This window comes from Flavobacterium denitrificans DSM 15936, assembly GCF_000425445.1.
Classification (GTDB): domain Bacteria; phylum Bacteroidota; class Bacteroidia; order Flavobacteriales; family Flavobacteriaceae; genus Flavobacterium; species Flavobacterium denitrificans.
The window spans coordinates 667,412-898,097 of the sequence record NZ_KE384377.1 but is presented as its reverse complement, the minus strand read 5'-3'; the positions used below and the strand labels follow the sequence as shown (position 1 = coordinate 898,097).

Sequence of the window (230,686 nt, the reverse complement as noted above, 5' to 3'; positions counted from 1 at the left end):
TACAATTATTTTTTATATACTATTATTTTATCGAAAAAAGATATCTAAAACATTTTTTTTATTATATTTTGTTCTTATCATCTTCAAAATCATATGATATCAAAAACACAAAGGAATTATCTTTTTCTCTTTTAAATGAGATTTAATGTTTTAGTAATTATAAAACAGTAATTTTACCTACAGAAATATAGCAATAATTTCATGCAAAACAAAAAAAACTCCAAAATCAAATGACTTTGGAGTTTTTTATATCAATATTTTTAAAATATTACATTTCGTTCAAGTCGTTGAACTCGTGTAAAGATTTTAATGTGCTTTCGTAAAATAAGATAGCTGCGATAAGGTTTCCTTTATCAGAGTAAGGCATCATTTTTCTTTGAAAATCCACTGTTGTGTCTAAGAAAGTAGCTGTACCAACTGCTTGAGTATCTAATACTTTTTTGTGCTCATTATCGTCTGGAATACCTAAGTCTGCCATTGTAACTCCCGGTTTTGTAACCAAAGCAATGTAAGGAAGTGTTTTCACTAAAACTTTAATACGCTCAATGTACAATTCTAAAAGTTCTCCTTTTTGCATACCGCTCAATTCTTTTTGATCATGGTATTTACGGATTAGGGCTGTTGTACTGATAATACTTCTTGGAGCATTTTTTGCCTGAGCTGATACTGCTACAGTAGCCAAGAAGCAAAGGAAACTTAGTAAAAAGATCTTGCTTTTCATTTGTTAGTAGATTTGGTTAATGGTGTTTCGAAACAAAAATATATAAATTAACTTAAATTGCAACGGTATTGATTTCTTTTTTGCAATTAAATTTTCGGTTATATATATTTATAGGTTAAATATTACAAATTATTAAAAAATCAATCTTAAATTCTTATGACTTTATGATTCTGAAACGCCCCGGGTATTTGATCCAGATACTTTTCTTGTTGCCATAATAGTCCATATATTCTTCACAAACAAATACTGCATGAGCCGTTGACCATGCTACAACACCACAGAATTCACTTCCTGCTTCTCGTTTTAATTTCTCGATTTGTTTGCCTTTTTGAAATCCTAAATATTTATAAATCGTGGGTGTATATACTTCGCCGCTTTCTAAATCTTCTAAAGCTTTGTCAAAAGTTTCTTCTTTGTCAATAATCTGTTTGTATTTTGCCATTACAGCATAAGTCAAAATCGCATATTCGATTATTTTTTCGTTTTCACAATTATCTTTAATACAAACAAAATCAGCAGAAATTTTCGCTTTGCTTATTTCGTCATTATTTAAAGTAAAAGACTCATTATTTTTTAAGGTAATTTTTTGTTCAGTCTCGCTTAATTTTTCTGTGACAAAAAGATTGTCTAATCCATAAATATTTAAAGAAGCTTTGATAAAAGCAATCGATGAACAGTTTGTACGTTCTCCCTGTTTAAAGCTTTCGAATATTTTATCTGAACTTAATTGACCGTAAGAATTGGAACAGACAAACACTATAAATAAAAATATTGAAGTAACAGATTTCATTGTTTTTAGAATTTAATTGTTTCTCAGCATCGATTTGGAAAATGCATTGACTTTACAAATCTATAAAAATACGCTTATAGTTGAGCGAAAATCTTCCATTAGAAATAAAATCACAGGACACTGCAGGATAATCTGCTGATTATCTAGTGTTATTTTTGAGAATACTCCAAAAACAAATGGATATAAAACCTTTAATTTGGATAAAAACAAAACTTCATTGTAATGTTTTCATTTTAAAATGATTCAAATATGATTCAGCATAAATTTTATTTATTCGTTTTGATAGCTCTAGTTTCAATTCCGCTTTATGCACAGCAAAATCTAAAATTAACCTACGACAAGCCAGCAACTAACTGGAACGAAGCACTCCCAATTGGCAATGGAAAACTAGGCGCAATGGTCTTTGGAGATGCTTCACAAGAACATCTGCAACTTAATGAAGAAACGATTTGGGCGGGCGAACCCGGAAATAATATTCCTAAAAATACTTTTGACAGCATTCAGAAAATCAGAAGACTTTTAAATGAAAGCAAGTTTGAAGAAGCCCAAAATCTTTCGAACAAAACTTATCCGAGAGCTGTTCCCAAAGATCTAAATTACGGAATGCCTTATCAAACGATGGGCGATTTATATATTGATTTCAAAGGTCATGAAAATTTCAAGAATTACAGCAGAACTTTAGATATTAAAAAAGCAATTAGTACGGTTTCTTATGAAGTGGATGGAGTAATTTTCAAACGGGAAATCTTCTCTTCTTTTGCCGATAATGTCATTATGATTAAATTATCTTCTAGCAAAAAAGGAAAACTAAATTTTAACATCAGTGCCGCTTCTCCTCATTTAAAGAAATCAATCTTTACGTCAGACAATCAGTTAATTGTTACTGGAACCAGCAGTTCGTGGGAAAGTAAAACTGGAAAAATAAATTTTAAGACCGTAATTTTGCCCATTTTAAAAGGCGGAAAACTAACTTCATCTTCAGATCAATTGATAATTTCTGATGCTGATGAAGTACTTATATATGTTGCCATTGCTACTAATTTCAAAAAATACAATGATATCTCAGGAAGTCCTGATGCAAAAGTTTCAGAATATTTAAAAAGTGCCACTAGCAAAAAATATGATGATGAATTAAAAACGCATATTCAAAACTACGAGAAATATTTCAATCGCGTTAGCTTGAATTTAGGAACATCTGAACAAGCAAAAAAAACAACGGATGTCCGAATCAAAGAATTTGCAAATTCTAGTGATCCAGAGCTTGTCGCGCTTTATTTTCAGTTTGGACGCTATCTTTTGATTTCATCATCGCAACCTGGAACACAACCTGCAACGCTTCAAGGAATTTGGAATTATCAGCTTAATCCGTCTTGGGATAGCAAATACACTGTCAATATTAATACTGAAATGAATTATTGGCCAGCCGAAAATACGAATTTAAGCGAAATGCACGAACCCTTATTTGACATGATTGATGATTTAGCCATAACCGGACAAGAATCTGCGAAAGAAATGTACCATGCTCGTGGTTGGAATATGCATCATAACACAGATATCTGGCGAATTACCGGCGTTGTCGATGGCGGTTTTTACGGAATGTGGCCAATGGGCGGCGCGTGGCTGACACAGCATCTTTGGAATCATTATTTATACACTGGCGATAAGGAATTTCTTCGAAAACACTTTGAAGCATTAAAAGGTCTTACTTTATTTTATTTAGATGTTCTACAACAAGATCCTTCGAAAAAATTTTTGGTGGTCTCCCCTTCTATGTCGCCAGAAAATAAATATTTTAAAGATGTCAGCATAACTGCTGGAACAACAATGGACAATCAGTTGGTTTTTGATGTTTTTAATAATTTCATTAATGCTTCAAAAATCTTAAATAAAGATAAAAACCTATCCAATGAAGTTAAAACTGCTTTAGGCAAATTACCTCCAATGCAGATTGGCCAATATGCTCAACTACAAGAATGGTTGAACGATATGGACAAAACCGATGATAAACACCGACATATTTCGCATCTGTATGGATTATTCCCTTCCGGACAAATATCTCCTTTTAGAAATCCTGAATTAATGGAAGCAGCAAAAAATTCCATGACATATCGTGGCGACAAATCTACGGGCTGGTCAATGGGTTGGAAAGTAAACTGGTGGGCAAGATTGTTGGATGGAAATAAAGCTTTTAAATTGATTTCCGACCAATTAACGCCAGCACCATTAGAATCAAAAGGACAATCTGGAGGCACTTATCCCAATCTTTTAGATGCGCATCCGCCCTTTCAAATTGATGGAAATTTCGGCTGTACTTCGGGAATCGCTGAAATGTTGGTTCAAAGTTATGACGGGTTTATTTATATTTTGCCGGCACTTCCAGACGCTTTGCCAAATGGTTCTGTAAAAGGTTTAAAAGCAAGAGGCGGTTTTGAGATTAATATCGAATGGGAAAAATCGAAATTGACAAAACTCACTATTATATCTAAATTAGGAGGAAATGCTAGAATCAGAATTTCTAAAAATGTGGAATTTAAAACTAAACTAAAAACTGCTACAGGTGACAATCCAAATGAATATTATCAAATAGATTCTATTAAAAAACCAATACTATCAGAAAAAGCAAAATTAAACGGATTTGTTATTCCAGAAACACAACTATTTGATTTTGAAACAAAAAAAGGTGGAGTTTATACTTTCGAAGCAAAATAAAAACAATATCTTTATATTGATTTAAGAATAAAAATGTTCCAAAAACATAATGTTGAAAATCAATTATATGAAGACAAACGCACTAATTGAGACCGAAGCATGGGAAATTGCTCTTTTGCTTTTTGTGTTAATGATTATTTCAAGTTTTATCGGAAAAAAAATTGGGAATTATATTCAGAAAAGAAAATCTCCCAAAGAAAAATCTACTGAAACCTCGACGCTTGTCGCCTTGCTTTTTTTCTTATTGGCATTTACATTCGGAATGAGCAGTGATCGCTATAATTCACGAAGACAAATTGTTGTTGAGGAAGCAAATGACATTGGCACGGCAATTCTTAGAAGTGATTTGTACCCCGATTCGACAAGAGCATTATTCCGAAAAGATTTCAAAGACTACGTTGAAGCCAGAATATCATATTATGAAGTAGGTCCTAATTTAAAAGGTATTTTGAAGGCCGACAGTCTATCTCAGGTTATTTCGGGAAAATTATGGAAAAGAGCTACAGACCTTTCTAAAGATCCCAACAATCTTGCGGCAACACAACAAATGATTCCTGCATTAAATACGATGATTGATGTCACTACGTCGCGCCTTTCTGGAGAAAAGGCAAAAGTTCCAAAAAGTATTATGATCATGTTGTTTTGTCTGTCTTTTATAACCGCATTTTACGGAGGCTATTCCGATGGCAGAAATGGCAGAATCGACTGGCTAGTTCAAATAGGTTTTTGCCTGCTAGTTTCTTTAGTTGTCTTATTCACATTAGACTTAGACAGACCACGCAGAGGTTTTGTAAATCTGGATGTTCCAAACCAAACGATAATTGATTTGAGAAAAAACTTTGAATGATTAAATAAATTGGAAAAGGCAATCAGTTAAAAATGACCTTTTCCAATGTTACAAATTTTTTAAGTTTTAATTCCGTAAAGAAAAATTCTCTTAAAAGCATAGATTGCTGGAAGTTTAGGGAAATTTTCAGCTATTCTTTCTTTATACTTTTGCGTAAAAAGATTTCTCTGATCTTCTTGCAAACGTTCCATATAAGGAATCAACGCTGAACCTGAAATAAAATCATAAAGCTCATCATGATTTTTAGCGATAATGGGATAAACTCTTTGCATAATCTGAATATCTTCGAGCCCGCTGTCAAACATAATTTGCGCATATTTATCCATACTTAAAACAGGAGAATTTCTTTTCCATTTTTTTAAATACTTAACAAATGGTTCTTCTTCTACTAGCTGATGCAATATTTTGTTGAGTGCATTTTCATTTTGAACTGGCATCTGCACAGCAAATTGACCGCCTAAATTGAGTTTTTGTATTAGTTTAGGGAACAATTCCTCATGATTATCTGACCACTGCAAAGCCGCATTACTAAAAATCAAATCCCACTTTTTATCTGAAACAGCAAATTTTTCAATTTTAAACTGTTCAAAATGCAGATTTTCTTTTTCATAAGGCTTTGATTTAGCAAGCATTTCAGCTGAAGAATCTACACCAATAAAATCAAGCTGTTTAAATTTTTCTGCTAAAAAAATGGTCTGTTCTCCTGTTCCACAGCCTAAATCAATGGCATATCCAGATTCCATTGGCTTTATATGATCCATCAAATCGACAAAAGGCTTAAATCGGATGTCTTTAAACTTATTATATATTTCTGGATTCCAAGGCATATTATTTCTTTTAAATTGATATTCCGACGGTTTAATTCTTACGGCTTTCCAAAAGACCTTTTACCAAAGTTAATCAATCCGTTTATGATTTCCTCTTTAAACATATAAGTTAAAGCAATTTTAACCAGAATTCATTTTCTCAAAAGCCTTTTTTTTTTGTACTTCCATCAACCTTTTTAAGCATAGTGAGCACTAACCCGAAAAAAAGCTAACATCAAAAACTAATAAAAAATTTTTCTCATTGAAATGTTTTATGTTATTTATGATTTTCAAGGCTTCATTCCATTAGTTTATTTTAAAGTTTCAAATAACAATTTTGCTTTATTCTTGACCCAAAACTACCTGATAATAAACTAAATAGAAATGTATTATTCTCAGAATCAATCAAAAACATGATAATTATATAACATTTAAAGAAAATCATGTAAAAAAAAGAGAAGTCTTATTTATAATTTCATTGGTTAAATAATAAACTCAAAATTATGGAGCCCATGAAAAGCCTCTACTCTCGCCTACTTTCAAACAATATTTTAAATTGTAGTTGTAAATTAACGTTGCGCCCCAAATCACGATGATCAAGATAAAAAAAACTTCTGATTATCAGATAGACACTTTAAGCGCTAAAATATTGATTAATACCTCCCATTTTTCAATAAAAAATTCAAATCGACCTGAGCAAGAATTATCATCTTTAATTAAAACCAAAATATATTATGATCTATAAAAATATATTACAAATAGACGATGATATTGACGATTGCGAATTTTTCATGGAAGCTTTGCAGGCTGTTTCAAATGCTGATTATACTGCTATGCACAATGCTGTAGAAGCATTAAACAAGTTAATTCGCCAAGAACTTAACCCTGATATTATTTTTCTGGATTTAAATATGCCAATCATGTCAGGTTTTGAATTTTTAGCAGCAATCAAAGATCAAAAAATCATCAAAGATATTCCTGTTATTATTTTTTCTACTTCTCAATATGAAGAAACAAAAATAAAAGCCCGAAATTATGGTGCAAAAGAATTCATTTCGAAACCCAGTGATTTTAATGAATTAAAAAAAATCATTAGCCATTTTATCGCATAATGGGATTTAAAAGCTAAACCAATCTCATTTTCAGAATATTATATTTAACGGGGTTTATCAGAAAGACAATGAAATTATCAACTCAAATAATTTTAGCCTTCACGCTAATTATTTTGCTTTCTGCAGCAGATTCGTATAGTAACTACATGCTGTCTCTTAAAGTGAATCAAAACTCGCAGTTTCTTTCAAAATCAGAAGCTGTGATTCGAAATTCAAATAAAACGCATAGAGCTATTTTGCAGATGCAAAGCGCAGTACGAGGCTATTTGCTGACAAACGACACAACTTATCTCGCACCCTATTACAGCGGAATCCAAAAAGTGCCCGATTTTTTTGTTGAACAGCATACGCTCATTGACAGCAATACGATTCAGGCATCTATTTTAGATTCGATCAGCATCCTTCATGCCGAATGGCTTTCTTATACTTCTAAACTGATTCGCGCCAGAAGAGAAAATTCGAAAACCTATCAGTATCTTTTAGACAATAAACTGAAAATGCATATTGGAAAAAATATCAATGATTCCATTACAAAAAAGTTCAAAAGTTTTGAAAGAATCGAATATAAAACCCGAGCGCACCATAGTGAAATGCTCCTGCATTCTTTAAGCAAAACCAGAACGTACTCTTTGGTTTTTCTATCACTCACCATTTTTGTGGGAATATGCAGTACCAGCTATATCGTAATCATGATTACTAAACGAATCAACTCGATGGTTCGTGTCGCCGATACAATTTCAAAAGGCCGATTTACTATTGTTCAAGATTTTAAAAATGATGAATTAAGCGCACTTGCCTCCTCCCTAAATATCATGTCGCGGCGACTTGAGAAAAATATTCAAGAACTAGAAAACAAAAATGAAGAACTAAACAAATTTGCCTACGTTGTTTCTCATGATTTAAAAGCGCCACTACGTGGAATTTACAATGTAATCAGCTGGATTGAGGAAGATTTGTCAAACGAACTCTCTCCTGCTCTTAAAGATTATCTGGATATTATTCCGCAACGAACACAACGTATGGAAGCGCTGATTAATGGACTTTTGGATTATGCGAGAATTAACAGAAAAACAAATCCTGAATTAGTAGATACAAATGCTTTAGTTCGTGAAATCACACAATCAATCGTTCCGAGAGAATTCAAACTGGATGTAAACAATCTCCCTGAAATTTTTACAGAAAGATTAAAACTCGAACAGGTTTTCTCTAACCTAATCAGCAATGCAGTAAAATATTCGAAGCCTGAAAAACCGCATATTGAGATTAAATGTGAAAAAATAGGAAACGTTTACGAGTTTTCAGTAAAAGACAACGGAATTGGGATTGACCCTGAATATCATCAAAGAATATTTGAAATATTTCAGACACTGAGAGAAAAAAACGAAATGGAAAGCACCGGAATCGGCCTGGCAATCGTAAAAAAAATTATTGACGAACAAGGCGAAACCATACATGTACAATCAAAAATAGGTCAAGGAACTGAATTTACTTTTACTTGGCGAAACACTAAAGCAGTATGAGAAAACCAACCATTTTACTAGTTGAGGATGATGAACTGGATACTATTTCAGTCGAACGTTCATTGAAAAAATTAGAAATACAGTATGTCCTTCATACCGCATATAACGGACTTGAAGCATTAAAATTATTAAGAGATAATGAGAACCCATTAATTCCAGATGTCATTCTTTTGGATATTAATATGCCCAAAATGAACGGAATTGAGTTTCTGAAAATCTTAAGAACCGATGAAAATTTAAAAGATTTGAAAGTATTTATCATGACTACATCCTCTGAAAATAATGATCGAAATATTTCAGAAGAATTAGGTATTTCTGGCTACATCATAAAGCCTTTAAACTACAACGACAATACCAAAAGACCCGATTCAATGGATGCTTTTGTTCAATTCCATCTGAGAAAAATTTTATTAAACGAAAACGGATAAAGAATTTCAGAATACAAAACCTCCTCCTCAAACCAAAAACTAGACCTTCAGCAAAAGAAAGCCAATTATGAAAAGAAATAAACCAATCGATAAAATACCCAAAAATGAAGTGCTGATAGCCATGCCCATTATTGCAGAAGAAAAAACAGTGAACCGCAAAACCAAGAAAACCAATACTGAGGAATCTATCCTTAGCGATGCTGAATTTCTGAAAATCTTACTGAAAGTAAAAAACGGTAATTTCTCTCAGCGCTTCCCAACGAATCAGGATGGCACAAAACGTGCGATCTGCGACACGCTTAATGAAATTATTGACCTTAACGAAAGGATGGTTTTTGAATTTCAAAAGGTGGGAAAAAGCATTGGTAAACAAGGAAAATTGACCAATCGAGTGGCGCTTGACGGTGCTCGCGGTTCGTGGAGTTCCTGTGTTGATTCGGTAAATACGCTGATTTCAGATCTGGTTCACCCTACAATTGAAATTGCGCACGTAATCACATCGGTTGCTAAAGGAAATTTATCTCAGGAAATGCCTTTGTCTATTGAGGGAAATCCATTGCAGGGAGAATTTCTTAGAATTGCAAAAGAGGTAAACGGAATGGTAAAACAGCTGAATCTTTTCTCGATGGAGGTTACGCGTGTGGCACGTGAAGTTGGTACCGAAGGAAAATTGGGTGGTCAGGCAAAAGTACGAGGTGTTGGCGGGGTTTGGAAAGATTTGACCGATTCTGTAAATAAAATGGCGTCCAACCTTACCGGACAAGTACGTAACATTGCCGATGTAACAACAGCAGTAGCAAAAGGCGATTTATCGAAAAAAATTACGGTTGATGTAAAAGGAGAAATTCAGGAATTGAAAAACACCATCAATACCATGGTGGATCAGCTGAATTCCTTTTCTTCTGAAGTAACCCGTGTGGCGCGTGAAGTAGGTACCGAAGGAAAACTGGGTGGACAAGCGCAGGTAAAAGGTGTTGGTGGAACGTGGAAAGATTTAACCGATTCGGTAAATCAAATGGCTTCCAACCTTACCGGACAAGTTCGAAACATCGCCGATGTAACAACCGCGGTGGCAAAAGGAGATCTTTCGAAAAAAATTACCGTTGACGTAAAAGGAGAAATTCTTGAACTAAAAGACACCATTAATACGATGGTGGATCAGCTGAACTCGTTTTCTTCTGAAGTAACTCGTGTGGCACGTGAGGTTGGTTCTGAAGGAAAACTCGGCGGTCAGGCACGCGTTCGTGGTGTTGGTGGGGTTTGGAAAGATTTAACGGATTCGGTGAACCAAATGGCATCGAATTTAACTGGACAAGTTAGAAATATTGCCGAAGTAACTACTGCCGTAGCAAAAGGAGATTTATCCAAAAAAATTACCGTAAATGTCGAGGGCGAAATCCTCGAATTAAAAAACACCATCAATACCATGGTGGATCAGTTGAACTCTTTTGGTGCCGAGGTAACTCGTGTGGCGCGTGAAGTGGGTTCTGAAGGGAAACTCGGTGGCCAGGCCAAAGTAAAAGGAGTTGGTGGAACTTGGAAAGATTTAACCGATTCAGTAAACCAAATGGCGTCGAATCTTACCGGACAAGTACGTAATATCGCTGAGGTAACAACTGCCGTAGCAAATGGCGACCTTTCGAAAAAAATTACCGCCGTCGCCGAAGGAGAAATTTTGGAACTAAAGAAAACCATCAATACCATGGTAGATCAGCTGAACTCTTTCTCTTCTGAGGTAACGCGTGTGGCGCTGGAAGTTGGTACTGAAGGAAAACTTGGTGGTCAGGCGAAAGTAAAAGGTGTCGGAGGAACTTGGAAAGATTTAACGGATTCCGTGAATCAAATGGCATCGAACTTAACGGGACAAGTGCGTAACATTGCTGAAGTAACAACCGCCGTAGCAAAAGGGGATTTATCCCGTCAGATTACGGTTGATACCAAAGGAGAAATTTTGGAATTAAAAAATACCATCAACACCATGGTGGGCCAGTTGAATTCCTTTGCATCAGAGGTAACTCGTGTGGCGCGTGAGGTTGGTACCGAAGGAAAACTGGGCGGACAAGCACAAGTTGAAGGTGTCGGCGGAACATGGAAAGATTTGACCGATTCAGTAAACCAAATGGCTTCCAACTTAACCGGACAAGTACGTAATATTGCCGAAGTAACAACAGCCGTAGCAAAAGGAGATTTATCGCTCCAAATTACGGTTGACGTAAAAGGAGAAATTTTAGAGTTAAAAAATACAATTAACACCATGGTGGATCAGCTTCGAGGCTTTGCTTCAGAAGTAACAAGGGTTTCACGAGAAGTAGGAACTGAAGGTAAATTGGGAGGACAAGCCAACGTGCCAGGAGTTGCTGGAACTTGGAAAGATTTAACCGATTCGGTGAATCAAATGGCAGGAAATCTTACGGCGCAGGTTCGTAATATTGCCGATGTAGCGATTGCGGTTGCCAATGGCGATATGTCGCGAAAAATTACTGTTGACGTTCGTGGGGAAATCCTTCAATTAAAAGAAACTTTGAATACCATGGTGGATCAACTTCGTGAATTTGCTTCTGAGGTAACCCGTGTGGCGCGTGAAGTGGGTACCGAAGGAAAACTGGGAGGACAAGCAAACGTTCCCGGAGTTGCCGGAACATGGAAAGATTTGACCGATTCGGTGAACCAAATGGCGGGTAACTTAACGACTCAGGTTCGTAATATTGCCGAAGTAACCATTGCCGTTGCTAATGGAGATATGTCGAAAAAAATTACGGCAGACGTTCGTGGAGAAATTCTTCAATTAAAGGAAACTGTAAATACAATGGTGGATCAGCTTCGTGCTTTTGCCTCTGAGGTAACTCGTGTGGCGCGTGAAGTGGGTACCGATGGAAAACTGGGCGGACAAGCTTTCGTACCCGGTGTTGCGGGAACATGGAAAGATTTGACCGATTCGGTGAACCAAATGGCATCAAACTTAACTGGACAAGTACGTAACATTGCTGATGTAACAAAAGCCGTAGCAAATGGCGACCTTTCGAAACAAATTACCGTTGACGTAAAAGGTGAAATTCTGGACTTGAAAAACACTTTCAATACGATGGTGGAACAGTTAAATTCATTTTCTTCTGAGGTAACTCGTGTGGCGCGCGAGGTTGGTACCGAAGGAAAACTCGGAGGGCAATCAGAAGTAAAAGGTGTTGCTGGAACTTGGAAAGATTTAACCGATTCGGTTAACGTTATGGCTTCGAATTTAACAGGCCAAGTTCGTGGAATTGCAAAAGTGGTAACATCTGTTGCAAAAGGAAATCTGAAACAAAAACTATCAATTGATGCAAAAGGTGAAGTAGCACAGCTTACGGATACTATTAATGAAATGATTGATACACTTGCAACTTTCTCTGATCAAGTAACAACTGTGGCACGTGAAGTGGGTGCCGAAGGAAAACTAGGTGGACAAGCTAACGTTCCTGGAGCATCGGGGACTTGGAAAAATTTGACGGAAAACGTAAATCAGTTGGCGGCGAATCTTACTACTCAAGTACGTGCCATTTCTGAAGTAGCTTCTGCGGTAACACAGGGAGATTTAACCCGAACAATTGGTGTTGAAGCAAAAGGTGAAGTTGAGGCGCTTAAAGATACTATCAATCAAATGATTTCGAATCTTAAAGCAACTACTTTACGTAATCAGGAACAAGATTGGTTGAAATCAAATTTAGCCAAATTTACTCAGATGCTTCAAGGACAAAAAGAGCTGAATGCGGTTACCAAAAAAATTCTTTCTGAACTTGCGGCGGTTGTTACAGCACAGCATGGACTTTTCTATATTTTGGAAGAAAACGAAGATTTTATGGATTCAAAACTGAATTTAATTGCTTCTTATGCTTACATCAAAAGAAAAGATTCTATTACACAATATGCAATGGGTGAAGGTCTTATTGGTCAGGTTGCCATTGAAAAAGAAAGAATCATTTTGAGCAATGTTCCAAAAGATTATATCCGAATCAATTCTGGACTCGGAGATGCGAAGCCAAAAGACGTGATTATTCTTCCTGTTCTTTTTGAAGGCCGACTTAAAGCTGTTATTGAATTAGCATCACTTGACACATTTAGCCAGACACATTTAGATTTCCTTGAAGGATTAACAGAAAGTATCGGAATTGTATTGAATACTATTGAATCGAACTCAAGAACAGAGGAATTATTAGTTCAGTCTCAATCTTTGGCAAACGAGCTAAAAAGTCAGCAGGAAGTATTGAAAAATACCAATGAAGAACTTGAAGAAAAAGCAATTTTACTAGCCAATCAAAAAGAGGAAGTCGAACTCAAAAACCAAGAAGTTGAGGTTGCAAGAAAAGCTTTGGAAGAAAAAGCCGATCAGCTTACTTTAACATCCAAATACAAATCGGAATTCTTGGCGAATATGTCGCACGAATTAAGAACGCCGTTAAATAGTTTGCAGATTTTGGCCAATGAATTAATCGCCAATCGTGACGGGAATTTATCTGAAAAACAAATTCAGTTTGCCAAAACTATCAATTCATGTGGTGATGACTTAATTCAGTTGATTAACGATATTCTGGATCTTTCTAAAATTGAATCTGGTTATATTTCTGTCGATTACAATCCGATTACTTTTGCAGAAATTAGTCGTTTTGTGGAGTCTACCTTCAACCCTATTTCGCAAGCAAAACATCTCGATTTTGAAATTTTGATGGATGACAATCTTCCGGAAATGATGGAAACAGATTCACAGCGATTAAATCAAATCTTGAAAAATCTATTATCCAATTCATTCAAATTCACTGAAAAAGGTCAAGTTCGCTTGAACATTTATAAAGCGGATAATAATTGGAAAACAAAAAACAATAATCTGGAAAACGCCGAAGCTGTTGTGGCTTTCGAAATTTCGGATACGGGAATTGGTATTTCAAAAGAAAAACAAAACATCATTTTTGAAGCTTTCCAACAAGCCGAAGGTTCGACAAGCCGTAAATATGGCGGAACTGGTTTAGGCTTGTCTATCAGCCGTGGACTTTCTGACTTATTAGGCGGAAGTATTGAATTAGAAAGTGACACAAACATTGGTAGTAAATTTACTTTGTTCCTACCATTAAAATTTGTTCATCTTCCTGAATTAGAAGACATCAATGTGAACGAAGAAACCAATGTCATTCATGCTGGAAAAAGCCGTTTAAAATCGCTTCCATCTGCAAGTTTCAACAAATCAGATGTCGATTTGTACTTTGTGGATGAAGTTGGGGATGATCGCGCCAATATTAGGCCAGATGACAAAGTTCTCTTAATTGCGGAAGACAATATAACTTTTGCCAAAATTCTATTGGAAAGAGCGCATCAGCACGATATTAAAGCCGTTGTGACGACAAAAGGAAATGATGTAGTAGATTATATCAATCAGTTTCAGCCTCACGCGATTACCATGGATTTGAATATGCCTGATACGAGCGGATGGAAAATTCTGGATCGCTTGAAAACCGATTTTACACTTCGACACATTCCGGTTTATGTCATTTCGGGTGAAGATGAAAGAAATAAAGGCTTAAAACGAGGCGCGAGAAACTTCCTTGTAAAACCAGTCAAAAATGATTTATTGACTGCGTTGTTTAATGATATTCATGACTTTAAAAACAAAAAAGAAAAAAATCTTCTAGTTGTTGATGATAATCCAATAGATTTAAGACGAATTGTTGAAGCGGTCAAAGGTGAAGACATTTCAATATCTACCGCTTTAACAGCAAAAGATGCCGTTGAACTCATTAAAGAAAAATCCTTTGACTGTATTATATTGGATTTATTTTTGCCAGATGCTGACGGATTAGATTTGATAAGTGATTTAGAAAACAACATCAACGGACAAGAAACGGCTATAATTATTCATTCTGCCGGCGATGTCAATAAAAAACAAAGAAGCAAACTTAGTCGTTTTGCACACAGTATTATTACGAAAAGCGCCGTTTCGATCGATGAATTAGTTGATCAAACTGCCTTATTCTTGCACCGTGTGCATAAAGATCTGCCGGAAAGTATGAAAGAGCAAATTGAAGCCTTTTATCTAAAAGAAGATGTGCTGATTAACAAAAAAGTACTTCTGGTCGATGATGATGTGCGAAATTTATTTGCATTAACAACAGCTCTGGAACGCTTTGGCCTTGATGTTATCAGTGCAGAAAGCGGACATGAAGCGATCGAAATTTTGAATCAAAATACCAAAATGGATATTGTTTTGATGGATATTATGATGCCGGAAATGGATGGTTACGAAACCATGAAAATCATCAGACAAAATGCAAAACATAAAGATTTGACGATTATTGCCGTTACCGCAAAAGCCATGAAAGGAGACCGACAAAGATGTATCGAGTCGGGAGCGTCTGATTATATTACCAAACCAGTCAATGTTGAGCAATTGTCTTCATTGATGCGCGTTTGGCTCAAATAATATTTTAAATAAAAAACACTATGGAACAAGCTCCAGTTAAAATATTATTAGTTGATGATAAAAAGGAAAATTTACTTTCCCTACAAGTCATATTAGCCAATTTGGGTTATCAGTTTGTCGAAGCGACTTCGGGTAAGGATGCTTTGCGTATTCTACTCAAAAGTCAGGATTTTGCTATTATTCTTATGGATGTTCAAATGCCTCTTATGGACGGATTTGAAACGGCTGAACTCATTCGCCAAAGCGAAAAACTCAAACATGTGCCTATTATTTTCCTGACCGCAAACATGAATACTTCCGACTATATTTTTAAAGGATATCAGTCGGGTGCGGTTGATTATATGATCAAGCCTTTGTCTGCTGAAATACTAAAAGCAAAAGTAATGGTCTTTACAGATCTTTATAAAAAAACTCGCGAATTACAGCTAAAAGAAGAAGAAACTAATGCGCTGAACGCTAAAATTACAAAAGCCAATGAAGATTTAGCGGCTCAATATCAGGCAATCGAAAAATATGCAAATGAATTAAAACGAAAAAATACCGAATTAGATGCTTTTACACACATCTCAAGTCATGATCTTCAGGAACCTTTGCGAAAAATCCAGACTTTTTCTAACATTATTCTAGCTAAAGAATATGATAATTTAAGTCCAGACGGGAGATTAAAATTTGACCGCATTTTGTATTCAACCAATAGAATGCGTGAATTAATCAATGATCTTTTGGCTTTTTCGAGAACCAATATTATAGATCGTATTTATGAAAACACCGATCTTGACGATATTGTCGAAAATGTAAAGGAAGCGCTTAAAGAAAACATTAAAGAAAAAAATGCGTTAATTACCACTGATTTGCAGGGAAAAGTAAATATTATCCCGTTTTTGTTTATTCAGCTTATTGAAAATCTGATTAACAATTCGCTTAAATTTTCACAAAAGGAAATTCCGCTTCAAATTCAAATTAAGAGCCGTATGGCAACTGGAAAAGATTTGCATAACGACAAACTTATTCCGCTTGAGAATTATTGCCATATTAGTTTTCAAGACAACGGAATAGGATTTGAAGCAGAACACAGCGAAAAAATATTTGGTGTTTTTCAAAGATTACACAGCAGAGATGTTTATGACGGAACCGGAATTGGTCTTGCAATTGTCAAAAAAATTGTTGAAAATCATAACGGAATTATAATGGCAACGGCACAGCCCATGAAAGGCGCTACTTTTGATATTTATATTCCGCAGTAAATAGTTTTGCTAAAGCGTATTTTCAAAAGAATTCAATTTCTTTTTTTCTTCACGCTTAAAATTCAACACGATACTTCTGGCAATAAATGTACATACCGCAAATCCTATTACAATAACTAACAGTAGCATATATTCAATTAATTGGCTGTTTTCTGGCACATTTTTAATCATAAACTTTATTTTAAATTAAAGAGAAAACAATTGCACTACAAACGTAATAAAATAAAAGTCAATTACTTATGCATTTTTTTATCTAATGCAAATTTATATCAGCTTAGTCCCATAAAAAATACTCCTAAAGGAGTATTTTTTATTTTTTAGTCCAAAAAATCAAATACTGGGATAAAATTATGCATTCAAAATAAAATAGTGTTATTTTTACACTTATAATATTTTTTATAAGCACAATTCTTTACTAACCAACCAACATTCACATGCACATAAAATATTTTCTAATTAGTTTTTTATTTTTTTCTATTTTCACTTATTCGCTTCACGCACAAACCATTTCGGTAGAAAGTCCCGATAAAAACATAAAAGTTGAAATTTCTGTAGTAAAAGGAAACGCCTACTATCAAGTATATCAACAAAAAGAAGAGTTTATTGGTCAATCGCCTTTAGGCGTATTGAGTTCTGCCGGAGATTTTACTAAAGGACTTAAAATAGTTGGAAGCAAAAAGAATAAAATTCAAGAATCCTACCAACTGAATCGTTCTAAAGTAGGGAAAGTAAATTATAAAGCAAATGAAGTAAATTGTATTTTAACCAATACTGGAAACGATACAATAAACGTTATTTTCAGAGTTACAAATACAGATGTCACTTTTAGCTACTTAATTCCGAAAAGCAAAAAAAACAACGAAAATTGTACTATTGAAAAAGAAATCACAGGCTTCAAGCTTCCTTCAAAATCAACTACTTTTATTACGCCACAAGCACCACCATTAAGTGGTTGGGAGAAAACAAAACCATCATATGAGGAAGAATATACGAGAGAAGAACCAATTGGAACAAAATCACAATACGGATTAGGTTTTACTTTTCCAGCACTTTTTCATTTGGAAAATAAAGGCTGGATGTTGATTTCTGAAACCGGAATCAACGGAAATTATGTCGGAACTCGATTAAGCGATGCAAGCACAGACGGAATTTACACCGTTACTTTTCCGCAAGAAGGCGAAAACAACCATGACGGACCAATAACAGCTACTTCATCATTACCTATGCAAACGTCGTGGAAAACCATAACGTTAGGAAAAACGTTGAAACCAATTGTTGAATCGACTGCTTCTACAGATGTTGTAAAGCCTCTTATCAAAACTTCAAAAATATTCGATGCTGGCCGTGCAAGCTGGAGCTGGATTGTTTGGCAAGATGAAAGCTGTAATTACAACGACCAAAAAACTTTTATTGATCTTGCCTCAGACATGAAATGCGAATTCATTTTGATCGATGCACTTTGGGATGTCAATATCGGAAAAGAAAAAATGGCCGAATTGGTGAATTATGCCAAATCAAAAAATGTTGGCGTTTTGCTTTGGTACAATTCTAATGGAAACTGGAATACAGCACCACAAACGCCAAAAAACAGAATGAACACATCAGAAGCGCGTCGTTCAGAAATGAAATGGCTACAGGAAATTGGCGTAAAAGGATTAAAGATTGATTTTTTTGGCGGAGACAAGCAAGCAACAATGAAATTGTATCACAACATTTTGGTTGATGCCGCAGAATTTGGTCTAAACATCAATTTTCATGGTGCTACCCTTCCACGCGGTTGGGAAAGAATGTATCCAAATTACATGACGAGCGAAGCTGTTCTGGCTTCTGAAAATTTAGTTTTCCAACAAGCGTTCAGCGACAAATATCCATCAACGGCAACGATTTATCCTTTTACAAGAAATGCTGTAGCTTCAATGGATTTTGGTCCCGTTTTTCTAAATAAACGTTTGCATCGTGAGTCCAACAAAGGCACAATCCGTAAAACTACTGATGCTTTTGAAATGGCAACGGCAGTTGTTTTCTTTTCTGCCGTTCAACATTGGGGATTAACGCCAGAAAATTTAAAAGAAAAACCTTCTTACTTATTCGATTATTTAAAAGCTGTTCCAACAGTTTGGGACGAAACCGTTTTTATAGACGGTTATCCAGGAAAATATTGTGTAATTGCCCGCAGGAAGAATACAAAATGGTATGTTGCCGCAATTAATGGCGAAGACAAACCAAAGAATATTTCCGTAAATCTTCCGATGTTAAAAGGCAAAAATGTTTCTGTTATAAATGATGGCGAAGGTCAGGAATCTAAATTCAGTACAAAGAAATTAGATAATGCTTCATTTAATCTAGAACTTTCTGCAAATGGCGGAACTGTTTTGTTTATGCCTTAATTTTCTTAAGCTTCAGAGAAGCGAAATATTTATAGCAAAAAAATAATTCTTTACAATATAAAGCTCCAGCGGAGCGACATATTTTTTATTCAAATATATGTCGCTCCGCTGGAGCTTTTTTCATTTGTATTATTGAAATCCTATAAATATTTTACCCCGATGGGGCTTTACAAAAATAACTTTTAATCGTTTTGAAAATCCTTTTAAGTTTATTGCTTTTTGGTAAAACCTTTTCGGGTCATTTCGCCCCAGCCATGTGTTCCTTTGATTTTCTCTTTGTAGCCTACTAAAGCTGCGTAAACTGCCATTGGATGAAAATATAATGGTTCAATAAACGCCGCCAAAAGCAATTTGAAAAAATCGGCTTGTTTTGGATATTTATGAAAAGTTCTTTCTTCGCTGAACAATGCCAAAACCGAAAAGAAGACGGCAAAAGTGTAAACAAACAATAACAGCAAAAAGAAAAAATGCCAGTTCAGCAACCCTAAAATTATAAAAACTACAGTAATCAGAAGGCCAATAAATTCAATTCCTGGCGCCAGAAACTCAAATAATGTCCAATATGGCACGCTCAGCATTCCCAACAATTTATATTTTGGATTCATGAACATATTTTTATGAAAACTAAGTGTTTCGATTGTACCTCGCATCCATCGACTGCGTTGTTTTTTGAATATTTTGAATTCTTCAGGAGCTTCCGTCCAACAAAGCGGATCTGGAATATAACTTACCGAATATGGCAACTTGTTTTCAAGCATATAGCGACGCATTCGCACTACAAGTTCCATATCTTCTCCTACTGTTTTTGTGCTGTAACCCCCTGCTAATAATGCAATTTCTTTGTCGAATGCACCAAAAGCACCAGAAATTAATAACAATCCGTCAAGTCTTCCCCATGCCATTCTTCCTAAAAGAAATGCGCGCAAATATTCTAAAACCTGAATCCTCGGAATCATGCCATCGGGAATATTTACTTCAACCAAGCGGCCGTTTTTAATTATACATTGATTAGCAATTCTTACCACACCACCAGTTGCAATAATGCGTTTTCCATGAGATTCCAAAAAAGGTTTAGCCAGTTTTAAAAGCGAATCTTTATCCAGAATACAATCGACATCAATACAAACCACATACGGATTTTGAGCAATATTCAACCCTACATTCAAGGCATCTGCTTTGCCTCCATTTTCTTTATCGGCAACAATTAATTTTTTGAAAGCGGCGTTTCTAGAAGTATAGATTCCTTTTAGCTTTTTGGTTTCAATTTGTGGATGGAAATCAAGTTCGGTCAAAACTAAATCATACGTTTTGATTAGAATTTCCATCGAATTGTCTTTACTTCCATCATTTACCACAATAACCTGGTAATTGTTATAATTCAATGAAAGCAAAGATTTTACGTTTTCCTCAATTGTAAAACCTTCATTATAAGCTGGTGCAATCAATGAAAGTTTTGGCGCAAACTCGCTTGTAAGCAAAACGTCATAGTCAACAAAACTGTTTTTTTTAAGATAGCTCCTAAGCTCCTTTGTAGAAAGATACGCTAATATAAGATACGAAGACATGATCAATATCGCATAGCCCAAAATAAGCACTATGTACATATCTACAAACCACATCAATTCGTTATTTAAAAAATCCATTCGATATAATTATACAGTTGTTAAAGTCTGCAATACATTTTGCGCTTCATATTTAATTAAAGAATTCGGCGCTCGATCTACTAATTCTGCCACATAAGGAACTTTTTGCGTAAGCTTTAGCTCTTTGATGAGTTTTAATCCTAGTGTAATTACTGTAGTATTTTTTGATCCCAATAAAAGTTCTACTCCTTTTGTATCACCAATATCATGTTTTTTAAAAGCTCCAATTATATTCAACTGTGTCCAATCATCAATAGGATCAGGATGTTCCGTCAAATGAACAATGCCTTTTGTTCCCGCTAATTTAATACAAGCATTAATTGCGACGATTTTTAAAGTCTTTTTTCGAGCTTTCGAAAATATTATAATATTTTCAAATGCATCGTTAATATTAAACTCCGCAAGTTCTGTAATTCCTTTGCATTTTACTTCCCATCTAAAGTTTCGAAGTTTCTTAAATGAATCATTTATCAATCCCGAATCTTTATAAAGCTGTTCAAGTTTTTGAGCGTAAACACCATCATAATTTTTGTGCAGGTTTAGGATCGTTTCCATTACAACTTCTCTAAAAAATGCATTATTCAAAAACAAATCCAAGCTTCGTTCCTTCTGAATTGTAGCAAAAGTCATGTCTTCAAAAACCACTGCAACCATCAGTTCTTCAATTGCTGCACTGTATTCAATTCTGCGTTTTTCTCTACTAATATTTTTATTTCGGCTCCAAATAATAACTACATACAACAAAAAAGAAGCTCCAATAAACAAGTATATTGAAAAAATCAGAAAAGGCACAACCCAATCTCCTTTTTCATATAGTTCCCAAACTTTTTCCATTTTAAAAACGTTTAGTTACAATTAACTGGACATTAAACCTGTTTCTGTATTCTCCTGGAGTGTACTCCTCGCGCTCATACAGAAAAATTGGACGAACAAAAAAAGAATCACCAAAACGATGCTGATATTGCAATCCAACTCTAAAAGCTTCAAGTGGCTGTGTGAAACCGTTATAAAGATACAAGTAAGGAACCGTTCCATACTGAAGTTCCAATCTTATGATTCGTTCTTTTTCCTCATTTGTTCTCTGTAAACTCAAAACATGTGAAAACAATGAATTTCCTGTATCATAATAGGGTCTGTAAGCCAATGTATAATTACCTGTATTATAAGCAACTTGTCCTGTAAGCAACGTAATATCATCTGATTCAAAATGCATAAATCGGGCTCCCAATGCAAAATCAAATTTTTTAAGAGGAGCAAAATAATATTCTAAACCAGCCTTTCCAACGGGAAATAGCGTCTCTCCTGTTGAAATTCCAGCGTTGGCATATAAATAACTTTTGTTCGAAAATGTTTGGTAGAAATCAGTTTCAAATAGCATTTGTGTATCATCGCCTGTATTTCCAATGTTTGCGCGCCCCACAATTGCTGATTTGCTGAATTTATGTGAATATTCAACATACCCATAATGCAAAGGCGATTGCCCTGGTTCTGATGTGGAAATGTTAAGATAAGACGCTGCAATTGCATTTTTAGCTTTTTTTCCAATAAGTGTTCGAATACTTCTAAACGGTTGAGTACTATTATCTGCAATTGATGCTTTTTCAATAAGTTCCAACGCTTCCTGATCGCGGTTTAGCTTTTCAAGACATGTTGCTTTTGTTTTTATAACATCTACCGATTTTGGATCAATTGCCAAATATTTATCGCAATATGAAATACATTTTTCATATTGTTCCGACCAAAAATAAGTATTGATAATCGCCAACAAAGCATCCGGATTTGGATTCGCTTTATCTGTTAATGGCGACAATATTTTTATGGATGACGGATAATCTTTTTTCCAGCTGTAGATTCGGCCTTCATAAACCTGAATATCTTCATTTTCAGGGAATTTTGCACGCAAAGGCTCAATTAATGATAAAGCCTTATCAAAATTCTTCTTTTCAGTTTCTTGTTTTACCTGAGCCAAAACGGCATCTATATTTGCTTCTTGTCCAAAACAAATGGAAGAAACAAAAAGCAAAACTATTGAATAGTATAGAAATTTCATTAAGCTTTGATTTTTAACAACTTATTAATTCGGACTAAAAGAACAGCAGGACTTATTGGTTTGGCAATAAATTCATTTGCACCAATGTCAAAAGAATCTAATTCTGTCTGTTCAACACCTGAGGATGTCAATATTATGATAGGAACATCAGAATTAATGGTTTCCCTGACGTATTGCGTAATTTCCATTCCGCTGATGCCGGGCATATTTATATCGGTTAAAATCAAGTCGTAATTATTTTTTTCGATGGCTTCAAGCGCATCTTTTCCATCAGAAAAATGATCAACTTCAAATCCTTTGGATTCTAAGAAAAATGATAATGATTTGCGTAGGATATCATTATCTTCGGCTAAAATGATTCTCATTGCTATGCTATTTTTGAGACAAAAATGCCATTTATGTTAGGCGTATATGTAAAGCTAAGGCTTATTTCTTTTTTATCAAAGCTCCTTGAGGATTTTAACGGTCTCTTCGATTCCGCAATGCAAAATCTTTATTTTATCTTCACTTTCAGATGTAAATTCTCCAAATGAAGCTTCTTCTTCAATAATCGATAGGCAGTTTGTCAAATCAGATAGCATGAAAATGTCTAAACTGGATTTCATATTATGAGCCAGTTTTTTTACTGTATCGTGTTCTTCATTCTTAAACGCTTCTTCAAGCTGTGCGGTTTGACTCGGGATTTTTTCAATAAAAAGATCAATCATTTCTTTCCTAAAATCAGGGCTTCCACATGCCATTTCATCCAAAATAGAAAAATCAATAATTCTTCTTCTTCCATGATCACTATCTTCGCTCATAACCGTTTTTATTGCTTTTAAAAGCACGGCCTGTTTAAAAGGTTTTGGCACATATGCATTCATCCCAACTTTGTAACAACGTTCCTGTTCTCCAACAAGAGAATGTGCGGTCATGGCAATAATTGGAATATCTAATTTCATTTCATTTCTGATGTATTCCGTTGTCTGATAGCCATCTTTAATTGGCATTTGAAGATCCATCAAAACTAAATCGTACTTGTTCGTCGTTAAAAGCTCAATGCCTTCTTCCCCATTTTCAGCGATATCCAATTCAAAACCAAAGTTCTGCACCACGCTTTTTGCTAATTTCTGATTCAGCACGTTATCTTCGCAAAGCAAAATTTTCAGATTTCCAAGATCATTTTTTGATATGGTTTTAACTGAATCTACTTTTGCATCTCCTTTTTTATAAGAAAGAACAAAAGAAAATTCTGAACCTCGTCCTTCTTTGCTTTTTACTTGAATTTCAGATTTTTGAAGTTCAACCAATTGTTTTACAATGTTTAATCCGAGTCCAGTTCCACCGAATTTTCGCGTTGTACTTTCCTCTGCTTGTGTAAAACGTTCAAAAATAGTTTTGAGTTTGTCTTCTGGAATTCCGATTCCGGTGTCTTTTACAGAAAATCGAAGCGAATAATGATCTTCTGTTTCATCAACCTTTTTTACAGAAACAGTGACATCACCTTCAACAGTAAATTTCAGTGCATTTCCGATAAGATTTACTAAAATCTGATTTAATCTTCCTTGATCTCCAATAACCATATCAGGCATATCGGCATCTAAAAAGAGATTGAATTCTACTTCTTTATGCGCTTTTACTTTTAATAAATTATAAACATGTTTAAGTGTTTTTTTTAGATTGAAAGGCTCCGAATCAATAGTTAAATTTCCTGATTCAATTTTAGAAAGGTCCAAAATATCGTTAACAATCAAAAGCAGATTTTCGCCTGCAATCTGAACACTGTCAATATAGTCGCGCTGTGTTTCATCAAGTTCTGTTTGCGCCAAAAGATCTGTAAAACCAATTATTGCATTTAATGGCGTACGGATTTCGTGGCTCATATTGGCCAAAAAGCTGTCTTTTGCCAAAACCGCTCGTTCTGCAATTTTTTTCTGCGCGGCCAACTCAATATTTTTAGTCTGAACTTCAAGCTGACTGATTACGTGTTTTGCAACAATCGAAAGTGCATTTCGCTGATTTTCATCCAATGTTTTTGTAACGTGGTCTATGGCGCAAATAGTTCCGATATTAAAGCCGTCTGGCGTTGTCAAAGGAACTCCCGCATAAAATCGTACTTTAAAACCTCCGGTAACATTAGGATCATCTTTAAAACGTTCGTTCAAAAATGTGTCATTAATTTCGACCATTTTTGACTCCATAATCGTGTATTTGCAAAAACTGATTTCGCGAGGAACTTCAGAAACCCCTATTCCGATTTCAGATTTAAACCATTGCCTGCTTTCATCAATAAAAGAAATATGGGCAATAGGCACACCACAGATATAGGAAACAAGCTTTGTAGCATCGTCAAAAGCATGATCTGGAAGTGTGTCTAATATATTATAACGTTTTAGGGCTGCTAAACGCTGTAGTTCGTTATCTGGAATTGGGAATTTTGGAGTCATTTTCTTAGTGCGTATATCTCACAAAGATAAACTAAATAAAACAAAAAATACTCCAAGCAAAATAGGCATAACTACGATCAAAAAAATATTTTAATCTTTGATTTAAAAATGCTTTTTATGATTTTTATATGCTTTCGTAGTTCAGTGATTTTGAAAGTAAATATACAGATCTTTTACACCAAAATTTTTTCAATTTCTGAATTTTCGATTGCAATAACCCAACAAACTCAAACCATAAACATATTAAAACAACGCATTACACAACTTTAAAACAACTTTTAATGCATTTTGTTTTTTATTTCGAAACCTAACATTTATCATGTTTTTTTTGACTTGTAATTCTTTTCTTTGATAGAAATTTTAAAATTAAGACATTCTTAACATTAAAAGAATATCGCATTTTAAACCAAAAACAAATCTTTTAAATGTATTATATTGTTTACCAAAATGCATATTGATACCGATCTACTTTATACCTGGGGCGCGGTTGCAAAAAAAGTCCCAAAAAACACTATCATCTTTTATGAGAATGATCCACCGCTCTATTTTTATCAAATTTTAGAAGGCACGGTAAAAATGAATTATACAAATGAAGACGGAAAAGATTTGACTATTGGCGTATTTCAGGAAGGAAACAGCTTTGGAGAACCGCCTCTTTTTATCAGTCAACCCTACCCGGCCGCTGCTATTACTCAAACTGATTGTGTGATTCTAAAACTTTCTAAGGCGAATTTCTTCTCCTGTCTAGAAGAAAATCCTGAAATACAGGCCAACGTAATTAAACTGCTCGCCTGGAAAATTTACAATAAAATTGTTTTTTCAAAAAATATAATCAATCACAAACCGGAATACCGTATTCAGTATTTTTTGGACAATCTGAAGAAACAACACAATTTTACTTCATCAAAAAGAATGAAAATCCCATACACCAGACAGGAAATTGCCGATTTTACAGGTTTGCGTGTAGAGACTGTAATTCGCACACTTTCGCTTATGTGCAAGGATAAAAAACTCGAAATTATAGACCACAAATTATTTTACTAGTTCATCCTTGTATGATTCCAGTCATAATTTAAAAGGAATCATTTTAGTTCCTTTGTAATGATAAAAGGATAATTATTAATTCAAATTCTAACTATCTCAAAATTAAAACGGGAACTCAATTGAGTTCCCGTTTTTTTATTAACCAATTACTTTGTTCATCATGGCTTTTGAAATGTTATTTGCCCTGATTTTTACTTCATTTGCTTTTTCTCCTTCAAACAAATCGTCTACGGTTTTTTTCCACAGTTTTGTCCAATGTTTAAAGTGCGCTTCCACTAATTTACTTTTTTGGTTCAGCATTCGGTGTTTCATCATCGGATTTCCATCGAAATTTCCGGTGTGAAAAAGAATATTATCCCAAAAATCATACATTATAGGAAGATGCTTTTCCCAATTTACACAAGCGATCTCGGTAAATAAATAGCCAATTACCGGATCTGTTTTAACTTTAAAATAAAAAGCATCAACCAATATTTTTATATCGCCCTTATTTTTAATATCTGTTTTCATAGTGCTTTTTTTATTTAAAATTTAATTAAAGGTCTTTCGTTTCAAATTTTCTGACTGAAACTAAAAAAGGTATAGCGATCCATAAAACCAGCAGTAAAAAGGAAATCAATAATCCGACTGCAGTTCCAAAAAAATCTTTAAAAATTGCACCTGTATAGCCCATCATTGCAGATTGATCCAAGTGTAGTAAAATTTGAATACGCGCGAGATCAATCGGACTTAATGCTGTTATTCCGACCATTGCTTCTTCAATAGGATACTCTGAAAACTGAAACAATAAAAATAGCACCAGCGCATCAAAAAGAATGGCAAAATACAGCCAAAACAATATCGCCAATCCAATTCCTTTTGCTTTATCTCGGGTTAAAATGCAACTTAAAAAAGCCAGTCCGACAAACACGACTGTAATTAAACTTCCTGCTAAGAGCATCATTAATCCGGCCATTCCCGGAGAATTGATTAATAACGGAATTCCAGCACCAAGAAAAAAAGCCAAAACCATTGCTACCGAAAGTCCAGTAAACAAACTAATCCAGATTTTTTTTCGTTTAATGGGCTGACTCAGCAAAAGCTCTATAAACTCTGAACTATTGTAAATATAAATTGTAGAAAAGAGTACCGATACCAGTGGAACTGTAAACAAAATGACATTTAAAATAGTCAATAATCCTTTGGCTGTATTGTTCTCCAACATAAAAGATCCCCAGGAAAGCAACGCCAGAATTAAGGCGTAACTTACCACAATCTTGTTTTTGAGTATGTCCAAAAGGACAATTTTAATTATCCTGTTCATGTTGCTTTTCTTTTAGTATTGTGGCTATCGATTTTGATATTTTATTTTCTCCCGTTGATTCCAAAAGCTCTTTGATTGTTTTATGAAAATGTACTTTGCCATCCTGCATAAAAATAATCTGAGTAATCATATCATCGAGTTCGCTCAAAAGATGTGAAGTAATCAATATTAATTTTCCTTTGTTCTTCTCTTTGATTATTTTTTCTTTTAGAATTTCGGATGCCAAAGGATCAAGTCCTGCCGTAGGTTCATCAAGAATTAAAACATCAGGATTAAAAAGGAAAGCTAATGTTGCGCTTACTTTTTGTGTTGTTCCGCCTGAGAGCGTTCTCATTTGTTTGTCACTCATTTTATCGAGCTTAAAGGCTTTTATCAAATCTTCATCTAATGTTGCTTTTGAGTTTCGGATTTGTTTAATCATCTGGATAATCTGTTCGATCGTCATATTATCTGGATAGCGACCTATTTGTGGCATATAACCAATATGATTTCGATAATCAAACTTCTTTAAAATAGATTCATTGTTTAGCAAGATATCGCCATTGTCCGGAAGTACCATTCCCAAAATAGATTTTATCAAAGTAGTTTTTCCACAACCATTGGGGCCAATAAGCGCTATACATTCTCCAGCTTTAAATTCCAGATTGACATCTTGTAATACTTTAAGCTTGCCAAAATTTTTATTTATATTTTTTAAAGTAATCATAATTGAAGGGATTTCATTTCGGGGGTTTCGTCAACAAAATTATCAGGCGTTATACTCGGCAGTATTTTTTCGGATTTATCCAAAAGCGTAATCATGAAACTTCGAAACAACAACATTGCAGACGGATTATTTTCTGTAATTACGGCAAATAGGCTTAACGGATGAAAAGGAACATCTCCAATTCCGTCCCGATTTAGATCGTAACCTTCATATTTATCCCAGTAATTATTATTGAAATGATTGAGAACTAGACTTCCATTGGTACTAATATCAAATGTATTGGCAAGAAAATTATTAAACGCAATTTGATTGTCCATACAACTTGCCTGAATCTTCATTCCCCAGCCGTTATCTTTAAAAATATTCTTTTCAAGCTGTACTCTGCTGGTACCTTCCATATAAATTCCTGATGTATTACGAATAAATTTATTTCCGATAATATAACTATCCGAAATCTCTTTCAACAGTAATCCGTATGCGGCATCACCCCAGTTTTCTTCAAAGTAATTGTTGAACATTTTCACATTCTTCGTAAACATGACCGCTACACCTGCACCGTTGTTTTTAAAAACATTCGAGATATACGCATCATCATTAGAAAACATAAAATGAAGTCCGTAACGGATATTTGCCGTAGAAATATTTCGCCAGATTACCGAATTGGAAACAAACTCAAAATAGATTCCGTCACGGTGTCCTGAAATTTTGTTCGCCGTAATCTGTAAATTTTCGCTTTTCCAGCAATGAATGCCATTTCCTATGCGCTGTTCTTCTTTTTGATGCGCACTGATGGTGTTATTTTTTATAATGCAATTTGTTCCTTTTTGGACATAGATTCCAAAAAAGTTATTCTCCAGAACATTGTCTTTTATAACAACTCCCGTTTTATTATAAATTTTAATTCCACAGGGATCATTCAGGGAGGCGTACCCTGAATTAATAACCTTAAACCCAGATACCACAACACTATCTGCTTTTATAGAAAGCACTTCAACTTTGCTTTGTCCATCCAGAATTGGAAAGTTTTTTCCCTGCAGAATTATTTTTTTATCTACTATAATATTGCCTTCCTGATAAACACCTTTATAAACAGTAATGGTATCGCCGGATTTCGCCAGAGCAATCGCCTCTTTTATCGTTTTAATGGGTTTGTTTGCGCCTACTTCTATAGTTTGCGCCCAAAAACAATTAAAAAACAATAAAAATGGAAGACAAAAATGCAGTTTCATAAGTTTTAATTTTAGTTAGAATTCGGACTTTTACTTTTTACTAATTGCCGTCCATTCTATTTCTTTTGCTTTTGAAGAAGCTTCAAAAGCTTTTGCCTGACTTTTATCTGAAAAAGCTGCAATATTGCCGTTCATCGGACTTTTTATAGCACCTCCCGAAACCAAAAAGGCTTTTTCTATAGGGATCAATACGTTGTCTTGATTATAATCGTGAACGTAATAAGCTTTAATTTTTACGTCGTGATTTTCTTCACAATAATGAATCATACAGCCAATATCATCAAATTTGTAAGCTCTTCCTTTTTGGGTTATAATTTCGGCTCCGTGTTTGCCATCGCTGATTCCCATTTTGCAATAATCGCAATTGTCAACGTTAAGTTTAATAGGAACTGGTTTATCACCCGAGCATGAAAACAGAAAACCGGAAATAAACAAAAGACTCAAAAACCGACTTGATTTTTTAGTTCCGTATTTTTCCTTTGCAATTGCGAGAGCAAGAAGAACTCCAGCTCCAATAAGCATCCAGCCTCCAGTATCAGGAATAGAAAAAGCACCAAAATTCAATAGTTGTTTATAGCCAAGCATTGGTGGTTGATACGCCATTCCAGGAACTCTAATAGCTGCATTTGGGTCTAAGTTGTGGCCGTACTCATAATTCCATCGGTAAAAATCACATGCGGATAGTATTCCAAAAACCAAAAAAGAAAAAAAGACTGTATAGAGTGCTTTTTTCTTTGCCATTACAAAAGAAACTATCGCAGCAATACCGAAAACGCCCAGAATATAGGGCAACACCTTAAATTCGATAAAGTCTTCTGTATGCAGTGTTTTCATTCCGATATAATGATTAAGACCGTTAATAATATCGACATCACCAGCAATTTTATTAGCATGAAGTTTTAAAACCAAACCTTCAGGATATTGAGGTGCCGTAAGTTCAATTCTCCAAATTGGAAAAAAAATGGCTCCAATCAACAAAAAACCGGATACTAAAAGAGCCAATTTAGAAAATGTAGAAAGTGTTTTATTTCTCATAATAAATCAAAATAAAAGGGAACAAAGAATACTTTGCTCCCTTATGGTTACTGGCTATTCTTTTGGTAAATTCGTACCTACACTATAACTGATCGGAACATTACTTCCTGCAGGTGAAACCCTCACATATCCCTGCATTTCCTGGTGCAGCGCACTACAGAAATCGGTACAATAGAATGGGTAAATACCTTTTTTCTGTGGTACCCATTTCAAGGTTAATGTTTCTCCCGGCATAATCAGCAATTCTGCCGTATTTGCTCCTTTGATGGCAAATCCGTGAGGCACATCCCAATCTTGTTCAAGATTTGTAACATGGAAATAAACTTCATCTCCAACTCTAATTCCTTCAATGTTATCCGGTGCAAAGTGAGATCGAATACTTGTCATATAAATATGAACTTTATTACCTTCTCTTACTACTTTAGATTCTTTTTCTCCTTTAGTAACAAACGCATGGTTGTTTTCAGCAATTTTGTAGAATTTCAACTGTCCGTTATTTCTAACTTTATCAGCCGGAATACCTTGTGCATAATGCGGTTCACCGATTGTTGGATAATCCAGAAGCAGTTTCATTTTATCGCCACTGATATCAAACAATTGTGCACTTTGTGCTAATTCTGGCCCAGTTTCTAAGAAACGATCTTTTGTAATTTTGTTGTAAACTACCATATATTTTCCATACGGTTTCTCTGTATTTCCACCCGGAATCATCAAGTGACCAGGAGAATAATACGTCGCTTTTCTATCTAAAACTTTCAAATCTTTAATATTCCATTTTACAACTTCAGAAGAAACGAACATTGTTGTATAAGCATTTCCTTTTCCGTCAAACTCCGTATGCAATGGACCTAAACCTGGTTTTTGAACCTCACCGTGCAATGCAGCCTCATATTTAACAACCGGAATTCCGGCATAAGATCCATCAAATTGTTTTTTCGCAATCGCATCTTTAAGTTTTGTAAAGCTAAATACAGGAATTAAAGCAGCTAATTTTCCACTTCCAACGATATATTCTCCAGTAGGATCAATATCACAACCGTGAGGTGATTTCGGACAAGGAATCAAATAACAAATGTCTTTAAGTTCTGCAGCATCAAGAATTAACACGTCTTTTTTCATCTCCGATTTAGCAGTCTGTGTTTTCTCGTCCCAAGTATTATGAGCGTAGTTTGCAGGAACACGTTTTCCTTTTCCGGCTTTGATGTATTCTTCTGCTTTTTTCCAGTTTACCGCCATGATGAAGTCTTTATCATTTTTAGAGGCATTCACTTCTAATAAAGTGTTGGCTTGTTCTGTATTATAGCAAGAGAAAAAGAACCAACCGTGAGACTCTTTTTTCCCCGGATGACTAAGGTCAAAATTAACCCCTGGTGTTACAATTTGAAAAGCAAGATCTAACTGTCCTTCTTTCCCAACTTTCACAAAACTAAGATGCCCTTTAAAGTTTTTCTTATACGTATTAATTGGTACATCGCCATCGTCATTATCCGCAGGAACGCTAAAACGGCTTGCTCCAACAACATACTCCGTATTTTGAGTTATAAAGGGCGAAGAGTGATTTCCACCGCAATTAGGAAGCTCAATAATTTCGGCAGTCTTGAACGTTTTCAGATCGATACGTGCAATTCTTGGTGTGTTATTAGCATTCGCAAAAAGCCAACGACCATCTGTTTCGCCATTTGTCTGAGATAAATCAAGGTGATGCTGATCGTCCCAAGGCACATAACCGTGCGAAGTGTTTAGCATTGCTTTGGTTTCTTCGCTATAACCATAACCACTTTGCGGATCTTCAGAAAATACAGGCATTACACGCAAGAGTCTTCCACTCGGAAGTCCGTAAACACTCACCTGACCGCTAAAACCACCTGATACAAAATTGTAATATTCATCATATTTACCCGGCGCTACATACACTTTTGCAGCTGCATCGCCTTCAACAGCATCTGTTGAATCTTTTGGCTTGCAGGAAACAAAAAGAGCACATCCTAACGTAACTACGAAAATCGATTTTAAAAATTTATTTTTCATAAGGTTATTATTTAAAATTCTGTTTTGATTTGAAGTTATTTTACCCCATCATTTTGGCGCATGTATTCTAAAATAGATCTTGCTTCCTCATCTGTTAATCCTTGGTTAGGCATACGAATCATGCAAAGTTCCAGTTGAGCCTGTAATTCAGGATCTTTATCGATCATAGGATCAGGATTGGTGATAAAATTCATAATCCATTCCGGTGCTCTTCTTTCTGTTACACCTTTCCATCCCGGACCAACTAATTTCTCGTCGGTAGGTTTATGACAGGAAGTACATTTTACCTCTGCGATTTTAAGTCCTTTTTCAGCCATTGCTTTATCTAAAGTGGCTCCCAATTCAACAGTTGAATATTTTCCAAGACCTCTTTTAGGATCATATGATTCTGCATCTGCTGTTTTTTCAGCTGGTGCAGGTGTAGAAAAATCCTGGTCTGTATTTGATTTTTCTTTTCCGCAAGACACGAACAAGAAGAATCCAAACATTGTTAATACGAGTAGTTTGTTCATTAGTATGTAATTTATGTGTTAAACTTTTGACCAAAATTCTAAAACAAATACTTCTTAAAGTATGACTGAAATCATAAGAATAAAAAAATGTTCATGATACCTTCGTAATCTCAAAATACAGGTAATGAAAGTTTGCGTTTACATATTTCTTTTTGCTGTGGTATTCAGACCGGCTTTTCCATTTTTGGATTATCTGATAAATTATCATTACATCACAACAGAATTATGTGAAAACAAAAACGCGCCTGAAAAACATTGTAATGGTAAATGCCATTTGAAAAAAGAACTGGCAAAAACTTATAAAAATGATACTCCCTCTTCTAATGAGAAAAAAAGTGAAACAGCAGAAATTGTTGTTTTGTTTCTTGTAAAAATTCCGGTTTTTACTTTTGAAAAAAACACTGAAGCTATACTTAAAGTAAATTCAGATTACAAGAATTTTTATTCTCATATTGAGCCACATACTGTATTAAAACCGCCCATTTTCAGCTGTTAATTTTAATTGATTTCTGCTTTCCGAAACACTTCGGCAGCACTACTATTACCCATATTTTAAAATTAATATCTCATGAAAACCTTAAAATACTTAGCCCTATTTTTAATGGCAATTACCCTATTCTCTTGCTCTTCAGATGATGATGCTACATCCGAAATTCTACAAGATGAAACCATCGGACTTCAAAAAATTCAGGAAATATCAAATGACAATTATACCGTTGAACTGTTTTCAGCAACGGGCGCTTTAGTACAAGGATATAATCGTATTTCACTTCGAGTAAAAGACAAAAAAACTGGCACATACAGCACCGATGCAAAACTAGAATGGACACCACTTATGCACATGGCTATGATGCAGCATTCCTGCCCAAAAACAACTATTACAAAAGCAGATGGCAAGAAAACTTTATATGAAGGAGATATCATTTTTCAGATGGCTCAAAACGAAACTGAATATTGGGAACTTTCTATAACCTACAGCATCAATAATGTGTCGTACACAGTGGCGGACAAAATATCCGTTCCTGCTTCACCGAAACGTACTGTAAGTTCATTCACAGGCAGTGATGGCAGTAAATATGTTATTGCTTACATCGCACCATCTTCACCAAAAGTGGCAATTAATGATATGAAAGTAGGCATTTATAAAATGCAGGATATGATGAATTTTCCTGTGGTAAACAATTTCAAAGTTAAAATTGATCCGAGAATGCCAAGTATGGGAAATCATGGTTCGCCAAATAATACTGATTTATTACAATCTGAAATTGGAGGTTTTTATAACGGAAAACTTTCTTTAACCATGACCGGTTACTGGAAAATCAATCTACAGGTTCTTAATTCGGCAAACGAAGTTCTTAAAGGAGAACCTATTACCACAGAAAACACAGCCAGCAGTCTCTATTTCGAGATTGAATTTTAAGCTCAAAATCCTAAATAAGAAAGAGACAAAGATTTAAATTGCTGATTTTTGATTTAAGATTTTTGATTTAAGATTTGATTTAACCAGATAATAAGACTGGTGATTTTGCCCGGCTTTTCATATCTGAAATCAAAAATCGTTAATCAGAAATCTAAAATCTCTTAGCTTCATGACATCGACAAATGTCTTTGTCTCTTTCTTTAAAATTATCAGATGATGAAAAATATAGTAAGCGTCTTTTTAGCTGTGTTTTCAACAATATGCTGGGCACAGGAAAAAGTAAACGATAGTCTTGGAACCGTAAATTTGAATGAAATAATAGTCATCGGAAAAAAAACTTCCTTACATCTCAAACAAGCCAAATCATTGACTTCTGTCGAGGATTATCTATCCGGTTCTACCAAAGTAAATATGATAAAAAGAGGTGCCTATGCTTGGGAACCTGTCATTAATAATATGGCAACAGAACGAACTGTCATTACAATAGACGGTATGCGCATTTTTGGTGCCTGTACCGACAAAATGGATCCAATAACTTCTTATGTTGAAGTTTCTAATTTAGCGGAAGCCACTGTTGCCTCAGGTCAGCAAGGAAGTTGTCACGGATCGACTATTGGTGGTTCTGTAGATTTAAAACGCAATCAGTTCAGTCAGAAAAAAACAGGTTGGAATGGCGGATTCAATTCGGGATTCGAAAGCAATAATTTGCAGAAAATCATTGGCGGTTCATTAGGATATAATGAAGACCGTTATTATGCGCACGTCGATTTTATGTATCGCGATGCCGATAATTATAAAGCCGGAAATGATCAGGAAATAGCTTTTTCGCAATTCACTAAATACAATGTATCTGCAAATGCTGGTTATTTTTTGGATAAAAAAAACATTCTTGAAGCTTCGGCAATTTATGACAGAGCGACAAATGTTGGATATCCGGCACTTCCTATGGATGTTTCTTTGGCGGAAGCCCAAATTATGTCTTTGAGTCATAAATATATTCCAACTTCAGGATTCATCTCAAAATGGGAAACGAAAGCTTATTTTAACAGCATTACTCATAAAATGGATGATACCAAAAGACCGAATGTTCCTATTCATATGGACATGCCGGGCTGGTCAGACACGTATGGTTTTTATTCTAAAATTAATGGCAAAATTAAAAAACACAGCTTTCTTGTCGATCTAAATTCTTTCTACAACAAGTCGATTGCCGAAATGACCATGTATCCTGATAATCCGGGCGAAAATCTAATGTTTATGTACACTTGGCCGGATGTTCGAACTTTTTACAACGGATTGGCATTAGAAGACAACATCGCCCTTTCTTCTTCTGAACAGTTGCGAGTGAGTACGAATATAGGTTTTCATTCTAATACCGTTGCCAATGATTTTGGCTTGCAGAGTTTACAAATTTTTTATCCCGAAATGGATGCTACAAAAAACCGATTTTTGAAAAGTTTTTCAGGAAACTACACAAAGAATATCCAAAATTTTGAGTTGGGATTTGGTCTGGCTTACGCCGAAAGAGCGCCATCTGTTTCAGAAGGTTACGGGTTTTATCTGTACAACAGTAATGATTTCTACGATTATATCGGAAATCCGAATTTGAAAAATGAAAAAGCAATGGAAGGAAATTTTTCAGCAGCTTATAAAACAAATCCTTTTACAACAAAAATTACCGGATCCTACTTCTACTTTTCAGATTATATTATTGGAAAAATTGATCCAAAAATAAATCCAATGACCATTGGCGCAGCTGGCGTAAAAATCTACGAAGCCATTGATAATGCCGTAATCTTCAATACCGATTTGAATATGGAATATGCTTTTTTGGAAAATTGGCAGCTTAAATCGCAACTTACTTACAGTGTTGGAAAAGATAATGAAGGAAACAATCTTCCGTTCATCAGTCCAATAAAATATAGTGCCGGTTTATCCTTCAAAAAGGAAAATTTTAATGCTTCAGTTACAGCTTTAGGAAATTTGGCACAAAAAGAATTTGCATCGACGTACGGACAAACCAAAACACCGGATTATCTCATTTTAAATCTAAATGCGGGATATACTTTCAAATGGAATCAGAATGTTGTGAAAATTCAGTCCGGTATCGAAAATATTTTTGATAAATACTATACAACGTACTCCGATTGGAATAAAATTCCGCGTATGGGAAGAAACTTCTTTGTTAATCTTGCTTTTAGTTTTAACTAATATTCAACCACTTACAAGTAACATATAAAAATAAATATAATGCAGTATGACTATAATCATAATTTGAAAAATTTGATGCTGATATATTTACCCTATTAAAATTATATACTTCAGGGTAATCAAAAACAACCTTTTTCTGTAGTGCATTTTAATCAATCCTATAAAACAGAAAAATTAAGATTTAAGACATGGATAAAAACTTTTTAGTACAGGAAATACTCCGATTAAAACAAGAAAAAAATGCTGTTATTCTGGCTCATTATTATCAAAATGAAGACATTCAGGATATTGCAGATTTTATTGGAGACAGTCTAGAATTATCCAAAAAAGCACAAACTACAACAGCCGATATTATTGTATTTGCAGGTGTTCATTTTATGGCCGAAACTGCAAAAATTTTAAACCCAAACAAAAAAGTAATACTTCCTGATTGGGAAGCCGGTTGCTCGCTTGCTGACGGCTGTGAACCCGAAGATTTTAAAGCATTTAAAAATCAATATCCAGATCATGTTGTGGTAACCTACATTAATTGTTCTGCAGAAATAAAAGCAATGAGTGATTTTGTTTGTACTTCTTCAAATGCAAAAAAAATAATTGCTTCGATACCCGCTGACCAAAAAATCATTTTTGCGCCCGATCAGAATTTAGGTAATTATCTCCAGAAAGAAACCAAGCGCGAACTCGTTCTATGGAAAGGTTCTTGCGTAGTTCATGAAGCATTTTCTCTGGATAAATTACTTGAAATTTATTTAAAGAATCCAACGGCCAAAATAGCTGCACATCCGGAATCTGAAAGTCACATATTAAAAATTGCTCATTATATTGGCTCGACTTCCGGAATTATAAACTTTATCAAAACGGATCCTACTGCCGTTTTTATCGTGGCTACGGAAGCCGGTATCTTGCACGAGCTTTCTAAAGCTGTACCTGAAAAAACGCTGATTCCGGCTCCTTCCACAGAAGACAATACTTGCGCATGTAGCGAATGTGCTTTTATGAAAGTCAATACGCTGCAAAAACTCTACTGGTGTCTCAAAAATGAAAGTCCAGAAATTCGAATAAAGGAGGATCTTAGAATCAATGCCCTGAAACCCATAGAAAAAATGCTTGCACTATCGTAAAACCATTATAACTAAAATTTAAAAATAGCCATGCTCAAAACAGATATACTTATTATTGGTTCAGGTATTTCAGGATTATTCTTCGCAATGAAAACGGCAATAAAACGTCCCGATTTATCCATTGTTATAATGACGAAAGAAACGGTCAAAAACACCAATACACGATTGGCGCAAGGCGGAATTGCAGTTGTTACCAATAATCTTAAGGATAGTTTTGAGCAGCATATTAAAGATACGCTTCAGGCAGGCGATGGACATTGTGATGAGGCCATTGTAAAAATGGTAATCGAACAAGCACCCGAAAGACTAAAAGAATTAGTAGAAATAGGAACTTCATTTGATAAAGATGAAGACGGACAATGGAATTTAGGTTTGGAAGGCGGACATTCGCAAAATCGCATCTTGCATCATAAAGACAGTTCGGGATTGGAAATTGAAGAAAAACTGCTTAAAATAATCAAAAAATTACCCAATATTGAAATTTGGGAAAATCATCAGGTTATTGATTTAAATACCGAAACAAAAAAAGGTAAAACAACTTGTACCGGAGCTTTTTATTATGATAAAAAGCACAACAAAATAAAATACATTCGAACAAGAACAACGCTACTGTGCACTGGCGGATGCGGACAGCTTTTTGAAAACACCACAAATCCTAAAATTGCAACTGGAGACGGTATTGCAATGGCGGCGCGTGCAGGTGTCGAAATCGAAGACATGCAATACATTCAGTTTCACCCGACTGCACTGAGTGCTGGAAAAGATAATCCCTTGTTTCTTATATCAGAAGCCGTTCGCGGATTTGGTGCTTATATTGTAAACGAAGAACAAAAAAGATTTCTTTTTAAATATGATTTAAGAGGTGAACTTGCAACACGCGATATTATTTCTGAAGCGATCAGCAATGAGATAAAATGTCAGTCAAAAAAGCATGTTTATCTGGATTGCAGACATCTCGATCAGAAAGCTTTCTATGCACATTTTCCCGTAATAACGGCACATTGCAATTCGCTTGGAATAAAGCCCGAAAGAGATTTAATTCCTATTGTTCCGGCAGCTCATTATCAATGTGGCGGTATAAAAGTGGATCAGAATGGGCGAACAATAATTGAAAATCTATATGCCATTGGTGAATGCGCCAGAACAGGTTTACACGGTAAAAACCGATTGGCTTCTAATTCACTTCTTGAAGCTTTGGTCTTTGCACATCAGGCTTCGGAAAACGTAGACAAAACGATTGCAAAATTTACTTTTTCGACAAAAATACTTATTCCGAAATTTCCAAAAGTACAGCAAGAAAATGATTATTACGCATTTGCAATTCTAAAAAAAGAACTTCAGACATTGTTGACCTCTTTTTATACCAGCAGCGAACGCGATGCCGAATTGGCTTTCGCAAAAATAAAAATGCTTAATAATTCGGCTATCTCTTTAATTGAGACGCATGAAATTACAATTCCTTTTATTGAATTTTCGAATATGCTTGCAACCGCTTTACTCATTATAAAACAGTGCAAATCGATGGAAAAACAAGTATGCTGAAAGGAATCAAAGATTAACTGAATATAACTTACCAAAATGAAAATAACTAGTAAAACTACCATTGGAGAAATTGTAGCAGATGATTTCAGAACTGCAGTAATATTTACAAAATACCATATTGATTTTTGTTGCAAAGGGTATCGTACGATCGAAGAAGTCTGCAAAAAACGTGATATCGAGGAAAATCTTCTTATTCATCATATTGAAATTGCAAAAAACAATGCACAAAACCAGTCTTTCGATTACAAATCCTGGCCGATAGATTTGTTGACCGATTATATAATAAAAATACATCATAAATACATCAAAGAGAAAGCTCCGGTCTTGGAGGAATATTTAAATAAATTATGCGCCGTTCATGGTCATCTTCATCCAGAATTATTTGAAATAAAAACACTGTTTATCGATTCTGTTTCGGATTTGGATTTTCATATGGAAAAAGAAGAACGAACCTTGTTTCCTTTCATGATACAAATGAAAAGGGCTTACAGTAAAGGGTTAAATCTTGAAACACCGCCTTTTGGATCTGTTGAAAATCAAATTATTCTACTGAAAGAAGAACATAATACTGAAGGTAATCGCTTTAAAAAAATAGCGGCTTTATCTAATAAATATACGCCACCAGCTGATGCCTGCACCACTTATAAAGTAACCTATGGAATGCTTGATGAATTTGAAAAAAATCTTTACAAACACATCCATATGGAAAACAATATTTTATTTCCAAAAGCCATCAGCCTCGAAAAAAACTTTGAAAAAGTCTTATAACAAATGAAATCATGGAAAAATATGTCATCAAACGCAATGGAGATTACAAACCTTTTGAAGCTTACAAAATTCAGGATGCCATTCAAAAGGCTTTTCAAAGTGTAAATCTTCCTTATGATAAAAGAATTTATAAAACTGTCCTTTCTAGTCTTGATGTGAAGTATTCATGGCCTGTAGAAGAAATTCAGGATTTGATTGAAAGAGTGCTCTTTGAGAACGGTTATTTCAAAACCATGCGTTCTTTTATCATTTACCGCCATACCCGAAAATTACAACGCGAACATGTTGATGGTTTAAACGATGACACCACTTATGTAGACAGTACTCAAACTGTTGAAGAATATATCAACCAATCAGACTGGCGAATCAATGCCAACGCAAATATCTCTTATTCTAATGCAGGATTGGTAAGCAATACTGCAGGCAAGATAATTGCCAATTACTGGTTGGATAAAATTTATACTAAAGAAGAAGGTGCTGCGCATCGTAATGGTGACATACACATTCACGATCTCGACTGTTTGACAGGCTACTGCGCCGGTTGGAGCCTTCGCGTTCTATTAAATGAAGGGTTTAATGGCGTACGCGGACGTGTCGAGAGCAGACCTCCTTCTCATTTTAGAGAAGCACTTGGGCAAATGGCTAACTTTCTGGGTATTCTTCAAAGCGAATGGGCGGGCGCTCAGGCCTTCAGCTCTTTTGATACTTATCTTGCCCCTTATGTTTTTAAAGATCAGATTAGTTATGATGAAATTCTGAAAGCAATCAGAAGTTTTGTCTATAATTTGAATGTGCCTGCGCGCTGGGGACAATCTCCGTTTACCAATATTACACTAGATTGGAATGTTCCTGAAGATTTGAAAGAGCAAATTCCGACTAGAAATAATGAGCATTTGTTTTTAAATACCGAAAATGAAGCCTTACAAATTGAAGCTAAAAAAAGAGGCGTTGAAAAACTGACCAACTTAAAATACGCCGACTTTCAGCAAGAAATGAATCTCATCAATAAGGCTTATTATACCATTATGACGGAAGGCGATGCAAACGGCCAACCTTTTACGTTCCCGATTCCGACAGTAAACATTACAGAAGAGTTTGACTGGGAAGCCGAAAATGTTGATCTATTATTCGAAAATACTGCAAAAATAGGTTCGTCGTATTTTCAGAATTTTATCGGAAGTCAGTATACTTTGGATGAAAATGGAAATAAAGTTGAAAATCCCGATGCTTACAAACCAAATGCCGTACGAAGTATGTGCTGCAGATTGCAACTGGATTTAAGAGAATTACTGAAACGAGGAAATGGTCTTTTTGGAAGTGCCGAAATGACCGGAAGTATCGGCGTTGTTACCATAAATATGGCTCGTTTAGGCTATTTGCACCACGGAAACATCATCAACTTATTCATGCATTTGGATGAACTTCTTAAAATTGCAAAATCAACATTGGAGAAAAAAAGAGTTTTTATTCAGAGAATGTACGATCAGGGACTTTATCCTTATACGAAGCGCTATTTGGAACATTTTAGAAACCACTTCTCTACCATTGGTGTAAACGGAATGAACGAAATGGTGATTAATTTTACCCAAGGAAAACAAAATATTACCGACGCTTCGGGAATTAGTTTTGCTACAGAAATTCTAGATCACATCCGATTAAGAATGAAGGAATTTCAGGAAGAAACTGGAAATTTATACAATTTGGAAGCCACTCCCGCTGAAGGCACAACTTACCGATTTGCAAAAGAAGATAAAAAACGCTTCCCCGAAATTTTGCAAGCCGGACAAAACGAAAACATTTATTATACCAACAGTTCTCAGATTCCTGTTGATCATACTGATGATCCCTTTGAAGCTTTATTACTTCAGGATGAACTCCAATGCAAATATACCGGCGGAACGGTGCTGCATCTTTATATGAGAGAAAAAATAAGCAGTCCGGAAGCCTGCAAGAACTTTGTAAAAAAAGTACTGACGAACTTTAAACTGCCTTACATAACGGTAACACCTATTTTTAGTATTTGCCCTGTTCACGGTTATCTAAACGGAGAACACGAATATTGTCCTAAATGTGATGAAATTTTACTTAATGAAAACAATCAAAAAAACCTCGCTTATGAAAACAAAAACGCATAAAATTTTAGAAGAAAACCAAACTAAAAGAAGCAAATGTTTGGTTTATACACGAGTAATGGGCTACCACAGACCTGTAGAAAGTTTTAATATCGGAAAAAAAGGTGAACACCAGCAACGTACCCATTTTGAGGAAGCTGTTATCTACTAAAGCAGTTTACAGCATTACTCCATTTACTTTATTAGATTATCCTGATAAAACAGCCTGCATCATTTGGTTTGCGGGCTGTAATATGAGATGCCTTTACTGCTATAATCCTGACATTGTCCTCGGAAAAGGAAAAATAGATTTTGATACTGTTCTAACTTTTCTTCGCTCCAGAAAAGGATTATTGGACGGTGTTGTTCTCAGCGGTGGCGAATGCACTATGCACAAAAATATTATTCCGTTTATAAAGGAAATTAAAGCTTTGGGATTCATTGTAAAAATAGATACCAATGGTTCACATCCTTTGGTTCTGCAAAAATTACTTCAGGAAAAACTAATTGATTATGTGGCATTGGATTTTAAAAGTCTTCCCGAAACATTTGAGAGTTTAACGAAATCTCAATTATTTTCGGAGTTTGAGGAAAGTTTTTCGTTATTAAAAAATGCTGTTGTACCGTTTGAAATCAGGACTACTTTTCACTCTGGATTAATTAGTGAAGCTGCTTTTGCAAAAATGATTGCCTATCTCGAAACTCAAAATTTTGAAGGTAATTATTTTGTCCAACACTTTGTAAATAATGTTTCAACACTTTATAAATTAGACGATTCGGACAGAGAAATCCGGCATAAAAACTTTTCGACCTCAAAAATAAAAGTTATTTTTAGAGAATAATTAATACAATTTATCATCTTTCATTCAATTGATAAACTTAACCCCTTGTATTATGACACTACATCACATCGTATTAATTCTTCATCTTTTAGCTGCTGCTGTTTGGGTTGGAGGCCATTTGCTTTTGGCTATTTGTTATCTTCCGACAGCTTTAAAGAAAAAAGATCCGCAGATTATTTTAAATTTTGAAAAGAAGTATGAAACGCTCGGAATGTCATCGCTTGTTTTACTCATTATTACCGGTATTTGCATGGCGTATGATTTTGGAGCAACCTTTGAAACCTGGTTTAGTTTTAAGAGCGGAATTGAAAAAGTGGTTTCCTTCAAATTGATATTACTGTTCCTAACTTTTATTTGTGCCATTTGTGCACAATTTTTCGTGCTTCCTAATCTCAATGAAACCAATATTCGAAAAATGGCTGTGATTATTATTTCTGTAACCACAATTGCAGTAACAATGCTCATTTTAGGCTCGACAATACGATATGGAGGTATTTAATTACTTAAGTTTAAACTTCTATAAATCAAAACAGCAGCAAAATATTTTGCTGCTGTTTCTTTTTAAATAACTAAAATTAAAGTGATCGCTTAATCAGGATTTGCAAGGATTTTATACAATTCGGCGTTTGAAATGTAAAATTGATTCTCAATACTAATTTGAGATAGTTTTGCACTCACCAAATTATTTTCTCTCGAATTAATAAGAAAAATGGAGCTTTCACCAAATGAAAACAGTTTTTCCTCAGAATTCAGCATCGTAATATAATCTTTTACTAAATTATCAATTACCTTTTTTTGTCTTTTTAAGGATGCAATTTCAGTTTGCTGCGCTTTGATTTTATTTTTAAGTTCCAGTCTTTGTTGTTCAATATCAAACTGAATGTCTTGGATTTTAAATTTTGCCAGTTTAAGGCTTCCTCTTTCCTTTCTCAAAAAAATCGGAATGCTGAAATCGACATTAAACTTGTAATCATCAGCATTGAAAGAATTCCAATAAGAAGGTTCAGAAATATAATTATAACCAACATTCAACTTAGGAAGCAGTGAATTTGCTTTTAACTTTCTGTTGATTTCCAACATACCCATCTTGGTTTCCAAAGCCTGAAGTTTTGGATGCAATTCCAAACTTTCAACACTCACCATCATTTCATCAGTTTTCAATGTTGTTTCCAATGTTTGAATCAAATTTTCTTCTGGTTTTACGTTATCTTCCAATTCAACCGGAACGTTTTCAATCCACAAATAATTAGATAAATATAATTTGGCTTTAGCTAATTTTAAATTTCCGTTTTCGACATTTAATTGTCTGTTTCGTACTGTAATTCCGGCTTCAACACTATCAATTGACGGCGCATCGCCTAATTCGATCAACTTTTTTACACCTTCAAAACGTTTGCTTGCAAAACCTAAATATCGATTGTATAGCGCAGCTTCGTTATAGCTTTTTCTCCATTCAAAATAAGCTTCGCTCGCTTTGTACAGCACTTCGATTGCTTTTAATTTTCGTTGTGCATCGCTTAATTTTAATTGCAATTTTCCTTCTCTAACATCAGCCATTCTTTGATTAATGAACATTCCTTGCCCTAAAGCCACATTTACACCCAGAGAAGTCAAACCTGCCTCCGGAGTTTTATTCTGCGGATTATAATATTGCCCGTCAGTATCATCAAAACCTGCTTTTATTTCAATTCCGTACCAAGTCGGAATTTTGAAACTGCTGTTTAACAAAGAGTAATATTCGGTTCCTTTAAACTCTTTTTTGCTGTAATCTACCTCAATTTTTGGATCAAATCCTCCACGCGCCATCATCAGCGTCGCTTGTGCATTGCTGATTTCAAGATTGGCTTGTTTTACCAACGGATGATACTTTTTAACATATCCTAAAAACTCGCTGTAACTTAATTCCTCTTTATTAAAATCCTGACCGTACGAAACCGAAAAACCGAATAAAAACAAAAGAGCAAGCAGTTTTACAACGTGCTTCAATTTATTTTTTCTCCTTTTCATATTTTGTCTCTTTTACATCTGACTTATAATAATTTGGCGGAAAACCATTAAGATTTCGCCATATTTCATACCATACGGAAACCGTTTCAAGCAAAGCTATGCTCTGCGCTCCTGCTCCAATACTTAACTCCTTAGGCCATTTGTTGTCTGGACCATCTGGAGAAATAAGCACTCTGTATTTTCCATTGGCACTAATAAAATTTTCAATTGCTACAATTCTTCCACCGTAAGTTCCGTATGATAAACCTGGCCATCCAGAAAATACTATTCTTGGCCATCCGTCAAACCAAACTCTAACTTTTGCACCACGATGTACTAATGGAAGGTCTATTGGCTCAACATAGGTTTCGACAGCAATATCATAACTTGACGGCATAATGCTTACAATTGGAGTTCCTTCTTTAATGGTTTCTCCAAGACCTGCCAGTAAAGCGCGGTTTACATAGCCACTTTGTGGTGCTGTAATATAATATAGTCCGTTTCTAAGTCGGTAATTTGTATATTGATTTTCCAGCTTATTTACTTGAGCTTCTGTGTCATATTGCGTGCTTAAAGCAGTGAATTTGTCGCTTCTTGATTTCGAAATTTTCTCAGCATATTCTGCAGTAATTCGGTTAATTTCAACTCTTGCGTTTATTAATTCGTTTTTGCTGCTTAAAAGTTTGTTTTGTTGTGTAATGATATAAGCCTCAGACTCCTGAAGTTTTAGCCTTTTTTGCTCTACATCTGTAAGTGGTTTTAAGCCTTCTTTATTTAAAGCAGTGGAACGGTCAAATTGTGTTTTAGCAATTCTCAACTGTGTTTTTACCGCTTCAAGATCCATACTGTCGCTTTTGATTTTCAATTGCGATTGTCGTATTTTGTTTTGCGCTTGTTGCAATTTCAATTCTCTTTCTGTATTAAGCGATTTTGCTTGAACTTCAAGAGAATTTACTTTGTCGCCATACGATTCTACTGCCATTTTTTTAGCATCAACCTGCTGTTTTGTATTACCAACAAGATTTGGATCCAAGTAATCTTCTTTTACCTCAGAAATAAAAACAATTGTATCGCCTTTTTTCACATAATCACCTTCTTGCACGTACCATTTTTCGATTCGACCTGCAATAGCATTGTGAACTGTTTGTGGTCTTTGGTCAGGTTTTAAGGTAGTAACCGAACCGCTTCCTGAGATATTTTGTGTCCAAGGAAGAAAAAGACAGCAAACACCAAACAATAAAAATCCGATAATGACTCTGTTTAAAATTTTGTAATGTGGTCTTCGGGCAACGCTTGTTATTGACGTGTATTTTCCCGGAGTTATAAGTATATTATTATCTTTTGATATATTGAGCATGATTATAGCTTTATGTCGTTAATAATTTTTCCGTCGTCAATGGTTATCATACGATCGCATTTATTCTTCCAAATATCATTTTTAGAAGTTACGATTACCGTCCAGTCATTTTCTTCAGAAAGTAAAAAATCAACAATTTTCCCTGATGTCAATTCGTCCATTTTATCAACAGGATCTTCAAGGAATAAAATATTAGGTTTGTGAACGATGCTTCGCGCAAGCAATATTTTCTGGATATCTGAAGCCGAAAGTTCATGACCACCCGGATGCACTTGATGCTCCAAACCGTTAGGAAATGTTTTAATATCTGGGGTCAAACCAACACTGTCTAAAGCCCATTTTAAATCATCACTATTTAATTCTTCATTTCCAAAAAGAATATTTTCTCTAATTGTGCCTGCAAAAAGTGTATCTCCTTGCAAATATGTTCCTGCTTGCGCTCTGTAACTATCTTCGTCAAGACGGTTCATAAAAGTGTCCGTAACATAAACAGCTCCACTTTCAGGTTCAAGCAAACCGGCAAGCAATCGCAACAATGTACTTTTTCCTGCACCGTTTGTTCCTCTCAAAATGATTTTTTCACTTTGATTGATTTTCAGATTAATGTTTTTAAGTGATTTTTTGTTATGATCGGGATAATTATAAGCAACACTTTCGGTCTCGATTGTAATTCCTCCTTTATTAATTGCAGATTTTTCTGGAATACAAGAAGTTTCCATATCAGTTACTTGACCAATTTTTTCTACAGATGTCAATACATCATAAAAAGATTCTAGTCCGAAAATAATTTTCTCTACCGAGTTGATCAGCAATACGATAACAATTTCAGCTGCCACAAACTGCCCAATGTTCATTTGATGGTGAATTACCAGAAAACCACCAATAGACAATAAGGCAGCTGTAACAATAATCTTAAAAATAGTAAGCTGAATATATTGTTTTTTCATTACCTGAAAGTGCTTTTCACGGTAATTTACATATTGTGTTACATAGCCGTCGTTTCGTTTCAATGCATATTCAAAACCTCCTTTTTTTCGGAAACTATCGCGATTACGTGCAATTTCTTGAATCCAAGCCGCAACTTTATATTTGAATTTTGATTCGTTAAGACTTGTTTCAAGTCCGTCATGATAAGAAAACTTAAAAATAATATATAAAATAGCAATGAACAAAAGTCCAATTACCATAAAAAAGGAATGATACAAGACTAATAATATAATCCCAAGTCCAACTTGCAAAAAGGCTGTGCAAAAATCCAGTAGTAATTTTGCAGTTCCTTTTTGAACCATCAAAGTGTCGAAAAATCGGTTTGCTTTTTCAGGCGCATACTCTGAATACATTTCTTTGAACTTAATCAAAGGCATTCTGTATGCAAATTCAAATGAAGATCGGACAAAAATTCGCTGTTGCAGATTCTCTACAATTCGCAGTTGCAAGATGGTCAAAACACCACCAAAACCAACTCCAATAGTAACAAGAATTACAAGCACGATCCAAGAAACGCTGATCTGTCCGCTTTGAATAAAATTAATAATCGCCTGAATTCCCAAAGGAAGCGAAAGGTTTACTAAACCGGCAAATGCCGCATAAAATATAATTTGGTATACATCGCGCTTATCGAGCGTGAGTAAATTGTAAAAACGTTTAAAAGGTGTCATGAATTTATATATAAATATTGCATTAACAGATAATTACAAATATACGGTAAAAATTGCGCTATGGATTTAACACATACTTTTACATTTGAAAAATTAATAATTAAGCAATATTTTGAGGGGGGCGCAAATGAATTTTGCCATAAAATCCAAAAGAAAAAATTGGATTATTGATATAGTTTTTTCTTTTGGCCTTAATCTGAAAATACAGATTAGCCATTGATGAATCTAAAGGAATAATATATTCGAATAGAGGAATTCCCTTTGCCAATTTTGTTGTTTTGGTTTCCTTGTTCTCATAATCATCCAACTCTTCAGGGATTCCGTCACATTTAAAGATTTTTTTCAAGAAATTGCATGTCATTCCTTTTACAGAATCCTGCTCTATATTTGTATTGACAATTCGTGCAAAAGTTCCAGACATATTAATACTGTTCATTAAAAAATACCCAATTAGTAACGCGTGAACGCATTTACAAAAGATACTATTTTTAATTCTGCTTAACATTTCCCTGCTCTTAAAAGGGCGCAATTTAGGACGAAATTTTCAGCGCTACATTAAAATAACATTAGAATTGAATCTGGTTCTGTTATTTTTTTCTTAAAGAAAATAAGGCATTCACGAACGGTTCGCTCTATTGATCCCTTCGTTTTAACAGTCGTTATAACCCGATAATCTTAATGTTGCAATATCTAATTTATCGTTTCATTTTATAATTTGAAACACTAAAAAAGACTTTATAGAATTTTACTTTTCTTAACTTTGGATTCCTCGCCCCCTAGAGTCGATCACAAAACCTGCAAATTATACACAACGTAATTATTAATTTAAGGTAGTTGTTTAGTATTTCATTCTGCCTTCCAGATCTAGATTGCTTATGGCACAATTTTACTTTTTTTCTGCGTTTACCAATTTTTCAAGAAAACTATATCTAGCAATAATTTTGCTAGTTCTAACTACTGTAAATTTAAATGCTCAGAACTGTACCGTAAATGCAGGAGTGCTGAACGTAACTATTTGCGAAACTGACGCTCTAGTCTTAACCGGAAACAATCCAGCACCAATTATTGGCACAGTAAAATGGACACAAATATCTGGTCCTGCAGTTGTTATCAACTCTCCTACTAGTTCTACAACAACAATCTCTGGGTATACCGGAGGAAACACTTATACTTTTAGATATAGTGCCACGTGTGGTGACGGAATTTTGTCTTATCAAGATAAAGTTGTCAATGTTAAGCCAATAACAAAAGCTAATGCAGGAGGCAATATCGCAAGTTGTCCTAGTAGTGATGGTACATTAGCAATTATTGGAAATTCTCCTCAAAACACAGGAGAAACAGGTTATTGGGAAATAGTGGGCGCAAATAATGCTGGGGTTGTAATTAATTTTCCAAATTTAGCTACCTCAACCATAACTTTACCTGCAACTAGTTGTGGCGTTTCAACACTGCAATGGGTTATTGAAGGACCAGAATTTGCCCCAGGACAACGCTGCAGAACTACGTCTCAAATTACAGTAACAAATTATGGAGGATTTAAACCGGTAACAGCAGGACCAGATCAAACTCTAAGCAATTGTTATACTACTACACAGTCAACAAATCTTGTTGGATCTTATGGCGGTTGCGGACTTAATGGCCAAAATGGTCAGTGGACATTTGTTTCAGGCCCAAACACTCCAACAATAGGGAGTCCAAATTCAAATAATACAAGCATTTCAAATTTAACAGAAGGAACTTATACCTTTAGATGGACCGTTACCGGATCGTGTGCATCTGGGAATGATTTAGTAGTAATAACTGTACCGCCAGCAACACAAGATGTAACACAATTGCCTGGTGGTGATGAAAATATTTTCTTTTGTGACAATACAATAAATCAAGTAACCCTTGTTGCACAAACACCTTTGTATGCAGGTGAAACTGTTGCTTGGTCACAAATTGAAGGAGATCCTGGAGCTATAATTGTTTCGCCTACTAATCCAACTACATTAGTAACTAATATTTCGTCAGCAGGAAGCCCATACCGATTCCGTTATACACTTACAAATAATAACACTGGCTGTATTTTTACCAAAGATTATATAGTACAATACAATGGCCCAACCAGAACTATTGTGGCAAACAATGGAAATGACATTGTAGGAAGCTGTAATGCAACTGTTTTTACGATTCCGCTTACTGTTACAGGAACAGGATCAAATCAATACCGAATTGTTAGCGGGCCAGCGCTATCACCTTTAGGTCCTTTTCCTACTGCTTTACAAGATGTTGGGAATTCACTGACTTTAACACTAACTGCTGCGGGAGATTATACAGTTGAATTTATCAGAAAACAAACGGGAGCATTAACCGTTGAATGCGATTATGGTTTTGACACATTAAATATTTTAGTTTCTGGAGATCCTACGCCTTCAAATGCCGGAACCGATGTCAGTTTGCCCTGCGGCGACACCACAACTATTCTTTCGGGCGTAACTACTGATGATGGATTGCATTTTTGGAGCCAACTCAGTGGCCCGAATACAGCTGTAATTGCAGATAATTTTGCTGTTGACACGCAAGTAAGCGGACTAATTTCAGGTACCTATGTCTTTCAATATATTACAAAAGGTGGCGGTGCTACGTGCGGTTTTTCTGTGGCGACGGTTACTGTTTATGTTTCTGATAGTTCTATAACCAACGTTGATGCAGGACAAGATCAAGTAGTCTGTACAAATTCACAGGTTCCACTAACTGCTGTACAACCAGATTCAGGTGAAATTGGGACGTGGAGTCAGGTTTCGGGTCCCGACACAATTACATTTTCTAATGTTAATGATCCTAATGCTATTGCTACAGGTTTCCAAACTACAAATTCATCTTATGAATTACAATGGACGGTTTCTTATACACATCCTGGTCCTTCTTGTGGTTCAGCTGTTTCTGATAATGTTACCATATTTACCAACAACCTACTAGCTCCAACACAATCAGACGCAGGACCAGATACCTGTTATTCTTCAGGAACAACAACTTTTAATCTTAGTGCAAATACTACAACACCTGTTGAATTTGGAACCTGGACAGTGCAACCATCTACTGGTGTTATCATTGTCAATGAAAATGACCCTAATACAGCCGTAACAGTTCCCGGAAATGGCACCTACGTATTTACATGGACAATTGTAAGCAGACTTAGAAACTGCATTCCTAGCGTAAGTAGCGTCTCAGTAACTGTAGCAGAAACTCCACCTTCTGCAGATGCCGGTCCAGATCAGGAAATTTGCGGTACCACCATCACAATGGCAGCAACGCAAAGTGCGGGATCAACAGGAACCTGGACTCGAATTTCGGGTGTTGGAAATTATACAATTAGTGACATTCATGACCCTAATGCTGTTTTTACCTTTAATTACAGTGGTTATTACATATTTAGATGGACAGTTGATGCAAATATTTGTGGTCAGGCTTTTGATGACATTAATTTGACAATTGGAATTCCTCCTCATTCCGCATCAGCAGGTCCAGATCAAAACATCTGCAACAATAGCAGTGTTACAATGGCAGGAAATTCTTATGATAGCTTCTTTGAATTAGGCCAATGGTCAGTCTTGACAGGATCTCCAAATCAGCCAACAATTGTTGATCCATCCAATCCAAATACCGTTATAAATGGGCTTATTGCAGGTACCTATACTTTTAGATGGACTATAACTGCGAAAAGTATCTTTTTGTGTTCAGGCAGTTTCGACGATATGGTCGTAGTAGTTGATCCCGCTGCTAATGCCGGCCCAGATCAAACATTTTGTGATGTGACCAGCGTGCAACTTATCGCAAGTGAAAATTCAAAAGGAACATGGACACTTACGAGTACAACAGGAAATGCAGGAGATGTTGTTATTACACAATCACCTCCAAACAGTTATATTGCGAATGCAACTGTCGTACCCGGAAATGATTATGTTTTTACGTTTACAACAATTGCTACAACATTTCCAGATGGTAGTTCTTGTGTTGGAACATCTGATTCTGTAAATGTTACAATCTACAACGGAGCAAGTATTGATCCAAATGCTGGGCCAGATCAAACTTTATGTATTAGTGATGTTGGGGGTGTCACAACAATGAGCGGAAATGTCCCTCCTCCTGATGTTTCTAGCGCTACATGGCGTTTTGTATATCAACCTACAGGAAGTGTTGCTAATATTGATACGCCGTCAGCACCTTTGACGACGGTTTCGAATCTGACTGTTCCGGGGCTTTATATTTTAGAATGGGTTTTTGAAAGCAACAATTGCCGAACACTTTCTGACATAGTCCGAATAGAAATGAATGCTCCGCCAAGCCCAGCAAATGCGGGGCCAGATGATACGGTAGCTTGTCAGACAACTTACAAAACAGCTGCAGTACCACCCGCAGTTGGTATTGGAACTTGGACATTTGCATCTCAACCTCCTGGAGGAAATGCCGTAATTGATAATCCAAATAGTCCAGTTACAACTTTATCCAATATTAGTGCTTTAGGAACATACACTTTGACATGGACAGTTACTAATGGTCCCTTTACTAGTCCATCATCATGCGCTCCTACTTCAGATGATGTTGAAATAACATTTAATGACGTGCCACCATCCATTGCCGATGCCGGGCCTGATCAAGAGCTCTGTAACGCAACTAGTGCAACAATGGATGCTGTAGCAGTGACATCGGGCGTAGGAACATGGACACAAGTTTCTGGTCCAAATACAGCAGGTATTGCATCTCTAAATAATGAAAATTCCTTAATGCTCGGATTAATTCCTGGTACTTACGAATTTAAATGGACCGTTACTACAACTGCTTCAACTAGCTGTATTTCTGAAGACACCGTTTTGGTGACAATTTATCAAAATCCATCACTTGCAGATGCGGGACCAAATCAAATTGTTCCTCAATTCTCTCCTATTAACCTGAATGCAGTTGCGCCGACTATTGGAACAGCCACTTGGACGCAAACAGGAGGTCCAAGTACAATTGCCTTTACCAACCCGACAAGTCCTACAACTGCTGTTACCGGAACGATTCCTGGTATTTATACACTTCAATGGAATGTAACCAATGGAAATTGTGCCGTTTCAACAGACACTATGACCCTTACGATATTAGCTGTTGCTGATCTCGAATTGACAAAAACGGTAACGCCTACTACAGGAAGTGTTGGTGATGAAGTTACTTTTAACATAAATGTTTTCAACAATAATGCATTAGGAGGTTCAGTTACCGCTACCAATGTAGCAATACGAGATCATATTCCAGCTGGATTTGAGCTCGTGCCAGGCTCTGTAAACTCGGGCGGAATATATAATGTTGGCGACAATACGATAACTTGGAGCGGCATTACGATTCCAAGTGGAAGTATTTTACATTTGTCATTTAAAGCTACTATTTTAACTGGTGGTTCTTACACGAATATAGCAGAAGTTATTGCCTCAGATCAATACGATCCAGACAGTACACCAAATAATCAAAATCCTGCCGAAGATGATCAAGATGATGCAACAGTAGTACTTGATGTTGCCGATTTATCACTGCGCAAAACCGTATCACCTACTAGCGTTAGTATAAATGACAACGTAACATTTACAATTTCGGTTACCAACAGTGGGCCAAATAACGCTACTGGCATTACAGTTTCAGATCATTTGCCTTCTGGATACACTTATGTAAGTGATAATGGAGGAGGAAAGTACAACAACACTACTGGAATATGGAACGTCGGAAATTTGAATAATGGAAATACCATCTCCCTTCAAGTTACTGCGAAAGTAAATGTAGCTTCTGCAGCAAATTATGTGAATGTTGCCGAAATACAAACTTCACATCAGTTTGATCCTGATAGTACACCCGGAAATGGACTTCCCGAAGATGATATGAGCAGTGCAACTGTCAATTTAAAATTAGCCGATTTAGAACTTACTAAAGCCGTTTCGCCAACTTCTGCCGCTGCCGGAGATCAAGTTTCATTTACATTACATCTTTTAAATAATGGCCCAGGAAATGCAACAGGTGTAGCTGTAAGAGACATCATTCCGGAAGGATTTGCCATAATTCCAGGTTCAGTATCGCATAGTGGTTTTTATAATGTTGCTGATGGCAGTCTTACATGGCAGAACTTAGCTGTCGCAAATGGCGCATCAATAGATTTAACCTTTAGAGCTACCGTTAACCCTTCAGGAACCTACATAAACATTGCTCAAGTTACAGCTAGTGATCTTCCAGATCCCGATAGTACGCCAAATAATGATGATGGAGATCAAAGCGAAGATGACGAAGCCAATGCTCCCCTAACCTTTATAGGACCAACAGCAGATCTTGAACTAACGAAAGAAATAGTTGCTGGCAACACAAGTCCCGTAATTGGCTCTCAAGTCTCTTTTAGACTTATTATTACAAACAAAGGACCAAATAGTACAACTGGAGTATTGGTGCGAGATATTTTGCCTTCTGGCTACGAGTTTGTAAATTATAGTTCTACAGATGGGCTCTATGATTTTACTACTGGAATTTGGAATGTTGCTACAATTGATAGTAGTGCTTCAGAATCTCTTATTATAGATGCAAAAGTACTCCCAACTGGTGATTATAAAAATACTACTGAAGTCATTGCCAGCAGTCTTCCTGATCCGGACAGTACACCAAATAATGATGACGGAGACCAGAGTGAAGATGATGAAGACAGTGTCATTCTTACTCCTGTTCAACCTGCTGCTGATTTATCATTAACAAAAACGGTTAGTAATTCGACGCCATTAGTTGGTTCGCTAGTTACTTTTCAAATTATAACTACAAACAGTGGACCGCAGGATGCTGCACAAGTTCGAGTAAGAGATCTTCTGCCTTCTGGATATACTTTTTTAAATTTCAATTCGACAAGTGGAACTTATGATCCTGTTACTGGTATATGGTCATTAGACATCTTAGAAAATACTGAATCTGAAACCCTGCAAATCAATGCAACCGTAAATCCTTCTGGCGATTACACGAATATTGCCGAAATTACAAATAGCAGTGTCTTTGATCCAGATTCTACACCAAATAATGGCGTTCCAACAGAAGACGATTACGGAACTGCAACCACAACTCCTATCCCTCGATCATCAGATTTATCAATAACCAAAACGGTAAGCAATCCTGCACCTGTGATTGGCTCTGTGGTAACTTTTCAAATCATTGTTACCAATAATGGCCCACAAGACAATACCGGAATTCAAGTTACCGATTTATTGCCTTCTGGCTATTCGCACGTTGGTTTTACCGTTACTACCGGAACCTACGATCCAACTACTGGAGTATGGATTATAGGAAGTTTATTAAATGGTAATTCCGAGACTTTGCAAATCGTGGCTACAGTAAATAATACTGGAGATTATCTTAATATAGCCGAGGTGACAGCTGCTGATCTTCCGGATCCGAATTCAACTCCTAATAACGGAAATACCACAGAGAATGATTATGCATCGGTAATTATCACTCCAATTGTACAATCATCCGATTTATCTTTAACTAAAACTGTAAATAACCCTACACCAGTTATAGGTTCTCAAGTCACTTTTGAGATTATATTGTCTAATAATGGTCCTAACGATAATACAGGTATTGAAGTAACTGATTTGCTTCCATCTGGATATACTTTCGTAGGATTTAATAATTCAAAAGGAACATATAACCCTTTAACAGGTTTATGGACTATTGGAAATTTGATAAGTGGCAACTTAGAAACTCTCGAAATCCTTGCGACAGTAAATGCAACAGGAAATTATTTGAACGTGGCAGAAGTTACCGCTGCCGATCTTCCTGATCCCAACTCAACACCAAATAACGGTGTTACTACGGAAGACGATTATGCGTCGGTTTCAACAAGTCCCGTCCCGCAATCATCCGATCTTTCTATCACCAAAACGGTTAATAATGCAACACCTTTAGTCGGAGCAACAGTGGCTTTTCAAATTGTAGTGACTAACAATGGGCCAAATGACAATACTGGTATTCAAATAACAGACCTATTGCCTTCTGGGTATACATTCTTATCATTTACTACTTCAAAAGGAACCTATAATCCAATAACAGGATTATGGACTGTAGGCAATTTGATAACCGCAAACTCGGAAACTTTACAAGTTTATGCAACTGTAAACCCTTCTGGGGATTATACTAACATAGCAGAAGTTACCGCGGCCGATCTTCTGGATCCTAATTCAACTCCAAACAACGGTGTTCCTGCAGAAAACGATTATGCAACTGCAACCGTAACGCCTATTGTACAGTCTGCCGATTTATCTTTGACTAAATCCGTAAACAACGCAACTCCATTAGTTGGTGCACCTGTTACTTTTGAGGTAGTGATAACCAATAACGGCCCGCAAAATACGACGGGAGTTACAGTTACGGATCTTCTTCCTTCTGGATATACGTTCAGCAGCTTCACAGTTTCTACCGGAACTTACAACGCAACAACCGGGTTGTGGACAATTGGAAATTTACCTAATGGTGCTTCAGAAACTTTGCAAATTACTGCAAACGCAAATCTTACTGGAGATTATTTAAATATTGCAGAAGTCAGCGCAAGCGACCTTCCCGATCCGGATTCGACGCCAAATAATGCAGTTACAACTGAAGATGATTATGCAACTGCAACCGTAACGCCTATTGTACAGTCTGCCGATTTATCTTTAACCAAGTCGGTTAGCAATACAACACCATTAGTTGGTGCGGAGGTAACTTTTGAAGTCGTAGTAACCAATAACGGCCCGCAAAATACGACGGGCGTTACAGTTACAGATCTGCTTCCTTCTGGATACACTTTTGTCGCTTATAGAATTTCAACTGGAACGTACACTCCTGCAAATGGATTGTGGACAGTTGGCAATTTAATCAATGGACAATCGGAAACCATGCAGCTTACGGCGATTGTAAATGCAACAGGCAACTACACTAATATAGCTGAAATCACTGCAAGCGATCTGCCAGATCCTGATTCAACTCCAAACAACGCTGCTGCTTCTGAAGATGATTACGCAACAGCGACAACAGCTCCAAATCCTCAATCAGCTGATTTATCTTTAACGAAAACAGTAAACAATGCGACACCATTAGCTGCTTCTACAATAATCTTCGAAATTACTATTACCAATAATGGTCCGCAAAATACGACGGGTGTTGAAGTTACTGATTTACTTCCTTCAGGATATACTTTTAGCAGTTACAGTACAACAAAAGGTTCCTATAATAGTACAACAGGAAAATGGAATGTTGGTTCTCTACTAAATGGCGATACGCAAGTTTTACAATTATCAGCAATTGTAAACGGAACTGGAGATTATCAAAATATAGCTGAAGTAACCGCAAGTGCACTTCCTGACCCTAACTCTACACCAGGAAACGGAGTCGCCACAGAAAATGATTACGCTACAGCTACGATCACGCCACGTGCATTGTCAGCCGATTTATCTATAACCAAAAGAGTAAACAATGCGACACCGCTAATCGGAAGCACTGTAACTTTTGAAATCGTTCTCACAAATAACGGTCCGCAAAATGCAAACGGTGTCGAGGTTACTGACCTCCTGCCTTCTGGATATACCTACACTGGTTTTACTGCCACAAAAGGAACATATACCCCTCTTACTGGTAAATGGAACATTGGTTCATTGCTTAGTGGCGATGCACAGACCTTACAATTAATTGCGACTGTAAACGCGACAGGAAATTACCTAAATAGCGTTGAGGTGACTGCCAGCGATCTTCCAGATCCAAATTCGACACCAAATAACGGAATTACAACAGAGAATGACTATGCCGAAGTAGCTACAGCACCACATGAAGCATTGGCCGATCTTTCTGTTCTTAAAACAATCGTTGGAGGCAATTTTAGTCCTATATTTGGTTCAACTGTTACTTTTGAAATTACGGCAACCAACAGCGGTCCTCAAGATGCTACTGGAGTGCAAATTCGCGACTTGCTTCCTAGTGGATACGAATACATCGTTTACAGTGCAACAAAAGGACAATATGTAAGCAATTCTGGAATTTGGAATATTGATTCTATTCCGAATGGCACTACTGAATCGTTACTCGTTACTGTACGAATCAACAGAACAGGTAATTATGAAAACACTGCCGAAGTTTACAGCTCCGATCAAAAAGATCCAGATTCAACGCCAAATAATGGTATTCCTGGAGAAGATGATATGAGTACAGCCATATTGACACCAATTAACGCTGTTGCTGATCTTTCTATAGAAAAAAGTGTAATCAATAATATTCTTACTCCAGCGGTGGGATCACAGATTTCTTTCTCAATTACAGTAAGCAACTCTGGCCCTAGCATTGCAACAGGGATTACAATAAAAGATGTCTTGCCTGCAGGATATGATTATATCTTTCATAATTCGACATCTGGAAACTATAATCATTTAACTGGCGAATGGAATCCGGGTATTATTTTGCCTGGCAACAGCCATACGTTGATCATCAACGTTTTTGTAAAAACTCCTACTGGCGCAACAGATGAATATCTAAATACTGCTGAAATAATGACTTCTGATCAGCGTGATCCTGATAGCACTCCCGGCAACGGTGTCGCAACAGAAGATGATTATGATAGTATTTCTGTAACACCAGTAATTGTAATGGCCGATTTATCAATCAGCAAAACAACTTTATCGGGCAATACTAATTACGATGTTGGCGATTCAGTAGTATTTAATATAACTGTAACGAATGACGGCCCTGGCGACGCATCTGGAGTTGAAATCAAAGATTTACTGCCAAAAGGATTCAAATATGTAACCAATTCAGCAACTGGCGGTGTTTACAATTTTGCTACGGGAATATGGAAAACGGGAATTGTAAGAAGTGGTAATAATGAGAGTTTAGATATTTATGCTACTATAAATCCGCCATCTGGTCAGGCAAATGAATACTTAAACATCGCTGAAGTTACTGCGAGCAACCTACCTGATCCTGATTCAACGCCAAATAATGGAGTAACTACAGAAGATGATTACGACAGTGTTCAAGTCAATGTCAACATCGCCGATTTGAGCCTTGAAAAAACCGTCAATAACAAAAATGCAAATGTAGATGAAGTCGTAACATTCACTCTTCAATTAGGCAATGATGGTCCTGCACAAGCAACAGGTGTTGCAGTGGAAGATTTAATTCCGCTTGGATTTAAAAACATTTCGAATATCAATCAAGGTGGAGTTTTTAGCAGCAATACGATACGATGGGTTGATTTGACTGTCCCTGTTGGAGGCATTACTTTAACGTACCAAGCTACAGTTGTAAATCCGCATGGGCTTGACAGTTATGATTATTTAAATATTGCTCAAGTCACTGCCAGCAACCAATTTGATCCTGATAGTAAACCAAATAATGATAACGGAGATCAAAGTGAAGATGATGAAGATTCTGAGTTTATAAACATTCCGTCAACAGATATTGCTATTACAAAAGAGGTTGACAAAACGGATGTTCCAATGTATTCGAGTGTAGTTTTCACCATTACAGCAGACAATCTTGGAAATTTAGCCGGAACAAATGTAGAAATTCAAGACTTGCTTCCAAAGGGATATGAACTTACTAGCTATACCGTTTCATCAGGAACCTATGACGGTAAAACTGGAACTTGGTTAATTCCAATTATTAATGCAAGGAGTTTACAAACTTTGACCATTACTGCTAAGGTAGTTGATGTGAATAGTTATCTAAATACAGCTCATCTTGTTAAACTGGATCAAATAGACACTAATGCATCTAACAATCAGGATAGCGCAACTGTAAAACCAAATTGTTTGAAAATTTACAATGAATTCTCGCCAAATGATGATGGGCAAAATGATACTTTCTATATTGATTGTATTACGCAATTCCCAGACAATCAGCTGGAAGTTTTCAACCGCTGGGGAAATATCGTATACTTCAAAAAAGGCTACGATAATACTTGGGATGGAAAGGCTGATGGATCTGCAAAAACACTTCCAGAAGGAACCTACTTCTACGTCCTTGATCTTGGTGATGGTTCCCCAAAAATCTCAGGCTGGGTTTACATTAAATAATTAAGAATAACCAAAACAAAATTGGCTATGATTCAAAATATAAAAAAGATTTTCACAATCGTCACGATGCTTTCTGTCACTGCAGTATTTGCACAACAAGATCCGCAGTACACTCAGTATATGTATAATACACTCACGGTAAATTCTGCTTATGCAGGTTCTCTTGGGCATTTAACTATAAACGGACTTTATAGAACACAATGGGTTGGTCTTGACGGAGCCCCAACAACGCAATCTTTTACACTGGACACTCCAGTTGCAAAAAACGTTGGACTTGGTTTATCTATAGTTAACGAAGAAATTGGCCCTTCAGAAGAACAATATATTGATGCCAACTTCTCTTATACCATTAAATCTGGTAACACGCATAAATTGTCCTTTGGGATCAAAGGAGGCGGACGAGTAGTTAATATTGATTGGACAAAAGGAAGCCATAGAGATCCTGATGTCGAATTTAGAGAAAATGTTACGAACAAATTTCTTCCCGTTGTTGGCGCCGGGATGTACTGGCATGGCGAAAGAGATTACATTGGTATCGCTGTTCCAAATTTCTTGACTAAAGAACGATACAATTACGACGATATCGCCGATGATCTTGTAAATGAAAGAATGCATCTTTACCTCATTGGCGGAATTGTTTTTGATCTTTCGGCTCATACCAAATTCAAACCAGCAGTTTTGGTTAAATATGTCGCAGGAGCCCCAATAATTGCAGATTTCTCAGCCAATTTCATGTTCAATAATGTCTTTACTCTTGGCGCTTCATACCGTACATCAGATTCTGTAAGTGCTTTGGCTTCTTTACAAATTGCTCCTCAATTTATGGTGGGTTATGCATATGATTATACTACAACTGAGTTGCAGAATTACAATAGCGGAACGCATGAAATTGTGCTTCGCTTTGAATTGATATCACGCAAAAATGGCTTAAAATCACCTAGATTCTTTTAATACTTGATTTATGAAAAAAAGAATTACTATACTGATACTACTGACGATACAACTGCTCAGCGCGCAAACAAAAAACAAAGTTGCTGATGCGCTGTTTGATAAAATGCATTACATCGATGCTGCAAAATCTTATGAAATGTCGATAAAAAATGGAGATGTTTCTAAAGAAATGTTGCAGCGCATGGGAGATGCGCATTATTTCAATACCCAAATGCAAAGGGCAAGCGAATGGTATGGCAAACTTTTGTCTGAATATCCAAATGATGTTTCACCAGAATATTATTTCAGATATGCGCAGTCTTTGCAAGGAATCCAAAATTATGATTTAGCAAAAAAATGGATGAAAAACTTTTCTGAAAAACAAAAATCAACAGATTCCAGAGGTCAGAATTTCTCCCTAAAAACCGTGACGCTTGAAGACATCAAAAAAATAAAACCACAGTTTATCCTTGAAAATTTGGAAATCAATTCGGCTTATTCTGATTTTGCTCCAATGTTTTACAAAGGAGATTTGGTTTACTCAACAACTTCTGATTCTTCGTATATCAAAACTGCAAAATACGGATGGAATGATCAACCCTATTTAAATATGCAACTCGGAAAAATTAGTGAATCGCAAACAAATGTGACATTCAAAGAGCGTTTCGGAAAAGAAATCACCACACAATATCACGAAGCTTGCGTTGCTTTTTCACCAGATGAAAAAACAATTTATTTTACACGAAATAATTATAACGGAAAATTAAAAAGAGACAGCAAAGGTGTCAATAATTTGAAAATTTATTCGGCGAAAGCGGTAGAAAACGGCAACGGAACTGTAAAATGGGAAAATGTAAAAGAATTGCCTTTTAACAGTGATAATTACTCAGTCGGACAGCCTTCTGTCAGCAAAGACGGAAAAAAACTTTATTTTGTTTCTGATATGCCAGGAACAATAGGTTCTAGCGATATTTTTGCTGTTGATATTTTAGGCGAAGATCAATATTCTAATCCGAAAAATTTAGGCGAAAAAGTAAACACCAGCGGACGCGAAATGTTTCCTTATATAACTGACAAAGCTTTGTATTTCGCTTCCGATGGATTTCTCGGATTGGGAGGTCTCGACGTTTTTGAAAGCAGATTAGATAACGGAATTTTTAGCACTACTACTAATCTAGGTGCCCCTTTAAACAGCAACCGAGACGATTTTGCTTATATTGTAAATGAAGATACCAACAAGGGTTTTGTTTGTTCCAACAGAAAAACCGGAAAAGGCGACGATGATATTTATTCTTTCGAAAGAAGTTGCACACAAGCTATTGAAGGTTATGTTTTTGATGCCATTTCAAACAACAAAATTGCTGGCGCAATTGTAACGCTCAAAAATAATTCGGGCACAAAAATAGACGAAACGGTTTCTAAAATTGATGGAAAGTTTGAATTCAGCGAAAATATAAATTGCGCTACATCTTATACAATCGAGGTTTCTAAAGACAATTTCAACAGTAATTCAGTTATTGTTACAACACCCGAAAACTCTGGAATTACAGAAGTTCCTATTGGACTTAATGCAGGACTTGTTTTGCGCGAAAATGGAGTTTTGAAAATCAAAATCGGAATCATATATTTTGATCTTGATAAATCCGAAATTCGCTATGATTCGGCAATTGAATTGAACAAAGTAGTTTTATTAATGAACCAATACAACTCTGTAGTCATAAAAATAGAATCTCACACCGATTCCAGAGCCGATGACCAATACAATCTTGAGCTTTCTGACCGAAGGGCCAAAGCAACCAGAGATTATATTATTTCACAGGGAATCGCGCCAGAACGCATAGAAAGCGCTATTGGTTTCGGTGAAACACAGCTTCTTAATAATTGTTCAAATGGAGTTCCTTGTACAGAAGCTCAGCATCAAATAAACAGACGAAGTGAATTTATAATCACTAAAATGTAAGTTTTAAAATGCTAAGGCGCTAAGATTATGAGCTTCTAAGTTTTCTTAAGAAGCTCATAATAATCACTGTTGGGTCTTTCTTTAGTTTCAATTCTCTGCAAAGGCAATAAATACTCAAATTAAATGTTTTATAATTAAAAGACAAACATTTTAATTTTAAGACTATATGTATTTAATAAGACTGAAAAATAGAAACCCTTTTTTATTGTTGATTTTTATCCTTTGCATTTCGATGCAAGGATATGCGCAAAAAGAATTGGAAAATAAATTCAAACCGATTCCGTCAAAAACGCCGAAAACGAAAGAGGTTATTCCTCCAACAGAAGAAGCTCCAAAAGTGAATCCGCCAGCGCCTGTCGAGAAACCGGATCCTTCAAAAATTGATCCGAATGAACTCTTCAAGAATACCAATTTATATAAGCAAGAGGCAAATGTTCCGGGGATTTTTTACAGACAAAATCAGTTTTTAGGAAGTTTTAAAACGTCGACTTTTACTTCGACAATTCGTTATCGCGATGCGGCCTTTGTTGATGGCGATAAAATCAAAGTGTATTTGAATGATAAAGTAATTGAGCCGGAAGTAAGCATGAAAGGAGAATATCAAGGTTTTAAAATAACGCTTGTTCCAGGGATCAACAAAATTGATTTTGAAGCACTAAACGAAGGTTCTGCTTCCCCAAACACTGCCGAATTCCAAGTTTATGACGACAAAGGCGCTGTTATTGAATCCAGCCAATGGAATGTTGGAACGGGTTATAAGGCCACTATTGTTTTGTATAAAGAATAAGTAAAAATTGTAATTGAAAACAAATAATCCCATTTCATAAGGAATGGGATTATTTGTTTTATGCCGTTTTTAAAACAAAACTTAAATTGTAGGCTCTACAATATCCTCGGATTCAATTTCTTCAACAGGTGCCGAATTATCATCCAGCCAAGCAATAAAAAGTTTATATCCAATCGAAAAGACAATTGGCCCTACAAACAATCCAATAAATCCTGACATTATAAATCCGCCAATAACACCAAGAAAAATAATAAGCATTGGCACCAAAGCTCCTTTTCCTAACAAAAGTGGTTTTAAAACGTTATCAGACAATCCGCTGATGATGAAAAATATAGTCCAGAAAATGGCATGACCAGAGTCTCCAGTTGAAAACAAATAAACGATCACCCCAATATTTATAATAATTGGCCCAATTTGCAGAATTGAAAACACAAGGCAAATCAAAGTCAAGATTCCCGCATAAGGGATATCTGCCATAAATAATCCAAACGCTTGAATAATAGTTTGAATAACTGCTACGCCCAAAATACCTTTGACTACTTGAAAAATTGTTGATACTGAAATTGTCATAATTTCATCCGCTTTATTTCCTGCAATTTTTCTAAGAAATTTCATAGCAAAAGCCTTTCCTCCAGAGGTAACTAATAAAACCCCAGCTATAATTACTGATAAAATGAATTGTAAAAATGCGGCGCCAGAACTCAAAATACTTCCCATAATTTTTGACGAAAACTCTTTAATCTGATCCTGATATTTTACTACGCCTTGCTCAATATCTGTTGACATCATAAGTAAAAATTCATAAAGAGGCTTACCAATTATTGGCCATTCTTTTATGTTTTGCCCAGGAGGCGCTATTTTTAATGTTCCAGCTTCAAAACTAGTTTTCAATTCTAAAAAATTGGCTATAGCCGCTTTTAAAGAATAAATAACAGGCACGAGCATTACAGCAATAATCACAAGTGTTATTATAATCGAAGCCAGTGTTTTTCTTCCTTTTAAGATTCTTTGCAAAAAATCAAACATTGGGTAAAATGCCACGGCAAGTATAACCGCCCAAAGAATTGGCATAAAAAATGGCAATAATAATTTTAAACAAAATCCGACAATCAGAAATATAAAAAATAACTGTAAAATAGTATCAAACAGTTCTTTGCGTTTATTAGAATAAGATGTTTTCATGTTTATTTTGATTTAGATGTGATTGGTTAAATTTATTTTTGTTTATCTCGAGAAAAATTAGCGTCTGAAACCAATCTTCCTATTAAAATTACAGGATACAAAACTCCTGTAAGTACTTCAATCTGAACTAAAGAACGCGCTACAGGATGAAGTGGCACAATTTCACCATAGCCTGTAGAAGTCATGGTGATGTAACTGAAATACATAAAACTCGCCTGATCGCTGTTGGTTTCAAACTGTGAATCTGCAATATTGAAAGATCCCTCAATATGTCTAAAAAGAAACAAATAGAGCGTACACCAAAAATGAACCATTAGCATATACACCACAATTGAACCTATTATTCTATAGGTGTTGACAGGCCCAGGCTCTAAAACCTTTTTTAAAACTAATATGATCAAAAGTGCCATAACAGCTACCGACAAAACAAGATCAGCAAACAAAATGATAATGTTTCTATTAAAATAATCAATCCATTGTATCAGAACAAATAGAATTGGAATTACTGAAATAAGGAAAGCTTGTTTTGTATGCTTGGAAAGCGAAAAGATACCCGCAAACAAAAACAGCATCCAAAAAATGTTTAGGACAATCATAAAATGCGGATAACTGCCAAAAAATGGTATGGCAATAAAATGCATAATGAAAAGCAAAATGAGCATACCGCTGAGTCCACTTTCTTTATTCCATAAACCAAATAAAAACCGATTTTTTTTTACAGTCATAATCGTATTCAATGTTTAAAATTAAATTGGTATTGGCTCTACTTCTACTCTTCCTAGTGGTCTTCGCCAAAGTTTGAAAAGCAGAATTAGTAATATGGGAAAAAAACATATCGCCGACATTACGAGATAAATATCTTTATAAGCCAACAATATTGATGCCTGCGAAGTTTGATTCGAAAGACTTTTTTCTGCTTTTTTCTGTGCCTCGGCATCAGATAATCCCATATACATAAAATTTCTTTTGGAACTTTCTAATTGATTTTCTGCTGATTTATTAAGCGCTGACAATTGCTGGCTTAAACCTGTTTTATGCTGAACATTCATATTCGAAATAAAAGTTCCAAGAATTGCGCTTCCAAGTAGAGATGCAAAAACAGCTTGTGAAATAATTCCTGTCATCATACGTGATGTACTCAATGGTGGCGGAACACCTTCTGAAATATAAAGCAAGGAAACAGGAAAGAGAAAACCAATTCCCATACCTTTAAAAACAAGAGGCACAAAAAAATCAGTAGAATCAATTCCTGGATAAAATCTGAAAAACAAAATGATATGGTAAAATCCATAACACGCGAAACCGATTACCCAAATCGTTGCCAAATAAATCTTTTTATACAAAAGATAAGTCGAAAGCGGAATCGAAATACATAAACCAAATAATATTGCCAAATGCGTTAAAGCGTTAAGCACTGGATCAAAACCTAAAACATTGGTCATATAACCGGTTACAACACTTCCGGTTCCATTCATTACCCCAATGTAAAACATCAAAAAAGCACCAATAACTACGTTTTTATGCCTATAAACATCTGGATTTATAATAGGATCGGTTGTAAAACGAACGTGCAACAGATAAATCCCAGCCATTATAAATAAGAATCCTATAGCTAAAACAATCTTTGGATCACTCAGCCAATTTCTAGTCTGTCCTTCGGCACATAAAAACAGAATAATCAGAAAAAATAAAAGCATGATGATCCAGCCACGCCAATCGAATTGAAAAGGTGTTTTCATTGGAGCAACGTCGGCTTTATAAAAAAACCACGCCAGCAGAATTCCAACTAAGAAATTGGCATTCAAAAAATAAATTCCAAAAGTCCAATTGTGAAGATTCGTAAAATTTGTTCCTAAATATTGATACAAATGCTGACTTCCTTTTTGAATAAATTGTAGAATCCCATACAACAAAGCCATATTAAAAGCCGGATTGTACTTCATTAAAATCGGAACCATTGATGCAAATATTCCAATTACAGAAACAATAGCCAAAAGTGATCTAAAAAATACAAACCATTCAATACTAGAAACAAACAACAAGGCAGTATTGAAAATCAAAGACAAAAAACACGCCGACAAAATCATGGTTCGCACCTTGATTTGCTTTCCTAATTTTAATCCCAAAGGCATAAACCCAAGCATAGCAAAAATGGGAATGTAAATCGAGTACGTAAAAACCGTTGTCGATTCTCCAAAATGCCCCATAATTTGCGAATTGTCATAAGTAGTGACGTTAAGACCATTAAAAAAAGGAATTGTAAGGATATATAATCCTATTAGGGTAAAAACGCTTCCTTTTTTTCCTGCAAACATTTCTTATTTTTTTACTTCAACTGTTACATTCATTCCTGGTCTTACATCCTGTAAATCTTTTGCAGACGCTTCAAATTCAATTTTCACAGGAATTCTTTGTGTGATTTTGACAAAATTTCCTGTTGAATTATCAGGCTCAACCATTGAAAATTTGGCTCCTGTTGCAGGTGAAAATCCTGTTACTTTTCCTTTAAATTCTTCCCCGTCTAATGCATCAATCGTGATGGTAACTTCTTGTCCTCTTTTTATTTTCTCAATCTGAGTTTCTTTAAAATTGGCAGAAATCCATAATTTTTGATTCAATACAATGGTCGCAACGGTCTGATTTGTATTTATCAATTCGCCAATAGATAAATTGCGTTCACCCACAAATCCATCGCCTGGCGCTATCACGCTTGTATAGGATAATTGCAATTTTGCGGCTGCGAGATCGGCTTTTTTGCGTGCAACCGTTGCTCTTGCCGCTTCCAAATTAATATTGCTTTGCGCAGTGATTGAACTGCTAGCCTCTAAACTTTTTTGGCTCGCTTTTACATAAGCTTCTTCCGATTTCAGTTTGGAAATTACCTGATCATATTGATTTCGGGTAACAGCCGAGTCTGCATACATATTTTTAAATCGCTGATAATCTTTTTGTGCTTTTTCGAGACTAGCCATATCACCAGCCAATTTTTCTTTTCCTGAAGCTTGATTGGATGCTGATGTAGTAATATTTTGTTCCAACGAATGAAGATTTCCTTCGGCTATAGCTAAATCTGCTTCGGCCTGCATTACTTTTATGACATATTCAGAATCGTCAAGAACCACTAGCGTATCTCCTTTACGAACAGACTGATTAGCCTCAAATCTGATTTCTTTTATATGCCCTGTCGCTCTTGCTGCAACAGCATTGATATAAGCCTCAACTTGCGCATTATTAGTCGTTTCATAAGTGCTAAAATCAAAAAACAGACTCAAAATCCACAAACCGCCGGCAATCAAAAAACCAAAAGACAGCACGGTAAGAATGGTATTTCTCTTTTTATCTTTCTGAATTATTTCGTTTTGGGCATTCGGTTCGCTCATGATATTTTCTATTAAAGTTTTCCCATCGCATATTGGAGAGAATAATATTGAATGATAAAATCTAAATTGGCATTTACCAATAAAATTCGGGAATTGTTAAGCTGTAATTCGGCATCAACAATTTCAGTGATTAAGGCAAAATCATTGTCATAACGACTTTTCACAATTTTATAATTACTCAACGAAAGCTCCACATCTTTTTTATAGGTTTTGATATTTTCTTTGCTTTCAACATAGCGCACATAAGCATTTTTTACTTCGGTACTAATTTGATCTTTTGTTACTTGCAGTGCAATATTACTTTTGTCAATTTCCAGTCTATCGCCTGAAATTCTGTGTTTTAAATTATAAAAACTTGAAACATCCCAATTTAAGGAAACCCCTGCTGCCCAATAATTCAATATATTCACGTAGTTTGGCCATTGTGCCGGATATTCGGTATTTAAAATAAGGTTTGCATTTATATTTGGCATAAAACCGCTTTTTGTCAAACTCAAAGATGATTCAGATAATTTAATTTTCACTTCGGCGCGTTTTATTTCTTCTCTATTTTGAAACGCTTCTGCCAAACTTTCCTGCAGCTCTATATTTTCTGTCGGAATCATGCTTTCTGTTACTTCAGGCTTTAAAATAGTATTGGTTGGAAAACCAATCAAAATATCGAGATAATTACTGATTAATTCTATTGTATTTTTGCTTCTAAAAACAGATACCTTAAAATTCGATTGTTGCAATTCTGTTCTCAATAAATCACTTTTTATATTTTGTCCGTTGTTCACACGTGACTGCAACTGTCTGATTCGAAGATCAGTATTGATGATATTTTGTTTTGTAACTTCAATTTGTCTGTATAGTTTCTCGAGCGTAAAATATTGTTCTGTGATAGCATTTTTGACATCAGCTTCGGTCATTTTAACAGCGGACTGTTGCATTTGACTGATGAGTTCCTGCTGATCAATTCGTGTATTAATTGCACTTCCGTTATAAATTGGCAACGATGAAATAATGTTAGCGAAAGCCTGATGATTATAATAATCTACAGTGATATTGCTCTCATAAAACCCTTCATAGATTTTAGGATTGCCTATATAATTGTAACCGCCATTTACACCGATACGGGGCATTTTGGCAATTTTTGCTTGATCAACATTTTCTTTCGCGATAGCTAAATCTGTATTTGCTATTTTAAGCTGTCGATTGTTTTGAATTCCTAATAATATGGCCTCATCCAGCCTAATTTTTTTTGCAGTTCCAATACTATCCTCCTGCGCAAAACCAATATTGACGCAACAACATACTAAAGCCAAAAACTTTAATTTTAAATATTTAAACTGCCAATATCTCATTGAATTTTGTTCATTTAAATTTCATTTTTCTTGGAGTTGATTTCAGCTTTCGCAACCAATTTAGCTCCTTAGGATTTTAACCTTTTTAGGAATATTTTAAGAAATAAATTTAGAGAATTCTTAAGAAGGAAAATTTACTAACTTGTTTCATTTTATAAAATGAAACGTCTTAAATCATCCTTAAGTTTCATGAAAAATAAATTGGCTTTAATTTTGTATGAACCATAACAATATTATTTTAAGCCTCATGCAGAAACATTTATTGATTGTGCTTTTTTTTCTTTGTTTCACGAGCACTTTCGCTCAAGAAAAAACCTCAGATACCACAAAAAATGTACAGCCCCAAAAAAAGAATATCGATTTTAATGTTATGCCCTATATCAGCTACAACAGAACGTTGGATTTTATGTTTGGTGCAATCCCAATGATGATGTACAAAACAAATAAAGCTGATACAATTTCACCAAAATCATTATCAGGGATTACAGCAATTTATACTACGAACAAATCCTATTTTGTATGTTCATTCAATAAATGGCATTTTAATGAAGACAAATGGCGCGCCCAGCTTTTTGCGATGGCAGGCAATCAAAATGCACAATTTTTTATGGATGATTTTGATTCTTCTGGATTTTATGATTACGGAACTCAAACCTTTTTGGTAAGCGTGAGTGCTTTAAGGAAAATTGTAAAATCATTTTATGGAGGAATAGGCTATTCTTATGCGCATTATGACACGACCTATCAAGAAGATATACAGCCAGCCTCGGTATCACATACAAATGGCTTACAGATGATTTTACTGTATGATACTCGCGATGCTGTTTATTACCCAACAAAAGGAAGCAAAATAAGAGCCAGATGGATCACTTATCCAGAATGGTTTGATGATGTAAATGCAAATAAAATCATTTCAGAGTACAATACTTATATTTCTGTTCGAGATAAAAAAGATGTTGTTGCTGCGCGTTTTGCAGGTAAATTTGGTTTAGGAAATATTTCTTTTGAACAGCAAGTTACCATTGGAAACGATGATATCAGAGGGTATTCTGAAGGAAAATATCGCGGAGATGGACTTATGGCTATTCAAGGCGAATATCGCTATAATTTTCATAAAAGAATGGGCGTTGTAGGCTTTGCCGGAGTAGCTACTATTTACGGTTCTGATACACCAAGTTTTGACTGGAAACTATATCCAGGCGCAGGCGTTGGTTATCGCTACAGAGCTTTCAAAAACGAAAAATTCAATGTGGGATTAGATGGTGCTGTCGGGAAAGGAGATTGGGGACTTTATTTTAGGATTGGTGAAGCTTTTTAGTTTCTTTTATTTATTTGATGATAAAAGAAAAGGAAAACCAGAAGAATTAGTGTCCCATATTTTCATAAACTACAACACAAACCGATACAAAAAATCCAACTACTGTATATACTCCCGCAGATTTATGTCCGTGTTCATATGCTTCTGGAATCATTGAGTTTGCCAGCATCATTAAAATAGCACCTCCTGCGAAAGCTAGAATAAAAGAAAGCCATTCATTTGAAACACTGCCAAATAAAGAATATCCTGCCAAGGAAGCAAAAGCACATAAAAATGAGATAAATATCCAAAGCAACATTATTTTTTTATTGCTCCAATTTCCTTTTTTCATACCTGACGAACCAGCAATAGCTTCGGGAAGATTTGATATGAAAACGGCTACCAGCATTGCCAGACTTCCTGTTTGATGTTTGAAAAAACCTAACCCAACAATAATTGATTCTGGAACTCCGTCAAGAATTATAGCCAAAACCATTGGAACAATTAGATTTGATTCTTTTGCAGTACCAATTTTTAACCGATTTTTAGCCCCAAAATGACCAATAAGCCGGTCTGCTCCGTAAAACATTAATGCGCCTCCAAAAAAACCAAAAGTTGGGTAGATACTCCCTTTTCCTAATTTTACAGCTTCGAAAACCAATTCATAAGAAATGGCAGAAATCAAAGTTCCTGCGCCAAAACCCATAATTTTGCCAATTAAACGACCGCTCAAATCAAAACGAATAGCAATAATTCCTCCCAAAATCAAGGAAGATGTAGCCAATAACCCAAGTAAAAAAGCCTGAAGCATAGCTGTTACTTTAAATGTAGAGACACAATATTTTTAAGACAGCTTCATAGGTTTTATTAACCCCAAATAATAAAACCTATTAGGCTATCCTAAACTAAACCAATTTAAAAAAAACAAAAAAAACAATTTTTAAACTATAATAATCAATTACTTAATCTTACATTAGGAATACTTAAATTCTCATTGTTTTAAGTATAGAAACGAATACTCAAAATAAAGGTTAATACCCCCTATTTATTGTAAATTAGCTTAAAACTGTCTTGATTAATAAACAAAATTGAGCAGATTTGATTTCTAATCAAGAAATCAAACCCAACTCAATTGTATTTTTTTGACTTATCTTAATATTCCATAAATATTTTTTGGAGCTCATCTAGTTTTCTTGGCTTAAGCAATGCAACAGACAACAAGATTCTAGATTTTTGTGGATTTAATCCATAAGAAGCAATAAGTCCTAACTCGTCGTCATTACATTCTACATTTCGGCCCACTAAACCAGTTGCAACACGAGTGCTTCGTACTACAATTATTCCTTTTTTGCTAGCTCTGGCGCACGCATCAAGCGATTCCTTGTTCATGTTGCCATTTCCAACTCCAGCAATTACAATTCCTTTTGCTCCTTTTTCGATAGATGCATCAATCAAGTCAGCTTTCATGTCAGCGTCAGCATAAATAATATCTACACGAGGAAAAGAGGTTACGCCTTTTACGTCAAACTCAGAAGTTTTTCCAAATTTTTGATCAGGATAATGGTAAAAATCATTTACTCCATAAGCGGTAGTACCAATTAATCCACGTATTGGAGACATAAAAGTTTGAACTGCCGTAGTACTTACTTTTGTCAATGATTGAGCCGAGTGAATCCAGTCGTTCATTACTAAAAGTACACCGTGTCCTTTGGCATTTGGATCTGCCGCTACCGCAATTGCATTGTATAAATTCAAAGGCCCATCGGCACTAATAGCTGTCGATGGACGCATAGAGCCCACTAGAACTACGGGTTTATCTGTTTTTACTACTAAATTGAGAAAATAGGCCGTCTCTTCCATAGTATCTGTTCCGTGAGTAATTACAAAACCGTCAAAATCTTTGCTGGAAGCTAGTTCATTGATTCTATTTGCTACTTTCAGCATAATTTCAAACGACATATCTTGAGATCCCACATTCGAAATTTGCTCTCCTTTAATATCGGCTAATTTTAATGCATCTGGAACTGCATTTACCATTGCATCAATAGTAACTTGTCCAGAAGTATATCCTGACTGAACGCCACTTTTTGCCGCTCCGGCAATAGTACCGCCTGTTGCCAGTATTAAAACTTTAGGTTTAGCTTGTCCGAACATACTAATACTTAGTGATAACATCACCAGCAAAAACACTTTTTTACAAAAATTCATACTTAATTTCATGGTTTTATTTTTTTAGTTGATGGTTATTTTTGACCTGTTAAACTTGCGGGGTCTAAAAGTTTTTTGATTTGATCTTCTGTCAGCAATTTCTTTTCACGAATAAGCTCCAGAATTCCTTTATTAGATGCAAGTGCTTCTTTAGCCAATTCGGTGGTTTTTTCGTATCCTAGTACTGGGTTCAGAGCGGTAACAATACCAACACTTCTTTCCATGTAATGATTCAGAACATCTTTGTTTACCGTAATGCCTTCGATACAATTTTTTCTAAACAATGGAAAAGATTTAAAAAACAACCCTTGTGATTCCATCATTGCAATTGCTTCAATAGGCTCGTAAGCATTTAATTGCAACAAACCTGAATGTGCTGCAAGCGTAACGGTAAGGTCATTCCCCATTACTTTAAAGCAAAGCTGGTTCATAAGTTCTGGCATTACAGGATTGACTTTACCCGGCATAATTGAAGATCCCGGCTGAAGTGCAGGCAAATTGATTTCAAAAATCCCCGTACGAGGTCCAGAAGTCAAGATAATAAGGTCACTGCTAATTTTAGATAACGCAACCGCCATGCTTTTAAGAGCAGATGAGTACAATACAAATCCTTGTTGGCTGGTTGTAGCGGCAATAAGATCTTTGCTCATTACAATCGGTTTTCCTGTGATTTTTGCTAAATGCGTTGCCACTTTTTCGGCATATCCTGGAGAAGCAGTAATTCCTGTTCCAATAGCAGTTGCTCCCATATTTTGCTCGCATAAAAACACTTCAACTTTACGAAGTGTATTTACTTCTGCATCAAGCTGATTTCCAAAAGCATGAAATTCCTGTCCAACAGTCATTGGTACAGCATCTTGCCCTTCGGTACGACCCATTTTTAGGACATCTTTAAATTCGTCTCCTTTTTTATGGAAAGCTTTAGCAAGCAAATCGGCTTCTTTTACAAGCTTATCGTTATGCAACAACAGTGCTACTTTTATTGCAGTTGGATAAACATCATTTGTAGATTGTCCCATGTTTAAATCATCATGAGGCTCTATAAATTGATATTCTCCTTTTTTATGACCACTCATTTCTAAAGCGATATTGGCAAGAACTTCGTTGACATTCATATTTGCCGAAGTACCTGCCCCACCTTGATATAAATCAACTAAGAATTGATCATGGTATTTTCCATCTATCACAGCCTGACAAGCTTTTTCTATCGCTGCAAGGCGATCTTTTTTAAGTCGCCCTACATCAGCGTTTGCTCTAGCTGCCGCTAATTTGACCATTGCAAAAGCTCTAACGTAGTCTGGATAAAATTGCGTTGTCATCCCGCTGATTTGGAAATTTTCTAACGCACGCGCTGTTTGAACTCCGTAATAAGCATTAGCAGGAATTTGTTTGTCGCCCAAAAGATCTTTTTCAGTTCGAGTTTGAGCTTGTACAGTTGTAATACACAAGCCACACAGTATTATGTATTGTATCTTTTTATACATGTTTTTCTATTTTTTTTGTTATGGTAACTTTCAACAGCTATCAACTATTGAATTTTTCTGTAGAGTGTTTCTGAAAAAATTACAGTGTTTAAACATCTTGGTTCCAAATCGCCTATGAGATACAATGCAGCTTTGATTTTCAACTGCATTACATAAAACATAAATTTCTGGACTTTTTAGCTCCACCTTCTTAAATCAAAAATGAGATTTACATTTTGAAGACTCATTTCATTAGGGGAAAATATCTAATCTTAACCTTTTGTAATAACTTTTTTTTCATAATGATTATAGTTTAAATTGTTTGATTATTCTTAATTAATTAAACATAGATCTCTTATGGGGTGAAAGTTTGGCGTATATTTTTTTCAGATTTAAATTTTATGGAATTCCGAAAATTTCAAGATGCTTTTATCAATTCTTAAAAATGAAGCTCAATATGTAATATTAATCATCATAAACATTTTGCTTTATTAAAAACAAAAAATATTTGCTTGATAAAATTACAAAGTAAACAGATTGATAATCAGATATTTTTGTTTCATTTTATAATTTGAAACATCAAATAAAAATTCATTTTTAGCAAAAAAACAAGCGGTGAAGTACTGTAAATGTTAAGATTTTAAGATTAAGTCAAATGATTCATTAAAAAATGCACAATGAAAAGACCTAAACAAGAGCTAAAATGAGTCTATTGTTTAGTTTGACATACAAAAAACATTATGACATACACTAAATGATTTCAGGGCATAAAATAGATATGTTTTTAAGCCTAAAAATTCGCGAAAAAAAAATCCCACTTCATATCAAAACGGGATTTTAAAACTTATATCATAAGAAATCAATAAAAAACTATTTTTTATCCCATCCATTTCTTATCAAATAAATCAAAATTTCTTCTTCTAACTCTTTAGCCAAATTTTCAGCTTCGAGTTTATGTTGAAAATATTTTTCAAATTTCTTTTTGTATTTCTCTGTTTTGATCATGCTAGAACAATATTCATCACAGATTGTTTTAAAATTATCATCTACCAAATACAAAATCTTTAACGATTCTAAATATTCTGAGAATTTTAAATTATATAACTCTTTCGGAACAGACATACTACACAATTTTTAGTGAATTCTGATTTGTTAAAAACAATTGAATTATTTTTTTACTAAAATTAAAAGGCTATTTCTCAATCATACACGCTACCTAATGATAAAGTTAAGCAGCATTAAATCTTAAAGTATCTTTTTTTTGCCTTAAGTCTGTTCCAAGTTATAAAATGAAACCTTTTCATTTTGAGCGACTTAAAATGCATCATTTTTATTAAAAGAGGTTCTACTATGTCAAAATTTAATATTTACAAGCAATTAAGCTGTTTTTTGATTGCCAAAAAATGAAAATAACCGTTAAAAATTCTTTTAAAATTTGTTTTTCTAACTTGTACGAATTATCTTTCTAAATAAAATTTCAAAAACTTCTCTTTAAATAAAATCAGTTTGTTTTTTCATAAAGACATCATTTTTATAAAGTTAATTCTCGACAAAATAAAAAGACAGATACAATCCTTTTAGATCATATCTGTCTTTATATCTTAAAAGTGCTTTTTCTTTAAATTACCAACCCTTTACCGCTCCACCTTTAAACTCTTGTTCTGCAGCTTTTTCTACTTCAGGAGATTGAAAAGCTTGCAAAAACTGTTTTACTTTCTCTTCGTTTTTATTGTCCTCACGGCTTACCACCAAATTCACATAAGGCGATTCTTTATCTTCGACAAATAAAGCATCTCGTGAAGGAACTAATCCGGCAGCAGAAGCAAATGTATTATTGATAATCGCTATTGAAACATTTGCATCATCCAAAGCTCTTGGCAATTGTGGCGCTTCTAACTCTAATATTTTCAAGTTTTTAGGATTATTGATAATGTCTGTGACTTTTGGCAATAAACCTACGCCCTCTTTCAATTTCAACAAACCATTTTTCTGTAAAAGCAATAATGAGCGCCCTCCGTTTGTTGGATCATTCGGAATAATGATTGTGCTTTCGTTCTTCAATTCCGAAAGGCTTTTTATTTTTTTAGAATAAGCAGCAATTGGATAAACAAATGTTTTTCCGATGATTGCCAATTTATAACCACGTTGTTTCGATTGTTCGTCTAAATATGGTTTATGCTGAAAAGCATTGGCATCAATATCGCCTTGACTTAAAGCTTCATTTGGAATCACATAATCGTTGAACGAAACCAATTCAACTTCAAGCCCAAATTTTTCTTTCGCCACTTTTTTTGCCGCTTCAGCCACTTTTAATTCCGGTCCAGAAGCAACACCAACTTTTATAAAATGCGGATCATTATTTTTTTCTTTTCCGCAATTTGATAAAACAAGTGCCAAAGCCAAAACTCCAGCAGTTTTTAAAATATTTAGTTTGTTTTTCATTTTATATATTTAATTTTTAATTCACTTTCAATCTCAGCTTTCTCTCTCTTCTTGTTTCTTTCCTCTTTTGACTTTCGACTTTTGACTTTCGACTTTTGACTTTCGACTTTTGACTTTCGACTAACCCTATCGATGATCGAAACGCTTTGATAATCGGTCTCCAGCAAACTGAATCAAGAATACCAGAATTACCAGTAAACCCAAAACTGAATTCATCGTCACGGCATCATAACCAATATATCCATACTGATACCCTACTTGTCCTAATCCGCCTGCACCAACTGCGCCACCCATCGCCGAATAACCAACAAGTGTAATTAAGGTAATTGAAGCTGCATTGATTAAAGAAGGCAAAGCTTCTGGAAGCAAAACTTTATATACAATCTGGAAAGGTGTTGCGCCTAAAGCTCTTGCCGCTTCAATTAATCCAGAAGGAAGACTCAACAAACTGTTTTCAACTAAACGCGCAATAAACGGCGCTGCGCCAATGCTCAACGGAACCAATGCCGCGCTAACGCCAATAGAAGTTCCAACAATAGCACGTGTAAACGGAATCATCCAAACAATCAAAATAATAAATGGAATGGAACGAAAAATATTCACCAAAACCGATAAAGTTCTGTTTAAAACCGATTGTTCTAGAATTTGATTTTTACGCGTAAGAAAAAGCAAAATTCCTGTTGGAAGTCCTAATAAAAAGCCAAAAAAGCCAGACACAAAAGTCATAACTATGGTTTCCCATGTTCCTTTTACTAATAAATCTATAATTGAATCAGACATAACCTATAATTTCTGTTTTAATGTGTTTTGAGTTAAAATACTGAATCGCAGCATTGTAATTTTCGCGTTTTCCTGAAAGTTCAATCAGCATAACACCAAAATTTACTTCTCCAGCCTGATCCATTTGTGCGCTCACAATTTTGAAATCGGTATCAAAAAGTCTTGAAACTTCAGAAATAACAGGCTCGTTAACTGATTTTCCTGTCATTTCTAATTTCAATAACGGATTCAGATTTCCATTATCTTCTTTTTGCAATTTTTCTTGATAAACCGACGGAACTTCAATATGTAAAGAAGACGAAATAAATTCTCTGGTCAATTCATGTTTCGGATCAGCAAAAATTTCTCCAACACTTCCCTGCTCTATTAGCTTTCCATAGCTGATAACCGCAACTTCATCACAAATTGATTTTACGACTTCCATTTGATGCGTAATAAGTAAAATGGTGATATTTAGTCTTTTATTAATGTCTTTCAATAAATTTAAAATTGACCTAGTTGTTGCGGGATCAAGCGCGCTTGTCGCTTCATCACATAGCAATACTTTTGGATTATTAGCCAAAGTCCTTGCAATCGCCACTCTCTGTTTTTGTCCCCCAGAGAGATTTGCTGGATAATCGTTTGCTTTTTCGGCCAAACCAACTAACTCTAATAATTCTAAAACGCGAGTTTTAATTTCGCTTTTTGAAGTTCCTGCCAATTCCAGCGGAAATGCAACATTTTCAAAAACAGTTCGTGAAGACAATAAATTGAAATGCTGAAAAATCATTCCGATTTCTCTTCTTTCTAGTGCTAATGCAGCATTTGACAACTGCATCAATGCTTTTCCATCTACAATAATTTCTCCAGAAGTTGGTCTTTCCAACAAATTCACACAACGGATCAAAGTACTTTTTCCGGCACCAGAAGTTCCGATTACACCAAAAATTTTCCCCGGCGGAACTCTCAACGAGACATCAGACAAAGCAGTTACAACTCTGTCTTTCTGATGGAAAGTTTTGGTTACATTTTTTAATTCAATCATTTCGTAATTAGGGTTAAAAACAAAAAAGCCTTTCAATTGTTCATGAAAGGCTTTTTTGAAATAAATAATATTATTTTATATAGAAGCCAGCTCAATGAATTGCATTACAACATTACAGCACATCATATTGCTGTTGTAATAATTCTTCATATTCTGGTCGTTTTTTCTCATTGCGGTTGCAAATTTAAAAAGTTATTTTCAATTTTAATACAAAAACTACAAAAACTTTCATTACCCTATCAAAATAATAGATTACTTTATTGATGCATTTAAAAATGTCTATTCCAAATCAAACCATTCCTTGACTTCTCTCGCAATTGTATCTTGGATTCTAGAATTTTCAAACTCATTTGTTGCAGCATTATATTCGTAATCTTTTTGCCATTTTTTATAATTTGAAGCCACTTGGCGAATTGCATTACAAATAAATAAAAGCTCTTCATTTGTCATTATTGGATGAAGCGACAAGCGAACCCAGCCAGGTTTATTGGTCTGGTTTTTCTGAAGCAACTCATTTGTAATGGCCTTTGATCGCTTTTCGTCGATATTAAAAAGATAATGCGCATAGGTACTAGCACACGACCAGCCACCGCGAACCTGAATTCCGAAACGATCATTTAAAAGTCTAACAATCAAATTGTAGTGAATATCATCAATTACAAATGAAACACAGCCAATTCGTTTGTTTTTTAAATCGCCCAAAATAGACAAACCTTGTATTTTTTGAAGTTTAGAAAAACAAATCTCTAATAGCTCTTTCTCTCTTTTTGCAATTTGCTCCACTCCCATTTTTTCTTTTAATTCCAAAGCCAAAGCAGTTCGAATCACTTGCAAAAATCCCGGAGTTCCACCATCTTCTCTTACTTCAATTATGTCACTGTATGAATATTTCCCTCGCGGATTTGTCCACTTTACATTTCCGCCACCTGGATTATCGGGAAAATCAGATTGGTACAATTTTTCATTAAAAACCAAAACACCGCAAGTTCCTGGCCCACCCAAAAATTTATGAGGCGAAAAGAAAATAGCATCTAATTGTTGTTCTGGATCTTTTGGATGCATATCGATTTTGACATAAGGTGCCGAAGCTGCAAAATCTACAAAACACAATCCGCCGTTTTGATGCATGATTTTGGCCAATTCATGATAAGGCGTAATAATTCCTGTAACATTCGAACATGCCGTAAACGAACCGATTTTTATACTTCGATCAGCGTATTTTTTTATTTCTGAAGAAAGAATAGCTGGATCGACTAAGTTGTTTTCGTTTGGTGGCAGAATTACAACATCAGCACTAGTTTCATACCAAGAAACTTGATTCGAATGATGTTCCATATGCGTAATAAAAACGACTGGTTTGTCATTATTCCCTTTTTGATGATTCTTTCTCAAACCGATAATGCGCTGCAATTTCGACAAAGCTGCCGTCATTCCGGTTCCGGTTGTCACTAAAACATCAGCTTCATTTGCATTAACCGATTTTTTAATAATGTCTCTGGCTTGCTGGTATGCATACGTCGAGGCTTTGCCAGTTTGACTAGAAAACGAATGCGTATTGGCAATCATTGGGCCAACCTTATTGAGCATAATATCTTCAATCGGTAAGTACAATCTTCCGCTGGCAACCCAATCTGCATAAATTAGATTTTGTTCTCCATAAACCGATTGAAAACTATGATTTACTCCTATGGTGTTTTCTCTAAATTTAGAGAAGTAACACTCCAACTCTATTGGCTTGTCTGTTTCAATTGCATTCATTTCCCGATCATTTTTAAATTAACAAATTGTATTATTGACTGATTAATTGGCGCTTACTTTTTTATCTAAAAGAGATTTTAACGTAGATTGCAACTCTTCTCCATGAAGATTCTTCGCCACAATTACTCCTTTAGAATCTACTAGATAATTCGCTGGAATGGCTCTTACTCCATATAATTTTGCAACCGCACTATTCCAAAAAAGCAAATCCGAAAGGTGTGTCCAAGTCAGCTTATCATCCTGAATTCCTTTGATCCAGTTTTCTTTCTTTTTGTCCAAAGAAATGGCGATGACATTAAATCCTTTATCGTGGAATTCTTTATACGCTGCCACAATATTTGGATTTTCTCTTCGGCAAGGACCGCACCAAGAAGCCCAAAAATCAACTAGCGTATAGCCTTTTAAATTTTCGTAAAGACGAACTGATTTTCCTTCCGTATCTTTCTCTGTAAAATCTGGGGCTTTTTTCCCAACTGCTAATCCATCTAATACGACAGCTAAATCTTTTAGCTCTTTCACATAAGTCGTACTTTGAAGGCTTTTATCCAACAAAGCAATATTTTGTGTGATTTGTTCTGGAGTCAATCGATATGACCAATTTCTATACAAGACATAAGCTGAAACAATCGATTTTGGATTTTCAGTAATGAATTTACTGATTTCTATATCTTTTGATTTTTTATATGTTTCAAACAAATCTTGTGCTGCAGAACCTTCTACGACAGAATTTCTATAATACTTTTTCGGATTTAATTTAACTGTAATTGTTCCTTTTTCAAGAAAAACATACAATGGCAAATCTGCAGTATTTACACTTAAACCGTATAATTCCGGTGTTTTTACTTTTGTTTTGAAACTGAAATTTCCATCCTTCACTTTTACAGAATCAATTGTGGTAAACATTTTATTATGAAACTTTTGCAGATAAACATATTGTGCAACCGTATCGACAACAGTTCCTTTTAACTGCAAATTATTTTCTTGTGCCTGAGTTTGGATTGTTCCAAAAATTATGGCAAAACCTAATAGTATTTTTTTCATTTGTTTTTGATTTTTAGTGATTTATAGTTTTTATATATTTTAAAATTTGATTTTAAGCTGAGAAAAAGAATTCCTGTGCCTATCTTAAAAGATATGGCAAACCTTATTTTGATGGAGAAAAAGAGGAAAACTTACTGTCTTCACATTCGGAAAACCGCAATATTCTTTTCTTGAAAGAATAAATTCAAACGATCAGAATTGGCATGTAAAATGGCTGAATGGGCTTTCATTTTTGAAATTATAAATTTTAATATTGATGACCTTATTCAGATTCACTTCGGAAATCTTTCTTATCTGTCCCACAATGCGGGAAGGAATTAGCACCTTATTTAGCAACAGGTTGCTAAGACTTCATTGGGCCTCTCCCTCAGTCTTTCTGGATAAGTATCATTGCAGAAATATTCTGCGTTACAAATATATATTAATTCTACAGAATTAGTCAAGTTTAAAATCGTTTTTTTTTATTTTATTTTGAATCAAGCGAAATTTACCAAATAACAAGTTAAAATACAATGATTTACAAAACACAGAAATTGATTTATTACGAATGAAATTAAGCCATTTTAGTTTTTCTATTTCAAAAAAAGATATAAAAAAAACTCATTCCGCTTCTAAAATGAGTTCTAATTCCTTCTCTATTCGTTGCCATATACCACCCCTATGGGGCTAAAACTGTAACTTCATAATTCTTTCTAAAAATATAACACTCCTATGGAGTTGACTATACAGCCTTGTAAAGACATAATATCTATAGCTAAATCAAACAACCTAAAATCTAAAGCTTCAGCGAAGCGAAATATCAATTCTTTACTAAATTAAAATTTCAATTCATCAAAATAAGCTGTTGTTTCTTCAATCAAAGAATGCATCAACTCTCCTGCTCTTCTGTGTTTCAGAATTGGGGAAATTTGTCCGCCCCAAAATAGTATCATATCCCATTTTTCCTGATCCAATGCCGCTTTTCTTAAATGCGACATAAATGTAGTCTGCAACGGGAATGGAAGAACATCTGCTTCTTTTCCTATAATTTCTTTTGCAATTCGGCTCGAAATGCCACGCCCTAGCCTTCCTGTATAAGCACGCGATAAAGTGGTATATTTTGCTGCATCAGAAAACAACATTTCTCTGTGAATTGGCAATGCGTTTGATTCTTCAGTAGCTAAAAATGCGGTTCCCAATTGAGCGGCGCTTGCTCCTAAAGCTAATGCTGCGGCAATTCCTTTTCCATTTGCAATTCCACCTGCTGCAATAACAGGCACTTTTACTTTTTCTCTAATTAATTGCAACAAAACGAAAGTTCCGGTGACTGAAGATTCGGCGGAAGCCAAAAAAGAAGGTCTATGTCCGCCAGCTTCAAATCCTGATGCGATAATCATATCGACTCCTGCATTTTCTAAAAATATTGCTTCGTCTAAAGTAGTTGCGGCGCCAACGGTTACAATTCCAAGTGTTCTACAATGTTCCAAAATATCCTGAGAAAGCGTTCCAAACATAAAACTGAAAACCTTCGGGCGAATATCTAAAACCACTTGTAGCTGATTTTCAAATCGGGATTGAAATGGTGCCGGTTTTTCTGGCAACGGAATTCCGGCTTCGTCAAAATACGGTTTAAAAAGCTCTTTTGCTTTATTGTATTGCTCATCTGAGATTCCATTTGGATCCATATCGGAATCAGAAACCCAAAGATTTAAGTTATACGGCTTATTGGTTAAGGCTTTTATTTGCTTATCGGCTTCATAAATCTCCTGCGGACTCATAGTATACGCGCCATATCCTCCCAAACCGCCAGCATTTGAAACGGCCGCAGTAAGTTCAGGCGTGGACAAACTTCCGCCAAAAGGTCCCTGCAAGATTGGATATTGAATTCCTAATAATTCTGAAGCTTTTGTATTGTACCACATCACTTTAAAATTTAAAATTATTCGCTTAAATCAGTCAGCATTTTGTTGACAATAAGCCATTTTCCATTAATCTTATGGAAAGATAAAAAATCACGATAATCAAAATCGTACATTTTCAAACTAACTTCTGCAATTGCGATTGAATTTACGACTTTTATGTTAATGATTTCACCTTTAAATGGTTTTCCTGAATCTTTTGGACTTTGTCTGTTTTGCACGCCATCCAAATAAAGATCAGCCGTTTTAAAATAAGGTTGCCCTTTTACATCGCCAAGAACAAAACTTCCCGGATAAAAAATACTTCCTAAAAGCAGTACATCGCCTTCGTAAATTCCTTTAAAATAATAGTTTTCAACTGCATCTTTTATCGCTGCAATTTCGGCTTGATTTTCCATTTTGATCGTATTTTGAGCTTCTATGCCCTGAAAACTCCAGAGCATAAAAGCAGTTAATAAAATAGTTTTCATAATTAATTTAAGTTGTGCCCTGCTCCTTTTCCTCCGTCAACATTGATAATTGAACCGGTAATGAAATTACTTTTGGCAACTGTGTAGACCATTTCGGCAACATCGTCAATTTCTCCAACTCGGTTTAGCAAATGCAGGCCAGCAGTGGCATCAGCATTATCACCGTGCATTGGCGTTCTGATTACTCCTGGAGCTACTGTATTGAAACGAATATTTTGTTTACCAAATTCGGCTGCTAATTGAACTGTAATAGCATGAATTGCTCCTTTGCTTGCGATTGGTGCCGAAGCCGGCCATCCGCCTAATCCGTGATTTACTAATGGTGTTCCAATATTAATTACAACACCATCTTTTTGCTCCAACATTTGAGGAACTGCAGCTTGTGTTGTGAAATATGTTCCTTTTAGGTTGGTTGTCAAAAACTTATCTAAATAGGCTTCATCAACTTCTAAGAAAGGCTTGCTGTCAAAGATTCCAGCATTGTTAACCAAAATATCTACCGAACCGAATTTTTCAATTGCCAATTTTACTAATTGTTTTCCTGTTTCTTTATTGCTTACATCGCCAGCAAACATTGCCAGATTATTCCCTGCGCCAAATTCATTATATGTATTTTCTAGCGCGCTTGGAGTCAATGAATTAATAACAACATTATCTCCTCTGTCCAAAAAATATTTTGCGATTCCTCTTCCAATTCCGGAAGCTGCGCCTGTAACGATTATAGTTTGTTTTTTCATGATATTTATTTTTTATCGGCTGTAATGCCTTTTTCTCTTAATACAGATACTTGTTCTCCTGCGTAACCCCAATCGTCTAATTCAACTTCCTGAATTACAACGTGAGTCAAATGCGGATCTTTGTTTAAAACCTCAGTTATCAAATTGGTAATGCCGCTTATTAATTGCTGTTTTTGCTCGCGTGTTACGCCTTCGCGAGTCAATTCTAATTTTACGTAAGGCATGGCTTTAATTTTTTAATTGCTCTGAAAATATGGCTTCGGCATTGATGTTAAAATCCAATTCAAAGTCATTATAAATTAAAGTGTCACCCAAATCTTTGAAGAAATTTCCTGAGCGGAATTTGATATCGTATTTGGTACGATCAATAATCATTTTTCCTTTAAGGGCAATTGCATTTCGATTGTTTTCTAACGTTGCTTCAAAACCTGCAACGTGTGTAATATCTTTTATGGTAAGATTGCCTTCAAGATAAAAAGTGGTGTCTGATACTTCTTTTACAGAAAGAACATCAAAATCTGCTGTTGGAAATTTTTCGATTGAGAAAAAATCATCTGAGGCAAGATGACCACCGAATTGTGTGTTTGTTGCCGGATCTGTTACATCCAGAATTTTAATAGAAGTCGTATCAATTACAACTTTCCCTCCTTTTACTTTTCCATTCTCTATGATGAAATCACCTTCTTTGATACCAATTGTACCATTATGTGCACCGGTTACTTTTCTTCCAGTCCATTTTACGTTGCTGTTTGAGCTTACGATTTTATAATTTGTTGTTTCCATTGTGATTGTATTTAAGTGTATTTAAAATTACAGTACAAAGGAACGGCGGTTATGAAGATTGGTTACGTGACCTACATCACATTCTTTTTTTGAGGTTCTAAGATGCTAAGATTCTAAGGTGCTAAGGTTTTTTTTACAGAATGCTTATTTTGGTCTCTCGCAGATTTGGCAGATTACACAGATAAAAAAGATTGAAAAAATTATCAGCTCAATCTGCCAAATCTGCGAGAGCTATTATATATCGCTATTTTGAGAGATTAATAAATATCTGCTTAATCAGCTCAAATCTGCAAAATCTGCGTGAAACAAACTATTTTAATCTGTTTAATCCGCAAAATCAGTGGGCCATAAAACTTGCGAATTACAAAGCCTAAGAATTATAAAGCCTGCTCAACGTTTCTCTGGAAACTCCTAAATAAGCAGCGATTAAATGCTTTGGAACAAGATTATACAATTGCGGATATAATGCCAAAAGTTCTTCATAACGCACTTTTACATTATTGTTCATAAAAGACAAAAGCCTTTTTTGAGAAGCGATGTAGCCTTTATTGGTTCGCCAGCGGAAGAAATGCTCCACTTGATGAAACTCTTTGCAGAGTTTTTCTCGGTCTTCATTGGAAAGGCAAAGCACTTCAGCATCACTAATACAGTCAACGTTTATGGTAGCTTCTGTTTGATTGTATAAAGCAGTATAATCAGATGCCCACCAAGTTGGCATTGCGAACTGCAATATGTACATTTTGATTTCATCATTTATAAAAAATGCTTTCAGACAACCCGAAATCACAAAATATTCGCAGTTTACTTTATCTCCTGCACTGATAATCGTTTGCCCTTTTTTGAAGGACAAAGGTTTAAAATGAGAATAGAAATAATCAAATTCCTCTTCTGTCAATACAGCCGTTTTGGCGATATGTTGTTGCAAAATGGCTTTGGCTTCCATTATAAATTTCGGTTTTAAAAGTGTTCTGTAAAGTTATAAAATCAGATGAACTTTCGGATTGTCTATTTCAGAAATCAAATTGTCCGTTTCACCAAAAAACTCATATGTTTTCTGTTGGTTCTGACGCAATTTTGTCCTGTTTAACAACTTAAAAATTAAAATCATGAACACAAAAACGACAAAAATTATTTACTGGACAGGAATCATTTTAACTTCTTTATGGTTTGGTGCCAGCGGGTTTTTCGAATTAACTTCAAATCCAATTGTTTGGGGAATAACACAACAATTGGGCTATCCAGCACATTTTATTTATATCCTTGGTGTGTTTAAAGTTGCTGGAGTAATCACATTATTGATTCCGAATAAATTATTACGATTGAAAGAATGGGTATTTGCCGGAGTTTTCTTCGACATTATTTTTGCTTTCTTTTCAAAATTGGCGGTTTTAGGTTTTCCAGCAACTATCGATGCTATAATCGCTTTTACAATGGTGAGCGTAACTTATGCCATGTTTAGAGAATTATATTCCGTAAACTATTCTAAAAACGCAATTGTAGGCTAATTTTAAGCTTTGCAAAAGCAGATTTGAAGAAGCTGTCTCGAAAGGTAGTTTCTTTTTTTTTTGAAAGCTTCGGGAGAAGCGATATATTTATAGAAAAAAAATAAATCGTTACAGCATAAAGCTCCAGAGGAGCGACATATTTTTTGATATTAGAGATATATCGCTCCTCTGGAGCTTTTTTCATTTGTCTTATTAAAACTATAAATATTTCACCCCGCTGGGGTTTTGTTTACAAGATAATTTTGCAAATATTTCGTCTCGTTAAAGGAACTGCTTTTTTGAGACAGCCTTTTTGATTTTTAAAACATTTCTTATCTTTGCGTTTTCAAACGAACACTTCAAGTAAATGTGAATAAATAATTTCTTTCAGATATAGAGACAGCAAGCCAGACTTGGTTTTTGCTGATTTATTAATGCTTAAGAAAGAGATTATGATCATTCTTCAAAACATATCCTATACACATTCTAATACAGAATTGCTGTTTAGCGCTGTCAGCTTAACAGTAAATACAGGCAATAAAATAGCCTTAACAGGACATAATGGTTCTGGAAAATCAACTTTGCTTAAAATTATAGCAAAAGAATTATTTCCGTCAAGCGGAACCATCGAAATCGAAACTGAACCGTATTATATTCCACAAATCTTCGGGCAATACAATCATTTAACGATTGCCGAGGCTTTACAAATCGGGCCAAAACTTACCGCTTTCCGCGAAATTCTTGAGGGAAATGTAAGCGAAACCAATTTAAATCTGCTCAACGACGACTGGACGATTGAAGATCGTTGCAACGAAGCCTTAAAATATTGGGATTTATCGGATTTAGATCTTACTCAGAAAATGCAGTTTTTAAGCGGAGGCCAGAAAACAAAGGTATTTCTTGCCGGAATTATAATCCATCAACCCAAGCTTATTTTATTGGATGAACCCAGCAATCATCTTGATGTTGAAGGCAGAAATCTGCTGTATCAATTCATCAAAGATTCGTCCTTAACCATGCTGATTGTAAGCCACGACCGAAAATTATTGAATCTACTCGACACAACCTGTGAGTTAAAATCAAACGGAATCAAAACCTACGGCGGCAATTATGATTTTTATTTAGAACAAAAAAATATCGAAAAAAATGCTTTGGCAGTGGATATTCATTCAAAGGAAAAAGCGCTTCAAAAAGCCAAGGAAAAACAACGAGAAACCATTGAAAGGCAACAAAAATCGGATGCAAAAGGCAAAAAGAAACAGGAAAAAGCTGGTGTTGCCCGCATTATGATGAACACTTTAAAAAATAAAGCCGAAAACAGTACTTCGAAAACCAAAAGCGTTCATGAAGAGAAAATTGGTGGCATTTCGCAGGAATTGCGTGAACTGCGTGAAAACGTTTCGAGTTTAGACAAAATGAAATTCGGGCTTGACAATTCACGACTGCACAAAGGAAAAACAATAGCAACCGCAGAATCAATAAATTACAGTTACAACGACGAAAAGATTTGGAAAACCGATTTGAATTTTCAGATTCTTTCAGGCGAAAGAATGGCGCTAAAAGGAAATAACGGTTCCGGAAAAACAACGCTGATTAAATTAATTTTAAAAGAATTACAGCCAAAATCAGGAAATCTTAAAATTGCAGACTGCAAAAGTTTTTACATTGACCAGGATTATTCTTTAATCAACAACAAGTTAAGTGTTTATGAACAGGCGCAACAAAGCAATACTTCGGGGTTAGAAGAACACGATATTAAAATGAGACTGAATCGTTTTCTTTTCGGAAAATCAGATTGGGACAAACCTTGCCAATTTTTAAGCGGAGGAGAAAGAATGCGTTTAATGCTTTGCGGTTTGACAATCACAAATCAAGCACCCGATTTAATCATTTTAGACGAGCCCACAAACAATTTGGATTTACAAAATATCGAAATTCTGACTGCTGCTTTGAATGAATACCAAGGTACTTTGATTGTTGTTTCACATGATGAAGTATTCTTAAATGAAATAAACATAAACAACAGTATTAGTTTATTTTAGAATATTTTATATAAACAAAAACTTGAGATTCATCCAAAACCAAATCTCAAGTTTTTGTTTATATAAAATTCTAAGATGATAATTTATAATTAACCATTAATAATTAACAATTAACAATTATCAACGATTTTCCAGCCAGCTCAAAAAAGCCGTCGCCTTCTCTTTTCCAACCAATAATTTCTCTTCAGTCGGAATAGTAAGTTTAATAATCAGCTTACGCGAAAAATAATGCTCCGCTTCTCTAATTGCTGAAAAATTCACTAAATATTGCCTGTTCATTCTGAAAAACTGAATTGGCGACAATAACTTGTGCACCTCATCCAACGACTGTGTAATTTGATATTCATTTTTATCAAAAGTCATAATCGTAGGCGTTTCATTTTTGATGAAGAAAAACGCAATATTCTCGGTTTGAATCGTTTGGTATTTATTGTTTTTAAAAACCAAAAAACTGCTTTTACCTGTATTTTCGCCTGTTCTCGTTAGAAGATAATCGAAATCCGGCATCATTTTTTTATTTCTTTGGAAGAAATTCTTCAATTCGCCTGCTTTTTTAATCGCTTGCGAGATACTGTCTCTCGAAAAAGGCTTCAAAACATAATCGATTCCGTTTGATTTAAAAGCTTCGATTGCATAATCATCAAAAGCCGTACAGAATATCACCGGAGACAAAACCTCAACGTTTTTAAAAATCTCAAAACAAAGTCCGTCAGCCAGCTGAATATCCATAAAAATAAGATCGGGCTGATCGTTTTCCATAAGATAACTCACCGCGCCATCAATACTCTGAATGTACGATAAAATCTGAGCATCAGGCCTGATACTCAAAATAAGCTGACCAAGTGCTTTGGCCGTTTTTACTTCATCTTCAATTATTACGATATTCATAAATAAGCGGTATTTTTACTTTAAAAGTCGTGTCGTTTTTATCAATTTCAATTTCTTTGTGAGCCAAATGCATAAAACGCTGATTAATATTATCCAGCCCAACACCTGTTGACAAAACGCCTCTCTTCAATTGGATTGGGTTTTCAATTACCAGAAAATCATTTTCGGTATATAATTTAATTCGCAAGGGTTTGTCCAAAGAAACTACGTTATGCTTGATGCAATTTTCAATTAGCAACTGCAATGAAAAAGGCGGAATAGCACAATCGTATTGTTTTTGATCAATCACATTTATCACTTCAAATCCGTCTTCAAAACGTGCTTTCAGCAAATAAACATACGAATCCAATATCTGAATTTCTTCTTTCAGCGATATCAAGTCAAGCTTTCGGCTCTCTAGTGTAAAACGATAAAAATCAGATAGTTTCAAAATAAAATCAGAGCTCTGCGGATCTTGGATATCTACCATTGATTTTAGCGTGTTTAAACTATTAAAAAGAAAGTGCGGATTGACTTGTTGCTTCAAAAGTTCGTATTGAGCGCCAAGATTTAAAGCTTTGCTTCGTTCCAATTCTACTCCGATTTGTTGCGTCTGATAATTCTGAAAAAGCAAGTGTAAAAACATATACACAATCAAGTTGATCAAAACCCCTCGAAGTTCAAACATTATAGGCGCATCCATTTTTGAAACTTGAAAAAGCTCCTGATGCGCAATTACCAGCACAACCATAAGCAAAATCCCTAATACGACGCTTAACAACAACTTCCAGTTAAACAAGCTCTTATTAGTGCGTTGTGCCGAAAATTTTGGCAAACTGTAAATATTGTAATACCAGATAAAAAGCGAAAACAGAAGTGTAATTGAAGAATTGATCACCAAATCGCCAGGCGTTGTCGCGGCATCAAATAATTTGGGAATAGAAGCAAGAATTGCCAGTGCTATAGAACTTCCCCAAATGACTCTCGGAGAAACCTGAAAGCGTTTTACTTTTTCCATATTTTTTGTTTGTTTCTCCCGAAGCTTCGGGATTAAAGTTTGAGGTTTCAAGTTGGCTTCACTTTGCCAAAGATAGCAATAAATTAACGGGGTTTTAACTATAAAAAAGCAAAATTGCAGTCCAGAACCGACTTTGTTTTTTCGATATTTAAAACTTAATTTTTTAATTCAAATAATTAATTAAAAAATACTGGTTTTCAATAATTTAAAACAAACAAAAAACACTACACTGTCAATGTGGCAGTGCCAAAAACCATGCTTTTTTCACTCTAAATCTTTCTTTAAAAGACAGTGCAATACATTCCAATTTCAGTTTAAAAAATATTGAAAATCGGATTCCTTTATTACAGTGAATTTTGTGTAAAAACTGCTCGGTTTGCACCTAAAATAATTCCGGAATTCATGTCTTGAACAAAACCGATAATTTCAAAATCTTTCGTATTAAAACCTTTTGGCAAAGAAACCGAAATATTCCCTTTTTGATTTCCGGTCAAAGCAAAACCATTCAAGCTTCGAACAATTTGAAAATGCGACAAAACACGATTGGCATTCTCTCCTCTTCTCACATTACTTTTAGCCGATTTTTGAACTACAGCAACATACAAACGATTGTTTTTTGAAATTTTATTGATATTGTAATTCAAAATCAATTTATCACCTTGCTGATTAGCCTCTAAGGCAATTTCTGTAAATGCGGGTTTTGAAAGCGCCGAACGTATTCCGTTTTGAACGGCAGTTTCCTGAGAACCAATATAATCTAATTTGCCGTTTATAATGAGCTGAGGCGTGTAAATTGGCTCTTTTTCCATGAATTTAGCATAATCATATTGTCGTTTCGTATTTGCTGCATTGCTGAAAATATCTTTCCAGCCTTGTTTATCCCAATAATCAACATGATACGACAAAACATAAACATTGCTGTCTTTGTACTGATTCTGAATCTTTCCCATCAATTCATCTGCCGGAGGACAACTTGAACAGCCTTCTGAAGTATATAATTCTAAAAAGGCAAAACCTTTTTTGTCTTTATTGTTTTGGCCAAAAACAGTGTTTCCTGCTAAAAGCAACAATATTGCAAAAGCACTAATTATTCTTATCTCTTTCATGATTTCTATTTATTTCCTGCAAGGTTTTTAAAAGCTTGTAGGCATATTTTTTCTATTTTAAAAGTTTATATTTTAAACCTACAAGGTTTTGAAAACCTTGCAGGTTAGGTATCCCTAAAATTACAAAATATTAAGCTGGACATTTATATTTCCTCTCGTCGCTTTAGAATAAGGACAAGTTTGATGCGCTTGAGCTGCTAATGATTTAGAAGTTTCTAGATCCAAACCTGGCAAACTGATGTTTAATCTTGCCTGTAAAGAATATTCGCCTTCTGTGACACATAAATCAACCTCAGCATCTACCGCAGTATCTGCCGGAAGCTTAATTCCTTGTTTTGAAGCTGCGATTCCCAAAGCGCCAATAAAACAAGCCGACCAGCCCGCAGCAAATAACTGCTCTGGATTTGTTCCCGGACGTGATGATCCCGGCGCACTTAATTTGATATTCAATTGTTCATCTGAACTTTGAGAAGCTCCTTCTCTACCACCTGTTGTGTGTGTTTTTCCTGTGTATAAAACTTTTGTTTCCATGACTTTTTTAATTGTTAATTGTGAATTATTAATTGTAAATTTTTATATGCTTTGTGTGTGTGTGTTTTGTGAAATGTAAAAAGTGAGGTGTGAAAAATTAATTAACCATTCACCATTTACAATTCACCATTATTTAGCAACGTCAATTATTGCTTGCGCAAACGCTTTTGGATCTTCTTGTGGCACATTATGACCGATTCCTTTTAATATTCTGTGTTCGTATTTTCCTGTGAATTTATTGGCGTATGCTTTTCCATCTGCGAAAGCGCCATCAAAATCGCTTCCTATTGTAATTGTTGGAACTTTGATCTCAGGTTTTGAAGCCAGACGTTTTTCTAGATTGTTATATTTTGACTCTCCAGCTTCAAGAGATTGTCTCCATCTGTAATTGTGAATTACGATTGCTACGTGATCTGGATTGTCAAAAGATTGCGCTGTTTGATCGTAAGTTGCTTTGTCGAAATTCCATAACGGAGAAGCGATTTTCCAGATTAATTTATTGAAATCGTATGTGTTTTGTGTGTAACCTTGTTTTCCTCTTTCGGTTGCGAAATAATATTGGTACCACCAACCTAATTCTGCTGTTGGAGGAAGCGGTTTTAAATTTGCTTCTAAATTCACCACCAAATAACCGCTTACAGAAACCAAACCTTTCACGCGTTCTGGCCAAAGTGCTGAAACCACAACTGCTGTTCTCGCTCCCCAATCAAAACCGCCAATTACGGCTTTATCAATTTTCAAGGCATCCATAAAAGCGATAATGTCACTCGCTAAAGCCGCTTGCTGGCCATTTCTGAAGGTTTCTTTTGAAAGAAAGGTTGTGGTGCCAAAACCTCTTAAATAAGGCGTAAAAACGTGATATCCTTTTGCAACCAAAATCGGAACGACTTCGTTGTAGCTGTGAATGTCATAAGGCCATCCGTGAAGTAAAATCACTGGAGTTCCGTTTGACGGACCTGCTTCAGCATAACCAACGTTTAATAAACCAGCCTTGATTTGTTTTAAAGTTCCGAGTGAAGGATTTGTTTCGATAGCTTTTGGAGCTTGTGCATTCGTTACATTCACATTCATAAAAAGAATGACAATTAAGATTGATTTTGCAAAAATGTTGTTTGTAATTTCTAATAGCGTTTTCATAATTTTTATTTTTTGATTAGTTGATTATCAGTTAATTTCTTCGTCAAAGGTATTTTGACAATCTCCGTTTTAAAAGGAGAAGAAAGGTGAAGTGGACAAAGTTTAGGGTGAAATGGACAGGCTGTTAATTGTGAATTGTGAATTGTGAATGATCTTGTCGCAGAATATTGCGATTAAATGGATTTTCTCTCGCAGATTTAGCAGATTTAGCAGATTATTTTTTTTCAACCATTGCAAATAATTTATCTGATCTGCCGAATCTGCTAAATCTGCGAGAGGAAAAAACTTCACGGCTAAACTATTCGCATTTCAACCTGAAACCTGAAACTATTTCTTCAAAGTCAAGACAGGTTTTCCTTTTTCGACTATATATGTTGCCAATTCTGAAGCTTTTGTATCTGTATTATTTTTTGCCGAGTGAACCACTCCAGCGGGAATAAAAAGAACTTCTCCAGCTTTTAAGGTAACCGGCGCTTGGCCTTCAACTTCATATTCTAATGAACCTTCGAGTACATAAATAATCTCTTCGCCGGGATGATAGTGTTTCCCGAAAGCCGAATGACCATCAAAATCGATTTTTGCCTGAACGGTTTCTCTTCCGGGAATACTTAAATCGTGTTTTTGTAAATCGGTGCGTTTTATTCCAGTTTGTGCTGCGATTTGGTTGGGAACCAAAAAGGCGATGATGCCTAAAATGATAATTGCGATAATAACCCAGGTTTTTTGTTTTTTAGTTTCCATAATTTTATAAGTTTTAAAGTCGAATGTCGAAAGTCTTAAAGTCTTCTACTTCTGTTTATATTTTGAAATTGACTTTATAACTTTAGACTTTAAGACTTTACGACTATTTTTTTTGTTATCAGTTAATTTCTGAGTCAAAAGTATGCCGACAATGCTTCCTGAGAAATGGAAAAATAGCCGAAACGGACAAAGTAGTAGTTTAAGTGGACAGAAGAAAATACGAATGATTTAACCGCAATCCCGATAGCTATCGGGAGCAAAGATATTTTTAAGCGGTACGTATTATAAACGCAAAGATCGCAAAGTTATCTGTATATAACTTTGCGATCTTTATAGATATTTTTTTCACGCAGATCCTGCAGATTTAGGCAGATTTGAGCAGATTTCTTATTCAAAAATTAAAATAAATCTGCTCAAATCTGCCAAATCTGCGTGAAACAAAAAACTTTGCTCCCGATAGCTATCGGGATTGCGTAAAACCTTAGCGTGCTTTGTGGTTAAACTTTAATTTATAATTTATAATTAATAATTCACAATTAATAATTAAGCTAACACCATTCCCCCGTCCATAATAAAATCGGCACCGGTGATGAATTTTGCGTTTTCACTACTTAAATACGAAACCATTTTGGCCACATCTTCCGATTTTCCCATTTGTTTCAATGGCACTTTTTCGACTACAACATCCATAATACCTTTTACGGTAGTTTCATCTAAACCGACTTTTTTCATTACTTCTGTTTCTGTTGGTCCCGGACTAACGGAATTCACTCTGATTTTTCGTGGCGCTAATTCCAACGCCGCCGATTTCATAACCGAATTCAAAGCCGTTTTGCTCGCCGAATAAACCGAAGATCCCGGCCCCGGCATACTCGCAGTATTCGAAGAAAGAAACACGACCGAAGCACCGTCTTTTAAAATTGGGATAAATTTGCTCAACGTAAAATAAGCGCCTCGCAGATTAACATTCATAATACTGTCAAACAATTCCTCCGAAGTTTGTTCAATTGTTCCCAGACCTGCAATTCCGGCATTGATAAAAAGAATATCAACCGTACCGAAATCTTCTTTTACTTTAGCAACCAGATTCTCAATATCCGAAACACTTGCTTGATCTGCCGTAATTGCTGTCACGCCTAATTCCTGCGCCGCTTTTTCAATGGCTTCTTTTCGTCTTCCAGTAATAATAACCTGAGCGCCTTGCTCTTTTAATTGTTTTGCTGTTGCGTAACCTATACCGCTGTTTCCGCCTGTGATTACAGCTACTTTATCTTTTAAATTTTCCATTGTTTTATGTTTTAAATTAACGGGACAAAGTTAAATTGGAAAAGTAGTTGGTTTTTTGGTGGTATCATGGAGTATACTGGGATTGGTATTTTGCTTTATGAAATACCGTATAAATACTCTATTCTTAATTTTTAATTATTGCTACACTTGCTTAGAATATTTTTTTATTGAATTATGGATTTCCGTAAAATAGTTGGTTTTTACAGAGAAATCTTTGTAGAAACATAAAATAAAATTTAAAAAACAAATATTAAAAAATCCAAAACGAAGAGTCAATTAACAATTTTAAAATTATCAAATGGACATTACAACAGCGGAAATTAATGGATTTATTAACGATTATGTAAAAGATTTAAGAAGTGGGAATGCATCTGTTTTTGTGGGAGCAGGAATATCAAGAGGAGCAGGATATGTAGATTGGAAAGGATTACTTTCAGAAATTGCTGAGTCTTTAAATCTGGATATTAATAAAGAATATGATCTCTTATCTATTGCTCAATATCATGTTAATAAACACGGAAGAACACGAATTAATAAAAAAATTTTAGAGGAATTCACTGAAGAAAATGAAGAAACAGAAAATCATAGAATTTTAGCGCGTCTTCCCTTTAGAACTATTTGGACGACAAATTATGACAATTTAATAGAAGATACTTGTAACAAGTATAACAAAATAGTTGATGATAAATATTCTGTTGATAAACTGTTTTTGAATAGACCAAAAGCCGATTTAATCCTTTATAAAATGCATGGAGATATTGAATCTCCAGGTGAGGCTATCCTAACAAAAGAAGATTATGAGGGCTATTTTAATACTCATGAACCATTTATAACAACATTAAGTGGCGAACTAATTTCAAAAACATTTTTATTTATAGGATTTAGTTTTACCGATCCTAATATTGACCATGTACTAAGCAGACTAAATTTTAAGTATAAAGCCAAAAATAGAGAACATTACTGTTTACTTAAAAAATATAATATAGCTGATTTTAATAATGATCAAGCAGAATTAGATTATAATCTAAGAAAGCAACAACTTTTTATTTCTGAACTAAAAAGGTTCGGTATCACAACAATATTAATTGAAGATTATTCTGATATAACCGCCATACTATCTGAAATTGAAAAAAGATACAATTCTCATTCTGTATTTATTTCAGGGAGTGCAATTGAATATGGTGAATTTACTCCTTTAGAAGCACAAAGTTTTATTCATCTTTTGTCTAAAGAAATTATCAAAAAAAAACTAAATGTGATAAATGGTTTTGGTTTAGGAGTTGGAAGTGCCGTTATTAACGGGGCGTTAGATGCTGTGTATTCTGAGAATAAAAAATATTCCGAAAATCAATTAGTTTTAAAACCATTTCCTCAGTTCCCATCAGGAGTGAAAGATTTAAAACAATTATGGGAAGAGTATAGACACAATATGATTTCCAGAGCTGGGATTATTGTAATTCTATTTGGTAATATAGAAACCGAAGATGGAATAATTAATGCGGACGGAGTAAAAATCGAATTTCAAATAGCAATTGAAAAAGGTTTAATTCCAATCCCAATTTTTTATACTGGATATATGGCTCAAGAGATATTTGAAGATATAGTTAAAGACTATAGCGATTATAATCTAACCAAAGAATTATTTAATGCTATCTCAAATTTAAAATTTGATAAAGACGATTTAAACAAATCAATTAGAGAAATAATTTCAATCATTCAAAAAATTGCTAAATAATGGGAAGAAAAATTTTTGTCTCATATAAATATGGAGATACACAAGTACAAGATTTAAACATCTCTGATAATACTTTTTTTGGTATACATAAAGTTCAAACAAAAGCTAGACACTATGTTGATGAATTATGCAAAATATTGGAAAATGACGACCATATTTTTAAAGGTGAAGATGACGGAACAAGTTTGGCAGATTTCTCTGATGAGTATATAGCATCATCTCTCAGAGACAAAATCTATGATAGCAGTATTACAATAGTATTAGTTTCTAAAGGAATGAAAAATTTGAGTGCAGAAAAAGATCAATGGATTCCTTGGGAAATTTCATACTCTCTAAAAGAATATACAAGAAATGGAAGAACAAGTTTATCAAATGGTATAATAGCAGTGGTCTTACCAGATATCTACGGAAGCTATGATTATTACATTACTAATGATAACATCTGTAATTGTAGAAGTCTGAATACTAATTTTCTTTTCCAAATATTAAGGAAAAACATGTTCAACATTAAAAATCCTAATACTGAAAAGTGTTCAAACGGAAGTACTATTTATTATGGAGATTGTTGCTACATACAATCCGTAAAATGGTCAGATTTTAAGACCAATTTAAACTATTATTTAAATAAAGCTATTGCTTTAAGAGATAACAAAGATAATTACAACATAACCAAAACTATAAAATAATATGGGCTTAATAAATATTTCTCAATTACGAGGATATAGAAAATCAACAAAAAGTTATGGTCTTAGCCTAAATGAAAGTTTAAGAAATTTTAGGAGTGAATCAAAATTTTTAAAAACCAAAATTTTCTTATCTCATAAACATGATGAATTAGAAAATTTGGAAGGTGCAATTTCTTTTTTGAATAGTCATAGTATCCAAGTATATGTTGATTGGCTTGATGAAGGAATGCCAAAAACAACATGTGGTAATACAGCTGTTCGTATCAAAGAAAAAATAAAAGAGAACGATAAATTTATTTTATTAGCCACTGAAGGAGCTATTAATTCGAAATGGTGTAATTGGGAATTAGGCTTGGGCGATGCTGCAAAATATATAAGCAATATTGCAATACTCCCAGTTAAAAATGACTATTCATCTTTTTCAGGTTCAGAATATCTAGAAATTTATCCTCATATTTATGAAATAGACACTTACCAATATTTCAATGGAGCTTATAGAAATAAAGGTTTTTATGTTGTTTTTCCTTCAGTAAACGGAAATAATAAGGTTGTGACTTTAAAGGATTGGTTACAATCTAAATAATTTAATACAGTTAAAGTAAAATGATAATTTCAAATCTAAAATCAAGTTTTGAACAATTGTTGGCAAGTACAGAAGAAATATGGTTTTCAATTGCTTTAGTTAAAGAAAGTACATACAATTATATTCAAGAAACAATTAATAAAAATTGTAAGCAAAATTATTTAGTTGGAATCGATCTTCCAACTCATCCAAACGTATTACGTCAAATGCAAAATAAGGTTGATAAAAAATTATTTCAATCAGCTATTTATAAAACCGAATACAATTTTCATCCAAAAGTTTATTTATTCAAAGAAAATGATAATTATATTGCATTTATAGGTTCTTCGAATTTAACTGATGGAGGCCTTGAAGATAATGTTGAATTAAATTATAAGATAACTAATCAAGAGAACTGTCTTGCTATTTTAGACTGGTTTAATATATTATATAAAGAATCTTTTCCATTAACAGAAGAAAACATTTTAGCATATGAAGAACAGTTTTATTCTGTTGCAGAAATCGAAAAAGAGCTAAAGAAAAAAAGAAAAAATATTAAGCTAAAAAAAACTGTATATGCAACTAATCTATTAGACAATATAGATTTTTCAGATAGATTTTTCAAAAAAGAACATCATTTAGCTTTCAGAAGAGAGCTATGGTATAACGATACAAAAGAAGCTATTAGTGAAAGAGAATTAGCTAAAATAAAATGTCAAGAATTACATGAATCTATTTTTCATCATTTTAATGATTACGAAATTCAAGAATTACAGCCACATCCAATGTCGGATCATTTAATTTCAATGATAAGACAAAAGAATCCTTCTAAACCAAGATCTATTAATGCAATGTGGTTAAGTTATGGAAAGAATGAAGATGAAATTAAAAATTACCAAGAAATTGTTGGCTCAGATCAAAAGTCCAAACAGACTTTTATTCATCATGCTAGATTACAATTAAAAATTGATTTTAAAAATATTGGTATCTACCTTTTGTTTGCTAAAGAAAATGAAGGAGGCATATTTGATCGTGATTTTTTTAAAACCAATATGCGCAATAAAACTTATAGAGATAAATTTTATCAAATAATAAATTCTTTATCTAATGATTTTTTTATTGCAGTTGGTGGAAATACTGAGTATTGTAATAATTTTAATTCATCTGAAGATCTTCATGAATTTTGTAAAAAAGATGATATTCAAAAATATTTTATAATTGGTAAAGACTATCAAATCACTGATAGTGAAATGTCAGAAAACAATCTACCAATTGAAACACTTAAAATTTTCAAATTACTTTTTCCTTTATATGAAATGATGCGTCATAAATTTTAATAAAATACATAGTATCACTAACTAACACGCATTACACTAGTGAATATTACAATAGTAATACTAAAAAAAATCAGGTCTGGCAAACATTCACCGCCAAACCTGATTTTTTTTTTGAATTAAAACTAACCTAATAAACAAACCTATCTCCTACCTCTAAAACCACCACCGCCTCTAAATCCACCACCTCCAAAACCGCCACCATTAAAACCACCTTGACGTTGGAAATTTTGAAAATTACGAGTTTGCGATTCACCACGATCTCTTGAAAAAGCTGAGCGATCAAGATCATTGGTAACATCAGCACGGCCAGGTTCTCCAAACGGTTTATTGGGTTGTCCGAGCGTTTGTTCCGGTCTGTTGAGATTATTTCCTTCAGTTCTGTCGCCTAATCGGGTTTCGCCACCTAAGTTTTGGTTAGCATTTGGCAAGTTATCACGTTGGATTCGTTCTCCAGCGCCATTGGCTCCAAGTCCTTCATTGGGTTTGTCACGCTGGATGCGCTCCCCTGCTCCATTGGCACCAAGTCCTTGATTCGCTCTATTCTGAATGCCTTCACCTGCTTTTTTTGACGAACCCAAGGTTCCTGCTTGTGTCCAGCCACCGTTTCCATTATTGTAATGACTCCAGTTTCCGTTTGCATCTCTTTTATAGACATGTCCGTCGTGGCCAGCGTAGAGATTATTGTTGGTGTGAATAGTAGTTCCTCCGCCACGGTGATGCGTAATTACACCTTCTTTTCCGCCCGAAGTTTGATACGCCACTGCTGTACCACGTCTTGTAGTAATATGTCCAGTTCGCGCCCATTGATTGCCATTTGTCGTAGCAGAATGTCCCCATTGCGCATACGCATTATGCCCTTGATTGGTTCTGGCGTAATTTCCTGTCCACGGATTATAGGTACTTGCAGCAGTGCGACCACCATACCAACCTTGAACACTTGCAGAACGCCCGTATCTTCCCGTTGCTGGATTGTACCAAGCAGAAGTTCCTGCTGCGCCATAAGGTCCATACACGCGTCTTCCGGCCGCGTAGCCACCTGTCCACGGATTGTAAACTGCTCCGCCTCCGTACGCATACGGCCACGGACGATAAATTGGATATAATCCGCCATAATATACATACGGTGGATAATACCATCCTGTACCATACGTCAATATGGCGCCAAAAGTAGCTCCAACAATAAAAGCGCCCAAATAACCCGCAGTTGAACTGCTTTCTACAGTAGTATCGGTTGTGGTTTGCGTTACATAGGTCACATTATAAACAGGAGAACTTGCTGGAATTGTATAAATTTCTTTCGGAACCGAATCGCAGGTTTTCCAAGGTCCGTTTGGACTTGTCGACATGAACCAAACGGCCTGAAAACACAAATAATACAAATCGCCTACTTTGATGATCTTCTCTTGCGTGTTGCTTGCATATTGCATTTTTGTGCCGTCAATTGGTTTAAACTGAGGCGTTCCGCCATCATAGGTCACTTTTACCTTTGCTTCAGCTTCTGATTTTTTCAAAATGGCCGTTGTTGGAACTTGCGACAGCATTACCGCATCATTGGCTTCCTGCGTTCCAGGCACAGAAGCCAAAACATTGGCACGTGGCGAATCTTTAGGGATTTTAGCAAAATCCGCTGGGAGATTGTTTCCCGCATACGACCACGGTCCCGTCAATTCTTTCGATTTAAACCATCTTCCTGATAATAACACATAATATTGTCCATCGGCTTCATTGGCAAAAACATCATTTTCGGTATTGTCAATGTACATTAATTTGGTTCCGGCAATCTTAATGAATTTTGGATTTCCGGTTACTGCAATCAATTCGGCTGGTTTATTGCTGTAGAAAACTTCTGGAGCATTCCCCGAAGTTGGAGGCGGAATCATTTTTTTGACATCATCATAATTCTCTCCCGATGGCAAATTGCTTAAACCTGAAGGCAGTTTTGTTGTTTTCGTCCATTTGCCATCCACTTTTTTTGAAGTCAGCCAAATATTTTCGGCCAACAAATAATAATCTTTCGTCGTTTTATCAAAAAACAAATCCCAATTGGTATTCACGACATATTCCATATCCGATTTATCAATCGGAACTAAAACCGGTTCGCCTTGAACAATAAGCAAGAGCGACGGCTTTGTACTATAAAAAATAGTTGGCGGATCGTTTTTAGCGGCAATTCCTTTTGGCGGACTTTTAGTATGGCTTAAATCGGCCAAAATACGATTTACAGAAATAGGATCTCCACCTTGGGGCAAGGTTTCTTTGAAGAGTTTTGTCATTTCGGGAACTTTCTTTTCGTCCAAAGCTGGAAATCGCACATCGGTTACTTGAAGGTTTTTGATATAAGCGCTTCGGTTGTCTTTATCGACCAATGTTTCGGCTTTTAAAGAAGCAACACCCAAAACCTGTTTTCCATCTTTTGGAGTCAACGAAAAAGCTACTCGAGCGGTAAGTTCTTTAAAATCTTTCCAGTCATCCACCTGAGGCTGATAATAAATGAGTTTTGTACCGTTATTTTCAGCTTCGCGTGGCCAACCATTATCAGCAAAAGTAGAATCAGCTGGTTCAGACTTTTCAGCTTCTGTAGCTACTTGATCTTTATCTTTCTTGCAAGAGAACAAAATGGCGCTCAAGCAAACTGTAATTATTAGAAAAGCATTTTTCATACATCTAAAAGTTAGGTTATTCACTCAAAAAATTATTCTTATGATATTCTTATGGAAATTGTTACGGATAAAAATAATTTCAATGCCTTTAGAAAACTAAAAATCACGCATTTAGTTTGTTTCAAATTCTAACTTGAAACCAAATAGCAAGCAAATCTTCCTCTTTTCTTTCTCTTATTTAAAATTTGGAAATAAAAAAGTTATAACTCCAAGCTGTAATCTGCACCAATAAAATCAATTATTATAATTTTTTTTTATAAGTGTAAAAAATTATTAATTTGATTAATAATAACCATCACTATAACTTTGTCCCATCAAAATCAAAGAAATGATTTGACCATCTTAAAAAATAACTTTAAAAAATTAGAAATCATGAAATTTACAAGAAGAGCAAACGCAAACTGGAAAGGTACAGGAATGGAAGGAAAAGGAACCATTAGTACACAAAGCACAACTTTAGATAATGCACAATTATCTTTTAAAACTCGTTTCGAACAAGGTGTTGGAACTAATCCTGAAGAATTAATCGCAGCGGCACATTCTGGCTGTTTTACCATGCAATTGAGCTTTTTATTATCTGAAGCTGGATTTGTACCCGAAGATTTAGACACAGTAGCTAAAGTAACTTTTGAAGACGGAACGATCACTTTAATCGCTTTAGAACTTACCGGAAAAGTTCCTGGAATTTCTGAAGAAGATTTTCAGAAAACAGCTCAAAAAGCAAAAGAAATTTGTCCTATTTCTAAACTTTTGAATACTGAAATTACTTTGGCTGTAACGTTGAACTAATCTTCAATATCAAAAATCAATATCAATTAAAATCTAAAATCAACAATTTAAAATCTAAAATAAAATGAAAACAATATTTAAAAGCTTTTTAGCATTCGCAGTAATAATTCTTAGTTTAGTATTTACATCAGCAAACGTAAACGCTCAAACTGCTCCTAAAATTAAAAACGTAGTATTGGTTCATGGCGCTTTCGCGGATGGATCAGGATGGAAAGGTTTGTACCAAATTTTGACTAAAAAAGGATACAATGTAACAATCGTTCAGAATCCATTAAGCTCTTTAGAAGATGATGTGAGAGCAACAAATTTAGCTTTAGACAAACAAGACGGACCAACAATTTTGGTTGGACATTCTTGGGGAGGCACTGTAATTACGGAAGCTGGAAATCACCCAAAAGTTGCCGCTTTGGTTTATGTAGCCGCTTTACAACCAGATAATGGTGAAACTTCTGTCCAATGGCTTCAAACTGCGCCTCCAGCTCCTGAAAATGGTGTTTTGGCTCCAGATGACAAAGGTATTGCTTACTATGACAAAGCGAAATTCCACGCTGGTTTTGCAGGCGATTTAAGCAAAGAAGATGCTGATTTTATGTTTGCTTCACAAGGTGCTTTCTACGCTAAAGGTTTTGTAACACCAATCACAAAAGCGGCTTGGAGAACTAAACCTTCATATGGAATCGTTGCTACTGAAGACAAAAGCATCAATCCTGATATCGAACGTGCCATGTACAAACGTTCTAACACAAAAATTACTGAAATTAAAGGAAGCCACGTGGTTTTTATTTCCCAGCCTGAGAAAGTGGCGAATGTGATTATTGAAGCGTCAAAATAATTGTTAATTATTAATTATTAATTATCAATTCAATATAAGCTTGTCATTCTTCATTCCTCAGAGTGATAAAAACATAAAATTCCAAATTCCAAGTCTTAAAAAATTGGAATTTGGAATTTTTAATTTGGAATTTAAGTATTACATAAACTTACTAACCTCCTTTATAAAATAAGGCGAATCGTTCCAGCGTATTTTTTTATAACTGAAATCTTTTTTGAGCGATTCAGGAAGGCAATTCCAGATGGCTTCGTTCATTTTTTCGAGCAAAAGTTTCTTCGAAAACGAATCTGAAACTACTAAACTGATTTCCCTTACCGGAATGGGTTCTTTAAAAGGCTTGAAAAGTCCGCCCGATTCATTCAAAGTAGAAAGCTTCGGAATAATCGCAAATCCTAAATGCGCACGAACCAGATTTTTTAAGGTTTCTATCGAATTGATGTCGTATGTAAATTGTTCTTTTATTTTATCCGAAGATTTTAATCCGCAGATATCTAAAAGCTGTGCGTTGTAGCAATACTCATGATGCAACAGTAATAATTCGGTTTTATCGCCGGGCTGCATTTCATAAAATTCATCATTCGCCATCGGATGGGTTTGATTTAGATACGCTACAAAAGGTTCTTTAAAAATAACGTGTTCTATTAAATTTGGATTTCCTGTTGGCGTAGCCATAATCGCAACGTCAATAGCGCCGGTTTCCAACTCTTTCATCAACACTCCGGTGTAAGCTTCTTTGATAATGAAATGCACATTTGGCGCTGCTTCTTTCATCGCCTGAATAAAAAGCGGAATCAAATAAGGCGATAAAGTCGAAATTATTCCGAGTTTTAATTCGCCTTCCAACAGATTTTTCTCGTTTACTACAAAATTCCTTATTTCATCTACTTCACGAAGAATCTTTTTGGCTTTGTTGATGATTTCAATTCCTAAAACGGTTGGCGTAAGTGGCACTTTGTTTCGGTCAAAAATCTTGATTCCAATTTCTTCTTCGAGATTTTTTAGCTGAATCGTAAGTCCAGGTTGTGTTACCATGCAAACTTCGGCGGCTCTGGCAAAATGACGTTCTTCGTCTAAAGCGACAATATATTTTAATTGCTGAATGGTCATCTTTATAATTTTATTTTATAAAGATACGCAAATATCAATTTACCTTATAAACCGTAAATTTCTAATAACCAACTTTGTCAAAGTTTAAAACTTTGACAAAGTTACTTAGCAGGTGTTTTTAAAAATTTTAACATTTTTAGAAAATCCAAAACATACACTTTATCGTACATAATAGAAATGATTTTTAGGAATAGTGGCAAATAAGAATGGAGTAGTTTTTGGAGCATATCGGACTTTATCACATATTCTAGTTATCATTTTCTAACCAATTATATAAAAAAAGCGATCTTATTAAGATCGCTTTTGTCATTTATTCCTCTTCACTCTTCAATTGCAAAGCCCGCTGTAAAAAACTTTGATGAAAAATTTTATTCTCAGCTTCTTCAATTGCTCGAAGCAGATTATTTTGATTGTTGGCAATTTCAGTCAAGGCATTTTTCATGACCTCCCAAACAGGTTTCATTTGTTCGATCAGCTCCTGCCCTTTTGCAGTTAGCTGAATCAACCTTTTTCTTTCGTCTATTTTGTCTTTTTTAGAGCGAATCAGTTTTTGTTTTTCCAGTTCTTTCAACAAACTTATCGTTGACGGATGTGTGTAACCTATTTCATTTGCAATCTCCACAACGCTTAAAGTATCTTTATGATATAAGGTGTAAATTACTGGAAACCATTTTGGTTCAAAATCAATTCCGTATGATTTATAAACCAATGCGCCATCTTTTCGCAATTGCTCGCTCAAGCGCTGTAATCGCGTCGAAATGGCTAAAATTCCTGATTCGTCTATTATATTCATTTCTATTTCTTTAAGTTTAAATGACAAAAAACATTATCGGGTTTCATTAACGGAAATTTTTCTGGAAGTGCTTCCTTTTCAATGCGCACAAAATCGTTCTTTTCATAAAAACGCAATGCGGCTTCTAAAATGGCAACAGTTCCCAAATATAAATCATCGATTGCGTTTTCTTTGCAATATTCTATTAAAGTCTCTAACAATTTCTGAGCAATCGAAAACTCTTTTCCACGGAATTCCTTTTTTACAAACATCTTTCGAATTGCAGCCGAATACTCATCAAACTTAACCAAAGCTATCGTTCCAACTAATTCATCATTAATAAAAGCGCCCCAAAATCCTCCGCCCCCAGCATAATAAAAGTTCTGAATATTGAATAAATCCGGCTGATCTTCTTTCGTAATTGGAACATTGAATTCATTAATCTGAATGTTTAATATTAAGTCGGCAATGGCATTTTCGAACTTGTTTTCTATTGGAATTATTACAGGTTTCATTTGTTTTAAAATTTTATCACACAAAACTACGTAGTTAAATACATAAATACAATTATTTATGATTTATTTATACTTTTGTTTATGTCACGAAGGCACAAAGTTTTGTTTGGTCTTCGGCAGATTTAGCAGATTATACAGATTTCTCAAGCTGAAAAAATTATCAGCGCAATCTGCCAAATCTGCGGGAGACAAAAAAAGCATAGAAATTCTCGGTACTTAAAAACAAAAATTATCTTATATAACTTATATGGTTTAAAAAATTATGGCAAGAAATCAAAAAGAAGAATTTCAGGCGCTTCAAGATACTTTGTATGTTTTGGGCGGAAAATGGAAACTGCCTATCATCAATTCGATTTGTAACGGAAATAACCGATTCAAAGACATCAAAGAAAGTATTCCCGGAATCACGTCCCGAATGTTGTCAAAAGAATTAAAAGATATGGAACTGAATAATTTGGTCAAAAGAACCGAAGATCCTGATGCATTAATCCCGATTCTTTATGAATCTACGCCATACTGCAAATCCTTTGGACCAATAATTTCCGAAATGATCAAATGGGGAATTTCACATCGAAACCATATTAAGAATAGAGAAGCTACGAAAAGCTAAAACGGGCTTTTTTTCGGTCATTCAAAAAAATCATTCAAAAATTTGTTTTTATGACCAATCGGTCATATATTTGCATCGTAAATAATCGCTATCATGGCAAAGGGAGAAGAAACCAGACAATTTATCATAGAAAAAGCAGCACCAATCTTTAATACAAAAGGGATTGCAGCAACGGCTATGAGCGATATTATGGAAGCAACCAAATTGTCAAAAGGAAGCATGTATGTTCATTTTGAAAACAAGGAAGTTCTTGCCTGTGCAGCGGTTGATCATAATATGAAAATTCTGGGCACTAAGCTTCAAAGTGTTATCGGCAAAAGCAAGACCGCAAAAGAAGGTTTGATGGCTTATATCGAGTTTTTTAATAATCCACTAAATCCACCTGTAGTTGGAGGTTGCCCTTTATTGAATTTTGGGACTGAAGCGGATGATACCAACCCGATCGTGAAAGAAAAAGTAAACAAAGGGATTAAATTTAGCCAGCAATTAGTGAGCGACCTTATTACCAAAGGAATTTCAAATGGCGAGTTTAAACCTGAATGGAATGCTGACGAATTTGGAACTGTATTGTTTGCTATGATGGAAGGCGGTCATTTAATGTCGAGAATGTCAGGAAATAATAGTCAGATGAAGGTTATCATCAAAGCTTTGCATGCCACAATAGAGCAAAACAGTCTCTAATTTTTTTTACCAAAAATATGACCGATAGGTCACTTTTAAATATGAATATTAAATAATAACAATAAAAAAAACACCATGTCAAAAACAATTTTAATTACAGGAGCTTCAAAAGGATTTGGAAAAGCTTGGACAGAAATCCTTCTTAAAAACGGTTACAATGTAGCCGCAACAGCTAGAGACATCAATTCTTTAACCGATTTGAAAGCACAATACGGCAATGCCATTTTACCTTTAAAATTAGACGTAACGAAACGAGAAGAATCGCTTGCTGTTGTTCAAAAAGTTCAAGAACATTTTGGAACCATTGATATCTTAATCAATAATGCGGGTTATGCTTTACACGGTGCGATCGAAGAAGCTTCAGAGAATGATGCAAGAGCACAATTTGAAACCAATTTTTTTGGTACTTTATGGCTTACACAAGCCGTTTTGCCTATTATGAGAAACCAGAAAAGTGGTCATATTATTCAGGTTTCTTCGATTTTAGGATTGGCAACACTTCCACTAGTAGGACTTTACAATGCTTCAAAATTTGCTTTGGAAGGTTTAAGCGAGACTTTGGCGACAGAAGTAAAACAATTTGGCATCAACGTGACTTTGGTAGAACCAAACGGGTTCGCGTCTAATATTTGGCATAACGAAATTAAAAGTGAAAGCAATCCTGCTTACGATGGACTTAAAAAAGCGGTATCTGAAGCTGAAAATGATTTTGGGAAAGTCGAAGCGACTGCTCCAGCAATTCTTAAATTAATTCAAACCGAAAATCCGCCCTTGCGTTTGCTTTTAGGACGAGTAGCTTTGCCATTTGTTAAACAAACTTACGAGCAAAAATTAAAAACGTGGGAAGAATGGAAAGACGTTTCTGTTGAAGCTCACGGATAATTTAAATTTCTGATTTTAATTGAAAAAGCGAGATAATTCTTTTAAGAAAACGTCTCGCTTTTTTATGATTTAAATCTTATCCTTATTCTTCTTCGGATCAAACAACATTGCTGTGCATAAACAATTTTTTCTTTCCTTACTTAATAAAATCGGACAGTTGATACAACTTTTACAGTTTTCCCAAAAATGCTCGTCTTTTGTTAATTCAGCGTACGTCACGGGTTCAAAACCGAGCTCATGATTCATTTTCATAACAGCGAGACCTGTCGTTAGGCTAAATATAAGAGCTTTAGGATATTTTTTGCGAGTAAGGTCAAAAATCTTTTTCTTGATTTTTTTTGCCAGTCCAGTATTTCTAAACTCAGGAGCGACAATTAATCCAGAATTCGAAACATAACGGCCGTTTTCCCAAGAAGATATAAAAGCAAAACCTGCCCATTTCCCATCTTTTCCAAATGCAATAACCGCTTCGCCTTCTTTCATTTTTTTTGAAAGCAATTCAGGAGATCGCCCTGAGATTCCGGTTCCGCGAGCTTTTGCAGATAATAGTGTTTCATGGCAGATTTCATTTATATAAAGAATATGTTCGGCTCTTGCTTCTTCGATAAGAAAATAATTAGCTTCAATATTTTCGCCAGTCGAAGAAAAAATAGGCTTCTCTCTCCTATTCTGAATGATTTCCATCGTAAGATTAAGCTATTTTTGTAATTAGCATAACAGTAATAAAAAGAACTACGGTAAACACCATTAAGTTAACCAATCTGTCTTTGTTTCGTCTAGATTTATTTGAAAAATAGGCTTTTGTGATTTCTTTACTTCTACTTTTATTTGTTTTCATCATTATATGTTTTTTTGAGATTGAAAGCAGGTTTTAGCAAAAATAACCCTGCAATTAATTGATAGAAAAACAAAAGGTGTGCCACAGCAACTCAAAACGCGATAAACATTTAATTATAAAACAGATAACAAAAAAACGGCTCTAATACCATTTTTAAAAGTTTATCAAAATGATAAATACATACTCAAAATGAAAGGAACAAAAACAAAAAAGCTCTAAATCAAAAATTTAGAGCTTTTCCGTTTATTCTATGTTTTGCAGATATTAATCCCATTGATTTGTTTTTGAAACTGCAAACTTTCCAGCGCCTGTAAAAAACAAAGCCACAGATCCCAAAAGATAAAGCATAAGCAATTCGTTTGCATAACCTCCATGCTCACTGATAGAGAAAATATCTTGAGCATGAGCTGTTGCAATTGCCACAACGCAAGTCACAGCCAGCAGTACAGTCGCAATTCTCGTTCTGAATCCTAATAAGATTGCAATTGGCGCTAAAACTTCACCAATGTATACCGCATAGCCAAAAGCTCCCATACTTTCAACAAGAAATGAAATTCCGTGAATCAATTTGGCTATACCATGAAAAAGCATTAAACCTCCAACGCTGAAGCGCAATACTAATAATCCTAAATCTGAGTTTTTTGAAATCATACAATTTTGTTTTGGGTTTATAATTACAATTGATTTGTAAAAAAAACGAAAATACAAAATTTTGTTTTGGTTAAACTCAATTATTTAAATTGATTCTAAACAATTTTTAATTCATTAAAACTTAATGGCAATTTTTCCAATTGTTTTTCCTGACTCCAAAAGTTGGTGCGCTTGTTTTAAATTCCCAGCTGTTAATCCATTTAAAGTTTTATTCAAAGTGGTTTTTAAAATTCCTTCATCCAACAAATCGGCAACTTTGTTTAAAATATGATGCTGCTCGATCATATCATCCGTTTGGAACATCGAGCGTGTGTACATCAATTCCCAAGAAAAAGAAACACTTTTGCTTTTCAAACTGTTTAATGTAACAGGATTGCTGCTTCCGGTAATTGAAGCAATATGTCCTTGAGGTTTTATTAATTCAGTCATGATGTCCCAATAAGCATTGGTATCTACAAAATCCAAAATAAAATCAACATGCTCAAAACCAGCTTCTCTAACTGCTTCAATCAAGTTTTTATGATCCACTACAAAATCAGCTCCTTGCTTTTTGCACCACTCAATAGTTTCTGGACGAGACGCTGTTGCAATTACAGTCAAACCTGCAATTTTCTTAGCCAATTGAATGGCGATTGAACCGACGCCACCAGCACCTCCGATAATTAAAATTGATTTTCCTTTGTCTTTTTCAGGACTAATTCGGATTCGGTCAAACAAAATTTCCCAAGCCGTCAAAGCCGTTAATGGGATTACGGCAGCTTCTTCAATGCTTAGTGATGTTGGTTTTCTGCCTGCAATTCTTTCGTCAATAATCTGAAATTCAGCATTGCTTCCTTGTTTTGTAATATCTCCAGCATAATAAACCGGGTCGCCAACTTCAAAAAGAGTTACTTTTTCTCCAACCGCCTGCACAATGCCAACAGCGTCCCAGCCAATAATTTTCGGTGTTTCTAGAACCGTATCTTTTGCGCTGTTTTGTCGGATTTTGAAATCGACAGGGTTTACCGAAATCGCATCAATTTTCACTAATAAATCATGTGCGCCTGGCGCTGGTTTTACAGCTTCAAATTCTATAAAACTTTCATTGTCTTCTATGGGTAGTGATGTTTTAAATCCTATTGCTTTCATTTTTTAAATTTTTATATTAAAATATACTAACAAAGATAGTAGTGGTTTAAATTATTGAAGTTGTATATTTTCATCCAATATCGGTAGAAATTTAGCAATTGTTAATTGGTTTCTCACAGCGTACAGATCCAAACCCTTTTAAACCTAAACAACTGAATTCTAAATACTTTTATCCAAACTATTTTTAAAATTAAAAATATTTCGAACTTTTTCAAATAATTCAAAATCCAAGTCTCAAATTTTATCGTAGTTAAGGATGAAATAGCTGAGAATTGATGGTTTTTTGAAACAAAATCTACCATTTCCCTGCCTATCGTTTGTTTTATTAAATTTTAAGAAGTTACAATTTGGACAAATTAGAGATTGAAAGATTAAAAAAATCTTTGCATTATTTAAAGAGTAAACAAAGAGAATTGAAAAGGCATGATGAAAATGAAATCCGAAGTTTTGAATCGATTATTAAATATCAAAAAAACTTTATGGTGGAACAATATAAATTGTTGCATTACGAACCATTAATCAAACAAGAAATCAAAAACACCGAAATTTTCATCGGCAACGTACAGAAAATTATAGACCAATACTCCTAGACTGTTTTCAAGAATTTAATTTGGTTATTATTCATTAACACTTCTGTTTTTTTTCAATTTTGAATCCCAGAAGTTGTTGAAATATTTTCGCGGAACTTTGTCAAAGTTTGAAACTTTGACAAAGTTTTCAGCAATTGCAATGTTTCTGCATGTTTAAATAAAAACTTTAACTTTGCTAAAGTTAAGCATTCGAAAAAATGAATATCCGAAAAGCCCAAATATCAGATTCAGCGCAAATTGCTCCGATTTTATTATTGGCAATGGAAGATATCATTTATAAATTTCTTAAAAAGCAAGATTACGCTTCCGCGAAAGATTTTCTGCTATATTTCATTGGGAAAGAAAACAATCAATACTCCTATCAAAATTGCTTTGTTGCCGAAGAAAACAACGAAATCATTGGCGCAGTAAATATTTATAATGGCTCTGATTTGGAGATTTTAAGAAATCCAATAATTGAATACGTCAGAAGCAATTTTAATCCAGAGTTTGATCCTGAATGGGAAACCAGAGCTGGTGAATTTTACATTGACTCCTTGGGCGTAAATTCAAAATTTCAAGGAAAAGGAATCGGTTCTACAATACTTCGTTTTTTGATTGATGAATATGTAATTAAAAACAATCAAACTTTAGGATTATTAGTTGAAGAAGATAATCCGTTGGCAAAAAATCTGTATTTAAAACTCGGATTTCAAGTTGTTGGCGAAAAAACTTTGGTTGGAAAAAGACTGGAACACCTTCAAATTAGCCCGAAAACATTGAGTTTATAATTTTTTTTTGCATTTTTTTTAAATTTTTTGTCCAATTCTGAAAACTCAGTTGTCATTAGAGTATAACATTTAAAATTATACATCATGGAAACTAGAATTAACGTATTCGAAAAAGGGCAAAAAGCAATCTCAACATTATTTGGCATCAACGGTTATTTGAAAAAATCAGAACTTGAAAAATCACTTTTTGAATTAATCGAAATTAGAATTTCTCAAATCAACAATTGCGCTTATTGTCTTGATATGCATACTAAAGAAGCGATGGCGCACGGCGAAACAACACAACGTTTATTTGGTTTAAGTGCTTGGAAAGAAACTCCTTATTTTACAAAACGCGAAAGAGTTGCACTTGCTTACGCCGAAGCTGTAAATGCCTGTGATGTGCCAGATGAAATCTACGAAATCGCAAGAGCTGAATTCTCTGAAGAAGAATTAATCGATCTTACGCTTGCCATTGGAACAATCAACATGTGGAATCGTCTTAACATCGCTTTTGCGAATACTCCAGGGACTTACAGAGTGGGACAATTTGGATAAATAATCTATGCTGTTTTTATTTTGGCAAAAACACTAAATTTATATCATTATAAAAACAGCTTCTTTTTTATAAAGCATTAAAACGAATCAAAATGAACGAATTTATATTAATTTTCAGAAGAGATTTTTCAACAAAAGAACTTCAACCATCACCAGAAGAATATCAGCAACATTTACAACAATGGCAAAACTGGTTTGGAAGCTTGGCAGCGCAAGATAAACTCGCAAGACCTTTACAACGTTGGGACGGAAAAGGTAAACTGGTTACTTCAAACAAAGGGATCACAGATGGTCCTTTTGTAGAAATCAAAGAATCTATTGGCGGATTAATTGTTATTAAAGCTAAAGATTATGATGAAGCGGCGGCAATTGCGCAAGATTGTCCTATTCTGAATTTTGGCGGAAATGTTGAAATTAGAATGGCGGTTTAAATAGTTTAGAAGAAAGAAGAAAGAAGAAAGAAGAAAGAAGAAAGAAGAAAGAAGAAAGAAGAAAGAAGAAAGAAGAAAGAAGAAAGAAAAAAGAAGAAAGAAAAAAGAAAAAAGAAGAAAGAACAAAGAACAAAGAACAAAGAAGAAAGAAAAAAGAAAAAAGAAAAAAGAAGAAAGAACAAAGAACAAAGAAAAAAGATGAAAGATGAGAGATGAAAGATCTAAAATGAAGTTTTTTTAGTCCTTAATTTTTTCTTGCTTCTTGCTTCTTGCTTCTTTTTACAATTACAATTAACAATTTTGGAAAAAGAGCTTATACCCAATTTATTCAGAACGGAATACCAGAAAATTGTTTCGGTACTTTGTAATTTGTTTGGCATTCATCATATTGAAATTGCCGAAGATATTGTGAGCGATACTTTTTTGGCCGCTTCAGAAACTTGGGCTATAAAAGGAATTCCAGATAATCCGACGGCTTGGCTTTATACCGTTGCTAAAAATAAAACCAAAAATCATTTTAAGCGAAATGACATTTTTGAAAAAAAAATCGTTTCTGAAATAAAACATACTTCCCCGTTAAATGGTGAAGAAATTGAAATTGATTTATCAGAACAAAATATTGTTGATAGTCAGCTGGCGATGATTTTTATGGTCTGCAATCCTTGTAATTCAGATGAAGCACAGATTGCATTGGCACTGAATTTATTGTGCGGTTTTGGAATAAACGAAATCGCAGATGCTTTTCTATCCAATAAAGAAGTGATTTACAAACGTATAAATCGTGCGAAAGAAAAACTTAAGGAAGAAAACATCAAAATTCAAAGTCCGAATTCAACTGAAATCAAAGACCGAATCGACACGGTTTTAAAAACGATTTATTTGCTTTTTTCTGAAGGCTACTACTCGACTTCTCAAAATACGACTTTGCGGAAAGATCTTTGCGCCGAAGCCATGCGCCTTGCCTATTTGTTGATTCAGAATACAGCAACAAATTTGCCTTCTACAAATGCTTTAATGGCGTTGATGTGCTTTCATTCTTCCCGATTTGAAGCCAGAACTTCAGAAAACGGTGAAATTATTTTATACGAACATCAAAATGAGACACTTTGGAATCAGGAATTGATTGATCGTGGCACTTATTTCTTAGGAAAATCTTCTATTGGAGATACTCTTTCAAAATATCATCTTGAAGCCGGAATTGCCTATTGGCATACCCTTAAAAGTGATACTTCGGAGAAATGGAAAAACATTCTGGAACTCTACAATCATTTGATTATTCTAGAATATTCGCCCATTGTAGCATTGAACCGAACTTTTGCCTTATCAAAAGTCAGAGGAAAACAAGAGGCCATCATCGAAGCTGAAAAACTGAATTTGACTGACAATCATTTCTATTATTCTTTACTCGGGAATTTATACACTGATATTGACAATCTGAAAGCAAAAAAGAATTTTGAAACGGCTCTTGGTTTAGCCAAAACGCAATCGGACAAAAATATTATCACTAAAAATATTTTGAAACTCACTACTAAAATATAAACAACGGAAATTAAAAAATGGGCAGAAACTAATCTGCCCATTTTTATTGCTCAAAAAAATAAAATAGGCTTATAAAAAATCTCTTTTATTTCGGCCCATTTTGTTCTTAGGCTTACTATTAAAATAAAAAAACAAAAAAAATATCCTGAGGCGAAAGTAGTAAGTCTATAAACAAAAAAAATCACTATAAATAGTGATTTTTAGCTTTGAATTTAAATAATTTTAAAAATTTGAAGCAAACTCTTTTGCAAAATCTTCCAATTTAATTTTTCCATCAATTGATGTTTTGTTTTTAAGAAAATCTTCGGCAATTGCACCGCTTCTTAGACCTGTTCCCATTTCGGTATATAAGCCTGCAATCTCTTCTGGCAATCCAGCTTGAGCCATTCCGTTTAAGGCTTGTTCATCAGTGAACTCGATCCACGGCAATTCTGGTTTTCCGATTGCATCGCCTAGTACTTTTGCAACATCAGAAGGTTTACGAACGTCACTTACAATATAACGAACGTTTTTCCCAGAACTTGTTTTTTCTAATTCCTCGGCAACAGCAATCGCAATATCATTTGGATGTACATAAGGAATTACAGTCGAAGCGGGAAAATTGGATCCAATTATTCCTGCTCCTTTTATCATTGGAACATCGTGATAAAAATTAGTATAAAAAAATCCGGCACGAACAAAAGTTATCGCTACGTTTTCTAACTCTTGATATATTTTTTCAATATTGTAAAGTCCTGCAATTGGACCTGTTCCAGTTGGCAAATCAGCGCCGATACTGCTTAACATCACAACTCGCTTAACACCTGATTTTTGGATTGCTTCGGCAAAAGCTTGACCCGCTGTTCTCATATTTGTCAAAATGCTCGCACCACCCATATTTGGTGGCGTCATTACATAAACGGCATCAGCTCCAGTAAATGCTTTTTCTAAAAATGAAGCGTCGGTCATAGAGCCAATTGCAGATTTTGCACCTAAAGCTTCAATTGTTTGACTCTTATCAGAATTACTGCTAATAACCGTCACCTCATGTCCAGATGCTACAAGTTTTTGTACTAATGGTTTGCTTACGTTCCCTAAAGAACCTGATATTGTTATTTTCATAATGATACATTTTTTTATTATCTAGAACAAAGGTATATTTGTACTTACTTTTAGACAAGTACTTACCCTAAAGTATGCACAAATGACAGCAATAAAAGAATCTTCGACTATTCAGGAAAACAAGCAATATGCCTTGGAAAAATGCCCCGTAACATATGTTATGGAAAAAATTGGCGGTTATTGGAAACCAATTATTTTATATCATCTTTCTGGTGGAAGTCAGCGTTATAGTGAATTAAAAAGAGCAATTCCAGCTGTAAGTGAAAAAATGTTGATCCAGCATTTAAAACAACTTGAGGCCGATAATCTTATTATTAGAGAAGCAAAACCTGTTGTTCCTCCTTTTGTTACCTATCGTTTGAGTCCTGCTGGAAATGGTTTGATGCCTGTGATTCAAGCCATGGCAGAATGGGCTTTTATTGATAAAGAAAACGGGTTTGTTTAGAGAGACAAAAGGCATAGCAACAAATGGACAAAGGTTTTACTTTGAGCATAGTAAACGGACTTCAGTCCAGTTTTATTATAAAGCAAACCCGACAGGTTTTAAAAACCTGTCGGGTTTGCTTTGAAAAAACCTATGCAACTTTGTCCCTTAGTTTCTTTGTCTCTTAAAATTTATTCGTACGAATACAATTTTATCTTTTGAATTTCGTAGTCATCAACTGCAATTCTGAGATGTCGTCCTTGATGGGTTTGATCTCCGTTGAAATGACGGATAGTGTTCCATTTGCCATTTTCGAATTTTCCTTGATCGGTTTTTAAAATTCCGGCATTACAATTTATATCTTTTAAACATTTAAAAGTGACAACAATTCCAGAACCAGCAATATAAAATTCATCTGTAGCAATTTCTATTATGATAGCGCTGGTCATTGGCCAAACTGCTTCTTTGGCTCCATCCGACCAATTTAAAGTATAATCATGTTTGAATGTAAATTCGTAATTTCCAAGCTGAATAATCTGTGATGCTTTTTCTTTATCCAACAAAACACCATCGATCTTTCCTTTGCCTTTATTTTGTTCGATTACTGGTCTTAATTGCTCAATTAATTCATAAATTTTGCCTAGCGGTTCTTTCTTTGCATCACCTACAGATTCAATAGAAAAAGGTGAAAAACCAATAGCTTCGTAATGGCCAATAGCATATAAACCTTTGAAAGGTGCAGTGGCATCAAAACGATGTTCTGGAATAAACAACGGATCGCCTTGACGAATAAACAAATCATTCCAATGCTTAAAATTAGGGTTATAGAAATCTGGAGACAAAAAATCAATTGCATTTCCTCCAGCTTTCCAAACATCCATTACATGTGGCAACGGGCCTGCGCTTGGATATTCTCCAGGTTTCTTTTCTGGTGCATTTAAGGCGGCGTTTACAAACATCGGAATTGAATAAGCTTCTTTTCCAACTTTGGCCACTTTATTGGTAAACAGAGAAAAATACCAAGCCATGAAAATTTCATCGGTTTGAAGTCCTTTTCCAAAAACTTCTTCCCAATTTCCTTTTGTTTTAAAACCATTTTTTTTCCAGATTTCTAAAAATTCGGGAGCCAGCTTTTCTTTGTTTTGTTGCATGTATTTTAATAATTCAGCTGGCACTTGCTTTTGAAAAGCTTCATTCGCAAGTGGATAATAATCTCTTGCTGTTGGCAACATGCCAATTTCATTTTCAACTTGAATCATGATAACCGTTTGCTCTTTCTGATCAAAATCTTTGATATGCTTCATCAGTTTCTGAAATGCATTAAAATCGGCAGCTAGGTTATTTTCGCTGAAAGGAGTCAAGATTTCATGACTTTTGTTTTTGTCGTCTTTGATTCTTGGATATTTTTTCTGATTCAGTTTCACCCATTCTGGCGCATGGCTCGACATGCTGTTTTTCCACGATCCAAACCAAAGAAAAACAAGTTTTAAATTCTCTTTTCTTGCTCTTAGAATCAAATCATCTACCAATGAAAAGTCAAACTTGCCTTCTTCTTTTTCAATTAATTCCCAATAAATAGGAGTCAAAACCGTATTTAAATTCATATCCGTCAGTTTGTCCCAAATTGATTCCATACTTTCCATCGTTGTTGCTGAGGAATTTCCTAGCTCTCCTCCTCGAATTATAAAAGGATTTCCGTTAACAATCAATTGTGTTTTATTTCCTTTTTTTTGAAGATGAGGAAAGTTTTGTCCAAAGCCAATTTGCATTGTCAATAAAACACTTAAAAGGAAACTGTTCTTTAAAATATTAAACATACTTTTAATTTTAATAGTAAGACTAAACAAAGCAGCTTTGCCAAAGTTTGAAACTTTGACAAAGCTTTTTTGGTTTTGATTGAGACAATCACATCTCAATCGTTTTTAAAATATTACTTCTTTACTAACTCACCAGAGAATCCAGCGCTTACATCTTTTCCTGCAAGCCCATCTGCAGTTCCTTTGTATGCATGTTTGCGAACATAATTTGCATCCCAAAGGTTTGGAGATTCGTTTGGAAGCCAGAATTCATGTTCTTTAGCATTATCTGAAACTCCCCAAATTGTAATTCCGTATTGTTGTGCTTTCGGAATGTATTTTTTGTACATATCAATAACATACTGGTACATTGCTGCTTGAGAAGCTTGTTGCTCAACTGTTGGTGTAGCAGTACCTAATCTGATATCTAATTCAGAAATCTTAATCAATTTTCCAGAAGCAGCCAATTTTTGGAACATCTGAACAATTTTATCTTTATCAGTTGTCAGCGAAATGTGCATTTGTGTTCCAATTCCATCCACAGTTGCTCCCTTGCTTTCGATATATTTTACATATTCAATCAAACCATCACATTTGTCTAATCTTGATTCTAAATTATAATCGTTTATGAATAATTTATCTGTCGCATTACCATTTGCACGTGCTAATTTAAACGCCGTTACAGCGTAATCTTTTCCTAAATATTTGATCCAAGAAAAATAATCTGTTGCGGTGTCGCCTTCCGTTCCATTTCTCAATGTTCCGTCTTCTTTCATTGGCTCATTTACAACATCCCATGCAAAAACACTTGTTTTGTAGTGCGCCATCATTTTAGTAATCCAATCTGCCATTGCATCACCAATGATTTTTGTTTTTTCAGCATCCGTTTTATCGATGTTTACTGGTGGTGTTGCACCTCCCGATGTAGCTCCATCAGTTACTACAACATTATCAATATAATAGGTTCCGGCAGCACCTCCTAAATCGAAGTTTAATCCTGTTTCAGTTCCGTTGCCCTTAAATTTCCATTCTACAAGCTTCCATGTTGTTGAAGTCGCTTGATCACCTTGATAACGAGCAGTTGTACCGGTTGTTGAACAACGCATAGAACCAGGCGCCTCTGAACGAATCATAAACGAGATTGTATAATCTTTGTCTAAAGTCATCTTAGTTGTAAAATCAGAATGAATTTGTGTTTTCCATTGATTTGCTGCATCGCTTGTTGCATTTACAACTTTCATAGCACCATTTCCTTGATACGCATTTGCTGAAGTTGCCAAACTTAAAGCATCAGTTGCTCCATTGTATTTTGACCAACCAGTTAAATCAGTATCAAACTTTCCGTTTGCAATTAAATTAGTTACCGTTGCAGCAGCATCTAAATCGACAACTGCTAAGGTATTCACATCAATCAAATAGGTTACGTTTGGCAAATAGCCCAAATCAATATTGAACTGAAAACTTGTGCTTCCTGATTTGAAATCGCCGGGAGCTAATTTAATTTTAACTTGTTGCCAAGACGATGTTGTAGCAAAAGCTTCTGTCCAAGATCCTCCTGTATTATACCAGTCTTTATATGGATATTGATTTGATAAAGACGCATTAAAAGAAAGACGTCCTTTTCCCGCAACATCAGATTTAATGTAAAATGAGATCTCATAATTATGTCCTGCAACAATCGGCACATTTGGCGATGTCAACTGCAAATTGTAAGCAGCCGAAGAAGTTGCGCTAGACTGCAATTGAACAGCCTGAGAAGTACTTGTAAGCCCTGAATTTGCTACAACTGTTATTCCCTTTCCAGGATTGTTTCTTGCCCAATTTGTAAAAGCGCCGCTTTTTAAGCCGGCAATATCTAGAATGTTAGTACCACTTGAGCCCGGAATTACTGTTGGCGCTATAATACTATTCAAGTAACTTGCATTTTGGTTGGAATGCCAAACCAAAGTGTGTCCAAAGACTTTTAAACCTGCCTTTTTAGTTTCGGCAATAAATGCATCAATCGTTGCAAAATTTATTTCTCCTTTTGAGTTTACCATTGCGCCATGTTTCATAGCATAACCTGGCGTTACTTCGTCAAAATTTTCATTTACAATTTTGCGGTACGCAGCATCGCTCATGTACAGATCTGCTCCAATTCCGTTTCCAAGGATGAAATCACTATAATTTTTTAAAGGTTCGTAACGACTAATTTTTTCTACTAATTCAAGTGGAAGCTCTGCCCCTGTTACAGCGCCATGTTCAGGATCTTTTTCCCAGTCCATCAAATTATCATCACAAGATGATAAAACCATCAATGACAAGGCAACTATTGGAAGTATATTTTTATATTTCATTTGGATGCTTTTTTAATTAAAATCGTTATAAACTGGCATATTTAGCGATACAATTCTCCAGTTGTCTGTGTACACTTTTACCGAAGTTGCTTTTGCAGCAAACTCAACTTCACTTGCTACTCCCGTAACATCTTTCAGCTTTACATTAGAGTTTTCAAAATACATTCCGAAGTTTTGATAAGTAGCCGCTTCGCGATATGCTAGAACTGTTTCGAAAGTAAAAGCTTCCTTAGACCAAGCGTAGAATTTATTCAACGGGATTGTTACTGTTCTCCAGCCTGTTGTTTTGAATTCTGATGCTTTTCCTTCAATAATCCAAGGAACGAAATTGTAGCAAGCGCCTGACCATTCGCCTCCGTTGAAATTATTAATCATACAAATTTTCAAGAATCCAGTATCTTTCCAAGTATCTGGAACATAAATTTCAAATTGAAGTGCTACTTTGTCAAGTGGCGTATTTGCAGGGATATATGGCGTTAATTGCGCTCTCCAATTATCTACTCCATTTCCTGCTGTCCAAACTTCTGAATTACGGTTTTTACCCGCATCGAAAGAAGCTATACGAGCCGGACGATGTGGTACATATTTACCTTGAGAAATATTGTCAGTTCCAATAGCAACAGATTCTAAATCAGCTGGCTGAATCATGCTTGTGCTTGTTCCCCAATATCCGTGTTGCCCTTGTCCATCAAAATTAAGCAACAATCCTTTTTTGAAGTTGAAGCATGCTGGAGAATAAACTCCTCCATTTGAACCTTCAACAAATAAAGAACCTCCAATATCTGAAACGCCATTTGGCATTGGAACTGTAAAAAATTCTCCGTCAGGATCAGAAACAATTCCTGCCGTTACCGTAACATTTCCTGGAAAAACTACTTTCTTAATTTCAGTCAAACCTGTACCTTGTACGTAAACTATTTCACCTGGATTGGGCATCATATTCGAAATCCCAGTAATAGTTGGTTTTCCTGAACGAATGTCAAAGCTGAATGTCGTTTCTGTATTATCATTTACAAAACGAATCGTATTTCTAACTGCTGGATCTGCTTCAATTGTTGGCGTATCAGCAGAAACACTGATGATCATTGAATTATCAGACACAAAAACCACATTAAAGTAAGTCGAATATCCATTGATAAATACCTTTCTCAATCCCGTAAATCCAGAACCTTCGATACGCAATGTCTGACCTAAACGAGCGAAAGACACTTCTCTGTCTGGAACAGTTGAGTTTACATCTTCTAGAAATACTTTGCTGATTACTATTTGTTTGCTTGCATCATCATTACTATCGCAGGAAGTAAACAGTATACTAAAAACCATTATTCCAAGAAATGCAATGGGTGCCCAAAACTTTTTATTTAAAATATATTTCATATTAATCTTTCTTTTAGATTTGTTATTTTCAGATTATTAGAATAAGTCTTTGATTTTTTCTTCTGTAAATTGATACGGAACCGGATTTTCTCTCAACAACGGATTCTGAACCAACTCAGATTCTGGATAAGGCAAAAGGAAAATAGTGGCATCAATTACACCAATAGAACGTGGACTACTGCTTCTTGAAGCATCAATAGAAACTGAATTTGTTGCTGTATCATACAAAATCGGAACAATCGTTCCTCTGTTTTGAGCCGTGATATAATTGATCACTTCTTGCTGTTTGTAATATGATCTACGAACTAAATCATACCAATATTGCCCTTCCATACACAATTCAACTCTTCTTTCATGAATAATATCGGCATAAGTAAGTGTTGTTTTCAAATCAAGACCTGCACGATAACGAAGCAAGTTTATAGCGTTAACCGCATTTGCATCTGCTGTTGAAGTGCTGTTTCCTAATGTCGCTTCAGCATAATTCAAATAAACCTCTCCTAAACGCAGCATATAAGTATTTAAACCTGAATTCATACGAGTTGTTTTAGCATTGTCTTTTGTAGAACCTACAACTCCTTTTTTCACTGTAAGGAAATCTTTTCCATGATCTACCGTATAACCTCCGTTTGCTTTGTTTATTTCTGGATAAAAATCATCATCGCCCATCCAAGTTGCTTTACGGCGTGCATCTTTAGATTCATATTCTTTCAGAACATCATAAGAAGCTCTTGTCCAATATCCCCAAGCTGCATCATCACCTGTAATATCAGAACCTAATGCAAAATACGCTTGTTGTGTATTGTTTACACCATAATCCCCATTTGGAACCCATTGAAGTGCAAACATCGATTCTGGATTGTTGTTATTGTCAATTTTAAACAAATCAGCATAATTCGCTAATAGTTTATACGGACCAGAATTGATTACTTTTTCAGCCGCTTTTTTAGCCAAATCAAGATATTCTTGCTTGCGAGTGCCGCTGTTTGGATTATCACTTACACCTGAAAAAGATAAATAAACACGAGAAAGCATTCCGAAAGCACTGTATTTTGTCAAACGTCCAGCTTGGCCAGCTTGTTCTGGAAGATATTTTGCTGCAAACTCTAAATCGCGAATTGCAAATTCATAAACATCTTTCATTGGGTTTTTATTTACTACAGGATTTTTCACCAATTCTCTAGGATCTGTAGAAATAATAGCGTCACCCCAAAGCGACGCCAAATACCAGTAAGCAGTTCCTCTCATAAAACGAGCTTCGGCAATATATTTGTTTTTAATAGTTGCATTTACATTACTGTCTGTAATACCATTAATAACATTATTTGATTGCTGTACCACATTGTACAAAGATCCCCAAGCAGATACTAATGGTCCTGTCAATCCTGTTTCAGACAAATCTGTAAACGGGTAAACGTAATCTGAATATGGTGCATATAAATTGTTCGAACGGCCATCGCCTAAACCATAATAGAATTTATCATTAAAATCAAACCATACTTTATTGTAAAGTGGTCCAGTCGCTGCTTGAAAATCGGCTTCAGACTGATAAAAATTTTCTTTTGTAATTTGATCTTCAGGTTCAACCTCTAAAAGATCACTGCAACTAGTCCAAACAAATGGTAATGCGATCAAAAGAACCGAGTATAATATTTTTTTTGTTTTCATTGTCAGCAATATTTTAGAAATTAACATTTATTCCAAGTGTTGTAATCGTTGGCGAAGGATAACGTCCGTTATCGATACCAGTTAAAAGCGCATCTTGATTTAGCGATCCAACTTCAGGGTCATATCCTTTGTATTTTGTAAAAGTCAAGACATTTTGAGCATTTGAATAAACTCTGATGTTTGAAATTCCATATTTAGAATATAATTTCTGAGGAAGATTGTATCCAATTGAAATGTTTTTAATTCTCACATAAGAACCATCTTCTATAAATCGGTTGCTGAAACGATAGTTTGATGATGATGAAGCCGATGATGCTCCAATTCTTGGCATATAAGGGTCACCCCCAACAATATGCACGTTACGATAATCATTTGGTCCTGTCGGATCAATTAATTCCAATTGAGCATATCCTAGAGCTGAAGTCAATAAATTTGTATTTTCACGAGGGTTTTCTAACCAACGTCTTTGGTAATTGGCAACCTCATTACCATATGAGCCTGTAACCAAAACGCTTACATCAAAACCTAAGAAAGAAAAAGAGTTATTCACACCAAAGGTAAAATCAGGATTTGCATTACCAATATAATCACGGTCTTTTTCGTTGATTACGCCATCTTTATTGATATCTTCAAAAATATAATCTCCAATCCAAACTCCATTTTCACCAATTTTCATTCCTTCTGGCAAAGCAGTCGGCTGTACAACACCATTTTTGTCTTTATAATAAAAGTCAGTAGCATTTTCAAAACGTCCTATAACTTTGTAACCGTAAAATTGCCCAATTGGTTCTCCAACTGCAGTACGCGTCACGATTGTTACATCAGAACCTTGTTGAATGCTTTTGTTCAAAATTCCAGTTTCAGTGTTTAACGCAAGAACTTTGCTTCTGTTCATTGAAAATGTAGCATTAGTTCTCCAAGTGAAATCTTTTCTGTCCATATTCAATGTATTCAATGTAAACTCAATACCTTTATTTTCAAGCGAACCAACGTTTACCCAAGGTGAAGATGTTGCTCCTTGCCCAGTTGTACCAACGTACGCAGGAAGTGGCAATTGCAAAAGCAAATTATCTGTCTTTTTATAATAAACATCTGTTGTAAGTTCGATTCTGTTATTTAAGAAACCTAAGTCAAGACCAATGTTGGTTTGAGCAGTAGTTTCCCACTTCAAATCCTTGTTCGCTGTATTTGCTGCAAGAAGCCCGGTTCCCCAATTTGTAGCTGAAGCATTGTAAGTTGATGTGTAAGCAAAATTTGGCACATTTTGACCACCTACTTCTCCCCAACCAACACGCAATTTCATATTGTTAACCACTTTGTTGTCTTTTAAAAATTCCTCATTTGAAACTTTCCAAGCTACAGCGGCAGATGGAAACCAGCCCCAACGGTTTTCTTCAGCAAATTTTGAAGAACCGTCACGACGAATAGTTGCCGTCAACAAATACTTATCATTGAAAGAATAGATCAATCTAGCAAAATAAGATTTCAAGGCACTTGTATTACTTGCATTTGAGTTTTTCGCCGTTGTCGCGTCACCCGCATTTAAGTCTGTTGCGCCATTTGTTAAATATCCTGAACGATAACCGTAAAGATTTTCCCAATGCGACTCTTGCATCTCTTGAGAAACCATTGCATTGATGTTGTGCGAACCGAAAGTTTTATTGTAGTTCAATGAATTTGTCCAAAGCCAAAAATCACTATTTGATTTTGTTCTAGTTCCTTCACGTACATCGTTTACAAGAGCTCCAAAAGTGTAAGACGGACTGAAAGTATAATTATTGACAAAACTATAATCTACTGAGTATTGTGTTTTGAACTTCAAGTCTTTTGTAAAACTGATTTCAGCATAAGTGCTAGCTCTCATATTATAGTTAATATTATGATTGTCTTTGATTGAAGCCAGACCAATTGGATTGTTTTGAACAAACTCAGTTGTATCTGGACCATCAAAAGTTCCGTCAGCATTGCGAACAGCAACGTTTGGAGTTTGTTTAAGAGCTGTCAGAATCAAAGAATCATCAGTAACAGTAGTGGTTTGGTTTGTTTTGCTCATTGCAAAATTTACCCCAACTTTAAAATAACTTTTTAGTTGAGAATCGATAACTCCTCTTAAATTGAAACGATCAAAACTAGATCCAATTGCGATACCTTCCTGGTCTAAATAGCCTATTCCCATTGCATAAGTAGTAGCATCTGTCCCTCCTGAAGCCGATAAGTTGTAACTCTGCATCAATGCTGTATCAAAAAGCTCTTTTTGCCAATCTGTTCCTTCTCCTAATAAATCAGTTCTTATGAAAGTATTGTCACGTTGGACAATTCCTAAATCGGCGCGTGTATTTTTAAGCTCACCATATTGTTTTAAATTAAGCAAATCCAAGTGTTTCGGAATTTCCTGCCAGCCCACATAACTGTCAAAGTTAAGTGCCATCTCTCCTTTTTTCCCTCGTTTAGTTGTAACAATAATAACTCCATTTGCTGCACGTGATCCATAAATTGCAGTGGCTGAAGCATCTTTTAAAACATCCATCGACACAATATCTGACGGATTGATAAAAGACAATGGGTTCGAAGTTGTAGAACTTGCCGTACCATCGATAATGACACCATCAATTACATAAATAGGTTCATTAGAACCGTTCAATGAACTGATTCCACGAATACGAACCGAAGAACTTGCTCCCGGTGCTCCACTGTTAGCCTGCATTTGAACTCCAGCTACACGACCTTGCAAAAGCTGATCAACAGTAGTAACAACAGATTCAGTTACTGCTTTGCTAGAAATTGAAGAAATGGCTCCAGTCAAATCCCCTCTTTTCATGGTACCATAACCTACTACCACTACTTCTTTCAAATCATTTAAATCTTCTTCAAGCGTTATATTTATTTTAGTTTGATTGCCAACAGCCACTTCTTTGCTTTTATATCCAATGAAACTGAAAACCAAAACTCCGTTTGCAGGCAAAGTATTGATGGTATAAGCTCCATCGAAATTTGAAACTGTCGTAATGTTTGTTCCTTTTACAATAATATTAACTCCAGGTATTGGTCCATTTGCATCTGAAACTATTCCAGAAACAGTGGTTTGGGCATTTACTGCAGCAGAAAATACAAACAGCAGGAACAGCATTCCCAGATTTTCAAAGTATTTCCATTTGCTTTTAGTAATTAAAAAGTTAGTCATAAATGGTTAATTTAATTAGTTAATAGTTTGGTTAGTTAGTTGGTCATTTTAAACAGGACTTTTTTATAGCATACATTTGAATCATAATGAAAGCTAAAAGAAATCTTTGTTTGAACAAATATATATAAAATACAACAACACACAACCGGTTGTGCAATTTTTTTATTTGAATAATTAAAAAAAAACAACTTTAAAAAATGCATAATTTAATAATTTTACTAAATTTTTAAAAATTCATCAAAACAGCAATAACTAATCACGAAAACGTTGTAGATAAATTAATCATTTGTTAAAAAAACCAAAAAAAAAGTAAAAATTAAAATTCCGACTTTTTCTTTCTCTTCCTTACAAGTTTCTCGAAATAGCACTTGTAAGTAGTTAAAGGCAATACAAAATGAATTATAGGAAATTAGCAATGAGTAACATTTTATTCAGAAAAATAGACCTAAAAGGCAATCGGTTGCTCATAAAACAAAAAAAATCCCGTCAATTCAGTTGACGGGAGCTTTTTAAATGACTAAAGTATTATAAAAAAACTTTATATCTTATTTTCATTTGTCTTTATCTTTATTTCTCTTCGACGATTCTCTCACAAGAACTTCTGTATTTAAGAATGTAATTTCTTGTACTTCACTTTCTTTAAGTGATTTTAAATTTTTTATAATGATTTCGGCAGCTGCCTTTCCCATTTTTTCTGCGGGATGTGTGATCGTCGATAAGTTTGGATCTATGATTTCAGAAATAGGGTCGTTATTAAAACCAATAACTGCCAAATCTTCCGGAACTTTTATTCCTCTTTTTTTGGCTGTCTGCACAGCACTTACTGCTATAATATCTCCAGAAGCAAATAGTCCATCTGGAAGCGGTTTTAAATCAAACAATTTATTGCTGGCTTTTACCCCATCTTCATACGTAACCGATTTCAAATCAACAATCAATTCGTCAATTATAGGCAAATTGTGATCACGAAGGGCTTCCATGTAGCCTCGTTTTCTTTCGTTATATAGATTCCCAAATTCGGCGCCAGCGGTCAAATGAGCAATTCTCAAACAGCCCTGCTCAATTAAATGCTTGGTTGCTTTATAACCAGCCGAATAGTTATCAATAACCACTCTAAAAGTATTATACTCTTTCGGAACCCTGTCTACAAACACAAGCGGAATATTATTATTTGAAAATTGCTCAAAATGCGCTGTATCTCTAGTTTCCATCGCAAGCGAACAAATAACGCCACTTACACGATTGCTATACAATGATTTAGCCATATTCACTTCATCATGATAGGAGTCATGCGACTGCATAATAATAACCGAATAATCCGATTTTTGTGCCGTAATTTCAATACCACTAATAAGTGATGACAAAAAGGGCTGTGTAACCGTTGGAATTAAAACCCCAATTGTTTTTGTTTTATTGCCACGCAGTCCTGCCGCCAGAGTATTTGGAACAAATCCCATTTCTTTGGCTGCTTTTTTGACTTTTTTTATCGTTTTATCACTTATTGAATGATGATCTTTTAAAGCTCTTGAAATTGTGGAAGTCGCTAGATTCAACTTCTCCGCAATATCATAGATCGTGACATGTTTATTCTCTTCCATAAAATAAATAATATGAGATGTAAATATAAGTTATTTTACAACACTATATGGATTTCTAAAATTGAGTCAAAATCAATTTTCTAATTTTCTAATTTTCTAATTTTCTAATTATCTAATTTTCTAATTTTCTAATTATCTAATTTTCTAATTTTCTAATTATCTAATTTTCTAATTATCTAATTAGTTTTATTCCTCATACATTTCCATCCAAAGACGTGTTTCCTCAAGGTCAAGCTCTTTTTCTATTTTCCTGAAAATCTCTTCATTGACAGCGCCTTGCTTGTGCATTACTTCTAATTTTACTCGTTCAACATTGAGCAAATCGATTTGCAGTTTGGTGAAATCATTAAAAATCTCCCCTCCCATTACATTGCCTTTTCCGAAGAAATTGGCAGGAAGTTCAGTTTTCTGCAAACGATTAAATTTGACTTCATATTTGCTTTTAATATTATGAAGCAAATCATCATTTAAAAGCGAAAAATTATCTTCAATATGAGCTATAGTTTCGGAAACAATGATATTCCGAATCTGATATTCTTCGGCCAAAATTGAATACGGCTGTACTTTCAGCTTTTTAATAAGCCATGGAAGCGTAAGTCCTTGAACGACTAAAGTTGAAAGTATGACACAGAAAACCAAATATATAATCAAATTTCGAAGCGGAAATCCTTCTTTTTCATTTATCATTAAAGGCAAAGCCAATGCTGCAGCCATAGAAACAACACCTCGCATTCCAGACCAGCCAAAAATAATCATGTTTCGATAATCAAACTCTTCATTTTGGCGGATTCTTTTACTGAGAAATCTCGGAAGCAATGTCGCAGGTACAATCCATAAAAAACGCACCAAAATAACAACGGCGCTAATACTCGCACCCCAAATAAACAAAGCAGTTCCTGAGTAATTGCTTATTCCCGAAATAATATGACGCAATTGCAAACCAATTAAAATAAAAATAAGACCATTTAATATATTGGTCAAAATATTCCAAATCGTGCCCGCCATCATTCTACTTTCATGCGTAAAAATCTTTCCTGATCTCGCCGAAAGAAAAAGTCCTGTAGTCACAACGGCAAGAACTCCTGAACATTCAAAATGCTCCGCAAGCAAATAAGAGGCAAAAGGCGTTAAAAGTGTCAATGTTGCCTCAATAATATCGTCGCAAACAAATTTTGTATGAATAATGCTCATTACATATCCTACCCCTAAACCTATCGCCACTCCTAATGTTGACATGATGAAAAAGTTCAATCCGGCTTCCCACAGCACAAAATTTCCCGCCACTATTGCAGTAAGCGCATATTTGTAAGCTACAAGACCGCTGGCATCATTCAATAAACTTTCGCCTTCAAGAATGGCAATCAATCTTGGATGCAATCCGAGTCCTTTTGTAATTGAAGTTGCAGAAACCGCATCTGGAGGCGAAACAATTGCCCCAAGTAAAAACGCTAACGGCCAAGAGATATCATCTATTAACATATGAGCAGCAATAGCCACTGCAAGGGTCGTAAATAAAACCAATCCTACTGCAGCAAGCGTAATTGGACGAATTGTTTTTTTAAACTCAAACCAGCTGGTATACCAAGCCGCATGATATAAAAGTGGAGGCAAAAAGATGATAAAAACCACTTCAGGATTCAAGGCAACTACTGGAAGACCCGGAACTACACTGATTGCAACACCACAAAGCACTAAGACAATAGGGATAGGAAAATTATATCTTTTGCTTATCAAGCTCAAAAAAGCAACGCCAAACAGCAACATTATAATTACAGTAATATTTTCCATTTACAAATGTTTTCGATTTTAGGATTTTATTTTGGGAAACGGCTACTAAATTAATATTTAATCAGAATTATACCTTTTTGTTTTGTAAAAAAACATTCGACGAAATAATTTTACCGATTTTTTGTAGAGACGCACGGCAGTGCGTCTAACGTATTTGGAGTTTCGTTGCGTTACAATTAAATTTTAATCCGAATTAAACTTTTGTTTCTCTCATAAGTCTTATAAAAAGTAAACCAAGGAGAAAAGTCTTAAAATATGCTTAAGAGGAAAGTTTCTGCATCAAATAAATTGATTTACTGAGATTAATTTTTACATTTGCGTTATTTTTATTTATTCTAAATAGAATAGCTTTCCCGAATGATTTTCATTTCAAAAGAGCTAATGATTTAACTAACTGAAAAACAACAAATACCAAAATATGAAAAAGAATTTCTTTCTTTCTTTGGCATTAACTACTGCTTTATTTGTTAATGCACAACAAAAAAACACTTTATTAGACGCTTCATTTTGGAAAACAGCGCCAGATGTAAATACAGTTAAAGCCGAAATTGCAAAAGGAAACAATCCGGCAGAGGCAAATGCGAATGCTTTTGACGTTACTACACTTGCAATTAATAATGATGCTCCTTTGGCAAGCATCAAATTTTTACTAGACCAGCCTGGAAATCCTGTAAGCAAATCTACTCATGATAATCGTATTTATTTGCACTGGGCGGCTTACAGAGGAAATACTGAACTTGTACAATATTTAATCAGCAAAGGCTCAGACATCAATCTTGAGGACAGCCACGGTACTACTCCACTTGTTTTTGCAGCTACAAACGGGCAATTTGATCCGGCGCTTTACGAAGCTTTTTTTAAGGCAGGAATCAATCCGAAGAAAAAATATAAGGACGGAGAAAACTTGCTTTTATTAGCTATTCCGTCTGATAAAGATTTGAAACTGACTGACTATTTAATTACAAAAGGATTATCACTAAAAGACGTTGACAATAATGGAAGTACAGCTTTTGATTATGCTGCAAAAATTGGAAATATTACTCTTTTGAAAAAATTATTGGACAGAAAAGTAAAATATACTGACAACGCGCTTCTTATAGCAACTCAAGGAAACCGTAGAGAAACTACTTCATTAGACGCTTATAAGTTTTTAGTTGAAGAATTAAAATTAAAACCAACTGTAACTGGAAAATCTGGCGAGAATGTATTGCATTTATTGGCTGGGAAACCAAATCAGAAAGAAATTATTTCGTATTTCCTTTCTAAAGGTGTTGATGCAAACAAAGTAAACAACGACGGAAATACGCCGTTTATGATTGCTGCGGGTGCTAGAGAAAATGGTTCTTTAGAAGTTTTATTGCCTGTTGCCAAAAACATTAATTTACAAAATGCCAAAGGCGAATCGGCATTGACAATGGCTGTTAAATCTGGAACTCCAGATGCTGTAGCGCTTCTTTTAGGAAAAGGCGCAGATGTCAATGTAAAAGATAAAGACGGTAATAATCTAGGTTTTTACTTAGTGCAATCCTACAGACCAGATCCAAAACAAGATACTTTTGATACTAAAGCAAAATTGCTTCAAGAAAAAGGCTTAAATCTTGCTGCCCCGCAAAAAGATGGAAGCACTTTATATCATTTCGCAGCAGCGAAAAACGATTTATCTTTGCTTAAAAAATTAGCGCCTTTAAACATCGATGTAAATGCAAAAAATAAAGACGGAATCACGGCTTTGCATAAAGCGGCAATGGTTGCAAAAGATGATATTGTTTTGAAATATTTGTTATCTATTGGTGCTAAAAAAGACGTTAAGACAGAATTTGATGAAAGCGCTTATGCTTTAGCAAAAGAAAATGAGTCATTGACAAAACAAAATATCTCAATAGAGTTTTTAAAATAATTTTTAGTCAAAAGTGGAAAGTCAAAAGTCAAAAGCTCAAACCGTTGACAACACATATAAACTCTTCACAATTAACAATTTACAATTAACAAAAAATGAAATCAATTTTAAAAATCGCACTTACAAGTGCTCTTATCTGCCTTATTTCTTTTCAATCTAATGCACAAGCAAGCAAATACAAATGCATGCTTCAAATGGCAAATTATATGGGCGAAGGCGCATACATCGTGGTTTCTTTAATCAATCCAAAAGGCGAATATGAGAAAACACTTTATGTAATGGGAGATGATAAAAAATGGTACAAATCATTAAAAGAATGGAACAAATTTCATACTGCAAAAAATGATAACATTAGTGCTATTTCAGGAGCGTCAGTTACTGGAGGAGACCGAAGTGTTACTACTTTCGAAATCGATGAATCTAAAATCAACAAAGGATATAAATTAAGATTTGAATCGGCTGTTGAGGATCAAAAATATTATGTAAGCGATCTTGAAATTCCGTTGACAACAGCTGGTTTAGCTGATAAAACGGAAGGAAAAGGCTACATCAGATATGTAAGATTAAACAAAATTTAATTCTCGCTTAAACTAAAAAATATAGCTTTGTCAAAGTTTTAAATTTTGACAAAGCTTATTACATTTCACTATATTACAACAGCTTACATTCAATGACTCTTTCTTTTTGGCGTTACACACACTTAGCCCTGGCTTTGTTCTCTTCTTTGTTTTTACTGCTTGCCTCTGTAACAGGAATTATTCTTGCTGTTGATGCTGTTCAGGAAAAAACAGTGCCGTACAAAACAGAAAATTTCAATGCCTTAACTTTAGGAGAAACACTCCCAGTTTTAAAAAAGAAATATGCCGAAATCACTGAATTAAGCGTTGATTACAATCAGTTTGTAACACTTCAGGCTATTGATGAAGATGGAAATGACATTAAATCTTTTATTGATGCCAGAACAGGAAAAGTACTAGGAACTCCTGCAAAAAAAAGCGAGTTTATTCAGTGGATCACCAGTCTTCACCGCTCCCTATTTCTTCATGAAACGGGGCGTTTTTTTGTTGGCGTTATCTCGTTTTTATTATTTCTAATTTCGATTTCGGGTTTTATGCTTGTGCTGAGCAGACAAAGAGGAATTCGAAATTTCTTTTCAAAAGTAATCAAAGAATATTTTGCTCAATATTATCATGTAATTTTTGGAAGGCTTGCCTTGATTCCGATTTTGATTATTGCGCTTACAGGAACTTATTTATCTCTTGAAAGGTTTAATTTTTTTATAGGAGATGAAAAAGCAAAACCCATAAAAACAGAGCTTTCGGCAGACGCCAAAAAAAATTCCATTTTCAAAACAACTTTATTATCTGATGTCAAGAAAATTGAATTTCCTTTTACTGATGATCCAGAGGAATATTACATCATCGAATTAAAAGATCGCGAAATCGAAGTCAATCAGGTTACTGGTGCTGTGGTAAGTGAAAAGCTTTCGCCAATGACGATTCAATTAGCAGCTTTGAGTCTTGATATTCATACCGGAAGAATAAATGCAGTTTGGGCTGTTATTTTAGCAATTGCATGTTTAAACATTCTGTTTTTTATCTATTCTGGTTTTGCAATTACCTTAAAACGAAGAGCGAGCCGAATTAAAAACAAATTCAAAGCGTCTGAAAGTTCAATCATTCTTTTAGCCGGTTCTGAAAACGGAAGCACTCTGCGTTTTGCAAATGCTATTCTGAAGCAATTAATTGATCAAGGACATAAAGCGCATATTTCTGATCTCAACAATTTTAATGCTTTTCCAAAAGCAGAACATATTGTTGTTTTTTCTTCTACCCACGGTTTGGGCGATGCGCCTTCAAACGGAACAAAATTTATTTCGCTTTTAAAGAAACACAATCAGCAACAAAAAATCAATTTTTCAGTAGTTGGTTTTGGATCAAAATCGTATCCAGATTTTTGCGGTTTTGCTATTGAAATCGATAAACTTTTAGAACAGCAAAATTGGTCTGAACGCTTTTTGAAATTACAAACGGTAAACGATAAATCGGCTGCAGAGTTTCTGGAATGGATTAAGTTATGGAGTGCCAAAACTGGAATTTCATTATCGACAACACCTTCTGTTTACAATCATGTTCCGAAAGGATTGCAGAAATTAATGGTTTTGGATAAAACTTTAGTTTCAGAATCAGAGCAGACTTTCATGGTGACTCTTAGAGCGAATATGAGAGCCAAATTTACTTCGGGAGATTTATTGGCAATTTATCCTGCAAATGATACTAGAGAGCGCCTTTATTCTATCGGAAACCATTCTGGAAACATCCAATTGGTTGTTAAATTGCATTCGCAAGGATTGGGTTCTAGTTTCTTAAATAATTTAACTCCAGGTAAAATCATCAATGCTAGGATTATCAATAATCAAGCTTTTCATTTTCCGAAAAAATCTTCAAAAGTTGCCTTGATTTCGAACGGAACTGGAATTGCGCCTTTTCTTGGAATGATTGAACAAAACAAGAAAAAAATAGAGACGCATTTGTATTCTGGATTTAGAATGGAAACAGAAATGGTTTTGGGTTATAAAAAGTTTGCTTCAGAAATGATTCAGAAAAACCAGCTTAAGGATTTCCACTTGGCTTTATCGCGCGAAAACAATCATTTTTATGTAATGGATTTGATCAAACGCGATGCCGATTTTTTTGTCGATTTATTGAAAAATGGCGGCGTTATCATGATTTGCGGTTCGCTTGCGATGCAAAAAGATGTTGAAGCAATTCTGGATATTTTATGTTTAGAAAGAAACATCAAAAATCTTTCTGAATTAAAAAACAATGGTCAGATTTTAACGGATTGTTATTAAATACTTTAAAACCAATTTTATGTCAATTCAGAAATCAATTTTAAAAAGAATTTTATTTCTTTTAGTACTGATTTTCAGCTTCTCAGCCCATGCACAAGTCTTGCGAAAAAGAACGACTTTGCTGATGGGTGGGCGTTTTGACATTACCATTGTTGGGAAAGATTCGCTTGACGCGGAAAAAAATATAGATGAAGTTATTGCAGAAATTACCCGAATTGAAAAACTGATATCGGACTGGAAACCAGATTCTCAAGTTTCAGAAGTCAATCAGAATGCGGGAATAAAACCCATTAAAGTCGATCGCGAAGTTTTTGAATTAACACAACGAGCTTTGAAATTATCTCAAATCACCAATGGTGGATTTGATGTAAGTTTTGCTGCAATGGACCGAATCTGGAAATTTGACGGTTCAATGACCGAAATGCCTTCGGCGGAAGCCATAAAAAAATCGGTCGAAAAAGTCGGTTACAAAAACATTCTTCTAGATAGTGTACAATCAACAATTTTCTTGAAATTAAAAGGAATGAAAATTGGATTTGGTGCTCTTGGCGAAGGTTACGCGACCGATAAATGTCGTACCATGATGCTAGCAAAAGGGATAAAAGCGGGAATTATAAATGGTTCTGGCGACATGAGCACTTGGGGAAAACAACCAAATGGAACACCATGGAAAATTGGCATCACCAATCCGTTTGACCCTGAAAAACTTTTAGCTGTTGTTCCCCTTGAACAACAAGCTGTCACCACTTCAGGCAATTATGAAAAATTTGTTGTTTTTAATGGCAAACGCTATTCACACATTATAAACCCTTCAACGGGTTATCCTGCAACTGGATTATGCAGTGTAACCGTTTTTGGCCCAAATGCAGAAAATGCAAACGGACTGAGTACTTCAATAATGGTTTTAGGCCAAAAAGAAGGTTTGCTGTTGATTGAAAAATTCCCTGAATATTCTTGTTTGATGATTACTGATAAAGGAAAGGCCATCAAATCTAAAAACTTCAATATTAAACACTTTAAGGCAAAATTTTAGTTTTTAGGTACTAAGATTCTAAGAAACTAAGCTGCTAAGTTTTTATTTTGCAGATAATTATTTGCCACTTTTGCTTCTTTTATTAGAAATAAAAATTAAAATAAATGACAAAATCACAAACGCCAGTAGAACAAAAAAACCATTAATAATTGCTTTTTCAAAACCTATTTTTGCAACATCTACAAAAGGATAAGGATAAAAATTAGTCAAAATTCCGTGCCCTAATGTATAAATCATATAACTAATTGGATAAATCAGCCAAAACAAAATAACCTTGAAAGCGATTTTTTCTGGATTGACAAATAACAGCCAATAAATAAAAAACAAAACCGGAACAACAGAATGAAAAATTTCGCTTACAATTCGATGTTGGCCTTCTAAATGTGCAACAGAACGAAGGAGCACGTTAAAAACTATCCCTACAATCAGGATATATACCGTAATGGCTGTAATTGTCGTACATTTTGAAAAAAATGAAATCGCTTTTGATTTTGCTCCAAATAAAAGCATTGTAACGCAAAGGAAAACTAGCGAATTTGTAAGAGTGGTGAAAAAACTAAAAAAGCGTACGGTTGCGCTTAAAAAGGTGAATTCAGATCCGTTTAACAACAAATAAAACTGCACAGGAAGAGCATACAATTCCAAGATAAAAATAATATTTAACAAAATCGATCCTTTGATTTTTGTGGTATTTTCTTTTTCCATATTTGCTTAAAGTCAGATTACTAAAATAAAAATTTATTTCATTTTTTTTGTAGCATTCTACGATTTTGGTTCGACTTCACTCAGCAAGGCATACATGTATAATTAGCAACTAACAACTCCCATTTCAACATTAAAATCTCTAATGTAAATCTAATAATCTTCTAATACGTTTATTTAGATTAAATTTAAATAATACTATAAGTTTGCGTCTCAAATTAGAGACAACCCAATGAGATTTATTGCAATACTACTTTTTTTAATCACCACACCTATCTGGTCACAAACCGGAAATGCTAAAGGAAAAATAAGATATGAAAACGGCTCTACAGCTTTTGGAGTTTCGGTTTTGGTTTCAGGAACCCAAAAGTTTGCCGTTTCAAACAACAACGGAGAATTCGAGCTAAAAGGTTTAGCATATGGAAACTATATACTTCAAATTTCTTCAATGGAAGCCAAGCCAAAAAATATAAATCTAGCTATAAATAAACCAATGGTTCAAGTAGATATAGCATTAGAAAAAGATACTGATCCTAAATCACTTAAAGAAGTTGTAGTTCAAAAAAAAACATTCAAAAAAGAAATAGTCGAAAAAGGGTTTGCTGTTAACATAATCGAAACAGAGGAAGCAGCAAAACGAAATCTTCAAACCAATGATTTACTAGACCGTTCAGGCGGTGTAAGAGTTAGGCAAAATGGAGGTTTAGGTTCTGCTGTGAGTTATAATATTAACGGAATGTCTGGCAATGCCATCAGAATTTTTATTGATGGGGTTCCGCTTCAAACTTATGGAGCCTCTTTCAGTTTAAATAGCATCCCTCCCGCTTTAATAGAAAGAATTGAGGTTTTTAAAGGAGTCGTTCCGGCTTATTTAGCCGATGATTCACTTGGAGGTGCAATCAATGTTGTTTTGAAAAAAGGAGCTAAAAATAGTTTGAACGCTTCTGTTTCTTATGGTTCATTTAATACCGTACAATCTAATTTAAATGCAACTTTTAGAGATAAAAATGGATTTACAGTAAAAGCAAATGCTTTCCAAAATTATTCTGACAACGATTATGAAGTTTGGGGAAGATGGGTTTATAATATCTTACCAAATGGCCGCTACGAATACATCAGAGCCAAAAGATTTGAGAGCATGTACAAATCATTTGGAGGTCGTATTGAAGCCGGTTTTACAAATGTAGATTGGGCTGATACTTTCAGTATAAGTTATAACGGATCACAGGATTACAACCAAATTCAGCATGGTCAATACATGACAAAACCTTACAAGGGAAGGCATGGTGAAAACAAAGCAAATGTTGTCAGCATTACATATGCTAAAAAAGATTTCCTGATTAAGAACCTAGATTTTTCTGCACTGGCTGTTTACAGTCATAAAAATGAGTTTATAAGTGATACTGTAAAGTGGAATTACAACTGGAATGGAGAAAAAGCGATTGGTTTATATGGTGAACCAATTTTAACTACTACTGGGGCGCAACAAGGAGCAGCAACATTAAATTATAGAACTGCAAATGTTTTCAATACAAGGGCAGGACTAACCTATTCTATCAATGAAAACCATAAAGTTCTCGCAAATGTAATGACTTATATTTTTGATCAAAATGAACTTGACAGAATGAAACCAGAATTAATTAGAAATTTTGATGTAACGCGTGATTTAACCAAAATTGTTTCGTCGTTTGGCTACGAAATGTCAGCATTTGAATCACGTATGCGAGCGAGTCTGTTTGTTAAAAATTACGATTTAGTAAACAACGAAATTAAGCCCATAATTATAAGTCAAAATGGGCAAAATGCAATTAGCGCTGAAGTTTCATCAAAAAACACCAATTTTACAGGATATGGAATAGCGGGCTCTTATACCATTACGCCTAAAATTATGGCAATGCTTTCTGCAGAAAAAGCAATACGTCTTCCTACAGAAGATGAAGTATTTGGACGTCCAGGCGAGAATATTTTGGGCAATACTAATTTAGGTCCTGAGCAAAGCAATAATTTCAATGCAGGTTTTCGTTTTGGTCCTTATGCTGTCAATAATCATAAAATCACCTTTTCTGGAAATGCTTTTTGGAGAAATACAGAAGATAAAATTGTTCGTCAAATAAGTATTCGTTTAAATGACGCGGTGCAGGCAACACCGTTTGTAAATTTAGGAAAAGCACAGTCAGTAGGTTTTGAAACTTCACTTCAATACTCATACAACGACCGCTTTTTTGCTGGAATGAATCTTTCAAAATTCAATTCGCTTTACAAAGACAAATACGATTCAAACGGTAATGTTTTACCATACTACAACCAACAATTACCAAACGAACCTTACTTCACTGTAAATGGAAATTTGCAATATAATTTCAGAAATGTCATCCAGAGCAAGTCAGAGCTTAATTTGTATTACTACTGTGGTTATGTTGCGCCATTTTATACTTCGTGGCTAGAAATCGATCGAACTTCTGCTCAATTTCCACAGGATTTGGGTTTGAGTTATGTTTTTCCAAACAAACAAATCACTGTAAGTTTTGATGCGCGAAATATTTTGGATGAACAAGTATACGACAACTTTGCCGCACAAAAACCAGGAAGAGCCTTTTACCTAAAAGTTAACTATAACCTAAATAAATTTTAATTACTTAATTTTTAAATGCAATAAAAATGAAAAAGAACACATTTAAATTATTAACCTCTAGCTTATTAATTGGAGCGCTTGCTCTAGCAACAGCTTGTAGCAGTGATGACAACAATAGCTCAGAACCCGTAAATCCAGTTACAGATGGACGTTGGATTACCGTAGCTGGCGCTTTAATGCAAACGAATCCTGGTGACGGAAATGGAGGGACAAGAGTATATGCAATCAGCAAAGAAAATGCTGCTGACCCTAATTTTTCTGTAAACGTTTACGATCAAGGGGTTCCTGTACAATCAAGCAGAACGGCACGTTTACAGTCTTCTGTAGATGGAACTACTCTTTTCAATATCACTTATACAGGTGCTAATGGCGGTGAATTCATGACTTATAAAGTTAATGGAGGAAAAGAGTTTGCTGAATCTCAAACAAAAGTTAATATCTCTCAATACGCTGGAACATCTCCAAGATGGGTAAAACTTTTTGATGGTGACAAAACGGGTGTCGCGGTAAACGTAACAGCTCCAATAGTGAACACAAATGCAGACAAAACATTCAAATATACTAGAGGAACTGCTACAGTATTATCTTTAGATATGCAACAAACTCTAATTTCAGCATTCAAACAATATGAAATTCCTTTGAGCGCTGAAGAAGAAGCACAAGGACACCATATTTTCCGTTTAGATGCACCAACATTGAACAAAGCTGGAAACAAATTAATCATTGGAACTTGGATGCGTAAAACTGATCCTGCAACAGGTCAAAATGCAGAGACTTTTACTCGTCTAGGATCTAAATCTGTTGTTGTTGATTACCCAGCTTTGACAAACCCTAAAGTGATTACTTCTACAGTTGGATTTGGCGATACAAGCGGCTACAGAAGCTTCAACAGCTTTGTGGCTTCGGATGGAAACATCTACCAAGCAACACAAAGAGATACTCAAAAAGGTTCTTATATCCTAAAAATCAATCAAAGCAACGAATATGACAATTCATATGTATTCAGTTTAGATACTGCTTTAGGAATTAAAGGAAGTTATATTGATGCCTGGAGATATGTTGGAAACGGCATTGCTTATGCAGTTTATACTTTTGAAGGCACAGAACAAGGTTATTTAGCAAGATTGGATTTGAATGCGAGAACTGCTCAAAAAGTAGAAGGTATTGATTACGACGCTGACTTAGATTTTGGACAATACCAAGGTTTTGTGGTAGATGGAAACAACTTCTACATCGCCGTAACACCAGTTGGGAAAGATGGTAACATTTATATAATTGATATTCCTTCTGGAAAAGTTACTAAAGGTGCAAAATTGCTTAACAAACCTGGAAACCATTATATTGGGGTATTCTAAAAAATAATAACGAGTAGTTATTCACTTGAGTTTTTTTTTAATTGGAACAGTCCGCTTCAGTACTTCTGGAGCGGATTGTTTTTTAATAAAATCAAAAAGCGTCCCGAAATTCGGGACGCTTTTCTTCGTCATGTTCAAATTTGATTAATAGTGATCACCATGTGATCGATCGTGGTCTTTGTTTGAATACCCTTTAGAATATTGTTTATTAGAATATTCTTTGTTTGTGTACTATTTGTTTTCGTGTTTCTGTTTCCCTTTAGAAATGTTGTTTTTTGCTGGTTTTTCACCTCTGTTTTTCTGAGGTTTTCCATGATATCCTTTTGGATATTCTGCTCTATGTTTAGTATGATAAGTATAAGGAGCATCTCCTCTATAGTCATTCAAAACTACTTTATAACCTGAATACAAATCATATTGTCTGTATCTTTCTGGAAGTCTTTTTGCGCGTACCCATTTTCCGTTATTATCAGAAATAAATACACTTTGGTTTATATCATAATAAACATCAATGTCTGGCAAATAATAATATCTGCTGACGTCATTCCCTTGCGGACCCCAATTTGGAGGTGTTCCAATATTTACATTGATCGAAACTTGTGCATGAGCAAAAAATACACTCATAAAAAGCACTGTGGCGAATACTAACTTTTTCATCTTTTTTGTTTTTAAATATTAATTTCAGTAGATAATAATCGAAAGTAATGCCAATATTTAGTGCATCTCGCATGCATTATACGGAAATGGAAAATCAATCGACGAAGGACACTTTTTAGCCTATATACATTTCAAAAAACGTCCCGAAATTCGGGACGTTTTTATCATTATAAACTAATTACTATTTCCAGCCTCCGCCTAAGGCGCGGTACAAATTAACAACCGCCTGAAGTTTCTGTAAATTATCGTTGACACCGCTCAATTGAGCAGCTAAAAGGTTTTGTTCTGATGTCAAAACATCGGTATAATTGGTAGCCGAGCTATATTCTAAAAGTTGTTGTGTATAATCAACCGCTTTTATTAAAGCTTCAATTTGTTTTGCTCTTGAATCTTCTTTTTCTACTGCCATTTGATACGTGTACAAAGCATTTGAAACTTCCTGACCTGCCGTTAAAAGACTTTGTTGAAAATTATTGTACGCTTGCACTTGTTGCGACTGCGCTTGCGTCAATCTCATTTTATTAATTCCTTGATTGAAAATCGGTTGTGTTAATCCGCCAATTAGGGAATAAAACACAGAATTGGCAAAGAAATCTTTTAACTCTAAATTCGAAAAACCACCGCTTGCAGTAAGCGTCAAACTCGGATAAAAATAGGTTTTTGCCATATTTGTCATTTCAAAAGCAGTCCTGAAATTAAACTCAGCTTGACGCACATCAGGGCGATTTTCTAATAATTGAGATGGCACGCCTAAAGCAAGATTTTCAGGAACAATTTGCGAATCCAAATTTCCTCTATCAATTGGTCCCGGCGCTTGTCCCAGCAAAATATTCAAAGCATTTTCTGTCTCACGAATACTCTGTTTTAAATCCGGAATCAAAACTTCCGCAGCATGCTGATTGGCTTCGCTTTGCACAACTGCCGCGCCAGTAACAATCGCACCTTCTTTAAGTTCTTTTATTGTTGCAACATTTTTAATACGACTTTCTAATGTTTCCTGCGTAATTTTCAAGGATTTATCATAAGCAAGAAGTCTAAAATAATTGTTGGCAATATCTGAAATCAATTGTGTCTGAACGGCTTGTTTTGCCGCATCAGAAGCCAAATACGTTGCCAATGCCGCTCTTTTAGAACTGCTTAATTTCCCCCAAATATCAGCTTCCCAACTTGTACTTAAACCTAATTTATAAGTTGTCGTCAATGTGTTAATATTGATTCCAGCTGGAAAGTTTAATCCTGCTTCCGATTGTTTGGTGTGCGTTGCATTGGCATCCAATTGCAAAGTTGGATAATACGCCAATTTGCTCTGACGCAAAGAAGCTCTCGCTTGCACGATATTCTCAATTGCATTTTTCAGATTCAGATTTTGATCCAAACCTTTCTGAATTAAAGCGTTTAGTTTTTCATCTTTAAAAACAGTTTGCCAAGGCATATCAGCAATCGTAGTCGTATCGGCAGAAGTCTGATCACGATACAATTTATCTGTCGAAATTGTGGTAGGACGTTCGTACTTTTTGGTAACCGAACACGCACTCAAAAACGCGGCCGTCATTACCAACAAAATATATTTATTTGAACTATTAGTCATCTTTTTTTTAATTAAATTTTACTCTTTGTGAGTTTCCAATAAATGAATTTCTTCATCATCGTCTTCATCATCATAACTTTCTTTGGCCGGACCGCTGACTTTTTCTTGCAAACTCTGGAAAATGATAAACAAAACAGGAATTACAAAAACGCCTAAAATAGTTCCAATCAACATTCCCCCTACTGCTCCAGTTCCAATAGATTTGTTTCCAACGGCTCCTGCTCCAGTAGCAAACATCAACGGTACAAGTCCAAGGATAAAGGCAAACGAAGTCATTAAAATTGGTCGCAAACGCGCTACAGCTCCTTCAATTGCCGCTTGAACAATTGGTAAACCTTTACGTCTTCTGTCCAAAGCAAATTCAACAATCAAAATTCCGTTTTTTGCCAAAAGTCCGATCAGCATAATCAAGGAAATTTGGAGATAAATGTTACTGTTCAATTTGAAAATGATCGAGAATAAATACGCTCCCGCCAATCCAAACGGAATTGAAAACAATACCGCAAAAGGCAAAATATAACTCTCATATTGCGCACTCAGCAAGAAATAAACAAAAACCAAACACAATAAGAATATGAAAATAGTCTCGCTTCCTGAAGCTAATTCTTCACGCGTTAATCCTGAAAATTCATAACCATAACCAGCTGGTAAACTTTCTGCCGCAACTTCCTGAATGGCCTTAATAGCATCTCCAGAACTATAACCTGGTTTTGGTGCTCCAGTGATAGAAATAGACGTAAACAAGTTAAATCTCGAAATTGATTCTGGTCCAAAAACTCTCGTCATGTTTACAAATTCGGTAATTGGAGCCATTGTACCTGCACTGTTACGAACAAATATCTTATTCAAACCTTCCTTATTTGTTCTGAACTCTGGTGAAGCTTGAATCATTACACGATATTGTTTTCCGAATTTATTGAAATTCGAAGCATACAATCCTCCGTAGTAACCTTGCATTGTCGATAAAATCGTGTTCACCGAAACTCCAGCATCTTTGGCTTTCGCCAAATTAATTTCCATCATATATTGCGGGAAACCTGGATTAAAAGGCGTTGTCGCATATTGAATCTCTGGACGTTCTGATAATTTTGCCAAAAATTCGTTGTTGACTTTATAAAATTCTGCAGTAGTATGCCCACCTTTATCTTGCAATTGGAATTCAAATCCGCCACTTTGTCCAAAACCTTGAATCGTTGGTGGAGAAATAAAGAAAATATTAGCCTCGCGAATACCGCTTGTTTTGGCAAATAATTGACCAATTACATCATCAACGCTCAAATCACGTTCGTCCCAAGGTTTCAATTTCACAATAACCATACTGTAGGCACTACCCGCTCCTGCCGTAAAGTTTTGTCCCACAATGCGAAGTGTGTTTTTAACTCCTGGAATAGTTTGTGCGATACTATCAACTTTTTTAGCAATTACATCAGAACGTTCCATTGAGGCCGATGGCGGTAAACTAATATTTGCAAAAACAGTTCCCTGATCTTCTGAAGGTACAAAAGCCGATGGCGTAGTTTTCATCATATAAACCAGTGCAACACCTGCGATGACAATTGATACCAAAGCAATCCATTTTTTTACAGAAAGAAAACTTACAGAACGCTTGTATCTTTCGGTTACATTATCAAACGCAACGTTGAATGAAGTATAAAAACGCTGTAAAAAGCTTTTATGTTTATGATCGTCAGCATGTGGCTTTAGCAAAAGCGCACACAAAGCCGGACTCAAAGTCAAGGCGTTTACAGCTGAAAGAATAATCGCAACGGCAAGCGTTATACCAAATTGTTTATAGAAAACTCCCGTTGATCCGTTGATAAAAGTCACCGGAATAAATACCGCCGCCATAACCAAAGTAATCGAAATGATTGCTCCGGAAATTTCGTTCATGGCATGAATTGTCGCTTTTTTAGCCGATTTATAACCGTGATCGAGTTTGGCGTGCACCGCCTCAACAACCACAATGGCATCATCGACAACAATACCAATAGCGAGAACCATCGCAAAAAGCGTCAATAAGTTAATCGTAAATCCGAATAAATTAAGGAAGAAAAAGGTTCCTACAATCGCAACCGGAACTGCAATTGCCGGAATTAAAGTCGATCTGAAATCTTGAAGGAAAATAAAAACTACGATGAAAACCAAAATAAAAGCTTCGATCAAAGTGTGAATTACCTTTTCAATCGAAGCGTCCAAGTTCTCATTAACGTCAACTAAAACCGTATATTTTACACCTTTTGGGAAGCTTTTCGCTGCTTCTTCAATCAATTTTTTAGAATTGATGATTACGTCACGTGCATTCGAGCCTGGCGTTTGGCTAATTGCCATTGCTGCAGATTCTACACCATTTGTTTTAATTGTTGACGCATAACTCAAAGATCCTAATTCTACTTTGGCAATATCTTTCAAACGCAACATTTGGCCATTTCCAACCGATTTGATGACAATATCTTCAAATTCTTTTGCACTTGTTAAACGCCCTTTGTACTTGATTACATATTGAAAAGCCTGATCTCCATTTTCACCAAATTTCCCCGGCGCTGCTTCAATGTTTTGTTCCGCCAATGCAGCAGAAATATCACTCGGAATCAGTTTATATTGCTGCATTACGTCTGGTTTTAACCAGATTCTCATGGAGTAATCTTTTGCTCCAAAAACCGTTACATCACCTACTCCAACCACACGCTGAATTTGCGGTACCAAGTTGATCTTAGCATAATTTTGAAGGAAAGTCTGATCATATGTTTTATCATCGCTGTATAACGAGAAAATCAATAAGTTACTACTCTGGCTCTTGGTTACTGTAACCCCCGCCTGAGTTACCTCAACAGGCAGTAAACTTGTTGCTCTCGAAACTCTGTTTTGCACGTTTACCGCTGCCAAATCAGGATTTGTACCTACTTTAAAAAAGATTTTGATTGAAGCATTTCCGTCGTTAGTAGCTGTAGAAGTCATGTATGTCATGTTTTCTACCCCATTGATTTGCTCTTCAAGTGGAATTACGATACTTTTCAATACCACATCGGCATTGGCTCCTGTATAACTTGCCGAAACATTTACAGTTGGCGGCGCAATATCTGGATATTGAGAAATAGGCAATTCAATAAGTCCCAAAACACCTAGAATAACAATAATAACCGATATTACTGTTGAAAGTACAGGTCGTTGTATAAATTTCTTAAACATTTGTTTTTATTTTAAATCGGCGTAAACTTTCTCAGCACTTTCATTTTGGGATTTAATTTCTGTTCCATCTTTTAGTGTTGCAACACCTTCCAAAACAATTTGATCACCCAAATGTAAACCACTTGTAACCACATAATAATTTCCTGCACCATTTTCCATAACTGTGATATTGGTGCTTTTTGTTTTTCCATCTTTCCCAACAACAACCGCAAAAAGTTTATCTTGAAGTTCATAGGTTGCGCTCTGCGGAATAATCATTGCGTCTTTTACATCGGTCGGAATTCTAACTGTCGTGCTGCTTCCGCTTCTGATAATGCTTTTCGGATTGGCAAAACGAGCTCTAAAAGTAACCGAACCAGTTTCTGTATTAATTAATCCGTTTACGGTTTCTACACGTCCTTTTTCTGGGTAAGGAGAACCATCAGAAAGCAACAACGAAACGGCTGGCATATTTTGGATTTTTTGTGCCAATGTGGATCCCGGCGATGCGCTCTGTGTGAAATCTAAAAGTTTCTTTTCATTTATAGCGAAGTAAGCATACACATTTCCGATGCTTGAAACTGTAGTTAAAGCCTCGGCAGTATTTGAACTTACCAAACTTCCTAATCGAAACGGAATTGAACCCACAACACCATTTACTGGACTTGTTACTGTTGTATAGCCTAAATTAGTTTTAGCATTAACCAAACTTGCATTGGCCTGAGCCAAAGAAGCCAGAGCCGATTCATACGTATATTGCGCTGATTCTAAATCATATTTACTGATAATTCCTTTTTCAACTAGTGGTTTTACTTTGTTTACCGCCAATTTTGCAGCACTAACATCTGCCTGAGCGCTTTTTATACTTGCAGATGCTGTACGAACTTGTTGCTCATATTCTGGTGCGCTAATTTTGAACAAAGGCTGTCCAACTTTTACTACTGCACCTTCATCTACAAAGATTTTATCTATATAGCCTTCAACTCTTGGGCGAATTTCAATGTTTTGTTGTCCCTGAATGCTTGCAGGATAATCACTATACATGGTTGCAGATTCAGGTTGCAAGGTTAGCGTTTTATACTCTTTTACCTGTGGAGCACCTCCTTGAGCCGACTTATCATTTTTATTTCCGCATGAAGAAAGAATCACTGCGGCGGTTAGAATACTAAAAAAAGATTGCTTATTCATTTTGATAAAATATGAGATTTTCTATTTATTAATAGACAAAAGAACTAAAATAGTACACGCAAAATTTTTCGAATAGACGTACGGCAAGAGACAATCGATAGAGATAGTTTTACACCCGATGAAATTATTTCAAAAATTAAACGATCGTTTAATTTCTGACTTATCGGCTGTAAAATGGTTTTTAAAGACTATAAATGTATTTTGGGCGATTGGTTCTTCATTGTATTTAAATAAAATGTAATATTGTCTTTAAAAAATCAAAAATTATAATGGCATCAAACATTTACAGACCGTATTTATTCACCGGATTACACATTCTCGGCTGGTTTTTATTGGGATTTATCATGCTGTTTTACATCCCTTTAACTTGGAATGTAGTACTTCCATCTGTATTTTGGCTTTGGCAGATGATAGTACTGACCCTTTTGATACTCATATTTTATTCTAATGCCAAAATCATTGTTCCAAAAACCATTATCAAAGACAATACATCGCCATTTTTGCTTTGGGCATTTCTCACCATTTTTGCCATGCAATTTATCGCATATTTATATACTTCGCAGACCGATCTTCACGCCAAAATCAGTGCGATTATAGGATTCAAAAAATATAAAAACCCTTATTTTGACAACTATGTCTTAATGCTTACGCTCTTGGTTTTAGGAATAAGTACCAGCTGGGCCATGTTGCAATATTGGCAAAAAGCCGCGCAACACAAACAAAAATTGGAACAGGACAAAACTATGGCCGAGTTAGCAATGTTGAAGGCGCAGATTAATCCGCACTTTTTCTTTAATTCGCTTAATAGTATTTATTCGCTCACCTACTCAAACATTGAAGATTCTAGAAATGCACTTCATACTTTAAGCCGAATGATGCGTTACCTTTTGTACAGCACCGAAGAACGAACAACCTTGCTCAAAGAAGCCGAATTTATGCGTGATTTTATTGCCCTAATGAAACTTCGTGCCAACAGCAAACTGACCATTACGACTAATATTCCTGAAAATATTCATGATTATCCAATTGTTCCGATGTTACTTTTGCCTTTGGTAGAAAATGCTTTCAAACATGGAATCCATGCCACAGATAAAAGTGAAATTCACATTACGCTTACGCAAAATGGAAACAACTTAGAATTTGAAGTTGAAAACACCTATTTCGAAAAATCTTCGACCACAAATGAAGGCGGTATTGGCTTAACAAATACAAAACGCCGACTTCAATTAATTTATCCAAACAAACATTCGCTAAAAGCCGGAATCGCGCCAAACGGAATGTATAATGTAAAACTGCAAATAACTTTAGAACAATGACAGTATTAAAATGTATAGCAGTTGATGATGAGCCACTTGCATTAAAACTTGTGGAAACTTTTATTGAACAAACACCATTTCTAGAATTAACGGCAAGCTGTGATAACGCCGTTGAAGCAATGAGTTTGATAAGAGAAAAACAGCCTGATTTGGTTTTCTTAGATATTAATATGCCGAATTTGACTGGAATGGAATTGGCTAGACTTTTACAAGAGCAAACTGGTTCGTTGCCAAAAATAGTTTTCACAACGGCTTATAACCATTATGCCATTGAGGGGTATCGCGTAAATGCTGTTGATTATCTTTTAAAACCTTTCAGTTATGAGGAATTTTTGCGCGCCGCCAATAAAGTACTTCAAATCACAGAAGAAGCTTCAAATCAATATCAGCCAATTACTGCAGATGACGAATTTATCTTTTTGAAAGTTGAATATCAGTGGGTCAGAATTTCTTTAAAAGACATTTCGTACATCGAAAGTTTGAAAGATTATGTAAAAGTACATTTGGATGATTCGCAAAAAACAGTGCTTTCATTAATTTCTTTAAAAGCGTTGGAAGAGAAACTGCCATCGACAAAATTTATGAGAATTCATCGTTCGTTTATTGTTTCTCTTGATAAGATTAGCGCAATCACCAAAAACTCAATTTTAATTGGCAAAACCGAAATTACAGTTGGCGAGCAATACAAAGAAGCTTTTAAAACCATTGTAGACAAATGGTTGAAATAAAATAGAATACAAATTACCATGGAAAAAAAATCAAACAAATATTATTTGACATTAAGTCTAAAAGAATACGCTAACGGAGACACCAAGCCAGCAAAAGAACTCGGAATTGAATTTTCTAATCACGATGAGATTTTTGGCATCATTCAAAAAATGAAAGACAAAAACTTATTTGACGATCCATCTGAAGCAACACAATTTGCTATTGGTTTAAAATTATTCAGTGAAATAAAATTGAAACACCGCAAAAATCCTTTGTTTGATGAATTGAATGAGGTTTTTCCTGTTTTTATGAAGAAATTGAAAAGCTTATAAAACAAAAAACGTCTCGAAATTCGGGACGTTTTTTAACAAATTAAGATTCTAAATTAAGCTTTCGCTTTTCTTTTTACCGTACAGCCAATTTCTTTAGTCTGTGTAACTGCAGGTTTTTTATTGCTTTGCAATGCAGCAATTGCATCTTCAGCGTATTTTGTTTTTTCAGCTTTTGTTCCCTCTGGATCATTATCAATTGCACCAACGTACTCAATCACATTTCCTTTGGCAGTTTTTGATACGATAAAAATATGTGGCGTACGCTTTGCACCATATTGATCTGTTATTTTTTGTCCTGCATCAAATAAATATGGGAAAGGATATTTTTTCTCTTTTGCCAAATCCTGCATTTTATTGAAAGTATCCGCAGTAGAAGCTTCAGGATCATTCGGATTTATAGCGATTACTGGATATCCTTGTGGGCGGAATTTTTTGTCCAAATCAATAATTCTTTGTTCGTAAGCAATTGCATACGGACAAGTATTGCACGTAAAAACTACAATAAATCCTTTTGCTTTAGGAAAACTTGCAAAAGAAACTTCTTTATTATCCACATTTTTCAGTTTAAAATCTGGCGCTGGATCTCCTGGTTTAAGCGTTGCGGTTTGTGCCTGAGAAAGCCAAGCCGAAAAAGTCAATACTAATAAAATGATAATCTTTTTCATAATTTAAAGTTTTTTATATTCAGTTAATAGTTGTTCGTATGTCAATTCGGTTTCGACAAATTTTCGTTTATCGTCTTTAATGAATAAAGTTGCCGGAATACTTCCAGACCAAGAAGGATCGATTCGGTCGATGTATTCCTGAGGACTGCTTTCATTCAAGAGAAATACTTCGTTTTTCATATTTTTTCGCTTCACGAAAGGAATTACAGCCGAACTCAGTTTAGATTTAAAATCAACGCTTACTAACAAAACGGCTAATTTTTCTGATTTAAAATCGGCTTGAAGTTTTTCAAAATGAGGAAGTTCCTTGACACATGGCGCGCACCAAGTTGCCCAAAAATTAACGACATAAGTAGTGTCTTTACCTTTTTTCATTCGTTCCTGAAGCTGATCTACAGTGATTAACTTCACATTTTGGCCAAACGAAACTGTCGATAAAGCAACCAATAAAAAAAGGCATAAAAAAGACTTCACTTTCATAAGAAACATTTTAGGATTGATTTGTCTCTTACAAATATAAATGAATGGAAACTTTCTTTTTGTTAATGAAAGTTTAATATAAAAAAGCTTTCAAAAATAAGCTTGTTTTCTTCTTTTATCTTCAATCAAAAGGTGACACAACAATCTTTGAGTTATTTACGAATTTTAACGATTTCATATTGTCCATTTTGGTAAGAGATAAAACACCGTTTTTATTCTTATTTATCCCGTTTATTCTAAAACAATATTGATCTCCGTCTTTGTCCATTAGGGTTAAATATTCGATCGTATCATCCGAATAATTTTGGCAACTATTTGAAATGGTATAGCGATACATTACTTTGAAAGTATCCTTGTCATAATTATAGACTTTTCCATCCTGACTGAATACCCACCTTGTATTTCTGTTTAAATCAGCATACCAAGTTCCAATAATTTTTTTTGATGAAGGCTCTTCCTGAAAATTTCCAGAGATTGCTGGTATTTGCAACAGCAGCAATAAAACTAAAAATAGCTTTTTCATACTATTCATATTTTTTATGTCTTAATTTAGGTCTTCAAAAAATATCCAAAATTATATCTGTCTTTAATTTTATAATTCGGAGAAAAATTCCAATTGTCTAAAAATCGGAATAAGAGATTTTCCTTTTTCTGATAAATTATACTCCACATGAAGCGGTTTTAGTTTAATGACACTTCTGTCTAAAAGTCCATGTTCTTCCAATTCGCGCAAAGCAACAGTAATAGACTGTTTATTTGAATCTTTGATGTCTCTTAAAAGTCCGTTGAAGCGTAGTGGGCCATCAACAGCTAATAAAAAAATTTGGGGTTTAAATTTTCCTGAAAGCAATTTTAAAAGTCCCGCTGCAGGACATTCCGTTTCCTTTGGAGTCTTATTTTCTGTAGTCATATTTTTTTGACTAATTGATTTCTGATTAAACACTAGCGAACTTTGTTATAAAAGTATAAAATTTTAAAAAACTGAGCACACGTTTTCCAACCAGTTTTATGAAAAAATGGCCGCTACTATTAATCCTGATCTACAGTATATGCTGTAAATCACAAACAAATTTAAAAATGAGCGAAAACAATTCGAATCCGTTATTGTGTGATCCTGTAACTGGAACATGCGAAATGCCTTCTAACACGCAATCTAATGAAACTGCCGACATTAAAACTGAAACCAAACCCATCAAAATAGTTTATTATACAGATCCTATTTGTTCTTCTTGCTGGGGAATCGAGCCACAACTCCGAAAACTAAAATTGGAGTATGGTGATTATTTTGAGATTGACTATCGAATGGGCGGTCTGCTTCCAGATTGGAGTTACAACAGTGGAGGCATAAGTAAACCATCAGATGTGGCGGATCATTGGGATGAAGCGAGTTTGCACTACGAAATGCCTATCGATGGAAATGTTTGGATTGAAGACCCACTGGATTCCTCATATCCTTCTTGTATTGCGATGAAAGGTGCTCAAATGCAAAGCAAGGAAAAAGCAGTTCACTTCATGCGCATACTTCGCGAAAAATTATATCTTGAAAAGAAAAACATTGCTAAATGGCAAAACATTGAGGAAGCAGCAAAATTAGCAAAACTTGACATTGGGAAACTAAAAACAGATTATGATGATGCCGAGGAGCTTTTTCAGGAAGATTTAGATTATGCCAAAAAACTTGGCGTAAGAGGTTTTCCAACATTATTTTTTGCCGACAAAAATGATACTCGGTTTGTCGTTTACGGCTCAAAACCTTATTCTGATTATGAAAATGCTTTGCTCGCTGTATTTCCAAACGCAAAAAAGAAAATCATTTCAAATCAAGATCCCTTATCACTTTTTGACATTTTCCCCACTTTGACACCAAAAGAATATGCAGTGATTTTAAATAAATCTTATTTTGACGCCCGAATGATTCTTGGAAAATTACATGAAAAAGGAATTTTGGACAAAAAATCGATAAAAAATGGTTCGCTTTACAGCAAAAAGTAAACTTATCAAGGATTTAGAGCTTTAATTTTTTCTCTGTATTTACTCAATGCAATTTTATCGATTGGCAGTACAAAAGGATTTTCATTTACATCAATCCATTCCAATCTACTAATATCGGAAGTATTCATTTTCATATCTTCTAAATTTACGATTTTCACGATATAATAAATCAAAAGAATCTGTCTACCATCGTCAATAATAGATTCGACAAAATGTTCTTGAGTGTACAAATGTTCAATAATTTCGATTTTTACATTGAGTTCTTCTAAAAATTCTCTGTGAAGACAATCTAAAATGCCTTCTCCAAATTCGACTCCTCCTCCTGGAAGTTTGCAGTATATTTGGTTTTTACGATATTCGTAAAGTGCTAAAATCTTATTGCCGTTTTCGCAGATAGCATACGCTCTTACATTAAAACTAGAGAGAGGTTTCATGATGTTGAGATCAGAATTAGGTGTAATGCAAATTTACAAATTTCTTGATCGGATATTTTATAATAAAAGCCATGAAGAAAACTAATTCTTTACGGCTTTTTATGATTTTATAAAATAATGATGACGTGGTTTACTTTCTTGAAAAGCATTTTTACAAAAACGTTTTCGGATTTTTAAGGATTTTTTAAGCCCCTAAAAATTCTTCTGCCAAATATCAATTCGTAAATTAGCCAAAACAAAATTTATTCGAATGACAGTACTTACGTTTACTCTGATTATGATTCTTGGCGCTTTTTTAGCAGGTTTTATTGGTTCATTATCAGGTTTAGGAGGTGGTATCATTATTATTCCACTTTTGACCGTCATTTTAGGGGTTGACATTCATTACGCAATTGGAGCCGCATTAGTATCTGTAATTGCTACTTCATCAGGTTCTGCAGCCGCTTATGTAAAAGAAGGAATCACCAATATGCGATTGGGAATTTTCCTTGAAATCGCGACAACAATTGGTGCTGTTGGCGGTGCTTTGCTTTCTACTATTGCTCCTACTTCATTTATAGCAGTTTTATTCGGACTTACTTTGATTTTCTCTGCAATTAATTCCCTTCGAAAAAAAGAAGAACATATTGTATTAGAATCAAGTCCTTTGGCTAAAAAACTAAAATTGAATGGAACTTACCCAACACACGACGGAGAAGTTGTAAGCTATGGCACTAAAAATGTTTTAGGAGGATTTGGAATGATGGGGTTAGCTGGAATGATGTCGGGTTTGCTCGGAATTGGTTCTGGCGCTTTTAAAGTGATCGCGATGGATAATATTATGCGAATTCCGTTTAAAGTTTCGACTACAACCAGCAATTTTATGATGGGTGTGACTGCAATGGCAAGTTCTGTAATTTATATTCAAAAAGGATATATTGAGCCTGGAATTTGTATGCCGGTCGTAATTGGAGTTCTTTTTGGAGCTATGGCTGGAGCCAAAGTACTGGTGCGAACAAATCCTAAAAAATTGAGAATCTTTTTTGCCTGTTTAATTTTTGTACTTGCAATTAATATGATCTATAACGGACTAAATGGAAAAATCTAAAGCTATGCAACACGAAAAATTTGGAGAAAAAGATTTTCAAGCTATTGTTGGAAACTTATTGCGCTATGGTGTATGGATTTCGCTATCAGTAGCTTTTATTGGCGGCATTGTTTATTTGCTGCATCATGGAAATGACATTGAAGATTATTCTGTTTTTAAAGAAAACGACCGAAATATATTTGAAGTAATTGCCGATGTTTATCGTGGCGTAATTCAGGGAAATGGTGAATTTTTAATCTTCTTCGGAATCATTTTATTGTTTCTGACACCCGTTTTTAGAGTTTTGCTGTCGTTATTTTCTTTTCTTCTCGAAAAAGATTATCTCTACGTAGTAATTACATTGATTGTGATTTTGATTATTATAACAAGTATTTCGTTCGGGTTTTCCCACTAGAAAATTTGGAATTTGGAATTTGCCTTTTGGAATTTCATTTAAATTAAAATTTTATGGAAATAGGAATTGACAGTTTTGCTTCGGCAATGTACGGCGACAACAACACTTTGAGCAGTGTTGATGCAATGGAACAATTACTTCAGAGAATTGAACTTGCAGATCAAGTTGGTCTTGATGTTTTCGGAATTGGAGAGCATCACAAAAAAGAGTTTCTAGATTCGGCTACTGCCGTGATTTTAAGTGCGGCAGCGGCGCGAACAAAAAATATACGTTTATCAAGTGCAGTTTCAGTTTTAAGCGCTGCAGATCCTGTAAGAGTGTATCAAAGTTTCGCGACTTTGGATTTAATTTCGAAAGGAAGAGCCGAAATTGTTGCTGGTCGAGGATCTGCAATTGAAGCTTATCCTCTTTTCGGATTTGATCTAAATGATTATGATGCGCTTTTTAAAGAGAAATTAAATCTATTATTACAAATTCGAGATAATGAATTTGTGACTTGGTCAGGAAAATTTCGTCCTGCCTTGAATAATCTTCCCGTTTATCCGAGAGCATTTCAAGAAAAAATGCCAATATGGCTTGGCGTTGGTGGGACTCCAGAATCTTTTATAAGAGCTGGAAGTTTAGGATTGCCTTTGATGGTCGCAGTAATTGGCGGACAAACACATCGTTTTCGTCCGTTGATTGATTTATATCGTGAAGCCGGAAAAGCGGCAGGCTACAAACCCGAAGAATTAAAAGTAGGATTGCATTCGCCTGGTTACATTGGAAATACAACTGAAAAAGCGATTGAAGAGTATTATCCTGGCTATGCCGAACTTTGGACAAAATTAGGATACGAGCGTGGCTGGCCTCCTGTAACCAAAGGAAAATTTGATGGTTTGGTTGACGATTTAGGAGTTTTGATTGTTGGAAGTCCAGAACGTGCAACTGAAAAACTCTTGCGCCACAGCGAAGCATTAGGAGGTATTGACCGCTTTACTTTCCAAATGGATAATGCAGGATTAACGCATTCTCAATTAATGAATTCAATCGAATTAATTGGAACAAAACTGATTCCGTTGATTAAGAAAGGATAGTTTTTAGCCACAGATTACACAGATTAAAAGGATTATTAAAAACTTTTGAACCTCTGTAAATTTGAACCTTAAAAAAGAAAAGCATCTGTCAATTAAGTCAGATGCTTTTTTTACGATTTGTAATTTTTCAACTAGAACAAATCTTAGAATTTATATGTTACACCAACTCTAAAATTTGTAGGTGCTTCTGTTTGCCAATAATAAGCGTTTAACCAAGTATAGAAAGAACCACTGTATAAATATTTATTCAAGATATTAAATACGTTAGCCGTTACTTTCACTTTACCCGTTTCATAAGACAAACCTCCGTCTAATTTAAAATATGATGGCAATTTTTGAAGACCTTCGCTCCAAGTATCTGTTTGTCTTCCGTCAAGGAAAGTTCCTCCAATAGAAGCTCCAAATCCTTTTAATTTACCATGCTGTAGCGTATAATTCAACCATGCATTTGCAGTATGTTTAGCATAACCTGGAACAATATCCCCTTCTTTAATTCCTGTTGCATCAGAAACTGCTGGATCAATTTCATTTACAATAGATTCTGTAAAAGCATAATTTGCAATAAGATTAAGACCATCTGCAATTTTTCCTCTTAAATCAAATTCAACACCTTGTGCTCTTTTTTCTCCTAAAACAACACTAAATTGCTGTCCCGGTGTATTTGCAGGATCTGATGTAAGTTCGTTTTTCTTTAAAATATTGTAAACCGCTAAAGTTGTACTCCAAGATCCGTCAAACCAATCTTTTTTGATACCAATTTCCATATTGTTACCAGTAAGTGGTTTAACTTTATCACCGTTTTTAATAACTCCTGATTGCGGAATAAAAGCTTGATCGTACAAACCATAAACTGCAAAATCATTAGTAATCGAGTAACTTACACCAACACGAGGCGTGATATGGCTGTCAGCAATTGGAGCACCGCCCCAGCTCGCTTGGCTAATCCAAGTATAACGTGCTGCAAGAGTCAATCTAAGTTTGTTTTGGAAAAAACCTAATTCATCCTGCACATAACCAGCTGCATAATCAGTGCTCATTAATCCTCCAGCATTTTTAGCTCTTACAGAAAGTGGCGTTTTGTGGTCAAACATTGGTAATCCGTTAGATGGCGTACCATAATTTGGTGCATAAACATTGAATGGATCATCAACTGTATCAAGATCATGCGATTGTCCCCAATCAGCCATATAATCTTTGCTTCCTAAATCTACTCCTCCTAATATTTTGTGGCTTACTGATCCTGTATTGAATTTTCCGTTTACAAATACCTGTCCTAAATACATATTGCTTTCTGCATCCCAAATACCAACGTTTCTAATGATTTCACCTTTTGCTAAAGTTCCTTCAGAAACTCCATCAAAATCTCTATCAACATCACCGGGACCAACTACACCAGGCCAAGAACTATATCCTTGCTGAATGTATTTAAAGTAAGAAGTTTGAGCCGTAAGTTTCCAATTGTCGTCAAATTTATGTTCGAACATTAAATAACCACTATGATCCTGAATATTTGTATCTGGCATTCCTGGCTGTGTCATTGTAAACCCAACAGGCAAAGTTGCATATCCGTCAGATGCTGGTCCAAAAACATAATATGAACCTACCTCAGTCATATTTGCATATTGAAAATTATATTCTGCAGTAATTTTTGTTTTATCGTCAAATTGGTATGAAATCACTGGTGCAATTACATAACGGTCATTGTGCTCAAATGGACGATGAGAACGTTTCTTTTGCGCTGCACCATTAAATCTGTAAAGCAATTTTCCTTTTTTATCTAATTTTCCGTCTAAGTCAAGACTAACTCTGTAAAAATCATAGCTTCCTCCAAGTACAGAAACCTCACCTTTTGTAATTCCGGTTGGCTTTTTAGTAACCACATTGTAAAGTCCGCTTGGATCACCGCTTGAAAGCATGAATCCTGCAGGTCCTTTTACAAATTCGATATGATCCACAAAACTCATATCTTCTGTCAATGGTCCCCAGAAAGAAGAAACCACGTTAAATCCGTTACGGAAAGCCTGAATTTGAGAACCACGCATTGTAATGTTTGTGTACAAATCACCCCAGTGCTCTAAACGCACAGCACCACTTACGTTACGAATAACTCCGTCACTCATGCTAGTAATTTGCTGATCTTTTAAAGTCTGGCCACTTACAATCTGAACGTTTTGGGGAATTTCCAATACAGGAGTTTGAAGACGCAAAGACAACGAAGGCTTGTCTTGTTTGTATTTGTTTTTTGTGATTACAACTTCGTCAAGATCTTCCTGGCTTTCAGAAAGTGCAAAGTTTTTTGTTGTAGTTTGTTTTGCCGTTACAACAATAGCATCTTCTTTGCCTTGAATACCAACGGAATGAATACTGATTGTGTAAGATCCCGGTTTAACATTTCTAATTTCGTACTGACCATTTTCATTGGTTACCGCACTGTATTTTGTTCCTTTAAGAGCAACAGATACTCCTTCTGCCGGGACATTTCCGCTTAGAGATATTTTTCCTGTTACCTTGCCTGCATTTTGGTTTTGCGCTAACATCGTAAAAGACGTTAATAAAAATACAAAAAGACAGATTTTTTTAATGGTTAAACTATTCATTTTGTCTGGTTTTAAATTTCGTTGGCAAAAGTACTTTCTAAAACTTGTTTTTCCAAATTATTTTTAACGATTCTAAATAAAAATAAATTTTACTTCCATTTAGTTATAAAAAAAACTCCCCTCACATTGGAGAAGAGTTTAATTGTTTTTACTGTTTATCAAGTTATTTCGTTCCTAAAAATGAAAAACTTTCTGGTTTCGCTATGATTTTATTTCCTGAAAATTCAATAGAAATAATTCCTGCTTTTCTTGGAGAAACGGCACTTTCATTAAAATGTGTGTGCAATACATAATGCATTTTGTTGTCTTTATCCCAAAATACATCGCCGTGGCCTATCCCATTTTGTTTGGTATTTTTTCTGCTGATAATCGGGCTGTCAGTTGCTTTTTCCCAAGGTCCTAGTGGGCTTTTGCTTGTAGCATACCCTACCGCATAATCAATATTTCTGAAATCATTCGCCGAATAAATCATATAATACAAACCATTGTGTTTAATAACAGTTGGGCCTTCTGTAACTGGCCAGCTCACATTTTGTGTATTCTCCCAAGGCAAAACTCCAGAAATACATTCGGTTAAAGTTTCTGGTTTTATGCTTTGAAAATCGTCGTTTATTTCAGCGACAAAAATTCGGTTTCCATTTGTCAAACGAACGTGATACAGGTATTTTTTTCCATCTTCATCAATAAAAATAAAAGGATCAATTTGGTTTCCAGTTTTAATAATCGGTTCTTTTGATTCACTTTTAAATGGCCCAAGTGGACTGTCGCTTGTCGCAAAAGCAATATTTTCATTAGCCGTATAAATCATGTAAAATTTGTTTTTATACGACAGAATTTGCGGTGCCCAAAAACCTTTGTCACCAAAAGAATCGCCTTTTTTCAAGGCCAAACCATTCTGCGCTCCAACCGGACCTTTCCAATCTTTTAAATCAGAAGATGTGTAAACCTGGAAACCTTCGCCATTTGGAATATCACCTGTTGTGGTTCCGTATAAATAGTACGTTCCTTTATCGTAGAATATAGTTGGGTCAGCGAGCAAAATGGCATTTGATTTTGCTTCCTTTGGTTTGTCTGTGCTTTTTTCCTGCGAACAGGCTGTAAAAACACTGAATAATGTTATTATGGATAGTATTTTTTTCATGTGTTATTGGGTTTAGGTTTAGATTTAGTTGTCATTTCGAGGAACGAGAAATCACACTCATGATTCGACAAAGATTGGCGATTCTCTGTGTAGAGCCTCTTGTATGATTTCTCGTTCCTCGAAATGACAAACCTTTGAACTCATCATTTATAACTTATTTCACAGAAAACTGATAATAGGAAACCGTATGATATTTCCCTCCCGGCTTCAAAACAATCGGAGCAAATTTTGGCTGGTTTGGTGCGTCAGGAAAATGTTGTGTTTCTAAAGCAAAAGCAGTTCTGAAATCATCTTTGGAACCACTTTTAAAAGTGTTTTTAGATTGCATGAAATTCCCGCTGTAAAATTGTAATCCAGGTTCTTCTGTAAAAATATCCAATACAATTCCTGATTTATCTCCTGAAATTGTTGCAGCATGATTCAGACCGTTTTTCTTCGTTCCGTTTAAAACGTAGTTATGATCATAACCTTTTCCAAATTTCAATTGCTCGTCTTTAGTTTCAATTCTTTCTCCAATTGTGTGTTTTGAAGTAAAATCAAAAACTGTATTTTTTACCGATTTCAATTCTCCACTCGGAATCAAACCTTCATCAACTGGTGTAAATTCATTCGCATAAATCTGCAATTCGTGATTTAAGATAGTCCCACTTCCCTCTCCATTCAAATTGAAAAAAGCGTGATTTGTTAAGTTTACAAGCGTCGTTTTATCTGTCGTAGCTTCATATTCCATTTTAACCGAATTATCATCTGTAATTGTATAAGTTACTTTTACAGATAAATTCCCAGGAAAACCTTGTTCTCCATCTGGCGAAACATACGTAAAGACTAATGTTTTCCCATCTGTTTTTTCAGCATTCCAAACTACATCCTGAAAACCTTTTACACCACCATGCAAAGCATTTTTGCCATTGTTTAACGGAACTTGGTATTGTTTTCCTTCCAAAGTAAATTTTCCTTTTCCAATTCTATTTCCAACTCGTCCGATTGTTGCTCCAAAATAAGGTTCTGTCGAAGTTTTAAATCCTTTTGCACTGTTCATTCCCACTACAACATCGGTTGGCTTTCCGTTTTTATCGTTTACCCAAAGACCAATTAATCTGCCTCCATAATTCGTAAAAGCGGCTTTAATTCCTTTGTTTTCTATCCAATACAGTCCGACTTTTTTACCGTCAATTATGGTATCGAAATTTTTAGTTTCTAAAACTGTCTTAACCGAATCTGCTTTGATTTCAGTACTTTCCTTTGAAACCGTAGCTTCCTTTTTATTGTCTTTACAATTAAATTGAAAAAGTGCCAGCAAAACAACTGCAGCAATTTGAATGTTTTTCATTTTTATATTTTTAAGATGAATTTTATTTTGATGGAATTGCTAAAATGGTTTCTTCACTTACTGGTTCTCCCAAAACTGGAAATCCGTTGGCATCCCAATCGATTTTCTGCATTCTTGGCGATCTTTTGTTTCCGCAACCTTCTCCCGGATTTGAATTGGCATGATATAAAATCCAATCTTCTTTTCCGTCTGGAGATTTAAAGAAGGAATTATGTCCCGGTGCGTAAACTTTGTTTTTGTCTGATTGTTTGAAAATGGGTTCAGGAGATTTTTTCCAAGCCGAAGCATCTAATAAATTATCACTTCCATTAAAAGCTAACAATCCTAAAGAATAAAAATCTGTCCAACATCCACTTGCAGAAAACACGATGAAAATTTTTCCGTTTCTTTCCAAAAACTGAGGTCCTTCATTCACATTTACTTGTGGCGGATTTACATCATCATGCAATGCACCGTGTGTTTCCCAACCATGCGTTGGTGAAGAAATCATTACGCGATCACCATCAATTTCAAGTGGATTTTTCATTTTGGCGATGTAGATATTCTGTTGTCCATTTTTGTCGCCTTCCCAGCCAGCCCAAATCATGTACAATTGTTTTTTGTATTCAAATACATTTCCATCAATTGCCCATTTGTCGGTTTTGGCAGCGATTTTTCCTTTGAATTCAAAATTGCCTTTAAACGGATCTGATGATTTATTTTCTAAAACATACATTCTATGATTGTTGTTGTCACCGTTATCTGCAGCAAAATAACAATACCATTTTCCATTGATAATATGAAATTCCGGTGCCCAGATTTCTGCTGAATAGCTTGTGTTTTTTGGCGGCGTCCAAATCACTTTGCTTTTCGCATTTTTGATATCAGATAAGTCTTTTGTTTTCCACAAAACCAGTTTATTTCCCAGTGTATTAGTGTAATAATAGTAACCTTTATGATAGGTACTATAAGGGTCTGCGCCCGAGGGCAAAATGGGATTTGTGAATGTTTTTTGCTGCGCAAAACTTATTGCTGTTAGCAGAAAAAGAATTAGGTATTTTTTCATTTTATTTTTATTTGAATTTTTCCCGCAGATTTGGCAGATTGTGCAGATTATTTTATCAGCTAAATCTGCCAGATCTGCGAGAGAAAAAGAAATGACTATTTATTCAAAGCATTTATAACTTCAGTATTAATCTTATTTATCGCTTTGAAATCCATTTTATCTACTTTTCTGTCATACGTCATGAAACCGTTTACTTCGCCTTCAACATCTGTCGTTTGGGTGTAAACTGCTGCTGAAAAACCTGTTTTTACGTAATTCTTTAGGACTTTAGCATACTTGATATATTCAGCTGTAACTTCTGCTTCGTTTTTAAATTTAATGTAGCCCCAATTGTCATTTGCTCTCCATAAATGTCCTTCTAACGGAAGACCAATTCCGCCATATTCTCCTAAAACCGTAACTCTTCTGGCATCGTATAAATACATTTCTGGTCCCGGATAATTGTGTAAATCCAAAATATCACCTGTTTGGAAGTGATTTCCACCACTTGATGAATTTGTTAATCGGCTTGGGTCGTGATTTTTTGTCCATTCGGTAATTTCAACCGTTTTAAATTGTCCCCAAGCTTCGTTAAACGGAACCCAAACGACAATACTTGGATACGAATACAAATGATCCATAATTTCTTTCCATTCGTTTCTGTAGATTTCTTCTGATTTTGCTGAACGCTGTAATTCAGTTCCGTCGAAGTATTTTTTGTTTTGCCAAATCGGCTGATCGTCACCGCTTGGCATATCCTGCCAAACTAAAATTCCTAACTGATCGCAATGTGTATACCAACGCTCCGGCTCGACTTTTACGTGTTTGCGAATCATATTAAAACCTAATTCTTTTGTTTTAATAATATCGTATTTCAACGCTTCGTCAGTTGGCGCGGTGTACAATCCGTCTGGCCACCAACCTTGATCTAAAGGTCCATATTGAAAATAATCTTTGTTATTCAACTGCATTCTCATGATTCCGTTTTCATCTCTTTTTGATGAAATTTTTCGCATCGCAAAATAACTTTTCACTTCGTCAACCACCTTATTTTTGCTGATTAAACGAATTTTGGTCTGATACAAAAACGGACTTTCAGGCGACCATAGTTTTGGAGCATTCAACACAATATCATTGCTTTCACCTACAACCGCTTTTTCTTTCGCAATCTCTTTTCCCCCGTCAAAAATAGAAATTTCAACTACATCTCCTTTTTCTGCTCCATTTACATCGGCTTTAATGCTGATTGTATTTTGATCAATATTTGGCGTTGTTTTTAATTCTGAAATGTTTTTAGGATTTACAGGCTCAATCCAAACTGTTTGCCAAATTCCAGTTACAGGTGTGTACCAAATTCCTTCTGGATTTTTGACTTGTTTTCCTCTCGGCTGTGGTCCGTCGTTTGAAGGATCCCAAACTTTCACAACCAGTTTTTGATTTTTTCCTTTTTGTATAAAAGGCGTAATATCAAATGAAAATGGCGTGTAGCCTCCTGTATGCGAGCCTACTTTTACATCATTTATAAAAACTTCCGTTTTCCAATCTACAGCGCCAAAATGCAACAGAATATTTTTTCCGTTCCAATTTGATTCAATCGAAAAATTTGTTTCGTACCAAAGTTCCTTTTTGGCTCCCACTTCTTTCATAACGCCAGACAGACTCGATTCAGCCGCAAACGGAACCAGAATTTGCCCATCATATTTTGAAGGTGCTGTTTTGCCAAATTCTTGAATAGCATAATTCCATAGACCATTCAGATTTTTCCATTGGCCCCGCTCCATAATCGGACGGGGATATTCAGGTAACGGTTTTTTAGGGTCAACTAGTTCTGCCCATTTTGTCTTGATTTTATCTCCTTGAGGTTTCCATTGCGCATTTACTGTCAACATTGAAAACAATGCCAAAAAAAGGATGCTTTTTCTTTTCATACTTATATTTATTAGGCATTTAATCAATTAATGCCGTGATGTTTCATCTTAATCAAAATGAATTACCAGACTTATATCCACATAAGCCTGGTAAATTCCCAAACTAACTTAACTAACCAAATCTTCTTAATTATGAGTTTTGAGTTATGAATTATGAGTTTAACTTAAACACCGCTAAACTTCTAACTCTACCTCATAATTCATAACTTATAACTTTTTCGTAATACCGAATTTCTTTACTAAACTGTCGTATTCTTTTTTAGATATTGTAACCATACAGCCGTGGCGCACTTTTTCTGGAAGACTATATTTGTCCCAATCAGAGAAAAAAGTGTAGCCTGAGGCTTGGTACCAAGGTCCGTTTAGGTTATCTGCGATTGATAATCCGTACGAAACTCCTGGATATTGTTCGTAATACATGTACCATATTTTGTCATCAGGAGAAGGAATCAGCATTGGAGCTTCTCTGAAGTTTGGACTGATAGATTGCTGGGGCAAAGAATAAGGTCCTAAAAGGGATTTTGATTTGGCAATTCGGATGGTTTTTCCGGTTGTCCAATACAAAGTCGGATACGTTTCGTCTTTAATCACGGCGTAGTAGGAATCGCCCACTTTACGAATAAAAACGTCAATGGTTCCCATATCCCAATCAAATAAACGTTTTGGCGTTCCTTCGAAAGTTTTTAAATCTTTAGACAAAACATACAATGTGCGTTGGCTTGCCCAATAACGTTCTCCATCTTCTTTTGTTCCTTCCAAATGAGGTGTGTGCCACGTCATGATAAATTTTTGGGAGTCTTTGTCGTAATATAATTTTGGCGCGCCAATTCGCTGTAAGGCATTTGAATAATCGGGCGTGCTTTTTAAATCCGGCGTATAATCAGCATGTTTTTTCCAAGTAATCAAATCATCCGAAACCCAGATATTGATCGCCTTTGCGTCATCTCCCGTATTTCCTGCGATGTAATATTTTCCATCTGGACCTTTACAAATGTCAGGATGTCCTTTGTATTCTTCAAAAACGCGTTTTCCGTTGTTCAGATTTTCCCAATGAAGTCCATCTAAACTAACTGAATAATACAATCGGCCGTAATCATTATGCGTCATATGCGCAAAAAGATAGGCTTCGTTTTTTGGTTTCTCATTTCCCTTGACTTGTCCCGGGGGATCTGGTTGTTGCGCTTTCGCAGAAAATCCAATAAGAATTGCTATTAAGAAAAGAAATTGTTTTGCTGTTTTCATAAGCTCTTTTTTTAATGTGGCAATTAGTCAATTTGATAATTAGATAATTTCTTAGAATTTACTAATTGACTAATTTTCTAATTGTCACATTTTCTCATTATCTAATTATCAAATTGACACATTTTCTAATTCTTCTTATTCGCCTCAGAAGTCATCTTTTTAATCAAATCTGTTTCAGCTTGAATGTATGGTGTTCCGTCTGTATGTAATACTTCGTGAAACCAAACTTTTGGTTCTGCAGTGTACGTTTTTGTCCAGCTGTCCCAAGCGTATTTCGTTTGTGTTTTTCCGTCCACAAATCCCCAGTTGATCATACCAATATTGTATTTTCTGGCAATTGGAAGAAATCCTTCGAAAGTACTTCCGTTTGGTCTTGCCATGTATTCTGTACACAATAAAGGTTTTCCATAACGTTGTAATTGTTTGATCACTTTTTCGAAATCTTGTGGCGTATTGTAATTGTGGAAAGAAACAATATCAGACTGTTCTAACTGCAATTTGTGCATTGGTTGCATTTTAGCTTCATCGCTCCAATCTCCAACCCAAACTCCAGAAGTCAACGGCTGTGACGGGTTGCTTTCTCTTGCCCACGCAAAAACATCTTTTAAAAGAGGCAAAATCAAATCAACTTTGTTTTTAATCTCCACTTTCTCGTAAGATGGTCCCGTCATATTATCCGGTTCGTTCCAAACATCCCAACCTAAAATACGTTTGTCATCTTTAAAATGACCAACCGTTTCTTTTACATATTTCTCTAAACGAGGATATTGTGTTTTATCCTGAAGTGCTTTTTGTCCCGGAGCCTGAACCCATCCTGAATTGTGCGTGTGCGGTTTTGGAGCGCGTTGTTTTCCTAAAGCAGGAAACGGATCCCAGCAAGAATCAAACAAAACAAAAAGTGTTTTGATATGGTGTTTATCTGCGATTTCTAAAAACTGATCCATACGTTTGTAAAGTCCTTCTGGATCTTGCTGATGCAATAAATCGTGCAGATACACACGCATTACATTCATTCCAAGACCTTCAGCCCAGCCCAATTCCTGATCAATTCTTTTTGGATCAAAAGTAGCTGACTGCCACATCTCTAACTGATTTATAGCTGTGCTAGGAGAATAATTTGCTCCAACCAACCAAGGCTGTTCTGCGTACCATTTATTGGCCTGATCTTTTGTCCAGATTTCTCTTTTTTCGACTGAAGCGGTTTCACTTTTACTTTCTTCAGGGTTGCTTTTTTTGTTATTGCAACTAAGCAATACAAGTCCTGCCAACATTAATGTCAGACACAATTTTACTTTCTTCATTTTCAATATTGTTATTATGAACAATTGTTCTTTATGATAAGGGAATCAGATTTGAAGCATCTGATTCCCTCAAAAAAATTAATTTTTAATATCCTGAGTTTTGGTCAAGATTTGGATTATTATCAACATCTGTTTGTGGAATTGGCATTCTATGATTTTTACCTACTTTGAAGTTTTTAAAATCAGGGTCGCGAACCGCGATTTTATCAACAGAAGCTTGCGTATTCAAATCTCCCCAACGTTTTAAATCTTCCCAGCGAACACTTTCTCCAGCTAATTCTAAAACTCTTTCCATTTTTAATCTTTCCAAGAACAGATCATGATTATTCCCAATTTCAGGATGTGCAACCGCTAACGTGTTCATGTTTGCACGTGCTCTTACCATATCAACATATTGATACGCCTGAGCAGTATTTCCTAATTCGTTCAAAACTTCTGCGTAGCGCAACAAAATATCACCATAACGAACTAATCTGTAATTTACTTGAGAATAGTAATCCTCATTATTTCTGTAATAATCACGGCTTCCTTTTCTGAACCAAGCTTCGTTGTTGTTCCACTCCCAGTTTCTGTCGTATGTTTTGTCTCCAAAATCAGCAAACAAATCAGGATAATATAATGTCCATCTTAAACGAATATCAAGATTCCCATCTTTACTTTTTTCTTCTTTGAAAGCATTTACTAGCCAAAAACGTGCTTGTCCGTCAGACCATCCAATACCTCTTGGTGCAAAAAACTGACAACGGTTGCTAGAAACTGCAGCGTTTTGATCTTCACCAGTTCCGCCTTTTCTTTGATCACCAAATTGGATTTCAAAAACAGATTCGCTGTTATTTTCACGTAAATCTGTAAAGTTGTCTCTGTAGTTGGCTTGTAAGCTGTATTTTGCTCCAGCGCCAGAAATCAAATAATCTAAAGCTGTTTTTGCTTCAGCCCATTTATGTTGCTGCATATATACTTTTGCAAGAAAAGCTTTTGCTGCACCTTTGTCTGGTCTTCCAAGATCTGCACCTGCCCAATCTCTTGGTAAATCTGCGTAAGCTTCATTTAAATCTTTTTCAACTTGAGCCCAAACTTCAGCTACCTTTACTTGCTTTGGCAAATCTGCTGGTGTAGATGGATCTAAAACCAATGGAATATCTTCCCAGATTACTGCCGCATAATAGTAGTGCAAGGCTCTTAAAAATTTAGCCTGTGCTATAATTCTCTTTTTAGTGTCTTCATTTTGGAATGTAATATTTGGAACATTTGCCAAAACTTGATTACATCTAAAAATCGCTTTGTACGTATCTCTCCACGTTACGGCATTTCCTTCCCAGAAATTATAATTGATGTAATTGAACCTTGTCCAATCTGCCAATTCTGTCCACGGACTCACACTATATCCTTCATCAGAAGTTAAATCTAAACGGAAATAAATCCATCTTGCCCACAAACCATCTTTATAAAACATGGCGTAAATTGAATTTACTCCAGCTTGTGCATCACTTTCAGTTTTCCAATATTGATCTACTGTGATATCATTTTGGCTATTTAAGTCAAGATCTTTTTCGCATGAAGCAAAAATGAGACCTAGAATAGCTACGGTTATTATGATTGATTTTTTCATTATGCTATTTTTTTTAAATTAAAAGCTAAACTCTACACCAAAAGAATATGTCTTAAGATTCGGGAAAGCACCGTTATCAACACCTCTTTCAAAAATATTACCGTTTGTAAACTCAGGATCCAATCCTTGGTATTTCGTAATTGTGATAATGTTTTGTGCAGAAAGTGTTAATCTCGCTCTTGTAATTCCAGATTTTGCTAAAACACTTTGCGGAATAGTATATCCAAATCCGATGTATTTCAATCTGATAAAATCGCCACTTTCTAAGAAACGGTCACTATCTCCTCTTGAGTTTAAAGTCGAACCTTTTGTAATTCTAGGAAAATCAGTATTTGGATTTTCTGGTGTCCAAGGCTGAATTCCTTTTCTGTAGTTACTATTGTCGTCAAAACGATCTACAACGCTTCTAAATCCGTCATAAACAGTTGCTCCGTGTGAAGCAATCCAGTTCATAGAAAAATCAAAACCTTTATAGTCTGCACCTGCATTTAATCCCATTTCAAATTCTGGCCACGGACTTCCAACAACTGCTTTATCTTCGTTTGTAATTTGTCCGTCTCCATTATTGTCTTTAAAACGAATGTCTCCAGGAACTGCACCCGGCATAATTACTTTTCCGTCAGCCGTTTTGTAATTGTCTATTTCTTGTTGATTCTGGAACAAACCATCCGTTTCCAAAACATACCACATTCCTACTGGCATACCCGCTCTTGTAACCGTATTTCCAGAGAAGTTTTCGTTTTGTCCGTTACCTAATGTAACCAGTTTGTTGTTTACTTTTGTGAAATTCACAGAAGCGTTAAATGAGAATTCATTGATTTTTTTGCTATAAGCCAATTCTAATTCAAAACCTTTATTTTCAACAGTTGCAGCATTAGAAATCGGATTTCCGCCATCATTTCCTGTAGTCATTAAAATTGGGAAACCAAACAATACATCTTCTGTACGCGCAATAAAATAATCGGCTGTAAGACGCAAATCATTATTTAAAACGCCAAGATCTACTCCAAAATTCGTTTGTTTTAATTTTTCCCAACGCAATTCAGAGTTTGATAATTTTACTTGAGTTGCAGATGGATATAACTTTTGCTCGTTACCCATTACGATTTGTCCAAAATTGTTTACGAAGCTTTTGTATTCATAATTTCCAATATTTCCAGAACCTAACTCTCCGTAACTTGCTCTTAATTTTAAATCTTTAATGAATTCTGATTTGAAGAACGATTCGTTGCTAACTCTCCATCCTGCAGAAAGTGAAGGGAAATTACCCCACTTGTTTGCATCGCTGAATCTTGAAGATCCGTCACGTCTTAAAACCGCATTAAACAAATAGCGATTATCATAATTGTATTCTAATCTTCCTAAGTAAGAAGCCAAAGCTGCTTCGTTAATGAAACCACCAACAACTGGCGAATCTCCTTGATTTAAAACTTCATAATATTCGCCTGTTCCAGAATTCATTGGAAGATTTCTCTTTGTTCCATAAATCTGGTTGTAGTTGTCTTTTTGATACGTTTGACCAACTAAGAATGTAATATCATGTTTTCCGAATGCTTTTTTGAAAGTCAACGTATTCTCAAACAACAACGTTTCTGATCTTCCTTTGTTCTGATCGGTATACGATTGATCTATTGGCTGATTTAAAGACCAGTTTCCAACTTTTCTCATGAATTTATAAGAGTCAAAACTAGTTTCATATCCAAAATTGAAACGGTATTTCAACCAAGGCGCAAATTTTAATTCAGACCAGATATTTCCTCTAATTCTGAAATTCTCATTCATTGTATTTGCAAAATCAGCAATTGCTAAAGGATTTGTTCCAAAAGTATCTGCAACACCTTGTTTTCCGTAACCGTAGCCACCTGGATTTGCAGGATCATACAACGGAATTGTTGGCGTCATTCTGTACACATCAATAATTGGATTTCCAGACATTTCATCTGTTTTTGAATTACTGATCGCCAAGTTTTCTCCAATACTGAAAATTCCTTTTGTACCGCTTGAATTTACACGGAAAGAGATTCTGTCGAAATCAGTTCCAACAACAGTTCCTTCGTTTCCGAAATAATTTCCAGACATAAAGAATGTTGAGTTTTCATTTCCTCCAGAAAAACTTGCATTATAATCTTGCATCATTCCCGTTTTGAAAACAGCATCTTGCCAATCTGTATTTACGGCCATGTTTAGATTTTGTCTTTGGAAACCAGCATTATCATATGCCATGTTATTGTATTTTGCAAACTCTTCAGTTCCCATTAAATCATAACGAGGCATAACTTGGAAACTCGTTTTTGCAGAAACTTCAACTTGAAGTGGTCCTTTTTTTCCTTTTTTCGTAGTAATAATGATTACACCATTTGCAGCTCTTGAGCCGTAGATTGCCGCCGCCGATGCATCTTTTAAAACCTGAATGCTTTCGATGTCATTTGGATTAAAATCTCTATTTGCAGATGTTACTAAACCGTCGATAACATAAAGCGGATTTGTATTTTGAAGATTTTTTAAACCACGAATCTCAACGCTAGCTTCTTGTCCTGGACGTCCGCCACCACGAACTTTTACCCCAGTTACCAAACCTTGTAATCCGTCTGCAACTGTTGTGATTTGTCTTTTTTGAATTTCGTCTGGTTTAACTAATGCAACTGCTCCAGTAAGGTCTTTTTTCTGTTGTGATCCATACCCTACCACGACAATTTCGTCTAATTTCATTGCATCTTCTTCTAAAGTGACATTTATAGAAGTTCGGTTGTTAATAGCAATTTCTGTTGTTTTGTAGCCTTGTGAGCTAAAAATTAAGGTTTGGTTACCACTTGCGCTAATTTTGTAGCTTCCATCAAAATCAGTAACTGCTCCATTTGTTGTGCCTTTGATTACAACATTTGCAAACGGAATTGATTCACCTGATGCAGCCACAACTTTTCCTGAAATCGAAATTTGTTGCGCATAGGTCTGCTGTAATAATAAACTAAAGAAAAACAAGAGGTAATATCTCTGCTTTAAAATTTGAGTGAACTTTGTTTTCATTGATTTTTCATTTTAGATAGTTTTCATTTCTTGGTTGGTTTTACAATTAAATAATTCGAATTTTAATCATCTCTGATTCGAGCAAAAAGGCAATCGATCTTGCTCTTTAGTAATAATGTGTTCATTTGGTTTCAAAATTGTATTTGGTTCTCTTTTTTAAATAAATAATTATTGATAGTATATTTTTTCCTCCTAAAAATTATCAATATGATTTATTTGAAAATTCAAAGTAGATGATTTTAATTCAAAATAAAATGCTTCATTTGTGTCAATATCTCTCTCAAATGATTCAAATTGTAGAAAAAAGGTCAAAAAATACGAGGCTTGCAACATTTGGTAGAATATTGACACGATTTGAAGAAGATTATTTTTTTTATAAAAAAACACAACAATGCGTAAATTCTTTCTTTTTAAGTTTTTATTCCTTTTTTCAATAAATTTTATTCAGGCTCAAGAATATTATTTTAAGCATTTTAGGGTTGAAGAAGGACTTTCAAATAATACGGTTATTGCTTCGACACAAGACGAAGATGGTTTTATGTGGTTTGGCACAAAAGATGGCTTGAACAGATTTGACGGATATCGTTTTAAGACATATCGAAGCCAATCTGACCCAATTCGTAGTCTTGGGAGTAATTATATCCAGTCCATTCACGCTTTTAACGGCATTATTTGGGTAGGAACTGATAAAGGTTTGTACCAATACAGTAAGAAAACAGATCAGTTTACGGTTTTGAACGAAGCCATAAACGACAGAATTAACGACATCAATCACGATAAAAAGGGAAATATCTGGTTTGTTTCGGGAAATATTCTCTACAAATACTCACCTTCTAATAAAGAAACCAAAACCTTCAATCCTAATAAGTTTTTCATAACTACCTCAATTTCAAAAGATGAAAACGGCGAAATCTGGGCTTCTTCTTTAAATAAATTATACCATTATTCTGAGGAAAGTCTTTCGTTCGAAAATATCGCTTTAAATCCGCCAGGGAATAAAGCAAATTTTAGAATTACAGCAATTTATGCTTTTGATAAAAATACCATTCTGATTGGCACACAAGATCACGGCGTTTTGGTTTATGACCGAAAAAACAAAACGACAACAACTTTGGAATTTTCTTCGAAAGAACCTGTTTTTGTTCGTCAATTCAGAAAACGAGGAAATAATGAATTGTGGATTGCCAGCGAATCTGGCGTTTATATTTATGATTTTAGAACGAAAAAGAATGTCAATCTTCGTAAAAACTACAACGACCCGTATGCGATTTCAGATAATGCAGCCTACTCAATTACGATTGACAAAGAAAACGGAATCTGGATTGGAACTTATTTTGGCGGTATTAATTACCATCAAAAACAATATACACAGTTCAAAAAATATTTTCCGCAAAAAGGCCAAAATTCCATCAGCGGAAGCGCAGTTAGAGAGATTCACAAAGATGATTATGGCGATTTATGGATTGGAACTGAAGATGCTGGTTTGAATCGTTTTAATCCAAAAACACAGCTATTCACAGCGTATTTACCAAATGGAAGCAGAAATAGTGTTTCCTATTACAATATTCACGCTTTGATGCCTCGAAAAAACAAAATCTGGGTGGGAACTTTTGAGCATGGTTTGGATGTTCTCGATCGAAATTCTGGAGCGGTTATCAAACATTATAGTTCAAATGATCCTTCTACGGGCTTGCACAGTAATTTCATTTTTTCTTTTGCCGAAACAAAAAAAAATGAATTGATTGTCATTACCACAATGGGACTTTATTCTTATAATGAACAGCATGACAATTTTGAAATTTTAAAAACATTTCCCGAAACAACACATTATACGAATTTCAAAGAAGACAGTGACGGAAATTTTTGGGCGGGAAGTTATCGAGATGGACTTTTCTTTTACAATTCAAAAACACATAAAAAAGAAGTCTTTATATATGATTATAAAAATGCTCGAGGCATCAGCAACAATACTATCAATTCTATTTTCGAAGACAGTCATAAAAATCTGTGGTTTGCAACTGAAAATGGACTGAATTTATTTGACAAAAAAACACGAACATTTACCAAATTCACCACAAAAAACGGACTTCCAAGCAATGTTGTGTATTCAATTTTAGAAGATGATGCACACAATTTATGGATGACCACTTCTAAAGGTTTGATGAAATTTGGCCAAGATCACAAAAGCATTAAAATTTATACGACTGCAAATGGATTATTGAGTGATCAATTTAATTATAGTTCGGCTTTTAAAGATGCCAATGGCGATATGTATTTTGGAAATTTAAACGGATTGATCAGTTTCAACCCGAAAAATTTCATCAAAAACAAATACACGCCTTCCATTTTTATCACCAATCTACAAATCAACAATAAGGATATTGACGCAAACGAATCTGATTCGCCTATAAAACAATCTATTTCGCATTTGGATGAATTAGAATTAAACAACGACCAATCGTCATTCAATCTTGAATTTGCTTCTTTAAACTACACTGCGCCAGAACTTACCGAATATTGGTACAAATTGGAAAACGTCAATAATGATTGGGTTTATTTAGGCAGAAATAATAAAGTTTTCTTTACAGAACTGGCGCCTGGCGATTATGTTTTCAAAGTCAAATCACTGAATAGCTTTGGAGTTTGGAGCAAAGAAGTAGAGTTGAAAATTGTGATTCTTCCTCCTTTTTGGGCGAGTTCTTATGCGTATTTTTTCTATTTTCTGTTGATTTGCGGTTCATTTTACTACATCATTCGCTATTCTCAAAATCTGACACAAATTAAGAATAACCGTAAAATAAAACATCTGAACGATGAAAAAGAAAAAGAAATCTATCAGGCTAAAATTGATTTTTTTACCAATGTTGCACACGAAATCAGAACGCCTTTAACGTTGATTAAAGGACCGTTAGAAAAGCTTTTAGCAATGGAATACCAATCTACAGAAGTTCCTCAGAATCTGTCGATAATGAAGAAAAACACTTCAAGATTATTAAAATTAGTGAATGAATTATTGGATTTCAGAAAATCAGAAATTGGAGGATTGAAGTTGACTTTTGTAGAAGCCAATATTTCATCCATTGTCAGAAATTTGCATTTGCGATTTACACCTTTAATTGAAGAACGAGGAATTGATTTTGAATTAGAATTAGGCGAAAAAGACATTTTTGCCTTTGTTGACAAAGAAGCTTTTAAAAAAATATTGAGCAATTTGATCAGCAATGCGATTAAATATTCAAAAGAAAAAGTTTCGCTGACACTTTATAGAGACGACAAAAAATTGACTTTAGTAGTGAAAAATGACGGCAATTTGATTCCGTTTCAGCTAAAAGACAAGATTTTTGAGCCATTTTTCAGAGTGGACAATATGGATAATACTTCGGGAACCGGAATTGGGCTTTCACTGGCGCATTCGCTCTCGCAACTTCATAATGGAAATCTGCAGTTGATTGCTGATCAAAAATTAAACATTTTTGAATTGACCGTTCCTTTGCATCAGGAAGAAGAATTCATGCTTTATACCGATAGCGAAAAGGAATTAAATCAATCTGAAACTGAAAAAACAGAATTGGAAACAAAACTAGAAAAACCACAGATTTTAGTTGTTGAAGACAATCTGGATCTTTTAAGTTTTGTAACTTCTGAATTGGCTTCTACCTATAGTATTCTAAAGGCAGAAAATGGAGAAGATGCCTTAAAAGTAATTCATAACCAAAACATTCAGCTTGTAATCAGCGATGTTTCTATGCCTGTTATGGACGGAATAACGATGTGTAAAGAGATTAAAACCAATCTCGAAACGAGTCATATTCCTGTTATTTTATTGACGGCAAAAAACTCACTGAAATCGCAAATTGACGGCCTGGAAGTTGGTGCAGATGCTTATATAGCAAAACCTTTTTCAATGGACTATTTGAAAGTTCAAGCCAATAATTTGATTGAAAATCGAAAGCAGATTATGAATTATTATGCAAGTTCTCCTCTATCGCACATTAAAAGTATTGCACATAACAAAACAGATGAAAAATTCCTGAAAAAGCTAGACGACGAAATTTTAAGAAACATCACCGATCCTGATTTAAGCGTAGAATCATTAGCCGAAATAATGAATATGAGCCGCTCTACTTTGTACCGAAAAATCAAAGATTTATCTAATTTGAGTCCGAATGAGCTGATCAATATTGTACGCTTAAAACGTGCTGCCGAATTGCTTTTAAACGAAAATTACAAAATGTACGAAATCGCCGAAATGGTAGGTTATAAATCGCAAACAAGCTTTGGAAGAAATTTTCAAAAACATTTCTCCATGTCGCCGTCTGATTATATTGCGATGAATAAGTAAAATTAGATAATGTGGCAATTTGTCAATTAGATAATTATTGGTTTGTGTAAATCCTTTTTCAAAATGCGCTCGTGTTATACGTTTCGTAGACGCACAGCAGTGCGTCTCTACGATATACTTTGTTTTGATATGTAATTATCCTCATTTTATACTTTAGAGACGCACTGCTGTGCGTCTACGCAACGAATATCTTTTCTGTATGAAACTTTTTAATGATTTAAACGGTTTAAAATCAATTAAAAATCTATGTCCTATATGTTTAAAAAATCATTTTAATCTGTTTAATCTGTGGCAATAAAAAATCTTCTTATCTTTAATAAAACAAAATCCAGACATGAACAATCCCTCAACAATTAGAAAAGTTGCCATTTTAGGCTATAACCGAATTCCGTTTGCACGAGCAAATACGGCTTATTCGAATGTTGGAAATCAAGATATGATGACCGCAGCCTTAAACGGACTTATCGATAAATATCATTTGAAAGGAAAATTATTGGGAGAAGTAGCTGGCGGTGCGGTGGTTAAACATTCCTATGACAACAATCTAATTCGAGAATGCGTAATGAAAACGTCGCTCAATCCGGCAACTCCTGCTTGCGATTTACAACAAGCTTGCGATACCGGAATTGAAAGCGCTGTTTATATTGCCAACAAAATTGCGCTTGGCCAAATTGATTGTGGAATTGCAGGCGGTGTTGATTCCATCAGTGATATTCCAATGTCGGTAAGTGAAAATTTGAGAAAAATTTTATTAGAAGCACGACAAGCCAAATCATTGGGCGGAAGAATCAAAAGTTTTCTAAAAATTCGTCCAAAAGATTTAGCGCCGTTGGTTCCTCAAAACGAAGAATCACAAACCGGACTTTCCATGGGCGGGCATACTGAAATTACGGCAAAATATTATAAAATATCGAGAGAAGATCAAGATCAATTTGCATTAAATAGTCATTTAAAAATGGCAAAAGCATATGATGAAGGCTTTTTTGATGATATGATTACGCCTTTCAACGGACTTGAAAAGGACAATAATTTAAGAAGAGACAGCACAATTGAAAAACTAGCCAAATTAAAACCTGCATTTGACAAAACAAACGGAACATTGACAGCAGGAAACTCAACACCTTTGACAGACGGCGCTTCTTGCATTCTTTTAGCCAGTGAAGAATGGGCAAAAGAGCAAGGACTCCCAATTTTGGCTTATATCACTTTCGCAGAAATCGCTGCAATTGAATATGTTAAAAAACAACAAAATCTACTTTTAGCGCCTTTATTTGCTGCTTCAAGAATGCTGGAAAAAGCAGGTTTAAATCTTCAGGATTTTGATTATTATGAAATTCACGAAGCTTTTGCCGCACAGACTTTAGCAACTTTAAAAATTTGGGAAAGCCCAGAATTAAGCGCTGAAATTGGCTTAAATAAAACGCTTGGAGCAATTGACAGAGAAAAATTAAATGTAAAAGGAAGCAGTTTGGCAGCCGCACATCCTTTTGCTGCAACTGGAGGCCGAATTATTGGCGTTATGGCTAAATTATTGAACGAAAAAGGTTCAGGAAAAGGTTTTATATCAATTTGCGCCGCTGGCGGGCAAGGCGTCACTATGATAGTTGAGAAATAACACTTATTTTCAAACCCAACAGGTATTAAAAAACCGGTTTGCACTTCAAATTAGATTCAACATTAGTTACAACTTCATTTTCAGTAATTTGATATAAATCTGCACTATCTGCGAAATCTGCGTGAAAAATTACTCCCGCAGATTTCGCAGATAGTGCAGATTTTTTTTAAAATCACTCAAAACACGACAGGTTTTAAAAACCTATCGCATTTCTGTTTATGAATAAGTCACAACATTCGTTAAAAAATCTTTTTTTTTGCAGAAATACAACCTTACAAAACAACTAAATATAAATATTTTATAGTAAATTTAGCTTTCTTAAATCTTTTGCATGAACTCATTTTAAACGACTAAAAAATGATGAAATCAAAAATACCCGAAGGACCTCTTGCCGATAAATGGAACAACTACAAAGCAAAAGCTAAACTTGTCAATCCAGCCAACAGAAAAAAATTAAACATTATAGTAGTAGGAACAGGACTTGCGGGTGCTTCCTGCGCTGCCTCTTTGGCCGAACAAGGCTACAACATCAAGTCATTTTGTTTTCAGGATTCTGCCAGAAGAGCGCATTCGGTAGCCGCTCAAGGTGGTGTTAACGCAGCCAAAAACTACAAAAATGACGGCGATAGCACTTTCAGAATGTTTTATGATACCATAAAAGGCGGGGATTTTAGATCTCGTGAGGCAAATGTTTATCGCCTTGCTGAATGTTCTGCTGCTTTAATCGATCACGCTGTGGCACAAGGCGTTCCTTTTGCCAGAGAATATGCGGGATATCTCAATAATAGATCTTTTGGTGGCGTTCAGGTTTCGCGAACCTTTTACGCACGCGGACAAACCGGACAACAGCTATTATTAGGCGCTTATCAAGCGTTAGAACGCCAAACCGCATTAGGAAAAATTAAACTATATACCCGTCACGAAATGCTTGAATTAGTAGTGATAGACGGAAAAGCAAAAGGAATTATTGCACGAAATCTAGAAACCGGAGTTCTTGAACGTCACGCCGCCGATGCAGTTGTATTGGCTTCCGGAGGTTACGGAAAAGTATATTATCTTTCAACCTTGGCAATGGGCTGTAACAGTTCGGCTATTTGGCGCGCTCACAAAAAAGGTGCTTTTATGGCCGGTGTAAGCTGGATTCAGTTTCATCCTACTTCCTTACCACAGCATGGTGAAAACCAATCAAAACTCACGCTAATGTCGGAATCACTTCGAAATGATGGCCGAATTTGGGTTCCAAAAACAGCCAAAGACGATCGAAATCCCAATATTATTCCCGAAGAAGAACGAGATTATTATTTGGAACGAAAATATCCTTCTTTTGGAAATTTAGCACCGAGAGATATTTCATCTAGAGCAGCAAAAGAAAGAATTGATGCCGGTCATGGTGTTGGGCCAATGAAAAATGCTATTTATCTTGATTTTGGCGATGCCATAAAAGCGCAAGGAAAAGACGCAATTGAAGCCAAATACAGCAATCTTTTTGCGATGTATGAAAAAATCACAGGCATTAATGCTTATAAAGAACCTATGTTGATTTCTCCTTCGGCGCATTTTACGATGGGCGGCCTTTGGGTTGATTATGAATTAATGACTACAATTCCTGGCTTATTTGCGTTAGGCGAAGCCAATTTTGCCGATCATGGTGCAAATCGTCTTGGTGCAAATTCATTGCTTCAGGCCTGCGTAGACGGCTATTTTATAGCGCCTTATACGATTCCGAATTATTTAGTTGGTGAATTAAATACACCAAAATTCGACACTTCTCATCCCAATTTTGAAGAAGCTGAAAATGCTGTAAGAAGACAGTTAGATCGTTTTTTGCATACTAACGGAACACTTTCTGCCGATTATTTTCATAAAAAAATTGGACGTCTTCTTTACGAAAAATGCGGGCTTTCCAGAAGCAGAAAAAATTTGGAGGAAGCCATTATCGAAATAAGAGAATTAAAAGCTTCATTTGAAAAAGACTTGAGAATTACGGGCGACAATACTTTGAATAGCGAACTAGAAAAAGCGGGCAGAATTGCTGATTATATAGAATTAGCCGAATTAATGTGTTATGATGCTTTGCAGCGCGAAGAATCCTGTGGCGCGCATTTTAGAGAAGAATATCAAACTGCCGATGGAGAAGCTGTCCGCAATGATGCCGAATTCTGCTACGTTTCGGCCTGGGAATGGAAAGGCCTACACAAAGAACCTGAACTGCACAAAGAGCCTCTTGTTTTTGAATCTGTAGAACTTGCAGTGAGAAGCTATAAATAATGGTTAAATGATGAATTGTCAATTGTTAATTATCAATTTATAATTCACCCCAGAAAATTCATAATTAACAATACATAATTAACAATTACATATGAAACTTTATCTAAAAATTTGGCGGCAGTTTGATACTTCATCAAAAGGAGAAATGACAGATTATGAAATTGATGGAGTTTCAGAGCACATGTCTTTCCTTGAGATGCTGGATCTTTTGAACGAAAATCTAATTCAGCAAGGCGAACGCGTAATTGAATTCGATCACGATTGCCGAGAAGGAATCTGCGGGCAATGTGGTGTTATGATCAACGGAAGAGCTCATGGGCCTTTAAGAAATACAACAACCTGTCAGCTTCATATGCGAAGTTTTAAAGACGGTGACACCATTTATATTGAACCCTTTCGAGCCAAAGCTTTTCCAGTTTTGCGAGATTTAAAAATAGACAGAAAAGCTTTTGATGCTACTATTGCTTCTGGAGGATTTATTGGCGCTTCAACTGGACAAGCGCCTGAAGCCAACAGCATCCCAATTTCTTATGAGACTGCCGAAGCTGCTTTTGACGCGGCAGCCTGTATTGGCTGCGGAGCCTGCGTTGCTTCATGCAAAAATGCCAGTGCAGCTTTATTTGTAGGAGCAAAAATTACCCATCTAGCCCTATTGCCACAAGGCAAAGTTGAAGCTCAAAATCGTGCTCTAAATATGGTCAAACAAATGGATGAAGAAGGTTTTGGCGCCTGCTCTGACACCCGCGCCTGCGAAATTGAATGTCCGCAGGGAATTTCAGTCCTTTCAATTGCCAAAATGAATTTAGAATACATGAAAGCTTTGACTTTTAGAAAATAAAAATACTAAAGAGAATTTCTCGCAAAGACGCAGAGTCGCTAAGTTTTAAAAGTTTATCACAACTTATAAAAAAACTTCACGACTCTGCGTCTTTGCGAGATTAAACTTTGATACTTAGGCTTCACTTAGATGAACAATCAATTGCATTCTTTCACAGAAAAAAACTTTGTGCCTTAGCGTCTTAGTGGCAAACCAAAAAACTAAACAGTAAAATAAGGCGTCAAAATATCCTCAAAATTATAGAAGCCTTTTTCTTTTTCCTTTAAATTCTCGGCAACAAAAATAACTCCGTTTCCAAATGCTTCTCTCGAAATCGATTCGTGAATCAATCGGACTGTTTGATATGGAAAACCAAAAATAACTTCATGCTTCCCGACGATTCCTCCTGCTCTGACCGAATTTATATTTTCTTTTTCAACATCTAAGGCCTCAGCAATTTTTACCGCTGTTCCCGAAGTTCCTTGTTTTGTTTTGAAGTGTTCTTCATTGACTTCAATATCCACCCATGGTGCAATTTTCTTTAGAAACTTGGCGGCAAATAATAAATAATTCACGCCAAGCGTAATATTAGGCGACCAAAAAACAGTTGTTTTCTGAGAAAGTTTTTTAAGAAACTGCAATTCTGTTTCCTTATAATGTGAAATTGCCGAAATAATTTTGACTTTCTTTTTCGCCGCTGTTTCACCGTACGTATAAATTCCTTGATGCGATGAAAAATCAATAATGGCATCTACTGGATGACTTTCAAGCAACTTTTCAATTGATGTTTTGGAGCTGGAATAAATTAATCCGGGTTCGTTTGATTCAACTCCAAAAAATTCTGGAACTGATCTGTGTTCTAAAACATTACTCTGTCTTAAAACCCATTCCAGACTGAATTTTTTATTTTCTAAAAGTATTGAAGCTACTGATTTTCCAGTTTTACCGAATCCGATTAATCCTATTTTCATATTTTATTTTTTATGGAGCGAAGTGCACCGTTAACAGAAATTGGCATTTAAATGTATGCCGAAGAAATTGATAATTCAAAAAATGTTAATTATCGTCTTTTGCTAAAATAGAAAAAATATCACAAGAACACGAGTAAATTTCAACATATATAACAATTAAACAACCTCTTAACAAGATAAATAGCACATAACATCAACTTAGTTTACATTAAATTAAAATCAGAAAAAATAGCCTAAAAAATGCTTTTGTATTGTACAACTAAACAATTTTTCAGTAGTTTTATGACCTGATTATCCCCAAATAAATCAGCATAAAATGGCCTACAATAAAAATGAATTAATGCGTTTTTTAGACGCACAGAACAAACTTTACCTATCTGCACTTGCAGAAATCAAAAGAGGTAAAAAAGAATCTCCTTGGATGTGGTTTGTCTTTCCGCAGATAAAAGGATCCGGTTCTTGTGATACTTCAAAATTCTACGAAATCAAAAATGCTGATGAAGCGATTGCTTTTTTGGAACATCCGATTTTAGGAAAGCATCTTATTGAAATCACATCTGAATTAATCAAAACCGAAGAAAAAACAGCAGAAGAAATATTTGGAAATCCTGATGACGAAAGGCTTCAATCTTGTCTGACATTATTTGCCAGTATTCAAAATACTGAGCCAGTATTTCAAGAAGCACTTCATAAATATTTTGACGGCTCCTCTGATTTTCATACACTGCAATTGCTGTACAGTAATCTTTAGCTTTTTGAGTTTTTCAATAAAAACAGCCCAATTTTAAGGCTTTTCAAAATAAGATAAGTATATTTGCAACACTGTTGCGTTTATTCTTTTCATTTTTAATGACTTAAGAATTGCTCCGAAACACCACTGAATGAAAAAGAAAATTGTAATTGTAAATTTCTTGATGTCTTTTGCAGTATTGTTCGCGATGCTGTTCCAGACCATTCACTCCTATGAGCACGTTGTCAAACAGTTTTCTGAAAAACAACACTGCGTACACAAACACAAACCTGGACAAAAAGAAATAACGCACAGTCATACTGTCGAAAACCACTGTCCTATTTGTCATTTTGCATTCAGCAGCTTCATTCCAAATAATTTTGAAGCGCTTTCATTTCATAAAATAACGGTTGAAACTTCTTGCCATTTCTTTTATTCAAAGACAGCTTCAACATTTTTCAAAGGAAGTCTTTTTGCACTTCGTGCACCTCCAACACTTCTTTAATTTACTGTGTTTATAGACTAAAACTGCATTTTATTTTCTTGAAGATTAATAAAAGGCAAGCGTATTTCTTTATGTTAAATTGATTTGTTTTCAAAAACAGATTCAATTAGCTTTTCTATTTACTGCAGTAAATCCACTTCATTTCTAATTACAAAATTAGCTTTTGCACGCTCTCAAAAGCCTGATTTTGCTATATCTATTTTAAAAAATCAAATCTTTCAAATAAATAAAACTATGCTTACAGCAAAAAATTTGACTAAAAAATACGGCGATCACACCGCCTTAAATTCCTTAAACTTAACTATAAACGAGGGAGAAATCTTTGCTCTTTTAGGTCAAAACGGAGCCGGAAAAACCACAACAATCAATTTGTTTTTAGGCTTTATTGAACCAACATCGGGAGAATTGGAAATCAACAACATTTCAGTAATTGAAAACAGTCAGGAAACCAAAAAGCATGTCGCTTATATTCCTGAAACAGTAATGCTTTATCCAAATTTGACAGGTCTAGAAAACCTAAAATTCTTTTCATCTCTAGCTGGCTTCAAATATTCACAAGGTGAACTGACATATTTCTTAAACAAAGCCGGATTGCAGACCACTGCACACAATCAAAATTTAGGTGGATATTCTAAAGGAATGCGTCAAAAAGTAGGAATTGCGATTGCGATTGCAAAAAAGGCCAAAGTACTGTTGCTCGATGAGCCTACGAGCGGTTTAGATCCAAAAGCATCGAATGAATTTTCGCAGATTCTAAAAGAGCTTTCTGCCGATGGAACTGCCATTTTAATGGCAACGCACGACATTTTCAGAGCCAGAGAAGTCGCATCGCACATTGGAATCATGAAACAAGGAAATTTAGTGACGGTAATTGAAGCAGATAAAATTTCAGCTAACGAACTTGAAAATCTTTATTTACAAACTGTTTAAAGGAAATTGCTTTCCATCTTTTATAAAATGAAAAAAATATTTTCTTTTCTATTTCTAATAACTGTCTTACATGCTTCACAATCTCAGAATGTCAACAAAAAAAGTACAGACAGTATTGCTCAAGATTCTACAAAAATGAGAAAAAATGAACTGCAAACCGTAGAGATTGTTGGCCGTTCGACCAAAAAATACAATAGTGATTATTCTTTTGCAGCAACAAAAACGGCTGCGCTCAACAAAGATATTCCACAATCCATCTCAACAATAACAAAAGAATTAGTTGCAGATAAAGCTGCTTTCTATCTTGCTGATGCTGTAAAAATGGCTAGTGGCGTAATTCCGGCGAGTTATTATAATCAATATACAATTCGTGGCATCAGTCAAAATGAAGAAGGACAAATCATCAACGGCATGCGAACGCGTCAATATTATTTTTTGCAACCTTTAACAAGCAATATTGAGCGCGTCGAAGTTATCAAAGGTCCGTCAAGTGCCACATTTTCATCTGTTGATCCAGGTGGAAGCATCAATTTGGTAACCAAAAAGCCTCTCGCAATTGATCGAAAAGAAATCAGTATGAGTGTTGGAAGCTTTAGCACATTGCGCGGTACTTTAGATTTTACCGGACCTTTGAATGATTCAAAAACACTTTTATATCGTGTTAACGGAGCGTATCAGCAGGCAAAATCGTTTCGTGATTTGGTAAACAACAAATCATTCCTGTTTTCTCCTTCTTTCAGTTATATTCCTAATGAAAAAACGGCTATCAATACAGAGCTGATTTTAAGCAACATGACGGGAATACTTGACCGAGGCCAACCTATTTTTGGTGCTGTTGCTGGACAAACGAGTTTGACAAAAACACCAATCAGCTTAAATCTAGGCGCGCCGAGTGATTTCTTCAAATCAAAAGAAATGATTTTGACAACCAATTTTGCGCATAAATTCAACTCAAAAATTGGATTTAATGCGACATACATGAAACAAACTTGGACAGAAGATCTTCAGGAACATCGAACTACGAATGCTTTTGCAGTTGATATGAACAACCAGCCTGTAACCAGTTTGGCGATGATGCAATTTGTACAACGCCAACAGAATTGGGACATTGACAATTTAAGTGCTTATTTTAATTTCGATTTAAAGACTGGAAAATTAAAACATAAACTATTAGCTGGATATGATTTAAGCAGTTGGAACAAAAACAAAGGCGGTGGACAAAACGCAGCAAGAGGTTATTTACTGAAAGACGGAACTGTGGCTGGTTCTTTTGTTCCTGCAAACGCTTCAAATTATCAAACCGTGACAATTGACGGCGTTATTTTGCCTAAACCAAATGTGAATTATTTTAATTTAAATAACCCTAAATACTTGCTTACCAGTCCAGAAGATTACACCTTGAATGTTAGAACGGCACTTCCATCAGCTTTAACAACTACAAATGCGATTTATATTCAGGATCAGATTCTATGGGGAAAATTTACTTTTTTATTGGGATTGAGAAACGAATGGTTTGAAGATATTACCAATTATGAAACTAGTAACGAATTGACCGTCAAAAAGTCGGCTTTGTTGCCAAGAATTGGAATTACATATGCTGTTAACAGCGCCATAAACGTTTATACAACTTATTTGGAAGGTTATCAACCTCAACCGAATACAGTTACTTTAATGCCACAGACCGGTTCACTACCTGGCGGAAGTTTGTTTGATCCTTTGGAAAGTGATTTGAAAGAAGTGGGTATCAAAACTACTTTTTTAAACAATTCAATGACTTTTAATGCGGCGATTTACGAAATTAATCAGCGTAATATTTTAATGAATGCCAATGATCCCGCAAATCCAGATCTATTAGTCACTCGTGGGGCAGAAAGAAGCCGTGGTTTTGAATGCGATTTAGCTGGATATATTACTTCAGATTGGCAAATTAATGCTTCATACAGCTACATAGATGCAAAAATTATGGAAGACAGCAATCCTACTTTAAGTGGCGCGAGAAAACAAAATACACCAAAAAACAGCGCCAATTTATGGACCCGTTACAACTTTGCTTCAGATTCCTCTTTAAAAGATCTCGGAATTGGTTTTGGAGTTCAATATCAAAGCAGCAAAATTCCTTGGTTTACAAGAGATTTTACACTTCCTGATTTTACCATTTTTGATGCTGCGTTGTTTTATAAACCAAGTAAAAGCAACGTTCAAATTGCAGTAAATGCAAATAATTTATTGAATAAAACGTATTGGTTAGGCGCGCAGAATTATTTGCGATTATTTCCGGGAAGCCCTAGAAATGCAAGCCTTACCGTAACTTATAAATTTTAATTCGTTGAGCTGAAAAATATTTAAACACATAGAAACATAGTTTTTGATTGATTTTAAAAAAAGGCGTTTCACTCGCATAAATTCACATAGCTATGTGTTAGGAACTAGTTCCTTTCAATTACCTTCTTTAGAAAAAATTCTATGTTTCTATGTGTTTAAACAAATTACACTCAATAGATAAATTTTAATTAATATGAAATTATTACACACTGAACTCCTTATAGCCAGACATTTTAAAAATTCTGTTTTTAAAAATCCGGCAATTTATATTATTACACTTTTTATTGGTGCACTGCTTTTATTTGCAACATTTTTGGGCTGGGATAATTACAAAAGCCAAAATGAAGCCAGCGAAAAATACCAGCACGAATCACGCGAAGACTGGTTGAAAAATCCAGATAAAAATCCGCATCGAATGGCACATTACGGAAATTTTGCGTTTAGAAAAAGTACGTCATTAAGTGTTTTCGAATTTGGAATGGAACCGTTTTTCGGAAATGCTATTTTCCTTGAGGCTCATAAACAAAACACAGCAAATTTCTCTGAAGCCGGATTTTCAAACAGCATGCTTCGTTTTGGAGAAATCAGCATTGGAATGGTTTTACAGATTTTATTACCGCTTTTAATCTTTTTCATAGGATTTAACGCCATAGCTTTCGAAAGAGAAAATGGAACTTTAAAATTACTTTTAAGCCAAGGAATCAGTTGGAAACAGCTTTTATTTGGGAAAATCTTCGGAATCGCTAGTGTCATTATGCTGCTTTTTATTCCAACAATTCTTGTTTTGGTTTTCGTTTGGCTTTTGCTTCAAAACTTTACGATTTCAGCAGATGAAACTTTCAAAATGATTTTGTTTATTCTGTTTCATTTTATTTATCTAATGTTCTTTTGTGTAATTGCAGTTTTGGTTTCAGCGTCAAGCAAAACCTCAAAAAAAGCATTGGTTTCCTTAATTGGAATTTGGCTGATTCTGACCATTATTTTACCAAGAACTTCGCAAGCAATTGGCGCTTATTTGTATGAGGCTCCGTCAAAAGTTCAGTTTAATAGCGAAATCGAACAGGATATTTTGAAACAAGGTGACAGCCACAATCCGAATGATGTTCATTACAAAGCGATAAAAGATTCGTTGTTACGAACTTACAAAGTCGATTCGGTACAAAAACTGCCTTTCAATTATTCAGGATTTATTATGACCGAAGGCGAACGCATAAGCTCTAAAATTTACAACGATCATTTAGAAAAGCTTTTAAAAATTTATGACAAACAAAACAGTTTTTCAAAAGCAGTTTCATTTCTGAATCCGTATATCGCAATGAAAAATTTGTCCATGGGATTGTCAAACACGGATTATGATTCGTATATCGATTTCCAAAAACAAGCTGAAATTTACCGCTACGATATGGCACAGAAAATGAATGCTTTACAAATTAAATATATCAGTAATAAAAAACCGGGGGCGAAGGAAAAACCACTTACAATTGGCAAAGAGCATTGGGCCGATGTCGAGGAATTTCACTATGAACCAAAAGGAATTTCAGACGTTCTAAAAACCGAAATCCTTTCTATAATTTCCGTTTCGTTTTGGATAATTATACTCTTTATGCTCATTCGTTTTGCTGCTAAAAACCTTAATGCAATCTAATTATGTTACAACTTTTATTCAAAAATTTTATACGCTCAAAAGGAACCAAATTTGGATTGCTTTTTTTGCTGATTATTGGTTTTATAAGCCTTTTAATTGGACTTCAATTTCAAGAAAAACAGCAAAATAATATTGCTGAAACGACTATTTATCAAAAAGAACACATCGCTCGAAATGCCTCTTTTCACAAAGACGAAATTGGACTACTGTTGTATTATGTCAAATTTTCACTGGTCAACAAAACCCTGCCAATAAACAGTTTAGTTATCGGACAACGCGACGTAAATCCATCAATTCAAAGTGTTACCATTCGTGGATTAGAAGCGCAGAAATACGATTCGGAACTCAATAATCCGAGCAACCTTCTGGCGGGAAATATCGATTTTAGTTTTGTGTTGTTGTACCTCTTCCCTCTTCTGATTATTGCTTTTTCATACAATCTAATTTCCGAAGAAAAAGAGTCAGGAACCTGGAAAATTGTCGCTACGCAAAGCTCAAACACGTTTTTTTATATTCTAAAATTGTTTTATGTCCGAATTCTGAGTTTAATTGGTCTTTTGACTTTACTGCTTATAATTGCGATTATTTTTCTGCAAATCCCTGTCGATAAATCATTTGCTGTATTTTACGGAATTGCCGTTTTGTATGTCTTATTATGGTTTTCAGTTTGCTTTTTTATTGTTTCTCTCCAAAAAAATTCAAATTTCAATGCAGTCATTTTGCTGACAATCTGGTTGTTTTTGATTATCATTCTTCCGGCTGCAATAAACACCTATATCATCAATAAGTACAAGGTTCCAGAGGCTTTAGAATTGACATTGAAACAACGAAATGCATATCATGAAAAGTGGGATATGGATAAACAAACAACATTAAACAAATTCTACGAACATTATCCGCAATTCAAAAACTATGTTTTGCCTGACGCAGAATTCAGCTGGCTTTGGTATTATGCGATGCAACAAATGGGCGACGACGAATCGGCAGTGCAATCAAAAGAATTAGAAGCAAAATTGGAGCAAAGAAATCATGCGAGTGAAGCCATTGCGCAATTTATTCCAACGCTTCATACACAGATTCAGCTAAACGAAATCGCAAAATCTGATTTAAAAAACCAGCTTTCATTCTTAAAAGAGACAACAAAATTTCATGAAAAGCTGCGTTTGCATTTTTATCCAAAAATCTTTGATAATGCTCCTGTTGAGCAGCAAGACTGGGACGACTATAAAGTAGAAACGTTTACTGATGCAACTGAAATTAGTTTTACAAAGGCGTTTTTGCCATTGCTTGCTTTTAATGTTTTGTTGATTGGTATGGGGTGGTTTAATTTTAAACGTATGATTTAACCGCAATTCCTACAGCAATTAGATCTTAGATTTATACAATGTTTCGCAAAGTTTTTATACAAAGCTTTGCGAAACTTTGCGTTTATACAACACAAGCATAAACAAAAATCTTTATTGTTTTGCGATTAAAACTAAACCAATTCTGAATAAAATTTCCTTCAAGGTTCTTTATTTGAATTTTATTTAGAATTAATATAAATAAACTTTTATATTTGCCGCTTTCTTAGCAAATCCAGTTAATATTGCTTTCCAAAATAAATTTCGTTTGATGAACAATAATGCCAGTTTAGAATTAAATTCTTTCCAATCCTTCAAGGAAGGCGATGAAACTGCATTCAAGTTTTTTTATGATAAATATTTCAGGAGAATACAATCTTTCAATTTTCAGTTTATTAATGATCAAAACGAAGCTGAAAATCTTGCTCAAGAAGCTTTATTGCATTTATGGCAAAATCGAGAAAACGTTGAATCTATAAACGGAATTCAAGCGTTCTTGTTCACTTATGCCAAATCAAAATGCTTGAATTTAATTCGCCACAACAAAGTGAAAGATAAATTCAAAAATGACCTCTTAAATCAAAAAGAAAAAGAATTGAATATTGAAGTTTTGAATTCAATTCAATTCGACGCTTTAGAATTAACCGAATTAGAACGCATAATTCAGGAATCTATTAACGATTTACCGCCAAAAACTAGAGAAGTTTTTATAAAAAAACGCTTCGAGAACAAAAAAAATTCAGAAATCGCGGAAGAAATGGGAGTAACATTAAAAGCTGTTGAAGCCCATATGACAAAGGCTTTGAAGATTTTAAAAACCAAATTATCCGATTATTTATTCTTGATTTTTATTCTTATTTATAATAATTAAAAACTAAAGGTAGGGTATTTTAATTCTGAAGTGTACTAACTATAGCGAGAAGTTCTAAAACGCAAATATGACATCGGAAATTGTAAATAAATACCTTACTAATGAAGCTTCGGAACAAGAAGTTCAGGCACTTTTTGATTGGATTGAAGCATCAGAAGAGAACAAAAATCAATTTATTACTGCAAAAAAAGCTTGGGTTTTAACCACTCTTTCAGCAGATTTATCAATTGAAGCAGTTCCGGTAATCCAAATGAAGCCAAAAAACAGCATCAGAAAATATTTGCACTATGCGGCAGTATTTTTACTGTTTTTGAGCATTGGAACAACTTTATTTATATTTAAAAACAAATCTGAAACTTCAAAAGAAATTGTTCTTACTCTCGGCGACGGCCGTTTAGAATATTTTAGAGGAAAAAATCAGACGGAACTTTTAAATGATCAAGGTGTTTTAGTTGCCAAAAAATTTCCAAACCAAATAATTTACTTTGGAAAAGCTCAAGATCAAGAAGTTAATTACAACACATTAAAAGTTCCATACGGAAAACGTTTCAAGCTTCAACTTTCAGACGGAACTGTTGTCAGCTTGAATTCAGGCACAACACTTCGTTATCCAGAACAATTTGGCATTAACGGAAATCGAAATGTGTATTTGACCGGTGAAGCATTTTTTGAAGTTGCAAAAGATAAGATGCATCCGTTCATCGTACACGCTAATCAAGTAAATGTTGAAGTTTTGGGAACTAAGTTTAATGTGAGCGCTTATCCTGAAAACCCAACAGTCAACGGTACATTAATTGAAGGAAGTATTGAAATGTCTGAAGCCGTAAATTCTTCAAATGTAGTTTTGCTTGCGCCAAATCAAATGGCAACTTGGCATAATAATTCCAAAAAAATTGTCGTAAAAGAAGTCGAACCAGCCTTTTATGTTGCCTGGACAAAAGGCGAACTTGCTTTTAAAGACACTCCTTTTTCTACCATCGCAAAAATCATTCAGCGTACTTATGATGTTGAAATTATCAACGAAAATTCTGATTTGGCCAGACAGAATTTTACGGGTACAATAAACATCAGCGAGTCGAGTGTCGAGAACATTTTAGATCTTCTAAAACGCGACACGCCTTTTAATTATTCGATTGAACAAAAAACCATTACCATTACCAATCCTCGATAAATAAACAAACATGACATTTACGATACAACCCGTTTTAAGAAAAATTTTGTTTTTCTTGGCTCTACTCATATCTGGTTTTAAAGGATTTTCTCAAAACAAATTAATTACCATACATGCCAAAAACAAACCTATAAGCCTAATTATCAAAACAATTGAAGAACAAACGGATTTTAGAATAATTTATAATGCCAGAAAAATTGATATTGAACAATTAGCAGATTTAGACGTTAACAATGCTACTTTAGAAACCACTTTAAAACAGTTGTTGAAAGACAAAAACATTTCATTTTATATCCAGAAAAAGCAAGTTTTGCTTACGAGCTCTGCTCCTGCTCTTCAAAATGCTTCACCAGAAACAGAAAGGTTTATAACTGGAATTGTTTATAATGCTAAAGACAATTTGCCTCTTCCTGGCGCGACAATACGCATAAAGGGAACTGGAATGGGTGCTATAACAGATTCAAATGGAAAATTTGCATATCAATTAAAAGGAAACGACATTCCGAATATTGTGCTTGAAGTTGGCTTTTTAGGAATGGAAACGCAATCGCAAAAAGCTGATAATAAAAAGAATTTCATTTTTAACCTTAAAGAAACTACTGATGAACTAAATCCGATTGTGATTACTTCATCGTATGGGACTACCAAATTAAAAGAAGAAATTGTTGGAAGTATTTCGACTTTAAACGCAAAAGACATTGCGGTAGAACAAGCTTCTGAAAGTTTTGATAAAATGATTACAGGACAAATTGCCGGAGTTTTAGTAGAAAATACTACTGGTGTTGGTGGTCCTGTAAAAATCAATATTCGCGGTCAAGGTACATTATCGTCTTTAACTGGTGCCATCACAGGGACTTCTTCACAGCCATTAATCATTATTGACGGTGTTGTGATGAGCGAGGAATATGCAATCGACAGCAGTGTATTTGATGGTTCTGGTGATTCGGCTGAAAATCTGGCCAATCCTTTGATGAAAATTGCGCCCGAAAATATTGAAACGATTTCGGTTTTAAAAGATGCCGCAGCTGTTGGTATTTATGGGGCCGACGGTGCAAATGGAGTAATTTTGATTACTACAAAAAAAGGTAAAAAAGGAAAAGCACAATTTGGTTTTTCAAACCAGCTCGGAATTTCTTCAGCTGTAAACCGAATCAAATATTTAAATGGAGAACAATATACTGAGCTTAGAAATGAGTTCCTGAAAAACACTACGTCTGGTTATATTCCTGTGGCCTATAATGGTGTAAATACTGATTGGTTTGAAATATTAAACAGAGCCGGCGTTTACAACAAATACAATTTCAACGTATCAGGTGCAACTTCAAAATTTTCGTATCGCACCAATATTAGTTATTTAAAAATTGATGAGCCACAAATTGGAAATAGCACCAAACAATTAAATGCAGGCATTAATTTAGGCTTTAATTCTGGAAAATGGTCGGCAAACTTGATGCTTAATCCTAGTTATGTAGAAAAAGACGCACCAAATATCTTTTATGGCTTCGCTTATTTGCCTACCAATGCACCTTATAATGCAGATGGTTCTTATGCTGATTTGGGTGTTAGCGGTCAAACACGTGGAAATCCTCTGGCAGCAATTGCACAAAATAAAAATGAAACGCAGACGTATGGAATTTTAGGAAGTTTGAATTTGTCTTATGAGTTAAACAAATTCATCAAATTTTCGACGCTCTTTGGTCTTGATTATACTGATAAAGATCAGGATCGTTACTTTTCTGCCGAAAATGAAAGCGGTCAGTTTAACGGTTCTTTTACTCTTAACAATACTCTTTATCCAGGTTGGGGACGTCGTTTGATCAACCAAAGAAATTCCACAAAATGGAATTGGCAGGGACAAGCTTTGTTCAACAAACAATTAAACGAAAGTCATACTGTAGATGGTATCGTAGGTTTTGAACTGAGTGAAGACAAAACCGATTTTAATTATAAATCAGGAGTCGGATTTGTTAATCCAAATCGAATTAATAATGTTACTGATGCTATACGCGATGATAATCCGGCAACACCAAATGTAGATGAATCCAAGGCCGGCCAGACGTATAGAAGCGAAATCAGTTACAACTCCAGAGTTTCGCTTTTATCGCAGGTGAATTATAACTATAAAAAACGTTATTATCTATTAGCAAATTTTCGTCGTGATGAAAGTTCTGTTTTTGGAGATGATACAAATGTGGCTTACAATGGCGGTGCGGGTATTAGCTGGATTGCAAGCAACGAAGATTTTCTTGCGTCAAATACATGGATTGATTTCTTGAAGTTTAAAACCAGTTTTGGTACAACAGGAAACTCCAGAATTGGTTCGTACCGATCAAAAGGCCTTTACATTGTAAGCAATAACAATTATAATGGCAGTATTGGTGCTACTACAGGAGAAGCTCCAAACGGCAACTTAAGTTGGGAAAAAAATACAAAATTCAATGTCGGATTTGACTTTAATATTTTTAATAGAATTGAATTGACATTAGAATATTATTACGACAACAAAACCGATTTGATCACAACAAGAGACATTCCGACTGAAACAGGTTATAATACGGTTCAATTAAACGCTTCGGACATGTATAACAAAGGGTTGGAACTTACTACCAGAATAAAATGGGTAAAAAGCAATGCCTTTAAGTGGACAACTGCATTCAATATTTCTACCATAGACAGCAAAGTAACTGATTTAAAAGGTTTAGGAAGTGACTATTCTCAGGCAAATTTGGCTTTGGCACAAAAAATTGGCTATAGCACTACTACAATTTGGGGTGTAAAATGGGTTGGAGTTGATCCAGCTACGGGTAGAGATTTAGTAGAAAAAAATGGCAAAATTTACGATGCCAAAACCTATAACGGACTTTATACAATTGCTGACTGGGAACCAATTGGAGACAAACAAGCTGATGCTTACGGAGGTTTTTATAACACTTTTACCTTTTATAATAATCTTACTTTATCTGTAAGAGGAGATTTTCAGATTGGAGGAGATTTTTTAGCTTCAAATCTTCTGATCGATCAATATAACAACACATCTAACAGAAATCTTTCTGTAAATGCATACGATTATTGGAGAAATCCAGGTGATAATGTTTCGCAATCTGCCGCAACACTTTCGCCTATTATTCCCAACCTGACCAAATATTTGTATGATGCTACTTATGTACGAATCAGCAATATCAATTTGAGTTACAATGTTCCTTTAAAAAACAAATTCTTGAGTGCGCTCCATGTATTTGCAGATGTATCGAATGTGGCATATTGGTACAAAGAAAAGAGTCCGAAAGGGATGAACGGAATACGTGAATATAGTTACACTTATCCACAAGCCAGAACAATCTCACTGGGGGTTAATGCTAAATTTTAAAAAAATGAAATACTCAAAATACATTACAATACTTTTGCTGTTTTTATCATTACAAAGCTGTAGTGATTTTTTGGAACAGGAGCCTGGAACACAAACTTCTATAGATGAACTTTTGCAAAATAAACAAGGAGTTTTAACAGCACTAAGCGGTCTTTATACTGAAGTGGAAGCCAATTTAAGAGGCGAGCGTTTTGCTGTTTATGCTGATTTGCAAGGGGGTAATTTAAAATTCACACCTATTTCTTCGGGTTCAAATCGCGGTCGAATTGATCCTTCTACAAATACGCAAAAAGTATATTCTTTTGAAGACATTGCATTAACAAGCGATTTTAAAATGTTTTATGATGATGCTTATTCTATTATCAATCAAGCTAATCTGATTTTAGAATATACTCCTGCCTTAAAAGATGCTACAGAAGCAGAAAAAAATCAGATTATTGCTGAGGCTACAACGATCAGGGCTTATACACATTTTCTTGTATCATTGCTCTACAGCCAAAATTACAATTACACAACCGATGCATCGCATTTAGGAATCATTTACAATACAAATTCAATAAAATCTGGAATACAATATCCAGCCCGAGAAACTGCAAAACGTACCTACGAATTAATCATAGCTGATTTGAAAAAGGCAATCGAAAAGTATTCTGACAGTTCGCTTCTTTCTGGTCCATCGTATTCGTTTTTTAGTAGAAACAGTGCAAAAGCATTGCTTGCGAGAGTATATTTTCAAAAAAATGATTGGGCAAATGCTTATCAAACGGCAAATGATGTTATTACTACCTCTGGAGTAACTCTGATGCCAAAAGAAAATTTGGTTGCAGAATGGGAAAAAACAGATCTTCCTGTATCAGAAATCTTATTGGAATTTTCAGTTCATAAAGATTCCGAAGGGTTAGTTGGAGGATCAATGTCACAAAGTTTTGGTTATACATCGGCGACAAGTTTTCAGAAATATGTGGCTTCAAACGATCTTCTGAATTTATACGAAAGCACTGATTTAAGAAAACAACTGTTTCTTGAAAGACCTCTTTCTACTTTGGTAAATGGCGTATTGACGAATGTAAATTATAGCTTTACGAAGAAATTTCAAGATAATCCTGGCTACGTAGCTTTTCGATTAAGCGAAATGTATTTAATACGTGCCGAAGCGGCTTTAGGAAATAACCGATCTGATCTTGCTTTGGCTGATTTAAACACCATTCGTGCTCGTGCCAATGCAACTTTAGCAACAAATACTTCCAATCTTAAAGAAGAAATTCTTTTAGAACGCAGAAAAGAACTTTGTTTTGAAGGACATCTTTTCTTTGATTTGGTTCGAAATCATAAAGATATTTCACGTAATGATGGCTGTATTTCGACCAACTGCAGCATAAAATATCCTTCTTTAAAATTTGTATTACCAATACCAACCTACAATACTAATCTTAACCCTAACTTAAAACAAAATGAATCTTATTAAGACATTTGCTATTTTAATTATAGCTTCGCTGACAGCTTCTTGTTCAAAAGACGATTATAAATTGGGTTCTGATATTGATCCATATGTACGATTTAATTTTTTGGTAAAAAGCGATAATACGCCTTTAGAATATCCCGCTATAAATGGTAATCTTATACCTCAATCCATCTATACCAACAGTGCGATCCGAACTTTAAAAGTACCTGTCGCCTTAACAGCACGTTCCTTAAAAGATGCTGTATCTGTTCATTTTTCTGCTGTTTCATCAACAGGAAACACTAGCTATTTTATCATAAATCCGGTAAATGAATTAAAATTTCAAGGAGCAAAATTAACTGATACTATTTCCATTTCTTTTAATAAAAGATGGACCGAAAATCAAGATATTACCTTGAAACTAGAAACAGTTTCTGATCCCTCTATCCACATAGGAAATTTAAATACAGAACATGTAGACGATACTTTCAAAATTGAATTGGCCGCAATTTCGACTAATTATACGTTTCCTGTAAATACATTTTCGATTAAAGGTGAAGTTGGAGAAAAATTTGACTTTGTTGTCAATTTTCCGAATGGCTATTTCCTTTCTGAATTAGAGAATCTTGAAATCTTTGAGTTTCAAAACGGTTTTGAATATTCTTTGACGCATGATGCTTTTGAGATCAACAAAAATTCAGTGACCTATCATTTTACCCTTTTAGAAGATTTACAGAATGATGACGTTCTTTTTCAGAGCAAAATCGACTTGGTAAGCACTAGCAATTACCGAGCAACAGGAAATACCAGCTTGACAATTGAAAAACCTATTAAAACACCGAGAGACAATCAGACGAATCCGGCTTCAAAATTTACTGATCCAACAAATGCTTTTTATTTGACCTATGGCGAGCACTGGTTTGACAGAAGCGGTACTTGTGCATGGCAGACTTTCAACGCTTTGACTTTTCCTGTCGTTGTAACAAAAGACCATCCAAATGCAATCCTTTACAGTGATAAAGGAACTACAAATCCGAATGATGATGTTTACCATGATGCGTTCAAAATTGGATTTAATGTGGCAAGCGGAACTAATACTGTCAATTCTTTTGGTTTGAAAAGATGGTTTTCTAACGAAAGTGGTTCTGCGTCAGTTTCTCCTGGATTCAATATTACCTCAGCTTTAGAATTTTTCCCTGAAAACGGAAACAGCAAAACGCAAGGAACTGTTTTGGTAATTCCACAGAATCTAACTATCGGAAAAGATAAAGACAATACCTATCAAATTGCTATTTCAGGCGAAGGAACCTATAAAGAAATCAGTGCTGGTTTGTTTGAAATTTCTTTTGAATTAAAGCTAACCAACAACAAACTTTTCGGCGGAACGGTTTCTACACAATACAGAATGTACAACAACAGAACGTATCCAAAACCGGCGGCGCTGAGTATTGCTTGTCCTAAGGAAGTTGATTTGTAGAGGTCAATTTAGTCGCAGTCGCAGTCACAGTTTACAGTCGCAGTTTACAGTCAAAGCTAACATTCGTGACGACAAGCTTTGTAAAAGTTTTAAATTTTGACAAAGCTTTTGAACATAAAGTACATTAAGTTAAATACTGAGACTGAGACTGAGACTGAGACTAAGACTGAGACTGAAAAAAGCTAAAAAACAAGAAAAACAAGAAAAACAAAAATAAAATTGAAAAAACTAATAATACCTCTCCTATTCCTCCTGAGCTTGACAGCTTATAAAAGTGTGGAAAATCCTGATTATATCGATATTCAAGAATTACGAAAATTGTATTCTAGTGGAGATGCTTCAAAATGGCCTAAGGCAGAATTACATGAAAATATCGACAAAACTAAATTTCAAGATATTGGCGTGTTGCCAGCGGTTCCATATCCTGCTTATAATCCATATTCGAAGGAAAAAGAGAGTTTGGGAAAAATTTTGTTTTTTGATCCGAGATTGTCTCGCAGTGGCCAAATTGCCTGCGCTTCCTGCCACAATCCAGAATTAGGATGGACAGATAATTTAACGCGTTCCTTTGGTCATGATCGTCAGACGGGAAAACGCAATTCGATGGCGATTTTAAACTCGGCTTATGCCACATCTTTGTTTTGGGATGGACGGGCGAAGAGTCTAGAAGATCAGGCGCAGTTTCCTGTTTCAGATCCTTTAGAAATGAATGAAAAACTGACGATTGCTGTTGATAAGATTGCGAAGATAAAAGGTTATAATTCCCTATTTATTTCAGCTTTTGGAGATAAAAAAGTGACTTTAGAACGTATTCAATATGCGATTGCAACTTTCGAAAGGTCAATTAACAGTCCAAAAAGTAAGTTTGACCAATTTGTAAGCGGCAAATCAGATATTTATACCGATCAGCAAGTCAAAGGAATGCATTTGTTTAGAACCAAAGCGCAATGCATTAATTGTCATAATACACCCTATTTCAGTGACAATCAGTTTCATAATGATGGTCAAACTTTATTCGGAACCAAAAATGAAGATTTTGGTCGTTATAATGTGACAAAAGAGGTAAAAGACATTGGCAAATTCAGAACGCCGACGCTTCGTGAAGTTGCAAATACAAAACCTTGGATGCATCACGGGCATTTTCCATCACTTTTAGATGTTGTGGAATTGTACAATTTAGGAAATCCTTCTCCGGTTCAAAAAAAATATTTAGGAACTGCAAGAGACTCTCTTATTCAGAAAGCAGATCCTATGCTTCGAAAATTAGATTTAAGCAAAGAAGAAATAAGTGATTTATTAGCTTTTATTGAAACTTTAAGCACGCCAACAAGAAGAATTATGACTCCAGAAATGCCAAAATAATGAAATGGAAAAATTTGTGAATGTGCCCTAAAGTTCACAAATTTTATAGCCTGTTTCAACAAAACGAAACAGGCTTTTTATTTAACGACATAAATATGGAAGGCTATTATTAATTCGCTAGAACAGCCTTAGAACTTCATCTTCTGAATTCGGACTGCATTCAAAATCGCTAATAAAGCTACGCCAACATCAGCAAAAACGGCTTCCCACATTGTCGCAAGTCCACCCGCACCAAGTATTAGCACAAAAGCTTTTACTACAAAAGCTAACGTAATATTCTGCCAAACAATTTTTTTGGTTTGTTTCCCAATGTTGATTGCCATAGCAATTTTGCTTGGTTTATCATCCTGAATCACGACATCGGCAGTTTCAATTGCAGCATCGCTTCCTAAACCTCCCATTGCAATTCCTACGGTACTTAAAGCAATTACAGGAGCATCGTTTACCCCATCGCCTACAAAGGCAATCGTTTCGTTTTCGGCTTTAATTTCGTTGACTTTATTGACTTTATCTTCTGGAAGCAAATCTCCAAAAGCTTTTGTGATTCCGAGTTTATTGGCTACAAACTGAACCACATTCGATTTATCACCACTCAGCATTGTCAATTTTACGCCTAAAGATTTTAGTTTAGAAACCGTTTCTTGAGCATCTTCTTTTATTTCATCGGCAATAGTGAAATAGCCAGCAAATTTACCTTCGTAAGCAATTGCAATTGTCGTATAAACTATAGAAGACGGATCAATATCATACGAAATGCCGAATTTATCCAGCAATTTAAAATTCCCCACATACAATTCTTTTTCGTTATAAGAAGCCTTTAAACCATGCCCTGAAATTTCCTCAATATTTTTCAATTCTACCGAAGAATCAACGGATCCAACATGATTGTGAATAGCAGTTGCAACAGGATGCGTACTTCGGTTTTCTAAAGCATTTACCAGTTTTAAAATTTCATCTTTATCATACTCAGGTTTAATGATTACTTCCTGAACTTTAAAAACACCTTCGGTCATGGTTCCCGTTTTGTCTACCACGACATTTTGAATCGTTGAAATACTATCCAAGAAATTACTTCCTTTAAACAAGATTCCGTTTCTACTTGCTGCTCCGATTCCACCAAAATACCCAAGCGGAATACTGATAACCAACGCACAAGGACAAGAAATAACCAAAAAAACTAAAGCTCTATACAGCCAGTCACTAAATATGTAATTGTTTACAAAAACTATTGGAACCAAACAAATTGCAATGGCTAAATACACCACAATTGGCGTATAAATTTTAGCAAACTTTCTAATAAATAATTCAGCAGGCGCTTTTTTGGTAGTAGCATTTTGTACTAATTCCAGAATTTTAGACAATTTACTATCACTGTAAGCTGTTGTTACTTTCACTTCTATAAGTGTATTTCCGTTTATCATTCCTGCCAAAACAGTTTCTCCTTTCTTTTTTGTGGCTGGTTTGCTTTCACCTGTTAAAGCTGCAGTATTTACAAAAGCTGAGTCTGATAATAATTCGCCATCCAAGCCTAGTTTTTCGCCAGCCTTAAGCTGAATAATAGCACCAATCTTAACATCTTTTGCTTTGACTCTTACACCAACATTATTTTCTAAAACAGTAACCTCATCTGGACGTTGATCCAACAGGCTTTTAATGCTTGTTTTTGCTCTATTCACTGCCATTCCTTGAAAAGTTTCACCAATCGTATAAAACAGCATTACGGCAACACCTTCGGGATATTCGCCAATAGCAAACGCACCAATCGTTGCAATGCACATGAGAAAAAATTCAGAGAAAATATCCCCTTTGGCAATGCTTTCATAAGCTTCTCGCAAAACCGGAAGCCCAACCGGAAGATAGGCAATTACATACCAAGCAATTCTAACATATCCTGTGAACCAATTTTGCTGAAAATAATTATCAAATCCAATTCCGATAATCAATAAAATAAAAGAAATTATTGATGGCAGAAACAGTTTAAAAAGACCAACTTCTGCACTTTGTTCGTGATCGTGATCTCCATGATCGTGACCATTATTGTGGGAATTCGCAGGTTCGTCATGTGAACAGCAACAGGAAGGCTTGGGTTTGCTTTTTGTATTTTTTATTTCTTTATCTTGATGTATCATTATAGAGTTTCAAATTTCAAGTTTCAAGTTTTGGACTCTCAAAACTTTATTTTAATAATGTCCTAAATTTAAGCAATTTGCGGTAAAGTTTATTGCCACAAAAACACTAAGTCTCTAAGTTTTTTTTAAAAGTCTGATTGAGTTAATCTCGCAAATACGCCAAGTCGCAGATTTTATTTCTCCATTGCCTCCAGCTGAAGCTGGAGGCAATTCAAATTAAATCTGCGAAATCTGCATGAAACAAAAAAACTTTGCGTCTTTGCGTCTTTGCGAGCAAATTTCAATCCAGCATAAAATAATTTTGCGCCTTAGTGCCTTTGTGGCAAAACCTACTAATGAGTATGCTCTCCTCCGCCTTTCATTGCTGAAAGCAGATAAAATGCACCTTTTGTCACAATTTTAGCATTGGCTGAAATGTCATTTACAAACTTAACTTCAGTAAAACCTAAATCGGTTGTTCCTGGAATTACTTCAATGGCTTTAAAATGCAATTCCTCTTCATGGGCATCTTCTTTTTTTCCTTCTGCATGCTCGTGTTTTTCTGCTGCTTGACCATCTTCCTGTACAAACACAAAATATTTATCCGCATTTTTAACTACAGCATCTTTTGGCAAAGCCGGAACTGTAGCACTCGTAATATTAATATTTGCCGAAACGTACATTCCCGGAATCAAGCCTTTTGCATCAGCTGGGTCGATTTTAGCATGAACGGCAACAGTTTTGCTTTCGTTGGAAAATGATTTGTTGATTCCGAAAATCTTTCCTTTAATTGATTTATTCGATTGATTTGTCAATACAAAATCGATAACCTGTCCAACTGAAATTGAACCTAAATCTTTCTCATAAACATTCAAATCCAAATGCATCTGGCTATTATCAACCACTTCAAAAAGCGAAATCCCTGTATTGGCAAAAGCACCTTTCGCAATATTAATTTTTCCAACATAACCATTTATTGGCGAAACAATTGGCACTATCGTTGTCGTTCCTTTTGTATTGACATGCAAAGCATCGAGTTTGTTTTTTGCTCCCTGCGCACGTGCTCTTTCAGCCGCTAATTTTGCTTTTACTTCTTGAAAAGTTTTCCTCGGATTCACATTTTCATCGCTCAAAGTTTTCTGGCGATTATATTCCAACTGCAAATATTCTACATTAGCTGTAGCAGAATGATAATCTTCTTGCATTTCAATTACTTCAAGATTCTGAATTGTCGCTAACACTTTTCCTTTGTTTACAAATGTCCCTTCTAAAACAAAAATGTCTTTTACCGTTCCGCCAATTAAAGTCGAAACCTCAGCAGAATTTTGTGGTGGCACTGTTGTATAGCCATTTGCCTTGATGATTTTATTCAGATTTCGGTCTTCAATAATTCCGGTTTCAATTCCGACTGTTTTGTATTGAGAAGCAGTTAGAGCTACTTCTGTCGTCGATTTTTCTTCTTCCTGAGGTTCTTCGGTTTTCTTTTCATTGCAAGAGCTTAACATTCCGCCACAGATCATTAGCAGTAAGCTATAAGCAATCCATCTTTGCGAACTTTGCGTGAATACTTTGCTCCCGATAGCTATCGGGATTGCGGTTAAACTTTTAAATATACTTTTCATTTTTAATTGTTTTTGATGGTTGGAAATTGAAGTTCGATGACACTTTGATTATAGCTGTGCGTAGCCTCTGCAAATTGTTTTTTAATATCAATTGCCTGATTTAAAAAACTGATATACGACCAATAGCTCATATCGCCATTGGCGTAACTTTTTTGTGCAGTTTCAATAATCTGATTGGCATATAGCGAGCCTTCGTTTTGAAAATAAGCCAAGTTTTTTTGCTGTTTTTCGAAATTGTTTTTTAATTCTTCTCGTTGTAAATTGAGCATCATTTTATTTTTATCCAAAGCCAATTGCGACTGCGAAATGCTGATTTCTGCAGCTTTGGCTTTCGTCGTATTTACACCACCAAACAACGGAATTTGCAATCCTGCGGTAAAACCTTGAAATAAAGATTCAGTATTGATGGTTTGCGCAAAATATCCTAAACCAACTTTTGGAGTTCTCAAAGCTTTGAATGTCCCTGCTTCTTTTTGATAAACCGAAATTTGCTGTTGATAGAAATCAGTCATCAAAATCTCCGCTTTTGTGTTTTCTTGATTTTCTACGAATGCATATTGCAATGCCGTATTTTGGTCAGGAACAACATTTTCATCTGTTTGAATGAAAAATTGTAATTGTTTCTGATAAATTGCCAAATCATATTCTAATTGCGCTTTCTGCGTTTCAATTTCTTTAACTTTTGCCTTAGCGCTGATTACTTCTATATTGCCACTTTCTCCTGTTTTAAACCGCAACTCGGCATTCTTTAGGAATTTCGTATAAATCTCATTCAATTCTGAATTTAGTTTTTGAATCGAAACGCCATACAAATATTGATAATAAGCTAAGGTAACAGCTTTTTCAATTTCATAAAAAGATAATGCTTTTCGCTTTTCTGCCAATTTTGCCAATTCTTCCTGCAATTGTCGGTTAGCTTTTGTGATATTTCCTAATGGAAAAAATTGCTGCACCGAAACATTATGATCATAATCGGCACTATTGAACTGACCGCCTTGATATTGAAACTGAAGCGGATCTGGCTGAAAAGCGGCTTTTTTGAGAACGGTTTGTTTTTCGATTTCTTTATCGGCAATTTTTAAGTCGATGTTGTTTGATTTTGCCAATTCTATTGCTTTTTCTAAGCTGATAGTTTGCTGTGCAAATGTTGCCGTACTTGCCAATAGGAAGATGCTTAACCGCAATCCCGATAGCCATCGGGAGCAAAGCTCTTTTAATTGATTTTTATATTTTGAATTTTTCATTTTTATAATTTTTGTTTCACGTTCGCGATAGCTATCGGGATTAAACAGATTTAAGCTGATAGACACAGATTAATATCAATCAAAATTAAATCTGCTTTAATCTGCAGAATCTGCGTGAAAAATCTTTTTTACATTCAGCAGTAAATTATCTAATTAACCAATTTTCTCATTTACTAATTATCCTTGCGGTTAAATCCACGCTCCAGCAGTAAGTACAAAATAGGCAGAACGATTAAGGTTAATAGCGTTGCTGAGATTAATCCGCCGATTACTACCGTTGCTAAAGGCTTCTGTACCTCTGCTCCGCCGCTTGTGGATAATGCCATTGGAAGAAATCCTAATGAAGCCACCGCTGCGGTCATTAAAACAGGACGCAAACGTGTTTTGGTTCCGATCAAGATTCGTTGAAACGGATCTGAAATCCCTTCTGTTTTTAATTGGTTGAAATACGAAATAAGTACAATTCCGTTTAAAACAGCAATTCCGAACAAGGCAATAAAACCTATTCCGGCAGAAATACTAAATGGCATTCCCCTTAATGATAAAGCAAAAACACCACCTATTGCCGATAGCGGAATCGCACTAAAAATCAGCACGGCTTGTTTGACACTTTTGAAAGTGAAGTACAGCAAGACTAAAATCAATCCCAATGCTATTGGCAAGGCAACTGAAAGCCTTTTTGACGCTTCAATCAAATTTTCAAATTGTCCTCCATAGGTGACGTAATAACCTACAGGAAGCTTAAAACTCTTATCTAGCTTTTCCTGAATTTCCTCGACAACACTTTTAATGTCTCTACCTCTCACATTTAATCCTACAGTTATTCTTCGTTTTCCGTCTTCGCGAATGACCTGCACAGGACCTTGCTCATATTCAACCGAAGCGACTTGAGAAAGAGGTACTTGTTGGCCATTTGGAAGTGGAATAAACAAATTGCTTACATCAGTTATATCACCTCTATTATCTTCATTCATTCGGACAACAACATCGAATCTTTTGCTTTCTTCGTAAATTTTTCCAGCACTTTCGCCAGCAAACGACGAGCGAATAATTTGATTGATATCAGAAATGTTTAATCCATAAAGTGCAATTTTATTATAATCGTATTTAATCGTAATTTGTGGCAAACCTGTGACTTTATCCGCTTTAAGATCACCAATTCCTTCAATACTTTTTATTTTAGAGATTAGTTCTGTTGCTTTTGCATCTAGAATTTCTAAATCATCGCCAAAAATTTTAATAGCAATATCAGATCGGCTTCCGGTCATTAATTCATTAAAACGCATTTGGATGGGTTGCGAAATTTCAATATTGGCTCCTGGAATCACTTCCATTTCTTCTTTCATCGCATTAGCCAAGTCTTCCCAATTACGGTATTTGCCTTTCCATTCTTTTTTGTCTTTCAAAACAATAATCAAATCTCCACTTTCAAGTGGCATTGGATCTGTCGGAATTTCACCACTTCCTATTTTGGTTACGATAGTTTTGATCTCTGGGAATTTGGCTTTTAAAATCTGTTCATATTTGGTGGCAGTTTCAACCATCTGCGTAAGCGAGCTTCCGGTCATGATTGTGGCGTTTATTGCCAAATCGCCTTCCTCGATTGTTGGGATAAATTCGCCACCCATGTTTTGAAAAATGATAAATGCAAAAGCAAACAATCCAATAGCTACAGAAAGCACTACTTTTTTGAACGCCAAAGCCTTATTTAATAAAGGCGTATAACGAGCTTCTAACCATGCAATCATTCTATCACTAAAGTTATCTTTGTGTTCTGTTTTTTTTGAAAGAAACAAAGCGCTCATCATCGGGATATACGTCAGGGAAAGTAAAAAAGCTCCAATAATTGCAAAACCAACTGTCATTGCCATTGGTTTGAACATTTTTCCTTCGGTTCCAATTAAAGCCAAAATCGGCAGGTAAACAATCAAAATAATAATTTCGCCAAAAGCCGCACTATTTCTGATTTTTGATGCTGAATTATAAACTTCGTCATCCATTTCTTGCTGAGAAAGTTCTTTTTTGAATTTGAGTTTTTGCAAATGATGCATAGTTGCTTCAACAATAATTACGGCTCCGTCGACTATAATTCCGAAATCTATGGCACCAAGACTCATTAGGTTCCCGCTTACGCCAAAAGCATTCATCAAAATAACTGCAAACAACATCGCAAGCGGAATAACCGAAGCAACAATTAAACCCGCACGAAGATTTCCTAAGAACAGAATCAATACAAAAATCACGATTAGAGCTCCTTCCAATAAATTCTTGGTAACCGTTTTTATAGAATTATCGACTAATTTTCCTCTGTCGATAAAAGCCTCGGCAACAACTCCCTCAGGAAGACTTTTATTAATTTGAATCATTTTTTCATGGATTCGGTTAACAACCGCACTGGAGTTTTCACCTTTCAGCATTAAAACCAAACCAGAAACGATTTCGCCTTTTCCATCTTTGGTTGAAGCACCATATCGCAATGCAACGCCTTCGCGAACTTGGGCAATGTCTCGTACTAAAACAGGCGAACCATTTCGATTCTTGACAACTACATTCCCTAAATCCTTTATGCCTTTTGCCATTCCGACACCTCGAATAAAATAGGCATATTGATCTTTTTCAATATAAGCACCGCCTGTATTTTGATTGTTTTTTTGTAATGCCTCAAAAATCTCAGTAATTGTGACACCTAAACTGTTTAGAGTATTTGGGTTTACTGCGATTTCATATTGCTTTAATTTTCCGCCCCATGTACTAACTTCGGCCACACCTTTAATACTTTGCAGTTGCGGAATGATGATCCAATCCTGAATAGTTCTTAATTCGATTGCACTGTACTTGTTTTCATAACCTTTTTTGGCGTAAACATCATATTGATAAATCTCGCCTAAACCGGTTGAAATCGGCGCCAATTCAGGTGAACCTACATAATCTGGTATATTTTCTTCGGCCTGTTTTAAACGTTGAAAAATCTGTTCTCTAGCCCAATAAATATCAACGCCTTCTTCAAAAACAACCGTAACAACAGACAAGCCAAAACGTGAAATACTCCGTAGCTCAATTACATTCGGGACTGTTTTTACAGCGCGTTCTAACGGATATGTGATTAATTGCTCCACTTCTTGACTGGCTAAAGTGGGCGCAGTAGTGATAATTTGTACCTGATTATTGGTAACATCAGGCAAGGCGTCAAGTGGCAATTCTTTAAGTGAATAGCTTCCCCAAGCAATTAAAACAAGGGTAAATAACAGTATAAAGAATTTGTTCTTTATACTGAACTGTATAATTTTATCTAACATTTGAATATATAATGATGTGAGAAATGAGGCAAATTACTGCCTTATCAATCTGTGGAATGCCCACAAAACTCTAACCCAAATTCCGAAACATCGGAATGGGCACAATCATTATGCTATTTGAGGGGGTTGCCAAATACTTCCGTAGAAATCAGAAGCAAAAACAGAATTATAACTTGGCAAGGGAATCGAAATTAAATTATGAACTGTCACAAATTCAAAAACAGCAACCGTTTGATAGCTCAAAACCTGTGCCCCGCAGCAGTTGCAAGCACAAAATGGAGAACATAAATCATTGTCTTTGTCATGAGAATGATTTGTTTCAGAAGAAAATTGAGCTGTTTTATGCATAGCACTATTTACTTCCATATCTGCACAAGGCATATTTGAAAGTGCCATCAAGTAAATTGACAATAGTACTGTAATCCATTTCATACTGTAAAAATACTATTTATTTTTCAAAAGAATAAATAACTGATAATGACAAATGTAAAAAAAAACAATTCGATGTAAGCGTCACTAAAATTATTTTTAGCTTAATTAACACTTTCTAGAAAAATATTGCTTGCAGTAAGAAAATTTCGTTAACTTTAACATAAATTAACATCTATAAAAGCCTAATTTATATCCCAAAAAAGACTTTATATAAGCAGATTCAATAAAAAGATTACCGTACATACATTAGTTTATATTTATTTTTTCGCAGTTCAATTAATTAATTTTAAAAACACTCTTATCAATGAAATGTAATACACTAATATCAGCCTTTTTATTATTATTTAGCATGCAAATTTTCGGGCAAGTTTATACCGATAAAATTGTAGGAAAAAAAAATGAAGACTTAAAAGACAGCCTTAAAGTCGAAAAATATCCCTACGCTTTGCCAATTTGGGGAGAAAAAGTTGCCCAAAAAGGATATAAGCTTCCTTATTCTGCAGGAGTCTCTGTAAACTGGTTTTGGCAAGAATCTGAAATTGTTATAAATGATTTGAATATTGGTTTTAATCATGGCCCACAATATAATTTAGATGAAATTGTACGATTCGACAAATCTACTGTCGAGGCAAGTGCGTTGACAATTCGTCCTGATATCTGGTTGCTTCCTTTTTTAAATATTTATGGAATTTTTGGAAAAGCCAATACTTCTACTAAAATTAATGCTGGGATTTGGGTTCCAGATGCCGATAACAACTGGTCTGAAGTTGCTAATTTCAGTACACAAGCAAATTTTAACGCTACCACTTTTGGTATTGGTATGACCCCAACAATTGGTATTGGCGGTGGCTGGCTGGCTCTTGATATGAATATGGCTTGGACTGATATTAGCTCGCTTGATAAGCCTGCATTTTCTTATGTTTTCGGTCCGAGATTAGGAAAAACCTTTAAATTCAATAAACCAGAGCAAAATATAGCGGTTTGGGTTGGAGGTTTCAGGGTTCATATTTCTGGAGACACTAATGGAGATTTGCCTTTGTCTGATTTTATTGATCTAAGCACTGCTCAAGCTAAAGTGGACAGTGGCCTTCAAAAAGTATCAGATAACCAAACAAAAGTAGATAACTGGTGGGACAGCTTAAGCCCCGCAGAACAAAAAAATCCGGTTAATATAGCCAAACACAATACGGCTGACAGAGCCTTAGATAGAGCAGGAACTTTTCTGGCAACTCTAGACGGAGCATTAAGCACAGCTGAAAATTCTTCTGTGCAATATTCACTGCAAAAGAGACCAAAAGACATGTGGAATTTTATTATTGGATCTCAATACCAATTTAATAAACATTTTATGTTTCGTGCAGAATGTGGTTTTCTAGGAACCCGTACACAAGTTCTAGGAAGTCTTCAATATCGTTTTGGACTGTAATTGATTCCTTATATGAAAAAAAACATATTCATTGTCATCACTTTCTTTTGCATTTCATCGGCGCGATCACAAGTTTTGATTTCCTTGATTTTTGGAGACAAGCTTAACTCTGAGTTTCTTGAATTTGGTCTAGAAGGCGGTGTCAATTTCTCTACGATTTCAAATATGGAGTCCTCTGCAACCAATCCTGGTTTTAATCTTGGTTTTTATTTTGATCTTCGCTCAAAAAAAAATCCAGCCTGGATGATCAATACGGGAGTTATTGTAAAATCACCAATGGGAGCGCAAAGTATTCCTGTTTATTCTTTAAATGATGAAAATCTAGACAATACTTTTGCCAACGGAACTGTAAACCGTGAAATACGCTATTTTAATGTTCCTATTTTGATTAAATATCAATTTAAAAACAATATTTATGTAAAAGCAGGGCCTCAGTTTGGTTTATTGGCAAAAGCTTTTGATGAATTTAAAAATGAAATTGACAAAGACGACATCGTTTACAAAAAGAATATCCGCGATCAAATTCATGTCATTGATGCTGGACTTGCCGCAGGTCTTGGTTATCATTTGAATGTTGGAAACGGCCTTAACTTCACTGTTCAATATTATTATGGTTTAGTGACGGTGATGAAAGGCGATGGTCCAAATAATCAATTCAATAGATCGTGGTACATTACTGCTGGAATACCTATTGGAAAGGGAAAAGCAGCACAAAGAAGAGCAAAAGAAGAAGCTGATTTAAACAAAATTATTCTTCCTGAAGACGAAAAACCAAAAAACTAAATTATTCCATATTTATAGACGCAATAAAGTGGAGAATTTCCTGAATATTTAAAATGTAATCAGGATTTGAATACAAGATAGCGTTGTTAGGCATAAAAGGCATTTCTGCAGAAAGCGGATTTTGTGCCACAGTAATGCCACCCGCTTCTTTAATGGCACGGAGACCGACGGTTCCGTCCGAATTTGAACCTGACAATAATATTCCGATTAAGGAAGAACCATAAACTTCTGCCGCTGATTCAAAAGAAACATCAATACTGGGACGGCTGTAGTTTATTTTTTCTGAAGTATCTAAAGCTAGAATGCCATCTTTCTCAAACAATAAATGATAATTTGATGGCGCGATGTAAATAAAGCCTGGCAACAACGGCACTTTGTCCTCAACTGATTTTACTTTTATATTTGATTTCAGCGTAATTAAATCCTCTAAAGTCTGGTCATCAGTACTTTTTCTATGAAGGACAATCACAAGCGCAAAATCATTAATTTTTATTAATTCAGGCAAAATCTGCATCAAAGCATTCAAGCTTCCTGCTGACCCTCCTATAATTACTACTTTACAATTTGATGTTATTTTAATTTCCTCCATATTTTATCTTTATCCAATTGTTTATATTTTCCTGGAGCAATAGAATATTTTATGGTTTCTTTTGTGCCGAGTGCCAGAAAACCTAGTACAGCTAGGCTTTCGTCAAATAAATTGATTACGCGTTTTTGCAGATCAGCGTCAAAATAGATTAAAACATTTCGGCACAAAATCAAGTCAAATTCATTAAAAGAAGTATCTGAAACAAGATTGTGTTGAGAAAAAACCATCTTTTCGGCTAATTCTCCATTGAATTTTGCTATACCATAGTTGGCAGTATAATAGCTCGAAAAATCTTCCTGACCACCAGCATCTCGATAATTTTGAGAATACTCTTTCATCATTCGGAGCGGGAAAATTCCTTTTTTGGCCGTTTCCAAAACTGTTGCATTTATATCTGTTGCATAAATCAACGATTTATGAAGCAAACCAGCTTCTTTTAGCATAATTGCCATAGAATAGACTTCTTCGCCAGTAGAACAGCCGGCGTGCCATAATCTTATAAAAGGTTTTGTTCCGAGTAAAGGCAAAATCTGATTTCGCAGAACGTTATAAAATGCCGGGTCACGAAACATTTCGGTGACATTGACCGTAATTTCATCGACCATTCTTTTATAATATTCTGGATCAGAACGAACTTTTGAAAGAAATTCGGGAAAATTGGTAAAGCCATCCAATTGAAAAACCCTGTTCACACGCCTTTTTAAAGAAGCTCTAGAATAACTCCCAAAATCAAAACCATAATATTCGTAGACTTCATTGATAAGTATTTCTAATTCAATATCCTCAATCATATTCCATTCAAATTTTGCTTAAAACAAGCAGTAACTTATCAACATCAACTGGTTTTGAGATATAATCATCAGCTCCAGCCTCTAAACATTTTTCCTTATCGCCTTTCATAGCCTGCGCTGTTACAGCAACAACAAAAGTTGATTCACGTGACGGAATCGCTTTTATCAATGGAATAGCCTCATAACCATCCATTTCAGGCATCATCATATCGATTAAAACAGCATCAATCTGTTCATCTGAATCTAGTAATTTCAACGCTTCTTCAGCACTTAAACAAGACAAACAATCAAATGATTTAGCGCGTAAAGTGTTTTCTAATGCAAATATATTTCTAGAATCATCATCTATAATCAAAAGTCTTTTTTTACTCATTTGATATACTTTATTAAACCTAACAAATTTTAATAGGTCAGGTTTTTATTGAAATCATTATTTTTTAAACCTTATCATAAAGCCACACGCGCAATAATGATAATAGTTGATCAACATCTACTGGTTTTGTAATATAATCAGACGCTCCGGCCTTGATGCATTTTTCTCTATCTCCAGTCATTGCTTTAGCAGTTACGGCAATTAGAGGCAGATTCAAGAATTTAGGATTTGTTCTAATTTTCTCGGCTGTTTCATATCCGTCCATGTTTGGCATCATCATATCTAATAAAACAATATCAGTATCAGGGTTTTCATTCAAAATCTTGATTGCTTCATTTCCATCAAAAGCCGTAATAATATTCATCTTGAAAACTTCTAATGCTTTTGTCAGCGAATAAATATTTCTCACATCGTCATCAACGATCAATACTTTTTTCTCGTGCAGAATGTTGTTTAGTAAATTTAGCTTTTTATGTCCTTCATTTTTATTTTTTCCTTCTTTTTTATCTTCTACCAAATGCAAGAAAAGTGAAACCTCATCTAACATTCTTTGGTAAGAATGTGCTGTTTTTACAATAATAGAATCGGCATATTTCTTAATCTTGACTTCTTCTTTAAGCGACAAGCTTTTTCCTGTGAAAACAATCACTGGAAGTTTTTCTAATCCCGGATTTTTTTTCACGCCATCCAGAATTTCATAGGCTTGCTTGTCTGGAATTCCCATATCTAGGATTACGCAGTCAACTTCTTTTTTATTCAATGCCTGGATACCCGCAGAAACTTCACTTTTTATCTCAGAATTGATATTATAGGTTTCCAAGAAAAACGCTAATGCTTTTGCGTGTTTCGGATTGTCTTCAATAATCAAAACTTTTTGCGCTTCTTTATTAATAATATGTTCAATGCGCAAAAACACATCTGGAATTTTGTCAAAAGCTACCGGTTTATCTAGAAAATCTACGGCTCCTTTTAACAAACTCTCTTGTTTCAATTTGTGCGAAGACATAATATGAACTGGAATATGTTTGGTTTCCAGATTGTTTTTCAATTCTTCCAAAACTTCCCAACCACTTTTTACAGGAAGTTCAATATCAAGCAAAATTCCGACTGGTTTATACAGCAATGCAAAGTTTAATGCATAGTCGCCTCGCACAGAGACAACTCCTTTATATCCTTTTTTATGCGTAAAAGTCAAAAGTGATTTGGCAAAATTGACATCATCTTCTATAATTAAAATTACTTTATCACCTTCCTTGATCAAGGATCTGTCGTCGTCAATTTCATCAGGAATTATCGGACTTATATATTTTTTTGAAGCAACTGGCTCTGGTTGAGGCTCTATTTCTTCAAAATCTGTTGGCGGTATTTTTTCTGCATTTACTTTGTTGTAAGCAGCGCCAAATACCGGAAGGCATAACGTAAACGAACTTCCTTCATTGACTTTACTGTGAAGCACGATTTCTCCTTTTAACAATTTTGCCAATTCCCTGCTTATTGACAATCCCAAACCTGTTCCTCCATATTTTCTTTTTGTTGAACCGTCTGCTTGTTGGAAAGCTTCAAAAACAAGAGGTTGTTTCTCCAAAGGAATTCCGATTCCGGTATCTTTTACAATGAAACAAATGATTTTGTCATCATCTGTATCGACTTTGATTTCGACACTTACTTTTCCTTTTTCAGTAAATTTGATGGCGTTTGAAATAAGGTTTTTCAGAATTTGCTCCAAACGCATTTTGTCTGTTTTGATTACAATCGGCGCTTCTTTCGAAATAATTTCAAATTCGATTCCTTTTTCTTTCGCAACTAGATTAAATAAATTCCAAAGCGTGTCGGTAATTTCTTTTGTCGAAACATCAAGAAATTCCAATTCCATTTTTCCAGCTTCGATTTTTGATAAATCCAGAATTTCATCAATCAATCCTAACAAGCTATTTCCAGAACTCTGAATTACTTTTGCAAATTCAACTTCTTCATTATTCATGCTTTTATTATTATTCTCAGATAATAATCGGCTTAAAAGCAAAATAGAATTTAAAGGTGTTCTTAATTCATGCGACATATTCGCTAAAAACTCTGATTTATATCGAGTTGTAAGTTCTAAAGCCTCTGATTTTTTCTGAATTTCATTGTTTTTTTCTTCCAATAAAACACTTCTTTCAGACAATTCTTCATTGGTTTGTTCCAATTCTTCTTGCTGTACTCTTAATTCTTCTTCAGAAGCTTGCAGTTTTTCTGTCTGCGCTTCCAATTCAGCATTTATCGCTTCAAGCTCAGTATGTTGTTGCTGTAATTCTTCAGATTGTGCTTTCGTTTCTTCCAGCAATTCCATTACTCTTCTTCTGTTTTGAGTTGATCGGATTGCAATTCCAATATTATTTGCAATTATTTTCAAAAACTCCAAATGCAAGTCTGAAAATCCATAAATGCTTGCCAATTCAATAGCTCCTTCAATTTTATTATCTAATAATGGCAATGCAATAATATGTGTTGGCTTGATTTGGCCTAAAGCATAATTAATCTGAATATCATCTGGAGTCAAAGTTTTCAATTCTAACAGTTTTTTAGAATTGATTGCTTGCCCAATTAAACCTTCGCCTTTTTTGATTCGCTCCCTGTTTTTGCTTGGAATATAACTATATCCGCCAACGGCCAAAAGTTCTTCACCATCAACAACATATAGCACTCCTGCATTACTATTGGTATAGTTGCATAAAAACTCTATTATATCTTTTGCCAATTTCTCCAATGCTTTATCTCCCAGCATGGCATTATTTAATTCGGCAACACCTGTTTGTAGCCATTCTTTTTGTGATAACAAATCGAAAGAATTTTTCAGATTGAAACCCATTGTATTCAATGATTCGCCTACGCTTCCAAGCGCATCTGCTTTTTTATCGTCTACACGAATATCATAATTTCCGTTTGAGATATTAGTAGCAATCGTACTGATTGCTTCGATTCTTTGAGCCGTTTCAATGTCTTTTTTCTCCAATTCATTTTGCAATAGGGTACGCTCATTGTAATCCTTTAAAATTCGGATCAAGAAAACAATTGAAATTATAAAAGCAATAAAAAAGGCCACGACAATCAATATTAAACTATAAGTGCCATAGCGTTCTGAATTAGCCGAACGTTCTGCTAGTAGTTTTTGTTCTGTGTTCTCAATTCTTTTAGTAAGCGCACGCATTTCATTCATCATATGCCTGCCTACGTTTAGATCAAATACAAGTGTTTCTTTATCCAAACGTTTCTTAACTATCTGATTATTTAAGTATTTAAAAAAATTAACTCGCATTTTTCTGAGCTCGCCTAATTGTTTTTGTTGAAAAGAATTATCAATTGTAAGCTCGTCGAGTTTTTCAAAATAAATATTTGATTTTGCTTCAGCATCATTATATCGCTCTGTAAACTGCTCATCACCAGTAATAAGATAACCACGCATACTAGTTTGCGCTTCTATAATAATTGAAGAACCCTCATTCAAATTATAAATAACTTCTTGTGTATGGTTTACCCAAAAATTACTATTCAGCAAACTTTTAATGCTGATAAATGATGCTACAGAACTAATAGTTAGTACTAACAATGATACTAAAGAACTGATTAACAGATTTTTCTTAAAGTTATTCTTCATAGATATAAATTGTATTTTACTCGTATTTTAAAGGCAGTACAATAATAAAACTTGCCCCCTTTCCTACCTGACTTTTTGCTGTGATTAACCCGTTGTGTTTTTCGATGATTTTTTTAGCAATCGCCAATCCGATTCCTGTTCCTTCGTAAGTCTGACGGTCATTCAAACTTTGGAAAATAATGAATATTCGATCCAAATAAATTTCGTCAAAACCAATTCCGTTATCTTTTACAATAATGCGGCAATACTTTCCATCCGGAGAAGTTGGACTATCAAATGATTTATCAGCAATCAATTCGGAAGTAATTTCGATTAAAGGCGGTTCGTTTGCACCCGAGAATTTAATTGCATTTCCAATCAAATTTTGAAAAACCTGTCGCAACTGGCTTGGAATACTGTCTATTGTAGGAAGTTCAGAAGTTTTTACTGTTGCATTTTTTCGGTCAATCAAATAATCAAAATCCGAAAGTACTTCTTGCAAAACCACATTAAGATCTGTAGTTTCAGGTTTTACCTGCGCTGATAATCTAGAATAAGCCAAGAGATCTGTAATCAAAGTCTGCATCCTTTCAGCTGATTTAATTGTTCGATCAACATAATCAATTGCTTTTGCGTCTGTAGTCAAATAAAGATCTTTAATGATTTTTATAAAGATTTGAATTTTTCGTATTGGTTCGTTCAAATCATGCGAAACCACCCATGCAAATTGTTGCAGTTCGTGGTTTTTCATTTCTAATTCTTCATTTTTCAAAACCAATTCCTTGGTTCTTTCGGCAATTTTGATTTCAAGATTATCTTGCGCTTCTTTTCTTATTTTTATTTCTTTTGAAAGAAGGTCTTTAATTCCTTTTAATTCATTTTGCTGTTCGTAAATTTTGATGAATGTTTTAACCTTCAGCATCAGCAAATCTGTGTCTACTGGTTTTGTAATATATTCCACAGCGCCAGTTTCATAACCTTTAAAAATATATTTTTTTTCAATATTAAGGGCTGAAAGAAATATAACAGGGATATCTTTTGTACGCTTATTTCCTGAAAGGATTTTTACTACTTCAAAGCCATCAAGTCCTGGCATTTGAACATCCATAATAATGAGGCAGTAATTTGTTTTTAAAATTTTCCTCAGCGCTTCTTCCCCAGATTCAGCAGTATCGACATCAATATTATGCAGCTCTAATGTTTTTTTTAAGGCAATAATATTTGCCTTTATATCGTCTACAATTAATACCATGCTATTTGGGAGTAAAAGCGTTAAATTAATTAATATGGTTTGGGTCTTAAAAAAAGTCTTTGTACAAAAGCATTTAAAACATCTGATCCTATTTTAAACAGTAACTGCACAAACGTTCAAATTTATAAAGAAAAGTTAAAAAACCATTTCATCACAAATCAAATTCGTTACATAATTCCCATGTTTCAACATAAAAAGTCCAGAATTTTTTTTTGAGATAATCTTAAAATTATTTCAGTTAAAGCAGTTATTAAAAACGAATTAAATTAGAAACAAATTGCTTTAAATGAAATAATTATGGAAAAGAGAAAAACATTTCCTGAACAAAAACAAGAACTTCCTGGAAACGAATATTTAATGCGTCCGGAACCTGAAATTATTCGCGAGAACTATGCTGGAAGCGGTAAACTTATAGGCAAAGTTGCTTTTATAACGGGAGGCGACAGCGGTATAGGCCGCAGTGTGGCAGTTCATTTTGCCAGAGAAGGCGCTAATATTGCCATTGTATATTTGAAAGAAGATAAAGACGCACTAGCGACAAAAGAATTAATTGAAAAAGAAGGACAGCAATGCCTCTTAATAAGCGGAGATCTGAAAGATGAAAAATTTTGCAAAAGCGCAGTAAAAAAATGTATCGCCACATTCAAAAAAATAAATGTTTTGGTCAATAATGCAGCAGTTCAATTCCCAAAAAATGAATTAGAGAAAATTACTGCCGCACAACTTCGCACGACTTTTGAAACGAATATTTATCCGTATTTCTATATAACAAAAGCGGTTTTGCCACAGCTGAACGAAAACGACACTATTATCAACACCAGCTCTGTAACGGCATATCGAGGCAGTGAGCATTTGGCCGATTATGCGAGTACAAAAGGTGCGATTGTCAGTTTTACAAAATCATTATCGACGATGCTTGCCAAGCGAAAGATTAGAGTTAACGGCGTTGCGCCTGGCCCCATTTGGACGCCTTTGATTGTAGCAAGTTTTGACAAGCTTTCAGATTTCGGAAAGGACAATCCGATGGGGAGAGCTGGACAGCCATCTGAAGTTGCTCCTGCTTATGTATTTCTTGCCTGTGAAGACAGCAGTTACATTACTGGCCAGTTTATTCATATTAATGGTGGTGAAATGGTGGGATGACACACCGTAAAACCTTTTTTATGCCCTCTCGAGCGAAATTGAAGGATCGGAGTATTTAATATAAATTATCTTGATTGGCGTGCGCTATCCTTCAACTTCGCTCAGCAAGAGGTTAATCAAATCAAAAAAACAGGGAACTATGAATTTCATAGACATCATCGGACTTTTTGCGGGGGCTTGTATCACTTTTTCGACAATTCCGCAGATTTTAAAAGTTTGGAAAACTAAAAAAGTAAAAGATATTTCACTTAAAACTTTCGGCATTCTCACTTTTGGAATCTTGATTTGGATTATTTACGGAATTTTAAAAAATGATCTTCCCATAATAATCACCAACAGTATTTCTCTTTGCCTTAATTTACTAATGGTATATTTTATAATTTACTATGAAAAAGAGTGATCCAAGTTTCTGAGATGCTAAGATTCTAAGCTAAAAAAACTTAGCGTCTTCGAATCTCAAAATCTTATCATCTTAAAAAAAAACTCTGAGATACTAGGTTTAAAAAACTCAGAATCTCAGAATCTCAGTGCCTTAGAATCTTAAGACAAAATATATGTTGCTTATCAGCTAGCTAATTTTTGGTTGTAAAGTTTAAATGACCAATGATGTTTGGCTCTGAAAAGTTTGACAGACGCAAGTGCATCTGAAAAAATCACAGTCGAAATCCTTTTGATTTCATTAATCTGTTTTACTGCGATATCAACAATAGGGTCAAATGTTTTTAAGTAATTAAAATCATGCTGTTCTACTTCAATTTCCACAATATGGTTCAAAATGCTTTTTTTAAGAATCGTTCCAACAATACCTTTTTCTGGCATTGTTTTGAATTGCTGGATTTTTTGCGAAATTTTTGTATTCTCTTTTCCGATGTAAATATAGTTTCCAGAATCATTTGTAAAATTTTGCTTCACTCGTGAAACTAATGTTGCATTTTTGTTTTCAACCGTTGGCATTCCTAATAAAGTAAACTGAATACGTTTGTGGCTTTCGAAATACAAAACACTATTAATTACAGACGAATTATTTAAAACAGCTGACTGATTTTTTCTCAAAATTTTCTTTTCTCCATTTACTCCAAAACTGTGGCTCACATTTCCGTTTTCACAATAAACAAAAAACACCGGCGCCGACTGAAATGCTTCAATGCTCAAACTTACATCTTGATGAAATACTAAATCAAAATGCATAAACAAAATCTTATCATCAAAACGAGTTCCTTTGATAGAGCCTTTTGTCCATTTTGATTGAATATCTAAATTATATTCATTGTTTTTGGCGCTCAACTTGCCATCAAAACTATCTTTAAGATCATTAAAAACAGTATCAAATTCGCCATTATTTAAGTAAAGTTTTTTCATTTTAGTTTGATTTTTTTATAGAAGCAATTACTATCTGTTAGTCTTAAAAAAATGAGTCATTTGTTTTCTCATTTTGTATAAGCCAAATTTCGTACTAATTGCAAATCAAACCCTTATACAATTTCAGTCAGATATTTCATAATTTTTATTTGAAAGTGACAAAGCAACAAAGCGACATAGTGACAATGTTCTCTTCTAAAATAATTAATTTAGAAAATGGAATAATAGGCTAGTAAAAAAAACTTTGCAACTCTGTCACTTTGTAACTTTGCAACTCTAAAAAGAAAAAACAGCTGCCCCGGATTTAATCCGGAACAACTGCTCCTCAGCAAAATAAAAATACCTATTTATTTTCTCTTATGTAAGTTCGCTGATATCGGCGTTTTTAGAGTAATTCTTTTTCGGAATTTCTTTAAAAAACTCGGCTTCATCCAAATCAGCCATCGGACCGTATCCTAATAAATGTGTTCCTTTTATGTGGTCTTTTGTTTCAATAACATACAATATAGACATATCGTCTGGATTGCTCATGCCCTCATATCTGTGATGCGCTACAATATAAATTTCATCTGGTTGGTACGCATATTTTGAATCAGTATCAATCAAACAGCCATTGTCAAATAAAAAATTTGCGATGTAGCCTTCATCCTGATATTTCTGTATATAGTCGGTTTCGTGTTTTTGTTCTTTTTTCATGATTTAAAATTTGAATACAATTTCAACAATCTGTGTAAGTCAAATTTCATCATACCTAGCAAATAAAATTAACTCTATAGATTTAAAAATTAGCTCATTCAAAAAACCCGAATTCTATTCCTGAAATTTTTTATTAATTTTATTTTTTTATCAAAGATCGAATACAATATATAACTATATTTATTACATAAAATTTATTTTTCAACTCAGCAAAAGGAATTTTAAATGAAAAATACGAATTACGATTTTCTTTCAAATGGAGGTGAAATGGGGGCTCTGACCCGCGCCAAAGATTGGAGCAAAACCTCTCTTGGGGCGGTCGAAACTTGGCCTCAAAGCCTTCGTACCACTTTAGGCATCCTTTTGCACTCAAAATTTCCCATGTTTTTGTTTTGGGGACCAGAACATATTTGTTTTTATAATGATGCCTATCGCCCAAGTTTAGGAAAAGAAGGAAAACATCCGGATATTTTAGGGCAAAAAGGTGCAGAATATTGGCCAGAAATTTGGGATTTCATTGGTCCGTTAATTGACCAAGTTTTGAATGATGGAGAGCCTACTTGGCACGAAGATCAATTAGTCCCAATTTATAGAAACGGAAGCCTAGAAGATGTTTATTGGACTTTCAGCTATAGCCCAGTTATGAACGATGACGGAAAAATTTCAGGCGTTCTGGTAGTTTGTACCGAAACTACTGAAAAGGTGAAGATTTGCAAAGAACTAGAAGAAAGCAATGAACGCTACCGCAATAATATACTTCAGACTCCAAATGCAATGTGCATTTTTAGAGGAAAAAATTTTGTTGTCGAAATCGCCAACAAACTGATGCTTGAAATCTGGGAACGCAAAGAACATGAAGTTTTAAACAAACCCATTTTTGAAGCTATTCCAGAAGCTTCTGGCGCAGGCTTAGAAGAACTTTTAATGAAAGTATACCTGACTGGCGAACGTTTTACGGCAAATGAACTTCCAGTAAAACTAACCCGAAATGGCAAAGTAGTCAATACATTTATCAATGTGGTTTATGAAGCTTTGAAAGAACCCGATGGAACAATTTCCGGAATTGTAGCTATTGCAAACGATGTGACACTTCAAGTTAATGCTCGAACTGCCATTGAAGAAAGTGAAAAACGGTTCAAAAATATTGTAAAACAAGTCCCGCTTGGAATCGCAATACTTAAAGGAAAGGACTTAATTGTTGAATTAGCAAACGACACCTATTACCAAATTGTAGACAAAACCGAAGAAGAAACGCTCAACAGACCCGTATTTGAATCGGTACCTGAAACTAGAGATGCTGTGTATCCGCTGATTTCGAAAGTTTATGAAGAGGGAGTTCCGTTTTTTACTGATGAATTGCCAGTCATCATTAATCGATATGGGCGACAAGAAGAATGTTATTTTAATATAGTTTTTCATCCATTAAGAGAAGAAAGTAACAAAGTATCCGGTGTTATTGTTGTTGGGTATGAAGTTACAGAATCTGTAAGGACTAAACATCTTTTGGCAGAGCAAGAAAAAGCTTTTAGAAATTTAGTGATGCAGTCACCAATGGCCATGACCATTTATAAAGGAAAAGATTATATTATAGAATTAGCCAACACGGCAATGCTAAATGATATTTGGCAAAAAAAAGAAAGCGAAACGATTGGCAAACCCGCTTTTGAAGTTTTTCCCGAATTATTAGATCAAAAATATCCACAACTGCTTGATGATGTATTAACCAAAGGAAAAATTGTTAGTGAAAATGAAGCAATTGCTTATATTGACATCAAAGGCAAACTTCAAAAATTTTATCTGGATTATCAATATACCCCCTTGTACGAAACTACCGGAGAAATTTCGGCCGTGATGATTAATGTCATCGATGTAACAGATAAAGTAGAAGCTCGAAAAAAAGTGGAAGATGCAGAAGAAAGAGTACGACTTGCTTCTGAAATTGCAGAAATCGTAACCTGGGATTTAAATGTCGTCACACAGGAATTAATTTACTCTGATAATATGTTGATGCTTTTTGGTCTTGAAAAAAACAAGAACGTAACTCGTGCACAGATTTTAAGTCAAATTATTCCTGAGGATACTCCTGTAATCCAAAAAGCTTATGCTAAAGCATTAAAAACTACTATTTACAGATACGAAGCCCGAATTTTAAAGCCCGACAATTCTATTTCGTGGATTAGAGTTCATGGCAAATTGTTTTTTGATGATTTAAAAAATCCTACCAAAATGCTCGGAATCGTAATGGATATTACAGATGAGAAAAACAATCAGGAAATTTTAATGAAAAGTGAGCAAAGGTTCAGACTCCTTGCCGACTCTATTCAGCAGTTTGTTTGGACCAGTGATGCAATGGGAAATATGAATTACTTTAATCAATCTGTTTATAATTTCTCTGGTCTTTCAAAAATCAATATTAATCAGAATGGATGGCTTCAAATTGTTCATCCTGATGATCGCGAGGAGAACATTAATCGCTGGATGGAAGCAATAAAAACTGGTAATGACTTTTTATTTGAACATCGATTTCTTCGTCATGATGGAAAATACAGATGGTATTCTAGTCACGCGATTGCACAAAAAGATGCTGATGGAAAAATTCAGATGTGGGTAGGCACAAGTACCGATATTCAAGAGCAAAAAGATTCGACCACTTTACTTGAAAAACAAGTTTTACAACGTACTGAAGAATTGGAAAGCAAAAACAAAGATTTGATCAACATGAATATTGAACTTCAGTCTTTTGCATACATTTCAAGTCACGATTTGCAGGAACCACTCAGAAAAATTCAAACTTTTGCAAGTCGTTTGACTGATCTCGATGAACAGAATATTTCGGCTAAAGCCAAAACGTATCTAGAACGTATTGAATTTTCGGCCAAAAGAATGCAGGCACTGATACAAGATCTACTTACTTATTCCAGGACTAATTCGGCCGACAGAACTTTTGTAAAAACCAATTTAGATGAAATTGCTGAAGAAGTCATTATGGATTTTTCTGACCGCATTGAAGAAAAAAATGCTGTTATCGAACTCCATCCTCTTGGCGAAGGCACTGTAATGCCTTTTCAATTCAGACAATTGCTTCATAATTTAATTGGAAATGCTTTGAAGTTTTCGCGTAAAGATGTTCCGCCGCACATTCAGGTAAAAGCGAGAAGAGTTTTGGGAAGCAAATTGAATTTTAAGGTCGATTATCCCGATAAAATTTATTTCTGCTTACGAATTTCGGACAACGGAATTGGTTTTGAAGATGAATACAAAGAGCGCATTTTTGAAGTTTTTCAAAGACTGAACACAGAAACCGAATTTTTAGGTACTGGAATTGGGCTCGCAATTGTGAAAAAAATCGTAGAAAATCATAAAGGAGTCATCAAAGCTCAAAGCAAAAAAGGAAACGGCGCTACATTCAAGATTTTTCTCCCTGAATTATAAAAAAAATACCAGATTCATTTAAAAATAAATCTGGTATTTCTTTTTGTCAAAAATGCTGAGATTATAATTTATAGACAAATGTCTTTCGGTCTGGAATAAATTCTTTCCAATTTATGGATAAGGAATATTCGATAGCTTGTACGATATCTTTCATCAAAACCGGTTTTGTAATAAAAAAATTCGCGCCTAATGCAATGCATTTCTCGATAATGCTTGGCTCATTTGAAGTTGAAAAAATGATAATCGGAATATCATTATTTTCTTTAGACCCTTTGAGTTCTGTTAAGACATCAAATCCATTTTTTCCCGGCATATTTAGATCTAAGAAAATCAAATAAGGCTTAGGAGGCGAATGCGCAATTGCATTTAGTAGCTTTTCTCCGCCAGAATAAGTCTGAAGCGTTACCTCTTTGGATAATAATTCGACGGCGTCTGCAAAAATGCTCAAATCGTCTTCGTCATCATCAGTATAAAAAATTAATAATTCGTTCATGCAGAATGGGTTAATCTATTTTTTGTAAAGATAAAAAAAATAAATTATGATTGTTAAAATCAATATAAATTCTCACAAAACAGCAAATTGAAATCTGACAATTAAAAAATATAATTCTATAATTCTTTCCATTTCAAAAATCACAACTTTGTATATGCTTACTCAAGTTAAAGTAAGTCAACAATATAAGATCAATTTATCAAAATTAATAAGTCATGGGAGATCATAAAAATCTTATCGAAGAATTAGCGATAAACAAAATACAAGAACTCGCAGGAAACATAAAAACCTGCATGTTTTGCACGTACAAAAATGAGCGTTTGCAATCACGACCAATGTCTGTTCAAAAAATTGATGATTTGGGCAATCTTTGGTTTTTATCTGACCGTAACAGCAGTCAAAACGCTGAAATTACAATGAACCCAATTGTCGAAATATTTTTTGCAGAACCGCACGATAAATTTCTTACCCTGCACGGATCTGCAACGATATTGTATGATAGAAAAACGATCGAAGCTTTGTACGATCCTATTGTAAAAGTTTGGATGCCGGGCGGTATAGACGATCCTAATTTAAGCGTCATAAAAGTAGTTCCAGAAGATGGTTACTACTGGAATAACAAACACGGCAAAATAGCTGCGATTGCAAAAATGACCGCCGCCCTTGTAACCGGAAAAACTATGGATGACGGAATTGAAGGGAATCTGCAATTACAGTGATTTAAATTTAGCCTCAAAATTCACAAGGATTTCGTTAAGTTCATCAAGGTTTATTAGCTTTGAGTGCTATGCGCAAATCTCTGTGAAATTTGCAGTTATGCAAAAATCCGCTTCATCTCTAAAGCGTCTAAAATTCCGGCATCGCTGGCCGTATTATTAAAATAAACAAATCCCGTTTCTAAGGCGATTTCTCTTTTTATCTGAAATAATTCATCAAAAGAATAACTTGAATAAAACATTTTTGGAACACCATGAAACCGAATGTAAAGTAGAGGAAATTCTGTAAAAATAGTTCGAGGAAGTTTTGGATGGCTTACACTGCAAAACGTTATATTGTTTTCTAAAAAAGAATTCCATACCTCATGATTCCACCAACTTCCATGCCGAAACTCAATGACATTTTTAAAACTCAAATCAAGATTTTTGACAATATGAATCAGTCTTTCAGAAGTAAAAGAATAACTTGGCGGAAACTGAAATAAAACGCATGCTAATTTCTCCTTAAAACCTTCGTTACAGCATTTATAGAAATCAGACAATAAAACTTCGCAATCTATAAAAGTTTTAATATGCGTAATTTCTTTGGGGGCTTTTACAGAAAACAAAAAATTATCTGGAGCTTTATTGTACCAATTTTCAAAAACTCTAATCGTTGGAAATTTATAAAAACTTCCATTAAACTCATACGTGCTGAAATGTTGGCAATAAAAATCGAACCATTTTGAAGTAGGCAGGTTTTCAGGATAAAAAACACCTTTCCAAAATCGATTGTTAAAACTCGAGCATCCTATTAAAATATCGCTTTTCATACATGAAGTTGTTGCATTAGTACAGAAAAAACTTCGACGGTTCTTTTTTCCCGTCGGTTTTTTTAATAAAGGCAGATTACAGCGCAGGCAAGTCTTTTTTGTATAAGCAAGCCAATGTTTCTTTAATTCGAATTTCTTTTTCCAATACAAAAATTCAAAACTGTAAATAGAACATTCTGAGATAATTTCGGTAATTTTTTCAGACGGAATTTTTCCAACCAATGATTCCGGGTGAATAAAACAGCGATACAGAACCTCATTTTTGATGATATTTCCAACTCCCGAAAATATATTTTGATCCAGAATTGCATCACAGATCATTTCATTCGGAATTTTATCCAAGCTTTCTTTGGCTTTTTTGGGATTCCAATTTTCGTTTAGAACGTCTTCGCCCCAATCATAATATTGACTTACGGCACCTTCTAAAATTTTGATGGAACAAGTATAGAAATTGATTTCACCGTTTGAAAATTGCAAATGCAATCTGGGCGTCGTTTCTTTTTGTTCATTAATGCGATAAGTTCCAAACATCAGCATATGAATTTTGACAGTAAAATCTTCAAAACAAATTAAAAAATGTTTCCCCCAGGTTTTGAATGACAAGATTTTTTTGTCTTTTAAACGTTGTAAATCAATACTGCTGTTTCCCGAAATTTCAATCACTTTTTGGCCGGCAAAATGCTGTACTTCTTCCTTTAAGATTAATATCGATGGCCCTTCGGGCATAATTTCATTTTTTAGTTCTTAAAAAAAAGTGCAGTCGTAAAACTGCACTTTATGTCTTAATCTTTTAATCTTATTCTGCTTCGGCAGCTTCAAGATTTACAGCGTTTACAGCAACTTCAGTCAATATTTTATCAGCTCCTTTTTCTTCGTCGAGTGTTTGTTCTAAGAGTGTTGCAGCTTCTTCCAAACCAAGAGTTTCTGCAAATTGTCTCAACGTTCCATAAGTAGCGATTTCATAATGTTCGATTTTCTGGCTTGCAGCAATAATTCCAGCATCACGAACTACGCCAATTTCAGTTTCTTCCAAAATCCCTTTCCCTTCTTCAATCAAACCTTCCATTGCATCACATTTTTTTGCTGTTGGTTTTTTGCCAATAAGCTCAAAAACTTTTTCTAAACGCGAAACATGTTCTTCAGTTTCAACTAAATGATTATTGATTGCTGCAATCAATTCCTCAGAAGTTGCATTTTTTGCCATTACTGGCAATGCTTTAGTCAAAGCTTTTTCTGCCCAATACAAATCTTTTAGGCTTTCTTCAAATAATTCAGTCAAACCTGCTGCTGCGTTTGATTTTGGCTTTGTAACTCCTCGTTTCACCGAAGTAGTATTTTTTTTATCCGTCGTTTTCATGGTAATTTTTTTTATGATTAATAGATTATAAAATTAGCACCGGAGGTTCGAGAAAAGTTATAGCATTTTTAAATTAAATTTCATTCTAAACATCTGTTAATTATACAATTGACACAAAAAATCCTATAAAGAATACTCCCGATTTCGGGGTTAGATTTGTATTTATAAACTTAAAAACTCGATATCATGAATACTTTAGATAATAGAAACAGCACTTTTAATAAAGATCCTAGAAATCAAAATGCTTTTGACAGAAATACTGTAATGAACGAAGAGCTTTATGAATTAAATGATCAAAAAGAAACCGACAACAGCATCGAAGAAACTGCCGATCGTGGCTATACGGTGAGAAATGGTTTCAATCCAAACAAACCAAATCCAGAACAAGATGCAATAGGTTATGATGATGATTTAGATGATTTGAATGATGATTTTCATAACGACAGAGATTTAGAAGACAACAATGACGATGTTTATGAAGTGGAATTGGAAAACGAGGATGATTATTTGGATGAAGATGACGACGAAGAAAACGACGAATTCGACAATCCTGCAGATACTTTTGAAAACGACTTCAACGAAACGGAAGATGATTTAGAAGACATTGACGAAGATGACGAAGATGACGAAGATGATGAAGATGATGAAGATGATGATGACGAAGATGACGATGAAGACTCAACTTACATTGAGGATGATGTTCAAGAAGAAGATGACAATGAAAATTATACAGACACAGATCCAAGAAGATTTTAACTTTTTTGAGAACCAAAAAGAAACCGTTAAGAGCAAAATGTTCTTAACGGTATTTATATTTTAGGTGGTAAATTAGAGCTATAAATTTAATTCAATCTCCGATTTTTTCTAAAGTTGGAATATCATCCATTTTCTGTAAACGTTCTATTAATCCGTTTTTGGCTTCAGTCAATTCCATTTCGGCTTTGCCTAATTCTTTATACCATTCTTCATTTCCAGTTTCTGAACTTTCGATTTTTCTCATAATTTCATAAATTTCGCCTTCAGCTTCCATGACTTTCAATCGCTTGTAATAAGTCAAACTTTCTGTCATGTGCGCCAAGGCAATCATTGCTGTCAAAAAAGGATGATTGTTGGTAACGTTTACATCTCTCACTCTTCCGTGCTCAAGTTCTACTTTTAAGGCAAAAGCAAATTCTTCTGTATTAAACTTTTCGTATTTGCTGTTTGGATTCAAATAGGCTTTAATGGCTTCAACATTATTCATTGTCGACAAATCGACTTCGGTCTGATTACTGTCCATCAGATCATGATAAACCACATTTGCAATGGCTCTCGCTTCCGCTATTGTTGGGTCGTTCTCAGGATTCTCGAAATCGCGAATAGACCAATCCCAATTTTCAGGATGCACAGGCTTGATGTACTTTTCACAAAAATCTGTAACATCTTTTTTTAAGCTTACCATTTCATTTTCTCTTTTAATATAAACATCTTGATAAGCACCGCTTTTTGTTCCCATAATTTATTGTTTTAAAAGGTAAAACGACACATTTACCGAAGTAGATGTGTCGTTTTTGATTTGTTCTTTTTTACTGAGATGCTCAGTTTAAACACTTCTTCTTCCGCTGATTAACGAAATGATAAATAATACCAAGAATATAAAAAATAAAACTTTTGCTATACTAGCGGCTCCAGCGGCAATTCCGCCAAAACCAAATATTCCCGCAACTATTGCCAGAATAATAAATATGACTGTCCAACGTAACATAATAATTGATTTTTAGTTAATAACGATTTGTTTGTTTCTCAAATTTCATGCTTTTATAAGAGATGCATTAACTCTAAATATTTTATTTATAACTTAATAAATCATTGATTACAATAAATTTACCTGAAATTTTTCGATCAATTCTGCAAAAGCACTTTCTGATCTTGAAAAGTACTTTCTGGTGCTTCGGCTTTTTTTCACTTTGTCGAAATACTGTTGAATCGAACCATCTTCATAAGTCGAAACCAACAGCGGATGAACATAATAGTTTTTGCACACATTACGCGTATTTCCGAGTGCCTCTGCTGTGGCGTCATACGCTTTCACAATGTTTTTTTTGATTTCTTTTTCGTCAGTCGAAATTCCAATTTCCATCAAATTTTCAAAAAAAACTATCGATGCTCCCCAGGTTCTAAAATCTTTAGCGCTGAAATATTCGCCCGAAATCTGATGCAGATACTCATTGACCATATGGCTATCCAAAACTTTTCGTTCACCATTATTGTCGTAATATTTAAAAACTTCCCAACCCGGAATTTCCTCGCAACGACTAACTAACTTTATCAATTGTTTATTTCGAGTTGTAATCGTATGTTGCTTTCCTTTTTTTCCGACGAATTCAAATCGGAGTGAATTTTTATTGATGTTGATGTGTCGCTTTCGCAAAGTCGAAAGTCCGTAAGATTTATTGTCTTTTGCATACTTTTCGTTTCCAATCCGAATGTGCGTTTCCTCCATTAATCTAATTACAAGTGCTATAACCTTATTTTTAGACCACTCCTTCTCTTCTAAATCTTCGTCAACCCTTTTTCGTATTGAAGGCAGTTTTTGTCCAAATTCGGCAATCTTGTAAAACTTTGTTTGATTCCTGATCTGATTCCATTTTGGATGATAACGGTATTGCTTTCTATTTTTGACATCTAATCCAACAGCCTGCAAATGCCCGTTTGCTAAATCAGAGATTCTGACATTTACCCATGCAGGGGGCAAAACCAAACTGTTGAAACGTTTTAATTCGCTTTTTTGCTTAATACAGCGTCCGTTCTTTTTATAAATAAATCCATCTTCGCCTGCACATCTCTCGATTGACAATTTTTGATTGCTCACATAAACCAAATCCAATTTTTCAAGAACCGTTTGTGGCGACTTGATCAATTGATTCATAAGTTTTTGTTGTGCGATTTTTACAGGCATGGATTTCTAATTTTAATTGTTTCTTAAAGAATTTATCAAAGCTTTTTTATTCATATACGAACGTCCTTTTATTCCAACTTTGACGGCTTGTTTTAGCAATTCATCTTTAGTCCATTCTTCATAAGGCTTTGCTTTTCCTCCTTTTTCTCCTGCATCTGGCGTATTAGCAATTCTAGCTGATTTCTCTTTGCTGTAGCCTTTTTTTACCAATGCCTCATATTGCTTTTCATTCTTTATTCTAGGATCTGGCATGACTTTAAACTTTAAGGTTAATGATTTAAGATGTATGGTATTCCAAAGTTCCTCGAAAAGCAGGATTTTTCTGTTATATAATTTTTGGATTAACTTTCATAATTTGAGTCGAAAGTCATAAAGTCATAAAGTCGAAAGTCATAAAGTCGAAAGTCAAAAGTCAAAAGTCAAAAGTCAAAAGTCGAAAGTCAAAAGTCGAAAGTCAAAAGTCAAAAGTCGTAAAGTCGTAAAGTCTAAAAAATTGCGAGCAAAAAAAATCCCAACTCTTTTAGAATTGGGATTTAAAAATAGATTTTGAAATTTAATTCATTACCATTCTGGTGTCAAACAGGAAATCAATTTTCCATCTTTTGTTGCGCCTATGTAACCTTGCCCTTTTAAATAATAAAAATTAAAATGACCATAATTAACTATTGCTTCTATTACTAATAAATTAGTATAATGACAATAAGGTGTTTTTAGTTCGCCATTATAAGTTATGATTTTGTACTTCGTATTCTGATCAACTGACCATATCTGGTTTACTTTGAACTTTTTATCAAATCGAATATATTCCTTTTTGATTAATTGATCATATTGATAAATCACACCATTTTTTTCTCGCAGGTATAATATAGCTACATCATTGCTTTTCCATTCTTGTTTGATTGCTGTATATAACATTCCATTTATATTCTTAGTACCTAATTTAGTTTCCCAATAAAATGTATCGGCCCAAAGTATTTTTTTCTTAAACTCATAAGAAAGCGGAAAATAGCTTCCATCTTCTGTTCCTGAGCAAAACTTTTGGCCTTCACCAATTTGTGCGTAAGTAATACCAGTTAACAGCAGCAAAAAGAAAGTTATTTTTTTCATTTAGTAGAATTATTTTTTTGAGGTTTATAAACATAAAAGCAAATGCACTTCATATTGTGGGGAGGTGCAAAACAAATATTATAATTAATCTCAAATTAATTTTACGGAAAACCTCATTCTATTCTTATTGATTCAAATCATATAACAATCTCTCATAATCCTGTAAGACATTCCTGTAACTTCCTGAATAATTTTACATCATAACCTTTAAACTATAAAATCATGAAAAAGATACTATTAGCCGGAAAAGCAATTTTAGGAGCAGGACTTATTATTTTATTCCTTCAATCTTGCAAAAATGAAACGAAGCAAGAAGATCCAAAAGAAGTTGCGGAAGATGCTAATGAAGCCAAATTTGATTCTATTGACAGCAAAGAAGATGATTCTGAATTTTTGGTAGATCAGGCGGAAATTAATCTGGCAGAAATTGAAATTGGAAAATTGGCGCAGCAAAAAAGCACAAATCCTGAAGTGAAAA

178 protein-coding genes and 1 riboswitch (1 of these 179 only partly in view) are annotated in these 230,686 nt (G+C 34.9%); of the genes, 77 read left to right on the top strand and 101 right to left on the bottom strand.

From position 1 onward, the window contains the following. Nucleotides 1-268 precede the first annotated feature (268 nt). A complete protein-coding gene (locus tag H600_RS0115805) occupies nt 269-721 on the bottom strand; it encodes a hypothetical protein (RefSeq protein WP_026729701.1) in 453 nt (150 codons plus the stop codon). 154 nt (nt 722-875) lie between these two features. Continuing rightward, a complete protein-coding gene (locus H600_RS0115800; protein ID WP_026729700.1) occupies nt 876-1,511 on the bottom strand; it encodes a hypothetical protein in 636 nt (211 codons plus the stop codon). Nucleotides 1,512-1,760: 249 nt separating this feature from the next. On the opposite strand from H600_RS0115800, the gene H600_RS0115795 reads away from it, so the two are divergent. Both H600_RS0115795 and H600_RS0115790 read left to right on the top strand, forming a co-directional pair. After that, nucleotides 1,761-4,220, top strand: a complete 2,460-nt coding sequence (locus tag H600_RS0115795) for a glycoside hydrolase family 95 protein (protein ID WP_035108688.1) — start codon at nt 1,761-1,763, stop codon at nt 4,218-4,220. Nucleotides 4,221-4,287: 67 nt separating this feature from the next. Further along, nucleotides 4,288-5,067 (top strand): bestrophin-like domain, encoded by a 780-nt coding sequence (locus H600_RS0115790; protein WP_167330308.1) that lies wholly within the window; start codon nt 4,288-4,290, stop codon nt 5,065-5,067. A gap of 59 nt (nt 5,068-5,126) precedes the next feature. Here the strand turns inward: H600_RS0115790 and H600_RS0115785 are convergent, their stop codons facing one another. After that, a complete protein-coding gene (locus H600_RS0115785; RefSeq protein WP_026729697.1) occupies nt 5,127-5,894 on the bottom strand; it encodes a methyltransferase domain-containing protein in 768 nt (255 codons plus the stop codon). A gap of 713 nt (nt 5,895-6,607) precedes the next feature. Between H600_RS0115785 and H600_RS0115780 the strand changes: the two genes are divergently transcribed. The 6 genes from H600_RS0115780 to H600_RS0115750 all read left to right on the top strand — a co-directional run bounded on the left by H600_RS0115780 (nt 6,608) and on the right by H600_RS0115750 (nt 19,006). Beyond that, nucleotides 6,608-6,985, top strand: coding sequence for a response regulator (locus H600_RS0115780; protein ID WP_026729696.1), 378 nt, complete (start codon nt 6,608-6,610; stop codon nt 6,983-6,985). A gap of 68 nt (nt 6,986-7,053) precedes the next feature. Next, nucleotides 7,054-8,505, top strand: coding sequence for a sensor histidine kinase (locus H600_RS0115775; RefSeq protein WP_026729695.1), 1,452 nt, complete (start codon nt 7,054-7,056; stop codon nt 8,503-8,505). After that, nucleotides 8,502-8,933 (top strand): response regulator, encoded by a 432-nt coding sequence (locus H600_RS0115770; RefSeq protein WP_026729694.1) that lies wholly within the window; start codon nt 8,502-8,504, stop codon nt 8,931-8,933. Before H600_RS0115775 ends, H600_RS0115770 begins: the two co-directional genes overlap by 4 nt. A gap of 67 nt (nt 8,934-9,000) precedes the next feature. Then, on the top strand, nt 9,001-15,375 hold the full coding sequence (locus H600_RS0115765) for a HAMP domain-containing protein (protein WP_026729693.1): 6,375 nt from the start codon (nt 9,001-9,003) through the stop codon (nt 15,373-15,375). 20 nt (nt 15,376-15,395) lie between these two features. Then, entirely contained in the window at nt 15,396-16,619 is a 1,224-nt protein-coding gene (locus H600_RS0115760; protein WP_035108687.1) for a sensor histidine kinase, read from the top strand. Nucleotides 16,620-17,053: 434 nt separating this feature from the next. Beyond that, on the top strand, nt 17,054-19,006 hold the full coding sequence (locus tag H600_RS0115750; protein WP_035108686.1) for a glycoside hydrolase family 97 protein: 1,953 nt from the start codon (nt 17,054-17,056) through the stop codon (nt 19,004-19,006). Nucleotides 19,007-19,215: 209 nt separating this feature from the next. Here H600_RS0115750 and H600_RS0115745 read toward each other — a convergent pair whose 3' ends face one another. The 5 genes from H600_RS0115745 to H600_RS0115725 form a co-directional block, all read right to left on the bottom strand. Continuing rightward, complete coding sequence (locus H600_RS0115745; protein ID WP_026729690.1) at nt 19,216-20,649, bottom strand: glycosyltransferase family 2 protein; 1,434 nt, start codon at nt 20,647-20,649, stop codon at nt 19,216-19,218. Between the two features lie 9 nt (nt 20,650-20,658). After that, a complete protein-coding gene (locus H600_RS0115740) occupies nt 20,659-21,483 on the bottom strand; it encodes a hypothetical protein (protein ID WP_026729689.1) in 825 nt (274 codons plus the stop codon). A 1-nt stretch (nt 21,484) separates the two neighbouring features. Further along, nucleotides 21,485-22,699, bottom strand: a complete 1,215-nt coding sequence (locus H600_RS0115735; RefSeq protein ID WP_026729688.1) for a YaiO family outer membrane beta-barrel protein — start codon at nt 22,697-22,699, stop codon at nt 21,485-21,487. Beyond that, the gene (locus tag H600_RS0115730; RefSeq protein ID WP_026729687.1) at nt 22,699-23,064 is read right to left on the bottom strand and encodes a response regulator transcription factor; all 366 of its coding nucleotides are present in this window, start codon (nt 23,062-23,064) and stop codon (nt 22,699-22,701) included. Before H600_RS0115730 ends, H600_RS0115735 begins: the two co-directional genes overlap by 1 nt. 75 nt (nt 23,065-23,139) lie before the next feature. After that, nucleotides 23,140-25,125, bottom strand: coding sequence for a GAF domain-containing hybrid sensor histidine kinase/response regulator (locus H600_RS0115725; protein ID WP_026729686.1), 1,986 nt, complete (start codon nt 25,123-25,125; stop codon nt 23,140-23,142). 447 nt (nt 25,126-25,572) lie between these two features. Here H600_RS0115725 and H600_RS0115720 point away from each other — a divergent pair, with 447 nt between their 5' ends. Beyond that, entirely contained in the window at nt 25,573-26,169 is a 597-nt protein-coding gene (locus H600_RS0115720; RefSeq protein WP_026729685.1) for a Crp/Fnr family transcriptional regulator, read from the top strand. A 138-nt stretch (nt 26,170-26,307) separates the two neighbouring features. Here H600_RS0115720 and H600_RS0115715 read toward each other — a convergent pair whose 3' ends face one another. The 7 genes from H600_RS0115715 to H600_RS0115685 are packed head-to-tail and all read right to left on the bottom strand — an operon-like array spanning nt 26,308 to nt 32,982. Continuing rightward, the gene (locus H600_RS0115715; RefSeq protein WP_026729684.1) at nt 26,308-26,679 is read right to left on the bottom strand and encodes a group III truncated hemoglobin; all 372 of its coding nucleotides are present in this window, start codon (nt 26,677-26,679) and stop codon (nt 26,308-26,310) included. 25 nt (nt 26,680-26,704) lie between these two features. Continuing rightward, nucleotides 26,705-27,472: an ABC transporter permease subunit gene (locus H600_RS0115710; protein WP_026729683.1), complete on the bottom strand. Its 768-nt coding sequence runs from the start codon at nt 27,470-27,472 to the stop codon at nt 26,705-26,707. Beyond that, entirely contained in the window at nt 27,456-28,178 is a 723-nt protein-coding gene (locus H600_RS0115705; RefSeq protein WP_026729682.1) for an ABC transporter ATP-binding protein, read from the bottom strand. Before H600_RS0115705 ends, H600_RS0115710 begins: the two co-directional genes overlap by 17 nt. Beyond that, entirely contained in the window at nt 28,175-29,407 is a 1,233-nt protein-coding gene (locus H600_RS0115700) for a nitrous oxide reductase family maturation protein NosD (RefSeq protein ID WP_026729681.1), read from the bottom strand. Before H600_RS0115700 ends, H600_RS0115705 begins: the two co-directional genes overlap by 4 nt. A 30-nt stretch (nt 29,408-29,437) precedes the next feature. Next, nucleotides 29,438-30,442 (bottom strand): nitrous oxide reductase accessory protein NosL, encoded by a 1,005-nt coding sequence (locus tag H600_RS22180; protein ID WP_035108685.1) that lies wholly within the window; start codon nt 30,440-30,442, stop codon nt 29,438-29,440. A gap of 54 nt (nt 30,443-30,496) precedes the next feature. Next, complete coding sequence (nosZ, locus tag H600_RS0115690; protein WP_026729680.1) at nt 30,497-32,470, bottom strand: Sec-dependent nitrous-oxide reductase; 1,974 nt, start codon at nt 32,468-32,470, stop codon at nt 30,497-30,499. 35 nt (nt 32,471-32,505) lie between these two features. Then, entirely contained in the window at nt 32,506-32,982 is a 477-nt protein-coding gene (locus tag H600_RS0115685; protein ID WP_026729679.1) for a c-type cytochrome, read from the bottom strand. A gap of 124 nt (nt 32,983-33,106) precedes the next feature. On the opposite strand from H600_RS0115685, the gene H600_RS0115680 reads away from it, so the two are divergent. From H600_RS0115680 to H600_RS0115635, 10 genes are all read left to right on the top strand, one after another. Then, a complete protein-coding gene (locus tag H600_RS0115680) occupies nt 33,107-33,478 on the top strand; it encodes a hypothetical protein (RefSeq protein WP_026729678.1) in 372 nt (123 codons plus the stop codon). Between the two features lie 72 nt (nt 33,479-33,550). Beyond that, the gene (locus tag H600_RS0115675) at nt 33,551-34,402 is read left to right on the top strand and encodes a hypothetical protein (RefSeq protein ID WP_026729677.1); all 852 of its coding nucleotides are present in this window, start codon (nt 33,551-33,553) and stop codon (nt 34,400-34,402) included. Between the two features lie 213 nt (nt 34,403-34,615). After that, nucleotides 34,616-36,613: a TonB-dependent receptor domain-containing protein gene (locus tag H600_RS0115670; RefSeq protein ID WP_051234436.1), complete on the top strand. Its 1,998-nt coding sequence runs from the start codon at nt 34,616-34,618 to the stop codon at nt 36,611-36,613. 188 nt (nt 36,614-36,801) lie between these two features. Further along, nucleotides 36,802-37,734, top strand: a complete 933-nt coding sequence (gene nadA, locus H600_RS0115665) for a quinolinate synthase NadA (RefSeq protein WP_026729675.1) — start codon at nt 36,802-36,804, stop codon at nt 37,732-37,734. 30 nt (nt 37,735-37,764) lie between these two features. Further along, nucleotides 37,765-39,276 carry an L-aspartate oxidase gene (gene nadB, locus H600_RS0115660; protein WP_026729674.1) on the top strand — a complete coding sequence of 504 codons (1,512 nt, stop codon included), beginning with the start codon at nt 37,765-37,767 and terminating at the stop codon, nt 39,274-39,276. 36 nt (nt 39,277-39,312) lie between these two features. After that, nucleotides 39,313-40,044: an iron-sulfur cluster repair di-iron protein gene (gene ric, locus H600_RS0115655; RefSeq protein ID WP_026729673.1), complete on the top strand. Its 732-nt coding sequence runs from the start codon at nt 39,313-39,315 to the stop codon at nt 40,042-40,044. An 11-nt stretch (nt 40,045-40,055) separates the two neighbouring features. Continuing rightward, nucleotides 40,056-42,179: a ribonucleoside triphosphate reductase gene (locus H600_RS0115650; protein ID WP_026729672.1), complete on the top strand. Its 2,124-nt coding sequence runs from the start codon at nt 40,056-40,058 to the stop codon at nt 42,177-42,179. After that, nucleotides 42,160-42,327: an anaerobic ribonucleoside-triphosphate reductase gene (gene nrdD / locus H600_RS23235; RefSeq protein ID WP_208641783.1), complete on the top strand. Its 168-nt coding sequence runs from the start codon at nt 42,160-42,162 to the stop codon at nt 42,325-42,327. Before H600_RS0115650 ends, nrdD begins: the two co-directional genes overlap by 20 nt. Then, nucleotides 42,305-42,997: an anaerobic ribonucleoside-triphosphate reductase activating protein gene (locus tag H600_RS0115640; protein ID WP_026729671.1), complete on the top strand. Its 693-nt coding sequence runs from the start codon at nt 42,305-42,307 to the stop codon at nt 42,995-42,997. Before nrdD ends, H600_RS0115640 begins: the two co-directional genes overlap by 23 nt. Before the next feature lie 52 nt (nt 42,998-43,049). Then, entirely contained in the window at nt 43,050-43,496 is a 447-nt protein-coding gene (locus tag H600_RS0115635) for a hypothetical protein (protein WP_026729670.1), read from the top strand. A gap of 89 nt (nt 43,497-43,585) precedes the next feature. Here H600_RS0115635 and H600_RS0115630 read toward each other — a convergent pair whose 3' ends face one another. The 4 genes from H600_RS0115630 to H600_RS0115615 form a co-directional block, all read right to left on the bottom strand. Further along, nucleotides 43,586-45,004: a TolC family protein gene (locus tag H600_RS0115630; protein WP_035108681.1), complete on the bottom strand. Its 1,419-nt coding sequence runs from the start codon at nt 45,002-45,004 to the stop codon at nt 43,586-43,588. Beyond that, nucleotides 44,985-46,340 carry an HlyD family secretion protein gene (locus H600_RS0115625; RefSeq protein ID WP_026729668.1) on the bottom strand — a complete coding sequence of 452 codons (1,356 nt, stop codon included), beginning with the start codon at nt 46,338-46,340 and terminating at the stop codon, nt 44,985-44,987. The genes H600_RS0115630 and H600_RS0115625 overlap by 20 nt, the downstream gene beginning before the upstream one ends. A 2-nt stretch (nt 46,341-46,342) precedes the next feature. Beyond that, nucleotides 46,343-47,998, bottom strand: a complete 1,656-nt coding sequence (locus H600_RS0115620; RefSeq protein ID WP_026729667.1) for a peptidase domain-containing ABC transporter — start codon at nt 47,996-47,998, stop codon at nt 46,343-46,345. Nucleotides 47,999-48,098: 100 nt separating this feature from the next. Beyond that, entirely contained in the window at nt 48,099-48,434 is a 336-nt protein-coding gene (locus H600_RS0115615; RefSeq protein WP_245176580.1) for a hypothetical protein, read from the bottom strand. Between the two features lie 439 nt (nt 48,435-48,873). Here H600_RS0115615 and H600_RS0115610 point away from each other — a divergent pair, with 439 nt between their 5' ends. The 4 genes from H600_RS0115610 (at nt 48,874) to H600_RS0115595 (ending at nt 63,755) form a co-directional block, all read left to right on the top strand. Continuing rightward, a complete protein-coding gene (locus H600_RS0115610) occupies nt 48,874-60,078 on the top strand; it encodes a T9SS C-terminal target domain-containing protein (protein WP_026729665.1) in 11,205 nt (3,734 codons plus the stop codon). A gap of 27 nt (nt 60,079-60,105) precedes the next feature. Beyond that, the gene (locus H600_RS0115605; protein ID WP_026729664.1) at nt 60,106-61,029 is read left to right on the top strand and encodes a PorP/SprF family type IX secretion system membrane protein; all 924 of its coding nucleotides are present in this window, start codon (nt 60,106-60,108) and stop codon (nt 61,027-61,029) included. 10 nt (nt 61,030-61,039) lie between these two features. Then, complete coding sequence (locus tag H600_RS0115600) at nt 61,040-62,968, top strand: OmpA family protein (RefSeq protein WP_026729663.1); 1,929 nt, start codon at nt 61,040-61,042, stop codon at nt 62,966-62,968. Between the two features lie 166 nt (nt 62,969-63,134). Further along, entirely contained in the window at nt 63,135-63,755 is a 621-nt protein-coding gene (locus tag H600_RS0115595; protein WP_051234434.1) for a hypothetical protein, read from the top strand. An 81-nt stretch (nt 63,756-63,836) separates the two neighbouring features. On the opposite strand, the gene H600_RS0115590 is transcribed toward H600_RS0115595, so the two are convergent. Genes H600_RS0115590 through H600_RS0115570 form a run of 5 tightly spaced genes read right to left on the bottom strand, consistent with a single transcriptional unit; the run spans nt 63,837 to nt 69,624 of the window. Continuing rightward, a complete protein-coding gene (locus H600_RS0115590) occupies nt 63,837-64,937 on the bottom strand; it encodes an AI-2E family transporter (RefSeq protein WP_026729661.1) in 1,101 nt (366 codons plus the stop codon). Nucleotides 64,938-64,969: 32 nt separating this feature from the next. Continuing rightward, nucleotides 64,970-65,662 (bottom strand): ion channel, encoded by a 693-nt coding sequence (locus H600_RS0115585; protein WP_026729660.1) that lies wholly within the window; start codon nt 65,660-65,662, stop codon nt 64,970-64,972. A 21-nt stretch (nt 65,663-65,683) separates the two neighbouring features. After that, a complete protein-coding gene (locus H600_RS0115580; protein WP_026729659.1) occupies nt 65,684-67,252 on the bottom strand; it encodes an efflux MFS transporter permease in 1,569 nt (522 codons plus the stop codon). 3 nt (nt 67,253-67,255) lie between these two features. After that, on the bottom strand, nt 67,256-68,317 hold the full coding sequence (locus H600_RS0115575) for an HlyD family secretion protein (protein WP_026729658.1): 1,062 nt from the start codon (nt 68,315-68,317) through the stop codon (nt 67,256-67,258). 11 nt (nt 68,318-68,328) lie between these two features. After that, a complete protein-coding gene (locus H600_RS0115570) occupies nt 68,329-69,624 on the bottom strand; it encodes a TolC family protein (RefSeq protein WP_167330307.1) in 1,296 nt (431 codons plus the stop codon). 256 nt (nt 69,625-69,880) lie between these two features. On the opposite strand from H600_RS0115570, the gene H600_RS0115565 reads away from it, so the two are divergent. Next, on the top strand, nt 69,881-70,981 hold the full coding sequence (locus tag H600_RS0115565; protein WP_245176579.1) for a BamA/TamA family outer membrane protein: 1,101 nt from the start codon (nt 69,881-69,883) through the stop codon (nt 70,979-70,981). A gap of 46 nt (nt 70,982-71,027) precedes the next feature. Here H600_RS0115565 and H600_RS22170 read toward each other — a convergent pair whose 3' ends face one another. The 15 genes from H600_RS22170 to H600_RS0115485 all read right to left on the bottom strand — a co-directional run bounded on the left by H600_RS22170 (nt 71,028) and on the right by H600_RS0115485 (nt 86,507). Then, a complete protein-coding gene (locus tag H600_RS22170) occupies nt 71,028-71,771 on the bottom strand; it encodes a ZIP family metal transporter (protein WP_035108679.1) in 744 nt (247 codons plus the stop codon). 341 nt (nt 71,772-72,112) lie between these two features. Further along, nucleotides 72,113-73,180 (bottom strand): type II asparaginase, encoded by a 1,068-nt coding sequence (locus H600_RS0115555; RefSeq protein WP_084157392.1) that lies wholly within the window; start codon nt 73,178-73,180, stop codon nt 72,113-72,115. Between the two features lie 23 nt (nt 73,181-73,203). Then, nucleotides 73,204-74,652 (bottom strand): aspartate ammonia-lyase, encoded by a 1,449-nt coding sequence (locus H600_RS0115550; RefSeq protein ID WP_051234433.1) that lies wholly within the window; start codon nt 74,650-74,652, stop codon nt 73,204-73,206. 849 nt (nt 74,653-75,501) lie between these two features. Further along, entirely contained in the window at nt 75,502-75,753 is a 252-nt protein-coding gene (locus tag H600_RS0115540) for a hypothetical protein (RefSeq protein WP_035108678.1), read from the bottom strand. Nucleotides 75,754-76,254: 501 nt separating this feature from the next. After that, nucleotides 76,255-77,073 (bottom strand): methionine ABC transporter substrate-binding lipoprotein MetQ, encoded by an 819-nt coding sequence (gene metQ / locus H600_RS0115535; protein ID WP_026729652.1) that lies wholly within the window; start codon nt 77,071-77,073, stop codon nt 76,255-76,257. A gap of 126 nt (nt 77,074-77,199) precedes the next feature. After that, on the bottom strand, nt 77,200-77,853 hold the full coding sequence (locus H600_RS0115530) for a methionine ABC transporter permease MetI (protein ID WP_026729651.1): 654 nt from the start codon (nt 77,851-77,853) through the stop codon (nt 77,200-77,202). After that, nucleotides 77,846-78,877 (bottom strand): methionine ABC transporter ATP-binding protein MetN, encoded by a 1,032-nt coding sequence (gene metN / locus H600_RS0115525; RefSeq protein ID WP_026729650.1) that lies wholly within the window; start codon nt 78,875-78,877, stop codon nt 77,846-77,848. The genes H600_RS0115530 and metN overlap by 8 nt, the downstream gene beginning before the upstream one ends. Before the next feature lie 279 nt (nt 78,878-79,156). Then, on the bottom strand, nt 79,157-80,635 hold the full coding sequence (locus H600_RS0115520; protein WP_026729649.1) for an aminotransferase class V-fold PLP-dependent enzyme: 1,479 nt from the start codon (nt 80,633-80,635) through the stop codon (nt 79,157-79,159). A gap of 42 nt (nt 80,636-80,677) precedes the next feature. Then, the gene (locus tag H600_RS0115515) at nt 80,678-81,676 is read right to left on the bottom strand and encodes a TlpA disulfide reductase family protein (protein WP_026729648.1); all 999 of its coding nucleotides are present in this window, start codon (nt 81,674-81,676) and stop codon (nt 80,678-80,680) included. A gap of 287 nt (nt 81,677-81,963) precedes the next feature. Further along, nucleotides 81,964-82,063, bottom strand: a riboswitch (SAM riboswitch). A 428-nt stretch (nt 82,064-82,491) separates the two neighbouring features. Continuing rightward, a complete protein-coding gene (locus tag H600_RS0115510) occupies nt 82,492-83,577 on the bottom strand; it encodes an NAD(P)H-dependent flavin oxidoreductase (RefSeq protein ID WP_026729647.1) in 1,086 nt (361 codons plus the stop codon). 17 nt (nt 83,578-83,594) lie between these two features. Then, a complete protein-coding gene (locus H600_RS0115505) occupies nt 83,595-84,044 on the bottom strand; it encodes a nuclear transport factor 2 family protein (protein ID WP_026729646.1) in 450 nt (149 codons plus the stop codon). A gap of 2 nt (nt 84,045-84,046) precedes the next feature. Continuing rightward, nucleotides 84,047-84,781, bottom strand: coding sequence for an SDR family NAD(P)-dependent oxidoreductase (locus tag H600_RS0115500; protein WP_026729645.1), 735 nt, complete (start codon nt 84,779-84,781; stop codon nt 84,047-84,049). A gap of 5 nt (nt 84,782-84,786) precedes the next feature. Then, nucleotides 84,787-85,005 (bottom strand): tautomerase family protein, encoded by a 219-nt coding sequence (locus H600_RS0115495; protein ID WP_026729644.1) that lies wholly within the window; start codon nt 85,003-85,005, stop codon nt 84,787-84,789. A 4-nt stretch (nt 85,006-85,009) separates the two neighbouring features. Continuing rightward, nucleotides 85,010-85,564 carry a YceI family protein gene (locus H600_RS0115490; RefSeq protein ID WP_026729643.1) on the bottom strand — a complete coding sequence of 185 codons (555 nt, stop codon included), beginning with the start codon at nt 85,562-85,564 and terminating at the stop codon, nt 85,010-85,012. 370 nt (nt 85,565-85,934) lie between these two features. Next, nucleotides 85,935-86,507, bottom strand: coding sequence for a Crp/Fnr family transcriptional regulator (locus H600_RS0115485; protein ID WP_026729642.1), 573 nt, complete (start codon nt 86,505-86,507; stop codon nt 85,935-85,937). Nucleotides 86,508-86,670: 163 nt separating this feature from the next. Here H600_RS0115485 and H600_RS0115475 point away from each other — a divergent pair, with 163 nt between their 5' ends. Together H600_RS0115475 and H600_RS0115465 are read left to right on the top strand one after the other, a co-directional pair. Further along, a complete protein-coding gene (locus H600_RS0115475; protein WP_026729641.1) occupies nt 86,671-87,069 on the top strand; it encodes a DoxX family protein in 399 nt (132 codons plus the stop codon). Nucleotides 87,070-87,500: 431 nt separating this feature from the next. Further along, nucleotides 87,501-89,090 carry an ABC-F family ATP-binding cassette domain-containing protein gene (locus H600_RS0115465; RefSeq protein WP_026729639.1) on the top strand — a complete coding sequence of 530 codons (1,590 nt, stop codon included), beginning with the start codon at nt 87,501-87,503 and terminating at the stop codon, nt 89,088-89,090. A 120-nt stretch (nt 89,091-89,210) separates the two neighbouring features. Here H600_RS0115465 and H600_RS0115460 read toward each other — a convergent pair whose 3' ends face one another. The 7 genes from H600_RS0115460 to H600_RS0115430 all read right to left on the bottom strand — a co-directional run bounded on the left by H600_RS0115460 (nt 89,211) and on the right by H600_RS0115430 (nt 95,777). Beyond that, nucleotides 89,211-89,978, bottom strand: coding sequence for a LytR/AlgR family response regulator transcription factor (locus H600_RS0115460; protein ID WP_026729638.1), 768 nt, complete (start codon nt 89,976-89,978; stop codon nt 89,211-89,213). Further along, entirely contained in the window at nt 89,959-90,975 is a 1,017-nt protein-coding gene (locus H600_RS0115455; protein ID WP_026729637.1) for a sensor histidine kinase, read from the bottom strand. The genes H600_RS0115460 and H600_RS0115455 overlap by 20 nt, the downstream gene beginning before the upstream one ends. A gap of 344 nt (nt 90,976-91,319) precedes the next feature. Then, a complete protein-coding gene (locus H600_RS0115450; protein ID WP_026729636.1) occupies nt 91,320-92,081 on the bottom strand; it encodes a DUF1223 domain-containing protein in 762 nt (253 codons plus the stop codon). A gap of 120 nt (nt 92,082-92,201) precedes the next feature. Then, entirely contained in the window at nt 92,202-92,612 is a 411-nt protein-coding gene (locus H600_RS0115445) for an organic hydroperoxide resistance protein (protein ID WP_157509932.1), read from the bottom strand. 129 nt (nt 92,613-92,741) lie between these two features. Continuing rightward, nucleotides 92,742-93,749, bottom strand: a complete 1,008-nt coding sequence (locus H600_RS0115440) for an alpha/beta fold hydrolase (RefSeq protein WP_026729634.1) — start codon at nt 93,747-93,749, stop codon at nt 92,742-92,744. Nucleotides 93,750-94,076: 327 nt separating this feature from the next. After that, nucleotides 94,077-94,490: a cupin domain-containing protein gene (locus tag H600_RS0115435; protein WP_026729633.1), complete on the bottom strand. Its 414-nt coding sequence runs from the start codon at nt 94,488-94,490 to the stop codon at nt 94,077-94,079. 543 nt (nt 94,491-95,033) lie between these two features. After that, the gene (locus tag H600_RS0115430; protein WP_026729632.1) at nt 95,034-95,777 is read right to left on the bottom strand and encodes an SDR family oxidoreductase; all 744 of its coding nucleotides are present in this window, start codon (nt 95,775-95,777) and stop codon (nt 95,034-95,036) included. A gap of 298 nt (nt 95,778-96,075) precedes the next feature. Here H600_RS0115430 and H600_RS0115425 point away from each other — a divergent pair, with 298 nt between their 5' ends. Genes H600_RS0115425 through H600_RS0115410 form a run of 4 tightly spaced genes read left to right on the top strand, consistent with a single transcriptional unit; the run spans nt 96,076 to nt 100,097 of the window. Beyond that, nucleotides 96,076-97,512: an SIR2 family protein gene (locus H600_RS0115425; RefSeq protein ID WP_035108676.1), complete on the top strand. Its 1,437-nt coding sequence runs from the start codon at nt 96,076-96,078 to the stop codon at nt 97,510-97,512. After that, nucleotides 97,512-98,198 carry a TIR domain-containing protein gene (locus H600_RS0115420; protein WP_026729630.1) on the top strand — a complete coding sequence of 229 codons (687 nt, stop codon included), beginning with the start codon at nt 97,512-97,514 and terminating at the stop codon, nt 98,196-98,198. Before H600_RS0115425 ends, H600_RS0115420 begins: the two co-directional genes overlap by 1 nt. Nucleotide 98,199: 1 nt before the next feature. After that, a complete protein-coding gene (locus H600_RS22165) occupies nt 98,200-98,781 on the top strand; it encodes a TIR domain-containing protein (protein ID WP_035108675.1) in 582 nt (193 codons plus the stop codon). Between the two features lie 20 nt (nt 98,782-98,801). Further along, nucleotides 98,802-100,097 (top strand): phospholipase D-like domain-containing protein, encoded by a 1,296-nt coding sequence (locus H600_RS0115410; protein WP_026729629.1) that lies wholly within the window; start codon nt 98,802-98,804, stop codon nt 100,095-100,097. A 140-nt stretch (nt 100,098-100,237) separates the two neighbouring features. Here the strand turns inward: H600_RS0115410 and H600_RS0115405 are convergent, their stop codons facing one another. Beyond that, entirely contained in the window at nt 100,238-102,757 is a 2,520-nt protein-coding gene (locus tag H600_RS0115405) for a dermokine domain-containing protein (RefSeq protein ID WP_245176577.1), read from the bottom strand. Nucleotides 102,758-103,129: 372 nt separating this feature from the next. On the opposite strand from H600_RS0115405, the gene H600_RS0115400 reads away from it, so the two are divergent. Both H600_RS0115400 and H600_RS0115395 read left to right on the top strand, forming a co-directional pair. Then, a complete protein-coding gene (locus H600_RS0115400; RefSeq protein WP_026729627.1) occupies nt 103,130-103,546 on the top strand; it encodes an OsmC family protein in 417 nt (138 codons plus the stop codon). A 64-nt stretch (nt 103,547-103,610) separates the two neighbouring features. After that, nucleotides 103,611-104,378: an alpha/beta hydrolase gene (locus H600_RS0115395; RefSeq protein WP_026729626.1), complete on the top strand. Its 768-nt coding sequence runs from the start codon at nt 103,611-103,613 to the stop codon at nt 104,376-104,378. A 138-nt stretch (nt 104,379-104,516) separates the two neighbouring features. On the opposite strand, the gene H600_RS0115390 is transcribed toward H600_RS0115395, so the two are convergent. The 3 genes from H600_RS0115390 to H600_RS0115380 form a co-directional block, all read right to left on the bottom strand. Next, nucleotides 104,517-105,485 (bottom strand): hydrogen peroxide-inducible genes activator, encoded by a 969-nt coding sequence (locus H600_RS0115390; RefSeq protein ID WP_026729625.1) that lies wholly within the window; start codon nt 105,483-105,485, stop codon nt 104,517-104,519. Nucleotides 105,486-105,795: 310 nt separating this feature from the next. After that, nucleotides 105,796-106,278 (bottom strand): MarR family winged helix-turn-helix transcriptional regulator, encoded by a 483-nt coding sequence (locus H600_RS0115385; RefSeq protein ID WP_026729624.1) that lies wholly within the window; start codon nt 106,276-106,278, stop codon nt 105,796-105,798. A gap of 2 nt (nt 106,279-106,280) precedes the next feature. After that, nucleotides 106,281-106,772: a GNAT family N-acetyltransferase gene (locus H600_RS0115380; protein WP_026729623.1), complete on the bottom strand. Its 492-nt coding sequence runs from the start codon at nt 106,770-106,772 to the stop codon at nt 106,281-106,283. A gap of 262 nt (nt 106,773-107,034) precedes the next feature. Between H600_RS0115380 and H600_RS0115375 the strand changes: the two genes are divergently transcribed. The 3 genes from H600_RS0115375 (at nt 107,035) to H600_RS0115365 (ending at nt 108,945) form a co-directional block, all read left to right on the top strand. Then, a complete protein-coding gene (locus tag H600_RS0115375; protein WP_026729622.1) occupies nt 107,035-107,382 on the top strand; it encodes a winged helix-turn-helix transcriptional regulator in 348 nt (115 codons plus the stop codon). A gap of 93 nt (nt 107,383-107,475) precedes the next feature. After that, nucleotides 107,476-108,063, top strand: coding sequence for a TetR/AcrR family transcriptional regulator (locus H600_RS0115370; protein ID WP_026729621.1), 588 nt, complete (start codon nt 107,476-107,478; stop codon nt 108,061-108,063). Nucleotides 108,064-108,138: 75 nt separating this feature from the next. Further along, nucleotides 108,139-108,945, top strand: coding sequence for an SDR family NAD(P)-dependent oxidoreductase (locus tag H600_RS0115365; RefSeq protein ID WP_026729620.1), 807 nt, complete (start codon nt 108,139-108,141; stop codon nt 108,943-108,945). A gap of 69 nt (nt 108,946-109,014) precedes the next feature. Here H600_RS0115365 and H600_RS0115360 read toward each other — a convergent pair whose 3' ends face one another. The 3 genes from H600_RS0115360 to H600_RS0115345 all read right to left on the bottom strand — a co-directional run bounded on the left by H600_RS0115360 (nt 109,015) and on the right by H600_RS0115345 (nt 111,562). Continuing rightward, nucleotides 109,015-109,629: a GNAT family N-acetyltransferase gene (locus H600_RS0115360; RefSeq protein WP_026729619.1), complete on the bottom strand. Its 615-nt coding sequence runs from the start codon at nt 109,627-109,629 to the stop codon at nt 109,015-109,017. A 418-nt stretch (nt 109,630-110,047) separates the two neighbouring features. Beyond that, nucleotides 110,048-110,434, bottom strand: a complete 387-nt coding sequence (locus H600_RS0115350; RefSeq protein WP_084157391.1) for a DoxX family protein — start codon at nt 110,432-110,434, stop codon at nt 110,048-110,050. A 114-nt stretch (nt 110,435-110,548) separates the two neighbouring features. Next, the gene (locus H600_RS0115345; RefSeq protein ID WP_026729617.1) at nt 110,549-111,562 is read right to left on the bottom strand and encodes a zinc-binding alcohol dehydrogenase family protein; all 1,014 of its coding nucleotides are present in this window, start codon (nt 111,560-111,562) and stop codon (nt 110,549-110,551) included. 787 nt (nt 111,563-112,349) lie between these two features. Between H600_RS0115345 and H600_RS0115335 the strand changes: the two genes are divergently transcribed. From H600_RS0115335 to H600_RS0115315, 4 genes are all read left to right on the top strand, one after another. Beyond that, nucleotides 112,350-112,922 carry a GNAT family N-acetyltransferase gene (locus H600_RS0115335; protein ID WP_026729615.1) on the top strand — a complete coding sequence of 191 codons (573 nt, stop codon included), beginning with the start codon at nt 112,350-112,352 and terminating at the stop codon, nt 112,920-112,922. Nucleotides 112,923-113,006: 84 nt separating this feature from the next. Then, on the top strand, nt 113,007-113,459 hold the full coding sequence (locus H600_RS0115325) for a carboxymuconolactone decarboxylase family protein (RefSeq protein ID WP_026729614.1): 453 nt from the start codon (nt 113,007-113,009) through the stop codon (nt 113,457-113,459). A gap of 92 nt (nt 113,460-113,551) precedes the next feature. Next, nucleotides 113,552-113,890 carry a YciI family protein gene (locus H600_RS0115320; protein WP_026729613.1) on the top strand — a complete coding sequence of 113 codons (339 nt, stop codon included), beginning with the start codon at nt 113,552-113,554 and terminating at the stop codon, nt 113,888-113,890. Between the two features lie 297 nt (nt 113,891-114,187). Next, nucleotides 114,188-115,429, top strand: coding sequence for an RNA polymerase sigma factor (locus tag H600_RS0115315; RefSeq protein WP_026729612.1), 1,242 nt, complete (start codon nt 114,188-114,190; stop codon nt 115,427-115,429). A gap of 222 nt (nt 115,430-115,651) precedes the next feature. Here H600_RS0115315 and H600_RS0115310 read toward each other — a convergent pair whose 3' ends face one another. Next, nucleotides 115,652-116,530 (bottom strand): NAD(P)H-binding protein, encoded by an 879-nt coding sequence (locus H600_RS0115310; protein WP_026729611.1) that lies wholly within the window; start codon nt 116,528-116,530, stop codon nt 115,652-115,654. Nucleotides 116,531-116,612: 82 nt separating this feature from the next. Between H600_RS0115310 and H600_RS0115305 the strand changes: the two genes are divergently transcribed. Further along, nucleotides 116,613-116,975 carry a winged helix-turn-helix transcriptional regulator gene (locus H600_RS0115305; protein WP_026729610.1) on the top strand — a complete coding sequence of 121 codons (363 nt, stop codon included), beginning with the start codon at nt 116,613-116,615 and terminating at the stop codon, nt 116,973-116,975. A 170-nt stretch (nt 116,976-117,145) separates the two neighbouring features. Here the strand turns inward: H600_RS0115305 and H600_RS0115300 are convergent, their stop codons facing one another. The 7 genes from H600_RS0115300 to H600_RS0115270 all read right to left on the bottom strand — a co-directional run bounded on the left by H600_RS0115300 (nt 117,146) and on the right by H600_RS0115270 (nt 130,698). Further along, nucleotides 117,146-118,771, bottom strand: coding sequence for a GH35 family beta-galactosidase (locus H600_RS0115300; protein WP_026729609.1), 1,626 nt, complete (start codon nt 118,769-118,771; stop codon nt 117,146-117,148). 113 nt (nt 118,772-118,884) lie between these two features. Continuing rightward, nucleotides 118,885-121,086, bottom strand: a complete 2,202-nt coding sequence (locus H600_RS0115295; protein ID WP_026729608.1) for an endo-1,4-beta-xylanase — start codon at nt 121,084-121,086, stop codon at nt 118,885-118,887. Nucleotides 121,087-121,098: 12 nt separating this feature from the next. Then, on the bottom strand, nt 121,099-122,463 hold the full coding sequence (locus H600_RS0115290) for a glycan-binding surface protein (RefSeq protein ID WP_026729607.1): 1,365 nt from the start codon (nt 122,461-122,463) through the stop codon (nt 121,099-121,101). Nucleotides 122,464-122,499: 36 nt separating this feature from the next. Further along, nucleotides 122,500-124,131 (bottom strand): RagB/SusD family nutrient uptake outer membrane protein, encoded by a 1,632-nt coding sequence (locus H600_RS0115285; protein ID WP_026729606.1) that lies wholly within the window; start codon nt 124,129-124,131, stop codon nt 122,500-122,502. A 13-nt stretch (nt 124,132-124,144) separates the two neighbouring features. Next, the gene (locus H600_RS0115280) at nt 124,145-127,312 is read right to left on the bottom strand and encodes a SusC/RagA family TonB-linked outer membrane protein (RefSeq protein WP_026729605.1); all 3,168 of its coding nucleotides are present in this window, start codon (nt 127,310-127,312) and stop codon (nt 124,145-124,147) included. Between the two features lie 551 nt (nt 127,313-127,863). Beyond that, nucleotides 127,864-128,910 (bottom strand): LacI family DNA-binding transcriptional regulator, encoded by a 1,047-nt coding sequence (locus H600_RS0115275; RefSeq protein ID WP_026729604.1) that lies wholly within the window; start codon nt 128,908-128,910, stop codon nt 127,864-127,866. 186 nt (nt 128,911-129,096) lie between these two features. After that, nucleotides 129,097-130,698: a Na+/H+ antiporter gene (locus H600_RS0115270; RefSeq protein WP_026729603.1), complete on the bottom strand. Its 1,602-nt coding sequence runs from the start codon at nt 130,696-130,698 to the stop codon at nt 129,097-129,099. A 418-nt stretch (nt 130,699-131,116) separates the two neighbouring features. Here H600_RS0115270 and H600_RS0115265 point away from each other — a divergent pair, with 418 nt between their 5' ends. The 4 genes from H600_RS0115265 (at nt 131,117) to H600_RS0115250 (ending at nt 136,482) form a co-directional block, all read left to right on the top strand. Then, nucleotides 131,117-132,595, top strand: a complete 1,479-nt coding sequence (locus H600_RS0115265; RefSeq protein WP_026729602.1) for an ankyrin repeat domain-containing protein — start codon at nt 131,117-131,119, stop codon at nt 132,593-132,595. A gap of 95 nt (nt 132,596-132,690) precedes the next feature. Beyond that, on the top strand, nt 132,691-133,173 hold the full coding sequence (locus tag H600_RS0115260; protein WP_026729601.1) for a DUF2271 domain-containing protein: 483 nt from the start codon (nt 132,691-132,693) through the stop codon (nt 133,171-133,173). A 92-nt stretch (nt 133,174-133,265) separates the two neighbouring features. Next, entirely contained in the window at nt 133,266-135,449 is a 2,184-nt protein-coding gene (locus H600_RS0115255) for a PepSY domain-containing protein (RefSeq protein ID WP_026729600.1), read from the top strand. Between the two features lie 19 nt (nt 135,450-135,468). Beyond that, a complete protein-coding gene (locus tag H600_RS0115250) occupies nt 135,469-136,482 on the top strand; it encodes an FAD:protein FMN transferase (protein ID WP_035108674.1) in 1,014 nt (337 codons plus the stop codon). A 57-nt stretch (nt 136,483-136,539) separates the two neighbouring features. Here H600_RS0115250 and H600_RS0115245 read toward each other — a convergent pair whose 3' ends face one another. After that, entirely contained in the window at nt 136,540-137,187 is a 648-nt protein-coding gene (locus tag H600_RS0115245; protein ID WP_051234432.1) for a Pr6Pr family membrane protein, read from the bottom strand. A 229-nt stretch (nt 137,188-137,416) separates the two neighbouring features. On the opposite strand from H600_RS0115245, the gene H600_RS0115240 reads away from it, so the two are divergent. Both H600_RS0115240 and H600_RS0115235 read left to right on the top strand, forming a co-directional pair. After that, nucleotides 137,417-139,816, top strand: a complete 2,400-nt coding sequence (locus H600_RS0115240) for a TonB-dependent receptor (protein WP_035108673.1) — start codon at nt 137,417-137,419, stop codon at nt 139,814-139,816. 26 nt (nt 139,817-139,842) lie between these two features. After that, nucleotides 139,843-141,171: a hypothetical protein gene (locus H600_RS0115235; protein ID WP_026729596.1), complete on the top strand. Its 1,329-nt coding sequence runs from the start codon at nt 139,843-139,845 to the stop codon at nt 141,169-141,171. 231 nt (nt 141,172-141,402) lie between these two features. Here the strand turns inward: H600_RS0115235 and H600_RS22160 are convergent, their stop codons facing one another. From H600_RS22160 to H600_RS0115210, 4 genes are all read right to left on the bottom strand, one after another. Beyond that, nucleotides 141,403-141,828 (bottom strand): hypothetical protein, encoded by a 426-nt coding sequence (locus H600_RS22160; protein ID WP_035108672.1) that lies wholly within the window; start codon nt 141,826-141,828, stop codon nt 141,403-141,405. A gap of 181 nt (nt 141,829-142,009) precedes the next feature. Then, nucleotides 142,010-143,416 (bottom strand): efflux transporter outer membrane subunit, encoded by a 1,407-nt coding sequence (locus H600_RS0115220; RefSeq protein ID WP_026729595.1) that lies wholly within the window; start codon nt 143,414-143,416, stop codon nt 142,010-142,012. A gap of 18 nt (nt 143,417-143,434) precedes the next feature. Beyond that, nucleotides 143,435-146,602: an efflux RND transporter permease subunit gene (locus H600_RS0115215; protein WP_026729594.1), complete on the bottom strand. Its 3,168-nt coding sequence runs from the start codon at nt 146,600-146,602 to the stop codon at nt 143,435-143,437. A 6-nt stretch (nt 146,603-146,608) separates the two neighbouring features. Further along, nucleotides 146,609-147,769, bottom strand: coding sequence for an efflux RND transporter periplasmic adaptor subunit (locus H600_RS0115210; protein WP_026729593.1), 1,161 nt, complete (start codon nt 147,767-147,769; stop codon nt 146,609-146,611). A gap of 269 nt (nt 147,770-148,038) precedes the next feature. Here H600_RS0115210 and H600_RS0115200 point away from each other — a divergent pair, with 269 nt between their 5' ends. Genes H600_RS0115200 through H600_RS0115190 form a run of 3 tightly spaced genes read left to right on the top strand, consistent with a single transcriptional unit; the run spans nt 148,039 to nt 150,125 of the window. Next, nucleotides 148,039-149,085, top strand: coding sequence for a sensor histidine kinase (locus H600_RS0115200; protein WP_026729592.1), 1,047 nt, complete (start codon nt 148,039-148,041; stop codon nt 149,083-149,085). Next, nucleotides 149,082-149,813 (top strand): LytR/AlgR family response regulator transcription factor, encoded by a 732-nt coding sequence (locus H600_RS0115195; protein WP_026729591.1) that lies wholly within the window; start codon nt 149,082-149,084, stop codon nt 149,811-149,813. The genes H600_RS0115200 and H600_RS0115195 overlap by 4 nt, the downstream gene beginning before the upstream one ends. Nucleotides 149,814-149,831: 18 nt before the next feature. After that, on the top strand, nt 149,832-150,125 hold the full coding sequence (locus H600_RS0115190; protein WP_026729590.1) for a DUF3861 domain-containing protein: 294 nt from the start codon (nt 149,832-149,834) through the stop codon (nt 150,123-150,125). Between the two features lie 53 nt (nt 150,126-150,178). On the opposite strand, the gene H600_RS0115185 is transcribed toward H600_RS0115190, so the two are convergent. The 4 genes from H600_RS0115185 to H600_RS0115170 form a co-directional block, all read right to left on the bottom strand. Continuing rightward, a complete protein-coding gene (locus H600_RS0115185) occupies nt 150,179-150,790 on the bottom strand; it encodes a thioredoxin family protein (RefSeq protein WP_026729589.1) in 612 nt (203 codons plus the stop codon). Between the two features lie 3 nt (nt 150,791-150,793). Next, entirely contained in the window at nt 150,794-151,270 is a 477-nt protein-coding gene (locus H600_RS0115180; RefSeq protein ID WP_026729588.1) for a TlpA disulfide reductase family protein, read from the bottom strand. 121 nt (nt 151,271-151,391) lie between these two features. Continuing rightward, nucleotides 151,392-151,793: a hypothetical protein gene (locus tag H600_RS0115175; RefSeq protein ID WP_035108670.1), complete on the bottom strand. Its 402-nt coding sequence runs from the start codon at nt 151,791-151,793 to the stop codon at nt 151,392-151,394. 69 nt (nt 151,794-151,862) lie between these two features. After that, nucleotides 151,863-152,180: a winged helix-turn-helix transcriptional regulator gene (locus tag H600_RS0115170; protein ID WP_026729586.1), complete on the bottom strand. Its 318-nt coding sequence runs from the start codon at nt 152,178-152,180 to the stop codon at nt 151,863-151,865. A 167-nt stretch (nt 152,181-152,347) separates the two neighbouring features. Between H600_RS0115170 and H600_RS0115165 the strand changes: the two genes are divergently transcribed. Further along, on the top strand, nt 152,348-153,262 hold the full coding sequence (locus H600_RS0115165) for a DsbA family protein (protein WP_026729585.1): 915 nt from the start codon (nt 152,348-152,350) through the stop codon (nt 153,260-153,262). Nucleotides 153,263-153,267: 5 nt separating this feature from the next. Here the strand turns inward: H600_RS0115165 and H600_RS0115160 are convergent, their stop codons facing one another. Next, nucleotides 153,268-153,696 carry an NUDIX domain-containing protein gene (locus H600_RS0115160; protein WP_026729584.1) on the bottom strand — a complete coding sequence of 143 codons (429 nt, stop codon included), beginning with the start codon at nt 153,694-153,696 and terminating at the stop codon, nt 153,268-153,270. Between the two features lie 250 nt (nt 153,697-153,946). Here H600_RS0115160 and H600_RS0115155 point away from each other — a divergent pair, with 250 nt between their 5' ends. Genes H600_RS0115155 through H600_RS0115145 form a run of 3 tightly spaced genes read left to right on the top strand, consistent with a single transcriptional unit; the run spans nt 153,947 to nt 156,253 of the window. Further along, the gene (locus H600_RS0115155) at nt 153,947-154,783 is read left to right on the top strand and encodes a sulfite exporter TauE/SafE family protein (protein ID WP_026729583.1); all 837 of its coding nucleotides are present in this window, start codon (nt 153,947-153,949) and stop codon (nt 154,781-154,783) included. Beyond that, a complete protein-coding gene (locus tag H600_RS0115150; RefSeq protein WP_084157390.1) occupies nt 154,770-155,177 on the top strand; it encodes a DUF1634 domain-containing protein in 408 nt (135 codons plus the stop codon). The genes H600_RS0115155 and H600_RS0115150 overlap by 14 nt, the downstream gene beginning before the upstream one ends. A 53-nt stretch (nt 155,178-155,230) precedes the next feature. Continuing rightward, nucleotides 155,231-156,253, top strand: a complete 1,023-nt coding sequence (locus tag H600_RS0115145) for an LLM class flavin-dependent oxidoreductase (RefSeq protein ID WP_026729581.1) — start codon at nt 155,231-155,233, stop codon at nt 156,251-156,253. A gap of 143 nt (nt 156,254-156,396) precedes the next feature. Here H600_RS0115145 and H600_RS0115140 read toward each other — a convergent pair whose 3' ends face one another. From H600_RS0115140 to H600_RS0115100, 9 genes are all read right to left on the bottom strand, one after another. Then, nucleotides 156,397-158,850: a TonB-dependent receptor gene (locus H600_RS0115140; protein WP_035108669.1), complete on the bottom strand. Its 2,454-nt coding sequence runs from the start codon at nt 158,848-158,850 to the stop codon at nt 156,397-156,399. Nucleotides 158,851-159,013: 163 nt separating this feature from the next. Beyond that, complete coding sequence (locus tag H600_RS0115135) at nt 159,014-159,991, bottom strand: glycoside hydrolase family 43 protein (RefSeq protein WP_026729579.1); 978 nt, start codon at nt 159,989-159,991, stop codon at nt 159,014-159,016. 154 nt (nt 159,992-160,145) lie between these two features. Continuing rightward, complete coding sequence (locus H600_RS0115130; protein ID WP_026729578.1) at nt 160,146-161,321, bottom strand: aldose epimerase family protein; 1,176 nt, start codon at nt 161,319-161,321, stop codon at nt 160,146-160,148. Nucleotides 161,322-161,343: 22 nt separating this feature from the next. Then, nucleotides 161,344-162,366: a glycoside hydrolase family 43 protein gene (locus H600_RS0115125; RefSeq protein ID WP_026729577.1), complete on the bottom strand. Its 1,023-nt coding sequence runs from the start codon at nt 162,364-162,366 to the stop codon at nt 161,344-161,346. 95 nt (nt 162,367-162,461) lie between these two features. Next, nucleotides 162,462-164,273 carry a glycoside hydrolase family 2 protein gene (locus tag H600_RS0115120; protein ID WP_026729576.1) on the bottom strand — a complete coding sequence of 604 codons (1,812 nt, stop codon included), beginning with the start codon at nt 164,271-164,273 and terminating at the stop codon, nt 162,462-162,464. Nucleotides 164,274-164,480: 207 nt separating this feature from the next. Next, nucleotides 164,481-165,515 carry a glycoside hydrolase family 43 protein gene (locus H600_RS0115115; protein ID WP_026729575.1) on the bottom strand — a complete coding sequence of 345 codons (1,035 nt, stop codon included), beginning with the start codon at nt 165,513-165,515 and terminating at the stop codon, nt 164,481-164,483. A gap of 125 nt (nt 165,516-165,640) precedes the next feature. Next, a complete protein-coding gene (locus H600_RS0115110) occupies nt 165,641-166,816 on the bottom strand; it encodes a cellulase family glycosylhydrolase (RefSeq protein WP_026729574.1) in 1,176 nt (391 codons plus the stop codon). A gap of 85 nt (nt 166,817-166,901) precedes the next feature. After that, nucleotides 166,902-168,425: a RagB/SusD family nutrient uptake outer membrane protein gene (locus H600_RS0115105; protein WP_026729573.1), complete on the bottom strand. Its 1,524-nt coding sequence runs from the start codon at nt 168,423-168,425 to the stop codon at nt 166,902-166,904. Nucleotides 168,426-168,443: 18 nt separating this feature from the next. Then, nucleotides 168,444-171,449 (bottom strand): SusC/RagA family TonB-linked outer membrane protein, encoded by a 3,006-nt coding sequence (locus H600_RS0115100; protein ID WP_026729572.1) that lies wholly within the window; start codon nt 171,447-171,449, stop codon nt 168,444-168,446. Nucleotides 171,450-171,840: 391 nt separating this feature from the next. Between H600_RS0115100 and H600_RS0115090 the strand changes: the two genes are divergently transcribed. From H600_RS0115090 to H600_RS0115075, 4 genes are all read left to right on the top strand, one after another. Next, on the top strand, nt 171,841-175,791 hold the full coding sequence (locus tag H600_RS0115090) for a hybrid sensor histidine kinase/response regulator transcription factor (RefSeq protein WP_026729571.1): 3,951 nt from the start codon (nt 171,841-171,843) through the stop codon (nt 175,789-175,791). A gap of 334 nt (nt 175,792-176,125) precedes the next feature. Then, nucleotides 176,126-177,406, top strand: coding sequence for an acetyl-CoA C-acetyltransferase (locus H600_RS0115085; protein ID WP_026729570.1), 1,281 nt, complete (start codon nt 176,126-176,128; stop codon nt 177,404-177,406). Nucleotides 177,407-177,763: 357 nt separating this feature from the next. Then, nucleotides 177,764-179,674, top strand: coding sequence for a fumarate reductase/succinate dehydrogenase flavoprotein subunit (locus H600_RS0115080; RefSeq protein ID WP_026729569.1), 1,911 nt, complete (start codon nt 177,764-177,766; stop codon nt 179,672-179,674). Between the two features lie 91 nt (nt 179,675-179,765). Continuing rightward, entirely contained in the window at nt 179,766-180,512 is a 747-nt protein-coding gene (locus tag H600_RS0115075) for a succinate dehydrogenase/fumarate reductase iron-sulfur subunit (RefSeq protein WP_026729568.1), read from the top strand. Nucleotides 180,513-180,712: 200 nt separating this feature from the next. Here H600_RS0115075 and H600_RS0115070 read toward each other — a convergent pair whose 3' ends face one another. Further along, entirely contained in the window at nt 180,713-181,462 is a 750-nt protein-coding gene (locus H600_RS0115070) for a 4-hydroxy-tetrahydrodipicolinate reductase (protein WP_026729567.1), read from the bottom strand. Between the two features lie 316 nt (nt 181,463-181,778). On the opposite strand from H600_RS0115070, the gene H600_RS0115065 reads away from it, so the two are divergent. The 12 genes from H600_RS0115065 (at nt 181,779) to H600_RS0115010 (ending at nt 198,626) form a co-directional block, all read left to right on the top strand. Then, complete coding sequence (locus H600_RS0115065) at nt 181,779-182,213, top strand: DUF1810 domain-containing protein (protein ID WP_026729566.1); 435 nt, start codon at nt 181,779-181,781, stop codon at nt 182,211-182,213. A gap of 130 nt (nt 182,214-182,343) precedes the next feature. Continuing rightward, the gene (locus H600_RS0115060) at nt 182,344-182,697 is read left to right on the top strand and encodes a hypothetical protein (RefSeq protein ID WP_026729565.1); all 354 of its coding nucleotides are present in this window, start codon (nt 182,344-182,346) and stop codon (nt 182,695-182,697) included. 234 nt (nt 182,698-182,931) lie between these two features. Next, complete coding sequence (locus tag H600_RS0115055) at nt 182,932-183,627, top strand: ABC transporter ATP-binding protein (protein WP_026729564.1); 696 nt, start codon at nt 182,932-182,934, stop codon at nt 183,625-183,627. A 27-nt stretch (nt 183,628-183,654) separates the two neighbouring features. Beyond that, complete coding sequence (locus H600_RS0115050) at nt 183,655-185,949, top strand: TonB-dependent siderophore receptor (protein WP_026729563.1); 2,295 nt, start codon at nt 183,655-183,657, stop codon at nt 185,947-185,949. A gap of 193 nt (nt 185,950-186,142) precedes the next feature. Further along, on the top strand, nt 186,143-187,594 hold the full coding sequence (locus H600_RS0115045; protein WP_051234431.1) for an ABC transporter permease: 1,452 nt from the start codon (nt 186,143-186,145) through the stop codon (nt 187,592-187,594). A 2-nt stretch (nt 187,595-187,596) separates the two neighbouring features. After that, on the top strand, nt 187,597-188,940 hold the full coding sequence (locus tag H600_RS0115040) for a DUF3526 domain-containing protein (RefSeq protein WP_026729561.1): 1,344 nt from the start codon (nt 187,597-187,599) through the stop codon (nt 188,938-188,940). A 268-nt stretch (nt 188,941-189,208) separates the two neighbouring features. Further along, nucleotides 189,209-189,808, top strand: coding sequence for an RNA polymerase sigma-70 factor (locus tag H600_RS0115035; RefSeq protein WP_026729560.1), 600 nt, complete (start codon nt 189,209-189,211; stop codon nt 189,806-189,808). Between the two features lie 67 nt (nt 189,809-189,875). Further along, nucleotides 189,876-190,979 (top strand): FecR family protein, encoded by a 1,104-nt coding sequence (locus tag H600_RS0115030; RefSeq protein ID WP_026729559.1) that lies wholly within the window; start codon nt 189,876-189,878, stop codon nt 190,977-190,979. Nucleotides 190,980-190,989: 10 nt separating this feature from the next. Continuing rightward, nucleotides 190,990-194,346 (top strand): SusC/RagA family TonB-linked outer membrane protein, encoded by a 3,357-nt coding sequence (locus H600_RS0115025; RefSeq protein WP_026729558.1) that lies wholly within the window; start codon nt 190,990-190,992, stop codon nt 194,344-194,346. A 4-nt stretch (nt 194,347-194,350) separates the two neighbouring features. Next, nucleotides 194,351-195,811: a RagB/SusD family nutrient uptake outer membrane protein gene (locus H600_RS0115020; protein ID WP_245176576.1), complete on the top strand. Its 1,461-nt coding sequence runs from the start codon at nt 194,351-194,353 to the stop codon at nt 195,809-195,811. Then, a complete protein-coding gene (locus H600_RS0115015) occupies nt 195,798-197,264 on the top strand; it encodes a hypothetical protein (RefSeq protein ID WP_026729556.1) in 1,467 nt (488 codons plus the stop codon). Before H600_RS0115020 ends, H600_RS0115015 begins: the two co-directional genes overlap by 14 nt. A 219-nt stretch (nt 197,265-197,483) precedes the next feature. Further along, nucleotides 197,484-198,626, top strand: a complete 1,143-nt coding sequence (locus tag H600_RS0115010; protein WP_026729555.1) for a cytochrome-c peroxidase — start codon at nt 197,484-197,486, stop codon at nt 198,624-198,626. A gap of 128 nt (nt 198,627-198,754) precedes the next feature. Here the strand turns inward: H600_RS0115010 and H600_RS0115005 are convergent, their stop codons facing one another. The 5 genes from H600_RS0115005 to H600_RS0114980 form a co-directional block, all read right to left on the bottom strand. Beyond that, on the bottom strand, nt 198,755-200,755 hold the full coding sequence (locus H600_RS0115005; protein WP_026729554.1) for a heavy metal translocating P-type ATPase: 2,001 nt from the start codon (nt 200,753-200,755) through the stop codon (nt 198,755-198,757). A 332-nt stretch (nt 200,756-201,087) separates the two neighbouring features. Then, nucleotides 201,088-202,356 (bottom strand): efflux RND transporter periplasmic adaptor subunit, encoded by a 1,269-nt coding sequence (locus tag H600_RS0114995; RefSeq protein ID WP_026729553.1) that lies wholly within the window; start codon nt 202,354-202,356, stop codon nt 201,088-201,090. A gap of 2 nt (nt 202,357-202,358) precedes the next feature. Then, nucleotides 202,359-203,600 carry a TolC family protein gene (locus H600_RS0114990; protein ID WP_026729552.1) on the bottom strand — a complete coding sequence of 414 codons (1,242 nt, stop codon included), beginning with the start codon at nt 203,598-203,600 and terminating at the stop codon, nt 202,359-202,361. Nucleotides 203,601-203,773: 173 nt separating this feature from the next. After that, nucleotides 203,774-206,896: an efflux RND transporter permease subunit gene (locus tag H600_RS0114985; RefSeq protein WP_026729551.1), complete on the bottom strand. Its 3,123-nt coding sequence runs from the start codon at nt 206,894-206,896 to the stop codon at nt 203,774-203,776. 108 nt (nt 206,897-207,004) lie between these two features. After that, nucleotides 207,005-207,328: a DUF6660 family protein gene (locus H600_RS0114980; protein WP_026729550.1), complete on the bottom strand. Its 324-nt coding sequence runs from the start codon at nt 207,326-207,328 to the stop codon at nt 207,005-207,007. Between the two features lie 304 nt (nt 207,329-207,632). Between H600_RS0114980 and H600_RS0114975 the strand changes: the two genes are divergently transcribed. Together H600_RS0114975 and H600_RS0114970 are read left to right on the top strand one after the other, a co-directional pair. Further along, nucleotides 207,633-208,754 (top strand): hypothetical protein, encoded by a 1,122-nt coding sequence (locus tag H600_RS0114975; protein ID WP_026729549.1) that lies wholly within the window; start codon nt 207,633-207,635, stop codon nt 208,752-208,754. A gap of 12 nt (nt 208,755-208,766) precedes the next feature. Continuing rightward, nucleotides 208,767-209,537: a porin family protein gene (locus tag H600_RS0114970; RefSeq protein ID WP_026729548.1), complete on the top strand. Its 771-nt coding sequence runs from the start codon at nt 208,767-208,769 to the stop codon at nt 209,535-209,537. Between the two features lies 1 nt (nt 209,538). Here H600_RS0114970 and H600_RS0114965 read toward each other — a convergent pair whose 3' ends face one another. The 5 genes from H600_RS0114965 to H600_RS0114945 all read right to left on the bottom strand — a co-directional run bounded on the left by H600_RS0114965 (nt 209,539) and on the right by H600_RS0114945 (nt 216,155). Beyond that, on the bottom strand, nt 209,539-210,126 hold the full coding sequence (locus tag H600_RS0114965; protein WP_026729547.1) for a chemotaxis protein CheB: 588 nt from the start codon (nt 210,124-210,126) through the stop codon (nt 209,539-209,541). After that, on the bottom strand, nt 210,108-210,917 hold the full coding sequence (locus tag H600_RS0114960; protein ID WP_026729546.1) for a CheR family methyltransferase: 810 nt from the start codon (nt 210,915-210,917) through the stop codon (nt 210,108-210,110). The genes H600_RS0114965 and H600_RS0114960 overlap by 19 nt, the downstream gene beginning before the upstream one ends. A gap of 7 nt (nt 210,918-210,924) precedes the next feature. After that, the gene (locus H600_RS0114955; RefSeq protein ID WP_026729545.1) at nt 210,925-211,290 is read right to left on the bottom strand and encodes a response regulator; all 366 of its coding nucleotides are present in this window, start codon (nt 211,288-211,290) and stop codon (nt 210,925-210,927) included. A gap of 64 nt (nt 211,291-211,354) precedes the next feature. Beyond that, nucleotides 211,355-214,924: a response regulator gene (locus H600_RS0114950; RefSeq protein WP_026729544.1), complete on the bottom strand. Its 3,570-nt coding sequence runs from the start codon at nt 214,922-214,924 to the stop codon at nt 211,355-211,357. 16 nt (nt 214,925-214,940) lie between these two features. After that, on the bottom strand, nt 214,941-216,155 hold the full coding sequence (locus H600_RS0114945; RefSeq protein WP_026729543.1) for a hybrid sensor histidine kinase/response regulator: 1,215 nt from the start codon (nt 216,153-216,155) through the stop codon (nt 214,941-214,943). 297 nt (nt 216,156-216,452) lie between these two features. Here H600_RS0114945 and H600_RS0114935 point away from each other — a divergent pair, with 297 nt between their 5' ends. Both H600_RS0114935 and H600_RS0114930 read left to right on the top strand, forming a co-directional pair. Continuing rightward, nucleotides 216,453-217,298: an SDR family oxidoreductase gene (locus tag H600_RS0114935; protein ID WP_026729542.1), complete on the top strand. Its 846-nt coding sequence runs from the start codon at nt 216,453-216,455 to the stop codon at nt 217,296-217,298. A gap of 139 nt (nt 217,299-217,437) precedes the next feature. Then, nucleotides 217,438-217,698, top strand: a complete 261-nt coding sequence (locus tag H600_RS0114930) for a SemiSWEET family sugar transporter (RefSeq protein WP_026729541.1) — start codon at nt 217,438-217,440, stop codon at nt 217,696-217,698. Between the two features lie 164 nt (nt 217,699-217,862). Here H600_RS0114930 and H600_RS0114925 read toward each other — a convergent pair whose 3' ends face one another. Together H600_RS0114925 and H600_RS0114920 are read right to left on the bottom strand one after the other, a co-directional pair. Further along, nucleotides 217,863-218,657 (bottom strand): hypothetical protein, encoded by a 795-nt coding sequence (locus tag H600_RS0114925; RefSeq protein WP_026729540.1) that lies wholly within the window; start codon nt 218,655-218,657, stop codon nt 217,863-217,865. A gap of 357 nt (nt 218,658-219,014) precedes the next feature. Next, nucleotides 219,015-219,353, bottom strand: a complete 339-nt coding sequence (locus H600_RS0114920) for a hypothetical protein (RefSeq protein ID WP_026729539.1) — start codon at nt 219,351-219,353, stop codon at nt 219,015-219,017. 225 nt (nt 219,354-219,578) lie between these two features. Here H600_RS0114920 and H600_RS0114915 point away from each other — a divergent pair, with 225 nt between their 5' ends. Then, entirely contained in the window at nt 219,579-222,785 is a 3,207-nt protein-coding gene (locus tag H600_RS0114915) for a PAS domain-containing protein (protein WP_026729538.1), read from the top strand. Nucleotides 222,786-222,846: 61 nt separating this feature from the next. On the opposite strand, the gene H600_RS0114910 is transcribed toward H600_RS0114915, so the two are convergent. Beyond that, nucleotides 222,847-223,278, bottom strand: coding sequence for a response regulator (locus H600_RS0114910; protein WP_026729537.1), 432 nt, complete (start codon nt 223,276-223,278; stop codon nt 222,847-222,849). 215 nt (nt 223,279-223,493) lie between these two features. Here H600_RS0114910 and H600_RS0114905 point away from each other — a divergent pair, with 215 nt between their 5' ends. Further along, complete coding sequence (locus H600_RS0114905) at nt 223,494-223,997, top strand: pyridoxamine 5'-phosphate oxidase family protein (protein ID WP_026729536.1); 504 nt, start codon at nt 223,494-223,496, stop codon at nt 223,995-223,997. A 95-nt stretch (nt 223,998-224,092) separates the two neighbouring features. Here H600_RS0114905 and H600_RS23190 read toward each other — a convergent pair whose 3' ends face one another. Further along, entirely contained in the window at nt 224,093-225,532 is a 1,440-nt protein-coding gene (locus tag H600_RS23190) for a DUF72 domain-containing protein (RefSeq protein ID WP_245176574.1), read from the bottom strand. A 70-nt stretch (nt 225,533-225,602) separates the two neighbouring features. Next, nucleotides 225,603-226,163 (bottom strand): YciE/YciF ferroxidase family protein, encoded by a 561-nt coding sequence (locus tag H600_RS0114890; protein WP_026729535.1) that lies wholly within the window; start codon nt 226,161-226,163, stop codon nt 225,603-225,605. Nucleotides 226,164-226,349: 186 nt separating this feature from the next. Between H600_RS0114890 and H600_RS22945 the strand changes: the two genes are divergently transcribed. Further along, on the top strand, nt 226,350-226,919 hold the full coding sequence (locus H600_RS22945) for a hypothetical protein (RefSeq protein ID WP_051234430.1): 570 nt from the start codon (nt 226,350-226,352) through the stop codon (nt 226,917-226,919). 91 nt (nt 226,920-227,010) lie between these two features. Here the strand turns inward: H600_RS22945 and H600_RS22575 are convergent, their stop codons facing one another. From H600_RS22575 to H600_RS0114860, 5 genes are all read right to left on the bottom strand, one after another. Continuing rightward, the gene (locus H600_RS22575; RefSeq protein WP_026729534.1) at nt 227,011-227,658 is read right to left on the bottom strand and encodes a DUF5661 family protein; all 648 of its coding nucleotides are present in this window, start codon (nt 227,656-227,658) and stop codon (nt 227,011-227,013) included. Nucleotides 227,659-227,745: 87 nt separating this feature from the next. After that, on the bottom strand, nt 227,746-227,907 hold the full coding sequence (locus tag H600_RS22740) for a DUF1328 domain-containing protein (protein WP_084157389.1): 162 nt from the start codon (nt 227,905-227,907) through the stop codon (nt 227,746-227,748). A gap of 108 nt (nt 227,908-228,015) precedes the next feature. Further along, on the bottom strand, nt 228,016-229,101 hold the full coding sequence (locus H600_RS0114870) for a DNA topoisomerase IB (protein WP_026729533.1): 1,086 nt from the start codon (nt 229,099-229,101) through the stop codon (nt 228,016-228,018). A 12-nt stretch (nt 229,102-229,113) separates the two neighbouring features. Continuing rightward, nucleotides 229,114-229,353, bottom strand: coding sequence for a DUF7218 family protein (locus H600_RS0114865; RefSeq protein ID WP_026729532.1), 240 nt, complete (start codon nt 229,351-229,353; stop codon nt 229,114-229,116). A gap of 309 nt (nt 229,354-229,662) precedes the next feature. Next, the gene (locus H600_RS0114860) at nt 229,663-230,208 is read right to left on the bottom strand and encodes a hypothetical protein (RefSeq protein WP_026729531.1); all 546 of its coding nucleotides are present in this window, start codon (nt 230,206-230,208) and stop codon (nt 229,663-229,665) included. A gap of 222 nt (nt 230,209-230,430) precedes the next feature. On the opposite strand from H600_RS0114860, the gene H600_RS0114855 reads away from it, so the two are divergent. Beyond that, nucleotides 230,431-230,686: the 5' end (the start) of a DUF4142 domain-containing protein gene (locus H600_RS0114855; RefSeq protein WP_026729530.1), read on the top strand. The gene runs 332 nt beyond the window's last position; 256 of the gene's 588 nt are visible here — the first part of the coding sequence; its start codon is at nt 230,431-230,433; its stop codon lies beyond the right edge, outside the window.

Bases quoted from the DNA above. Each gene is read 5' to 3' on its own strand.
- H600_RS0115805 (WP_026729701.1), bottom strand. From the start codon at position 721: ATGAAAAGCAAGATCTTTTTACTAAGTTTCCTTTGCTTCTTGGCTACT.
- H600_RS0115800 (WP_026729700.1), bottom strand. From the start codon at position 1,511: ATGAAATCTGTTACTTCAATATTTTTATTTATAGTGTTTGTCTGTTCC.
- H600_RS0115795 (WP_035108688.1), top strand. From the start codon at position 1,761: ATGATTCAGCATAAATTTTATTTATTCGTTTTGATAGCTCTAGTTTCA.
- H600_RS0115790 (WP_167330308.1), top strand. From the start codon at position 4,288: ATGAAGACAAACGCACTAATTGAGACCGAAGCATGGGAAATTGCTCTT.
- H600_RS0115785 (WP_026729697.1), bottom strand. From the start codon at position 5,894: ATGCCTTGGAATCCAGAAATATATAATAAGTTTAAAGACATCCGATTT.
- H600_RS0115780 (WP_026729696.1), top strand. From the start codon at position 6,608: ATGATCTATAAAAATATATTACAAATAGACGATGATATTGACGATTGC.
- H600_RS0115775 (WP_026729695.1), top strand. From the start codon at position 7,054: ATGAAATTATCAACTCAAATAATTTTAGCCTTCACGCTAATTATTTTG.
- H600_RS0115770 (WP_026729694.1), top strand. From the start codon at position 8,502: ATGAGAAAACCAACCATTTTACTAGTTGAGGATGATGAACTGGATACT.
- H600_RS0115765 (WP_026729693.1), top strand. From the start codon at position 9,001: ATGAAAAGAAATAAACCAATCGATAAAATACCCAAAAATGAAGTGCTG.
- H600_RS0115760 (WP_035108687.1), top strand. From the start codon at position 15,396: ATGGAACAAGCTCCAGTTAAAATATTATTAGTTGATGATAAAAAGGAA.
- H600_RS0115750 (WP_035108686.1), top strand. From the start codon at position 17,054: ATGCACATAAAATATTTTCTAATTAGTTTTTTATTTTTTTCTATTTTC.
- H600_RS0115745 (WP_026729690.1), bottom strand. From the start codon at position 20,649: ATGGATTTTTTAAATAACGAATTGATGTGGTTTGTAGATATGTACATA.
- H600_RS0115740 (WP_026729689.1), bottom strand. From the start codon at position 21,483: ATGGAAAAAGTTTGGGAACTATATGAAAAAGGAGATTGGGTTGTGCCT.
- H600_RS0115735 (WP_026729688.1), bottom strand. From the start codon at position 22,699: ATGAAATTTCTATACTATTCAATAGTTTTGCTTTTTGTTTCTTCCATT.
- H600_RS0115730 (WP_026729687.1), bottom strand. From the start codon at position 23,064: ATGAGAATCATTTTAGCCGAAGATAATGATATCCTACGCAAATCATTA.
- H600_RS0115725 (WP_026729686.1), bottom strand. From the start codon at position 25,125: ATGACTCCAAAATTCCCAATTCCAGATAACGAACTACAGCGTTTAGCA.
- H600_RS0115720 (WP_026729685.1), top strand. From the start codon at position 25,573: ATGCATATTGATACCGATCTACTTTATACCTGGGGCGCGGTTGCAAAA.
- H600_RS0115715 (WP_026729684.1), bottom strand. From the start codon at position 26,679: ATGAAAACAGATATTAAAAATAAGGGCGATATAAAAATATTGGTTGAT.
- H600_RS0115710 (WP_026729683.1), bottom strand. From the start codon at position 27,472: ATGAACAGGATAATTAAAATTGTCCTTTTGGACATACTCAAAAACAAG.
- H600_RS0115705 (WP_026729682.1), bottom strand. From the start codon at position 28,178: ATGATTACTTTAAAAAATATAAATAAAAATTTTGGCAAGCTTAAAGTA.
- H600_RS0115700 (WP_026729681.1), bottom strand. From the start codon at position 29,407: ATGAAACTGCATTTTTGTCTTCCATTTTTATTGTTTTTTAATTGTTTT.
- H600_RS22180 (WP_035108685.1), bottom strand. From the start codon at position 30,442: ATGAGAAATAAAACACTTTCTACATTTTCTAAATTGGCTCTTTTAGTA.
- nosZ (WP_026729680.1), bottom strand. From the start codon at position 32,470: ATGAAAAATAAATTTTTAAAATCGATTTTCGTAGTTACGTTAGGATGT.
- H600_RS0115685 (WP_026729679.1), bottom strand. From the start codon at position 32,982: ATGAACAAACTACTCGTATTAACAATGTTTGGATTCTTCTTGTTCGTG.
- H600_RS0115680 (WP_026729678.1), top strand. From the start codon at position 33,107: ATGAAAGTTTGCGTTTACATATTTCTTTTTGCTGTGGTATTCAGACCG.
- H600_RS0115675 (WP_026729677.1), top strand. From the start codon at position 33,551: ATGAAAACCTTAAAATACTTAGCCCTATTTTTAATGGCAATTACCCTA.
- H600_RS0115670 (WP_051234436.1), top strand. From the start codon at position 34,616: ATGATGAAAAATATAGTAAGCGTCTTTTTAGCTGTGTTTTCAACAATA.
- nadA (WP_026729675.1), top strand. From the start codon at position 36,802: ATGGATAAAAACTTTTTAGTACAGGAAATACTCCGATTAAAACAAGAA.
- nadB (WP_026729674.1), top strand. From the start codon at position 37,765: ATGCTCAAAACAGATATACTTATTATTGGTTCAGGTATTTCAGGATTA.
- ric (WP_026729673.1), top strand. From the start codon at position 39,313: ATGAAAATAACTAGTAAAACTACCATTGGAGAAATTGTAGCAGATGAT.
- H600_RS0115650 (WP_026729672.1), top strand. From the start codon at position 40,056: ATGGAAAAATATGTCATCAAACGCAATGGAGATTACAAACCTTTTGAA.
- nrdD (WP_208641783.1), top strand. From the start codon at position 42,160: ATGAAAACAAAAACGCATAAAATTTTAGAAGAAAACCAAACTAAAAGA.
- H600_RS0115635 (WP_026729670.1), top strand. From the start codon at position 43,050: ATGACACTACATCACATCGTATTAATTCTTCATCTTTTAGCTGCTGCT.
- H600_RS0115630 (WP_035108681.1), bottom strand. From the start codon at position 45,004: ATGAAAAGGAGAAAAAATAAATTGAAGCACGTTGTAAAACTGCTTGCT.
- H600_RS0115625 (WP_026729668.1), bottom strand. From the start codon at position 46,340: ATGCTCAATATATCAAAAGATAATAATATACTTATAACTCCGGGAAAA.
- H600_RS0115620 (WP_026729667.1), bottom strand. From the start codon at position 47,998: ATGACACCTTTTAAACGTTTTTACAATTTACTCACGCTCGATAAGCGC.
- H600_RS0115615 (WP_245176580.1), bottom strand. From the start codon at position 48,434: ATGAACAGTATTAATATGTCTGGAACTTTTGCACGAATTGTCAATACA.
- H600_RS0115610 (WP_026729665.1), top strand. From the start codon at position 48,874: ATGGCACAATTTTACTTTTTTTCTGCGTTTACCAATTTTTCAAGAAAA.
- H600_RS0115605 (WP_026729664.1), top strand. From the start codon at position 60,106: ATGATTCAAAATATAAAAAAGATTTTCACAATCGTCACGATGCTTTCT.
- H600_RS0115600 (WP_026729663.1), top strand. From the start codon at position 61,040: ATGAAAAAAAGAATTACTATACTGATACTACTGACGATACAACTGCTC.
- H600_RS0115595 (WP_051234434.1), top strand. From the start codon at position 63,135: ATGTATTTAATAAGACTGAAAAATAGAAACCCTTTTTTATTGTTGATT.
- H600_RS0115590 (WP_026729661.1), bottom strand. From the start codon at position 64,937: ATGAAAACATCTTATTCTAATAAACGCAAAGAACTGTTTGATACTATT.
- H600_RS0115585 (WP_026729660.1), bottom strand. From the start codon at position 65,662: ATGACTGTAAAAAAAAATCGGTTTTTATTTGGTTTATGGAATAAAGAA.
- H600_RS0115580 (WP_026729659.1), bottom strand. From the start codon at position 67,252: ATGTTTGCAGGAAAAAAAGGAAGCGTTTTTACCCTAATAGGATTATAT.
- H600_RS0115575 (WP_026729658.1), bottom strand. From the start codon at position 68,317: ATGAGCGAACCGAATGCCCAAAACGAAATAATTCAGAAAGATAAAAAG.
- H600_RS0115565 (WP_245176579.1), top strand. From the start codon at position 69,881: ATGAACCATAACAATATTATTTTAAGCCTCATGCAGAAACATTTATTG.
- H600_RS22170 (WP_035108679.1), bottom strand. From the start codon at position 71,771: ATGCTTCAGGCTTTTTTACTTGGGTTATTGGCTACATCTTCCTTGATT.
- H600_RS0115555 (WP_084157392.1), bottom strand. From the start codon at position 73,180: ATGAAATTAAGTATGAATTTTTGTAAAAAAGTGTTTTTGCTGGTGATG.
- H600_RS0115550 (WP_051234433.1), bottom strand. From the start codon at position 74,652: ATGTATAAAAAGATACAATACATAATACTGTGTGGCTTGTGTATTACA.
- H600_RS0115540 (WP_035108678.1), bottom strand. From the start codon at position 75,753: ATGTCTGTTCCGAAAGAGTTATATAATTTAAAATTCTCAGAATATTTA.
- metQ (WP_026729652.1), bottom strand. From the start codon at position 77,073: ATGAAAAACAAACTAAATATTTTAAAAACTGCTGGAGTTTTGGCTTTG.
- H600_RS0115530 (WP_026729651.1), bottom strand. From the start codon at position 77,853: ATGTCTGATTCAATTATAGATTTATTAGTAAAAGGAACATGGGAAACC.
- metN (WP_026729650.1), bottom strand. From the start codon at position 78,877: ATGATTGAATTAAAAAATGTAACCAAAACTTTCCATCAGAAAGACAGA.
- H600_RS0115520 (WP_026729649.1), bottom strand. From the start codon at position 80,635: ATGAATGCAATTGAAACAGACAAGCCAATAGAGTTGGAGTGTTACTTC.
- H600_RS0115515 (WP_026729648.1), bottom strand. From the start codon at position 81,676: ATGAAAAAAATACTATTAGGTTTTGCCATAATTTTTGGAACAATCCAA.
- H600_RS0115510 (WP_026729647.1), bottom strand. From the start codon at position 83,577: ATGTGGTACAATACAAAAGCTTCAGAATTATTAGGAATTCAATATCCA.
- H600_RS0115505 (WP_026729646.1), bottom strand. From the start codon at position 84,044: ATGAAAACTATTTTATTAACTGCTTTTATGCTCTGGAGTTTTCAGGGC.
- H600_RS0115500 (WP_026729645.1), bottom strand. From the start codon at position 84,781: ATGAAAAAACAAACTATAATCGTTACAGGCGCAGCTTCCGGAATTGGA.
- H600_RS0115495 (WP_026729644.1), bottom strand. From the start codon at position 85,005: ATGCCTTACGTAAAATTAGAATTGACTCGCGAAGGCGTAACACGCGAG.
- H600_RS0115490 (WP_026729643.1), bottom strand. From the start codon at position 85,564: ATGGAAACAACAAATTATAAAATCGTAAGCTCAAACAGCAACGTAAAA.
- H600_RS0115485 (WP_026729642.1), bottom strand. From the start codon at position 86,507: ATGGAAGCCAAAGCCATTTTGCAACAACATATCGCCAAAACGGCTGTA.
- H600_RS0115475 (WP_026729641.1), top strand. From the start codon at position 86,671: ATGAACACAAAAACGACAAAAATTATTTACTGGACAGGAATCATTTTA.
- H600_RS0115465 (WP_026729639.1), top strand. From the start codon at position 87,501: ATGATCATTCTTCAAAACATATCCTATACACATTCTAATACAGAATTG.
- H600_RS0115460 (WP_026729638.1), bottom strand. From the start codon at position 89,978: ATGAATATCGTAATAATTGAAGATGAAGTAAAAACGGCCAAAGCACTT.
- H600_RS0115455 (WP_026729637.1), bottom strand. From the start codon at position 90,975: ATGGAAAAAGTAAAACGCTTTCAGGTTTCTCCGAGAGTCATTTGGGGA.
- H600_RS0115450 (WP_026729636.1), bottom strand. From the start codon at position 92,081: ATGAAAGAGATAAGAATAATTAGTGCTTTTGCAATATTGTTGCTTTTA.
- H600_RS0115445 (WP_157509932.1), bottom strand. From the start codon at position 92,612: ATGGAAACAAAAGTTTTATACACAGGAAAAACACACACAACAGGTGGT.
- H600_RS0115440 (WP_026729634.1), bottom strand. From the start codon at position 93,749: ATGAAAACGCTATTAGAAATTACAAACAACATTTTTGCAAAATCAATC.
- H600_RS0115435 (WP_026729633.1), bottom strand. From the start codon at position 94,490: ATGGAAACTAAAAAACAAAAAACCTGGGTTATTATCGCAATTATCATT.
- H600_RS0115430 (WP_026729632.1), bottom strand. From the start codon at position 95,777: ATGGAAAATTTAAAAGATAAAGTAGCTGTAATCACAGGCGGAAACAGC.
- H600_RS0115425 (WP_035108676.1), top strand. From the start codon at position 96,076: ATGGACATTACAACAGCGGAAATTAATGGATTTATTAACGATTATGTA.
- H600_RS0115420 (WP_026729630.1), top strand. From the start codon at position 97,512: ATGGGAAGAAAAATTTTTGTCTCATATAAATATGGAGATACACAAGTA.
- H600_RS22165 (WP_035108675.1), top strand. From the start codon at position 98,200: ATGGGCTTAATAAATATTTCTCAATTACGAGGATATAGAAAATCAACA.
- H600_RS0115410 (WP_026729629.1), top strand. From the start codon at position 98,802: ATGATAATTTCAAATCTAAAATCAAGTTTTGAACAATTGTTGGCAAGT.
- H600_RS0115405 (WP_245176577.1), bottom strand. From the start codon at position 102,757: ATGAAAAATGCTTTTCTAATAATTACAGTTTGCTTGAGCGCCATTTTG.
- H600_RS0115400 (WP_026729627.1), top strand. From the start codon at position 103,130: ATGAAATTTACAAGAAGAGCAAACGCAAACTGGAAAGGTACAGGAATG.
- H600_RS0115395 (WP_026729626.1), top strand. From the start codon at position 103,611: ATGAAAACAATATTTAAAAGCTTTTTAGCATTCGCAGTAATAATTCTT.
- H600_RS0115390 (WP_026729625.1), bottom strand. From the start codon at position 105,485: ATGACCATTCAGCAATTAAAATATATTGTCGCTTTAGACGAAGAACGT.
- H600_RS0115385 (WP_026729624.1), bottom strand. From the start codon at position 106,278: ATGAATATAATAGACGAATCAGGAATTTTAGCCATTTCGACGCGATTA.
- H600_RS0115380 (WP_026729623.1), bottom strand. From the start codon at position 106,772: ATGAAACCTGTAATAATTCCAATAGAAAACAAGTTCGAAAATGCCATT.
- H600_RS0115375 (WP_026729622.1), top strand. From the start codon at position 107,035: ATGGCAAGAAATCAAAAAGAAGAATTTCAGGCGCTTCAAGATACTTTG.
- H600_RS0115370 (WP_026729621.1), top strand. From the start codon at position 107,476: ATGGCAAAGGGAGAAGAAACCAGACAATTTATCATAGAAAAAGCAGCA.
- H600_RS0115365 (WP_026729620.1), top strand. From the start codon at position 108,139: ATGTCAAAAACAATTTTAATTACAGGAGCTTCAAAAGGATTTGGAAAA.
- H600_RS0115360 (WP_026729619.1), bottom strand. From the start codon at position 109,629: ATGGAAATCATTCAGAATAGGAGAGAGAAGCCTATTTTTTCTTCGACT.
- H600_RS0115350 (WP_084157391.1), bottom strand. From the start codon at position 110,434: ATGATTTCAAAAAACTCAGATTTAGGATTATTAGTATTGCGCTTCAGC.
- H600_RS0115345 (WP_026729617.1), bottom strand. From the start codon at position 111,562: ATGAAAGCAATAGGATTTAAAACATCACTACCCATAGAAGACAATGAA.
- H600_RS0115335 (WP_026729615.1), top strand. From the start codon at position 112,350: ATGAATATCCGAAAAGCCCAAATATCAGATTCAGCGCAAATTGCTCCG.
- H600_RS0115325 (WP_026729614.1), top strand. From the start codon at position 113,007: ATGGAAACTAGAATTAACGTATTCGAAAAAGGGCAAAAAGCAATCTCA.
- H600_RS0115320 (WP_026729613.1), top strand. From the start codon at position 113,552: ATGAACGAATTTATATTAATTTTCAGAAGAGATTTTTCAACAAAAGAA.
- H600_RS0115310 (WP_026729611.1), bottom strand. From the start codon at position 116,530: ATGAAAATAACAATATCAGGTTCTTTAGGGAACGTAAGCAAACCATTA.
- H600_RS0115305 (WP_026729610.1), top strand. From the start codon at position 116,613: ATGACAGCAATAAAAGAATCTTCGACTATTCAGGAAAACAAGCAATAT.
- H600_RS0115300 (WP_026729609.1), bottom strand. From the start codon at position 118,771: ATGTTTAATATTTTAAAGAACAGTTTCCTTTTAAGTGTTTTATTGACA.
- H600_RS0115295 (WP_026729608.1), bottom strand. From the start codon at position 121,086: ATGAAATATAAAAATATACTTCCAATAGTTGCCTTGTCATTGATGGTT.
- H600_RS0115290 (WP_026729607.1), bottom strand. From the start codon at position 122,463: ATGAAATATATTTTAAATAAAAAGTTTTGGGCACCCATTGCATTTCTT.
- H600_RS0115285 (WP_026729606.1), bottom strand. From the start codon at position 124,131: ATGAAAACAAAAAAAATATTATACTCGGTTCTTTTGATCGCATTACCA.
- H600_RS0115280 (WP_026729605.1), bottom strand. From the start codon at position 127,312: ATGACTAACTTTTTAATTACTAAAAGCAAATGGAAATACTTTGAAAAT.
- H600_RS0115275 (WP_026729604.1), bottom strand. From the start codon at position 128,910: ATGGAAGAGAATAAACATGTCACGATCTATGATATTGCGGAGAAGTTG.
- H600_RS0115270 (WP_026729603.1), bottom strand. From the start codon at position 130,698: ATGGAAAATATTACTGTAATTATAATGTTGCTGTTTGGCGTTGCTTTT.
- H600_RS0115265 (WP_026729602.1), top strand. From the start codon at position 131,117: ATGAAAAAGAATTTCTTTCTTTCTTTGGCATTAACTACTGCTTTATTT.
- H600_RS0115260 (WP_026729601.1), top strand. From the start codon at position 132,691: ATGAAATCAATTTTAAAAATCGCACTTACAAGTGCTCTTATCTGCCTT.
- H600_RS0115255 (WP_026729600.1), top strand. From the start codon at position 133,266: ATGACTCTTTCTTTTTGGCGTTACACACACTTAGCCCTGGCTTTGTTC.
- H600_RS0115250 (WP_035108674.1), top strand. From the start codon at position 135,469: ATGTCAATTCAGAAATCAATTTTAAAAAGAATTTTATTTCTTTTAGTA.
- H600_RS0115245 (WP_051234432.1), bottom strand. From the start codon at position 137,187: ATGGAAAAAGAAAATACCACAAAAATCAAAGGATCGATTTTGTTAAAT.
- H600_RS0115240 (WP_035108673.1), top strand. From the start codon at position 137,417: ATGAGATTTATTGCAATACTACTTTTTTTAATCACCACACCTATCTGG.
- H600_RS0115235 (WP_026729596.1), top strand. From the start codon at position 139,843: ATGAAAAAGAACACATTTAAATTATTAACCTCTAGCTTATTAATTGGA.
- H600_RS22160 (WP_035108672.1), bottom strand. From the start codon at position 141,828: ATGAAAAAGTTAGTATTCGCCACAGTGCTTTTTATGAGTGTATTTTTT.
- H600_RS0115220 (WP_026729595.1), bottom strand. From the start codon at position 143,416: ATGACTAATAGTTCAAATAAATATATTTTGTTGGTAATGACGGCCGCG.
- H600_RS0115215 (WP_026729594.1), bottom strand. From the start codon at position 146,602: ATGTTTAAGAAATTTATACAACGACCTGTACTTTCAACAGTAATATCG.
- H600_RS0115210 (WP_026729593.1), bottom strand. From the start codon at position 147,769: ATGAATAAGCAATCTTTTTTTAGTATTCTAACCGCCGCAGTGATTCTT.
- H600_RS0115200 (WP_026729592.1), top strand. From the start codon at position 148,039: ATGGCATCAAACATTTACAGACCGTATTTATTCACCGGATTACACATT.
- H600_RS0115195 (WP_026729591.1), top strand. From the start codon at position 149,082: ATGACAGTATTAAAATGTATAGCAGTTGATGATGAGCCACTTGCATTA.
- H600_RS0115190 (WP_026729590.1), top strand. From the start codon at position 149,832: ATGGAAAAAAAATCAAACAAATATTATTTGACATTAAGTCTAAAAGAA.
- H600_RS0115185 (WP_026729589.1), bottom strand. From the start codon at position 150,790: ATGAAAAAGATTATCATTTTATTAGTATTGACTTTTTCGGCTTGGCTT.
- H600_RS0115180 (WP_026729588.1), bottom strand. From the start codon at position 151,270: ATGAAAGTGAAGTCTTTTTTATGCCTTTTTTTATTGGTTGCTTTATCG.
- H600_RS0115175 (WP_035108670.1), bottom strand. From the start codon at position 151,793: ATGAAAAAGCTATTTTTAGTTTTATTGCTGCTGTTGCAAATACCAGCA.
- H600_RS0115170 (WP_026729586.1), bottom strand. From the start codon at position 152,180: ATGACTACAGAAAATAAGACTCCAAAGGAAACGGAATGTCCTGCAGCG.
- H600_RS0115165 (WP_026729585.1), top strand. From the start codon at position 152,348: ATGAGCGAAAACAATTCGAATCCGTTATTGTGTGATCCTGTAACTGGA.
- H600_RS0115160 (WP_026729584.1), bottom strand. From the start codon at position 153,696: ATGAAACCTCTCTCTAGTTTTAATGTAAGAGCGTATGCTATCTGCGAA.
- H600_RS0115155 (WP_026729583.1), top strand. From the start codon at position 153,947: ATGACAGTACTTACGTTTACTCTGATTATGATTCTTGGCGCTTTTTTA.
- H600_RS0115150 (WP_084157390.1), top strand. From the start codon at position 154,770: ATGGAAAAATCTAAAGCTATGCAACACGAAAAATTTGGAGAAAAAGAT.
- H600_RS0115145 (WP_026729581.1), top strand. From the start codon at position 155,231: ATGGAAATAGGAATTGACAGTTTTGCTTCGGCAATGTACGGCGACAAC.
- H600_RS0115140 (WP_035108669.1), bottom strand. From the start codon at position 158,850: ATGAATAGTTTAACCATTAAAAAAATCTGTCTTTTTGTATTTTTATTA.
- H600_RS0115135 (WP_026729579.1), bottom strand. From the start codon at position 159,991: ATGAAAAAAATACTATCCATAATAACATTATTCAGTGTTTTTACAGCC.
- H600_RS0115130 (WP_026729578.1), bottom strand. From the start codon at position 161,321: ATGAAAAACATTCAAATTGCTGCAGTTGTTTTGCTGGCACTTTTTCAA.
- H600_RS0115125 (WP_026729577.1), bottom strand. From the start codon at position 162,366: ATGAAAAAATACCTAATTCTTTTTCTGCTAACAGCAATAAGTTTTGCG.
- H600_RS0115120 (WP_026729576.1), bottom strand. From the start codon at position 164,273: ATGAAAAGAAAAAGCATCCTTTTTTTGGCATTGTTTTCAATGTTGACA.
- H600_RS0115115 (WP_026729575.1), bottom strand. From the start codon at position 165,515: ATGAAAACAGCAAAACAATTTCTTTTCTTAATAGCAATTCTTATTGGA.
- H600_RS0115110 (WP_026729574.1), bottom strand. From the start codon at position 166,816: ATGAAGAAAGTAAAATTGTGTCTGACATTAATGTTGGCAGGACTTGTA.
- H600_RS0115105 (WP_026729573.1), bottom strand. From the start codon at position 168,425: ATGAAAAAATCAATCATAATAACCGTAGCTATTCTAGGTCTCATTTTT.
- H600_RS0115100 (WP_026729572.1), bottom strand. From the start codon at position 171,449: ATGAAAACAAAGTTCACTCAAATTTTAAAGCAGAGATATTACCTCTTG.
- H600_RS0115090 (WP_026729571.1), top strand. From the start codon at position 171,841: ATGCGTAAATTCTTTCTTTTTAAGTTTTTATTCCTTTTTTCAATAAAT.
- H600_RS0115085 (WP_026729570.1), top strand. From the start codon at position 176,126: ATGAACAATCCCTCAACAATTAGAAAAGTTGCCATTTTAGGCTATAAC.
- H600_RS0115080 (WP_026729569.1), top strand. From the start codon at position 177,764: ATGATGAAATCAAAAATACCCGAAGGACCTCTTGCCGATAAATGGAAC.
- H600_RS0115075 (WP_026729568.1), top strand. From the start codon at position 179,766: ATGAAACTTTATCTAAAAATTTGGCGGCAGTTTGATACTTCATCAAAA.
- H600_RS0115070 (WP_026729567.1), bottom strand. From the start codon at position 181,462: ATGAAAATAGGATTAATCGGATTCGGTAAAACTGGAAAATCAGTAGCT.
- H600_RS0115065 (WP_026729566.1), top strand. From the start codon at position 181,779: ATGGCCTACAATAAAAATGAATTAATGCGTTTTTTAGACGCACAGAAC.
- H600_RS0115060 (WP_026729565.1), top strand. From the start codon at position 182,344: ATGAAAAAGAAAATTGTAATTGTAAATTTCTTGATGTCTTTTGCAGTA.
- H600_RS0115055 (WP_026729564.1), top strand. From the start codon at position 182,932: ATGCTTACAGCAAAAAATTTGACTAAAAAATACGGCGATCACACCGCC.
- H600_RS0115050 (WP_026729563.1), top strand. From the start codon at position 183,655: ATGAAAAAAATATTTTCTTTTCTATTTCTAATAACTGTCTTACATGCT.
- H600_RS0115045 (WP_051234431.1), top strand. From the start codon at position 186,143: ATGAAATTATTACACACTGAACTCCTTATAGCCAGACATTTTAAAAAT.
- H600_RS0115040 (WP_026729561.1), top strand. From the start codon at position 187,597: ATGTTACAACTTTTATTCAAAAATTTTATACGCTCAAAAGGAACCAAA.
- H600_RS0115035 (WP_026729560.1), top strand. From the start codon at position 189,209: ATGAACAATAATGCCAGTTTAGAATTAAATTCTTTCCAATCCTTCAAG.
- H600_RS0115030 (WP_026729559.1), top strand. From the start codon at position 189,876: ATGACATCGGAAATTGTAAATAAATACCTTACTAATGAAGCTTCGGAA.
- H600_RS0115025 (WP_026729558.1), top strand. From the start codon at position 190,990: ATGACATTTACGATACAACCCGTTTTAAGAAAAATTTTGTTTTTCTTG.
- H600_RS0115020 (WP_245176576.1), top strand. From the start codon at position 194,351: ATGAAATACTCAAAATACATTACAATACTTTTGCTGTTTTTATCATTA.
- H600_RS0115015 (WP_026729556.1), top strand. From the start codon at position 195,798: ATGAATCTTATTAAGACATTTGCTATTTTAATTATAGCTTCGCTGACA.
- H600_RS0115005 (WP_026729554.1), bottom strand. From the start codon at position 200,755: ATGATACATCAAGATAAAGAAATAAAAAATACAAAAAGCAAACCCAAG.
- H600_RS0114995 (WP_026729553.1), bottom strand. From the start codon at position 202,356: ATGAAAAGTATATTTAAAAGTTTAACCGCAATCCCGATAGCTATCGGG.
- H600_RS0114990 (WP_026729552.1), bottom strand. From the start codon at position 203,600: ATGAAAAATTCAAAATATAAAAATCAATTAAAAGAGCTTTGCTCCCGA.
- H600_RS0114985 (WP_026729551.1), bottom strand. From the start codon at position 206,896: ATGTTAGATAAAATTATACAGTTCAGTATAAAGAACAAATTCTTTATA.
- H600_RS0114980 (WP_026729550.1), bottom strand. From the start codon at position 207,328: ATGAAATGGATTACAGTACTATTGTCAATTTACTTGATGGCACTTTCA.
- H600_RS0114975 (WP_026729549.1), top strand. From the start codon at position 207,633: ATGAAATGTAATACACTAATATCAGCCTTTTTATTATTATTTAGCATG.
- H600_RS0114970 (WP_026729548.1), top strand. From the start codon at position 208,767: ATGAAAAAAAACATATTCATTGTCATCACTTTCTTTTGCATTTCATCG.
- H600_RS0114965 (WP_026729547.1), bottom strand. From the start codon at position 210,126: ATGGAGGAAATTAAAATAACATCAAATTGTAAAGTAGTAATTATAGGA.
- H600_RS0114960 (WP_026729546.1), bottom strand. From the start codon at position 210,917: ATGATTGAGGATATTGAATTAGAAATACTTATCAATGAAGTCTACGAA.
- H600_RS0114955 (WP_026729545.1), bottom strand. From the start codon at position 211,290: ATGAGTAAAAAAAGACTTTTGATTATAGATGATGATTCTAGAAATATA.
- H600_RS0114950 (WP_026729544.1), bottom strand. From the start codon at position 214,924: ATGAAGAATAACTTTAAGAAAAATCTGTTAATCAGTTCTTTAGTATCA.
- H600_RS0114945 (WP_026729543.1), bottom strand. From the start codon at position 216,155: ATGGTATTAATTGTAGACGATATAAAGGCAAATATTATTGCCTTAAAA.
- H600_RS0114935 (WP_026729542.1), top strand. From the start codon at position 216,453: ATGGAAAAGAGAAAAACATTTCCTGAACAAAAACAAGAACTTCCTGGA.
- H600_RS0114930 (WP_026729541.1), top strand. From the start codon at position 217,438: ATGAATTTCATAGACATCATCGGACTTTTTGCGGGGGCTTGTATCACT.
- H600_RS0114925 (WP_026729540.1), bottom strand. From the start codon at position 218,657: ATGAAAAAACTTTACTTAAATAATGGCGAATTTGATACTGTTTTTAAT.
- H600_RS0114920 (WP_026729539.1), bottom strand. From the start codon at position 219,353: ATGAAAAAAGAACAAAAACACGAAACCGACTATATACAGAAATATCAG.
- H600_RS0114915 (WP_026729538.1), top strand. From the start codon at position 219,579: ATGAAAAATACGAATTACGATTTTCTTTCAAATGGAGGTGAAATGGGG.
- H600_RS0114910 (WP_026729537.1), bottom strand. From the start codon at position 223,278: ATGAACGAATTATTAATTTTTTATACTGATGATGACGAAGACGATTTG.
- H600_RS0114905 (WP_026729536.1), top strand. From the start codon at position 223,494: ATGGGAGATCATAAAAATCTTATCGAAGAATTAGCGATAAACAAAATA.
- H600_RS23190 (WP_245176574.1), bottom strand. From the start codon at position 225,532: ATGCCCGAAGGGCCATCGATATTAATCTTAAAGGAAGAAGTACAGCAT.
- H600_RS0114890 (WP_026729535.1), bottom strand. From the start codon at position 226,163: ATGAAAACGACGGATAAAAAAAATACTACTTCGGTGAAACGAGGAGTT.
- H600_RS22945 (WP_051234430.1), top strand. From the start codon at position 226,350: ATGAATACTTTAGATAATAGAAACAGCACTTTTAATAAAGATCCTAGA.
- H600_RS22575 (WP_026729534.1), bottom strand. From the start codon at position 227,658: ATGGGAACAAAAAGCGGTGCTTATCAAGATGTTTATATTAAAAGAGAA.
- H600_RS22740 (WP_084157389.1), bottom strand. From the start codon at position 227,907: ATGTTACGTTGGACAGTCATATTTATTATTCTGGCAATAGTTGCGGGA.
- H600_RS0114870 (WP_026729533.1), bottom strand. From the start codon at position 229,101: ATGCCTGTAAAAATCGCACAACAAAAACTTATGAATCAATTGATCAAG.
- H600_RS0114865 (WP_026729532.1), bottom strand. From the start codon at position 229,353: ATGCCAGATCCTAGAATAAAGAATGAAAAGCAATATGAGGCATTGGTA.
- H600_RS0114860 (WP_026729531.1), bottom strand. From the start codon at position 230,208: ATGAAAAAAATAACTTTCTTTTTGCTGCTGTTAACTGGTATTACTTAC.